At 71.2% G+C, this 221,452-nt stretch carries 223 protein-coding genes, 1 tRNA gene and 1 pseudogene (2 of these 225 only partly in view); 115 read left to right on the top strand and 110 right to left on the bottom strand.

What is annotated here, in order from left to right; genetic code table 11:
* The 8 genes from ACBI99_RS16935 to ACBI99_RS16900 form a co-directional block, all read right to left on the bottom strand.
* Positions 1-381, bottom strand: the 5' portion of a protein-coding gene (locus ACBI99_RS16935) for an AAA family ATPase (protein ID WP_219499003.1). The gene continues 141 nt to the left of window position 1, outside the view; the window shows 381 of its 522 coding nt (coding positions 1-381); it begins with the start codon at positions 379-381; the stop codon falls past the left edge of the window.
* Positions 378-1,988 (bottom strand): lysine--tRNA ligase, encoded by a 1,611-nt coding sequence (gene lysS / locus ACBI99_RS16930; protein ID WP_375072665.1) that lies wholly within the window; start codon positions 1,986-1,988, stop codon positions 378-380. The genes ACBI99_RS16935 and lysS overlap by 4 nt, the downstream gene beginning before the upstream one ends.
* Positions 1,989-2,038: 50 nt before the next feature.
* Positions 2,039-2,665, bottom strand: a complete 627-nt coding sequence (locus tag ACBI99_RS16925) for a VOC family protein (protein WP_357584940.1) — start codon at positions 2,663-2,665, stop codon at positions 2,039-2,041.
* Positions 2,666-2,735: 70 nt separating this feature from the next.
* Positions 2,736-3,242, bottom strand: a complete 507-nt coding sequence (locus ACBI99_RS16920; protein ID WP_219499007.1) for a DinB family protein — start codon at positions 3,240-3,242, stop codon at positions 2,736-2,738.
* 11 nt (positions 3,243-3,253) lie between these two features.
* A complete protein-coding gene (locus ACBI99_RS16915) occupies positions 3,254-5,347 on the bottom strand; it encodes a protein kinase (protein ID WP_375072691.1) in 2,094 nt (697 codons plus the stop codon).
* Between the two features lie 133 nt (positions 5,348-5,480).
* Positions 5,481-5,957, bottom strand: a complete 477-nt coding sequence (locus tag ACBI99_RS16910) for an iron chaperone (protein WP_246643613.1) — start codon at positions 5,955-5,957, stop codon at positions 5,481-5,483.
* Between the two features lie 113 nt (positions 5,958-6,070).
* Positions 6,071-6,304, bottom strand: coding sequence for a LapA family protein (locus ACBI99_RS16905; RefSeq protein ID WP_219499012.1), 234 nt, complete (start codon positions 6,302-6,304; stop codon positions 6,071-6,073).
* A 77-nt stretch (positions 6,305-6,381) separates the two neighbouring features.
* On the bottom strand, positions 6,382-6,831 hold the full coding sequence (locus ACBI99_RS16900; protein WP_219499016.1) for a GbsR/MarR family transcriptional regulator: 450 nt from the start codon (positions 6,829-6,831) through the stop codon (positions 6,382-6,384).
* A 51-nt stretch (positions 6,832-6,882) separates the two neighbouring features.
* Between ACBI99_RS16900 and ACBI99_RS16895 the strand changes: the two genes are divergently transcribed.
* A complete protein-coding gene (locus tag ACBI99_RS16895) occupies positions 6,883-7,788 on the top strand; it encodes an SDR family NAD(P)-dependent oxidoreductase (RefSeq protein WP_375072664.1) in 906 nt (301 codons plus the stop codon).
* Between the two features lie 26 nt (positions 7,789-7,814).
* Here ACBI99_RS16895 and ACBI99_RS16890 read toward each other — a convergent pair whose 3' ends face one another.
* From ACBI99_RS16890 to ACBI99_RS16860, 7 genes are all read right to left on the bottom strand, one after another.
* On the bottom strand, positions 7,815-9,341 hold the full coding sequence (locus tag ACBI99_RS16890) for a family 20 glycosylhydrolase (RefSeq protein ID WP_375072663.1): 1,527 nt from the start codon (positions 9,339-9,341) through the stop codon (positions 7,815-7,817).
* Complete coding sequence (locus tag ACBI99_RS16885; protein WP_375072662.1) at positions 9,338-10,474, bottom strand: SGNH/GDSL hydrolase family protein; 1,137 nt, start codon at positions 10,472-10,474, stop codon at positions 9,338-9,340. The genes ACBI99_RS16890 and ACBI99_RS16885 overlap by 4 nt, the downstream gene beginning before the upstream one ends.
* Positions 10,471-11,676: a glycoside hydrolase family 1 protein gene (locus ACBI99_RS16880; protein WP_375072661.1), complete on the bottom strand. Its 1,206-nt coding sequence runs from the start codon at positions 11,674-11,676 to the stop codon at positions 10,471-10,473. Before ACBI99_RS16880 ends, ACBI99_RS16885 begins: the two co-directional genes overlap by 4 nt.
* A 23-nt stretch (positions 11,677-11,699) precedes the next feature.
* Positions 11,700-12,524, bottom strand: a complete 825-nt coding sequence (locus ACBI99_RS16875; protein WP_219499031.1) for a carbohydrate ABC transporter permease — start codon at positions 12,522-12,524, stop codon at positions 11,700-11,702.
* Positions 12,521-13,447, bottom strand: a complete 927-nt coding sequence (locus ACBI99_RS16870; RefSeq protein ID WP_357584930.1) for a sugar ABC transporter permease — start codon at positions 13,445-13,447, stop codon at positions 12,521-12,523. The genes ACBI99_RS16875 and ACBI99_RS16870 overlap by 4 nt, the downstream gene beginning before the upstream one ends.
* 39 nt (positions 13,448-13,486) lie before the next feature.
* Positions 13,487-14,752: an extracellular solute-binding protein gene (locus ACBI99_RS16865; RefSeq protein ID WP_375072660.1), complete on the bottom strand. Its 1,266-nt coding sequence runs from the start codon at positions 14,750-14,752 to the stop codon at positions 13,487-13,489.
* A 106-nt stretch (positions 14,753-14,858) separates the two neighbouring features.
* Positions 14,859-15,932: a LacI family DNA-binding transcriptional regulator gene (locus ACBI99_RS16860; RefSeq protein ID WP_375072659.1), complete on the bottom strand. Its 1,074-nt coding sequence runs from the start codon at positions 15,930-15,932 to the stop codon at positions 14,859-14,861.
* A 151-nt stretch (positions 15,933-16,083) separates the two neighbouring features.
* On the opposite strand from ACBI99_RS16860, the gene ACBI99_RS16855 reads away from it, so the two are divergent.
* Complete coding sequence (locus ACBI99_RS16855; protein ID WP_375072658.1) at positions 16,084-16,995, top strand: SGNH/GDSL hydrolase family protein; 912 nt, start codon at positions 16,084-16,086, stop codon at positions 16,993-16,995.
* Positions 16,996-16,999: 4 nt separating this feature from the next.
* On the opposite strand, the gene ACBI99_RS16850 is transcribed toward ACBI99_RS16855, so the two are convergent.
* A complete protein-coding gene (locus ACBI99_RS16850) occupies positions 17,000-18,214 on the bottom strand; it encodes a CynX/NimT family MFS transporter (protein WP_375072657.1) in 1,215 nt (404 codons plus the stop codon).
* Between the two features lie 76 nt (positions 18,215-18,290).
* On the opposite strand from ACBI99_RS16850, the gene ACBI99_RS16845 reads away from it, so the two are divergent.
* Positions 18,291-18,848 (top strand): helix-turn-helix domain-containing protein, encoded by a 558-nt coding sequence (locus ACBI99_RS16845; protein WP_357584924.1) that lies wholly within the window; start codon positions 18,291-18,293, stop codon positions 18,846-18,848.
* A 64-nt stretch (positions 18,849-18,912) separates the two neighbouring features.
* Positions 18,913-20,067: an agmatinase family protein gene (locus ACBI99_RS16840; RefSeq protein WP_219499054.1), complete on the top strand. Its 1,155-nt coding sequence runs from the start codon at positions 18,913-18,915 to the stop codon at positions 20,065-20,067.
* A 7-nt stretch (positions 20,068-20,074) separates the two neighbouring features.
* On the opposite strand, the gene ACBI99_RS16835 is transcribed toward ACBI99_RS16840, so the two are convergent.
* From ACBI99_RS16835 to ACBI99_RS16820, 4 genes are read right to left on the bottom strand one after another with little or no spacing between them, the layout of a single operon-like run.
* Entirely contained in the window at positions 20,075-21,865 is a 1,791-nt protein-coding gene (locus ACBI99_RS16835; protein ID WP_375072656.1) for an FtsX-like permease family protein, read from the bottom strand.
* 4 nt (positions 21,866-21,869) lie between these two features.
* Entirely contained in the window at positions 21,870-22,619 is a 750-nt protein-coding gene (locus tag ACBI99_RS16830) for an ABC transporter ATP-binding protein (RefSeq protein ID WP_375072655.1), read from the bottom strand.
* Positions 22,616-23,149, bottom strand: coding sequence for a PadR family transcriptional regulator (locus ACBI99_RS16825; protein WP_375072654.1), 534 nt, complete (start codon positions 23,147-23,149; stop codon positions 22,616-22,618). Before ACBI99_RS16825 ends, ACBI99_RS16830 begins: the two co-directional genes overlap by 4 nt.
* A 50-nt stretch (positions 23,150-23,199) precedes the next feature.
* Positions 23,200-23,805 carry a TetR/AcrR family transcriptional regulator gene (locus ACBI99_RS16820; RefSeq protein ID WP_375072653.1) on the bottom strand — a complete coding sequence of 202 codons (606 nt, stop codon included), beginning with the start codon at positions 23,803-23,805 and terminating at the stop codon, positions 23,200-23,202.
* A gap of 88 nt (positions 23,806-23,893) precedes the next feature.
* Between ACBI99_RS16820 and ACBI99_RS16815 the strand changes: the two genes are divergently transcribed.
* Genes ACBI99_RS16815 through ACBI99_RS16795 form a run of 5 tightly spaced genes read left to right on the top strand, consistent with a single transcriptional unit; the run spans position 23,894 to position 26,889 of the window.
* Positions 23,894-24,541, top strand: coding sequence for an FMN-dependent NADH-azoreductase (locus tag ACBI99_RS16815; RefSeq protein WP_219499060.1), 648 nt, complete (start codon positions 23,894-23,896; stop codon positions 24,539-24,541).
* A 3-nt stretch (positions 24,542-24,544) separates the two neighbouring features.
* Entirely contained in the window at positions 24,545-24,865 is a 321-nt protein-coding gene (locus tag ACBI99_RS16810) for a multidrug efflux SMR transporter (protein ID WP_357584920.1), read from the top strand.
* A 30-nt stretch (positions 24,866-24,895) separates the two neighbouring features.
* The gene (locus tag ACBI99_RS16805) at positions 24,896-25,501 is read left to right on the top strand and encodes a TetR family transcriptional regulator C-terminal domain-containing protein (protein WP_357584918.1); all 606 of its coding nucleotides are present in this window, start codon (positions 24,896-24,898) and stop codon (positions 25,499-25,501) included.
* Positions 25,498-26,211, top strand: a complete 714-nt coding sequence (locus ACBI99_RS16800; protein ID WP_219499071.1) for a GAP family protein — start codon at positions 25,498-25,500, stop codon at positions 26,209-26,211. The genes ACBI99_RS16805 and ACBI99_RS16800 overlap by 4 nt, the downstream gene beginning before the upstream one ends.
* A 30-nt stretch (positions 26,212-26,241) precedes the next feature.
* Complete coding sequence (locus ACBI99_RS16795) at positions 26,242-26,889, top strand: class I SAM-dependent DNA methyltransferase (protein WP_375072652.1); 648 nt, start codon at positions 26,242-26,244, stop codon at positions 26,887-26,889.
* Here ACBI99_RS16795 and ACBI99_RS16790 read toward each other — a convergent pair.
* Positions 26,880-27,764 carry an alpha/beta fold hydrolase gene (locus ACBI99_RS16790; protein WP_375072651.1) on the bottom strand — a complete coding sequence of 295 codons (885 nt, stop codon included), beginning with the start codon at positions 27,762-27,764 and terminating at the stop codon, positions 26,880-26,882. The genes ACBI99_RS16795 and ACBI99_RS16790 overlap by 10 nt on opposite strands.
* Positions 27,765-27,941: 177 nt before the next feature.
* Here ACBI99_RS16790 and ACBI99_RS16785 point away from each other — a divergent pair, with 177 nt between their 5' ends.
* The 3 genes from ACBI99_RS16785 to ACBI99_RS16775 all read left to right on the top strand — a co-directional run bounded on the left by ACBI99_RS16785 (position 27,942) and on the right by ACBI99_RS16775 (position 30,756).
* Entirely contained in the window at positions 27,942-29,093 is a 1,152-nt protein-coding gene (locus ACBI99_RS16785; RefSeq protein ID WP_375072650.1) for a sensor histidine kinase, read from the top strand.
* Positions 29,090-29,749 (top strand): response regulator transcription factor, encoded by a 660-nt coding sequence (locus ACBI99_RS16780; protein ID WP_219499082.1) that lies wholly within the window; start codon positions 29,090-29,092, stop codon positions 29,747-29,749. The genes ACBI99_RS16785 and ACBI99_RS16780 overlap by 4 nt, the downstream gene beginning before the upstream one ends.
* Positions 29,750-29,829: 80 nt before the next feature.
* The gene (locus ACBI99_RS16775) at positions 29,830-30,756 is read left to right on the top strand and encodes a zinc-binding alcohol dehydrogenase family protein (RefSeq protein WP_219499085.1); all 927 of its coding nucleotides are present in this window, start codon (positions 29,830-29,832) and stop codon (positions 30,754-30,756) included.
* 9 nt (positions 30,757-30,765) lie between these two features.
* Here the strand turns inward: ACBI99_RS16775 and ACBI99_RS16770 are convergent, their stop codons facing one another.
* From ACBI99_RS16770 to ACBI99_RS16755, 4 genes are all read right to left on the bottom strand, one after another.
* Positions 30,766-32,547, bottom strand: coding sequence for a hypothetical protein (locus ACBI99_RS16770; protein ID WP_375072649.1), 1,782 nt, complete (start codon positions 32,545-32,547; stop codon positions 30,766-30,768).
* Between the two features lie 24 nt (positions 32,548-32,571).
* Positions 32,572-33,174: an isochorismatase family protein gene (locus tag ACBI99_RS16765; RefSeq protein ID WP_357584910.1), complete on the bottom strand. Its 603-nt coding sequence runs from the start codon at positions 33,172-33,174 to the stop codon at positions 32,572-32,574.
* Positions 33,175-33,241: 67 nt separating this feature from the next.
* Positions 33,242-34,228, bottom strand: a complete 987-nt coding sequence (locus ACBI99_RS16760; protein ID WP_357584908.1) for a DJ-1/PfpI family protein — start codon at positions 34,226-34,228, stop codon at positions 33,242-33,244.
* Positions 34,229-34,300: 72 nt separating this feature from the next.
* Positions 34,301-35,053, bottom strand: coding sequence for a TetR/AcrR family transcriptional regulator (locus ACBI99_RS16755; RefSeq protein ID WP_246643619.1), 753 nt, complete (start codon positions 35,051-35,053; stop codon positions 34,301-34,303).
* 73 nt (positions 35,054-35,126) lie between these two features.
* Here ACBI99_RS16755 and ACBI99_RS16750 point away from each other — a divergent pair, with 73 nt between their 5' ends.
* On the top strand, positions 35,127-35,984 hold the full coding sequence (locus ACBI99_RS16750; protein ID WP_375072648.1) for an SDR family oxidoreductase: 858 nt from the start codon (positions 35,127-35,129) through the stop codon (positions 35,982-35,984).
* A gap of 57 nt (positions 35,985-36,041) precedes the next feature.
* On the opposite strand, the gene ACBI99_RS16745 is transcribed toward ACBI99_RS16750, so the two are convergent.
* Together ACBI99_RS16745 and ACBI99_RS16740 are read right to left on the bottom strand one after the other, a co-directional pair.
* On the bottom strand, positions 36,042-37,265 hold the full coding sequence (locus tag ACBI99_RS16745; RefSeq protein ID WP_357584904.1) for a cytochrome P450: 1,224 nt from the start codon (positions 37,263-37,265) through the stop codon (positions 36,042-36,044).
* Positions 37,266-37,288: 23 nt separating this feature from the next.
* Positions 37,289-38,194, bottom strand: coding sequence for an RNA polymerase sigma-70 factor (locus ACBI99_RS16740; protein ID WP_219499107.1), 906 nt, complete (start codon positions 38,192-38,194; stop codon positions 37,289-37,291).
* A gap of 172 nt (positions 38,195-38,366) precedes the next feature.
* On the opposite strand from ACBI99_RS16740, the gene ACBI99_RS16735 reads away from it, so the two are divergent.
* Positions 38,367-39,557, top strand: a complete 1,191-nt coding sequence (locus ACBI99_RS16735; RefSeq protein ID WP_357584902.1) for an FAD-dependent oxidoreductase — start codon at positions 38,367-38,369, stop codon at positions 39,555-39,557.
* Positions 39,558-39,628: 71 nt separating this feature from the next.
* Here the strand turns inward: ACBI99_RS16735 and ACBI99_RS16730 are convergent, their stop codons facing one another.
* Positions 39,629-39,910, bottom strand: coding sequence for a metalloregulator ArsR/SmtB family transcription factor (locus ACBI99_RS16730; protein ID WP_308125567.1), 282 nt, complete (start codon positions 39,908-39,910; stop codon positions 39,629-39,631).
* Positions 39,911-40,106: 196 nt separating this feature from the next.
* On the opposite strand from ACBI99_RS16730, the gene ACBI99_RS16725 reads away from it, so the two are divergent.
* Positions 40,107-41,075: a cation diffusion facilitator family transporter gene (locus tag ACBI99_RS16725; protein WP_308125568.1), complete on the top strand. Its 969-nt coding sequence runs from the start codon at positions 40,107-40,109 to the stop codon at positions 41,073-41,075.
* Between the two features lie 7 nt (positions 41,076-41,082).
* Here ACBI99_RS16725 and ACBI99_RS16720 read toward each other — a convergent pair whose 3' ends face one another.
* Complete coding sequence (locus tag ACBI99_RS16720; RefSeq protein WP_357584900.1) at positions 41,083-41,673, bottom strand: TetR/AcrR family transcriptional regulator; 591 nt, start codon at positions 41,671-41,673, stop codon at positions 41,083-41,085.
* Positions 41,674-41,763: 90 nt separating this feature from the next.
* Between ACBI99_RS16720 and ACBI99_RS16715 the strand changes: the two genes are divergently transcribed.
* Positions 41,764-42,351, top strand: coding sequence for a hypothetical protein (locus ACBI99_RS16715; protein WP_357584898.1), 588 nt, complete (start codon positions 41,764-41,766; stop codon positions 42,349-42,351).
* Here the strand turns inward: ACBI99_RS16715 and ACBI99_RS16710 are convergent.
* Positions 42,348-43,001, bottom strand: a complete 654-nt coding sequence (locus tag ACBI99_RS16710; RefSeq protein ID WP_357584896.1) for a TetR/AcrR family transcriptional regulator — start codon at positions 42,999-43,001, stop codon at positions 42,348-42,350. The genes ACBI99_RS16715 and ACBI99_RS16710 overlap by 4 nt on opposite strands.
* Positions 43,002-43,075: 74 nt before the next feature.
* Between ACBI99_RS16710 and ACBI99_RS16705 the strand changes: the two genes are divergently transcribed.
* Entirely contained in the window at positions 43,076-43,774 is a 699-nt protein-coding gene (locus ACBI99_RS16705) for a hypothetical protein (RefSeq protein WP_357584894.1), read from the top strand.
* 66 nt (positions 43,775-43,840) lie between these two features.
* On the opposite strand, the gene ACBI99_RS16700 is transcribed toward ACBI99_RS16705, so the two are convergent.
* The 4 genes from ACBI99_RS16700 to ACBI99_RS16685 all read right to left on the bottom strand — a co-directional run bounded on the left by ACBI99_RS16700 (position 43,841) and on the right by ACBI99_RS16685 (position 47,959).
* Positions 43,841-45,292, bottom strand: coding sequence for an ABC transporter ATP-binding protein (locus ACBI99_RS16700; RefSeq protein WP_375072647.1), 1,452 nt, complete (start codon positions 45,290-45,292; stop codon positions 43,841-43,843).
* A complete protein-coding gene (locus ACBI99_RS16695) occupies positions 45,244-45,606 on the bottom strand; it encodes a hypothetical protein (protein WP_375072646.1) in 363 nt (120 codons plus the stop codon). The genes ACBI99_RS16700 and ACBI99_RS16695 overlap by 49 nt, the downstream gene beginning before the upstream one ends.
* The gene (locus ACBI99_RS16690; RefSeq protein WP_357584888.1) at positions 45,603-47,324 is read right to left on the bottom strand and encodes an ABC transporter ATP-binding protein; all 1,722 of its coding nucleotides are present in this window, start codon (positions 47,322-47,324) and stop codon (positions 45,603-45,605) included. Before ACBI99_RS16690 ends, ACBI99_RS16695 begins: the two co-directional genes overlap by 4 nt.
* A 95-nt stretch (positions 47,325-47,419) precedes the next feature.
* Entirely contained in the window at positions 47,420-47,959 is a 540-nt protein-coding gene (locus ACBI99_RS16685) for a hypothetical protein (RefSeq protein WP_357584886.1), read from the bottom strand.
* A 118-nt stretch (positions 47,960-48,077) separates the two neighbouring features.
* Between ACBI99_RS16685 and ACBI99_RS16680 the strand changes: the two genes are divergently transcribed.
* A complete protein-coding gene (locus tag ACBI99_RS16680) occupies positions 48,078-49,214 on the top strand; it encodes a sensor histidine kinase (RefSeq protein ID WP_375072645.1) in 1,137 nt (378 codons plus the stop codon).
* Positions 49,211-49,891, top strand: a complete 681-nt coding sequence (locus tag ACBI99_RS16675; protein WP_357584882.1) for a response regulator transcription factor — start codon at positions 49,211-49,213, stop codon at positions 49,889-49,891. The genes ACBI99_RS16680 and ACBI99_RS16675 overlap by 4 nt, the downstream gene beginning before the upstream one ends.
* A 64-nt stretch (positions 49,892-49,955) precedes the next feature.
* Here ACBI99_RS16675 and ACBI99_RS16670 read toward each other — a convergent pair whose 3' ends face one another.
* Entirely contained in the window at positions 49,956-50,576 is a 621-nt protein-coding gene (locus ACBI99_RS16670; protein WP_375072644.1) for a TetR/AcrR family transcriptional regulator, read from the bottom strand.
* Between the two features lie 101 nt (positions 50,577-50,677).
* Between ACBI99_RS16670 and ACBI99_RS16665 the strand changes: the two genes are divergently transcribed.
* The gene (locus ACBI99_RS16665) at positions 50,678-50,872 is read left to right on the top strand and encodes a hypothetical protein (protein WP_357584878.1); all 195 of its coding nucleotides are present in this window, start codon (positions 50,678-50,680) and stop codon (positions 50,870-50,872) included.
* Positions 50,869-52,428, top strand: coding sequence for a carboxylesterase/lipase family protein (locus ACBI99_RS16660; RefSeq protein WP_375072643.1), 1,560 nt, complete (start codon positions 50,869-50,871; stop codon positions 52,426-52,428). The genes ACBI99_RS16665 and ACBI99_RS16660 overlap by 4 nt, the downstream gene beginning before the upstream one ends.
* 9 nt (positions 52,429-52,437) lie before the next feature.
* On the opposite strand, the gene ACBI99_RS16655 is transcribed toward ACBI99_RS16660, so the two are convergent.
* Both ACBI99_RS16655 and ACBI99_RS16650 read right to left on the bottom strand, forming a co-directional pair.
* Positions 52,438-53,103, bottom strand: a complete 666-nt coding sequence (locus ACBI99_RS16655; protein ID WP_219499168.1) for a phosphonatase-like hydrolase — start codon at positions 53,101-53,103, stop codon at positions 52,438-52,440.
* Positions 53,100-53,852 (bottom strand): GntR family transcriptional regulator, encoded by a 753-nt coding sequence (locus tag ACBI99_RS16650; protein WP_219499170.1) that lies wholly within the window; start codon positions 53,850-53,852, stop codon positions 53,100-53,102. The genes ACBI99_RS16655 and ACBI99_RS16650 overlap by 4 nt, the downstream gene beginning before the upstream one ends.
* A gap of 145 nt (positions 53,853-53,997) precedes the next feature.
* Here ACBI99_RS16650 and ACBI99_RS16645 point away from each other — a divergent pair, with 145 nt between their 5' ends.
* Genes ACBI99_RS16645 through phnE form a run of 4 tightly spaced genes read left to right on the top strand, consistent with a single transcriptional unit; the run spans position 53,998 to position 57,720 of the window.
* Positions 53,998-55,113, top strand: coding sequence for a TIGR03364 family FAD-dependent oxidoreductase (locus ACBI99_RS16645; protein WP_375072642.1), 1,116 nt, complete (start codon positions 53,998-54,000; stop codon positions 55,111-55,113).
* Between the two features lie 44 nt (positions 55,114-55,157).
* On the top strand, positions 55,158-56,066 hold the full coding sequence (locus tag ACBI99_RS16640) for a phosphate/phosphite/phosphonate ABC transporter substrate-binding protein (RefSeq protein ID WP_219499176.1): 909 nt from the start codon (positions 55,158-55,160) through the stop codon (positions 56,064-56,066).
* 2 nt (positions 56,067-56,068) lie between these two features.
* A complete protein-coding gene (locus tag ACBI99_RS16635; protein ID WP_357584871.1) occupies positions 56,069-56,914 on the top strand; it encodes a phosphonate ABC transporter ATP-binding protein in 846 nt (281 codons plus the stop codon).
* The gene (phnE, locus tag ACBI99_RS16630) at positions 56,911-57,720 is read left to right on the top strand and encodes a phosphonate ABC transporter, permease protein PhnE (RefSeq protein WP_357584869.1); all 810 of its coding nucleotides are present in this window, start codon (positions 56,911-56,913) and stop codon (positions 57,718-57,720) included. Before ACBI99_RS16635 ends, phnE begins: the two co-directional genes overlap by 4 nt.
* Before the next feature lie 19 nt (positions 57,721-57,739).
* Here phnE and ACBI99_RS16625 read toward each other — a convergent pair whose 3' ends face one another.
* The 5 genes from ACBI99_RS16625 to ACBI99_RS16605 all read right to left on the bottom strand — a co-directional run bounded on the left by ACBI99_RS16625 (position 57,740) and on the right by ACBI99_RS16605 (position 61,652).
* Positions 57,740-58,201, bottom strand: a complete 462-nt coding sequence (locus ACBI99_RS16625) for an RICIN domain-containing protein (protein WP_375072641.1) — start codon at positions 58,199-58,201, stop codon at positions 57,740-57,742.
* Positions 58,202-58,307: 106 nt separating this feature from the next.
* A complete protein-coding gene (locus tag ACBI99_RS16620) occupies positions 58,308-58,772 on the bottom strand; it encodes a hypothetical protein (RefSeq protein WP_375072640.1) in 465 nt (154 codons plus the stop codon).
* Between the two features lie 108 nt (positions 58,773-58,880).
* Complete coding sequence (locus tag ACBI99_RS16615) at positions 58,881-59,867, bottom strand: ArsR/SmtB family transcription factor (RefSeq protein ID WP_375072639.1); 987 nt, start codon at positions 59,865-59,867, stop codon at positions 58,881-58,883.
* Between the two features lie 87 nt (positions 59,868-59,954).
* Positions 59,955-60,791: an EamA family transporter gene (locus ACBI99_RS16610; protein WP_375072638.1), complete on the bottom strand. Its 837-nt coding sequence runs from the start codon at positions 60,789-60,791 to the stop codon at positions 59,955-59,957.
* A gap of 12 nt (positions 60,792-60,803) precedes the next feature.
* A complete protein-coding gene (locus ACBI99_RS16605; RefSeq protein WP_375072637.1) occupies positions 60,804-61,652 on the bottom strand; it encodes an alpha/beta fold hydrolase in 849 nt (282 codons plus the stop codon).
* A gap of 105 nt (positions 61,653-61,757) precedes the next feature.
* Here ACBI99_RS16605 and ACBI99_RS16600 point away from each other — a divergent pair, with 105 nt between their 5' ends.
* Together ACBI99_RS16600 and ACBI99_RS16595 are read left to right on the top strand one after the other, a co-directional pair.
* Positions 61,758-62,213 carry a MarR family winged helix-turn-helix transcriptional regulator gene (locus ACBI99_RS16600; protein ID WP_219499195.1) on the top strand — a complete coding sequence of 152 codons (456 nt, stop codon included), beginning with the start codon at positions 61,758-61,760 and terminating at the stop codon, positions 62,211-62,213.
* 140 nt (positions 62,214-62,353) lie between these two features.
* On the top strand, positions 62,354-64,189 hold the full coding sequence (locus ACBI99_RS16595) for a BTAD domain-containing putative transcriptional regulator (RefSeq protein WP_375072636.1): 1,836 nt from the start codon (positions 62,354-62,356) through the stop codon (positions 64,187-64,189).
* Between the two features lie 233 nt (positions 64,190-64,422).
* On the opposite strand, the gene ACBI99_RS16590 is transcribed toward ACBI99_RS16595, so the two are convergent.
* Positions 64,423-64,887, bottom strand: coding sequence for a hypothetical protein (locus ACBI99_RS16590; protein ID WP_375072635.1), 465 nt, complete (start codon positions 64,885-64,887; stop codon positions 64,423-64,425).
* Positions 64,888-64,954: 67 nt separating this feature from the next.
* Positions 64,955-65,416: a hypothetical protein gene (locus ACBI99_RS16585; protein WP_219499204.1), complete on the bottom strand. Its 462-nt coding sequence runs from the start codon at positions 65,414-65,416 to the stop codon at positions 64,955-64,957.
* 182 nt (positions 65,417-65,598) lie between these two features.
* Here ACBI99_RS16585 and ACBI99_RS16580 point away from each other — a divergent pair, with 182 nt between their 5' ends.
* Together ACBI99_RS16580 and ACBI99_RS16575 are read left to right on the top strand one after the other, a co-directional pair.
* On the top strand, positions 65,599-65,910 hold the full coding sequence (locus ACBI99_RS16580) for a hypothetical protein (protein WP_375072634.1): 312 nt from the start codon (positions 65,599-65,601) through the stop codon (positions 65,908-65,910).
* A 47-nt stretch (positions 65,911-65,957) separates the two neighbouring features.
* The gene (locus tag ACBI99_RS16575) at positions 65,958-66,206 is read left to right on the top strand and encodes a hypothetical protein (RefSeq protein ID WP_219499209.1); all 249 of its coding nucleotides are present in this window, start codon (positions 65,958-65,960) and stop codon (positions 66,204-66,206) included.
* Between the two features lie 92 nt (positions 66,207-66,298).
* Here the strand turns inward: ACBI99_RS16575 and ACBI99_RS16570 are convergent, their stop codons facing one another.
* Entirely contained in the window at positions 66,299-67,339 is a 1,041-nt protein-coding gene (locus ACBI99_RS16570; RefSeq protein WP_375072633.1) for a hemolysin family protein, read from the bottom strand.
* Positions 67,336-68,688, bottom strand: a complete 1,353-nt coding sequence (locus tag ACBI99_RS16565; protein WP_375072632.1) for a hemolysin family protein — start codon at positions 68,686-68,688, stop codon at positions 67,336-67,338. The genes ACBI99_RS16570 and ACBI99_RS16565 overlap by 4 nt, the downstream gene beginning before the upstream one ends.
* A gap of 299 nt (positions 68,689-68,987) precedes the next feature.
* Between ACBI99_RS16565 and ACBI99_RS16560 the strand changes: the two genes are divergently transcribed.
* Complete coding sequence (locus ACBI99_RS16560; protein WP_375072631.1) at positions 68,988-69,764, top strand: ion transporter; 777 nt, start codon at positions 68,988-68,990, stop codon at positions 69,762-69,764.
* 55 nt (positions 69,765-69,819) lie between these two features.
* Here ACBI99_RS16560 and ACBI99_RS16555 read toward each other — a convergent pair whose 3' ends face one another.
* The gene (locus ACBI99_RS16555) at positions 69,820-70,728 is read right to left on the bottom strand and encodes an NmrA family NAD(P)-binding protein (RefSeq protein WP_375072630.1); all 909 of its coding nucleotides are present in this window, start codon (positions 70,726-70,728) and stop codon (positions 69,820-69,822) included.
* 95 nt (positions 70,729-70,823) lie between these two features.
* On the opposite strand from ACBI99_RS16555, the gene ACBI99_RS16550 reads away from it, so the two are divergent.
* Complete coding sequence (locus ACBI99_RS16550) at positions 70,824-71,396, top strand: TetR/AcrR family transcriptional regulator (RefSeq protein ID WP_357584847.1); 573 nt, start codon at positions 70,824-70,826, stop codon at positions 71,394-71,396.
* A 36-nt stretch (positions 71,397-71,432) separates the two neighbouring features.
* On the opposite strand, the gene ACBI99_RS16545 is transcribed toward ACBI99_RS16550, so the two are convergent.
* A complete protein-coding gene (locus tag ACBI99_RS16545; protein WP_375072629.1) occupies positions 71,433-72,065 on the bottom strand; it encodes a TetR/AcrR family transcriptional regulator in 633 nt (210 codons plus the stop codon).
* A gap of 80 nt (positions 72,066-72,145) precedes the next feature.
* On the opposite strand from ACBI99_RS16545, the gene ACBI99_RS16540 reads away from it, so the two are divergent.
* From ACBI99_RS16540 to ACBI99_RS16530, 3 genes are read left to right on the top strand one after another with little or no spacing between them, the layout of a single operon-like run.
* Entirely contained in the window at positions 72,146-72,304 is a 159-nt protein-coding gene (locus ACBI99_RS16540; RefSeq protein ID WP_375072628.1) for a hypothetical protein, read from the top strand.
* On the top strand, positions 72,301-73,440 hold the full coding sequence (locus ACBI99_RS16535) for a flavin-containing monooxygenase (protein ID WP_375072627.1): 1,140 nt from the start codon (positions 72,301-72,303) through the stop codon (positions 73,438-73,440). Before ACBI99_RS16540 ends, ACBI99_RS16535 begins: the two co-directional genes overlap by 4 nt.
* Positions 73,441-73,467: 27 nt before the next feature.
* Entirely contained in the window at positions 73,468-74,484 is a 1,017-nt protein-coding gene (locus ACBI99_RS16530) for a carboxymuconolactone decarboxylase family protein (RefSeq protein WP_375072626.1), read from the top strand.
* Positions 74,485-74,715: 231 nt separating this feature from the next.
* Here the strand turns inward: ACBI99_RS16530 and ACBI99_RS16525 are convergent, their stop codons facing one another.
* Positions 74,716-74,967, bottom strand: a complete 252-nt coding sequence (locus ACBI99_RS16525; RefSeq protein WP_219499238.1) for a hexameric tyrosine-coordinated heme protein — start codon at positions 74,965-74,967, stop codon at positions 74,716-74,718.
* 649 nt (positions 74,968-75,616) lie between these two features.
* Between ACBI99_RS16525 and ACBI99_RS16520 the strand changes: the two genes are divergently transcribed.
* Positions 75,617-76,978 carry an NAD(P)/FAD-dependent oxidoreductase gene (locus ACBI99_RS16520; RefSeq protein ID WP_219499242.1) on the top strand — a complete coding sequence of 454 codons (1,362 nt, stop codon included), beginning with the start codon at positions 75,617-75,619 and terminating at the stop codon, positions 76,976-76,978.
* Between the two features lie 202 nt (positions 76,979-77,180).
* Here ACBI99_RS16520 and ACBI99_RS16515 read toward each other — a convergent pair whose 3' ends face one another.
* Genes ACBI99_RS16515 through ACBI99_RS16500 form a run of 4 tightly spaced genes read right to left on the bottom strand, consistent with a single transcriptional unit; the run spans position 77,181 to position 81,784 of the window.
* Positions 77,181-78,122 carry a carbamate kinase gene (locus ACBI99_RS16515; protein ID WP_357584835.1) on the bottom strand — a complete coding sequence of 314 codons (942 nt, stop codon included), beginning with the start codon at positions 78,120-78,122 and terminating at the stop codon, positions 77,181-77,183.
* Position 78,123: 1 nt separating this feature from the next.
* Positions 78,124-79,098 carry an ornithine carbamoyltransferase gene (gene argF, locus ACBI99_RS16510; protein WP_281426704.1) on the bottom strand — a complete coding sequence of 325 codons (975 nt, stop codon included), beginning with the start codon at positions 79,096-79,098 and terminating at the stop codon, positions 78,124-78,126.
* A gap of 23 nt (positions 79,099-79,121) precedes the next feature.
* The gene (locus ACBI99_RS16505) at positions 79,122-80,381 is read right to left on the bottom strand and encodes an arginine deiminase (protein ID WP_246643624.1); all 1,260 of its coding nucleotides are present in this window, start codon (positions 80,379-80,381) and stop codon (positions 79,122-79,124) included.
* On the bottom strand, positions 80,378-81,784 hold the full coding sequence (locus ACBI99_RS16500) for an amino acid permease (protein ID WP_357584833.1): 1,407 nt from the start codon (positions 81,782-81,784) through the stop codon (positions 80,378-80,380). Before ACBI99_RS16500 ends, ACBI99_RS16505 begins: the two co-directional genes overlap by 4 nt.
* Positions 81,785-82,220: 436 nt before the next feature.
* Here ACBI99_RS16500 and ACBI99_RS16495 point away from each other — a divergent pair, with 436 nt between their 5' ends.
* The 3 genes from ACBI99_RS16495 to ACBI99_RS16485 all read left to right on the top strand — a co-directional run bounded on the left by ACBI99_RS16495 (position 82,221) and on the right by ACBI99_RS16485 (position 85,255).
* Positions 82,221-82,988: an alpha/beta fold hydrolase gene (locus ACBI99_RS16495; protein ID WP_219499255.1), complete on the top strand. Its 768-nt coding sequence runs from the start codon at positions 82,221-82,223 to the stop codon at positions 82,986-82,988.
* Between the two features lie 172 nt (positions 82,989-83,160).
* The gene (locus ACBI99_RS16490; RefSeq protein WP_246643626.1) at positions 83,161-84,354 is read left to right on the top strand and encodes a low temperature requirement protein A; all 1,194 of its coding nucleotides are present in this window, start codon (positions 83,161-83,163) and stop codon (positions 84,352-84,354) included.
* A 106-nt stretch (positions 84,355-84,460) separates the two neighbouring features.
* Complete coding sequence (locus ACBI99_RS16485) at positions 84,461-85,255, top strand: universal stress protein (protein WP_375072625.1); 795 nt, start codon at positions 84,461-84,463, stop codon at positions 85,253-85,255.
* 20 nt (positions 85,256-85,275) lie between these two features.
* Here ACBI99_RS16485 and ACBI99_RS16480 read toward each other — a convergent pair whose 3' ends face one another.
* Both ACBI99_RS16480 and ACBI99_RS16475 read right to left on the bottom strand, forming a co-directional pair.
* Positions 85,276-85,542: a WhiB family transcriptional regulator gene (locus tag ACBI99_RS16480; RefSeq protein ID WP_219499263.1), complete on the bottom strand. Its 267-nt coding sequence runs from the start codon at positions 85,540-85,542 to the stop codon at positions 85,276-85,278.
* A 74-nt stretch (positions 85,543-85,616) separates the two neighbouring features.
* The gene (locus ACBI99_RS16475) at positions 85,617-86,435 is read right to left on the bottom strand and encodes an alpha/beta hydrolase (protein WP_357584828.1); all 819 of its coding nucleotides are present in this window, start codon (positions 86,433-86,435) and stop codon (positions 85,617-85,619) included.
* A gap of 270 nt (positions 86,436-86,705) precedes the next feature.
* Between ACBI99_RS16475 and ACBI99_RS16470 the strand changes: the two genes are divergently transcribed.
* Entirely contained in the window at positions 86,706-87,341 is a 636-nt protein-coding gene (locus ACBI99_RS16470; RefSeq protein ID WP_219499268.1) for a sigma-70 family RNA polymerase sigma factor, read from the top strand.
* A gap of 84 nt (positions 87,342-87,425) precedes the next feature.
* Here ACBI99_RS16470 and ACBI99_RS16465 read toward each other — a convergent pair whose 3' ends face one another.
* Together ACBI99_RS16465 and ACBI99_RS16460 are read right to left on the bottom strand one after the other, a co-directional pair.
* Positions 87,426-88,250 (bottom strand): alpha/beta hydrolase, encoded by an 825-nt coding sequence (locus ACBI99_RS16465; protein ID WP_357584826.1) that lies wholly within the window; start codon positions 88,248-88,250, stop codon positions 87,426-87,428.
* Between the two features lie 34 nt (positions 88,251-88,284).
* Positions 88,285-91,116 carry an AAA family ATPase gene (locus ACBI99_RS16460; protein WP_357584824.1) on the bottom strand — a complete coding sequence of 944 codons (2,832 nt, stop codon included), beginning with the start codon at positions 91,114-91,116 and terminating at the stop codon, positions 88,285-88,287.
* Positions 91,117-91,207: 91 nt separating this feature from the next.
* Here ACBI99_RS16460 and ACBI99_RS16455 point away from each other — a divergent pair, with 91 nt between their 5' ends.
* Complete coding sequence (locus ACBI99_RS16455) at positions 91,208-93,529, top strand: helix-turn-helix domain-containing protein (RefSeq protein ID WP_375072624.1); 2,322 nt, start codon at positions 91,208-91,210, stop codon at positions 93,527-93,529.
* Positions 93,530-93,824: 295 nt separating this feature from the next.
* Positions 93,825-96,626, top strand: a complete 2,802-nt coding sequence (locus ACBI99_RS16450) for a helix-turn-helix transcriptional regulator (protein ID WP_375072623.1) — start codon at positions 93,825-93,827, stop codon at positions 96,624-96,626.
* On the opposite strand, the gene ACBI99_RS16445 is transcribed toward ACBI99_RS16450, so the two are convergent.
* On the bottom strand, positions 96,616-96,927 hold the full coding sequence (locus tag ACBI99_RS16445; protein ID WP_219499282.1) for a UBP-type zinc finger domain-containing protein: 312 nt from the start codon (positions 96,925-96,927) through the stop codon (positions 96,616-96,618). The genes ACBI99_RS16450 and ACBI99_RS16445 overlap by 11 nt on opposite strands.
* Positions 96,928-97,167: 240 nt before the next feature.
* Here ACBI99_RS16445 and ACBI99_RS16440 point away from each other — a divergent pair, with 240 nt between their 5' ends.
* From ACBI99_RS16440 to ACBI99_RS16430, 3 genes are read left to right on the top strand one after another with little or no spacing between them, the layout of a single operon-like run.
* On the top strand, positions 97,168-98,214 hold the full coding sequence (locus ACBI99_RS16440) for a ferritin-like protein (RefSeq protein ID WP_357584818.1): 1,047 nt from the start codon (positions 97,168-97,170) through the stop codon (positions 98,212-98,214).
* A 52-nt stretch (positions 98,215-98,266) separates the two neighbouring features.
* Complete coding sequence (locus tag ACBI99_RS16435) at positions 98,267-99,940, top strand: sodium:solute symporter family protein (RefSeq protein WP_219499287.1); 1,674 nt, start codon at positions 98,267-98,269, stop codon at positions 99,938-99,940.
* A 22-nt stretch (positions 99,941-99,962) separates the two neighbouring features.
* Positions 99,963-100,223 (top strand): hypothetical protein, encoded by a 261-nt coding sequence (locus tag ACBI99_RS16430; protein ID WP_219499289.1) that lies wholly within the window; start codon positions 99,963-99,965, stop codon positions 100,221-100,223.
* A gap of 89 nt (positions 100,224-100,312) precedes the next feature.
* Here ACBI99_RS16430 and ACBI99_RS16425 read toward each other — a convergent pair whose 3' ends face one another.
* Positions 100,313-100,939 carry a TetR/AcrR family transcriptional regulator gene (locus ACBI99_RS16425; RefSeq protein WP_219499291.1) on the bottom strand — a complete coding sequence of 209 codons (627 nt, stop codon included), beginning with the start codon at positions 100,937-100,939 and terminating at the stop codon, positions 100,313-100,315.
* 90 nt (positions 100,940-101,029) lie between these two features.
* Here ACBI99_RS16425 and ACBI99_RS16420 point away from each other — a divergent pair, with 90 nt between their 5' ends.
* The 6 genes from ACBI99_RS16420 (at position 101,030) to ACBI99_RS16395 (ending at position 106,341) form a co-directional block, all read left to right on the top strand.
* Positions 101,030-101,764: an SDR family NAD(P)-dependent oxidoreductase gene (locus tag ACBI99_RS16420; RefSeq protein WP_219499294.1), complete on the top strand. Its 735-nt coding sequence runs from the start codon at positions 101,030-101,032 to the stop codon at positions 101,762-101,764.
* A gap of 150 nt (positions 101,765-101,914) precedes the next feature.
* Positions 101,915-102,664 (top strand): SDR family oxidoreductase, encoded by a 750-nt coding sequence (locus ACBI99_RS16415; protein ID WP_219499296.1) that lies wholly within the window; start codon positions 101,915-101,917, stop codon positions 102,662-102,664.
* Between the two features lie 72 nt (positions 102,665-102,736).
* Positions 102,737-102,958 (top strand): hypothetical protein, encoded by a 222-nt coding sequence (locus ACBI99_RS16410; RefSeq protein WP_219499300.1) that lies wholly within the window; start codon positions 102,737-102,739, stop codon positions 102,956-102,958.
* Positions 102,903-104,663 carry a ferritin-like domain-containing protein gene (locus tag ACBI99_RS16405; protein ID WP_375072622.1) on the top strand — a complete coding sequence of 587 codons (1,761 nt, stop codon included), beginning with the start codon at positions 102,903-102,905 and terminating at the stop codon, positions 104,661-104,663. Before ACBI99_RS16410 ends, ACBI99_RS16405 begins: the two co-directional genes overlap by 56 nt.
* Positions 104,660-105,622, top strand: a complete 963-nt coding sequence (locus ACBI99_RS16400; RefSeq protein ID WP_357584812.1) for an alpha/beta hydrolase — start codon at positions 104,660-104,662, stop codon at positions 105,620-105,622. Before ACBI99_RS16405 ends, ACBI99_RS16400 begins: the two co-directional genes overlap by 4 nt.
* A complete protein-coding gene (locus ACBI99_RS16395; RefSeq protein ID WP_219499308.1) occupies positions 105,619-106,341 on the top strand; it encodes an alpha/beta fold hydrolase in 723 nt (240 codons plus the stop codon). Before ACBI99_RS16400 ends, ACBI99_RS16395 begins: the two co-directional genes overlap by 4 nt.
* A 121-nt stretch (positions 106,342-106,462) precedes the next feature.
* On the opposite strand, the gene ACBI99_RS16390 is transcribed toward ACBI99_RS16395, so the two are convergent.
* Positions 106,463-109,237: an AAA family ATPase gene (locus ACBI99_RS16390; RefSeq protein ID WP_375072621.1), complete on the bottom strand. Its 2,775-nt coding sequence runs from the start codon at positions 109,235-109,237 to the stop codon at positions 106,463-106,465.
* 390 nt (positions 109,238-109,627) lie between these two features.
* Between ACBI99_RS16390 and ACBI99_RS16385 the strand changes: the two genes are divergently transcribed.
* From ACBI99_RS16385 to ACBI99_RS16355, 7 genes are all read left to right on the top strand, one after another.
* Positions 109,628-110,857: a cytochrome P450 gene (locus ACBI99_RS16385; RefSeq protein ID WP_357584808.1), complete on the top strand. Its 1,230-nt coding sequence runs from the start codon at positions 109,628-109,630 to the stop codon at positions 110,855-110,857.
* Between the two features lie 78 nt (positions 110,858-110,935).
* Positions 110,936-113,737 (top strand): AAA family ATPase, encoded by a 2,802-nt coding sequence (locus tag ACBI99_RS16380; protein WP_375072620.1) that lies wholly within the window; start codon positions 110,936-110,938, stop codon positions 113,735-113,737.
* 221 nt (positions 113,738-113,958) lie between these two features.
* On the top strand, positions 113,959-114,726 hold the full coding sequence (locus ACBI99_RS16375; RefSeq protein ID WP_219499334.1) for an SDR family NAD(P)-dependent oxidoreductase: 768 nt from the start codon (positions 113,959-113,961) through the stop codon (positions 114,724-114,726).
* Between the two features lie 251 nt (positions 114,727-114,977).
* Positions 114,978-117,236 (top strand): NB-ARC domain-containing protein, encoded by a 2,259-nt coding sequence (locus ACBI99_RS16370; protein ID WP_357584806.1) that lies wholly within the window; start codon positions 114,978-114,980, stop codon positions 117,234-117,236.
* A gap of 162 nt (positions 117,237-117,398) precedes the next feature.
* A complete protein-coding gene (locus ACBI99_RS16365; RefSeq protein ID WP_375072619.1) occupies positions 117,399-117,845 on the top strand; it encodes a hypothetical protein in 447 nt (148 codons plus the stop codon).
* A 181-nt stretch (positions 117,846-118,026) separates the two neighbouring features.
* Positions 118,027-118,467 (top strand): cupin domain-containing protein, encoded by a 441-nt coding sequence (locus tag ACBI99_RS16360; RefSeq protein ID WP_357584804.1) that lies wholly within the window; start codon positions 118,027-118,029, stop codon positions 118,465-118,467.
* Positions 118,468-118,586: 119 nt separating this feature from the next.
* Positions 118,587-118,790: a hypothetical protein gene (locus tag ACBI99_RS16355; protein WP_246643628.1), complete on the top strand. Its 204-nt coding sequence runs from the start codon at positions 118,587-118,589 to the stop codon at positions 118,788-118,790.
* Positions 118,791-119,156: 366 nt separating this feature from the next.
* On the opposite strand, the gene ACBI99_RS16350 is transcribed toward ACBI99_RS16355, so the two are convergent.
* The 3 genes from ACBI99_RS16350 to ACBI99_RS16340 all read right to left on the bottom strand — a co-directional run bounded on the left by ACBI99_RS16350 (position 119,157) and on the right by ACBI99_RS16340 (position 120,601).
* Complete coding sequence (locus ACBI99_RS16350; RefSeq protein ID WP_375072690.1) at positions 119,157-119,261, bottom strand: WhiB family transcriptional regulator; 105 nt, start codon at positions 119,259-119,261, stop codon at positions 119,157-119,159.
* 58 nt (positions 119,262-119,319) lie between these two features.
* On the bottom strand, positions 119,320-120,042 hold the full coding sequence (locus tag ACBI99_RS16345; protein ID WP_375072618.1) for an STAS domain-containing protein: 723 nt from the start codon (positions 120,040-120,042) through the stop codon (positions 119,320-119,322).
* A 124-nt stretch (positions 120,043-120,166) separates the two neighbouring features.
* Positions 120,167-120,601 carry a hypothetical protein gene (locus ACBI99_RS16340; protein ID WP_375072617.1) on the bottom strand — a complete coding sequence of 145 codons (435 nt, stop codon included), beginning with the start codon at positions 120,599-120,601 and terminating at the stop codon, positions 120,167-120,169.
* A gap of 375 nt (positions 120,602-120,976) precedes the next feature.
* On the opposite strand from ACBI99_RS16340, the gene ACBI99_RS16335 reads away from it, so the two are divergent.
* The 6 genes from ACBI99_RS16335 to ACBI99_RS16310 all read left to right on the top strand — a co-directional run bounded on the left by ACBI99_RS16335 (position 120,977) and on the right by ACBI99_RS16310 (position 126,355).
* Positions 120,977-121,777: an SDR family NAD(P)-dependent oxidoreductase gene (locus ACBI99_RS16335; protein ID WP_219499356.1), complete on the top strand. Its 801-nt coding sequence runs from the start codon at positions 120,977-120,979 to the stop codon at positions 121,775-121,777.
* Positions 121,778-122,119: 342 nt separating this feature from the next.
* Entirely contained in the window at positions 122,120-122,767 is a 648-nt protein-coding gene (locus tag ACBI99_RS16330) for a DUF6461 domain-containing protein (RefSeq protein ID WP_375072616.1), read from the top strand.
* Positions 122,768-123,243: 476 nt separating this feature from the next.
* Positions 123,244-123,570, top strand: a complete 327-nt coding sequence (locus ACBI99_RS16325) for a hypothetical protein (RefSeq protein WP_375072615.1) — start codon at positions 123,244-123,246, stop codon at positions 123,568-123,570.
* Positions 123,571-123,691: 121 nt separating this feature from the next.
* The gene (locus ACBI99_RS16320) at positions 123,692-124,675 is read left to right on the top strand and encodes a PIN domain-containing protein (RefSeq protein ID WP_375072614.1); all 984 of its coding nucleotides are present in this window, start codon (positions 123,692-123,694) and stop codon (positions 124,673-124,675) included.
* 104 nt (positions 124,676-124,779) lie between these two features.
* Entirely contained in the window at positions 124,780-125,112 is a 333-nt protein-coding gene (gene cutA / locus ACBI99_RS16315) for a divalent-cation tolerance protein CutA (RefSeq protein ID WP_375072613.1), read from the top strand.
* A 373-nt stretch (positions 125,113-125,485) separates the two neighbouring features.
* Positions 125,486-126,355, top strand: coding sequence for a hypothetical protein (locus ACBI99_RS16310; RefSeq protein ID WP_375072612.1), 870 nt, complete (start codon positions 125,486-125,488; stop codon positions 126,353-126,355).
* A gap of 76 nt (positions 126,356-126,431) precedes the next feature.
* Here ACBI99_RS16310 and ACBI99_RS16305 read toward each other — a convergent pair whose 3' ends face one another.
* Both ACBI99_RS16305 and ACBI99_RS16300 read right to left on the bottom strand, forming a co-directional pair.
* The gene (locus tag ACBI99_RS16305) at positions 126,432-127,859 is read right to left on the bottom strand and encodes a hypothetical protein (protein ID WP_375072611.1); all 1,428 of its coding nucleotides are present in this window, start codon (positions 127,857-127,859) and stop codon (positions 126,432-126,434) included.
* A 115-nt stretch (positions 127,860-127,974) separates the two neighbouring features.
* Positions 127,975-128,172: a hypothetical protein gene (locus ACBI99_RS16300; protein WP_375072610.1), complete on the bottom strand. Its 198-nt coding sequence runs from the start codon at positions 128,170-128,172 to the stop codon at positions 127,975-127,977.
* Positions 128,173-128,450: 278 nt separating this feature from the next.
* On the opposite strand from ACBI99_RS16300, the gene ACBI99_RS16295 reads away from it, so the two are divergent.
* The 8 genes from ACBI99_RS16295 to ACBI99_RS16260 all read left to right on the top strand — a co-directional run bounded on the left by ACBI99_RS16295 (position 128,451) and on the right by ACBI99_RS16260 (position 134,321).
* A complete protein-coding gene (locus ACBI99_RS16295) occupies positions 128,451-129,104 on the top strand; it encodes a hypothetical protein (RefSeq protein WP_375072609.1) in 654 nt (217 codons plus the stop codon).
* A gap of 318 nt (positions 129,105-129,422) precedes the next feature.
* A complete protein-coding gene (locus tag ACBI99_RS16290) occupies positions 129,423-129,782 on the top strand; it encodes a hypothetical protein (RefSeq protein ID WP_375072608.1) in 360 nt (119 codons plus the stop codon).
* A gap of 388 nt (positions 129,783-130,170) precedes the next feature.
* The gene (locus ACBI99_RS16285; protein ID WP_138690407.1) at positions 130,171-130,359 is read left to right on the top strand and encodes a hypothetical protein; all 189 of its coding nucleotides are present in this window, start codon (positions 130,171-130,173) and stop codon (positions 130,357-130,359) included.
* Positions 130,360-130,391: 32 nt separating this feature from the next.
* Positions 130,392-130,730, top strand: a complete 339-nt coding sequence (locus ACBI99_RS16280) for a hypothetical protein (RefSeq protein WP_375072607.1) — start codon at positions 130,392-130,394, stop codon at positions 130,728-130,730.
* Positions 130,727-132,553, top strand: coding sequence for a cell division protein FtsK (locus tag ACBI99_RS16275; protein ID WP_375072606.1), 1,827 nt, complete (start codon positions 130,727-130,729; stop codon positions 132,551-132,553). Before ACBI99_RS16280 ends, ACBI99_RS16275 begins: the two co-directional genes overlap by 4 nt.
* 150 nt (positions 132,554-132,703) lie before the next feature.
* A complete protein-coding gene (locus ACBI99_RS16270; RefSeq protein WP_375072605.1) occupies positions 132,704-132,880 on the top strand; it encodes a helix-turn-helix domain-containing protein in 177 nt (58 codons plus the stop codon).
* A 102-nt stretch (positions 132,881-132,982) separates the two neighbouring features.
* Complete coding sequence (locus tag ACBI99_RS16265) at positions 132,983-133,135, top strand: CopG family ribbon-helix-helix protein (protein WP_106240258.1); 153 nt, start codon at positions 132,983-132,985, stop codon at positions 133,133-133,135.
* A gap of 4 nt (positions 133,136-133,139) precedes the next feature.
* Positions 133,140-134,321 carry a tyrosine-type recombinase/integrase gene (locus ACBI99_RS16260; RefSeq protein ID WP_375072604.1) on the top strand — a complete coding sequence of 394 codons (1,182 nt, stop codon included), beginning with the start codon at positions 133,140-133,142 and terminating at the stop codon, positions 134,319-134,321.
* 102 nt (positions 134,322-134,423) lie between these two features.
* Here ACBI99_RS16260 and ACBI99_RS16255 read toward each other — a convergent pair.
* Both ACBI99_RS16255 and ACBI99_RS16250 read right to left on the bottom strand, forming a co-directional pair.
* Positions 134,424-134,497, bottom strand: a tRNA-Pro gene (locus ACBI99_RS16255).
* 61 nt (positions 134,498-134,558) lie between these two features.
* The gene (locus ACBI99_RS16250) at positions 134,559-135,452 is read right to left on the bottom strand and encodes a metallophosphoesterase (RefSeq protein WP_219499360.1); all 894 of its coding nucleotides are present in this window, start codon (positions 135,450-135,452) and stop codon (positions 134,559-134,561) included.
* 59 nt (positions 135,453-135,511) lie between these two features.
* On the opposite strand from ACBI99_RS16250, the gene ACBI99_RS16245 reads away from it, so the two are divergent.
* Positions 135,512-135,967, top strand: a complete 456-nt coding sequence (locus tag ACBI99_RS16245; RefSeq protein WP_219499362.1) for a GatB/YqeY domain-containing protein — start codon at positions 135,512-135,514, stop codon at positions 135,965-135,967.
* A gap of 40 nt (positions 135,968-136,007) precedes the next feature.
* Here the strand turns inward: ACBI99_RS16245 and ACBI99_RS16240 are convergent, their stop codons facing one another.
* The gene (locus ACBI99_RS16240) at positions 136,008-138,275 is read right to left on the bottom strand and encodes a transglycosylase domain-containing protein (RefSeq protein WP_375072603.1); all 2,268 of its coding nucleotides are present in this window, start codon (positions 138,273-138,275) and stop codon (positions 136,008-136,010) included.
* Positions 138,276-138,516: 241 nt separating this feature from the next.
* Here ACBI99_RS16240 and ACBI99_RS16235 point away from each other — a divergent pair, with 241 nt between their 5' ends.
* Positions 138,517-138,813, top strand: coding sequence for a WhiB family transcriptional regulator (locus ACBI99_RS16235; protein ID WP_020542548.1), 297 nt, complete (start codon positions 138,517-138,519; stop codon positions 138,811-138,813).
* Positions 138,814-138,849: 36 nt separating this feature from the next.
* On the opposite strand, the gene ACBI99_RS16230 is transcribed toward ACBI99_RS16235, so the two are convergent.
* The gene (locus ACBI99_RS16230; protein ID WP_357584767.1) at positions 138,850-139,977 is read right to left on the bottom strand and encodes an ArsA family ATPase; all 1,128 of its coding nucleotides are present in this window, start codon (positions 139,975-139,977) and stop codon (positions 138,850-138,852) included.
* The gene (locus ACBI99_RS16225; RefSeq protein ID WP_357584765.1) at positions 139,974-140,975 is read right to left on the bottom strand and encodes an ArsA-related P-loop ATPase; all 1,002 of its coding nucleotides are present in this window, start codon (positions 140,973-140,975) and stop codon (positions 139,974-139,976) included. The genes ACBI99_RS16230 and ACBI99_RS16225 overlap by 4 nt, the downstream gene beginning before the upstream one ends.
* A 78-nt stretch (positions 140,976-141,053) precedes the next feature.
* On the opposite strand from ACBI99_RS16225, the gene ACBI99_RS16220 reads away from it, so the two are divergent.
* Genes ACBI99_RS16220 through ACBI99_RS16205 form a run of 4 tightly spaced genes read left to right on the top strand, consistent with a single transcriptional unit; the run spans position 141,054 to position 143,316 of the window.
* Positions 141,054-141,209 (top strand): DUF4177 domain-containing protein, encoded by a 156-nt coding sequence (locus ACBI99_RS16220; RefSeq protein ID WP_156325316.1) that lies wholly within the window; start codon positions 141,054-141,056, stop codon positions 141,207-141,209.
* The gene (locus ACBI99_RS16215; RefSeq protein ID WP_357584763.1) at positions 141,206-141,664 is read left to right on the top strand and encodes a RidA family protein; all 459 of its coding nucleotides are present in this window, start codon (positions 141,206-141,208) and stop codon (positions 141,662-141,664) included. The genes ACBI99_RS16220 and ACBI99_RS16215 overlap by 4 nt, the downstream gene beginning before the upstream one ends.
* Before the next feature lie 48 nt (positions 141,665-141,712).
* On the top strand, positions 141,713-142,528 hold the full coding sequence (locus tag ACBI99_RS16210) for an NUDIX hydrolase (protein ID WP_219499386.1): 816 nt from the start codon (positions 141,713-141,715) through the stop codon (positions 142,526-142,528).
* Positions 142,525-143,316: an MBL fold metallo-hydrolase gene (locus ACBI99_RS16205; protein ID WP_357584761.1), complete on the top strand. Its 792-nt coding sequence runs from the start codon at positions 142,525-142,527 to the stop codon at positions 143,314-143,316. The genes ACBI99_RS16210 and ACBI99_RS16205 overlap by 4 nt, the downstream gene beginning before the upstream one ends.
* Here the strand turns inward: ACBI99_RS16205 and ACBI99_RS16200 are convergent.
* On the bottom strand, positions 143,298-144,029 hold the full coding sequence (locus ACBI99_RS16200; RefSeq protein WP_219499392.1) for a Crp/Fnr family transcriptional regulator: 732 nt from the start codon (positions 144,027-144,029) through the stop codon (positions 143,298-143,300). The genes ACBI99_RS16205 and ACBI99_RS16200 overlap by 19 nt on opposite strands.
* Before the next feature lie 161 nt (positions 144,030-144,190).
* Between ACBI99_RS16200 and nth the strand changes: the two genes are divergently transcribed.
* Both nth and ACBI99_RS16190 read left to right on the top strand, forming a co-directional pair.
* Positions 144,191-144,946, top strand: a complete 756-nt coding sequence (gene nth, locus ACBI99_RS16195; RefSeq protein WP_375072602.1) for an endonuclease III — start codon at positions 144,191-144,193, stop codon at positions 144,944-144,946.
* 38 nt (positions 144,947-144,984) lie between these two features.
* Entirely contained in the window at positions 144,985-145,632 is a 648-nt protein-coding gene (locus ACBI99_RS16190; RefSeq protein ID WP_308125573.1) for a CoA pyrophosphatase, read from the top strand.
* On the opposite strand, the gene ACBI99_RS16185 is transcribed toward ACBI99_RS16190, so the two are convergent.
* On the bottom strand, positions 145,609-146,115 hold the full coding sequence (locus ACBI99_RS16185) for a HEAT repeat domain-containing protein (RefSeq protein ID WP_219499397.1): 507 nt from the start codon (positions 146,113-146,115) through the stop codon (positions 145,609-145,611). The genes ACBI99_RS16190 and ACBI99_RS16185 overlap by 24 nt on opposite strands.
* Positions 146,116-146,197: 82 nt before the next feature.
* Here ACBI99_RS16185 and ACBI99_RS16180 point away from each other — a divergent pair, with 82 nt between their 5' ends.
* From ACBI99_RS16180 to ACBI99_RS16170, 3 genes are all read left to right on the top strand, one after another.
* On the top strand, positions 146,198-147,388 hold the full coding sequence (locus tag ACBI99_RS16180; protein WP_219499400.1) for a MarP family serine protease: 1,191 nt from the start codon (positions 146,198-146,200) through the stop codon (positions 147,386-147,388).
* Positions 147,389-147,474: 86 nt separating this feature from the next.
* Positions 147,475-148,449, top strand: a complete 975-nt coding sequence (locus tag ACBI99_RS16175) for an aldo/keto reductase (RefSeq protein WP_219499402.1) — start codon at positions 147,475-147,477, stop codon at positions 148,447-148,449.
* Between the two features lie 4 nt (positions 148,450-148,453).
* Positions 148,454-149,089, top strand: coding sequence for a TetR/AcrR family transcriptional regulator (locus ACBI99_RS16170; protein WP_219499404.1), 636 nt, complete (start codon positions 148,454-148,456; stop codon positions 149,087-149,089).
* Here the strand turns inward: ACBI99_RS16170 and ACBI99_RS16165 are convergent.
* The 5 genes from ACBI99_RS16165 to acs form a co-directional block, all read right to left on the bottom strand.
* Complete coding sequence (locus ACBI99_RS16165) at positions 149,055-149,501, bottom strand: DUF309 domain-containing protein (protein ID WP_219499406.1); 447 nt, start codon at positions 149,499-149,501, stop codon at positions 149,055-149,057. The genes ACBI99_RS16170 and ACBI99_RS16165 overlap by 35 nt on opposite strands.
* Positions 149,498-150,415, bottom strand: coding sequence for an alpha/beta fold hydrolase (locus ACBI99_RS16160; protein ID WP_375072601.1), 918 nt, complete (start codon positions 150,413-150,415; stop codon positions 149,498-149,500). The genes ACBI99_RS16165 and ACBI99_RS16160 overlap by 4 nt, the downstream gene beginning before the upstream one ends.
* On the bottom strand, positions 150,405-150,818 hold the full coding sequence (locus tag ACBI99_RS16155) for a phage holin family protein (protein WP_219499409.1): 414 nt from the start codon (positions 150,816-150,818) through the stop codon (positions 150,405-150,407). The genes ACBI99_RS16160 and ACBI99_RS16155 overlap by 11 nt, the downstream gene beginning before the upstream one ends.
* Positions 150,819-150,849: 31 nt before the next feature.
* Complete coding sequence (nhaA, locus tag ACBI99_RS16150) at positions 150,850-152,040, bottom strand: Na+/H+ antiporter NhaA (RefSeq protein ID WP_246643630.1); 1,191 nt, start codon at positions 152,038-152,040, stop codon at positions 150,850-150,852.
* A 151-nt stretch (positions 152,041-152,191) separates the two neighbouring features.
* Entirely contained in the window at positions 152,192-154,165 is a 1,974-nt protein-coding gene (acs, locus tag ACBI99_RS16145) for an acetate--CoA ligase (RefSeq protein WP_357584757.1), read from the bottom strand.
* 242 nt (positions 154,166-154,407) lie between these two features.
* On the opposite strand from acs, the gene ACBI99_RS16140 reads away from it, so the two are divergent.
* The 5 genes from ACBI99_RS16140 to ACBI99_RS16120 all read left to right on the top strand — a co-directional run bounded on the left by ACBI99_RS16140 (position 154,408) and on the right by ACBI99_RS16120 (position 160,532).
* On the top strand, positions 154,408-155,184 hold the full coding sequence (locus ACBI99_RS16140) for an oxidoreductase (RefSeq protein WP_375072600.1): 777 nt from the start codon (positions 154,408-154,410) through the stop codon (positions 155,182-155,184).
* A 1,033-nt stretch (positions 155,185-156,217) separates the two neighbouring features.
* Positions 156,218-157,279, top strand: coding sequence for a septum site-determining protein Ssd (ssd, locus tag ACBI99_RS16135; RefSeq protein ID WP_357584751.1), 1,062 nt, complete (start codon positions 156,218-156,220; stop codon positions 157,277-157,279).
* A gap of 152 nt (positions 157,280-157,431) precedes the next feature.
* Positions 157,432-158,625, top strand: coding sequence for a TadA family conjugal transfer-associated ATPase (locus ACBI99_RS16130; protein ID WP_375072689.1), 1,194 nt, complete (start codon positions 157,432-157,434; stop codon positions 158,623-158,625).
* Positions 158,626-159,016: 391 nt separating this feature from the next.
* Complete coding sequence (locus tag ACBI99_RS16125; protein ID WP_375072599.1) at positions 159,017-159,727, top strand: type II secretion system F family protein; 711 nt, start codon at positions 159,017-159,019, stop codon at positions 159,725-159,727.
* Positions 159,728-159,749: 22 nt separating this feature from the next.
* Entirely contained in the window at positions 159,750-160,532 is a 783-nt protein-coding gene (locus ACBI99_RS16120) for a type II secretion system F family protein (RefSeq protein ID WP_375072598.1), read from the top strand.
* Positions 160,533-160,711: 179 nt separating this feature from the next.
* Here the strand turns inward: ACBI99_RS16120 and ACBI99_RS16115 are convergent, their stop codons facing one another.
* On the bottom strand, positions 160,712-161,326 hold the full coding sequence (locus ACBI99_RS16115) for a DUF1707 domain-containing protein (RefSeq protein WP_219499425.1): 615 nt from the start codon (positions 161,324-161,326) through the stop codon (positions 160,712-160,714).
* Between the two features lie 417 nt (positions 161,327-161,743).
* Here ACBI99_RS16115 and ACBI99_RS16110 point away from each other — a divergent pair, with 417 nt between their 5' ends.
* From ACBI99_RS16110 to ACBI99_RS16100, 3 genes are read left to right on the top strand one after another with little or no spacing between them, the layout of a single operon-like run.
* Positions 161,744-161,881 carry a DUF4244 domain-containing protein gene (locus ACBI99_RS16110; RefSeq protein WP_219499474.1) on the top strand — a complete coding sequence of 46 codons (138 nt, stop codon included), beginning with the start codon at positions 161,744-161,746 and terminating at the stop codon, positions 161,879-161,881.
* Positions 161,878-162,249: a TadE family type IV pilus minor pilin gene (locus tag ACBI99_RS16105; protein ID WP_219499427.1), complete on the top strand. Its 372-nt coding sequence runs from the start codon at positions 161,878-161,880 to the stop codon at positions 162,247-162,249. The genes ACBI99_RS16110 and ACBI99_RS16105 overlap by 4 nt, the downstream gene beginning before the upstream one ends.
* Before the next feature lie 37 nt (positions 162,250-162,286).
* Positions 162,287-162,640, top strand: coding sequence for an Rv3654c family TadE-like protein (locus tag ACBI99_RS16100; protein WP_219499429.1), 354 nt, complete (start codon positions 162,287-162,289; stop codon positions 162,638-162,640).
* A 333-nt stretch (positions 162,641-162,973) separates the two neighbouring features.
* Here the strand turns inward: ACBI99_RS16100 and ACBI99_RS16095 are convergent, their stop codons facing one another.
* Positions 162,974-165,511 (bottom strand): DEAD/DEAH box helicase, encoded by a 2,538-nt coding sequence (locus ACBI99_RS16095; protein WP_375072597.1) that lies wholly within the window; start codon positions 165,509-165,511, stop codon positions 162,974-162,976.
* Between the two features lie 408 nt (positions 165,512-165,919).
* Between ACBI99_RS16095 and ACBI99_RS16090 the strand changes: the two genes are divergently transcribed.
* From ACBI99_RS16090 to ACBI99_RS16075, 4 genes are all read left to right on the top strand, one after another.
* Positions 165,920-166,270: an STAS domain-containing protein gene (locus ACBI99_RS16090; protein ID WP_020542579.1), complete on the top strand. Its 351-nt coding sequence runs from the start codon at positions 165,920-165,922 to the stop codon at positions 166,268-166,270.
* Complete coding sequence (locus ACBI99_RS16085; RefSeq protein ID WP_219509553.1) at positions 166,271-166,699, top strand: ATP-binding protein; 429 nt, start codon at positions 166,271-166,273, stop codon at positions 166,697-166,699.
* Between the two features lie 1,525 nt (positions 166,700-168,224).
* On the top strand, positions 168,225-170,510 hold the full coding sequence (locus ACBI99_RS16080; protein ID WP_219509554.1) for a sodium-translocating pyrophosphatase: 2,286 nt from the start codon (positions 168,225-168,227) through the stop codon (positions 170,508-170,510).
* A 323-nt stretch (positions 170,511-170,833) separates the two neighbouring features.
* Complete coding sequence (locus tag ACBI99_RS16075) at positions 170,834-171,322, top strand: histidine phosphatase family protein (RefSeq protein WP_375072596.1); 489 nt, start codon at positions 170,834-170,836, stop codon at positions 171,320-171,322.
* Here the strand turns inward: ACBI99_RS16075 and serB are convergent.
* The 3 genes from serB to ACBI99_RS16060 are packed head-to-tail and all read right to left on the bottom strand — an operon-like array spanning position 171,294 to position 174,244.
* Positions 171,294-172,529, bottom strand: coding sequence for a phosphoserine phosphatase SerB (gene serB / locus ACBI99_RS16070; protein ID WP_219509556.1), 1,236 nt, complete (start codon positions 172,527-172,529; stop codon positions 171,294-171,296). The two genes, ACBI99_RS16075 and serB, sit on opposite strands and share 29 nt — an antisense overlap.
* A 51-nt stretch (positions 172,530-172,580) precedes the next feature.
* Positions 172,581-173,591, bottom strand: a complete 1,011-nt coding sequence (locus ACBI99_RS16065) for an S-adenosylmethionine:tRNA ribosyltransferase-isomerase (RefSeq protein WP_219509557.1) — start codon at positions 173,589-173,591, stop codon at positions 172,581-172,583.
* Complete coding sequence (locus tag ACBI99_RS16060; RefSeq protein WP_375072595.1) at positions 173,588-174,244, bottom strand: SDR family oxidoreductase; 657 nt, start codon at positions 174,242-174,244, stop codon at positions 173,588-173,590. Before ACBI99_RS16060 ends, ACBI99_RS16065 begins: the two co-directional genes overlap by 4 nt.
* A gap of 93 nt (positions 174,245-174,337) precedes the next feature.
* Between ACBI99_RS16060 and ACBI99_RS16055 the strand changes: the two genes are divergently transcribed.
* Together ACBI99_RS16055 and ACBI99_RS16050 are read left to right on the top strand one after the other, a co-directional pair.
* Complete coding sequence (locus tag ACBI99_RS16055) at positions 174,338-175,453, top strand: GAF domain-containing sensor histidine kinase (RefSeq protein ID WP_308125972.1); 1,116 nt, start codon at positions 174,338-174,340, stop codon at positions 175,451-175,453.
* Entirely contained in the window at positions 175,450-176,067 is a 618-nt protein-coding gene (locus ACBI99_RS16050) for a response regulator transcription factor (RefSeq protein ID WP_219509560.1), read from the top strand. Before ACBI99_RS16055 ends, ACBI99_RS16050 begins: the two co-directional genes overlap by 4 nt.
* Here the strand turns inward: ACBI99_RS16050 and ACBI99_RS16045 are convergent, their stop codons facing one another.
* The gene (locus tag ACBI99_RS16045) at positions 176,068-176,793 is read right to left on the bottom strand and encodes a hypothetical protein (protein ID WP_219509561.1); all 726 of its coding nucleotides are present in this window, start codon (positions 176,791-176,793) and stop codon (positions 176,068-176,070) included. It lies immediately after the preceding gene.
* A gap of 68 nt (positions 176,794-176,861) precedes the next feature.
* Between ACBI99_RS16045 and ACBI99_RS16040 the strand changes: the two genes are divergently transcribed.
* Positions 176,862-177,650 (top strand): ABC transporter ATP-binding protein, encoded by a 789-nt coding sequence (locus ACBI99_RS16040; protein ID WP_219509562.1) that lies wholly within the window; start codon positions 176,862-176,864, stop codon positions 177,648-177,650.
* Here the strand turns inward: ACBI99_RS16040 and ACBI99_RS16035 are convergent.
* The 6 genes from ACBI99_RS16035 to ACBI99_RS16010 form a co-directional block, all read right to left on the bottom strand.
* Positions 177,647-178,822: an ABC transporter permease gene (locus ACBI99_RS16035; RefSeq protein WP_219509563.1), complete on the bottom strand. Its 1,176-nt coding sequence runs from the start codon at positions 178,820-178,822 to the stop codon at positions 177,647-177,649. The two genes, ACBI99_RS16040 and ACBI99_RS16035, sit on opposite strands and share 4 nt — an antisense overlap.
* 4 nt (positions 178,823-178,826) lie before the next feature.
* On the bottom strand, positions 178,827-179,498 hold the full coding sequence (locus ACBI99_RS16030) for an ABC transporter ATP-binding protein (protein ID WP_219509564.1): 672 nt from the start codon (positions 179,496-179,498) through the stop codon (positions 178,827-178,829).
* Complete coding sequence (locus ACBI99_RS16025; protein WP_375072594.1) at positions 179,491-181,185, bottom strand: peptidoglycan-binding protein; 1,695 nt, start codon at positions 181,183-181,185, stop codon at positions 179,491-179,493. Before ACBI99_RS16025 ends, ACBI99_RS16030 begins: the two co-directional genes overlap by 8 nt.
* Positions 181,182-182,054, bottom strand: coding sequence for a hypothetical protein (locus ACBI99_RS16020; protein WP_375072593.1), 873 nt, complete (start codon positions 182,052-182,054; stop codon positions 181,182-181,184). The genes ACBI99_RS16025 and ACBI99_RS16020 overlap by 4 nt, the downstream gene beginning before the upstream one ends.
* 79 nt (positions 182,055-182,133) lie before the next feature.
* On the bottom strand, positions 182,134-183,033 hold the full coding sequence (locus ACBI99_RS16015; protein WP_375072592.1) for a hypothetical protein: 900 nt from the start codon (positions 183,031-183,033) through the stop codon (positions 182,134-182,136).
* The gene (locus ACBI99_RS16010; protein WP_375072591.1) at positions 183,030-183,353 is read right to left on the bottom strand and encodes a PadR family transcriptional regulator; all 324 of its coding nucleotides are present in this window, start codon (positions 183,351-183,353) and stop codon (positions 183,030-183,032) included. Before ACBI99_RS16010 ends, ACBI99_RS16015 begins: the two co-directional genes overlap by 4 nt.
* A 121-nt stretch (positions 183,354-183,474) precedes the next feature.
* Here ACBI99_RS16010 and ACBI99_RS16005 point away from each other — a divergent pair, with 121 nt between their 5' ends.
* The 3 genes from ACBI99_RS16005 (at position 183,475) to ACBI99_RS15995 (ending at position 185,482) form a co-directional block, all read left to right on the top strand.
* Positions 183,475-184,398 carry an SPFH domain-containing protein gene (locus ACBI99_RS16005; protein WP_357584730.1) on the top strand — a complete coding sequence of 308 codons (924 nt, stop codon included), beginning with the start codon at positions 183,475-183,477 and terminating at the stop codon, positions 184,396-184,398.
* Between the two features lie 79 nt (positions 184,399-184,477).
* Positions 184,478-185,233, top strand: coding sequence for a sulfite exporter TauE/SafE family protein (locus tag ACBI99_RS16000; protein WP_219509569.1), 756 nt, complete (start codon positions 184,478-184,480; stop codon positions 185,231-185,233).
* A 30-nt stretch (positions 185,234-185,263) separates the two neighbouring features.
* Positions 185,264-185,482, top strand: coding sequence for a hypothetical protein (locus ACBI99_RS15995; protein ID WP_357584728.1), 219 nt, complete (start codon positions 185,264-185,266; stop codon positions 185,480-185,482).
* A gap of 2 nt (positions 185,483-185,484) precedes the next feature.
* Here the strand turns inward: ACBI99_RS15995 and ACBI99_RS15990 are convergent, their stop codons facing one another.
* From ACBI99_RS15990 to ACBI99_RS15965, 6 genes are all read right to left on the bottom strand, one after another.
* A complete protein-coding gene (locus ACBI99_RS15990) occupies positions 185,485-186,303 on the bottom strand; it encodes an NAD(P)H-binding protein (RefSeq protein WP_375072590.1) in 819 nt (272 codons plus the stop codon).
* Positions 186,304-186,332: 29 nt separating this feature from the next.
* Positions 186,333-187,154, bottom strand: a complete 822-nt coding sequence (locus ACBI99_RS15985; protein ID WP_219509572.1) for a Rieske 2Fe-2S domain-containing protein — start codon at positions 187,152-187,154, stop codon at positions 186,333-186,335.
* 119 nt (positions 187,155-187,273) lie between these two features.
* A complete protein-coding gene (locus ACBI99_RS15980; protein ID WP_219509573.1) occupies positions 187,274-187,885 on the bottom strand; it encodes an HD domain-containing protein in 612 nt (203 codons plus the stop codon).
* Between the two features lies 1 nt (position 187,886).
* On the bottom strand, positions 187,887-190,097 hold the full coding sequence (locus ACBI99_RS15975; protein WP_375072589.1) for a molybdopterin-dependent oxidoreductase: 2,211 nt from the start codon (positions 190,095-190,097) through the stop codon (positions 187,887-187,889).
* 152 nt (positions 190,098-190,249) lie between these two features.
* Positions 190,250-190,918 carry a hypothetical protein gene (locus ACBI99_RS15970; RefSeq protein ID WP_219509574.1) on the bottom strand — a complete coding sequence of 223 codons (669 nt, stop codon included), beginning with the start codon at positions 190,916-190,918 and terminating at the stop codon, positions 190,250-190,252.
* A 1-nt stretch (position 190,919) separates the two neighbouring features.
* A complete protein-coding gene (locus ACBI99_RS15965; protein WP_219509575.1) occupies positions 190,920-191,135 on the bottom strand; it encodes a hypothetical protein in 216 nt (71 codons plus the stop codon).
* A 638-nt stretch (positions 191,136-191,773) separates the two neighbouring features.
* Here ACBI99_RS15965 and ACBI99_RS15960 point away from each other — a divergent pair.
* Both ACBI99_RS15960 and ACBI99_RS15955 read left to right on the top strand, forming a co-directional pair.
* Entirely contained in the window at positions 191,774-192,637 is an 864-nt protein-coding gene (locus ACBI99_RS15960) for a helix-turn-helix transcriptional regulator (protein ID WP_219509576.1), read from the top strand.
* Positions 192,638-192,691: 54 nt separating this feature from the next.
* The gene (locus ACBI99_RS15955; protein ID WP_219509577.1) at positions 192,692-192,916 is read left to right on the top strand and encodes a DUF397 domain-containing protein; all 225 of its coding nucleotides are present in this window, start codon (positions 192,692-192,694) and stop codon (positions 192,914-192,916) included.
* A 193-nt stretch (positions 192,917-193,109) separates the two neighbouring features.
* On the opposite strand, the gene ACBI99_RS15950 is transcribed toward ACBI99_RS15955, so the two are convergent.
* Together ACBI99_RS15950 and ACBI99_RS15945 are read right to left on the bottom strand one after the other, a co-directional pair.
* On the bottom strand, positions 193,110-194,558 hold the full coding sequence (locus ACBI99_RS15950; protein ID WP_219509578.1) for a catalase: 1,449 nt from the start codon (positions 194,556-194,558) through the stop codon (positions 193,110-193,112).
* Positions 194,559-194,581: 23 nt separating this feature from the next.
* Positions 194,582-194,986 (bottom strand): Fur family transcriptional regulator, encoded by a 405-nt coding sequence (locus ACBI99_RS15945; protein ID WP_219509579.1) that lies wholly within the window; start codon positions 194,984-194,986, stop codon positions 194,582-194,584.
* A 162-nt stretch (positions 194,987-195,148) separates the two neighbouring features.
* Here ACBI99_RS15945 and ACBI99_RS15940 point away from each other — a divergent pair, with 162 nt between their 5' ends.
* Together ACBI99_RS15940 and ACBI99_RS15935 are read left to right on the top strand one after the other, a co-directional pair.
* The gene (locus ACBI99_RS15940) at positions 195,149-196,225 is read left to right on the top strand and encodes a CapA family protein (RefSeq protein ID WP_219509580.1); all 1,077 of its coding nucleotides are present in this window, start codon (positions 195,149-195,151) and stop codon (positions 196,223-196,225) included.
* A gap of 163 nt (positions 196,226-196,388) precedes the next feature.
* Positions 196,389-196,958 (top strand): TetR family transcriptional regulator, encoded by a 570-nt coding sequence (locus tag ACBI99_RS15935; protein ID WP_219509604.1) that lies wholly within the window; start codon positions 196,389-196,391, stop codon positions 196,956-196,958.
* A 4-nt stretch (positions 196,959-196,962) separates the two neighbouring features.
* On the opposite strand, the gene ACBI99_RS15930 is transcribed toward ACBI99_RS15935, so the two are convergent.
* Positions 196,963-197,241 carry a hypothetical protein gene (locus ACBI99_RS15930; protein WP_219509581.1) on the bottom strand — a complete coding sequence of 93 codons (279 nt, stop codon included), beginning with the start codon at positions 197,239-197,241 and terminating at the stop codon, positions 196,963-196,965.
* Positions 197,242-197,421: 180 nt separating this feature from the next.
* Between ACBI99_RS15930 and ACBI99_RS15925 the strand changes: the two genes are divergently transcribed.
* The gene (locus tag ACBI99_RS15925) at positions 197,422-197,952 is read left to right on the top strand and encodes a tetratricopeptide repeat protein (protein WP_308125975.1); all 531 of its coding nucleotides are present in this window, start codon (positions 197,422-197,424) and stop codon (positions 197,950-197,952) included.
* 379 nt (positions 197,953-198,331) lie between these two features.
* Here ACBI99_RS15925 and ACBI99_RS15920 read toward each other — a convergent pair whose 3' ends face one another.
* From ACBI99_RS15920 to ACBI99_RS15885, 8 genes and pseudogenes are all read right to left on the bottom strand, one after another.
* On the bottom strand, positions 198,332-198,970 hold the full coding sequence (locus tag ACBI99_RS15920; RefSeq protein WP_219509582.1) for a hypothetical protein: 639 nt from the start codon (positions 198,968-198,970) through the stop codon (positions 198,332-198,334).
* A gap of 219 nt (positions 198,971-199,189) precedes the next feature.
* Positions 199,190-201,760, bottom strand: coding sequence for an ATP-dependent chaperone ClpB (clpB, locus tag ACBI99_RS15915; RefSeq protein WP_219509583.1), 2,571 nt, complete (start codon positions 201,758-201,760; stop codon positions 199,190-199,192).
* A gap of 33 nt (positions 201,761-201,793) precedes the next feature.
* Positions 201,794-202,117, bottom strand: a pseudogene (locus ACBI99_RS15910) (heat shock protein transcriptional repressor HspR); the annotation flags it as partial.
* Positions 202,118-202,120: 3 nt separating this feature from the next.
* A complete protein-coding gene (dnaJ, locus tag ACBI99_RS15905) occupies positions 202,121-203,299 on the bottom strand; it encodes a molecular chaperone DnaJ (protein ID WP_375072588.1) in 1,179 nt (392 codons plus the stop codon).
* Positions 203,300-203,318: 19 nt separating this feature from the next.
* Positions 203,319-203,933, bottom strand: a complete 615-nt coding sequence (gene grpE / locus ACBI99_RS15900) for a nucleotide exchange factor GrpE (protein ID WP_375072587.1) — start codon at positions 203,931-203,933, stop codon at positions 203,319-203,321.
* Positions 203,934-203,940: 7 nt separating this feature from the next.
* Positions 203,941-205,809 carry a molecular chaperone DnaK gene (gene dnaK / locus ACBI99_RS15895; RefSeq protein WP_219509586.1) on the bottom strand — a complete coding sequence of 623 codons (1,869 nt, stop codon included), beginning with the start codon at positions 205,807-205,809 and terminating at the stop codon, positions 203,941-203,943.
* Positions 205,810-205,979: 170 nt separating this feature from the next.
* A complete protein-coding gene (locus ACBI99_RS15890) occupies positions 205,980-209,783 on the bottom strand; it encodes a LamG-like jellyroll fold domain-containing protein (protein ID WP_375072586.1) in 3,804 nt (1,267 codons plus the stop codon).
* Between the two features lie 115 nt (positions 209,784-209,898).
* Entirely contained in the window at positions 209,899-210,348 is a 450-nt protein-coding gene (locus tag ACBI99_RS15885; protein ID WP_308125976.1) for a hypothetical protein, read from the bottom strand.
* Between the two features lie 68 nt (positions 210,349-210,416).
* Here ACBI99_RS15885 and ACBI99_RS15880 point away from each other — a divergent pair, with 68 nt between their 5' ends.
* Positions 210,417-211,271, top strand: a complete 855-nt coding sequence (locus tag ACBI99_RS15880; protein ID WP_357584717.1) for a proline dehydrogenase family protein — start codon at positions 210,417-210,419, stop codon at positions 211,269-211,271.
* 19 nt (positions 211,272-211,290) lie between these two features.
* Positions 211,291-212,085: a pyrroline-5-carboxylate reductase gene (proC, locus tag ACBI99_RS15875; protein ID WP_219509588.1), complete on the top strand. Its 795-nt coding sequence runs from the start codon at positions 211,291-211,293 to the stop codon at positions 212,083-212,085.
* A 45-nt stretch (positions 212,086-212,130) separates the two neighbouring features.
* Here the strand turns inward: proC and ACBI99_RS15870 are convergent, their stop codons facing one another.
* From ACBI99_RS15870 to ACBI99_RS15855, 4 genes are all read right to left on the bottom strand, one after another.
* Positions 212,131-212,874, bottom strand: coding sequence for an ABC transporter permease (locus tag ACBI99_RS15870; protein WP_219509589.1), 744 nt, complete (start codon positions 212,872-212,874; stop codon positions 212,131-212,133).
* Positions 212,871-213,761, bottom strand: coding sequence for an ABC transporter ATP-binding protein (locus tag ACBI99_RS15865; RefSeq protein WP_219509590.1), 891 nt, complete (start codon positions 213,759-213,761; stop codon positions 212,871-212,873). Before ACBI99_RS15865 ends, ACBI99_RS15870 begins: the two co-directional genes overlap by 4 nt.
* An 80-nt stretch (positions 213,762-213,841) precedes the next feature.
* On the bottom strand, positions 213,842-214,510 hold the full coding sequence (locus ACBI99_RS15860) for a response regulator transcription factor (protein WP_219509591.1): 669 nt from the start codon (positions 214,508-214,510) through the stop codon (positions 213,842-213,844).
* Entirely contained in the window at positions 214,507-215,646 is a 1,140-nt protein-coding gene (locus ACBI99_RS15855) for a sensor histidine kinase (protein WP_219509592.1), read from the bottom strand. Before ACBI99_RS15855 ends, ACBI99_RS15860 begins: the two co-directional genes overlap by 4 nt.
* 109 nt (positions 215,647-215,755) lie before the next feature.
* On the opposite strand from ACBI99_RS15855, the gene ACBI99_RS15850 reads away from it, so the two are divergent.
* From ACBI99_RS15850 to ACBI99_RS15815, 8 genes are all read left to right on the top strand, one after another.
* Positions 215,756-216,919: an acetoin utilization protein AcuC gene (locus tag ACBI99_RS15850; RefSeq protein ID WP_219509593.1), complete on the top strand. Its 1,164-nt coding sequence runs from the start codon at positions 215,756-215,758 to the stop codon at positions 216,917-216,919.
* A gap of 9 nt (positions 216,920-216,928) precedes the next feature.
* A complete protein-coding gene (locus ACBI99_RS15845) occupies positions 216,929-217,711 on the top strand; it encodes a phosphatase (RefSeq protein WP_219509594.1) in 783 nt (260 codons plus the stop codon).
* A gap of 311 nt (positions 217,712-218,022) precedes the next feature.
* Positions 218,023-218,226 carry a helix-turn-helix domain-containing protein gene (locus ACBI99_RS15840; RefSeq protein WP_043629748.1) on the top strand — a complete coding sequence of 68 codons (204 nt, stop codon included), beginning with the start codon at positions 218,023-218,025 and terminating at the stop codon, positions 218,224-218,226.
* Between the two features lie 177 nt (positions 218,227-218,403).
* Positions 218,404-218,502, top strand: coding sequence for a 30S ribosomal protein bS22 (locus tag ACBI99_RS15835; RefSeq protein WP_018654693.1), 99 nt, complete (start codon positions 218,404-218,406; stop codon positions 218,500-218,502).
* A gap of 23 nt (positions 218,503-218,525) precedes the next feature.
* The gene (locus tag ACBI99_RS15830) at positions 218,526-219,581 is read left to right on the top strand and encodes an NAD-dependent epimerase/dehydratase family protein (protein WP_219509595.1); all 1,056 of its coding nucleotides are present in this window, start codon (positions 218,526-218,528) and stop codon (positions 219,579-219,581) included.
* Complete coding sequence (locus ACBI99_RS15825; RefSeq protein ID WP_375072585.1) at positions 219,578-220,453, top strand: lysophospholipid acyltransferase family protein; 876 nt, start codon at positions 219,578-219,580, stop codon at positions 220,451-220,453. The genes ACBI99_RS15830 and ACBI99_RS15825 overlap by 4 nt, the downstream gene beginning before the upstream one ends.
* 67 nt (positions 220,454-220,520) lie before the next feature.
* Positions 220,521-221,315 (top strand): SDR family NAD(P)-dependent oxidoreductase, encoded by a 795-nt coding sequence (locus tag ACBI99_RS15820; RefSeq protein WP_219509597.1) that lies wholly within the window; start codon positions 220,521-220,523, stop codon positions 221,313-221,315.
* 72 nt (positions 221,316-221,387) lie between these two features.
* Positions 221,388-221,452: the 5' end (the start) of an RNA polymerase sigma factor gene (locus ACBI99_RS15815; RefSeq protein ID WP_219509598.1), read on the top strand. It continues 520 nt past the right edge of the window; 65 of the gene's 585 nt are visible here — the first part of the coding sequence; the start codon lies at positions 221,388-221,390; its stop codon lies beyond the right edge, outside the window.

Below are 221,452 nucleotides of genomic sequence, written 5' to 3'. Positions count from 1 at the left end.
GTAGCCGGTCTTGGCCCGCTCGCGCTCGCGCCGCTCGACGACGGCCGCGCTCGGGGCCAGCACCACCACGTGCAGCGGGCGGGTGCGGATCAGCCCGGCGAACAGCTTCAGGTCCGCGCCGAGCACCACGTCCTGGACGACCGCGGTGAACCCCTCGCCGGCATACAGGTCGGCCGCCGCCGCCGCGATCCGGTAGCGCAGGCGGAGCTGGCGTACGGCCTCCTCCGGCTGGTCGGGCGTCATGCCGACGCCGCCGCTGACCACCATCCGCCGGAAGGCGTCGCCGCGTACGTGCGCCGCCTTCGGCAGCCGCTCGGCCAGCGCCTGCGCCACCGTGGACTTGCCCGACGCGGAGATCCCGGTGATCAGGAACGCGGTCACGCCCCGACCAGCTTCCGCACCCGGTCGGCCCCCACCGCCATCAGCAGCGTGGGCAGCCTGGGCCCGGTGTCGCGGCCCACCAGCAGCCGGTAGAGCAGCGCGAAGAAGGCCCGCTGGGCCGCCTTCACCTCGGGCGTCGGCTTGGCGTCGGGGTCCAGGCCCGCCTGGCGCTTCGGCACCCCGTACACCAGCGTGGTCAGCCCGTCGAGCGACCAGTGCGCGTCGAGGCCGTCGACCAGCATGGCCAGGGCCTCGCGTTCGGCCTCGCCGAGCGAGTCCAGCAGCTCGGCGTCGGGGGCCTCGCGCACGCGGGTGCGCTGCTCGGCAGGCACCTGCGTGTCGATCCACCGCTGCGCCCGGTCGAGCCGGGGCCGCGCCTCCTCCAGCGAGCCGATCGCGTCGACGTCGCCGAGGATGCGCAGGATCTGCGCGGCGTCGCCGGTCGTGACGTCGGCGATGGAGGCCAGCGTGCGGTAGGCGACCGGTCGCGGCGTCACCGGCAGCGGCCCGGCCGCCGTGCGCACCGCCCGGCCGTGCGCCGCCAGCTCGGCGGGCTGCGCCTCGCCGCCGGCGACCTTGCGGCCGAGCGCGTCCCACTCGTCGTAGAGCCGCTGGATCTCCTGGTCGAAGGCGATCTTGAAGGACTGCGAGGGCTTGCGGCGCGCGTACAGCCAGCGCAGCACCGGCGCCTCCATGATCTCCAGCGCGTCGGCCGGAGTCGGCACGTCACCCTTGGAGCTGCTCATCTTGGCCATGCCGGTGATGCCGACGAACGCGTACATCGGCCCGATCGGCTGCTCGCCGCCGAACACCTCGCCGACGATCTGCCCGCCGACGATCCACGCCGACCCGGGCGAGTGGTGGTCGACGCCGGACGGCTCGAACACCACCCCCTCGTACGCCCACCGCATCGGCCAGTCGACCTTCCACACCAGCTTGCCCCGGTCGTGCTCGGCCAGCCGCACCGTCTCGCCGAACCCGCACTCGCACGTGTAGGCCAGCTCCGTGCTGTCGTCGTCGTAGGCGGTCACCGTGGTCAGGTCGCGCTCGCACAGCTCGCAGTAGGGCTTGTACGGGAAATAGCCCTCGCGCTGCTGCGACCGGTAGCGGGCCAGGACGGCGTCGATCCGCTCCCGCTCGCGCATCGCCAGCAGGATCTGCTCCCGGTAGGCGCCCGAGGTGTACTGCTCGGTCTGGCTGATGCCCCGGTATTCGACGCCCAGCTCGGCCAGCGCGGCCTCCATCGGCGCCTTGAAGTGCTCAGCCCAGGACCCGTACGGGCTGCCGGGAGGCGCGGGCACCGAGCTCAGCGGCTTGCCGATGTGCTCGGCCCACGACGGGTCGACCCCCGCGGGGACGCGGCGGAAGCGGTCGTAGTCGTCCCACGACAGCAGGTGGACGCACGCGTGGCCGCGCCGCCTGATCTCGTCGGCCACCAGGTGCGGGGTCATCACCTCGCGCAGGTTGCCCAGGTGAATCGGCCCCGACGGGCTCAGCCCCGAGGCGCACACGATCGGTTTGCCCGGCGCGCGACGCTCCGCCTCGGAGATGACCTCGTCCGCGAATCGGGAGACCCAGTCGGCCTCCGTGCTGTCAGCAGCGCTCATCGCGCCATTCTTGCGGCTCGGCGGCCCGGCCGCCAACGCGTTCGCCCCCGTCAGGTCAGTTCCACGCGCCCGAGCGGGCTCTCCAGGACCGCATGGAGCGCCACGGGCGCCCCCGCCTCGACGTCCAGCTCCACGTCCAGGGCGCGCAGCCGGGCCAGCAGCAGCGGCGGCTCCGGCACGGTCGCCCTGAAGGCCGTCAGCTTCACCTGCGGAAGCCCCGACGCGGCCGGATGCGGCGTGGCGCCCCAGTCGATGAGGAACGGCACCGGATCCACCCGCCCCGGCTCGTCCCAGCGGGTCAGCCGCCACTCCAGCAGCCGCCCGTCGGGGGTCCGGCGCGACATCGGCTCCACGTCGCCCGGGTCGTACCCCCGCGCCCGCGCCTGCCGTACGGCCGCCCCGATGTCGTCGGGGTGCACCGCCCACCCCGCCAGCCGGGGCACGTCGAGCAGCTCCAGCTCGGCCGCCCGCCGCCGCGTCGCCGGGTCGGCCGCCGGGTCCGGCCCGATGATCTCCAGGTACGCGGACGGTCCCAGTCCGACCAGGTAGTTCGCGGTGCCGCCCGGATGGCTGCCGCCCGCCACCGGGGTCACGCCGGTCCTGTCACCGAACTCGGCCACGGCCGCGGTCAGATCGGGCACCGCGTACAGCAGATGGTCCAGTCGACGATCGATCAAGGTCGGCCCCTCCCATGTCGGCGTAGAGCCATCCAAGTCCGGCATGGGCGGCGCGGCAATCACCGCCGCGCTACTCGCCGGTCACGCCGTCGATGCGCTCACGCAGCAGGTCGGCATGGCCGTTGTGGCGCGCGTACTCCTGGATCAGGTGAACCAGGATGCGCCGGTGGGACACCTCGTTGCCGTCGCGCCGCCGCTTGGCGATCGCGTCCAGCGGCAGCGCCGCCGACACCTGCCGGGCCCGCTCGATCTCCGCCCGCCAGGTGGCGAACGCCTCCTCGGCCGAGGCGTCGTCCACGTCCTCGAAGTCGGCGTCCTGGCGCTCCTGCTTGCCGTAGAGCAGCGGCACGTCCTCGTCGTCGATCATCCGCCGGAACCAGGCCCGCTCCACGTGCGCCATGTGCCGCACCAGCCCCAGCAGCGACATCCCCGACGGCGGCACCGCGCGCCGCCTGAGCTGCTCCTCCGACAGGCCCGCGCACTTGGCGGCCAGCGTCTCACGATGCCAGTCGAGCCAGCTGTAGAGGATCGCGCGCTCGTCACCGTCGAAGATCGGAGGAGTCCTGGTCTCTGCCATGGACGCCCACCCTACCGAGTGGTGATCACCAGGTACGGGACGGTCCCCGAGCCCAGGCCGCCGATCGCCGTGCCCACCCCGCCCGACTCCGCCAGCCCCACGCTCGCCGGGCCGCCGACCTTCGGCCGGAAGTAGCCGGTGAGGTTCAGCTTCACCCAGGCGCCGTTCACGCCCACTGCCGGGAACTCGCCGAGCTGCGCCCCGAGCTGCGGGCGCGTGTCGAAGGTGACCCCGGCGTTCCAGCCGTTGCCCATCGCGTACGCCATCGCCGCGCCCTGAGTGTCGACCGAGTCGTCGACCCGCATGTGCGCGTGCAGCACGACGGAGGCGATCCGGTCCGGCTTAACCTTGACCCGGCTGAGGTCGAAGCGGAAGTACGTCTCGCGGTAGAAGCCCGGGTTGCCGTTCTTGACCTTGCAGACCTGGCAGGCGGGGAACGACTTGGCGGAGTAGCCGCCGCCCCGGACCATGTTCGTCAGCGTGGCGGGCACCCGCAGCGTCCGGGGGCCGCTCTCCGGCTCGGCCTCCGGCTCCGGGGTCGCCTTGGACCCGACCGTCAGGGGGAGCGCGGCCACCTTGGCCGAGCCGTTCATCGTCACCTTGACCGTGATGCGGACCCGGCCCTCCTTCAGCACCGTCACCTGGCCGTCAGGGCTGACGGTGGCCACGCGCGGGTCGGCGCTGTGGAAGTCCAGGTCCGCGCGGGCCAGGCGGGCCGGGCGGCCGTTCGACAGGCGGCCGGTCACCTTGAGGCGGAACGTCTGGCCCGGCGCGTGGACCTTCGCGTCTGTCGAGAGGGAGACCTTGGCGAGGGTGGGCTTGCCGGCCTTCGCCGACGGCTCGGGCGAGGCCGAGCTCGACGCGGGCACGACGGGCTCGGTAGCGGTGGCGACGGCGAGGGCGCCGGGTGTGACGGTGGCGGTGGGCACCGCCGTCGCGGGGGCGAACCCGCCGGTGAGATGGACGGCGGCCACGGCGGCGGCCGACGCGGTGACCACGGCGGCCCCCGCGACCACCCAGCGCCGCGACGACCTGCGGCTCGGCCTGGTGTGGAGCGGTTGGTCCTGATGGGCGTACGACGGCGGGCCGGGCATCCCGGGCACCGGCCCGCTGCCGGGGGCCTGCGGTGCGCTGCCGGGAACGTGTGGCGCGCTGACCGGTGTCTGCGGGCCGGGTGGGGGCGGGCCGTGCGGCGTGGGGCCGAGGGTCTGCGGGGTGGGGCCGACGGGGTGTGGTGGTGCGGGGGCCGGTGGCGGGACGGCGGTCGCCGGCTCGGTCACCGGGAGCGCGAGCGCCCGCTGCACCTGCTGCAACTCCCGGACGAAGGCCCAGGCGTCCTGCGGCCGCCCGCCCGGGTCCTTGGACATCGCCCGCTCGACCAGGACGCGCAGCGGCGCGGGAACGGCGTGCTCCGGCAGCGGCGGCAACGGCTGCCTGAGCACCCTGAGCAGCAGCGGCGCCACCCCGGCATCGGCCGGATCATGGTAGGCGGGCCGCCCGGCCAGCAACTGGTAGAGCGTCGACCCGAGCGCGTACACGTCCGAGCGCACGTTCTGCGGCGAGCCGTTGAGCACCTCCGGCGCCGCGTGGTGCGGGGTGAACGTGAGCGTGTTGGACGAGAGCTGCCCCACGTCCAGCATGCGGGCCACGCCGAAGTCGGCCAGCGCGGGCTCGCCGTACTTGGAGACGAGGATGTTCTGCGGCTTGATGTCGCCGTGGAAGACCCCGGCGTCGTGCACGGCCGCGAGCGCGCCCGCCACCTTGACGCCGATCCGCAGCACCTCGTGCGGCGGGAGCGCTCCCGCCCGGCTGTGGAGGCTCCCGCCTTCGTGGAAGTCCATGACGATGTACGGCCGGCCGGCGGCGGTCGTGCCGGTGTCGAGCGCGGCCACGATGTTCGGATGGTCGCTCAGCCGCCCCATGACCTCCAGCTCCCGCCGGAAGTTGCGCAGCGCCCGCTCGTCCACGTCGGCCACCGACAGGATCTTCACGGCGACCACCCGGCCGACCCGCTCGTGCAGGGCGCGGTAGACCACGGCGAAACCGCCCTGGCCCACGGGCTCGATGAGCTGGTAGCCGGGAATCTGCTCCCGAGGATCCCCCATTGTCACCCGACAGATAGTGGCATATCGGAAAATCTTTGTCAGGGATCCCGCGCCCTCAGGCGCGTCATTGAATTCCGTCGGCAGCCCGGCAAGGGCGGAATAAAGGAAAAGCAAGCTTGCGTTTTACGGGTGGTCAGTCCTCGGCCACTGCCTGCTTGACGATCCGGGCGATGCGGGCCTCGTCGTCCGGGGTCAGGTCGGTCAGGGCGAAGGCGGTGGCCCACATGTTGCCGTCGTCCAGCCGCGCGTCGTCGTTGAAGCCGAGCGTCGCGTACCTCGACTTGAACTTCTGCGCGCTCTGGAAGAAGCAGACGATCTTGCCGTTCCTGGCGTACGCCGGCATCCCGTACCAGAGCTTGGGGGTGAGGGCGGGGGCGTTGGTCTTGACGAGGTCGTGGATGCGCTCGGCCAGGAAGCGGTCGGAGTCCTGCATTTCGGCGATCTTGGCGAGGACGTCGCTCTCGCCGTCGGCCTTGGTGGCGCGCGAGCCGCGGCGGGCGGCCTTCTTGAGCTCCTGGGCGTGCTCCTTCATCGCGGCCCGCTCCTCGTCCGAGAAGCCCTCGAACCCGGTGCCGCCGGTCTTGTCCTTGGTGTCGTTGGTGTTCGCCATTGCGAGGTTCCTCCCGTACATGTCCTTCTGGGTGACTCTCATGTTAGGGAGGCAGGGAGACGGGCCGCTTCTCGAAAACTGATCGATGACCGCCTCGCCTCGGACCGCCTGCGTCAGCGCCGGCGCCCGCCCCTGCGGCTCATCAGCGCGCCGATCAGCATCCCGATGCCCACGCACACCACCAGCGTGATCCACAACGGCGCGGTCACCACGATCATGAACAACTGGATCGCCGCATCCTGCCGGTTCTGCAGGATGAACACGATCGCCAGCACCAGGAGCGCCAACGCCACCCACACCCGAGGCGGCACCGACCCCAACGGGCTCGTCGGCCTCTGCTCTGTCATGATGTCCCCCGAACTGTGAAGCCCCTCCACGCAGGCCATACCCGCATTGCCCCGGCCTCGACCACGAGCCTCGTGGGTCAGGGGCGTTCGCGCTCCCACTGGTCGAGGAGCTTGGGGAACTCGCGGCCCATGAAGCCGTACAGGTCGCGCATCCGCTCCAGCCTGGCCCGGCTCGCGGGGTTGTCCCCGGCCACGGCCAGGCCCTGCTCGGCGAGTTGGGCGAACGCGGAGAACTCCGCCATCTTCGCCCGGAACGCGCGCCCGAACACGTCCTCCGTCAGCCGGTAGTGGTCGCGGCGGCCCCGGGGCGGCCGGAAGCGTTCGACGAGCCCGCCGCGTTCGAGCTGGCCGAGGGCCACGCTCATGCTGCTCTTGGCCACGCCGAGCCGGTCGCACAGCCCTGGGGCGTCGGCGGAGTCGTCCGGATCGACCAGCAGCACGCCGATGACCCGCCCCGCCGTGCGGCTGAGCCCCAGCCGCTCGAAGTAAAGCCCCGCACTCTCCACGAACTCCTCAGCACCGGCCACCCCTCGATTCTATTCTGTTCGGATCGTTCCGAACAGAATAGAATCCCCGGCATGCTGTCCATCGCCATCACCGGCGCCAACTCCGGGATCGGCCTGCGCGCCGCCCGCACCCTCGCCGCCGCCGGCCACCACGTGCTGGCGCTCTGTCGGGACCTCGACCGAGGCCGCGCCGCGCTGGCCGAGATCAACGCCCACGCCGCGCACCCGGCCACCCTCGTCCAGGCGGACCTGTCGTCCCCGGACTCCATCGAGGCCGCCGCCGACCAGCTCACCCGGACCGCCGGCCACCTCGACGTGCTCGTCAACAACGCCGCCGTCTTCGACCAGACGCTGCGCGAGCCCCGCTTCACCGCCGACGGCCACGAGCTGTTCTGGGCCACCAACCACCTGGGCCCCTTCCTGCTCACCGCCCGCCTCAGCCCGCTGCTCGCCGCCGCCGCCCGCCCGCGGGTGATCAACGTGGCCAGCAAGGGGCTGCTCTCGATGCCGCGCATCCGCATCCGGTTCGACCAGCTCGACGATCCGAGCTGGTTCACCCCGACCCGCGCGTACTACCACGCCAAACTCGCCCAGATCATGACAACCATGACCCTGGCCGAGAGGGCGGAGAAGGCCGAGAAGGAGGAGAAGGCCGAGAGGGCACAAAAGGGTGCGGGTCGCCTGGAGGTCGCCTGCGTGCGCGTTCCCGCCGTCCGGCTCGACGCCGGCCGGGTGGCCGCCATGCCGTGGCTGCTGCGCACCCTGTACGCGCCGAAGAACCGCATGGCCGTCCCCGCCGAGCGCCTCGGCGACACCTACGCCCGCCTGGCCACCGGCGACGGACCCCTGCCCGGCCCGTACGTGGACGAGGACCTGCGCCCGGTCCGCGCGCCGGCCTTCGCCTACGACGAGCCGGCCCGCGAGCGGCTGTGGGCGGCCTCCCAGGCCGCCACCGGCAACCCCGCCTGGGCCTGGTGACCCCGCCTGGGCCTGGTGACCCCCGGCTACCAGTGGGCGGGCCGGTACGCCGCGCCCCAGCCGGTCGCCTGCCAGGTGCCGGCGTGCGGTCGCAGGCGTGAGCTGTGGTCCTCCCAGGTCGTCGGCTCGCGCGTCCAGGCCCGTTCCGCCGCGGCCGGGAGGCGGGGGAGCAGCAGGAACGCCAGGTCGTCGAAGCCGTCGACGGTCTCCGACCAGATCGCCGCCTCCACGCCGGCGATGCGCACGTCCAGCCCCGCCACCAGCGATTCGGGGGTCCAGTCGAACATCTGCCGGAGGGTCTTGGCCGGGTAGTCGCGGAAGCCGAGCCGGGCCCGGCGCGCCTCCCCGTCGGCGTCGGCGGCGGGTTCCGCGTAGGGGCGGTCGAGGTAGAGCACGTCGCTGGACGAGAGGAGCACCGGCAGCCCGGCGGCCGCGGCGGCGGGGCCGTCGCCGGGCGCGAGCGCGAACAGCTCCACCAGCTGGTCGACGAACCGGTGCGCGGACTCCGGCAGCTCGGCCTTCTTCGCGTCGGCGTCGATGCTCGTCTCCGCGCCGATCCACAGCTGCACGAGGTCGCCGGGGCCGAGCGCGCCGGCGCGTACCGCCTCCTGCCAGGCGACCACCCGGCTGCCGGCCGCGTGCGCCGCGCGGACGGCCAGGCCGACCGCCCTGGTGTACGCCTCGAACGGCATGCCGAACGGCTCGTCGCCGCCGATGTGGACGAACCGGGCGCGGGACGCCTGGACGAACTCGGTGACGGTCTCGGCGATGAACGACTCGGCCCCCGGCGCCGCGGGGTCCACGTAGCCCAGCCGGGCGGCCATCCCGCCCTCGGTGAGCTCCGGATAGGCGCGGGTGGCGGCGAGCGAGTGGCCGGGCAGGTCGACCTCGGGCAGGATCGTCACCCCGCGCGTCTCGGCGAACGCCGTCAGCTCGTCCAGGTCGCGCCGGGTGATCAGCTCGCCGGGCGAGGTCGCGTCCAGCCCCGGGCGGGCCGCGGACTGCAGCCGCCAGCCGTCGGAGTCGGTGAGGTGCAGGTGCAGCACGTTCAGCTTGTAGCGGGTCAGCAGGTCGACGACGCGGCGGATCTCGTCCACGCCGAACGGGTGCCGTACGACGTCGACCATCAGCCCGCGCCACGCCAGGCGGGGCCCGTCGGCGATCCGGCCCACGGGCAGCCGGCCGGCCGAGCCCTCCGCGAGCTGGACGAGCGTCGCGGCGCCGCGCAGGACCGCCTGGGGGGTCGGCCCGGTCACCGTGACCTCGCCGGGGGCGATCGTGATCGTGTGCCGCTCGTCGGGCGCGGCCTCGTCCGGGGCGATGCCGTCGGCGGGCGGCACGTCGGCGGGGGCCGCCCCGAGCCGGAGCGTGATGCGCAGCGGCGGCGCGTCGCCGGTCCCGGCGGTGCGGGCGAGCTCGGCCCGGAGCCAGTCGCGGGCCGCCTCCAGCGGGGCCTCCGCCTCGATGACGACGCGGGCGGGGTCGAGGACCGTCGTCGTGGTGTCGTCAAGCGTGACCGCGTGCGGCCACGGCACCAGCGCAGGCGGGGTCATCGGCGGCCCCCCAGCAGCCCGGCCAGCGCCGGAATGCCGGCCACGGTGTCTTGGAAGCGCCGGGCGATGAGGCCCAGCCCCTCCTCGGTCGGGTGCAGGCCGTCGCCCAGCAGCCCGGCGTCGTCCTCGCCCAGCAGCGTACGGCCGTCCACCAGGTGCAGATGGGAGTCGTCGCGGTCGGCGCGCGCCCGTTCGAGGATGCGCCGGGTCCCGGCCAGCGTGAGGGCGCCGTCGTCGCTCTCCAGGGCCCGGACCGCGCCCGCGGCCCGGCCGTCGCGGTCGACCGTCGGCCCCGGCGTGTGCTCGTGCGCCGGGCAGGCGATCGCGGTGACGAGGACGATCGGCGTGTCCGGATGGCCGTCACGGATCAGGTCGAGGAAGCCGTGCACGGCGGGCAGCATCGCCCGGGCGCGCATCGAGTCGACGTTCACGAGGTTGATCCCCACTTTCAGGGTGATCAGGTCGGCGGGGGCGTCCCTGATCATGCGGGCGACGAACGGGTCCAGTTGCGCGTTGCCGCCGAAGGACAGGTTGCGCAGCCGCCAGCCGGTGGCGAGGGCGACCCGCGCCGGCCAGGTGCGGTCGGGGGCGGACGCCTCCAGCCCGTGGCTGATGGAGCTGCCGTAGTGGATCCAGCGCGGCGCGCCGTCGGGCGGCGCGGGCGTGACCGGCGCGTCGGCGTCCAGGCTGACGACTTCGACCGCGCAGTCGTGCGGCAGCAGGATCTCGACGTGCTTCTCCCGGCCGTCGGGGACCAGAGCCATCGACACGTCGGACGGGCCCCGGCGCTCGGCTCCGGCGATCCGGTGGCCGGCGTCCATGATGACGACGTCGCCTTCGGGGATCGCCACGTGCTCGGCCACCACGCCGTCGACGACCAGCGCGAGCAGGTGCGGCCGGGCGGGCTCGACCCCGGCCGGCCGGACCGACCGGGTGTGCAGGCGCAGGGTCAGCAGGGTCGCGCTGGTCGTGAACCGGAGCGAGACGCCGGTGGGCGCCTGCTCCATGAGCTCGAACCAGGTGTCGTCGTGCTGGGCGCGCGCCCACGGCGGCAGCCGGCGCGGACGCAGCCCGCCGTGGTGCCCCGGGTCGAGCGCCGCCGCGCCCTCGATGAGCCGGGCCAGCTCGGTCACGACGCGGCCCCCTGGCGGAGGGTCGCCTCCGGGTCGCGGACGAGCCGCGCGTACCAGCGGGCGCTGGGCTTGACCGTACGCCGGAACGTGGTCCGGTCGACCGAGACGAGGCCGAAGGTCGGCTCCCACGAGCCCCACTCGTAGTTGTCCAGGAGCGACCAGTGCAGGTAGCCGCGCACGTCGATGCCGTCGGCCAGCGCGTGGGCCAGGCCCAGCACGGCCTCGCCCGTGTACGCGATCCGCTCGTCGTCGTCACCGGTCGCGATGCCGTTCTCGGTGACGAGCAGCGGCGTCGAGCCGCCGAGCCGGGCGGCGGTGTGGCGGACGGTGTCCTCCAGGGCGCGGGGGTAGTACTCCCAGCCCATCATCGTGCGCCGGTCGTCCGGGCCGGGGACGATCAGGCCCCGCTCGCCCGCGCGCATGCGGCTGTAGGCCTGCACGCCGAGGAAGTCGTCGCCCTTGGCCACGTCGATGTACTGGTCGTCGATCAGGTAGGACATCTCGGCGGTGCGGTCGGGGCCGGCGCCGTGGTCCTGGACGTTCTGGTTCGCCACCGTCCATCCGGATCTGAGCCCGGGGACGGACGCGAGCAGTTCGCGGGCCGCCTCGTGCGCGCGGGTCAGCGCGGCGGTCACGCCGGGGTCGGGCACGACGAACGCGGGCACCTCCCCGTCGGCGGCGTGCCTGCGGCGGGCGACCATCATGGCGACCATGTTGGGCTCGTTGATCGTGCAGACCCAGCGGACGCCGTCGAGGATCGGCAGCACGGCCCGGACGTACTCGGTGAAGTGCGTGAGCGCCTCGCCGGAGGTCCAGCCGCCCTCGGCGCGCAGCCACGCGGGGTTGGTGAAGTGGTGGAGCGTCACGACGGGAGTCAGGCCGCGCTCGGCGCATCCTTCGATGACGCGGCGGTAATGGTCCAGCATCGCCGCCGAGGGGTGGCCGGGCGCGGGGACCACGCGGGCCCACTCGACGCTGAACCGGTAGGCGTTGAGGCCGAGGTCGCGGGCGATGTCGAGGTCTTCCGGCCAGCGGTGGAAGCTGTCGCAGGCGTCTCCGGACCGGTCGCGCAGGGTTCCCGATCCGTCGTTCTCCGCGTGCCAGAGGTCGCTGCCGACGTTGTTGCCCTCCACCTGGTGCGCAGCCGTCGAGGCCCCCCAGAGGAAGCCGTCCGGGAAGGCCACCGGGTGCGGGGTCGCCATGTTCACTCCTGTCGGGGATGTCGTCATTTGAGGCCCATGGTGGCGATGCCCTGCACGAAGTAGCGCTGCAGGGACACGAACAGGGCCAGGATGGGGGTGATGATCAGTACGGCGCCGGCGAGCAGCGTGCCGTAGTCGGTCGCGTACTGACCGGTCGAGTAGAGCGAGAGCGCGACCGGCAGCGTGTACATCTCCTCGGTCTGGCTGGCCACGAGCGGCCAGAGGAAGTTGTTCCACGAGCCGAGGAAGGTGAGGATGCCGAGCGTCGCCAGCGCGGGCCCGCACAGCGGGAGCACGATGCGGGTGAAGATCCGCAGCTCGGACGCGCCGTCGATGCGTGCCGCCTCCAGCAGCGAGTCCGGGATGTCCAGCATGAACTGGCGCATCAGGAAGACGCCCACCGGCTGGGTGAGGAACGGCAGGACCAGGGCCGCGTACGAGTCGAGGATGCCCATCTTGGCGACGATCACGAACAGCGGGACGAAGGTCACCACGCCCGGCACCATGATCGTCACCAGGACGACGCCGAGCAGGATCCGCTTGCCGGCGAAGTCCATCTTGGCCAGCGCGTAGCCGACCATCGAGCAGAACAGCAGGTTGCCGAGCACGGTGATCACCGCGACGACCAGGCTGTTGGTGAAGAACGTGCCGAAGTTCAGCTCGGTCAGCCAGCGGGTGAAGTTGCCTCCGGTGGGGGACTGCGGCCACCACGTCGGCGGGTCGGCGAAGATCTCGTCCTGCGTCTTGAACGAGCCCAGCACCATCCAGGCGAACGGCGCGAGCCACGCCACCAGGCCGGCGGTCAGCACGACGTACGTGAGGGCCCGGGCTGACAGGAGTTTGGTCATGTCGATCTCCTGAGCAGGCGGAACTGCAGGATGCTGACCGCCGCGATGACGACGAACATGATGTAGCTCGCTGCGGACGCCTTGGCGAAGTCGCCGAAGCCGAAGGTGTTGAACGTGTAGTACGTCATGGAGAGCGTGGAGCTGAGCGGGCCGCCCTGCGTCATCACGAAGGCTTCCTCGAAGAACTGCAGGTAGCCGACCGAGATGAGCACGCTGCCCAGCAGCATCGTGGGCCGCAGCAGCGGCAGCGTGACGCTGCGCAGGCGGCGCCAGCGCCCGGCGCCGTCCATCTCCGCGGCCTCCCTGACGTCGGTGGGGATGGCCTGCAGCCCCGCCAGGAAGATGATCATCAGGGTGCCGGTGTTGCGCCAGACGGCCATCAGGATCAGCGACGGCAGCGCCCAGGTGGTGCTGTTCAGCCAGTCGGGACCCTCGATGCCGACCAGGGCGAGGACCATGTTCAGCAGGCCGTCGCGGGCCAGGATGTAGCGCCAGATGACCGAGACGGCGACGACGCTCGTGACCACCGGCGCGTAGAAGGCGACGCGGTAGATCGGCCGCAGCCGCCGGATGCCGGAGTTGAGCGCCAGCGCCAGCCCCAGCCCGAGCGCCACGGTCACGGGGATGCCGACGATCACGAACAGCGCGGTCACCCAGGCGGCGTTCTGGAACTCGGGGTCGGAGAGCACGTTCGCGTACTGCTCGAACCCCACGAAATCGACGTTGAACGGCGACTGGATGTCCTGCGCCGTCATGTCGGTGAACGAGAAGCCGATCGAGCTGGCGATCGGCAGGATCATGAACACCGCGAAGACGACCACGAAGGGCGCGGTGAACAGCCAGGCGATCAGCGTCTGCCGGCGGCGGCGCTCGGAGTTCGCCCCGCCGGCCCGGCGGGCGCGCACGTCATGGGACGCGCGCACCCGTCCGGGCGCTGTCGAAGGTGTGGATCGCGACACTGCTCAGGACACCCCGATGCCGTCGGCCTGCTTCTGGAGCTGCCGCAGCGCGTCGGACACCGGCTTGCCGCCCTTGACGATCTGCTCGATCGCGGCGTCGCCCGCCGCGCCGACCTTGTCGAAGCTGACGACCTGCGGCGGCGCCTTGGCGGTCTTGAGCTGCTCGGCGAACGCGGCCAGCGTCGGGTCGGAGACGAGGGCCGGGTCCTTCCAGGCGCTCTCGATCGACGGCAGGTCGCCGCTGACCTTGTACCAGGCGGCCTGGGTGTCGGCCTGGCTGAGCCACTGCACCAGCTTCCAGGCGGAGTCCGGGTTCTTGGCGCCCTTGAAGACCACCAGGTTCGCGCCGCCGACGAACGAGGTCGAGCTCTTGCCGGCCGGCAGGGGCACGGTCGTGTACATGCTCGCGAACTTCTCGCCGCCGGCCTGAGCGATGGCGCCGCGCAGGAACGGGCCGGCGACGAGCATGGGCGTCGCGCCCGTCATGAAGTCCTTCACCGCGGCGGCGGGAGCCGTGTCGGCGTTCGGGTCGGCGATGCCCTTCTCGAAGTACGAGGCCAGGTACTCGAAGGCGGAGGCGAACTCCGGGGTGTCGAGCGTCCAGGCGCTGCGGTCGGCGTTCATGAGCTCGGCGCCGTTGGACCACGCCATCCAGAGCGCCGACTGGAACGACCCGGTCGTGCCCGCGGGCAGCCGGATGCCCCACTTGGCCCCGGCCTTCTTCTGCAGGTCGGCGGCCATCTGCTGGAGCTCTTCCCAGGTGGCCGGCGGCTTGTCCCAGCCTGCCTTCTCGGCCAGGTCCGTCCGGTAGTAGAGCGCACGCACGTCGACGTACCAGGGCACTTCGAGGAGCTTCCCGTCGATCGTGCCCGTCGAGACGGACCCCGGGTACATGCCGGAGGTGTCGATGGCGTCGGGCACGGGCGCGAAGGCGTCCTTGAAGACCGGCAGGCCGGGCATCATCGCCAGGTCTGGAACGTTCCCGGCGGCGATGGCGGTCTGGAACTTCTGGTAGGCCGAGTCCCACGGCATGGCCGTCACGTCCACGGTGACGCCCGGGTTGTCGGCCTCGAACTTCTTGACGAACTCGGGCAGGAGCTCGCCCTCGTTGCCCATCGCCCACATGGTGATCTTGCCGGTCGCCTTGGCCGCGACGGTGGACGACGGCTGGGCCTGCCCGCCGCCGGCCTCTTCGGCGCGGCCACAACCGGTGAGCGCCGTCGCCGCGACGATCGCGGCCAGGGCGGCCACTGTCGATCTGTATCGCACGGCCAGTTCCTTCCTGTTGACCTGCATGCCTCCCCCGAGTGGATGCGAATTTATGCGCTTAACAAGCCAAGAAGCCAGCCCCATTGCGCAATCGAGATAAAACTCTTCAGCGACACCCGCAGCTACGGCCGATCACCGTGCGCGTCGGAAGCACGTACGACGTGGGGTGGGAGAGCCCGGCGGCCGTGTCGGTCAGGATGCGCACGGCCAGCCGCCCCATCGACGCGAACGGCTGCCTGACCGTGGTCAGCGTCGGGTCGGAGAGCCGGCCGGCGATGATCCCGTCGAAGCCTGTGACCGCGACGTCGTCCGGCACCCGGATGCCGTGGCGGGCCAGCAGGTCGATCACCGTGAGCGCGAGCTGGTCGGTGGCGCACACCAGCGCGTCGGGCAGGTCGCCGGCCGTGATGGCCGCGCGCAGCGAGCGCAGGCTGTCACGGGTGAGCGCCGTCGTGTCGAACGGCTCATCCGGGACCGGCAGCCCGTGCGCGGCCAGCGCCGCCTGGAACCCGGCGAACCGGGCGCCGATGTCGGGGGCGGCCAGCTCGCCCAGGAACACCAGCGTCCGATGGCCGTGCTGCCCGATCAGGTGGTCGACGAGCTCGCGCACGGCGTCCTCGTTGGAGACCGTGATGTGGTGCAGGGGGTCGTGCATGGGCGGGCTGCTGAAGATCACCACCGGGACGCCGCGCCCCACGTGTTCCAGCAGGTCACGCGCCGCGCCGCCGGGGAAGATCGCCAGCCCGTCGACGCTGCCCGCCAGGTCGATGCTGCCCAGCGAGTCACGGCTGGCCCCCGACCCGAGCATCACCGAACGGCCCAGCCGCCGCGCCTCCAGCTCGAAGCCGCGCTGGATCTCGTCCACGTAGAGAGGGAAGCGCCGCACGTCGCCGAGGCCGTCGAGCTCCTTGGCCACCAGGGTGTCGAGATCCAGGGCCGGGGCGCTGAGGTCGGACGGCAGGAACATGTCGAAGGCGTACAGGCCGAGCGCCTGCGAGCGGCCCTTCGCCAGCCCGCGCGCGCTGCCGCTCGGCACGTAGCCGAGGACCCGCGCGGCCTGGAGGACCAGCTCCCGCGTCTCCGGGCGGACCCGCTCCGGCTGCCGGAACGTGTGCGAGACCGTCGCGATGGAGACGCCCGCGCGCTCGGCGACGTCGTAGACGGTCGTCCTCTGCGCCACCGGACCATCACCCGCCTCTCGCTTGCGATCCGATCGTATCCGCTCGGGCAGATCTTGACGCTGCGGGCTCCGTGTGGCAAAACTTACCGCCTGGTAGGAAACTGCGGTCCGCCGCCTCCTGCCCTCACCCCCCCGTCCAGTGAAGGTGGCCATGCTCGCAACCAGCCGACGGCTCAGGAACACCTCCCTCGTGATCGCCCCAGCACTCGCGGCAGCACTCGCCTCGGCGGTCGTCGCGGCACCGCCCGCGCACGCCGCCACCGGCCATTACGTGGCCCTCGGCGACTCCTACACCGCGGGCCCCGGAATCCCGAACCAGACGGACGCGAACTGCGGCCGGTCCGACCGGAACTACCCCACGCTGACGGCGGCCGGGTTACCCGCGGCCGCGTTCACCGACGCGAGCTGCGCCGGGGCCACCACGGCGCACATGACCGCCTCGCAGGGCACCGCGCCGCCCCAGCTCGACGCGCTCCGGCTGGACACCGGCCTGGTCACGCTGGGGATCGGCGGCAACGACATCGACGTCAGCGGCATCATCGCCCGCTGCGTCATCCTCGGGAAGCTCAACCCGTGGGGCTCGCCGTGCAAGACCAGCTACACCGTGGCCGGCATCGACCCGATCGGCGGGCGGATCGCCGCCACGGGCGACAAGGTCGACGCCGTGCTCCAGGAGATCAAGCGCCGCTCCCCGGCCGCCGACGTCCTCGTCGTCGGCTATCCGGTGATCATGCCGGACGACGGGAGCAACTGCTACTCGACCGTCCCCATCGCCAAGGGTGACGCGCCCTGGCTGCGGGACGTGGAGAAGCGCCTCAACGCCATGCTCGCCGCCCGCGCCGCCGCCAACGGCGCCACGTACGTCGACACCTACGCCGGCTCGGTGGGCCACGACCTGTGCAAGCCGCTCGGCGTGCGGTGGATGGAGCCGATGGAGGGCGTCGACTCGGTCGGCCTCCACCCCAACGCCGCAGGCCACGAGGCCATGGCCGCCGCCGTCCAGGCCACCGCCGCCCAGGCCGGAGCCGCCCGGACCGCGGCCGTGCAGGAGGCCGCCCAGTAGGGCGTCAGCGGGGCTCGCCGGCGCCGAGCGGGTCCCGGTCCGCGCCGGCCGCGGGCACCGTGCCGCGGCCGGCCGCGATCGAGACGATCACCTGGCCGGTCGCGGCGACGCACATCAGCGCGAGCGGCGCCTCCCACCCGGAGCTGACGGTGTGCAGCAGCCCGAAGACCACCGGGCCCGCCGCCGCCACCAGGTAGCCGATCGACTGCGCCATCGCCGACAGCTCGCCCGCGCCGGTCGCGTCGTGGGCGCGCAGGCTGAGGAAGGCCAGCGCGAGCACCAGGCACGCGCCACCGGCCAGCCCCAGGACGACCGTCCACGCCAGCACCCAGCCGGGCGCCACCAGCAGCCCGGCATAGCCGGTCAGCAACGCCGCCGAGCTCACGGCGGCCACCGCGCGCTGGTCGCGCGCCCACCGCAGCGCGATCGGCACCGCCAGGCTGGTCACCAGCGCGACCGCCTGGTAGAGGAACAGCAGCCACCCGGCCGTCGCCGCGCCGACCCCGCTGTCCTGGAACACCTGGGGCAGCCACGTCACGGCGACGTAGAAGCCCAGCGACTGCAGGCCCATGAACGCCGTGACCGCCCAGGCGAGCGGCGAGCGCCACGGCAGCCGCCGCCGGCGGACCGTCCCATCGGCCGGCCGCGCGGCGCGCACCTGCGGGAACCACAGCGCCACGGCCACCAGCGCGGGCACGATCCAGCAGCCCAGCGCGGTGTACCAGCCGCCCGGGGCGGCCTCGGCGATCGGCACCGCGACGCCGGAGGCCACCGCGGCGACACCGCCCATCACCGTGGCGTACGCGCTGGTCAGCAGCCCCACCCTGTCCGGGAAGTCGCGCTTGATCAGGCTCGGCAGGATCACGTTGCCCACCGCGATCCCCGCGCCGATCAGCACGGTCCCGGCGAACAGGGCGCCGGCCGACGGGATCCACCGCACCGCGATCCCGAACGTCATCACCAGGAGCGCGCCCCAGAGCAGCCGCTCGGGCCCCCACCGCGCCGCCATGCGCGGGACCACCGGTGACACCGCCGCGAACGCCAGCAGCGGCAGCGTCGTCAGCAGCCCCGCCACGGCCGGAGCCAGCCCCAGATCGGCCTGGACGCGATCCAGCAGCGGCCCGACGCCGGTCAGGCTCGGCCGCAGGTTCGCGGCCACCACCAGCAGTCCCCACACCAGGAGCGCCTGGCCGGACCGTCCCCCCGCCCGTTTCGACATGATGCCGACCTTTCCTGCATAATCGGAATAAGGATTCCGGATTCCGTACGGAAGTCTAGTCAGGGGATCGTTCGAGATGTCAACACCGCAGGCCCGCCGCAAGCCGCGCACCGACGCCGAGCGCAACCGCGACCGCGTCCTGGAAGCGGCACGCGCGTTGTTCGCCGAGAGCGGCCACGACGTGCAGATGTCGGAGGTCGCGCGGGCGGCGGGCGTCGGCGTCGGGACCCTCTACCGCAAGTTCCCCACCCGGGAGGCCCTGATCGAGGCCGTTGCCGACCACCGGGCCGCCGAACTCGCCGAGGCCGCGCGCCGGTTCGCCGGAGACCCGGACCTCGGGCTGGCCCGCTACCTGCACCACGTGGGCGAGGTGCTGGCCGGCGACCGCGGCATGTCCGAGGTGATCGAGCGGGCGATGGGCTCGGCCGAGCCGCGCGGAGAGACCCGCGAGGAGCTGCTCGCCGCCATCGCGGAGCTGATCGGCCTGGCCCGCGAACGCGGCACGGTCGGGTCCGAGGTGACCGCCGCGGACGTCAACATGGTCATCTGCGGCCTGGCGGCGGTGATCCGCAACGCCGCGGGCGACTGGCGGCGCTACGTCGAGGTCTCCCTCGGCGGGCTGCGCCCCCGCTGAGGCTTTTCGCAATCCATGCCCTTCTTCGCGTTGTGCTTGTCGGGCCCGGGCGCAGGGACACCTCATGGGCATCGATCCTGACGACCTCCTCGGTGAGAAGGCCAAACGCCTCGAACGCGAGCTGACCGACCGCAAGTACCAGGAGGAGCTGCGGCGCATCCACCGCCTCGGCCTGCCTCCGGCCGACTCCATCCAGGACCGGGAGCTGGCCTCGACGTTCCAGCGCGGCGAGGTGCCGCACTTCTCCGGCATCAAGACCTTCCTCAAGACGCCGTACCTGGAGGACGTCACGCTCGTCGGGCAGCACGAGGTCGCCGTCGTCGGCGTGCCCCTCGACACCGGCACCACCTACCGCCCCGGCCCCCGCTTCGGCCCCGAGGGCATGCGCAGCATCTCGTCGCTGTACTCGCCCTACTACTACGAACAGGGCGTCGACCTGCGCGAACAGCTCGACATCGTGGACGTGGGCGACATCTTCGTCACCCCCGCCAACCTGGAGAAGGCCTTCGACCAGATCACCAAGGGCATCGAGCACATCGTGTCCAACGGCGTCTTCCCGGTCATCCTCGGCGGCGACCACTCGATCGGGTTCCCCACCGCCAGAGGCGTGATGAACGCGTTCGGCAAGAAGATCGGCGTCATCCACTTCGACCGCCACCTCGACACCCAGAAGCGCGACCTCGACGAGCGCATGCACACGACCCCCTGGTACTGGGCGGCGCACGAGCTCCACTTCGACATGGGCAACCTGGTGCAGATCGGCATCGGCGGCTGGCAGGTGCCCAGGCCCGGCGTCGAGGAGGCGCGCAAGGGCGGCTCGGTGGTGATCACGGTCGAGGACGTCGAGGAGCACGGCCTGGACGCCGTCGCCGACCTGGCGCTGGAGGTGGCCTGGAGCAACGGAGCGGAGGGCGTGTTCCTGTCGTTCGACATCGACGCCGTCGACCCCGGGTTCGCGCCCGGCACCGGCTGGCCCGAGCCCGGCGGGCTCTACCCGCGCGAGGTGCTCAAGCTGGTGCGCCGCTTCGCCGCCGAGGGGCTGCTCGGCATGGAGGTGGTGGAGGTCTCGCCGCCATACGACAGCTCGGACGTGACGTCGCTGCTCGGCGTCCGGCTGATCTGCGACGTGCTGGCGGCCTCGGTCAAGGCGGGCAAGCTGGGCCGCACCAGGAGCGGCGAGCCGCAGACCGAGCGGGCCCGGGAGATCGACGGCGCGTAGCGGCTCCTCAGCCGGCTTCGGCGCTGAGGGCCTGGGCGACGGGGCGGCGGGCCGCCAGGCGGGCGGGCAGGGCGGTGAGCGCCGCCGTCGCCAGGAGGGTCGCGAGCACGACGCCGAGCAGCCACGAGGAGGGCGGGTCGACCGCGTTCCTGGCGGCGAACAGGGAGAGCAGGCCCGCGCCCAGCGGCACGCCGGCGAGGGCGCCGGCCAGGCTGGGCAGGAGCTGGGCGGTGGACAGCCCGGCGGCGACCTGCCCGGGGGTGGCGCCGAGCGTGCGGGCGACGGCCATGGTGGCGCGGGCCTCCATCGCCGTGGTCCAGGTAATCGTGACGGTGTTCACGACCGCGAGGGCGATCAGCAGGACGGTGACGGCGAGCAGGAGCTGCCTGCCGTGCTCGCCGCGCAGGTTGGGCAGCACGGAGGAGCCGTTCAGGCCGTAACCCCTCTCCTGCTGGACGTGGACGGTCAGCAGGGCGACCATCGCGATCACCGTGGTGGCGGTGGAGCACGCCTGGAGGACGGCCCGGCCGGGCCGGCGGGCGGTGAGCCGGAGCCCGAGCAGCAGCGGCGTGGGCAGCAGCGCGGTCAGCGCGGTCAGCCGGGGACGGTGCCGGGGCTGGTGGAGCGTGCTGGTCAGCGCCGTCACGGTCGCCGTGCGCAGGGCGCGCAGCGTGGGCCGCAGGGTGGCCAGCACGGCCACGACCAGCGCGAGAGCGGTCGCGGCGAGCACGGTGGCGCCGGTCAGCCCGGCGGCGTCGCCGACCCGGCCGGCGGTGGGGCTGGCGACGGCGGGCGCGGCCAGGCGGGCGAGCAGCAGCCCCAGCGCGTCACCGGCCAGCGCCAGCGCCAGGTATTCGGTCAGCAGGACGCCGCCGATCAGACCGGGGGCGGCGCCGACGGCCTTGAGCAGCCCGGCCCGGCGCGTCTGCTCGGCGGCGCGCCCGGCGGCCAGCGCGGCGACGCCGGTGACGGCCAGCAGGCCGATCAGCCAGCTCCCGACGATCAGGATCGGCTGGCTGTTCCTGAGGATGCCCATGTCCTGCTCGGCCGTGAACTGCCAGGAGCGGAAGGTGACGGCGGCGGTGGAGTCGCGGTGGGCCTCGCGGAAGCTCTCGGTGGCGGCCGGGTCGCTCAGCTTGAGGTCGACGGCCGTGGTCACCGGCAGTTTCCGGGACGCGGCCAGCTTCCTGGCGTCCGAGCGGGTCATCCAGGCCAGGCCGCTGTAGTCGCTCCCGCCGCCGTACGGGCCGATCAGGGCCGCGCCTGGGTAGACGGGCGTGGCGGCGGTCACGGCGATGCCGACGACCGGGTAGTCCTGGCCCGAGATGGTGACGCGGTCGCCTACGCCGACGCCGAGCGCGGTGGCGAAGGCGCGTTCGAGGACCGTGCCGCCGGGCCGTACCCACCTGCCCGAGGTCACGAGCGGGCGGTTGACCGCGCCCGGCTTCTCGGCGAAGCCGTGCACCACCACCGCGGACGACGTGGCGTCGGGCGTGAAGAGGTCGGCGTAGACGATGCGATAGGGGCCGTGGTGGGCGACCACGTCGGGCGCGTCCGCCAGCGCGGCCAGGGCCGAGGTCGCCTCGGGGCCCGTCGTGCCGGAGAGCGCCACCACGTCCGGCCCGGCGGTGGCCGCGCGGGTCTGCTCGTACAGCGACCGGGTCACCCCGCTCAGGGACAGGCCCAGCGCGAAGGTGGCGGTGGCGGCCGTCACCGCGAGCACGAGCATCGCGGCCTGGGCCTTGTGGCGGCTCACGTCGGCGAGCACGAGACGGACGACGAGCACGAGGGAGCCCACGACGTCAGCCCTCCAGCCCGATCAGGCCGCCGAGGCCGCCGAGACCGCGCGGGCTGGAGCCGGCCAGCCGGGTGTCGTCGACGAACATCCCGTCGCGCATCGACACCAGCCGGTCGGCCGTGGCGGCGACCCGTTCGTCGTGCGTGACGATCACCAGGGTCTGCCCGGCGGCGCGCAGCTCCGCGAAGATCCGCAGCACGTCGCGGGTCGCCGCGCTGTCGAGGTTGCCGGTCGGCTCGTCGGCCAGGACGACCAGCGGTTCGTTGGCCAGCGCGCGGGCGATGGCGACCCGCTGGCGCTGCCCGCCCGACATCTGCGACGGCAGGTGGCGGGCGCGGCCGGCGAGCCCGACGCGCTCCAGCAGCAGGCCGGCGCGCCGCCTGGCCTGGCGGCGCGAGAGCCCGGCCAGCAGCGCGGGCAGTTCCACGTTCTCGGCCGCGGACAGCTCCTCCACCAGGTGGAACGCCTGGAAGACGAACCCCACCGACCGGCGTCGCATGCGCGCCAGGGCCCGCTCGCTCAGCGTGTCGATGCGCCGCCCGGCCAGCCACACCTCCCCGCCGGTCGGCCGTTCCAGCCCGCCCAGCAGGTGCAGCAGGGTGGACTTGCCGCAGCCGCTCGGGCCCATCACCGCCAGCGTCTGCCCCTGCGGCACCTCCAGGTCGACCTCGTCGACCGCGCGTACCCGGCTCTGGCCCTGGCCGTGCGCCCTCACCAGGCGGTGGGCCCGGAGCGCGGCGGTTGACCCGTTCATGCGTCCTCGGCTTCGTCGTGGTCCCCGGACCAGGCCCGTTCGCAGGCGTCCAGCCAGCGCAGGTCCGCCTGCAACCGCAGCAGGACACCTTCCAGCAGCAGGCCGGCGCCCGAGCCCGCCGGTTCGGCCAGCGCCGCCTGCTGCGCCTCGCGCAGGCGGCGCAGCAGCTCGCGGCGCTGCGCGGCCACCAGCTCGACCGGGTCGGCGAGCCGGGCGGCCGCGGCGGCGGCGAGCTTGAGATGGAACTCCGCCAGGTCGGGCTTCGGCCAGCCCACCTCGGCCAGCCAGGCGGCCACGCGCTGCTGCCCGGCCGGGGTGAGGGCGTAGACCTTGCGCTCGGGGCGTTCCGGCAGGCCGTCGACCTGCTCGCAGACGACGAGCCCGGCCTTCTCCAGCCGGGCCAGCGTCACGTAGATCTGGCCCCGCTTCATGGACTCGCCGAGCGGGCCGAGGCTGCGCCGGAGCCGGGCATGCAGGTGGTAGCCGTGGGCCGGCTCCTTGGCGAGCATCGCCAGCACCGCGTCCTGCATCCGCACCCCCTAACGGTTGCCTAATAGATAGCGGTTGCCTATGACGGCTGTCAACGCGTGACCCCGTGGGCCAGGCGGGCCAGGGCGGCGGTGATCTGCTCGGGGGTGAGCCCGCGCCGCCGCTGCTCGGCGAAGACGTCCGGGCCCAGCGGGGCGAGCAGCGCGTCGACGAGCGGCTCCGGCTCGGGGACCGCCGCCTGGATGAGCAGCGTCCGCACGTGCGCCCGCCAGAACCCGTACGCGCCGGTGGTGAACCGCAGCTCGCCCTGTTCGGCGCCGAGCACCAGAGAGATGTGGGCTTCGAGCAGGTCGACCATCCCGGCGTAGAAGGCGGCGAGCCGGTCGCCGGGAGGCGCGCCCGGCCCGAGCGGCGGGTCGCCGCGCAGCAGCCGCTCCTGCAGCGCGAACTCGTGCTCGTCCAGCAGTGCCTGGGCGATCGAGACGGTGTCGGGGTAGCGGCGGTAGAGCGTGCCGCGCCCCACGCCCGCGGCCTTGGCGATGTCCTCCATCGTGACGCCGCGCGGGTCGCGGGAGGCGAACAGCTCGGCGGCGGCGGCGAGCACCTTGGCCCGGTTGCGGGCGGCGTCGGCGCGCTCGCGCGGGCGGGCGCCGCCGCCTGCGGGGCGTCCGGTGAGCAGGTCGATGCGGGGCTTCATGCTGCGACTCTACCGCGAAGTGGACATGTCGTCCGCTTCACTGCTACGGTCGAACCGGACAGAGCGTCCACTTGTTGAGGAGCCCCCGATGACCACGTTGCTGCACCTGGACGCGAGCGCCCGCCGCCGGTCGATCAGCCGCGAGCTGGGCGACGCCTTCGCCGAGTCCTGGCGCGCCGCCCACCTGGACGGCGTCCACGTCAGGCGCGACCTCGCCGCCGACCCCGTGCCGCACATCGGCGAAGCCTGGACCGAGCTGTGCGATCACGTCATGGCCCACGGCATCACCGAGCTCGACCGCTACAAGGAGGCCGTGCGGACCCCGGAGCAGGCCGCCGCCTGGGCCGTGGTCGAGCCGCTGCTGGCCGAGCTCGTGGCCGCCGACGTGGTGCTGATCGCCACCCCGATGTACAACTACTCGGTCCCCTCGTCGCTGAAGGCCTGGCTCGACCAGGTGACCTTCCCCCGGATGTCGCTCGCCGGCCGCCGCTTCGTGGTCGCCACCGCCCGAGGCGGGGCCTACGCGCCGGGCGCCCCCAAGGCCCGCTACGACTACCAGGCGCGCTACCTGCGCGACTTCTTCGCCGGCCACTTCGCCGTCGAGGACACCGCCTTCGTCACCGCCGACCTGGCCAACTCCCGGGTCGACCCCCTTCTCGCCGACCGCCGGGCCGAGCATGACGAGCTGTACGCCGCCGCGCTGAGGACCGCGTACGAGCTCGGAAAGGAGTACTGACCGATGAACTGGCTCATCCTCGGGCTGGCCGGTCTGGTCGAGATCGCCTGGGCGCAGAGCATCAAACCCACCCAGGGCTTCACCAAGCCGCTGCCCACCCTGATCTGCTTCGTCCTCATGGCCGCCGCCGTCTGGCTGCTGTCGTACGCGATGCGGACCCTGCCCGTCGGCACCGCGTACGCCGTCTTCACCGGCATCGGCGCGGTCGGCGCGATCGCCCTCGGGATCGTCGTGCACAAGGACCCGGTGTCGATCGGCCGCATGGCCGCGCTGGCGCTCATCGTCGGCGGCATCGTGCTCGCCCGCGTCACCAGCCCGGAGTAGGCATAAAAAATATTACGGTAATATTTACGCATGACCCGACATGCCGACGCGGACACGCGGCGCTCGCAGATCACCCACGCGCTGATGAGGACCCTGGCCGAACGGGGGCTCGCCCGCACCACGCTGGCCGACGTCGCGGCGGCGGCCGAGGTGTCGGTGGGCCTGGTGCAGCGCTACTTCCGCTCGAAGGACGAGCTGCTGCTCTTCGGCATCGAGCACGTCTACCGGCGCGTCGGCGAGCGCGTCAGGCAGGTCCAGGTCACCACTCCGGTGCGCGGGTTCGTGATGCGGCTGATGGAGACGTTCCTGCCGCTGGACCCCGAGCGCGAACGTGAGCTCAGGGTCTGGCTGACCTTCCTCCAGGCCACGCTCACCGACGACAAGATGGCCGCCGTGCACCGGGCCGCCACGGCCGACCTGCTCGACGGCCTCGCCGACGCGCTGGCCGGGGCCCAGCGCGCGGGCGAGCTCGACCCCGCGCTCGACCCGCGCGTGGAGGCGGCCTCGCTGGTCGCGTTCGTCGACGGCCTGTGCCTGCACCACGCCGCCACCGGCACGGGCTACGACGCCGCCGGCATCCGCGCGGCGCTCGCCGCCTACCTGGGCCGCCTCTTCGGCGCGGAGGTGACCGCGTGACGCTCGGGCTCGCGCTGATGCTCGGCGGGCTCGCCCTGATCGACAGCACCAGCTTCGGCACCCTGCTCATCCCCGTGTGGCTGCTGCTCACCCCCGGCCGGTTGCGCGCCGGGCGCGTCGCCGTCTACCTGGGCACGGTGGCCGCGTTCTACTTCTGCGTAGGCGTGCTGCTCACGCTCGGCGCCGACGCCGCCCTGCTCGCGGCCCGCGCGCTCGTCGCCGACATCCCGGCGACGACGCTGAAGATCGGGCAGCTCGCCCTCGGCGTCGCCGTCATCGCGGCAAGCTACTGGCTGGAGGCCAGGGCCCGGCGGCAGGAGGGCGAACCCGGCAAGGTCCAGCGCTGGCGGGTCAAGGCGATGACCGGCAGCGGCAGCACCGGCGCCCTGATGAGCCTGGCCCTGCTGGCGGCGCTGCTGGAGGTCGCCACCATGCTGCCCTATCTGGCCGCCGTCGGCCTGATCGCCGACGCGGACCTCGGATGGCAGCTCTCGGGGGTCACGATCGCCGGATACTGCCTGGTGATGACGCTCCCGGCGATCGTGCTCGCCGTCGCCCGGCTGGCCGCGCACCGCAGGGTGGAGCCGCTGCTGCAGAAGATCAACGACTGGCTGACCAGGAACACCGCACGGGTCCTCGGCTGGACCGTGGGCGGCATCGGCATCGCCATCACGCTCAACGCCGTGGCCAGGCTGCTGCTGGAGCCCTGACGCGCCGGGCATCAACTACAGTCGTCCGCCATGACCGCATCCTCCTCCTACCTGAGCGCTACGGCGGACGCCTACGACGCCGTGGCCGACATCTACGCCGACTTCGTCCGTGACTCGCTCGACCGCCAGCCGCTGGACCGCGCGATCATCGCCGCGTTCGCCGAGCTCGTCCGGGCCGCCGGGCCCCGGCCGGTCGTCGAGGCCGGGTGCGGTCCCGGCTACGTGACGGCCCACCTGCGCGACCTCGGGCTGGACGCGTCCGGCGTCGACCTGTCCGCCGAGCTGATCCGGATCGCCCGCAGGGACCATCCCGGCCTGCGGTTCGAGGTCGGTTCGATGGGGGCCGTCGACGCGGCCGACGGCGAGCTGGGCGGCCTGCTGTCCTGGTACTCGCTCATCCACACCCCGCCCGCGGAGCTGCCGCCGTATCTCGCCGAGTTCCGCCGGGTGGTGGCCCCGGGCGGCCATCTCCTGCTCGGCTTCTTCGAGTCCGACGGCGGGCCGGTTTCGCAGTTCGACCACAAGGTCACGCCTGCCTACCGGTGGCCGATCGACGAGCTGGCGGGCCTGGCCCGCAAGGAGGGCTTCGTCGAGGTGGCGCGGATGTCGCGCGAGCCGGTGGAGGGCGAGCGGTTCCGCCACGGCCGCCTGCTGATGGCCAGGCCCGATCACGCCTGACGCGCGGCCTGCTCGGTGACGCGCTCGACGGCCTGGACGACGACGCCGGGCTGGTCGACGTAGATGTGGTGGCCGCTGTCCTCGGCGGTGCTCAGCCTGGCGTCGCCGGACAGCGCGAGCCAGGCGCGCTGCCCGGCGGTCCACGCCCGCTCCAGACGCGGCCCGTACTCGGGGAGCGCGGCGAGATACGGCTTGCCGTGCTGGATCACCTCCACCGGGATGTCGCCCGCGGACCTGACCGGGCCGTCGGCCATGACGAGCTTCTCCGGGTTCTCGCCCCGGAACATCGCCAGGTTCTGCGCGCGCAGCTCGGCGGCCGGGCCGGTGGCCGACTCGGGGATGGCCTTGGCGATGTCGGCCGCCATGGTGGGCGGGGTGGCGTCCATCAGGACCAGCCCCTTGACCCTGTCGCGGTGGTCGGGGGCGTACCTGGCGGCGATCAGCCCGCCCAGCGAGTGCCCGGCGAGGACGACCGGGGCGTCACCGGCGACGCGGTCGAGCACGCCGGTGAGGATCTTCCCTGTGCCGGCGAAGCTCTGCGGGCCGTCCGGCGGGTCGCTCGCCCCCGCGCCGAGCCGGTCGTAGGAGCAGACCCGGTTCCGCTCGCTCAGCGTCTTCTGGAGGGCGACCAGCTTGTCGAGCCCGTCGCCGCCGCCGTGCATCAGGACGACGACCGGGCCGCCCTTGTCCGGGTCGCCCGAGCACGACACGTTCACCGACCGGCCCGCGACCTGGATCTTCTCGACCCCGGAGAGCGGGGCGGCCGCGAGGGGGTCCCAGTTCTCCAGCGCGTCGCCGCCGCAGCCGGCCGCGCCCGCGCCGAGCACGGCGCAGCACAGCGCGGCCACGACGGATGACTTGATCTTGCCGGGCATGTGGTCCTCCAGTGGGGGATTCGGATCGCGTCGCAACGCTACGGAGCGGGCGCCTGGAGATCGTCCCCGTGCGGTGGACATTCGCCGGTAGCTCGCAGGAGCTACCCCCGGATGTCCACCCTGTGGTGACGAACCGAGGCCGCCGGGTCCCTAGGGTTTGCGCATGAGGGAGTCGTCATGACCGGTCCACGGCGCATCACGGACCTGTGGCGGCGGTGCGACGTCGTGGTCCGGGACTTACCGTTCGCGCTGCTGATGGCCGTCGCCTCGCTCCTGCCGGGGCTCCACGGCAAGGGGACGCAGGTCGGCGAGCTGCCGGCCCGGCCCGTCGACGAGGCGGCGTTCGTGGTGCTCGCCCTGGAGTGCCTGCCGCTCGCCGTGCGGCGCCGCCTGCCGGCGGTGAGCGTGGCACTGGTGGCGCTCGGCTTCGCCCTCGACCAGCTCCACGCCTACCACTTGTTCGCGAGCAACACGATGCCCATAGCCCTCATCAGCGCGGGCGCCCACCTGGAGCGCCACCGCCGCGTCACCGTGGTCCTCCTCTCCCTGGCGTACGTGCCGCTCGCGATCGCGCTCGCCCGGCTGGGCGCGACCGAGAGTGTGGAGGGGTACGTGGTCTTCTACCTGTCCCTGGTCCTCACCTGGTGCATCGGGGCCTGGCTGCGCTCAACCCGCGCCGCCGAGGCCGAGCACCGCCGCCACGTCGCCGAGGCCACCCGCGCCGCCGAACGCACCCGCATCGCCCGCGAGCTCCACGACGTCGTGACGCACCACGTGACGGCGATGGTCGTGCAGGCCGAGGCGGCCCGCTACCTGACGGCCGCGCCCGACCGGCTCGACGCGACGCTGAGCGCCGTCACCGACACCGGCCGGCGGGCCATCGCCGACCTGCGGCACATGCTCGACCTGCTCAAGGCCGATCACGACACCCACGTCGGCCTGCCGCCGGCCGGTGAGCTCCGCGCGCTCGTGGAACAGACCCGCCGGGCCGGGCAGTCGGTGGAGCTCGCAGAGGAGGGCAGCCCGGCGGAATCGGCGGGCAGCGCCGAGCTGGTCGCCTATAGGGTCGTCCAGGAGGCTCTGACGAACGCTCTCAAACACGCCCACGGCACCCCCACCACGGTCCGGGTGCGCCACGGCGAGAAGGAGATCAGCGTGGAGGTCACCACCGGCGGCCCCGGCTCCGGCGGCGTCTCTCCCGGCGGGAGCGGGCGGGGCCTGGCCGGGCTCCGCGAGCGGGTGGAGGCACTGGGCGGCGAGTTCGACGCCCGCCGGCAGGCGGGCGGTTTCGTGGTACGGGCCCGCGTCCCCGCAGGCGGGCGGTCGTGAGCGCGCCGATCCGGGTCCTGGTCTGCGACGACCAGGCGCTGATCCGCACCGGCTTCGCGACGATCATCGGCGCGCAGCCGGACATGGAGGTGGTGGGCGAGTGCGGCGACGGCCGCGTCGCGGTCGACCTCGCCCGCCGGCTGAGTCCCGGCGTCGTGGTGATGGACGTGCGGATGCCGGTGCTCGACGGCATCGAGGCGACCCGCCTGCTGGCCGGCGCCGGGGTTGCCGATCCGGTCAAGGTGCTGGTGGTGACGACGTTCAACCTGGACGAGTACGTCTACGAGGCGCTGCGCGCGGGGGCGAGCGGGTTCCTGCTCAAGGACGCGCCGCCGGCTCAGCTCCTGCACGGCATCCGCACGGTCGCCTCGGGTGCCGCGCTGCTGGCGCCCGAGGTGACGCGGCGGCTCGTCGGCAGGTACGCGTCCCGGATCCGCCCCGCCGAAGGGGGCCCCGACGACAGCGCGCTGACCCCGCGCGAGCTGGAGGTGCTGCGTCTCATCGCAGACGGGCGGTCCAACAGCGAGATCGCCGCCACGCTGGTGATCAGCCAGGAGACGGTCAAGACGTACGTGTCGCGCATCCTGACCAAGCTCGGCCTGCGTGACCGCGTGCAGGCGGTGGTCTACGCCTACCGCAGGGGACTGGTGACCTGAGACGCCCGCGCGAAGGTTTGGATTACCAACTACTATGACGAGTGGTTGGTAAAACAAACTATTTCCCGGAGGTCACGCCCATGCACGCCGCCGTCATCCAGGCAGCCGATGCCCCGCCGGTCTACCGCGAGCACCCCGCCCCCGAGCCGCGCCACGGCGACGAGCTGGCCGTCGAGGTCCTCGCCGCCGGGCTGCACCACCTGACCAGGGCCAAGGCGAACGGCTCCCACTACTCCGGCGACGCCGCCTATCCGCTCGTCCCCGGCGTCGACGGCGTGGTGCGCGACCAGGAGGGCAACGTCCGCTACGCGGTGCTGGACGACACCCCGCTCGGCACGTTCGCCGACCGCACCCTCATCGACCCTCGCCGCAGCGTGATCCTGCCCGACGGCATCGACCCCGTACGCATCGCCGCCGCGATGAACCCGGCCATGTCGTCCTGGGTGGCGCTGCGCCGGCGCGTCGACTTCCACGCCGGGCAGCGCGTCCTCGTCCTCGGCGCCACCGGCAACGCCGGGCGGATGGCGGTCCAGATCGCCAAGCTGTTCGGCGCCGCCCACGTCATCGCCGCCGGCCGTGACGCCGCCCGGCTGAGCGCGCTGACCGCGCTCGGCGCCGACGAGACGATCACCTTCGACGAGGTCGGTCGCGCCGCCGACGTCGACGTGGTCATCGACTACGTGTGGGGCGAGCCCGCCGCAGGGGCCATGATCCCGATGCTCGTCGCCCGCGCCGACCGCACCGTCCCGCTGACCTGGATCCAGATCGGCTCCGTCGCCGGCCCGACCGCGCCGATCCCCGCCGCGGCGCTGCGCTCGGCCCGCCTGCGGATCGTCGGCAGCGGCATCGGCTCGGTCCCCGCCCGCGACATCCTCGCCGAACTGCCCGAACTCGCCTCGGCGGTGACCGAGGGAGCCATTGACGTACGCGCCCGCGCCGTCCCCCTTGCCCGGATCGGCGAGGTCTGGACGGAGGAGACCGGCGACCGCATCGTCCTCGTCCCCTGACCGCCGAGCTCACGACTTCAGCTTGAGCCGCTTCTTCGACGTGCCCGGGAACACCACGACCAGGTGGTGCTCCTCCCCGGCGCGGTCGACCCGGACGTGGACGCGGAGCCGGTAGCGGCCCTTGCCGGCGATCGCCAGGTTCGGCATCGGGGCGCCCGCGCCCACCTCGCCGCCGTCCTTCTCCGGCACGGTGAGCCGGCCGCTGCGGCTGACGAGCGGCACCTCGGTGACCTGATCCCACTTGGCCGTCCGCCGTGGTGGCGCGCTGCGGAAGGCCTTCACCGTGAGGCACAGGTCCGTGACGTCCGCGACGTGGCCGACGAGCGCGGCGCTGTCGGCCACCCCGATGCCGCCGCTGTCGTCGTAGACCCGGTCCATCGCCAGCTCCGCCGCCTCCTCGAAGGCTTCGTCCCCGGGGTCGTGGACGAGGTAGCCGTGATCGCCGTCGGCGAACAGGAAGTATTTGGCCGTGGCCTGGACGACGCCCTTCTTCCGGGGCCACGGGTCGCGGCACTTCGCGTTCTCCTCGGCGACATAGGCGTCGTACGCCGCCTCCGTCTCTCGGGCCGAGCGCAGCAGCTCAGGGTGGGTCGTGCCGACGATCTCCGGGCAGACATAGACGAGCTCCCGCGGGTCCGCGCCCCAGCCGGCCCGCGCGCTCCCGGCCTCCGTGAGGATGGCCTCCTGCTCCTCGCGGCCCCTCGCCCGGCACAGCGCCCGCCCGTACGCGAGGACGGCCTGGTCCGACAGGCTGTCCGGGAACATGGGCGGGACTCCGCCGTGCCTGCTGCGCGCCTGACACAGGAATGCGGCCTCACGTTCGGCGGGTTTCAGGTCACCGAAGTCGCGGTGCTCGTAGCAGTCCATCGACCAGCTGGTATAGGTGAGATGCGCGTTCTGCTCCGGCTGGATCGTCGCGATGACCGGCAGGACGACCAGGGCCGCCACCGCGACGCGGATCGCCCGGTGCACGCCGGGCCGGTGGTCCGCCAGGCGTTCCCCGGTGGGCAGCTCGCGGGCGGTCGCCGCGTGCCACACGACGCTGACGAGCCCCAGCGCGTCCATGACGATCGAGGTCACCAGAGTGCCGCTGATGGAGTCCGCGACGTACAGGTAGAGCGGGATCGCCAGCACGGGGACGCCCATCGACGACCACCCGGCGACCAGCGTGCCGCGGCTCCACCGGCCGTCGCGCCACTGCCCGACGACGGTGAGCAGGGTCGCCGCCACCGCGCACAGCGCAAACAGGGGGAAGTCGTTCGGCACGATCTCCGGCACGACCTCCGGCAGGCCGAACTCGTCGAGCACCTCGTCGGCCGTGTCGGCCAGCACGACCGCGAACAGCGCCCCGGTCGCCACGCGCAGCACGCGGGACCGCCAGCGGATGACGAGCAGGTAGAGGACGTGGATCGCGGTCCACAGCACGAGCTGGAACACCGCGTCCACCTCGTCGGGAAGCAGCGCGATGGGCCACCACAGCACGATCGCGTCGGCCACCGCCACATACAGCAGCCGGCGCAGCGCCTTCGCCCGGCGGTCCAGCGGCCCCGGCATGGGCGCGCGCAGGATCAGCCACAGGAACGCGGCCTTCACCACGGCGGCGACGAGCAGCGCCACCGTGGTCGCGGTGTCGAACCCCGCGTCCCCGTAGAAGTCCGCGTAGTACGGCGGCTTCCATTCCGCGGCCGCCCAGAGCCACACGTCGCCGAGCACCAGTCCCGCGGCCGCCGCCACGAGAACCAGGCTGACGATCCCGATCCTGGCGATCCGCCATAAGCCATCCGGAAGCATGGCACGCGATCTTAACGGCGGGCGTCAGTCCGGGAGGTCGTCAGCGGTGGCGACCACGACGCCGAACAGGTCGGCGATGGTGGTCAGGCTGCCGGCCTGGAGCGTCTCGGCAGGCACGACCTCGCCCGAGGGCGCCGTCAGAGGCCGCGTGGCGGTGGTGTCGGCGACGACGGCAGGCCGGAAGCCCAGGTTGAACGCGCCCTGGGCGGTGAAGGTGACGCACATGTGGGTCATGAACCCGGCCAGGATCAGATCCGGCCCCGCCTGCGCCTGGCGGAGCACGTCTTCGAGCCGGGTCTGGTGGAAGGCGTTGGGGAAGCCCTTCACGACGACCTCCTCGCCGTCGATCGGGGCCACCTCGTCGCAGATCGCCCCGATCCAGGCGCGGATGTCGTACGGGGTGCCCTCGCCGCCGTCGTTGACCACGTGGATCACCCGGGTGCCGGCGGCGCGGGCCCGCTCCAGCAGCCGGGCCCCGGCGGCCAGCGCCCGATCGGCGCCGGGCAGCGCCATGACCCCGGAGCGGTACGTGTTCTGGTAGTCGATCAGAATCAGCGTGGACTCGGCGAGCCTCGGCGGCCGGTTGTCCAGGCCGATGACCTCGCGCAGAGTGGTAGAAGCATGCATTACTGATTTCCTTTCCATGAAATATGCGAACCCCGCCTGGCCGTACGGGCTCAGAAGGGTGATGGGGTCAGGCGGCGGTGCGGAAGCGCCGGCGGTAGGCCGCCGGGGTGGTGCCGAGCTGCCGGCGCAGGGCGCGGTGCAGGGTCTGCGCCGAGCGCAGCCCGCAGGCCGCCGCGACCTGGTCGAGGGACTGGTCGGTGGTCTCCAGCAGGCGGCGGGCCTCCTCCACCCGCGCCGCCTCGACATAGGCCGCCGCGGTGGTGCCGGTCTCCTGCCGGAACACGCGGGCGAAGTGCCGTTCGCTCAGCCGCATCCGCTCCGCGAGCGCGCCTGCCGACAGGTCCTCGGCCAGGTGTTCGGCGATCCACAGCCGCAGCTCGTCGATGTCCCGCCGCGCGGTGGGCGCCTGCCGCATCGGCACGCTGAACTGGCTCTGCCCGCCCTGCCGCTTGCGGTACACCACCAGTTGCCGGGCGACCTCCAGCGCCAGAGCCTCGCCGTGATCCTCGGCCACCAGCGCCAGCGCCAGGTCCATGCACGCGCTGATCCCGGCGCCCGTCCACACGGAGTCGCTGGACCTGACGAAGATCGGATCGGGGTCCACCGTCACGGCCGGGTGATCGGCCGCCAGCCGGGCCGCCGTGGACCAGTGCGTGGTGGCGGTCAGGCCGTCCAGCAGCCCGGCCGCCGCCAGGATGTGCGCGCCCACGCACACCGAGGCCACCCGCCGGGCGTGCGGGGCGGTGCTCCGCACCCAGGCCACCACCTCGGGGTCGATCCGGGGGATCGGCCCCTCGTCGGACAGCTCGACCGCGCCGGGCACTACCAGCGTGTCCACCTCCCCGCCGACCTCGGCGAACGTGAGGTCGGTGTCCAGCCGCACCCCGGCGGAGGTCGTCACCGTGCCGCCCTGGGGGCCGGCCAGCCGCACCCGGTACGCCGCCCGGCCCGGCGCCTGGCGGTTGGCCAGCGCGAAGACCTCGGCGGGACCCGTGACGTCCAGCAGGTCCACGTCGGGGAACACGGCGATGACCACACGGTGCAGATCGGACATACGTCTCATTGTTGCCGTGGCTTCCGGTGGCGGCAATGACGAGTCACTGTCAGATCCGGCCATGCGTTCCGCTCAGCCGTCCCGCCGGGCCATCGCGGTGATCCCGTCGAGCAGGGCGCGCAGGCCGAGGTCGAACGCGTTCGCCGCCGCCCTGGCCGCGTTGCGGTCGAAGCCGCCGTCCCGCCAGGCCTGGGTGATCGCCGGATAGCGCGCCTGGTCGAAGAGGGTCTCCCAGAACACCTGGCGGGCGGCCCACCAGTCTTCGGCGGACTGGCCGCTGACCCGTTCGGCATGGGTGTGCTCGGCCAGCGTGGCGGCCGCGGCGTCGACGAAGGTGACGATGGAGTCGGTGGCTGCGGCGCTCTCGGCGGCGGTCAGCCCGGTCCCGGCCAGGGCGGCCAGCAGGAACTCGCTCCTGGCGAGCAGCCCGGGGCCGAGCGGCGGCCGTACGGTCGAGACCATGCGCAGCCACGGGTGGCGTCCGTGCAGGGCGACGGTCCGGGCGGCGTAGTGCTCGATCCGGTCACGCCATGAGCCCGATCGGGTGAGGTCGAGCTCCTGCCAGGCGGCGTCCACCATCAGGTCGACCAGCTCGGCCTTCCCGGGCACGTGGGTGTAGAGCGTCATCGTGCCGACGCCGAGCGACGCGGCGAGCCGGTCCATGGTCATGGCGGCGAGCCCGTCGCGGTCCGCCAGCTCCAGGCCCGCGGCGACGATCTTGTCCAGGGAGACCTTGGGCGGCCGGCCGCGGCCCGATCGCGCCTGCGGGGCACGCCAGAGCAGGCGCAGGGACTCCCGGGGATCTCCGCCGCCGCTGCGTTCCATCAAGCCTCCCTATTTTTCGTAGATGATACGTTATTGTTTAACCGTAGGACGTACGGAAAATAGAGGAGTGCATGTGCGCGTGCTGGTGACCGGGGCGACCGGGAACGTGGGGCGGCAAGTGACAGCGGGCCTGATCCAGGCCGGGGTCGAGGTACGGGCCCTGACCAGGGACCCGGCGCGGGCCGGGCTGCCCGGAGCCGAGGTGGTGCAGGGAGATCTCACCAAGCCGGAGACCGTGCCGTTCGACGGCGTGGAGCGGATGTTCCTCTTCCCCGAGCCGTCGACGGCGAAGGAGATCGTCGAACGCGCCGAGCGGGCGGGCGTACGGCGGATCGTCGTGCTCTCGTCGGGCGCGGTGACCGGCGGCTTCGACACGACCTTCCATCCGCTGGTCGAGCAGGCCGTCCAGGACTCCGGCCTGGAATGGACCCACCTGCGGCCGGGGGAGTTCGCGGCCAACAAGCTCGCGCTGTGGGGGCCGTCGATCCGGGCCGAGCGGCTCGTGCGGGACGCCAACCCGGACGCCGCCTGGTTCCCCGTGCACGAGCGGGACGTCGCCGACGTGGCGCTGAAAGCCCTGCTGGAGGAGGGGCACCACGGCAAGGCGTACGACATCAACGGCCCCGAGCTGATCAGCCTGCGCGACCAGGTCAGGGCCATTGCCGACGCGCTCGGCGAAGAGGTCGAGTTCGAGGAGGTCAGCCCGGAGGAGGCGCGCGAGATCTACCTGCGGATGGGCGGGTTCGCCGCCGAGGCCGCGGACTTCCTGCTGGGGTTCACCGACTACGACGGCAATCCGGCCGACCCGGCGGACAGCCAGGACTTCGACCCGAGCGCCCTGGGCCCGCTGCCCACCGCGCAGGCCGTGACGGGCAAGCCGCCGCGGACGTTCGCGCAGTGGGCGCGGGACCGGGTCGAGGACTTCCGCTAGGAGGACTCCGGAGCTCGGGGCGGGGTAACGGCGTGGTCGGCGCGCATCAGGTCCGGCTCACCAGGTGACCGGGAGCTCGTGAAGGCCGTACACGACGGCGTCGGACTTGAACGGCAGATCCTCGGCCCGGACGGCGAGCCGCAGGGCGGGGATACGGCGGAACAGCGTGTCGAAGACGATCTCCAGCTCCAGCCGGGCCAGGTTCTGGCCGAGGCACTGGTGGGGCCCGAAGCCGAAGGCGAGGTGGTGGCGCGCCCCGCGCTCGATGTCCAGCCTGTCCGGGTCCTCGAACACCGCCGGGTCCCAGTTCGCCGACAGCGTCGAGACGACGACGCCCTCGCCGGCCCTGATCGTCACCCCGCCGATCTCCACGTCCTCGGTGCTCACCCGGGAGGTGACCCCGTCGGCGATGGTGAAGTAGCGCAGCAGTTCCTCCACGGCCAGGGGCGTCCGGCCCGGGTCGGCCTGGATCAGGGCCAGTTGCTCCGGATGGCCGAGCAGCCCGAACACCCCGAGCGAGATCATGTTCGCCGTGGTCTCGTGCCCGGCGGTCAGCAGCAGGAAGGCCAGGCTCACCAGGCCCGGATGGTCGACCTCGCCGTCCTGGCGCTGCCGGGCGATCTGCCGGCTGAACAGGTCGTCGCCGGGCTCCGACTCCTTGCGGGTGATCAGGTCGTCGATGTAGGCGCGCAGCTCGCCGAAGGCCCGCGCGCGGTCTTCGAGCGAGGTACGGCTCACCATCATGCCGGTGCGGCTCTGGAAGAAGTCATGATCGGTGTACGGGACGCCGAGCAGTTCGCAGATCACCAGGGAGGGCACCGGCAGCGACAGCGCCTGGACGAGGTCGACCGGCCGCCGGCCGGCGGCGAGCATGGCGTCCACGAAGTGGTCGACGATGGCCTGGATCCTCGGGCGCAGCGCGGTCAGCCGCCGCAGGGTGAACTCGCCGATCACCGGGCGGCGGACCGCTGAGTGTTCGGCGCCGTCCAGGCCGAGCATCAACGGCGGCTGGCTGCGGAGCTGCCGCAGGGTCGTCTCGTCCAGCGTGAAGAGCGGGAAGCCCGCCTTGCGCTTGTCGGAGGAGAAACGGGGGTCGGCGAGGACGGCACGGCCGGCCTCGTACCCGGCCACCCACCACGCCTCGCCGCCACTGGCCAACGTGATCCTGCTGATCGGCGCCTGTTCGCGCAGCCGTTCGTAGGCGGGGGGCGGGGCGAACGGGCAGCCACGTTCGACCGGCAGCCTGAGGCCGGCGAGTTCGTCGGCAGCGCTCTTCGTCATGAAGGACCTCCAGGGTTCGGTGTTCACCGCAGGGTGAGCGGGGTCTCGGACGCGATGCGGGTCAGCTTGTGCGGGTTGCGGACGTAGTAGAGGCCGGTGATGCGGGCGTCCTCGACCCGGACCGCGACGACGCCGTCGATCTCGCCGTCCACGCGGAGGAGGAGGGCCGGGTTGCCGTTGACCTCGGTGGGCTCGCTGGTGAGCGCGATCCCGGTCCTGCCGAGGCCCTCGACGATCAGGCGGGCCACCTTGCCGGCGCCCCGGACCGGGTGAGGCGCGGCCTGCTTGACGCCGCCGCCGTCGCTCACCAGGACGACCTCGGGGGCGAGCACGTCGAGCAGCCCTTGCAGGTCCCTGGTCTCGAGCGCGCGCCGGAACGACTCCACCGCCGCCCTGACCTGGGCCGGGTGGACCACCTCGCGGGGCCGCCGCGCGTCGACGTGCCTGCGGGCCCGGTGCGCGATCTGCCGTACGGTCGCCGGGGTCTTGCCGACGGCCGCCGCGATCTCGTCGTAGCCGATGTCGAAGACCTCGCGCAGCACGAAGACGGCCCGCTCGGTCGGCGACAGCGTCTCCAGGACGAGCATGAGCGCCATCGACACGCTCTCGGCCAGCTCCACGTCCTCGGCCACGTCCGGCGCGGTCAGCAGCGGCTCGGGCAGCCACGGGCCCACGTACGCCTCCTTGCGGCGCTTGACCGCCCGCAGCCGGTCGAGCGCCCGCCGGGTGACGACCCGCACCAGATACGAGCGCTCGTCGCGCACCTGCGCCAGGTCGACCCTGACCCACCGCAGCCAGGTCTCCTGGAGGGCGTCCTCGGCGTCGGCCGCCGAGCCGAGCATCTCGTACGCGACCGTGAACAGCAGGTTGCGGTGGGCGAGGAACGCCTCGGTCGCCCGGTCCGTCCTCGGGTCGCTGTGCTCGTCCATCTCCGGCTCCCGCCTGTCCGCCCGCAACTCCTGCTTCACGCACAAGGCGCCGGTGCCCGCCGTTGTGTGACACCCGGGGCCGGTGGCGCAGGTCACAGGAGCGCGCTGTCACAAAGTCCCCGACGGCGGCGCCGCATGGTCGTCAGGACGCCGCATCCACAGGAGCATCCACATGAAGCACCGCATCGTCGTCCTCGGCGCCGGCTACGCCGGGGCCTACGTGGCCGGGAACCTGGCCCGCCGGCTGTCCCCGAAGGACACCCGGATCACCGTGGTCAACGCCGTGCCGGAGTTCGTCCAGCGCATGCGGCTGCACCAGCTCGCGGCCGGCCGGGCCGTCGAAGCCCCGAAGCTGGCCGACGTCTTCTCCGGCACCGCGATACGCCTGCGCCTGGCCCGGGTCACCGCCGTCGACGCCGAGCGCCGCGTCGTCGCCCTCGCCGGCGGCGACGAGCTCGGCTACGACACCCTGGTGTACGCGCTCGGCAGCCAGGGGAACGTCGAAGCCGTCCCCGGCGTGGCCGAGCACGCCTACGACGTCGCCGCCCGGCCTTCGGCGCTGCGCCTGCGCGAACGCCTGGACAGCCTGGATCGTCGAGGCGAGGGCGGGCGCGTGGTGGTCATCGGCGACGGGCTGACCGGCATCGAGACCGCCACCGAGCTCGCCGAAGCCCGGCCCGGCCTGTCGGTGACGCTCGTCGCCCGCGGCGAGCTGGGCGCCCGGCTCTCCGGCGGGGCCCGCCGCCACCTGCGCCAGGCGTGCGCCCGGCTGGGCATCACCGTCCTGGAGCACACCGCCGTCGAAGCCGTCGAGGCGACGCGGGTGCGGTGCGCCGACGGCACCGCGCCGGCGTCCGACGTGACCGTGTGGACGGCCGGGTTCGCCGTCAGCCCTCTCGCTGCCGCCGCCGGGCTGGAGGTCGCCGGAAACGGTCAGATCATCGTCGATCGGACCATGCGCTCGGTCTCACACCCGGACGTCTACGCCGTCGGCGACAGTGCCCACGCCATCGCCGACAACGGCCGGCCGCTGCCCATGTCCTGCGCCTCGGCCGGCTTCACCGGCAGGCAGGCCATCGAGGCGATCGTGGCCCGCCTGACCGGCCGCCCGGTCGCGCGCACCAAACTGGTCTACTCCTACAACCACATCAGCCTCGGGCGACGGGACGGCATCCTGCAGCTGGTCGACGACGAGGGCCGCGCGAAGCCGACGTACACGGGCGGGCGAAAGGCCCTGCGCGTCAAGGCGGGCATCCTCAGGATGTCGCTGTGGGCCACCTCCCACCCCACCTACGGCATCCCCAAGCGCAAGCACCGCCTGGCCGCCGCACCCGGCACGATCCCGGCGAAGGCGCTCGCCTGACCGCCCCACCAGCACGATCCCGGCGAAGGCGCTCGCCTGACCGCCCCACCAGCCGTCGCCCGTGGTGGGCGTCAGTCGTGGCGGGGAATGCCGGAGACCTCGTGATCGGCGTGGAAGAGCGCCTCGCCGATCAGGGCGCGGACGTGCGCGTCGCGGGCCCGGTACAGCACGCGGCGGCCGTCGCGCCGGGTCTGCACGAGCCCGGCGAGGCGGAGCTTGGCCAGGTGCTGCGAGACCGAGGGCCGGGCCACGCCGATCGAGGCGGCCAGCGAGCCGACGTCGAACTCGCCGGTCGACAGCAGCCACATCAGCCGGAGCCGGGTGGCGTCGCTGAGCATGCGGAACGCCTCCACCGCAGCCTCCACCTGCGCGCCCGTGGGTTGTTCCTGCGCAGGGGTCGCACCTGATTCGTTGTCGCGTGCGTACATGACTACATATAATCCGCCGAAACGGGTCCCAGGCAAGTGAGGCACGCGAATGGCGCATCCAACGTCCCCCCAGCACGGGCACGGTCATGGGCACGGGCATCAGCGCGGGTTCAGGAGGCTGGTGGCGAAGGCCCGTCACCTGGTCACCCCGCACAGCCACGACAGTGCGGACAAGACGGACACCGCGCTGGAGTCCAGCAACCGGGGCATGCGCGTCCTGGGCATCTCGTTCGCCGCGTTGATCGCCACCGCGCTCGTCCAGGCGGTGATCGTGTCGCTGTCCGGGTCGGTGGCGCTGCTGGGCGACACGCTGCACAACTTCGCCGACGCGCTGACCGCGGTGCCGCTGGCGATCGCCTTCTCCCTGGGCCGCCGGGCGGCCACCCGCCGCTTCACCTACGGCTACGGCAGGGCGGAGGACCTGGCCGGGGTCGTCATCGTGCTGCTGATCGGAGCCTCAGCGGCGCTGGCCGGATACGAGGCCGTCAAGCGGCTGATCGACCCGGCGGACATGCGGGCGCTGGGCCTGGTGGCCGCCGCCGGTGTGGTCGGGTTCCTGGGCAACGAGTGGGTCGCCCGCTACCGGATCAGGGTGGGCCGGGAGATTGGCTCGGCGGCGCTGGTGGCCGACGGCCTGCACGCCCGCACCGACGGCTTCACCTCGCTGGCCGTGCTGCTGGGGGCGGGCGGGGCGGCGCTCGGGTTCCCGCTGGCCGACCCGATCGTGGGCCTGCTGATCACCGTGGCGATCTGCTTCGTGCTGCGCGACGCCGCCCGCGAGATCTACCACCGGCTGATGGACGCGGTCGACCCGGAGTTGATCAGCCGGGCGGAGGACATCCTGGCGGCGGTCCCCGGCGTGGAGCGCGTCGGGGCGGTGCGGCTGCGCTGGGTCGGTCACGCGCTGCGGGCCGAGGTCGAGATCGGGGTACGTCATGACGCCTCGCTCATCGAGGCGCACGGCGTCGCCGTGGAGGCCGAGCACCGGCTGATCCACGAACTGCCGAGGCTGCGCGCGGCGACGGTCCACGCCGATCCGGACGGCCCGGCCGGGACCGATCACCACGCCGTCCTCCTCGCACACCGGTAGCAACCCCTCACGGGGGCTCGGCGTCGCGGAGCGCCTGGGCGACGGTGGCGGCGACCGTCTCGGCGAGGGCCGGGAGCGTGTCCCGGTTCTCCATCAGGAGGAACAGCCAGGCGAAGACGGGGCCGAGGAGCAGTGCGTGGGCCACGGCGGGGTCGGGGCGGCGGGGGAGTTCGCCGCGGGTGACCGCCCGGTCCAGGATCTCGGTGATGCAGGTGCGTTCGGCGGTGACGAAGCCGGTGGCGAACCTGGCGGCCAGGGCCCCGTCGGCGTGCACGTCGGCGAGCAGGCCGGGGATCACTCCTGGCGGGGGCGTGGCGAGGTTGGCGACGATGTCGCGGGTGACCGCCGCCAGGTCGCCGGCCAGGGAGCCGGTGTCCGGGGGAGCGGTCAGCTCCAGGTCGTGCATGACCGCCGCGAAGATCATCTCCTGTTTGGTGGCGTACCGGCGGTAGATCGCGGCCTTGCCCACCCCGGCGCGGGTGGCCACCGCGTCCACCGTGAGCTGGGCATAGCCCTGTTCGGCCAGGAGGGCGCGCGCCGCGGCGGCGATGGCCTGGTCGACCCGGCCCTCCCGAGGGCGGCCCAATGGTTGGCTCATGAGCCCCAGCCTATTACGGAACCGGTGTACCCGTAATGTGGCGCAGCCAACATTGCGCCTGGCTGGAGGCGGGTTCCATGATAAGGAACTATGAGTTCCGATACTTCGCGTTCCGTAAAGAGCGGCACGCCCACGCTCGCCCACCGCCTCATGCCCGCCCCCGACGCCGCCGAACGCCACTCGATCGTGATCGACGCGCCCCCGTCCCGGGTCTGGGAGGCCATCGGCAACGTGAAGGCCACGGACCTGCGCCTGGCCAAGCCGCTGTTCGCCGCCCGCAACCTGCTCTCCCGCGTACGGAACGGGCATGCCCAGCGCGACATACCCGACTTCATCCCCCTCGCCGAGGACCCCGGCCGCGAGGTGGTCCAGGGCGTGATCGGCCAGTGGTGGCGGCTGGGCCGGGCGCAGAACGTCGGCTCCGTCGACGGGCTCGACGCCTTCCGCGCCTTCGACCGGCCCGGCTACGCGAAGGCCACGTTCAGCTTCCTGCTGAAGGACGCCGGCGACGGCCGGACCCGGCTCGTCACCGAGACCCGCATCCAGGCGACCAGCCCGGACGCGCGCCGGGCGTTCCTGCGGTACTGGGGGGTGATCCGGCTGGGGAGCGGATTCGTCCGCCGCGTCATGCTCGCCGCCGTCCGCGCCCGCGCGCTCAAGCAGGACGGGCAGTCCTAGCGCGTGGCGTACGCGCGGATGAAGGCATGGGCGCCTGAGGTCATGATCCTGTGGATGCGCTCGGGGTCGGCGGTGGCCGGGTCGGGCTGGTCGTTGTACGCCAGCAGGATCGTCAGGGCGGAGAGGTGGCCGGCGGCCGTCCGCGGATCGTCGGTGTCGAGGAGCCCCGCCTTCGCGAAGTGGGCGAGACGGTCGGCCAGGGCGTCTTCGGCGGACCCGGTCACGACGTCGTCCTGGCTGCCCGGCTCCCGCCAGCGTCGCTGGGCGACGAGCGCGAACGCGGCGGCGTAGTCGGGGGAGCCGACCAGCGTCCGGCCGAGCTCGACGACGAGCGCGGTGATCGCCTCCTGCAGCGCGGCAACCGTGGTGATGGTCCCGTCCCCCGGGAGGTGCTGGTCCAGGGCGCGCTGGATCGAGGCGTTCAGCGTGTCGGAGGTCTCGGCCAGGATGGCCAGGAACAAGCGGTTCTTGTCGCCGAAGTAGTCGTAGACCGTGCGCTTGGAAACCCCGGCGCGGGCCGCCACGGCGTCCATGCTCACGCTGTCCACCCCCTGGCGGGCGAACAGCTCGCGCGCGGCGGAGATGATCGCCGCCCGCTTCTCCTGGTCGCCTTCGCGCACCTGCTTGCCCGGCCTCATGGCGTTTTCCACAGCCCCACACTACACCGTACAGTGTGGAGCTACACTGCACGGTGTAGTGTGCTGCGAATCCCAGGAGGACACCCATGCCGCAGGCACCGACGTTCATCGGCAGGCTCGCCGAAACCGTCATGGGCCGCCGCGCCCGCGTTCTCGGCCTGGCCGAACCCGCCCCGGGGTTCGTCGAGGTGGACCTGCGCGCCGAAACGCCGCCCGGCGGCTGGCAGCCCGGCCACGAGATCCAGGTCCGCGCCACCCCCACCCAGGGCCGCCGCTACTCCGTGCGGACCGTATGCGCCCACGACCCCGAGCACGTCACCGTCCTGGCCGCCACCAGCGCCGACGGCCCCGGCACCCGCTGGATGCTCGGCCTGCGCGCCGGCGCCGAGTTCACCGTGCTGACCGGACGACACCGGCCCCTGTACGAGCACGGAGCCCCACGCCTCTTCCTCGGCGACGGCTGCACCCTCGGCACCATCGACGCCTACGCCGGCACGGAGGACCTCGTCGTCGTCGAAGTGCCCTCCGACGCCGTGCGCCCCCTCGCCGGTCCCCGTCCCCGATACCGCTTCCTGCCCGCCGGGCCGGCCCCGGGTGACGCGCTCCAGGACTGGCTCGAACACGCCGCCGAGGACGGCGAACTCGCCCGCGTCGACGGCGCGCTGCTCCTCGGCCACGCCCAATCGCTCCAGCGCCAGCGCCGCACGCTCGTCGACCACGGGATCCTGCCCCGCCGCGCCATCACCACCAAGCCGTACTGGGCCACCGGCAAACAAGGACTATGAGCTCAGGCGATTCCCGCGCGGGCCAGAAGTGCGGTCAGCGGGCAGGGCACGAGACGGCTGACCGATTCAGCGTGCGAGCAGGCGGCGGTATTCGGGGGAGCGGGTCAGCAGGTCGTCGTGGTGTCCGATGTCCACCACGCGGCCGGCGTTCATCAGCACCACCGTGTCCGCCGTGCGCAGGGTGGAGGGCCGGTGGGCGACGACGAGCGTCGTGTGCCGGCCCCCGGCCGCGCGCAGCGCCTCGTCGATGGCGGCCTCGCTGTCGGCGTCCAGGTTGGAGACGGCCTCGTCCAGCACCAGGACGGGCGCCCTGGTGAGCAGGGCGCGGGCGATGGCGAGCCGCTGACGCTGCCCGCCCGACAGGTGGGCGCCGCGCTCCCCGACGAGGGTGTCGTACCCGTCGGGCAGGGCCGTGACGAAGTCGTGCGCGCAGGCGGTGCGCGCGGCCTGCTCCACCTCGGCGTCCGTGGCGTCGGGGCGGGCCAGCCGGAGGTTGTCCCGGACGCTCATGGCGAACAGATACGTGTCCTGCGGCACCGCGACCACGGTCGAGCGGAGCTGGTCGAAGGGCAGGTCGCGGAGGTCGTGGCCGCCGATCCGCACCGAGCCGGCCGAGGCGTCCCAGTGGCGCAGCAGCAGCGAGGCGCAGGTGCTCTTGCCCGCGCCGGAGTGTCCGGCCAGGGCGACCGTCCGCCCGGCCGGGATGGTGAAGGAGACTTCGCTCACGGCCTCGGGGAGGCCGGGGCCGTAGCGGAAGGTGACCTGGTCGAACGTGACCTCGGGCTCGATCCGGGCCACCGGCCGGGTGGTCTGCTCGACGACGTCCGGCGGCGCGTCGAGGATGCGCAGCAGCCGGGCGGCGGCGGCGCGGATCGTGGACAGCTCCCGCCAGGTGTCGACCAGCGACATCAGCGGCAGGAAGGCGAAGCCGCCGAGCACGGCGACGATCACGACCTGGTCGGCGGCCAAGGAGCCGGCGTTCACCAGGGACAGCGCCACCAGCAGGACGGCGATCAGGCCGACGGCGGCGATGGCGTCGCCGGCGGCCTTCTCCACCCCGCCGCGCGAACGATGCGCTCTCGACGCGCGGTTGAGGCGTCCGGTCGCGGCGTTCAACCGGGCGGCCTGGTGCTCCTGGCGGCCGAAGACGAGCGTCTCGGACAGCCCTTGCACGGCGTCCACGGCCTCGGAGGCGGCCTCGCCCGCCGCCTCCCGCATCCGCTCGGCCTGCGCCGCCGAGCGCCGCCGCAGCCAGAACGGCACCGTGGCCATCGCCACCACGGCCGGCAGCAGCGCCGCGCCGACCAGCGGATGCAGCCAGAAGGCCGCCACCAGGCAGGCCGGTGGCACGGACGCGGCCACGACGAGCGGGGTGAGGCTGTGGGCGAAGAACAGTTCGAGGATCTCCACGTCGGCCATCGCGGTCGCGCCGATGTCGCCGGAGCGGCGGCGCAGCAGGTAGCCGGGGGTCAGCGCGGCCAGCTTGCGATAGCAGCGGTCGCGCAGCTCCGCAAGCACCCGGAGGCCAGGTCGTGGGCGAGGTAGGACTCGGCCCACGCGGCCAGCACCTTGGGCAGGACGAGCGCCGCGAGCAGGATCAGCCCGGGTACGAGGGCGCCGGCGCTCTCGCCGTTCAGGGCCCGGCCGACGAGGGCGGCGCCGAGCAGGGCCGCCGCGAGCGCGAAGCCCTGGTCGAGCAGCCCGCAGCCGATCGCGGCGGCCAGACGGCCCCGCTGGGGACGCAGCAGGGAGAGCAGCGCGCCGCGCCGGACGGAGGCGGGCTCCGCGGGTGTGCGGGACTCGGGCTGTACGGGGGTGACGGTGGTGGTCATGCCGCTCCTTCCTGCTGGCGGGCGACCAGGCGGGCGTAGGCGCCGCCGGCGGTGAGCAGTTCGCCAGGAGCGGCCGACTCGGCCACCTGGCCCTCGCTGAGGACGACGACGTGGTCGGCGTCCGCGACGGTGGACAGCCGGTGGGCGATCACCAGCACGGTGCGGTCGGCGCGGACGCGCTCCAGGGCCTCGACCACCGCGCGCTCGGCGGCGACGTCCACGCTGGAGGTGGCCTCGTCGAGGACCAGCAGCGGCGCGTCGGCGAGCAGGGCGCGGGCGATGGCCAGGCGCTGGCGCTGGCCGCCGGACAGCCGCACTCCCCGCTCGCCGATCATGGTGTCGTAGCCGTCGGGCAGTTCGGCGACGAACGCGTGCGCGTGCGCGGCCCGCGCCGCCCGTTCGATCTCGGCACGGCTCACGCCCGCCCGCCCGTAGGCGATGTTGTCGGCGACCGTGCCGTGGAACAGGTAGACCTCCTGCGAGACCAGCGCCACGTTCGACCGCAGCTCGGAAAGCGCGACGTCCCGCAGGTCCACCCCGTCGAACAGCACCCTGCCGCCGGTCGGATCGGCGTGTCGCAGCAGCAGCCGGATCAGCGTGCTCTTGCCCGCCCCCGAGGGCCCGACCACGGCGGTGGTGCGGCCGGCGGCCAGCCGCAGGGAGACTCCGTCCAGGGCGGGGCGGTCGCGGCCGGGATAGGTGAAGGTGACGTCCTCGAAGGTGACCTCAGGCGGCGTGCCGGGCAGGCTCGCGGCGCCGGTGTCGGCGACCGCCGGGCGGGCGGCGAGCAGCCCGGCGATGCCGTGCGCGGCGGGCAGCGCGCCCTGACCGGCGTGGAAGGCCGTCATCAGGTCGGTGACCGGCCGGAACGCCTCCCGCGACAGCAGCAGCACGGCGAACACCGACGTCAGCGACAGCGCGCCCGAGGCGTACTGCCAGGCGCCGAGCCCGACGGCGGCGGCCGTGCCGAGCGCGGCGAAGAAGCCGACGAAGCCCGCCGAGACGGTGGAGACGACCGTGAATCGCAGCGAGTCCCGGTGGAACGCCCACGCCTTGGCCGACAGCCCCGCGCCGAACCGCTCGTCGGCGCCGACCGCCTTGAGCGTGGGCAGCCCCTGCACCGCGTCGAGGTAGTCGGCGCTCAACCCCTTCCACCCCGTGAAGAACGCGGTGAGCCCGTCCCGCATCCGGCGGCGCATCAGCCTCGGCGCGGCGGCGGCCAGCACCGCCGTTACGGCGACGAGCACGGCCACGGCGGGGTCGATCCAGGCGAGCACGGCGACGATGCCCAGGCCGCCGAGCACCGAGATGAGCACCTGCGGCAGGAACACCCCGACGTAGCGGTCGATCGCCTCGACGCTGTCCACCAGGGTGGTGAGCACGCCGCCCGTGCGCGCCTCGGAGACGTATCCGGGACCGAGCGTGAGCAGGTGGCGGTAGAGCCGGTCGCGCAGCGCCGCCTTCACGTCCTCCGCGCCCCGTGCGGAGGCGACCTCACGGGCCCACACCAGCAGGGCCCGGACCGCGACCAGCGCCAGGGCGCCGCAACCGGCCAGGACCGCCGCCGTGAGGTCGCCGCCGATGCCCTGGGCCACGGCGGCGGTCAGGAGCAGGCTCTGCCCGGCGTAGGTGGCCGACACCAGCACGCCGGCCAGCACGGCCAGGGCCAGCCAGCGGCGGCCCGGACGGATCAGGCCGAGCAGTGTCCGGTTCACCATGTCGACTCCCCCGCATTCTTATTGCAAGTAATTCGCAATAGCGCAATGCTGGCAATCATGGCGGATCGTCGGCATGGTGACAAGAGCCCGAGGTCTCAGGCGTGACGGCGGCGCCGGTGGTAGGCGTAGGCCAGGGCGAGCACCGTCGGGCCCCAGAGCGCGACCGGCGAGACGCACACGACGGCCAGCGCGCGCCACCAGCCGTTCTCGTACGCCATGCCGCTGGAGGCGCCGGCCCAGGTGAGGACCATCAACACCGAGACCGCGGTCATCACCAGCCCGCCGGCCACGGCGGGAACGAGCGCCGCCATCGGCGGCACGCGCCGGCCGCCGATGACGGGGATCCAGCTCGGCGCCACCTCGCCCCACCGGCGCACCAGGCCGATGCTGAGCAGCGCCGCCACTTCGGTGAGCACGCTGAGCCCGAAGACGTACGGGATCGTGATCCACAACGGCGACACGGGCGCGTTGTCGACCTGGCCCATCTCGAAGTGGAAGGCGAACGGCAGTCTCCACAGGCACGAGGGCAGCAGCAGCCAGGGAAGCGCGTAGGCGGCACGCAGCGCCCAGCGCGGGACGGGCCGTTCGGTGTCGCTGGTGGCGGGAGCTGTGTGCAGCAAGCTGGGCGTTCGCATCCTGGGTCTCTTCCGTTTCGTCGCCGCTCGATCAGGACCCAGACTGCGCTCACCCGAGGAGGAAGACATCTGCCGATCGGCCGATTCGCCGGCGCGATCCCTGCCCTAGGGTGCCGCCATGAGACTCCTCGCAGGCGGGCTGGTGGTGGCCGGCTCGCTCGCGCTCACCCTCGTGCTCCGGCCGCTGCCGAGCCCGCTCGTCGTCGGGCCCGCGATGCTCGCGGCCGTGGCCATGTCGCTGGTCTGGTGGCCGAGGGCACGCCCCTTCCTCGCGGCGGTCACGGCGGCCGTCGGCGTGATCGGCGCGACGTGCACGCTCGCCTGGCTGGCCGCCCCCGGCATCACCCCCGGCATCGCCGGCGGCCCGTCGACGTACGTCCACACGGTCGCCGTGCTCACGCTCGTCACGCTGACCGTGCGCTGGACCCCCGTCCGGCAGGCGGCGGCGGCGGTGGGGGCGGCGGCGATCTCCGAAGCGCTGCTGGCGTTGCAGATCATGCACCCGCCCCCTTCGGGCCTGGAGGCGGTCGCCGTCACCCTCTTCTGGTCCGTCGGCACGGCGGGCGCGACAGGGCTCGGCGCCTATCTCCGCGCCCTCGACCGGCGCCGGGTCGAGGCGGTCAGGCAGGCCCGCCGCACCCAGCGCCTGCAACTGGCCCGCGACCTGCACGACTTCGTCGCCCACGACGTCAGCGCCATGGTCATCCAGGCCCAGGCCGCCCAGATCGTGCTCGACCGCGATCCGGCCGAGGCCGCGGCGGCGCTGCGGGCGATCGAGGAGGACGGCGCGCGGGCGCTCGCGTCGATGGATCGGACCGTCCGCATGCTGCGCGAGCTGGAGGGCGAGGGTGCCTCAGCCGAGCCGCTGCCCGGCCTCGACGGCCTGCCCGACCTGATACGGCGTTTCGCCGACGCGGGCTTCCCCGACACCGACATGCGCATCGAGCCGTCAGGCCCGGTGCCGCGCGAGGTCGCCACCACGATCTACCGCATCGTCGTCGAGGCGCTCACCAACGTCAGGAAGCACGCGCCGGCCGGGTCGAGCGTCGCCATCCGGGTGAGCGACGAGACCGGGGCGGTCGTCGTGACCGTGGCCGACCACGCGCGCGACCAGGCCCTGCCGCGCCTGCCGACCGCCGAACGCGCCGGTGTCGGCCTCGCCGGGCTGGCCGAGCGGGTGGGGGCGCTGGGCGGGGAGTTCACCTCGGGCCGCGCCGCCGGCGGCGGCTGGGTCGTGAAGGCGGTGTTCCCATGACGATCAGAGTCATGATCGCCGACGACCAGCCGGCCGTCCGGCGCGGTTTCCGCACGATCCTCGGTGCCCAGCCGGATCTGGAGGTGGTGGGCGAGGCGCCGGACGGCGTGACCGCGCTCGACCTCGCCGCCGAGCTCCGGCCGGACGTGGTCGTCGCCGACATCCGCATGCCGCGCATGGACGGCCTCGAACTCACCCGCCGCCTGGCCGGTCCCGAGACGCCGTCGCCGATGCGGGTGATCGTCGTGACCACCTACGACCTCGACGAGTACGTGCACGCCGCGCTCCGCGCCGGAGCCTGCGGGTTCCTGCTCAAGCACGCGGGACCGGCGCTCCTCGTCGAGGGCGTCAGAGCGGCGGCGGCGGGCGACGCCCTGATCAGCCCCTCGGTGACCGTGCGGCTGCTGCGCCACCTCACGCCGTCGCCCGCGCGCACCGGCGTGCCGGGCGAACAGCCGCTGAGCGACCGCGAGCTGGAGATCGTCAAGCTGGTCGCCGCGGGCAGGTCCAACCCGGAGATCGGCGCCGAGCTGTTCATCTCGGCCGGCACGGCCAAGACCCACGTGGCCAACGTCCAGCGTAAGCTCGGGGTGCGCAACCGCGTGGGCATCGCCGCCTGGGCCTGGGAGCACGGCCACGGCACCACCGCCGCGACTGGAGGCGACGTTGAGCACTGAGGACGACGTCCGCCGGCTGGCCACCGCGCCCAGGCGGCTGCGTAAGCCCGCCGGGTAGGCCGGCTCAGGGCGCGGCGGCGAAGAGCCGGTCGAGGTGCTCGTCCAGGACGGCGAGCGCCGTCTCCGGGGTGCCGTGCCCGATGAGCACGTGCGTGCCGAGGCCGTCGGCCAGCGCGAACAGCGCCGCCGCCGCCCGTCCGGGATCCAGGTCGGCGGGCGCCTCGCCGGCGTCCTGGGCGTGGCGGATCAGCAGGGCCAGCACCTCGTGCAGGGAGTCGTAGCCCGCGCGCAGGTGGCCGGCGAGCTCGGGGCTCACCAGTGAGCGGGCGGTGAACGCGGTCGCGATGCGCAGTTCGGCGCGGCGCTGGTCGTCGGCGGGCACCAGTTCGGCCAGGATGCGGCGCAGCGCCGCGCGTGGTGGCTGCCCTTCCTGGCCGAGGCTCTGCCGTACGCGCTCGGTCCCGCGCTCGCTGATGTAGTTCAGGGCGAACAGCAGCATCTCGTCCTTGCTGCGGAAGTAGTGCTGGACGGCGCCCAGCGAGACCTCCGCCCTGGCCGCCACGTCACGCAGGCTCACCGCGTCGAGCCCGTGGAGGTTGATCATCGCGAGCAGCGCCTCCGCGATCTGCCGCCGCCGCTCCTCGTGCCGCGCGCCCAACCCCCGCGTACGACTGCCCTTGCCCACAACCGACTCCACTATTTCAGTACGGGTGACTTGTTTTTACTGTCCTCGCGGCCCACAATACCGTACAGACGTATTGATTTGATGGTGGAGGGTGAGGCGTCATGATGATCGCGGGTGTGGTGCTGATGATCCAGGGCTTCGGCAACGCCCTGACCCGGTGGCTGTGGGGGAGCGACTGGGGGCTGCTGGCGGTCGCCGAGCGCACGGTCGACCTGCCGGCATGGACCGGCGCGGCCGTGGGCCTGCTCGGCCTCGCCCTGGTCGCGGCGGCCCGGCTGAAGGGCCGTCGCGCGTGAAGGGGCGATGCTGGGCGGCGCTGGCCGCCTGCGTGGCGCACCTGTTCGCGGCCCCGGCCGCCGCGGCCGCCCCTCGGGAGGACGCCGTGGTCCGCACGGATCTCGGCTGGGTGAAAGGCGTACAAGCCACCGACCACCGGGTGTTTCACGGCATTCCCTACGCTGCCGCTCCCACGGGCGACCGGCGCTGGCGCTCTCCCGCGCCCGCCCGGCCGTGGCCCGGGGTCCGGGACGCCACCCGGCCGGGCCCGCGCTGCGCCCAGCCCGCACCGGCCCCGGGACAGCCGGCCGGCACGTCGGAGGACTGCCTCCACCTCAATGTCACCGTCCCCGAGGCCCCCGGCGGGCGCAAGCCGGTGATGGTATGGCTGCACGGCGGCGGGTTCGTCGAGGGCGCCGGCAGTGACTTCGACGCCCGCCGCCTGGCCACGACCGGGAACGTCATCGTCGTCACCGTCAACTACCGGCTGGGCGTCTTCGGGCTGTTCGTCCACCCGGGGCTGGCCGGCTCGGGCGGCTTCGCTCTGGAGGACCAGCAGGCCGCGCTGCGCTGGGTGCGCCGCAACGCCACCGCGTTCGGCGGCGATCCGGGCAACGTCACGCTGTTCGGCGAGTCGGCCGGGGGCAAGAGCGTCTGCGCGCACCTCGCGTCACCGCGAGCCGCCGGGCTCTTCCACCGTGCGATCATGCAGAGCGCTCCCTGCACCGGCTCGGTGCCGGCCGGGGCCATGTTCCCCGGCGTGCCCGAGTTCCGCCAGTGGCCGTCCGTCGAGGACCGGCAGGCCGACGGCGCCCGCCTCGCCGCCCGGCTGGGCTGCGCCGACGCGGCGACCGCCCTCGCCTGCCTGCGCCAGGTGCCCGCCGAGCGCCTGCTGCCCTTGCACGACCAGTTCATCACCCCCGCCGTCGGCAGCCCGGTGCTCCCGCGGGACCCCGAGCGTGCCCTGGCCACCGGCGCGTTCCACCGCGTCCCGGTCATCTCGGGCACCACCCGCGACGAGATGCGCTACATGGTCGCCCTGTTCTACGAGCTGCCCGGCACGCCGATCACCGCCCGGACATACGCCGAGCTGCTGCGGCAGGCGTTCGGCGAGCGCGCAGAACGCGTCGCCCGCCGCTATCCCCTCACGCGGTACGACTCCCCGGGGCTGGCCTGGGCGGCGCTCACCACCGACGTGGTGTTCGCCTGCCCGACGTACGAACGGAACCGGAGCCTCGCCCAGCGGGTCCGCACGTACGCGTACGAGTTCGCCGGGGACGACGTCGTGACCGAGATCCCGGGCTCGGACTTCCCGCTCGGGGCCGCGCACGGCGCTGAACTGGCCTACCTCTTCCCCGCCCCCGGCCTCGACGCCCGCCGGCAACAGCTGTCCACCACCATGATCCGCTACTGGACGGCGTTCGCCCGCACCGGCGACCCCAACGCCCCAGGCCTGCCCCGCTGGCGGACCTTCGCCCCCACCCGTCCCGGCACGCAGTCGCTGGCGCTCGCGCCCGACCCGACAGGGCCGATCGACCTCGCCGCCGCCCACCGGTGCGCGTTCTGGGCCGGGTAGCGGGCGAGCTCAGGCGGAGGTCAGGGAGAGCAGCCCCGGGATGGCCGCCACGCCGGGCAGCAGGTGGGTGTGGCGGACGGCGCCGAGCGTGGCGGCGTCCTGGCCGCCGGTCAGGACGCCGGCCACGATCGCGGCGCCCGCGTTGGCGCCCGCCTGAAGGTCACGGGTGGTGTCGCCGGCCGTGAGGACGCGGCCGACGTCGTGGACACCGGTCGCCTCCATCGCCCGGAAGATCATGTACGGTGCCGGGCGCCCGGCGGGGACGTCGTCGACGCACACCACCGCGTCGAGGAACCCGGTGTCCCAGCCGATCGCGGACAGCAGGGCGCCGGTCACCTCACGGTCGAACCCGGTGGTGAGCGCCACCTTGACGCCGGAGGCGCGCAGCGTCGCGATCGCCTCGGGAACGCCGGGCAGGGGCGTCGGCGGCCGGTCGGCGTAGGCGGCGCGCAGCCGTTCGCGGAAGTCGGCGAAGGCGGCCTCCGTGACCTCGGCCGGGGGCTCTCCCAGCAGGGCGCTGATCGCCTCGCGCTTGCCGGCGCCCATCCAGCGCCGGATGTCGTCGGCGGCCGGGTCGCCGCCCGCCGCGCGGACGGCCTGTTCGAGGGCGACGTAGACGGCGCCGTGCTCCTCGACGGTGGTGCCGGCGATGTCCAGGACCGCCAGTTCGATCACGGTAGCTCTCCAAGGGGGCTGCGCAGCAGTGCCGGGCGGGCCTGCTGGGAGTTGTCGATGGTGAAGGAGACGAGGTCGGGACGGTAGCGGTCGTCGGAGTACTCGACGGGCCGGCCGTCGGCCGAGGAGGTGCGGCGGCGTTCGCGGAGCAGGGCCGCGCCGGGGGAGACGGTCAGCAGCTCGGCGTCGGTCTCGTCCGCCACGATCGCGTCGATCATGTGGCGGGCCCTGCTCAGGTCCACCCCGCGCCCGGTCAGGTACGCCAGGACGGAGCCGCTGTCGCAGTCGAAGTCGAAGAGCCACCGGCCCGCGTCCCACACGAACGTGGTTCGTTCGATCATCGTGGGCACGCCGTCCAGCAGCCGCAGGCGCAGCAGCTGGACGACCGGCTCGCCCTCGTCCACGGCCAGCGCGTCGGCCGCCTCGGCGGAGGCCGGGCGCCGGCTGATCTCCAGCGTCCGCTGGCCGGGCTGGTGGCCCATCTGCTCGGCCCACCGCGAGAACGACAGGAACGTCTCGAACGGCTGGGGCATCGTCCGGGTGCGCACCACGGGCGGTTTGCCCCGGCCGCCGCCGATCAGCCCTTCGGACCGGAGCGTGGCCAGCGCCTGCCGGATCGGCCCTCGCGAGGCTCCCCACTGCTCGCACAGCTGGGACTCGGAGGGAACGGCGGCGCCCACCGGCAGGTCGCCCGACCGGATGCGACGCCGCAGATCCGCTGCGACACGTTCGTGAAGAGGCCCGTCCATGCGACTTGACCATACAGGAGGGCGGCGGTCGCGCAAACCCTTGAATGACGGCCTCACCTGCATAGATGGCGTCCAGGTGAACAGGCGGCGACATGTGTTCGGCACCTGTTGACACCTGTCGGGCAGGCTCGGCACCTTGCTTGTCATGACAAGTTTGCTCGACTCGGCCGATGTCGTCGTCGTCGGCGCGGGCATCGTCGGACTGGCCCACGCCGTGGACGCCGTACGCCGGGGACTGTCCGTCGTCGTCGTCGAACGCGACGGGCGGGCCGTCGGCGCGTCCGTCCGCAACTTCGGGCACGGCTGCTTCACCGCCCAGGACGGCGACGCCCTCCGCTACGGGACGACGGCCAGGGCCGCCTGGCTGCGGCTGGCCAAGGAGACGGGGCTCTGGTTGCGCGACGCCGGCACCGTGGTCGTGGCCAGGGCCGACGACGAGTACGCGGTGCTGGAGGAGTTCGCCGCCGCCCGCGACGGCCACGCCGTCCTGCTCGACGCGGCGCAGGTGGCCGAACGGGTGCCGGTGGGCCCCGGCGTGGTCGGCGGCGCCTGGCTGCCCCTGGACATCCGCGTCGATCCCCGCCAGGCCGTCCACGCGATCGCGGACTGGCTGGCCGGCCAGGGCGTGCGCTTCCACTGGGCCACCTCCGTCCACCTCGTGGAGCCGGGCGCGGTCGTCACCAGCCGGGGCCGCGTCGGAGCCGGCCGGGTGGTCTTCGCCGTGGGCCACCACGTGGACCGGCACTTCCCCGGCCTCGCCGCGGAGTCCGGGCTGCGCCGCTGCGCGCTGCACATGCTGCGGGTGGCCGACCCGTACGGCCGGACGGTGGACCCGGCGGTGCTGTCGGGCTTCTCGCTCCTGCGCTACGGCGGCTTCACCGCCTGCCCCGGCGTGGCCGCCGTACGCGCGCGGCTGGAGGCCGAGCACCCGGACCTGGTCGGCATCGGCCTGAACCTGATGTTCACCCAGCGCCCGGACGGTGACCTGATCATCGGCGACACCCACGCCTACGGCGACACGTTCGACCCGTTCCAGGCCGACGAGCTCGACCGGCACGTCCTGGCCGAGACCGGGCGCCTGCTGGGCGGCGACCGGCTGACGGTCCGCGAGCGCTGGCGCGGCGTCTACTCCTCCGCCCCGGAGCCGTTCCTGATCGCCGCCCCCATGCCCGGCGTGCGCGTGGTCGCGGTCACGTCCGGCATCGGCATGACCACCGCCCTGGGGCTGGCCCCCGAGGTCCTCGACGACCTGCTCGATTGACCACCCCTCCGACACCCCACCACCACTTCCGAGGAGAGATCCCCATGCGCGCACGACGCCTCCTGGCCGCCGTGGCGGCGGCCCCGCTCCTGCTGCTGGCCGGCTGCGGCGGCGCCGAGACCGGCGCCGAAGCCGGCGGCGCCACCTGCCCCGGCGGCAGGATCCGTTTCGGCATCGAGCCCTACGAGGACCCCGCCAAGCTCAAGCCCGCCTACCAGGTCCTCGCCGACGCCCTCCAGCGCAAGCTGAACTGCCCCGTCGAGCTGAAGATCGTCGACGACTACTCCGCCGAGGTGCTGGCGATGCGCAACGGTCAGCTCGAACTGGCCCAGTTCGGGCCGCTCGGGTACGTCTTCGCCAGCACGATGGCCGACGCGCGGCCCGTCGCCTCGTTCGCCGACGCGAAGGGCGCCCTGACCACCTACACCGCCGGCATCTGGGTGCGCGCCGACTCGCCCATCACCTCCGTCAAGGACCTGGCGGGCAAGTCCATCGCGCTGTCCAGCCCGGGATCGACCTCGGGTGACGCGCTGCCCCGGTACGCGCTCAAGACCGACGGCGTGGCCGAGTCGTCCGTGAAGATCGACTACGCCGGAGGCCACCCCGAGGCGCTGCTCGCGCTCGTCAACGGCAAGGTCGACGCCGCCGAGATCAACAGCCAGCAGCTCGCCTCCGCGCAGGCCGCCGGCACGTTCAAGCCCGACGGCTTCCGGCAGATCTGGACCTCCGCCCCCATCCCGAACGACCCCATCACCGTCTCCGGCAAGGCCGACCCGGCCTTCCGCGAGGCGGTCACCAAGGCGCTGCTGGAGCTCGGCCCCGCCGACGTCGCCCAGGTCGGCGCGTTCCTCGACGTCGACCCGCCCGGGCCGCTCGTCGCCGTGACGAAGGACACGTACCAGCCGCTGTTCGACCTGGCCGCCGAGCTGAACCTGACCGAGGAGGACGTCTGACCATGACGCCCGCCGACGCCCCGCCGCCTCCCCTCCGGACGGCGGTGACCGGCCCGCCGGCCGCGCTCGTGGTACGGGGGCTGACCAAGTCCTTCGACGGCAGGACCGTACTGGACGACCTGGACCTGCGGGTCGAATCCGGACAGTTCCTCGCGCTGCTCGGCGCCAACGGATGCGGCAAGTCCACCGCGCTGCGCTGCCTCGTCGGCCTGGAGACCCCCGACGCGGGCGCCATCGCCGTCCACGGCCGGACCCTCGGCTCCGGCCACGACGCCGAGAGCAACCGGCTGCGGCAGCAGACGGCCATGGTCTTCCAGCAGATCCACCTCGTACGCCGCCGCAGCGCCCTGGACAACGTCTGCGCCGGCGCGCTCGGCCGGCTGCCGCTGCGCCGATCGCTCGCGCCGATCCTGTTCCCGCGCGAGCTGCGCGAGGAGGCCATGGCCTGCCTGGACCGGGTCGGGATGGCCGACCGCGCCGCCGAACCGGCCGGCCGGCTCTCCGGCGGGCAGCAGCAACGGGTCGCGATCGCCCGCGCGCTCTGCCAGCGCGCCCGGATCATCCTCGCGGACGAGCCCGTCTCCGCCCTCGACCCGGCCGCCGCCGAGCAGGTCGTCTCCCTGCTGGCCGACCTCGCGCACGAGGAGGGCCTGGCCGTCGCCGCCGTGCTGCACCAGCCCGCGCTGGCCCGCCGCCACGCCGACCGGGTGGTCGGGCTGCTGCACGGCCGGGCCGTCATCGACGCGCCCGCCTCCGAGATCACCGAGGCCGACCTCGACACCCTGTACGCCGCCCGCCCCGCCTCGCCCGCCGCCGCCTCGCACGTCGTTCATCAGGAGCATCGATGAAGTCCCCGGCCACCCCGCTCGCCCCGCCCCGAAGGCGGCCGATCACCACGGCGACCGCGGTCGTCACCGTGGTCGTGGTGGCCGCCCACGTGCTGGCCTGGCACGGCACCGAGTTCTCCCCGGCGGCGCTCGTCCAGGGCTGGCGCGGCATGGCCGACTTCCTCGGCCAGGCCCTGCCGCCCGACCTGTCCTGGACCGAGGTGCTGCTGCCCAGCTTCCAGGGGGCGCTCGTCACGCTCGCCATCGGCCTGCTCGGCACCACCCTCTCGGTGCCGGCGGCGCTCGTCCTGGCCTTGCTCGCGGCCCGGACCACCACCCGCAACCGCTGGGTCTACCAGGCCGCCCGCTCGATCCTGTCGTTCCTGCGCGCGGTGCCCGACGTGGTGTTCGCCCTGATCTTCGTCACCGCCGTGGGGCTGGGCCCGTTCGCCGGCGTGCTCGCGCTGATCTTCCACAACACGGGGGTGATGGGCAAGCTCTGGGCCGAGGCGATGGAGGAGATCGACCTGGGTCCCCGCGACGCCCTGCGCGTCGGCGGCGCCTCCGGTGTCCAGGTCGCCGCCCACGCCGTGCTGCCCGCGGTGATCCCGCAGTTCGTCGGGCTGCTGCTGTACCGCTTCGACGTCAACGTCCGCTCGTCCCTGGTGCTCGGCCTGGTCGGGGCGGGCGGCATCGGCTTCCTCGTCAACCAGTCGATCAAGCTGTTCCGGTTCGACGAGATGGTCACCCACCTGCTGGTGGTGATGGTGCTCGTCGTCGCCGTCGACCAGCTCTCGGCCCAGATCCGCCGCCGCCTCGGCGTCTGACGAGCCGTATCTCCTCGAACTAGGGAATGGCCTTTATCTCCCACAATTGGCTGGCGTCGCCCTTGCGCATATCCGCCTGTACGAGTTGTGCGCCCGGAGTGGTGGAGGCGTCTTTCACGGCCAGCATTTTATTGGGCGGATACTTGTTGACGATCCAGTACAGGCCCTCCTCGAAGTCGCTCGCCGTGTACTCCTGGAAGGTGAAACGCATTGCCTCGTCGGGCTCGTGGAGGTTGTACTGCGTCACGCGGTCGGGGAATGCGGGATGCGCCGACACCACCTTGCCCCCGGAATGTTCGGCGCTGATCCAGTAACCGCCGCCCTTGAGGACGGAGATGGGTTTGAGCGCGAATCGCTGATTGGCGTTCCCGGTGAGATTCCACTGGATGACGCGGGCGTACTCGTCGGGGTTCGCGGCCTCGATGTCGATCGCCAGGCCCGAGTGCTTGTTGATCAGGTGGGCGCGAGCAGGAATGGTCATGAGATCCCCTATCGAACCGATAATGGAGGTGAGGCGCGCTCGTCTCCATCAGACCTGATGACCGTGGGCAAATCACCCCTTGGACCGTGTCCACATCCGGCCAGGTCTATCCGATGAGCATTCCGATCAACAGCAGTGCCGCGCTTCCGCCGAGAATGCCCAGCCACGCAAAGAGAGAGGACGCCGCGATCCGGCGTTGAAAGGACACGGCCGCGAGCCCGAAAAAGACGGCCGGAATTCCGAAGACGACCCAGACGGCGGCGAAGTTGAACCAGCCCGTCGCGGACATGTTGCTGATGCCTTTGCCGAGCGCGATGGGGACGCCCGCCAGAATGAGCAGCTTGACCACGAGTTCCAGCGCCGGATAGACGAACTGGGCGGCGGCCGAGCCCCACAGCCCGCCCAGCACGAGCCGGCTGGGCAGCCGCCTGCCCCACGGGCGGACGCTGGCCAGCGCGAGCGCGACCGTGAGGATCCGCAACCCCACGGAGCCCAGCGCGATCCAGCCGTCCCCTTCGGGCCAGGCGCCTTCGACGACCGCGTTGACGGCGGCCAGGACGAGCACAGCCACGCAGAAGAGGCCGACGAACCCGGCGGCGGCGTACGCGGGCCACAGCGGAGCCCATGACCGGCCCTTCTGATGAACAGACGGCAACGCGAGATCCTTTCGACACGGAGGTCAGGCCAGGACGGAGAGGAGCTCGTCCCCCCTGGCCGTGATCTTGATGTGGACGTGGCGGCCGCGGCGCTCGCGGCTGAGCAGGTCGGCGGCCTGGAGCTGGTCGCAGTGGTAGCTGGCAGTGGAGGGCGAGCAGTCCAGCAGGGCGGCGAGCTTCCCGATGGGAATGGAGGTCCCGGCCAGCCGCAGGATGGCGGCGCGGGTGCGACCGAGAGTGAGAGCGAGCTTGTCGGTGTCCTCGCGGGCGGCATGGCTGGTGCGGCCGGACCACAGGAGGCCGACGGCGGGCAGGGGGTAGCCGATCCACGCCGGGCCGGGCTGGTCGAAGGAGAACAGGCAGGCGCCGTGGCCGGAGACGACGGGCACGAAGGTGAGGCGACGGCCGGCGAGGTCGAAGGTTCTGCCCTGCTGGTCCGGAAGCCGGATGGAGGCGCTGTCGCAGGTCAGCCGCCCGCTCAGCCCGGGGAGGAGAGCGTGCAGGCTGCGCGTCACGGCGGCAAGGCCGATGCGCTCCTGCTCCTTGTGCAGGAGGGCGTCGGCGTTCTTCCAGACGGTGCGGAACTCCTTCCACAGCCGGTTCATGAGACCGGCGTAGGCGCGTATCCAGGGTCCGGGGCGGTCCGCGACCGCGTGCCAGTGCCGGGGCAGGACGGGGCCGAACTCGGCCTCCAGTTCCCGGATGAGAATGCGGTCATCCAGTTCGGCGAGAGCGTCCAGATAGGCGCCCATGTCCGCCTCCGCGATCGTCGAGGTCGCGGTCAGGCAGTCGGGGATGACCGAGTAATAGGGGTCGAACAGCGGACGCAGGACGACGGCGTCGTCGCCGATGACCGCTGCGACGGCCCGCTGCCAGTGGCGGGGCACGCCATGCGGCCGGCCGCCGACCGTGCCCGCGATCAGCGACAGGAGCGTCGCGCCGGCATGCAGGGACACGGTGGCGTTGACGTCGTCGAGCGGTCCGACATGTAACTGCGAGTAGCCGGGCATGCGTCTTCTCCTCTCGCGAGTGGGGGAGACATCGGGAGCGTAGAACCTGACGCGACGTGAGACGCAAGCGAACACCGCTTGTCGTGACTAGGTGAGCGAGAGGGCCAGGACGCCGGCGAGGACCACGCCCATGCCGATCGTCTGCGGACGGGTGAGCCGCTCCTTCAGGACGATCCGGGCGAGGACGATGGTCACGACCGTATGCAGGGAGCCCAGCACGGCCGCGACGCTGACCGGGCCGAGCATCGAAGCGACGGCGTACTGGGCGTCTGCCGCGACGATGAGCACGCCGATCGAGGCCAGCACCGGCAGGTCGCTCCTCCGTACGGTGACGTGGTGACGCCTGAGGACGACGACAGAGGCGATCACGATCACGGTGGTCAGGCGAGCGGTCAGCAGCGCCCAGCCGGTGTCGGCCTGGCCGGCGTTGTGCATGGACAGGAAGAAGGTGCCGAATCCGAGCGCCGCGAGCAGGCCGTACAGAATGCTCGTCAACGGCCGATCGCCCGTCCCGGTGGCTGGGCGCCGGGAGGCGATGACCAGTCCGAGCGCGGTGAGCACCAGCCCGGCGAACTGGAGCGGACCCGGCACCTGCCCCGCCACGAGCCCGGCGAGCAGGGGGATGAGGGGCGCGGCCGCCGCGACGGGGGCGACGATGCTCATCGTGCCGACGGCGAGGCCGCGGTAGAGGGCGGCGATGCCCACCGTCTCGCCCAGCCCGGCGACGGCCGCCTGAACGAGGAAGGCAGGGTCCGGCGGGCCCACGCCGCGTACGGCGGTCGTGATCGTGAGCAGGACGAGAGCGGTGGCCTGCGAGATGAGCAGGACGGACGGCACGGGGCGGGAACGGCTCTTCAGCCCTCCCAGGAAGTCGGAGGCCCCCCAGCCGAGCCCGGCGCCCAGGGCCAGGGCGATGGCGAGCACGGGTGCGTCCGATCAGCGATGGGCGGTGTGGCCGAGGATCGCGGGAACGACCGTGTCCCAGTGGCGGCGGGGGAAGGTCTCGTGACCGGTCCCGTCCATGACCATGAGGCGAGCGTCGGGGATCTCCGCGGCCAGGGCCTGCCCATGAGCCGGCGGCAGGAAGGGGTCTTCGGCGCCGTGCAGCACGAGCGTCGGGGCCTTGATCCGGCCGAGCCGGTGCCGCCAGGGCTCGCCGGCGTCCAGGAGGAACGGGTTGGTCAGCTGTGCGGCGAGATCGATCGTGCGATCGGCGACCCGGCCGGCGAGCTCGCGTACGGCCGGCTCGTCGAAGTGGCCCGGTGCGGCGAAGGGCCGCTCGGCCTCGACGAGGTGGGCGATGACGGCCTCGCGGTCCTGCCAGTCCGGCTCGGCCGGTTCGGTCGCGTACAGGGACCGCAGCTCGGCCGTCATGTCCGGCAGGTCGTCGTGGCGGTGACCGGGGCCGCCGGGCGTCGAGGACGCGAGCGTGAGCGTGGCTACCCGATCGGGGTGGTCGAGCGCCACGAGCTGGGCGATGGCCGCGCCCTGGGACATGCCGACCAGGTGCGCGCGGTCCAGCCCGAGCGCCCCGATGAGGGCGGCGGTGTCGGCGACCAGGTCGCGCAGGTCGTGTGACGGAGCTCCGGCGGGGGAGCCGGTCGACCGGCCGGCGTCCCGGCTGTCGAAGCGGACGACGTGGCGCTCGCCGGCCGCCAGGCGCCGGGCGAACTCCTCCTCCCAGTTCAGCAGGCTGTGACCGCCGCCGTGGATCAGCAGGATCGCGGGATCGGCTGGGTCGCCGAAGGTCTCGGTGGCCAGCTCGATCCCGTTGACGTTGAGCATCCGCTCCATTGTGGCCGTCCTCTCCGCCCGTGGTTCGTTACATGTAACGAAGAACGTAGCACGCGAGCTCGTTACATGTAACTGGTTGCCGCTAGAATGGGACCTATGACGCGCTCCAGCCGGCCCGCCCAGGCCGTCCACGACGCCTGGGCCGCCTACCGCAGGCTCCAGCTCCTGGTGGACCCGGCGATCGCCCGCGAGCTGGAGCAGAACTCGAGCCTGTCGATGCCCGATTACGAGGTGCTGGCCGCGGTGACGGAGCTGGCGAGCACGGAGACGTGCGTGCGCGTGGGCCGCCTCGCCGCCCGGTTGCAGTGGGCCCACGGCCGTCTGTCCCGCCAGCTCGGCCGCATGGAGCAGCGCGGCCTGATCGCGCGCGAGGCATGCGAGCTGGACGGCCGCGGCGACGACGTGCTGCTCACCGAGGCCGGACGGCGGGCCCACGAGGAGGCCACCCCCGCCCACCTGGCCTCGATCGACCGGCACTTCGGCCGGGCGCTGTCCGCCGGTCAGCTGGCAGCTCTCGTCGACATCGAACGCACGCTCTCCGCCGACCACTGATCAACGCGCGCAGCCGTAAGGACGCGTGCGCCACCGCCGCTCTGACGTTTCGAGAGCCTTCGAAGCGGTTGCTGCTGAACCCGGCCCGGTCCAAGGCTGGTGCCGTCGGGATGGCATGCGGCTTCGGGGGTGGGTGGTTCATGGCAGTGGGAGAGGTCGTCGGGACCTCGGGCTCGGTACGGGGGCGGACGCTTCCGTCGCGCTTCTCCGTTCTGGGACCGCTCACCGTCAGCCTCGGCGACGACGTATGGCGGCCGGTGCCGGGAGCCAAGAACCGCACCCTGTTGGCCAGTCTTCTCCTGCACGCCAACCAGGTCGTCTCCATCGACGGCCTGTCACGACGGCTGTGGGGGGACCAGCCGCCGCAGGACGAACGGCGTGTCGTGCAGACGTACGTCGCCCGGCTGCGGCAGTGGATCGGGGACGAAACGGTCGTCCGGACGTGGCCGGGAGGCTACGAGATCCGGCTCGGCCCTGACCGGCTGGACCTGCTGGAGTTCCGCCACCTGCTGGGCCGGGCCGCTCAGGCCGGCTCGCCCGAGCAGGAGGCGGCGCTGTTGCACAAGGCGGTCGCCTTGTGGCGCGGAGCCGCCTGCTCGGACGTCGCCTCCGAGATCCTGCACCAGGACGTCGCCGTCCTGGAAGAGGAGCGCAGACGCGCCGTCGAACGACGCATCGACCTGGATCTGTCCTCGCGGGGCGCCGGCGGCGATCTCATTCCCGAACTGCGCAGGCTGACGCAGGAGCATCCGCTGCGCGAGCGGCACTGGGCCCAGTTGATGCGTGCCCTGCACCGGGCCGGCCGGCGGGCGGAGTCCCTGGCGGCCTACCGTGAGGCCTTCGGTCACCTGCGAGAGGAGCTGGGTGTCGAGCCCGGCGCCGAACTGCGCGACCTCCACCAGGAGATCCTCGCCGGGACGGCGGAGCCTACGGCGGGAGCCGTGCCCCCCGTGACGCCGCCGGACGTCGCCGAGCCGGATCCGCCGCGGGAGGTGCCCGCTGACATCAGCGGCTTCGTGGGACGCGCCGGCGAGCTGGAGACCCTGGACCGGGTCACGACGCGCTCGGGCGCCACCGTGATCGTGGGCAGGGCAGGCGTCGGCAAGTCCACGCTGGCCATCCACTGGGCCGCCGCCACCGCCGGCGACTTCCCCGACGGCCAGCTCTACCTCGACCTGCGGGGGTTCGACGCGCTGCCGCCCCTCCCCGCCTACCAGGCCCTGCGCATCCTGCTGCGCGCTCTGGGCGTGCGCCCGGCCGACGTTCCCGCGGAGCGGGACGCGGCCGCCGCGATGTTCCGTTCCCGCACCGCCGGCCGCAGGATGCTGATCGTCCTGGACAACGTTCGCAGCACCTGCCATGTACGTTCCCTGCTTCCCGGCAACGGCCCGGCGGTCCTCATCACCAGCCGTAACCAGCTACGCGGCCTCGTCACGAGTGGCGCCGCGGCGCGGATCGCCCTCGGCCCGCTGCTCCCGGAGGAATCCCTGGAACTGCTGGCCGCGCAGGCGGGCCGCGACCGGCTGCGCCGCGAACCCGAGCAGGCGAGGATGCTCGCCAAGCTGTGCGAGCACCTGCCCTTCGCCCTGCGCATCATCGGAGAGAGGCTCGCCCGCGTGCCGGGGCTGTCGGCCGAGACGCTCGCGCGCGAGATCGAGCGGGACGCCCTGGCCGCCCTCCGAGCGGGCGACGGTGACCAGGACGTCCGGCGTGCGCTGTCGTGGTCGTACGCGCGCCTCGACCCGGCTGCCCGGCGCACCCTGCACCTGGCGGCCGTTCTACACCCCGAGAACGTGCTGGAGCCGGAGCCGCTCGCCGCGCTCGTCCAGGCGCCGCTCGAACGGATCCGGCGGCACCTGGACAGGCTGAACGCCGATCACCTCGTCGAGCAGACCGCGCCGGAACGGTATCTGCTGTCGCCACTCGTCCGCGCACTTGCGGCATCCGAGCCGACGCAGGAGCTCTCGCCGGATTGAATGCCGGAGGAAGGCCGGCCGAAGGCGGTAACATCATCACGAAGTATTCGCGGCTGTCTGTTCCGTCGCGCAATGGATACATCGCCCCGGGCGGAATGACGGTTCTCGACGGCGGGACGTGCGCGTCCTGATGCCTCTCCGGTAAAAGAAAAGCGCGGAGAAGCGAGCACCGCTCCCGGGTCTGGCGCCGAGAACGGTGATCGCTTCAGACCGTCAGCGTCATGGCGCCGCGGTCATACACTTTTGATCGTGATGCAGGCCGGGTTCGACCACTCGTTGTCGAAGAAGGTGCGGGCGCAGAGTGTGGAGTTGACCCTGAACATGGTGAAGGGCGCCCAGTCGACGTACGCATCACCGATCTTGGAGCATTGCGCGGTCCGGGTCTCGTTGAAGGCGGCTCCGCTCTTGTAGGCGCCCCACACGTGCACCTTGACGCCGCAGAGCGTGATAGGTCTCCACGGGAACTTGATGGACCGCATCGATCCGCGGATCTTCTGGACCAACGTGCCCGTTCCCGTCACCTGAATGCAGGTCTCGTTGACATGGCCCGGCCCGTTGCGGGCAGTGCAGCCGCTCGCGCTGAGCGGGCCGAGCTCATCCGGTCCGGAGGGCGCGGTGGCCGTCGTCGCCGTGGCGCCGGCGGGCGCCGCGATCACCATCGCGCCGGCGATCGCCGCGGCAACGGCTAAATCTCTCATCCTCAACTGCTTTCGACCTTTCCTCGTTCGTCGTCGTTCGCTCCGGGCCGTCGCACGTGGCGGCCCATCACTTTCTGATCTGGATACAGGCCGGGTTCGACCACTGATCCTTGAACTGGGTCCGGACGCAGACGCTGGTCCGGTCCTTGAAATGGGCGTTGGGATACCAGTTGACGTATGCGCTGCCGCCATAGCTGCATTGCGCCTGACCGGTGCGGTCGAACCTGGCCCCGTTCGCGTAGGTGCCCCACACATGGACCTTCACGCCGCAGAGCGTGAGCGGGACCGGCGGGAAATTCCAGGACACCATCGCGCCCCGGACACGCTCGACGTGCGTGCCCTGGCCGTAGACGTAGACACAGGTGTCGTTGAAGTCGCCGGGGCCGTTTCGGGCGGTGCACCCTGTGGCCGTCAGCGGCCCGAACTCGTCCGCTCCGGGGGTCGCCGTGGCCGCCGCGGGTCCCGCGACACCCATCGAGCCGGCGACCGCCAGCGCGGCGATGAACGCAAGATTGAGGCGTAGCGCCATTCACACTCCTTTGAATCGGTGTGATCCCGACGCTAGGCCGCACTCTCTTCATAACGCCTTCAAACAGCCGTCGCTTTTCGAATGCGAGGCGTAGGCCAGGTGAGGCTCTGCTGAAAGCGTGCGGAGGGCGGCAGGTGCTGTGCTTGCCCTGACAACAGCCTCCGACAAGAAAGAGGATGGGCATGCGAAACATGCTCCGGCTCACAGCCGCCACTGCGGTTTCTGCCGCAGCGGTCGCACTTGGTGCGTCCGCCCCGGCCGACGCCACCACCGCGCAGTACACGGTGTGCACCTACACGATCACCGCCGCCCACTATTTCAAGACTCCCAACGGCGACAACTGGTTCCTGGTGCGCAAGGGCGAACGCCGGCCGGGATATCGCGACGCGACCATGTTCTTGAATGGCGTCCTGCACCGTCAGATGACGCCCGCGCCGTATGCGTGGGGTGAAGTCGGCAAGATGGTGCTCGTGCCCGGCTCCTGCCGCATCTGACCGCAGGAAATCTGAGATCCGAAGCGTCTTCATCGAAGGAGGAAATAATGCGTATTTCATCGAGAAAAATGGCCGCCTCGCTGGTGGGCGCGGCGTTGGCCTGCGGAATCCAGGCCGGCGTGACCGCGCCCGCGCGTGCCGATGCCGTACCGATGGGCTGGGAGCTCTACCACATCTACAACGACCTGTCGGAGATCGCGCGCAAGCAGTGCCACGCCGACGGCCGCCGCCTGTTCGGTAACCAGTACAAATGCTCGCCGGGATGGTACGGCTGGACGCTGTATTTCTGGTCCTGAGAACGATGGCCCGGCACGCTCGTCATCATCGGATTTCCCTGATCTGCGGGCGCCGGGCTCCGCCCCTGGCTCACGGGTGCGTGGTTCAGCCGCTATCTCGCGGGTGTGCCCGGGTCCGGGACGAGCAGGGTGGTGAGCAGGTCGTCCAGGCTCACGATGCCCACGACACCGGCACCGCTGTCGCCGTCGGAGCGGATGAGCGCGAGCTGGCTGTGGGCGGCTCGCAGTGCCGCGACCGCCTCCGACACCGAGGCGTCCGAGGGCAGGGCGGGCAGGCGGTAGGCGAGCTGCGCGGCGGTGACGGTGCGGGCGCGGCGGGCGGCCAGATAAGCGTCGCGGATGTGGACGACGCCGAGCGGCGCCGCCGGGTCGCCGACGACGAGGCGGGAGCGTCTGGCGTTCAGGCAGGCGTCGATCACGTCCTGGGCCGAGGCGGTGGCGGGGACGGTGACGACCCGGTCGAGCGGGGTGACGAGCGCGGCGATGGCGGCGTCGGGGGCGTGCAGGGCCTGGCTGAGCACGGCGTGGTCGTCGGCCTCGATGAGGCCGAGCCTGCGTGACTCCTCCACCAGGTGCCGCAACTGTTCAGGCGTGCGCGGGTTGGCGCCCTCCTCGCGCGGGTGCACCTTGAACAGGCGCAGCAGGGCGTTGCTGATGGCGTTGAGCAGGCTGATCACCGGCCGTACCGCCAGGGTGAAGGCGCGGAAGGGCAGCGCCAGGATGGTGGCGGAGCGTTCGGGGTGCGCGATCGCCCACGACTTGGGCGCCATCTCGCCGAGCACCATGTGCAGGAAGGTCACGACGGCCAGCGCGATGACGAAGGCGACCGCGTGCGCGGCTGCCTCGGGCAGGCCGAGGGTGTGGAACAGCGGGGTGAGCGTGCCGGCGATGAGCGGTTCGGAGACGACGCCGAGGCCGAGCGAGCACAGCGTGATGCCGAGCTGGGCGCCGGCCAGCATGAGCGACAGTTCCTTGATGCCCGACAGGGCGGCCGAGGCGGCCTTGCTGCCTTGCGCGGCGGCCTTCTCCAGCCGGTGGCGCTTGGCCGCGACGAGGGCGAACTCGGCGGCGACGAAGAAGCCGTTGCCGACGAGCAGGAACAGGGTGAGAGCCAGGCCCAGGGGCAGGTTCACGGCCGCTCCTCCGCTTCGTCGAGGTGCCGGTACGGGGTGAGCCGGACGCGTTCGGGGACGTGCCGGTCCAGCGTCAGGACCTCGATGCGGGCGTGGGTGGGCGCGGCGGGGTCGAGGGTGGCGGGCAGGGCGGCGGTGATGACGTCGCCGGGTGCGGCGAAGCGGCCCAGGCGGTGCAGGATCAGCCCCGCGAGGGTGTCGTAGTCGTCCTCGTCGGGCAGGTTCAGGTCGGTGGCCAGGGCGATCTCGTCGATGCGCAGCCCGGCGTCCAGCTCCCAGCCGTCGCCGTGCCGTACCGCTGAGGGGGTGTCGGCGTCGTCCTCGTCGGCGATCTCGCCGACGAGCTCTTCGGCGACGTCCTCCCAGGTGACGAGGCCGGCCAGGCCGCCGTGCTCGTCGACCACGCAGGCCACCTCCTCGCCCCGGGCGTGGAGCTGGGCGGCCAGGTCGGGCAGCGGCAGCGAGAACGGCACGACCAGGACGTCCCGGGCGAGCTCGCCGACCCGGGTGGCGGCGGCGGCCCCGGCGGGCACCGCGGCCACGTCGCGCAGGCTGACCAGCCCGGTCACGTCGTCGAGCGTGGCGCCGAGCACCGGGTAGTGGGTGTGGCCGTGGACGGCGATGAGCTCGTCCAGCTCCGCGAGGCTCGCCGAGGCGGCCACGGCGACCACGTCGGCGCGCGGCACCATCACCTCCTCGGCGGTGTGGTCGGAGAACGCCAGCGCCCGTTCCAGCACGTCGGCCTGGCTTCCGGGCAGGTGGCCGTGCGCCTCGGACTCGCCGATGATGTGGCCGAGCTCCTCCAGCGTGGCGCCGTGGTGCAACTCCTCGACGGGCTCGATCCCGACGGCGCGCAGCAGCCGGTTGGCGGCGGTGTCGAACAGCTTGATGACCGGCCCCGCGACCGCCAGGTAGACCAGCGTGGAGGCGGCCAGCGCGCGGGCGAGCGGCTCCGGCCGGGCCAGGGCCAGGTTCTTGGGGGCGAGCTCGCCGAGCACCATCTGGATGATCGTGGCCAGCGCGAACCCGACGGCCAGGGCCACCGCCCCCACCATCCCGGCGGGCATGCCGAGCGCGGTCAGCGCGGGCGCGATCAGCTCCGCCAGGGCCGGGCGGGCGATGAACCCGACCACGAGCGCGGTGACGGTGATGCCGAGCTGCGCTCCCGACAGCATGAACGACAGCCGTTCCATCACCTTGACGGCCTTGGCCGCCTTCTTGTCGCCCGCGGCCGCCTGCTGGGACAGGATCAGCCGGTCGGCGCTGACGTAGGCGAACTCCTGGGCGACGAAGTAGCCGGTGGCCAGGGTGAGCACGAAGATGGCCAGCAGGCCCAGCGCCACACTCATCGCGCCCGCCCGGGCGAGGTGACGCCGGACGTGTCCGGGTCGGCCGACACCGATATCACCATCGCCTTCGATCTGGTCGAACCCGGCCGGAACCGGCGTGGGCAGGCCCGCCCGTAAAACGCCTCTTTCCCAGACAACCAGCAGAAACACCCGCCGCCGGGTGTGATCATCATCTCAGGCGTTCGCTGCTGAACCCCGGCGAGGCCCGCCTCTACGATGATCGAAAACTTCGTTCCTGAGGAGCGGTCGCCGAGGTGCCCGGGCAAGAACGCGTACGCATCGTCTTGGAAAACCCTCTCGTGCAACGCGCGATCATCGCGGTGATCGTGATCAACTCGGTCACCATCGGCATGGAGACCAGCTCGCACCTCATGGACCGGGCCGGTGACCTGCTGCACGCCGTCGACCGGCTCGCTCTGGCGATCTTCACCGTGGAGATCGCGGCCCGGCTGTACGCCTACCGTCGCGAGTTCTGGTCCGACCCCTGGAACTGGTTCGACGCGATCATCGTGGTCGTCGCCCTGGTGCCCGCCACCGGCCTCCTGTCGGTGCTGCGCGCCCTGCGGATCCTGCGCGCGCTCCGGCTGATCTCCGCGGTGCCCAGCATGCGCCGCGTGGTGAACGCCCTGCTGACCGCGGTCCCGGGGATGGCGTCCATCATCGGCCTCCTGGTGCTGATGATCTACATCGCGGCCGTGGTCGCGACGACGCTGTTCGGCGACATCGTGCCCGAGCGGTTCGACGAGCTGCCCCGGTCCTTGTTCACGCTGTTCCAGATCATGACCGGGGACGACTGGGGGAGCGTGGCCCAGGAGGTGATGGAGCACAAGCCCTGGGCGTGGATGTTCTTCATCGCCTACATCCTGATGTCCACGTTCGTCGCGCTGAACCTGTTCATCGCGGTGGTGGTCAACGCCATGAACGACGCCGAACCCTCTCCGGCCGAGACCCAGGCCCAGGCCGAGCTCGAAACCGTCAAGCGCGAGCTGGCCGCCGTCAACGCCAAGCTCGACCAGCTCCTGATCCGCCAGACGAGCCCGGCCAACGGGCGAGGACGCCGCCACCAGCAACTGTGATCACCGGACCGGCCCGTAGCCGCCGGCGAGGGGCTCCCGGCTGTTCTTCAGTACGTCATGCCGCAGGGCTCAGGTGCTGCCGGGCCCATTCCTCGAAGCTGGTCAGCGGAAGGCCCAGGTCCCTGGCGTACTGCGGGCGGGCAGGCTGGCCGGCCGTGTTCAGCCACTCGTGCGAGCCGCCCATCGGCGGCATGCCGGCGGCGAGCGCCTGCTCCTCGGTCATCTCCGGCGCCGACAGGGGCGTGCCCAGCGCGCGGGAGAGGACCGCGGCGATCTCCGTCATCGGCAGATAGTCGCTCGCCAGCTCCAGCTCGACCCCGTCGAAGCGCTCCGGCGCTGCGATGGCCGCGGCGGCCGCCGTGCCGATGTCGTCGGTCGCCACGAGGGACAGGCGGGTCCGCGGCTTGATCACGCTCACCAGGCCGCCCTGGACGCCTCGCGGGAACAGGAACGCCATGGACGGCAGGAAGTTGTCCATGAAGAAGGCCGGCTTGAGGATCGTCCAGTGGGGGAAGCCCGCCGTGCGGACGTGTTGCTCGATCGCGGCCTTGGCGTCCAGAGAGGCCGCCGCCGCCTCCTGCCCGGGGGTCCCGGTGTGGCGTCCGGCGCCACTGGTGGACGTCTGCACGAACTGCGGCACTCCTGCGGCCTTCGCGCCTTCGATCAGGTTGACGGCCTGGGCCACCTCGTCGTCGAAGTCGAAGCCTCGGGAGGTCAGCGGGGCCATCTGCACGGAGAAGACGGCGCGGGCGTCCTTGGCGGCCCGGGTCACCGATGCGCGGTCGTGGAGATCGCCGGTGACGAGTTCGGCGCCGAGCGCTTCGACGGCCCGGGCCCGGTCGGTGGCCGGGTCGCGGACCAGGGCGCGGACCGGGACGCCGGCCGCGAGCAGGGCGCGGGCGGTGGCCCCGCCCTGCCTGCCGGTGGCGCCGATGACCAGGACGGGCGCGGATGATGCGGGCATGATGCTCCCTCGGGACGATAAACGGCGGGGTCCGCCGTTTTCTCTGCGGTACGATACGGCGGGCCCCGCCAGTTAGCAACACCGGAGATGACGCCATGCCCGACCGCCAGCGCGCGGACGCCCGGCGCAACTACGCGCGCATCCTCGCCGTCGCCGAGGAGGAGGTCGCCACGCACGGCGCCGGCGCCTCCCTGGAGCAGATCGCCCGCGTGGCAGGGGTCGGCTCGGCCACGGTGCGCCGCCACTTCCCCACCCGCCGGTCACTGCTGGAGGCGGTCTCCCACCGGCGGATCGAGTCCTTGTGCGCCCGCGCGAACGAGCTGGCGAGCGAGGACGACAGCCGCGTGGCCCTCCTCGGCTGGCTCGGCGACGTCCTCACCTACTGCGTCGCCGCGCGCGGGCTCACGGCCGCCCTGTCCTACGAGGAAGCCGAGCCCGGCTCGATGGACGAGAGCACCTGCGCGGCGATGATGGAACAGGCAGGCGATCCGCTGCTGCGCCGCGCCGTGCGAGACGGCGTGGTCGCGGAAGGGGCCACCGTCGCCGACCTGATCACGCTGATCGTCGGCATCGTCCTGGCGACGGAGCACCACCCCGACCCCGCCGCCCGCGCCGAGCACCTGTTCCGGCTCGCGGTAGCGGGCCTCAGCCCGCAGCCCAGGACTTGACGGTGTCTCCCGCATTTCGCTAGAGCATCACGCTAGTCATTCAGATGACGCAAGAAGGGTGCTGATCAGAGTCTGGGCCGCCCAGTCGGCCCAGGCGCGGCTGTTCCAGCCCCGGTGGCCGGTGAGCAGGTGGTAGGTCTCCGGCGCCAGGACGGCGAGGGCCATGTCCGCGGCGCGCAGTGCGTTGAGGTCGGCGCGCAGCGCGTTCTTGGCGGCCAGGGCGCCGGTGAACACGGCCAGCACGGTGTGCCGCTGCGTGATGTTGGTGCGCCACAGTTCGGCGATCTCCGGGTCGGTGGCGGCGGCCGAGCGGGCGACCTCCAGCAGCGGCGCCACCCGGGCATGGATGTCGGCGGTGGCCTCGACGAGCCGGTGCAGCAGCTCGGGCGGCGGCGCGGCGAGCGCTTGGGCGGCCCACGGGCGGTCGAGCGTGGCGACCGGGGCGTCGTCGCCGGCCACCTCGACGTCGAGCAGCTCCTTGAGGATCGCTCGTTTGGTTTCGAAGGTGAAGTACAACGTCTGCACGGCCACCCCACCTTGGGTCGCGATGGCCTGCATGCTCGTGGCGGTGTAGCCGCGTTCGACGAACAGCTTGCGGGCGGCGGCGAGCATGCGGGCACGGGTCTGGGCCGTCTTGGCCGCGCGCACTCCGGGCTTGGGTGGTGTCACCGGTGATCTCCCAAACTTGACTGGAGCGCCACTCTAGTGCAATCGTCGCTGGAGTATCGCTCTAGCGAAAGACGTGACGTATGGGCAACCGCACCTTGACGGGTCACACGGCCGCGGTGGAGTCGGCGGTCTTCCCGGAGAACACCGCGCTGCCGACCATCGGCACCGGAGCCGCTGGCGGCCGACATGGCGTCACCGCGCTGTCGCCCGGCGCACCACGCTGGGAGCGGGCGTCGTGACGCCCACCGTCATCATCATCGGAGCAGGTCCGGCCGGGCTGGCGGCCGCGGCGGCCCTGCGCCGACGCCGGATCAACCCGATCATCCTCGAACAGGGCGAGGCGGTGGGCACCTCCTGGCGGCACCGCCACCAGGACCTGCGCCTGAACACCATCCGCTGGCTCTCCGACCTGCCCGGCCTGCCCATCCCCGGACGTGCCGGCCGGTGGGTCGCCCGGGACGACTACATCGACTACCTCGAACGCTTCACCCGGCACGCGCGACTCCACGTACGTTGCGGTGTTCGAGCCCGCCGGATCGACCCCGTGGCCGGCGGCTGGCAGATCACGACGAACGACGGCCACTACCGCAGCCGGCACGTCGTCGTCGCCACCGGCCACGACCGCGTCCCCAAGCTGCCCGACTGGCCCGGACGCGCGGGCTTCCAGCGGCCGATCCAGCACGTCGCCGCCTTGCGCCGCGCCGCCGACCTCGCCGGCGCCCGAGTCCTGCTCGTCGGCGCCGGAAACTCCGGCGTCGAGATCGCCGGCCACCTCGTCGACGCGGGCGTCCGGCGCCTGTGGATGTCGGTGCGCACCTCACCGACCATCCTGCCCCGGCACCTGTACGGCCTCCCCCTGCATCCGCTCACCCTCGCGCTGCGCCTCCTGCCGGAGCCGATCCGCGACCGCCTCGCCCGCGCCGCGGCGCACCACGCGTTCGGCGACCTGCGCGCCCACGGGCTGCCCACCCCGAGGCAGGGCCCGTACGAGCGCATGCGCACCACCGGCGTCACCATCGCGATCGACCAGGGCTTCGTCGGGCATCTCACCGCCGGCCGGCTGCGCGTCGTCGCCGACATCGACCGTCTCGACGGTCCCGAGGTCGTGCTGCGAGACGGCGGCCGGCTGCGACCCGACACGGTGCTGGCCGCCACCGGCTACGACCCCGGTCTCGCCGATCTGGTCGGACACCTCGACGTCCTCGACCACGACGGACGTCCCCACCGTGATGCGGGCAAGCACCGGCCCGCGACGGGACTGTGGTTCATCGGCTACCGACCGGCGATAGAGGGCAGCCTGCGCCGGTTTCCCGTCGAAGCGCGGCGGATCGCCCGCGCCATCGGCAACGCGCCCCAAGCCTGCCCGCGTCCCTGAAATAGCCCAACCACGGAGGAGATCAGCATGTCCATCCGCCACATCGCGCCCGTCCCCAGGAAATCCGCCACCGGCCGAGTAGCCGAGGTGTACGCCCAGTCGGCGGCCGACTTCGGGCAGGCCGCGTTCATGATGCTGTCCCCGGCGCCTGAACTGCACGCCGCGGCCTGGGCCGTGCTGCGCGAGTCGGAACTGGCAGGACTCGCCCCCCGCACCGACAAGGAAGTCGTGGCCGTGGCCGTGTCACAGGCCAACCGGTGCCGGTTCTGCATCGACGCGCACACCATCCTCATCCACGCCCTCGGCGAACACCAGCTCGCCGAGGACCTGCTCGACGGCCGAGTCCCGGCCGACCCTCACCACGCCGCCCTGACGACCTGGGCGAAAGCCACCCGAACCCTCGACCCGGCACACCTGCCGGCACCGCCCTTCCCTGCCGACCTCGCCGCCGAGTACATCGGCACGGCCCTGTCGACCCACTTCATCAACCGCATGTTCTCCACGCTCACCGACGAGCAACTGCTGCCCGGCAACCTGCAACGAGCACGGCCGGTACGCCGCGTCGGGGCCATGGCCTACACCCGCACCGTCCACCAGCAACTCATCCGAGGCGACAGCCTGCCCCTGCTGGCCGGCATCCCGATGGAGCCCCGGCCGGCCTGGGCGGGCGACACACCGATCGGAGCCGCGTTCGCCGCCCTGCGCAGCGCGGCAACCGCCGGCGCCACACTCCTGAGCGAGCCAAGCCGGAACCTTCTCCGAGCCACGGTCGCCGAACCCACCCCCTTTTCACCTGGCACACGGCTGACACAACGGTTGACCCAGCTTCCCGAAGCCGACCGGCCCGCCGCCAAGCTCGCGCTCCTGGCCGCTGTCAGCCCACACGACATCACCGAAGCGGATGTCACCGCATGGCGCACCACGACCTCCGCCACCGACACCGACCTGGTGCGCCTGCTCGCCTTCGGCGCCATCACCGCGATGGAGCGGATCGAGGAGGCCATCACCAGCCGACCACCGACAGTCCCCACCGACCGCGTCTGACTGCACCCGCGCCGGGGTGCTGCGGGAGGTAGCTCCGTCGCGCCCCCGCCTCTGTGCCGTGCCGGGGACCATCCCCGCACGCCGCCGCATTCGGCGGTGTGGCGGTCCGTACGGGCGGGGGGCACCAAGACCCGGAAGTCACGTCGTACGCCCGCCCTGCCTCAGCGTTGCGTGGATGCCTTTCAGAAACGACGTGAAGAGCAGCCGTCATGGGACTCTCCTCCGGGAGGGTCAGCGCCAATAGCCGTTGGCAGCGGCGACGGTGGCGAACTCCAGCGCCACCACCTGGGCGGCGGCGATCAGGCCCATGGGGTCTTCGCCGTACCGCGCCCGCCCGGCCCGGAGGATCTCCAGGTCGGGCTGGAGGTTGTGCACGGTGTGACGGGCGAGCGTGATGGCCAGGGCCCGTCCCTCTTCGGGGGTAGCGGTGATGAGGGTGCCGCCGGGGACGAGCACCATGCCTTCATCGGGAACGTGGGTCATGGGGATTTCGCCTTTCACTGATGCGCTCAAATTCTGTGGGTGCTCGTGTTCTGGGTGGCTCGCAGGCGGCGGTGCCTTCTGGGGGTGACGCCCTTCACCTGCTGCCTGCCTCGCAGATACGAACTCCGCGCTGGAGCCGTGCGTGCCCCCTGAGCCTGCCGGGGTGGCCTGTTGCCAACCCGTCACTTACTAGACCGGACAGCCTCCGGGCTCGTGACGCCGCCGCGAGGAGGAATCAGCAGAGCGTCGCTCGAAGTCGGCCTGCCCGGCTGTCAGCGTGCTCCTGGGCCGGTTGGAGGAGATGGGCTGTCGCCGTCACCGTGCCGGTATGGCCCGTCCGACGCGTGTTCGCTGAGTCCAGCAGCCCTGGGTGATCCGGGCATTCGCGCTATCGGTACGTGCTGTCACATTTCGTCGCCCCCATCCGGTCGTTGCTGTGGAACGCAACCGAGCATGGTGCGGGGTGACGATGAAGGCCGGCTCACTGGCCAGGGCGCCGGGGCGATGGGGTCCGGGGCGTCCGTCTCGCGAACAGGGCGATGCGCACGGCCTTCGCCGGCCCCGGCTCCTCAAAGGCCGATGCCGGCGCGCCCATGAACACCCGGCAGCGTCGCACACCCCGTATCGGAACAAGCGAGGAGACAGACAGATGAGCAGCAATTACGACGTCATCGTGATCGGTGGCGGATCGCCTGGAGAGCATTGTGTCGGCGCCCTGGCCGACGGTGGGTTGCGCGTCGCGCTCGTGGAACGGGAACTGGTCGGCGGGGAATGCTCCTACTGGGCCTGCATCCCGTCCAAGACGCTGTTGCGTCCGGGCGAGGCGGTCCACGGAGCGCGGGAGGCGGCCGCCACCGCCGAGGTCGACGCCGAGCGAGCCCTGGCCTGGCGGGACTTCATGGTGTCCGACTACTCCGACGCGGGCCAGCAGCGGTGGCTGGCCGCCAAGGGCATCGACCTGTTGCGTGGCACCGGCCGGCTCGCCGGGCCGGGTGTCGTGGAGGTGAACGGTGTTCGCCACACCGCCGACCACATCGTCATCGCCACCGGCGCGTCACCCGTCATTCCTCCCGTCCCGGGCCTGCGGGAACTGCCGGGCGTCTGGACCAGCCGCGAGGCGACCGGTATGAAGGCGGTGCCGCGGCGGCTTCTCGTACTCGGCGGCGGTGCCGTCGGCGTGGAGATGGCCCAGGCGGTACGGCGTCTGGGCGGCGAGGTGGTCCTGACCGCACGGAGCCGGCATGTCCTGCCGCGCGAGCCCGCGCCACTTGGCGAGGCGCTCGGCGAGGTCCTTCGCCGCGACGGGGTCGAGATCGTGCTCGGCCCGCAGGTCACCGGTGCCCGGCACGACGGCCAGGACTACGTTCTCACCCTCGACGACGGTCAAGAGCTGCGCGGCGACAAGCTGCTCGTCGCCGCCGGGCGGCGCCCACGCGTGCACGACCTCGGCTTGGAGACGGTCGGGGTAAGCGCCGACGGCCATGGCATCCCCGTCGATCGGCGCCTGCGCGCCGCCGAGAAGCTCTGGGTGGTCGGCGACGCCACCGGCCTATGGATGCTGACCCACGTCGGCAAATACCAGGGCGAGGTCGTTGCGGACAACATTCTCGGCACGCGTCGTGAGGCGGACTATACGGCCGTGCCCCGCGTCGTCTACACCGACCCGCAGGCCGCATCGGTCGGCGACGTCGAGGCGCGGTTCAGCGCCACCGTTCCTCTCTCCGAGGTGGCCAAGACCGCCACGTACACCCGAGCCTACGAGGAATCCAACGGATTCCTCGCGCTGTTCAGCGACGGCCATGTGCTCACCGGCGCCTGCGCTTTCGGCCCCGAGGCGGGCGAGTGGCTGCAGCAGGCGACCCTTGCGATCCGCGCCCGGATCCCGCTGGACGTGCTGCGCGACACCATCCAACCGTTCCCCGCCTTCTCGGAAATCTATGTTGCCGCGCTCAAGGGCCTGCACGACAAGATCGCAGGGGCCGGGCAACCAGCCCGGCAGGAAGCGTCATAGACCCTACGGCCCACACCCGGCGGCATCGTTCGCCGGTCAGAGCTGTGAACCTGAGGGCGGTGCTCAGCGGTTGACCCACCGCCCTCAGGAAATCGCACCCGTCCGCTGATCATTCGGCCAACAGTTGGAGCGCCGGATCGGCCGCTGTCTCAGGGCTGACACCGTTGCCCACGGTCTCGCCCACGGGTGTACGCCGCTGTGCTCATCGTGTTCGCCTTGGCGCGCTTGCCGAGCCGGTCGATGTCGTGATGGTGGTTCCCGCCGTGCCGGCGAGCACCGCGGACGCCTCCCGCAGCGCGCCGATCGCCGCCGCCCGCCCGGTTGCCGTGACGAACCGGATACACGCGTCGACCTTGGGCCCCATCGACCCGTCAGGGAAGGGCATCGTGCGCAGCTCGCCGACGTCGATGGTGGACAGCGGCCGCTCCCGTGGAGTGCCGAAGTCGCGGCGGACGGCGTCGACGTCGGTAAGGATCACGAGGCGGTCGGCGTTCAGTTCGATCGCCAGCAGTGCCGCCGTGCGGTCCTTGTCGACGACGGCCTGCGCACCCTCGAACCGCCCGCCGCCCACGGCGAGAATCGGAACGCCGCCTCCGCCTCCGCAGATGACGGTCGTGCCTGTGGCCACGAGGCGCCGGATCGTGGGGAGTTCGACGATCCGGCGCGGCGACGGGGACGCCACCACCCGGCGCCAGGCCGGGCCGTCCCGGGCGACGGTCCACCCGTGCTCCCGCGCGAATCTCCGGGCCACCGGCTCCGGGTATCCCTGGCCGACGAACTTCGCGGGGGCGCGGAACGCCGGATCGTCCGCGTCGACCTCGGTCTGCGTGACGATCGTGACGACTGGCCGGACCATGCCCGCGTTGCCCAGCTCCCGCGCCAGCCAGTACCCGATCATGCCCTGGGTCTGGGCGCCGAGCGTGTCGAGCGGGAACGGGTGGGCCAGCGCCGGGTCGTTCTCGCTCTCGGCGGCCAGCATCCCGATCTGCGGCCCATTGCCATGACAGAGCACCAGCGTGTGCTCGGCGGCGAGCGGCGCCAGCGCGCGGGCGGCGGCGCGCACGTGCCGTCGCTGCACCTCGTCGTCGGGATGTTCGCCTCGTTCGAGCAGGGCGTTCCCGCCCAGCGCGACGACCAGCAGCATGTCAGGCTCCCAGTGACGCGACGAGCACGGCCTTGATGGTGTGCAACCGGTTCTCCGCCTGCTCGAAGACTATGGAGGCGGGGGAGGCGAACACCTCGTCGGTGACCTCGGCCCCGGTGAGTCCGTGACGTTCGTGGATCCGCTTGCCGAGCGTGGTGCTGGTGTCGTGGACGGCAGGCAGGCAATGCATGAAGCGCGTGTCGGGGCGTCCGGTGGCGGCCATCGCCTCCGCCGTGACCCGGTAGGGGGTGAGTAACGGGACCCGCCGGTCCCATTCGGCGTCGGCCTCGCCCATGCTGACCCACACGTCGGTATGGACGAAGGCGGCGCCGTCAAGCGCCACCGCGAGATCGTCGGTGACCGTCACCCGGGCGCCGCTCTCCTGCGCCAGGCGTTCGGCCTGTCGCACCAGCGACTCCGGTGGGCTCAGCTCGGCGGGCGCGGCGATCCGCACGTCCATGCCGAGCATGGCCCCGGTGATCAGCAGCGACCGGGCCATGTTGCCGCGCCCGTCGCCGGTGAAGCAGTAGCTGATCCGTTCGATGTCGCCCGGCTGGTGTTCGCGCATGGTCAGGACGTCGGCGAGCATCTGGGTCGGGTGCCACTGGTCGGTGAGCCCGTTCCAGACCGGGACGCCGGCGTGCCTGGCCAGCTCCTCGACGGTCTCCTGGGCGAACCCGCGGAACTCGATCCCGTCGAACATCGCGCCCAGCACCCGCGCGGTGTCGGCGACGCTCTCCTCCCGGCCCAGGTGCGAGCCCGACGGCCCGAGGTAGGTGACGTGGGCGCCCTGGTCGTAGGCTGCGACTTCGAACGCGCATCGGGTGCGGGTGGAGTCCTTCTCGAAGACCAGGGCGATGTTGCGTCCGGTCAGCTCGGGCCGTTCGTGTCCGGCCCGCTTGGCCTCCTTCAGCGCCGCGGCGCGGTCGAGCAGTTCGAGGAAGCCCGTGCGGCCGAGGCCGGTCACGGTGAGCAACGAGCCGGACGAGGACGGGCGGGTCACGGCGACTCCTTCGCAGTGAGGGAAACGGGGTCACGCAGGATGGGGCAGGTCATGCAGCGGGCGCCGCCGCGGCCACGGCCGAGTTCGCTGCCGGCCAGCGGAATGACCTCCAGGCCGTGGTCGCGCAGCATGGCGTTGGTCGCGGTGTTGCGTTCATAGCCGAGCACCACGCCGGGAGCGACTGCCAGGAAGTTGTCGGCGTCGTTCCACTGCTCACGCTCGGCCTCACGCCGGTCTCCCGACGCGGTCAGCACACGGACGCCGTCGTCCTCGATCGCCTCGCACAGTCCGGCTGCCAGCCCCGTCCTGCGGCGGACGCGCCCATCAGGGGTGAGCAGCCAGACCCGGGCCGCGGCCTGGTCGAAGTAGGGGTAGGCGACGAAGGTGGCGACGTCGACCATCGTGAGCACGGTGTCCAGGTGCATCGTCGAGCGGGTCTTGGGCAGCTCGACGGCCAGGACGCGGCGGGCGTGGCCATCGGAGAACAGCCGCCTGGCGAGCATCTCCATGCCCATCGGCGTGGTGCGCTCGCCCATCCCGATCATGACGACGCCGTCGGCGATGACGTGGATGTCGCCGCCCTCCAGCGTCGCCGGGGCGTGTGGCAGGTCGTCGTCGCCGTAGACGGTGACGAAGTCGGCGCCGGCGAACAGCGGGTGGTGCCGGTAGACGGTGCGAGTGTTGATGGACTCCCGGTTTCTGGCCGCTTTGGCCATCGGGTTGACCGCGGCGGCCCGGCCGATCCAGGCCGCGTTGTCGCGCTGGAACAGCGTGTTGGGCAGCGGGGCGAGCACGAAACCGTCATCGTCGAGGCTGTGCCACGCCACGCTGGCCACGCGGGGCAGGTCGATCTCCGACTTCAGCACCCCACCGATCAGATGGCCGGCCAGCACGACCGGGTCAGTGTCCAGGAACAGCGCCCGCAGCTCACGGGCCAGCGCCGGTCCGAACCGCTGATCAGTGCACACGCGGTTCACGGCGAAGCGCCGGCCGGCGTCGGTCGCGAGCGCCTGCGCCAGCAACTCGGCGAACAGGTGCACCCGCACGCCGCGGGCGCGCAACGCCGCGACGAACTCGTCGTGTTCGTGGCGTGCGCGGTCGGCCCAGAGCACGTCGTCGAACAGCATCTCAGCGGCGTTGCCGGGGGTCAGCCGATCCAGCTCTCGCCCGGGCCGGTGCACGACGACCTCGCGCAGGCGACCGATCTCGGAGTGGACGCCGATCCGCAGGGCGGTGTCCTGGCCGGTCGCTGTCATCGTGTCACCGCCGGGGCCTCGCCGTAGACGCCGCGGCGGGCCTTGACCCAGACGTACACCGGCACGCCGAGCAGCAGGCAGAACGTTCCGTAGTAGACGGCCTGGTAGCCGCTCCCGGCGAGAGCCCAGAACCCGAACGCCAGGGCGAGCATTGAGACGGTGACGTCACGTACAAGATGCCCGGTCCGCGATCGCCTGCCGTCGACGATCAGCCAGTACAGCTGCGCCGCGGCGGACAGCAGGTACGGGACGACGGAGGTGAGCACCGACAAGAGCACGACAGCGATGAACACCTGCTCGAAGCTGGTGTAGCTGATGACGGTAAGTCCTGCGGCCAGCAGGGTGGAGACGATGATTCCGAACGCGGGCACCCCGGACCGGTTCTGCCGGGCGAAGCGGGCCGGGAACAAGCCGTCCCGCGCCGCCGCCCGTGGCATCTCGGCCACGATCAGCGTCCAGCCGACCAGTGCCCCGAAGCCGGACACGATGGCCGCGACGGCGACCGTCGCCCCCGCCCACTGTCCGCCGAAGATGGCGTTCGCCGAGTCGGTGAAGGGGGCGGCGGAGCGGATGAGGCGGTCGTGCGGCACGGTGCCGAAGACGGTGACGGTGCCGAGGATGTACACCGCGGCACAGGCCAGGGTGCCCAGCACGGTTGCCCGGCCGACGTTCCGCCTGGGGTCTCTGACCCGGGCCGCGGCGACAGACGCGGTCTCGATGCCCAGGTAGCTGAACAGGGCGATGGCTCCCGCAGCGCTGATCGCGCCGAGCCAGGAGCCGCCACTGGCGTTGAACTCGCCGAAGTTCGCCGTGTTGATGAACAGCAGGCCGATGGTGGCCATGAACACCAGCGGAATGAACTTCAAGACGGTCGCGACGACCTGGAACGCGGCGAAGCTGCGCAGTCCCGAGAGGTTGACCAGCGCCGGCAGGAGCAGCCCGGCCAGCGCGATCGCGATCGACCAGCCGATCTCGTGCCCAGTGTTCCAGAACACCTCGACATAGCCCACCCACGCCACGACGATCGCCGCGTTCCCGGCCCAAGCGGTGATCCAGTAGCTCCAGGCGATGAGGAACCCGGCGAATTCGCCGAATGCGTCGCGGGCGTAGACGTAGGGGCCGCCTGCGGCCGGCAGCCGCGCCGCGAGGCCGCGGAACGCCAGCGCCAGCGCGACCGCGCCGATCGTGACGAGCACGAACGCCACCAGCGATATCGGGCCGAACACCGCCAGGGCGGACGGAAGGGCGAACACTCCGGTTCCGATGACCGAACCGACCACCAGCGCAGACGCCGTGACGAGCCCGAAACGACGCTCACCCGGCTCCCGCCCGGGCGGCGCACTGTCCATCGGCAGGGCTGGACGGGCCACGTCCCGCAGCGGTGCGCCATCCGTGATGTTCATGATCTATCCCTTTCGCCGCGAACCGGATCGGTTCCTCCGCTTGGACCGGGCGGCCACCTTGATCTGTGACAGGCGGGCGAGGCGGGGAATCAGAGGAATCGCCGGAACCACCTGCCGGGACCGGCTCGCCGCGCGCTCATGTGTTCCGTGTACAAGGCCGCCGCTCGGCACTGTCACAGATTCGGCCGGCTGTCCGGTCCAAGCTGTGAAGCCCGGCCTCGTCCGCCGTGGCCTCGGCCTCCAGCACGTCACAGGCGCGGAGCCGCTGAGGTGCGGACCACCACCCTGACACCTGAAAGGGCATGCTCATGATCACGAGAAAACGGCCCGTCATCGTTCTGGTCCACGGCGCGGCCCACCCGCTGCCCGACGTGGAGAGTGGCGCGGCGGGTCCCGGCCGTTCGGTCGCCGCCATCCAGACCAGGGGTGACGCATCATGCCGGTAGTCCTCATCCACGGCGTCCCCGACACCCATCGTCTCTGGTCGGGTGTCCGCCGGTACCTGACGCGTACGGACGTGGAAGCCTGGGACCTGCCGGGGTTCGGCGCTCCACGGCCCGAGGGCTTCGGCAGCACGAAGGAGGAGTACGCCGACTGGCTGATCAGCCGACTGGAGGAGCTCGGCGAGCCGGTCGATCTGGTCGGTCACGACTGGGGCTGCATCCTCACCGCCCGGGTCGCCTCTCTCCGTCCCGACCTGGTACGTACCTGGGCCGGCGGGAATGGCCCGATCAGCGCTCGATACACGTGGCATCCGCTGGCCAATATCTGGCAGGACCCGGTCGAGGGGGAGCGCTTCATGGCAGGGCTGACGCCCGACGGCTTCGCGGCCGATCTCGTCACCGGCTTCGAGGTCCCCGCCGACCTGGCCGAGGAGACGGCGCGGTACGTGGACACGCTGATGCAGGACAGCATTCTCAAGCTCTACCGCTCCGCCGTGCGGATGGGCGGCGAGTGGGAACCGGAACTGGGCAGGATGTCCGCGCCCGGCCTGGTGTTCTGGGGAGCCCGCGACCCTGCCTGCCCCGTCGGGTTCGCCGACGAACTGGGCCGGGCTGTCAGGGCGGAACGCGTGCTCAAGCTCGACTGCAACCACTGGACGGTGTTGCAGCGGCCCGCCCAGGTCGCCGCCGCCCTCGAACGGCACTGGCGGCGCCGCCGGCCGGAACGTCCGTCCATGCCGACGCCTTCGGAGGAACGATGAGCGGTCCGGCCGTTGAGGACATCCTCCCGCACGAGGCCACTGCCTGAGCCCTTGCTCGTTTCTCTTGTCACAGAACGAAGCGCTGCCCGGTCTTGCTAGCGGGACAGACTCACGGAGCGACAGGAGCGCGACCTTGCCACCGGCCAACACCACCATCCGCATCAGGGTCAGGATGAGCGCTCGCCCTGTCGACGAGCCGCACCGCGCTGCGAGCCAGCTGGAGCTCCTGTTCGACCTCACGTTCGTGATCGCGGTCGCCGCCGTCACCGCGCGGCTCGCGCACGACCTCGCGGACGGTCACGGCCTGGCCGGGCTGCTCCCGTTCCTGCAGGTGTTCTTCGCGATCTGGTGGGCGTGGATGAACTTCACCTGGTTCGCCTCGTCCTACGACACCGACGACGTCGCCTACCGGCTGCTGACCATGCTCCAGATGGCCGGGGTGCTGGTGCTGGCCGCCGGCGTGCCCGCCGCGGCCGGCGAGGCTGATTTCGGCATCGTCACGCTGGGCTACCTCATCATGAGGGTGGGGCTCGTCGCCCAATGGCTGCGGGCCGCAGTCGAGGATCGGGCGAGCCGGCGCACCGCGCTGCGCTACGCCGGTGGCATCGCCGTCCTGCAACTGGCGTGGATCCTCCGGTTCTTCCTGGTGGAGAAGGGTGGGCTGCCCGCTTCGTCAGGGCTGCCGATCTTCGTCTGCTTGGTGGTCCTGGAGCTCGCCGTGCCGCGGTGGGCGGAACGGGTGCGGCCCACCACGTGGCACCCGCACCACATCGCCGAGCGCTACGGACTGTTCACGATCATCTTGCTCGGTGAGAGCGTGCTGGCGGCGAGCAGGGGAGTGGAAGGGGCGCTCGGAGCCCGCGGGATCAGCGGCGCCCTCGTCGTCATCGCGGGTTCCGGCCTCGTTCTGCTGTTCGCGCTGTGGTGGCTGTACTTCCTGGTGCAGGCGGGTGGGGGCCTCAGCGATCGCCGTCATCGGTCGTACCTGTGGGGATACGGCCACTACGGCGTCTTCGCCGCCCTTGCCGCCCTCGGCGCCGGGCTCGAAGTGGCGGTGGAACAGAGCGGACAGGAGGTCGCGGCATCGCCCATGGCGCTCGGCTACGCGGTCGCCATCCCGGTCTGCGCATATCTCCTCCTGTTGCAGGTGACGCACGCGCTGGTCCTCGCGAGGCCCGTCATCCCGCCCAGGGCGGCGCTTGTGGACTGCGTCGTCGTCCTGGCGCTGCCGCTCGCGACGCCCTGGATCGGCGTGGCCGGCGTGGTCGCGGTGATCTCGGCGAGCTGTGTGCTGCTGGTCGCCGTCGCGATCTGGCCGACGGCCATCGCGGCCAGGACGGCGGCACGCCATGCCGGCCCCGAGTGACCGAGGACACCGGGCGTGGACGACCGGGATCGCCGCGCTCATGCGCGAGGTCTCGGCCACAGGAAAGCTCGTCGAACAACCGGCGGCCAACGAGAAAGGAACAGCGATGAGCGCTGTAGTCGTAGGTGTGGACGACTCCGAGGACGGCCTGCGAGCCGTGGAGTGGGCCGCCGCCGAGGCAGAACGCCGGCGTCGGCCGCTGGAGATCCTCCATGCCTTCATCTGGCCGCTGCTCGGAGTGCCTCTCGGCCCTGCACCGGGAGGCCCGCCTGAGGGCGGCCTCCGGCACGACGCCGAACGCATCCTGAACACGGCTGTGACGCGTGCGCGTGCGGTCGCGCCCGGCATCGAGGTGACCACCGGTCTTCCTGAGGCCGTGCCGGTCAACGCGCTGCTGAGCCGGTCCCACCAGGCAGGGCTGCTCGTCGTGGGCAGTCGCGGCCTCGGCGAGGTCGGAAGCCTGCTGCTGAGCTCCGTCGGCGCCAGGCTCACGGCCGAGGCCGCCTGCCCGGTCGTGGTCGTGCACGGGCACGTCACGCCGAAGGGGCCCGTCGTGGTGGGCATCGACGACCATGACGAGAGCGAGGCGCTGCTCGCGTTCGCCTTCGCTCATGCCTCACGGACCACGAATGCCCTGACGCTGGCGCATACCGGCGACGGGCCGGCCGTGCCCGAACGCGCTCTGGGGACGTGGCGTGAGCGCTTCCCGTCGGTCACGGTCGGCCAGGAGAGGCTGACCGGCCGCCCAGGCAAGGCGCTGGTGGGCCCGGCTTCCGGGGCGTCCCTGCTCGTGGTCGGCTCGCACCAGCGTCATGGGCTCCGCGCACTTCTGCAGGGTTCGGTCAGCCAGACAGTCCTCCGTCACGCCACCTGCCCCGTCGCGGTGATCCGGATCTCTTGACGAGATGGGGCGGCGACAGTTCAGCCGGTCTTCTTGAGCCGCTTGGAGCGCATGCGGCGACGCTCGTCCGGTGTGGTGCCGCCCCACATGCCTTCCGGTTCGCCGGTCTCGACGGCCCAGGTCAGGCAGGGCACGCGCACCGGGCAGCTCATGCAGATCCGCCGGGCCAGGGCGGTGTGCGGGGCGGGCCTGCCGTCCCAGGTGAGCGGGAAGAACAGGTCGGGATCGCTGTTCGCGCAGGCCCCGTGGTCGGCCCAGCGGAGTGTCAGCCTCGGTTCGATGTCCATGGTCGCCACCTGTGTGCTCGACGCCGGAGGGCCGCCCCGCCCGCGACGACGGGCAGGCCGGCCCTCTCCGGCTGTTAACGGGTACGGCGGTCGGCGTCGACGATGACGTCGGTGATGACGGACGGGTGGCTCAGCGACATGGCGTGCGAGGACTTCACCTCGATGGTGCGAGCCTTGGCCCGCGCGGCCATCCACCGCTGACCTGCGGGCGCGATGGCCTTGTCCTCGCCGCTGACGATGACCCAGCTGGGGATTTTCTTCCACGCCGGGGCGCCCGAGACGCCGGTGTAGGCGCCGACCCCGAAGGGACGCTGGGCCACGGCCATCCGCCGGGCCGTGTCGGCGGGCAGGTCGGCGGCGAACACCGCGGGGAAGCTGGCCGGCTTGATGTACAGGTCGACGCCCTCGCCCGCCGCGTCGGTGTACGGGCGCTGGTCGAGCGTGGCCGGGCCGAGCAGGCTGCCGGGAAACTTCTCAGGGTCCAGCACGGTCTCCGTGCTCTCGCCCTTGTCCGGCAGGAACGCCGCCACGTACACCAGGGCCTTCACATTGTCGGCGTCGCGGGCGGCGTTGGTGATCACGACGCCGCCGTAGGAGTGGCCGACCAGGATCACCTTGCCGGGAATGCCCTTGAGGATGCTCGCGATGTAGGCGGCGTCCCCTGACAGGGTGCGCAGCGGGTTGGGGGCCGCTACGACCGGGTAGCCGCGCCGCTGCAGCTGGGCGGTGACCCTGTCCCAGCTGCTTGCGTCGGCGAAGGCGCCGTGGACCAGCACCACCGTGGGCCGGGTGCCCTCGGCGGTGCCGGCCATGGCGGGAGCGGTGGACAGCGTGACGGCGGCCAGGCCGAGAGCGGCGGCGGAGTTCTGCCAGATGGACGGTCGATGACGCATGACGAGACCTTTCGTTAAGGGATGAATCACGGCCGGTGAGGGTGCCGGGTGCGCCGGCGACCTCCTCTGCCGGTGCATGCTCCACGGTTCCGGCACGGCGGCCGGCGGACATCGCACGAAGACTTGAGATCGCACAGCCCCTTTGCGACGCGCGGGCCGGCATCGCCGCCTGGCGTCCCGCCCGGATGTCAAGCATCCGTGCGATGTCGTCCGACCTCGTCGGGCGTTTGCTGGGATCCGACTGATGCAGGCCCTCAGCTGGAGAGACGAATGATCCCCATCGGCCATTTCACGGAGAACGTCAACCGCGAAGCTGCGTTCATCACCACACGACCGCGGCTCTTCGCGATCGCCTACCGCTATCTCGGGGACGCGGGCGAGGCCGAGGACGTGGTGCAGGAGGCGTGGCTGCGGTGGGAGCGCGCCGACCGCTCGGCCATCGTCAACGCGCCCGCGTTCCTCGCGAAGACCACCGTCAGGCTCTCTCTCAACGTCGTCCAGTCCGCGCGCATGCGCCGTGAGACGTTCCCCGGCCCCTGGCTGGCCGAAAGGAACGAGGGCAGCGCCGGTCCCGATTCGGCGGCCGAGCAGCACGAGGCCGTAGATCTCGCGGTCCGGGTGCTGCTGGAGAAGCTGTCGCCCGCCGAGCGGGCCGCCTACCTCCTGCGCAAGGCCTTCGACTACCCCTACCGACGCATCTCCGAGGTCCTTCACCTGGACGCGGCGTATGCGCGGCAGCTCGTACGGCGAGCCCGCGAACGCATCGAGACCGGGCGGCGCAGACCGGTGGACATCACCGAGTATCAGCGCCTCGTGCAGGTGTTTCTCGATGCGACGCGGACCGGCGACCTGGCCGAGCTGGAAGGGTTTCTCGCCGCCGACATCTCCATGAGAAGGAGTGCGTGATGAGCGACACGGTGGAGGGGGCGTCGTCCACGCGGTCATCCAGCCGGAACAGGTCGCGATCAGGCTCGGTAAGTGCTCGCCGCGTCAGCTGCCGGCAAGGAACCGGAGCAGCGTGCGGTTGAAGCGCAGGGGGTGCGTGGCCTGGCAGCCGTGCGGCGCGCCCTGGATCACCTCCACGTCAGCGCAGCCGATGCGTGCGCCCGTGGCCGCGAACGGGGCGATCTCGTCGTCCTCACCGTGAATGATCAGGGCCGGCACCGGCAGGGCGAGTTCGGCGCGCAGATCGCTGCGCGCCAGCGTCGCCAGCCCGGCGTCGAGCGCCTGCGGCGACGCCGCGGCTCCCTGGTCGCGGTAGTGGCCGCGGTGGAGGTCGCTCAGCAGTACGCGGGCGCCGGCCCGGAACATCCGGGTCACGTAGGAGTCGATCATGGTGAACCTGTCGGTGCCGAGCCGCGCCCTGAGATGGTCGAAGTGCTCGGGGGTCCAGGGGCCCTGCGGGTTGCCGTAGGAGCGATACAGGTACGGCAGCGCGGCCCCCACCAGGACGACCCCCGCGATCCCTGCCGGGCCGTACCGGGTGAGATAGCGTGCGATTTCCGCCGCGCCCATCCCCGCTCCCACCAGCGTCGCGTCGGTCAGCTCCAACCCCTCGAGCATCGCGCGGAGATCGCCGGCCAGGTTGTCGTAGCCGTAGCCGCCCCAGGGACGGGTGGAGTCGCCGAATCCCCGGCGATCGTAGGTGATCACGCGATACCCGGCCTCCACCAGCGCGGGCACTTGTGCCGCCCACATATGTCTGGACAGCGGCCAGTCATGGAGCAGGACCACGGGACGACCGTCACCGTAGTCCTCGTAGCAGAGCTCGACCGGGGTATGGCCGTGGTCGACGCCTACAGGCAGGTAGGCCATGAAGTCGCCGCTTCCTTTCCGTTGGGGTACCGGGTCAGCCGTCGTGCTCCACGACCAGCCGGGTCAGTTCCACGCGCGAATTGACGTCCAGCTTGGTGTAGGCATGACGGAGGTGGGTGTTGACGGTGTGCGGCGACAGGAACAGCCGCTCCGCGACCTGCCGGTTCGTGGCGCCTTGGGCCACGTGCCTGACCACCTGCAGTTCGGCGGCGGTCAGCCCGTCCCAGCCGTGGGCGGCGCCGGACTTGCGGCCACGCCGGCGTATCCCGGCCTCGCGCAGCCGCCGCCGCACCCGGGCCGCGTCCCGCAACGCTCCGGCCTGCTCGTACAGCTCCGACGCCGTTTTCAGGCGGGCGACGGCGGCCCGCCGATCCGTGGCCGCCAGGGCACGGCCGGCGTCTTCCAGCGCCGATGCGCGCACGATCGGCCGGGGGAAGCCGGCGAACCGTTCCGCGGCACGTGAGAGCAGGGCCGCGTCGTCGTCGAGCAGTCCGCGGGCGTGTTCCGCGACAGCGGTCAGGAACGGAAATCCGGGGTTGCGCCCGGCCCGGGCCTCGGTCTCGCAGACCATGCGCACGGCCGCCTCGCGGTCACCGGCGCGCAGGGCCATGCGGACGAACACCACGTCGTCGGCCGCGTCCAGGGGGGTCGCCCCCGTCGCGCCGTCCGGGCCCAGCGCGACCGCCGCCGCGGCGTGGGCCAGGGCGCGTGCCGGGTCGTCGTCGCAGTCGGCTACCAGAGCGAGCATCCAGGAGCCTGCCCTGGTGACGAAGGGAGCCTCGTCACCTGTCATGCGCAGGCCGTCGGAGGCCAGCTGGGCGATGCCGAGACGGTCACCCGCGTACAGGGCCGAGCGGCCCAGGGCGTAGCGGGCGGTCACGTCGGCGGTGTTCCCCGTTGCGCCCTCCTCGGCCAGGGCGGCTTCCGCCTCGGCACGGGCGCCGGCCAGCCGCCCGGCGTCGAGCAGCATACGGACGCGGTACAGCGACCACATGCGCGCCGCGGCCACCTGTCCGTGTGTCCGCGCTCTTCCCAGGGCGAGGTCGATCTCCTCAAGCCCGCGCAGGGGTTCGCCCGCCGAGCTCCACAGGAAGCTCTGCCAGGATGGCCCGGGGATCCAGGGCGAGTGCAGGATGCCCGCGTCGGTCGCCAGCCGTACCGCCTCGTCCTGCCGGTCGAAGGCATGCCGCCAGTCCGTGCGGTGGAACGAGAGCGTGGCCTCCACCGCCATCGCGGTGGCCTCGATGGCGCGATTGCCGCAGTAGCCGCCGGCGAGCAACGCCGCCTCGGCGGCGCGACCGGTCTCCTCGACGTCGCCGGCCACGACGAGAGAGAGGGCCTGCAGGGTGAGCAGGTGTGCCAGGGTCGTCTCCGACAGCCCTGGCAGGGCCAGCGCAACCCGGCACTGCCTGACCGCCTCGGCGAACGAGCTCTGGCTCGACAGCCTGGCCAGGCTGAGCCGTACCTGCGCCTCGCCTTCCGGTTCCAGCAGCCCGGCCAGGGCGCCGGCAGCCGTCGCACGGGCTTCGTCGTCGTGGCCGGTCAGCCACAGCAGGACGGCGGTCTCGGCGATCAGTGCCGGGCGGTCGGGGTGGTCGGCGGGGGCGAGTTCCAGAGCTCGGCCGCTCAGGGCGGCCGCGGCGGCGGGGGAGGTGGGCGCGAGGTCGGTGGCGGCCCGGCGCAGCAGCGAGACGGCTTCGTGGTCGCCCGGCTGGGCGACCTCCGCCAGGTCGGCGGCCACTTCCATGGCCGCCGCGCCGCGCCGCAGCCGCACATCGACGGCCTGACGGCGGATGAGGTCCTTGAACGCGGCGGGCACGCTGTTCCGTACGGCCTCGCGGACCAGGTCGTTGCGCAGGGCGAGCCGGCCGTCGAGGTCGGTCAGCAGGTCGGCGCGCAGAGCCTCCTGCAGCGGGCCCATCAGGTCGACGGGGGAGCACCGCAGAAGTTCGGCCAGGACGTCGACGTCGGCGTCGCGGCCCAGCATGGCCGCGAAGCGGACGCTGTCGCGGGCCAGCGGCGAGAGCCGGTCGAGGCGCTGCCGGATCGAAGAGCGGAAGCGCATGGGGATGCCCTCGGCCGCCGTGAGATGCGCCATCCCGTCCTGGATGAGGATGGCGCCTTCCTCGCGCATGCCGTTCAGCAACTCGACAAGGAGCAGCGGCCGGCCGTCGGCCTTCCTGGCGAGTTCGAGCAGTACGGGTTCGGCGACGGCCTGCAGGATGTCCTGGGCCAGGAGCGCCACGGCCTTCGTCGACAGCGGTCGCAGCACGATCCGCTCCGCAGGCCAGGCGCGTGCCGTACCGGCCTGATGCTGTTCGCGGATGGCCAGCACCCACAGGATGGGCCGGCCGGACAGGCGGGTGGGCAGCGTGCGAAGGGCGCTGCGGGTGGCCGCGTCACACCACTGCAGATCGTCCATAAGTATCACCAGCGGAGCAGCCGACGCGGCTCTCTCCAGCTCGTGCTGCAGCTCCCGCAGCAGCCAGAAACGCTGTTCCTCCGCCTCACTGAGCGCCAGCAACCTCTCGCGCGCCACGAGCGGTGCCGGGCCGGACAGCAGCGCGTCCAGCAGGGGGGCGAAAGGTACGGCATGGCCGTCCTGCGTGCCGGCGCCTGCCCTGACGCGCAGACTGCCGGCCGCGGCCAGATCGGCGACCTCCGCGAGCAGACGTGACTTGCCCGTCCCCGGCGCCCCCTCGATCAGAACGGCTCCGCCGTGCCCTCGCCGCAGGTCGTGCAGCCGGTCACGCAGCAACGACAGCTCGGGCTCGCGGCCGCGCAGCGGCATCGTGGGGAAGGCGTCTGCGGCGGAGCGACGCTCAGAAGGGACCGAGAAGCCCGCTACCGCGTTGTTGAGGCTCATGTGCTCGTTCCGTTTCCGTGGTGTGGCGCCCGGCCGGAGGTGCCGTTTTCAGGCGGAGATCGTGTAGGACAATGGAATCAAACGGGGCTTAGTGGGACGAGGCAGAACGACAGGCAGAAGTGGCCGATTCTGCCTTCTGCCGGGAAAGCGAGCAGGGGTGAGCGACTCTTTCGGAGCACTGCTGAGAGCCCACAGACTGGCCGCGGACCTGACGATCGAGGGGCTCTCGCATGCTTCGGGGGTGAGCGTGCGTGCCATCGGCGACATGGAACGCGGCGTCAGCCGAGGGCCGCAGGGCCGTACCGTCGCCGCGCTCGCCGAGGCGCTGCGGCTGTCGCAGGCGGACCGCGACGCGCTCCTCGCCGCAGCCCGCGCCGGCCGGCCGCGCGCCGCTCCCTCCACCGCCGGGATCTGCGAACTGCCCCGCGGTGTCGGTGACTTCACCGGTCGTGAGCGCGAGCTGGGCGTGCTGCGCGACTTGGCCACCCGGCGCTCCCGCGCGGACGAGACTGCCGCGATCGTCACCATCTCGGGCACGGCGGGCATGGGCAAGAGCGCGCTGGCCGTGCACGCCGCCGGGCAGTTGGCGGACCTGTTCCCCGACGGCCGCTTCTTCCTCGACCTGCGAGGCATGGACGCCATCCCGCTGACCAGCTCGAACGGCCTGTCGCAGCTGCTCAGGGCGCTGGGCGTGGCCGAGCGCAACATCCCGGCCGACGAGCAGGAAGGCGCCGGGCACTACCGGGCGCTGCTGCGCGAGCGGCGCTGCCTCATCGTGCTGGACAACGCGGAGAGCGAGAGCCACGTACGCCCGCTGCTGCCGGGGGACGGGCCGAGCATGGTCCTCATCACCAGCCGCCGTCCGCTGGCCGGGCTGGAGGGGGCGCGCCAGATCCCGCTGACCCAGCTCGCCGGGCCGGAGGCGGCCGAGCTGCTGCGTGCCATCGTCGGCGAGGCCCGCTCGGTGGCCGACCTCAAGGCCGTCGACGAACTCGCCCGGTTGTGCGGCCATCTGCCGCTGGCCATACGCATCGCGGGCAACCGGCTGCAGAGCCGTCCGGGCTGGACGATCAGGCAGCTCACCGGCCGGCTCGCCGACGAGGATCACCGCCTGGACGCGCTGGCAGCCGGGGGCCTGCACGTCGCCGCCGCCTTCGCGCTGTCCTACGAGCAGCTCACCCCCGCCGCCCGGCAGACCTTCCGGCGGCTCGCGCTGGCCGTGGGGTCCGATTTCGGCATCCCGATGACCGCCGTCCTGACCCAGCTCGACGTGGACGACGCCGAGGACGCACTGGAGGAACTGGTCGACCTGGGGCTGCTCAGCTCCCCGTACGCCGGCCGCTACCGCTTCCACGACCTCGTCCGGCTTTATGCCCGTGCCCGGCTGGAGCAGGAGGAGCCGGCCCAGGAGCGGGAGGCGTCGCGCTCGCGGATGGAGAGCTGGCTCCTGGAGGTGGCGGTGGCCGCCGGGCGCTGGTTCGAGCCCGAGCACGGCACGCTGCCGCCGGAGCGGCGTTCCCTCGTCGCGCTCGACAGCCGGGCCGAGGCACGCGCCTGGCTGCAGGCGGAAGGCGCGGCCTGGTTGGAGGCGCTGCGCTCGGCGGCACGACGCGGAGAGCACACGACAGTGGTCGAGGTGGCCGGATCCATGAAGGGGTTCCCGGACCAGTGGCCCAAGTGGGGGCACTGGGCCGAGGTGTTCACGCTGTCCACCGAAGCGGCCCGGGCCACCGGCGACCGGCGGGAGGAAGCGGCGCAGCTCAACCAGCTGGCCTGGACGATGTACGTGTGCGAAGGCCGGACGAAGGACGCGGAGACCTTCGCCTCGCGAGCGCTGGAACTGGCCCGCGAGGTCGGCGACCTCCCTCAGCAGGGAGTGGCTCTGGTCCACCTCGCCTGGGCTCTGCGCAGCGATCCGGCGAGACTGGAGCAGGAGCTGGAGCACGCCCGCCAGGGCGCCCGCCTAGCCCTGCGGGGCGGCGATCTGAAGAACTACCCCCAGGCCGTGCTCGCCGAGGTCCACGCCCTGCGCCGGGCCGGCCGCCCGGAGGACGCCTTGGAGCGCAACCTCGCGCTGGTGGCCGAACTCCGTGATCCCGCTTTCGGCGGGTTCCCGATCGTCACCACCTACATGCTCGGGGCCGCCCTGGGCCATCTCGGCACCACCTACCTGACGCTCCAGCGCTGGGAAGAGGCGGTCGAGGCCTACCAGCAGGCCATGCCACAGCTGAGCGTCCACCCGCTGCCCTTCTCGGTGGCGCTCACCCAGCACAGGCTCGGCACCGCGCTGCGGTGCGCGGGCCGGATCGCGGAGGCCCGCCATGCGCTGGCCGAGGCGGCCCGGCTCTACGAGGAGGAGGGCGACGGCGACAAGGCCGCCGAGGTGCTCAAGGAGCTCGAAGCAGCCCAATGAGACATCGCATGTTCGTGCGATGTATCGCACCACACAGAACTGACACCGTGGTCCACACCGCCTCCCGCCGGAGGAGGCCGACCTCGGGTGGACACGTATGGCCGTCTGGTTCGTCACGGGAGCCGCACGCGGCACGGGGCGGCACGTCGCCGTGAAGCGCTCCGGAGAGGGCACCGGGTGGCCGCCGCCGGCTCTGACCTGGCAGCGAGCCTCACCGGCGACGTCCTCCCGGATCTCCTGACCGTCGACGACCCGCCGCGGCATCCGCCATTGACGTCACCGAACAGAGGGCAACGTGAACGCACGTGAATCGAAGATCGGCGCCTCGGCCGAGCACGGACGGTACCGGCTGCGCGGGCGGCAGTCCGAGGTCGCCGCCCTGCGTACCCATCTGGCCGCGCTGACCCGCGGCCGGGGCACGACGACCCTCATCCAGGGCAGTCCTGGCATCGGCAAGACCCGCATGCTCACCGAGGCGCGGCAGATGGCCGAGGAGGCGGGGCTGCGCGTCATCCACGGCGGCGGCGACCCGGACGGGCAGACCATCCCCTTCGGCGCCCTGCTCGGCGCGCTGCACTCCGGCTCCGACCAGATCATCCCGGCCGGTACGGCCCAGGCGGCTCCGGGGACGTACTGGTTCCTGCAGGAGCTTCTCGAGCACCTGGAGCGCGCCGCGCTGGCCGCGCCGCTGGTGATCGTCATCGACGACCTGCAGTGGTGCGACGAGGGCACCCTGCTGGCCCTGCGCACCCTGCCGCGTCGGCTGTCCCTGCATCCCATCGCCTGGATCCTCGCCGCGCGGACCGGGCCGCTCCGCCCCGACGTCCGCGCCACGATCTTCGCACTGGCCCAGCCCGGAGGGCAGCAGCTCACGCTCGCCCCCTTGGGGGGCAAGGCGGTCGCCGCGATGACCGGCGACCTGCTCGCGGCCACTCCCGACGGCGCCATTCTGCAGCTCGCGCAGCGGGCCGAGGGACGCCCGCTGCTGCTCACCGAGCTGATCAACGGCATGCTCGACGAGGGAGGGGTCACTGTCGCCGACGGTGTCGCCCGGCTGACCCGGCAGCGCGTGCCGCTGCGGTTCCACGCCTCGGTTCAGCACCGCCTGGAGCAGGTCTCCCCGCTGGCCAGGAAGGCCGCGCAGATCGCCTCGGTCCTGGGCAGGACCGTCTCCATCGACCAGCTCGCCGAACTCATCGGAGAATCCGCCGTCACGCTGCTGGAATCGCTGGAGGAACTGCTGTCGGCGGATCTTCTGGTCGAACGCGACAGCGCGCTGGTCTTCAGCCACGATCTGATCCGTGAGTCGATCCAGGCGGCCCTGCCCGCGACCCTGCGCAAGGCGCTCCGCCGCCAGGCCGTCGACCTGCGGCTCGCTCAGGGCGTCCCGGTCGCGCGGATCGCCGCCGACCTGGCCGAGACCGCCGAGCCCGGCGACCGCGCCGCCATCACGCTGCTCCGCCAGGCCGCCCGCGACCTGGCGGACGTCGCACCGTCGGCCGCCGTGCAGATGAGCCGCCGCGCGATCGAGCTGTCCGCCCTGGACCCCTTGAGGGAGGCGGGCCTCATCGCCGAGGCTCTGCCGCTGTTCTCCCAGACGGGCCACGCGGGCGAAGCCGTCGCACTGGCCGAGAGCGCGCTGCTCCGGCCACTGCCCGTCGAGGTCGAGGCGGGCATCAGGCTGGGCCTGGCGATCGAGGCCAACCGGCGTTCCTTCAGCGAGGCCGTACGACACAGCCGCGCCGGAGTGGCCCTGCCGGGGCTGCCGCCCCGCATCCGTGCCCAGTTGATGGCCATGCTGGCCTTCAACCTCGCCTTCATCGACGCCGATGAGACCGCCGAGGCGGAAGACCTGATCCCGGCCGCGCTGGCCACTGCGGATCAGGCGGCCGACCAGGCGTCGCGGGCCACGCTGCTGGGCGTGGGCTCGATCATCGCCAACCGCCGGCTCGCCGCCCGCCGTGCGGTCGACCTCATCGACCAGGCGGTCGCCGCGGCGGGCGACGTCAGCTCCGGAGGGCTGTGGCTGCCCGGCGTCTGGAGAGCCCTGCTGCTCACCACGCTGGGGCGGGTGGAGGAAGCGCTTGCCCAGGCGGATGACGGCGTACGCCGGGCACAGCATCACGGACAGGCCGGCATGCTGAGGATGCTCGGTATGGCCCGCTGCCGGATCTATCTGGACGCGGGCCGGCTCAGCGACGCGCGCGCCGAAGCCGAGGCCGTCCTGACCATGTCCGACGAATTCGGCCGGGGCAATTTCGACGACGTCTCGACCCGCTACGTGCTGGGCCGCGTCGCCCTGCACACCGGCGACCCGCAGGACCTGTCACGCGCCCGGGAGTTCGCCGCGTCCATCATGGAGACCGAGGCCGGACATGTACGGCGGTCGGGAGCGTGGCTCGCTGCGCAGATCGCCGCAGACGAGGGCGACCTCGCCCTGGCCATGGACCTGACCGGCGAGGCCGTGGCTTCCTACCATCGCCCGACCTCGTCGCTGGCTTCCCCGCCCGACCCAGCCGACGAGCCCGTCCTCGTCAGGATGGCGCTGAGGGCCGGTGACCATGCCCGCGCGTCCCTGGTCACCGAGTTCGCCGAGACCCGTCACCGCGAGAACCCCGGCGTTCCGATCTACGAGGCCACGGCCGTGCACGCCCGCGCCCTTGTGGACGGCGACGCCGGTCTGCTGGCCCGCGCCATAGAGCTGTACCACGACATCCCCCGGCCGCTCGTGCTGGCGGGAGCTCTGGAGGACACGGGCACGGTCGTCGAGCTGGACGCGGCCCTGCGCCTCTACGAGCAGGCCGAGGCGGAACACGACGCCTCCCGCGTGCGTGACCGCCTCAGGGGCCTGGGGCAGCGACGGTCACGCGACGTCCCCAGCAGACCCACCGCGGGCTGGGACAGCCTCACCGCCTCCGAACTGCAGATCGTCAGGCTGGTCGCGGGTGGCGCCACCAACAAGCAGGTCGCCGACCAGCTCTACCTGTCGCCGCACACCGTCAGCACCCACCTGTGGCACGCCTTCGCCAAACTCGGGATCAGCTCACGGGTCGAACTCACCCGGCTGGTCCTCGAACACGACTCCGTCACGCGATGATCCGGCGGCTCCGCCGTACCGACCTGAGATAGCGCCGGTCGGCGTAGCACCAGCCCCACCGGTCGCCCGGCTCCAGCGAGGCGGTCGCAGGGTGAGTGGTCTCGGCCCAGTGCGCGGCGGCGTGCCGGCCGGGAGAGGTGTCACAGCAGCCGACGTAGCCGCAGGTCAGGCACTCGCGCAGTTCCACCCAGCGGCCGCCTGACTTCTGGCAATCCTCGCAGCCGTCGACGTGACCGGCGGGGACGGGCGGCTGCGTTCCGCGCACATGGAGGCAAGGGGCATCGAGGTACGTGATGTTCATGTCGTCGAATGTCCTCTCGCCGCAGCGCCGTACACATCGCACGAAGGCGTGAGTGTCTGACCGTCAGCGGACGGTGCGAGGGAACTTTCCGGGGGTTGTCACAACCCCTGAAGCTGTTTTGTCCTAGCTGGCGATCGGGTGGCAAACGGGTCGCCCGGCAGTCAGAAAGGGGTTCGTGGTGACGGGCAACGAACCGAGGCCGCGCGCGAGCCGCCGCGCCCGCCGCAGGAGCACCGGGGCATGACGCCGATGGCGCACGAGAATTCGCAGGAAGCGACGCCGCGGATCGGCACGCTCGACAGCCTGCGCGAGCACCTTCAGTGGGCGATCGAGCTGGAGCACGCGACGCTGCCGCCGTACCTGACCGCGCTCTACTCGCTGGATCCCGAGCGCAACCCTGAGGCGGCCCAGGTGGTGGGCAGCGTCTTCGTCGAGGAGATGCTGCACCTGGCGCTGGCCGCGAACCTGCTCAACGCCGTCGGCGGACGACCGCTGCTGGACACGCCGGAGATGCTCACGCCGTACCCGCGAAGGCTGCCGCACGGTGACCCTTCCTTCGAGGTGTCGCTGGTCGCGTTCGGGGCCGAAGCGCTGGAGATGTTCCTGCGTCTCGAACGACCCGCTCCGCCGGGCGCGCCGCCGGAGGGCGACCGCTACGCGACGATCGGGCAGTTCTACGCGGCGATCGAGCAGGGACTCAGGTACCTGTGCGATCGGCTCGGCGAGGAGGCCGTCTTCAGCGGCGATCCGGCCCGCCAGATCAGTGGCGCCCACTTCCGGCACACCGGCGGATCACTGTTCGCGGTCGAGGATCTCGAGTCCGCCCTGGGCGCGCTGAAGGAGATCGTCGAGCAGGGCGAAGGTGCGGCCGGCGGCTCGATCTGGGACGGCGAGCACGACGTCTTCCACCCGGAGCGCGATGAGGTCGCCCACTACTACCGCTTCCAGGAGCTGAAACTCGGTCGCCGCTACCGGCGAGGCGACACCTCGGAGTCAGGGCCCACCGGGGAGAAGATCTCCGTGGACCTGGCGGGGGTGCGCCCGATGAGCCGCAACCCGCGACCCGCCGCGCCGGGAAGTGCGACCCGAACCGCGCAGGAGGAGTTCAACCGCACCTATCGCGATCTCCTGCAACTGCTGGAGCAGGCATTCAACGGGAGCCCGAAGCAGCTCGCGGACGCCACCAGCACCATGTTCACGCTCAAGAGGCAGGCGCAGGCACTGATGGAGATGCCCGGCGGGGCCGGACCCACTTTCGAGTACACAGACGACAGGGGCACACGATGAGCAGGCACCTCCTCGACGCCGTGTGCGTCGCTCATCTGCCGGAGGAGTCCCGGTGGACGACCCGCTGAGGATCGGCGCCGGGATCGTCGACTACCTGCTGATCTTCGTCTACTTCGCCGTGGTCCTGCTGATCGGAGTGGCGGCCCGCCGGAGGGTCTCCAGCAGTCTCGACTTCCTCCTGTCCGGGCGGTCGCTGCCCGCCTGGATCACCGGGCTGGCGTTCATCTCAGCCAACCTCGGCGCTGTCGAAATCATCGGCATGTCGGCCAACGGGGCTGAATACGGCATGCCGACCATGCACTACTACTGGATCGGCGCCATCCCGGCCATGCTCTTCCTGGGCGTCGTCATGATGCCCTTCTACTACGGGTCCAAGGTGCGCAGCGTCCCCGAGTTCATGCGCCGCCGCTTCGGGCCCGGCGCGCACCTGGTGAACGCGATCAGCTTCGCCCTGGCCCAGATCCTCATCGCGGGGATCAACCTGTTCCTCCTGGCCACCGTCGTGAACGGCCTGCTCGGCTGGCCGCTGTGGGTAGCCCTGCTCCTCGCCGCCGCGATCGTCCTCAGCTACATCACCCTCGGCGGCCTGTCCGCGGCCATCTACAACGAGGTCCTGCAGTTCTTCGTCATCGTTGCCGCGCTGCTGCCGCTCACCCTCATCGGGCTGCACCGCGTCGGAGGCGTGGACGGGCTGATCGACAAGGTGCGGACATCCGTCGGCGGCGGTGCGGAACAGCTCAACTCGTGGCCGGGCAACGAACTGGCCGGGTTCGGCAACTCGGTCCTGTCCGTCGTCGGCATCGTCTTCGGCCTCGGCTTCGTGCTCTCCTTCGGCTACTGGACGACCAACTTCGTCGAGGTCCAGCGCGCGATGGCCACCAAATCGATGTCCGCGGCACGCAGTACGCCGATCATCGCCTCGTTCCCGAAGATGTTCATCCCGTTCATCGTCGTGATCCCCGGGATGATCGCCGGAGTCCTGGTGCCCGAGGTGATGCGGCTCAAGGCGGGCGACCAGGCCGCCGGGATCACCTACAACGACTCGATCCTGCTGCTCATCCGCGACGTGCTCCCCACAGGGCTGCTCGGCATCGCCCTGACGGGTCTGCTCGCCGCGTTCATGGCCGGCATGGCGGCCAACATCTCCGCCTTCAACACCGTCTTCAGCTACGACCTGTGGCAGCAGTACGTGAAGAAGGGCCGCTCCGACGGTTACTACCTGAAAGTCGGCCGGTGGGCCACGGTCGGTGCGACGGGCCTGGCCATCGGCACCGCCTTCATCGCCGCCGGCTACGGCAACCTGATGACCTATCTCCAGACGCTGTTCGGCTTCTTCAACGCTCCGCTGTTCGCCACCTTCATCCTGGGCATCTTCTGGAAGCGGATGACCGCGACCGCCGGCTGGGTGGGGCTGGTGTCCGGGACGCTGGGCGCGGTGACCGTTTGGTTGCTCAACGAGGTGGGCGTCTTCTCCCTGCCCGGTCAGGGGGCTGCGTTCGTGGCCGCGGGCGCGGCCTTCGTCGTCGACATCACCGTCAGCGTCCTGGTCAGCCTGATGACCCCGCCCAAGCCGGCGAGCGAACTCGGAGGGCTCGTCCTGTCGGAGACGCCCAGGCAACAGCGCACCGATCCGGCGGCGAGCCGGTTGCCCTGGTACCGCGCGCCGGTGAAGCTCGCGGGTATCTCCCTCGTGCTCGTCACCGCGCTCAACGTGATCTTCAGATGACCGTCCTGAAAGGAACCGGCACATGACCGACGAACGGGCCGCCACCGGCGGCGAACATGCTGGACCGCGCAGGGCCGGGGCCTTCGACGTGCGCGTGTTCATCGCGGGTTTGATCGGGTTCTACGGCATCGTGCTGATCATCATGGGTCTCGTCGTGGACTCGGCGTCGGATCGGGCCAAGACCGGTGACGTGAACGCCAATCTGTGGGCCGGCATCGGCATGGTGGTCATCGCCGTGGCCTTCGCGGTGTCTGTACGCCTGCGACCTGTGGTCATTGAATGACCGGTGTGACTCCGGACGTTCCACCGGGCAAGGAGGCCTACGACGCCGACCTCGAAGGACCGGACCGGGTTACTCCGAAGATGTGACGATCACCCGGGGCGGGGGCCGTCCAGAGGCAGGTGGCCGGGCGGAGGGTACGGCAGCGCCTGCCCCGCCCGGCTGCTGATGCCGTCGAAGGCCAGTTCGAGATACCGGCGCCAGGCCTGCGGCTCGGCGGCGAGCAGCGGCTCCGCGGTGTGCTTGATGCCGCTGAGCAGGAGTATGACGTCGACGCCGGTGAGGTCCGGGCGCACGGCGCCCTGCTCCCGGGCGCGGGCGGTGAGCGTTTCCGCGGCTTCGCAGAGGCGGTCGATCGCCTCACGTACCTGCGGGAGCTGTATGGACGGCCGCCCGACGACCTCACAGAAGGCGCGGTCCCTGACGAAGATCTGCACGCTCTCGGTCATGAATGCGCGCAGCGCGCCGCCGGCATCGTCAGCTGTGAGCAACGTGCTGGCGGTGTCCACCAGCTCGTCCAGCATGCCGAGCATGATCGCCGCAAGCAGTTCCTCCTTGGAGGAGAAGTGCCGGAAGACGGTGCCCTTTCCCAGTCCGGCGCACTGCGCGATCTCCGCGATGGACACCCCGACCCCACGCTCGGCGAACGTCCTGGCCCCGGCCTCCAGCAGTAGCCTGCGGTTGCGCACCGCGTCGCTGCGTGGCGTCGTCCCAGTCATGCGGCCAGTCTAGCCAAAGTGACCGCATGGTCCGTTTCGGCGTTAGAGTAAAAGTGACCGCACGGTCCGTTTGCTGCCGAAAGGAAGAACATGAACCTGCTGGACGGGAAGGTCGCCCTCATCACCGGAGCGTCGTCGGGCATCGGGGAAGCCACCGCGCTCGCCCTCTCCACGGAGGGGGCACTCGTAGCGGCCGGAGCCCGGCGCGTCGACCGGCTGGAGTCCCTGGCCCGCAAGGCGCCCGGCGAGATGCTGACCCTCGACCTGGACGTGACCGACCAGAACTCGGTACGAGCCGCGGTGGCGGCGACCGTCGGGCGCTTCGGCGCCCTGGACATCCTGGTGAACAACGCCGGGCTGATGCTCGCCGGCCCTCTCCTGGGCGCCGACGTCTCGGAATGGACGCGCATGGTCGACACCAACCTGCTGGGGTCGATGTACACGGTCCACGCGGCGCTGCCGTACCTGCTGGAGAGCAAGGGGACGGTCGTCCAGGTCTCCTCGACCTCGGGCCGGATCGCGTCCGCGGGCAACGGCGTCTACTCCGCGACGAAGTTCGGCATCACCGCCTTCGCCGAGTCGCTGCGGCAGGAGGTCACCGCCCAGGGCGTGCGCGTCGTGGTCGTCGAACCCGGATTCGTGGCCACCGAGTTGTCCGGGCACATCTCCGACCCCGCGATGCGGGCGGCCGCCCAGGAGATGGCCTCCTCCATGCGCACGCTGCGGCCGGGCGACATCGCCGAGGCCGTCGTGTACGCGGTCACCCAGCCTGCGCACGTCGCGGTCAACGAGATCCTCATCCGCCCCACCGACCAGACCCGTTGAGCGCCGTGGTGGACGCCCGCCCCCTGCGCTCCGGGCCGACGTTCCGTCGCGATCAGAATTTTTCGCGGTGTTCGTCACGACTGCGGGGGGCTGGCCGGTCTTAGCTGCGACCGGGACGGACAGCGCCCGGCGGACAGAGAGGGCAACACCATGAAGGTGGTCGTCATCGGCGGAACCGGCCTGATCGGGTCGAAGGTCGTCACCAAGCTGGGCGAGCACGGCCACGAAGCGGTGGCTGCGGCCCCGAACACCGGCGTCAACACGCTGACCGGCGAAGGGCTGCCCCAGGCGCTGGCGGGCGCGGACGTGGTGGTGGACGTGTCCAACTCCCCCTCCTTCGAACGCGCCGCCGTACTCGACTTCTTCGAGACCTCGACCCGCAACCTGCTGGCCGCCGAAGCCGCGGCGGGCGTGGAGCACCATGTCGCGCTCTCGGTGGTCGGAACCGAACGGCTGCCGGAGAACGCCTATTTCGCCGCGAAGATCGCTCAAGAGCAGTTGATCGAGAAGTCAGGCATCCCCTATTCCCTCGTCCACGCCACGCAGTTCTACGAGTTCATCCGCAGCATCGCCGACACCTCCACCGTCGACGGCGAGGTGCACATCGCGCCCGTGCGCTTCCAGCCCGTCGCCGGCGAGGAGGTCGCCCAGGCCGTCGGCCGTACGGCGGTCGGCAGCCCGCTGAACGGCAGGACCGAGATCGCCGGGCCTGAGCAGTACTGGATGGACGAGTTCTTCCGCAAAGCCCTCTCCGCCTGGGGCGACGCCCGCCCGGTCGTTTCCGACCCCCAGGCCCGCTACTTCGGCAGCGTGCCCGGCGAGCGCACCCTGGTGCCCGCCGGCGGCGCCACGTTCGGCCAGATCAGCTACCGCGCCTGGCTTGACGGAAGCACGAAGTAGCCTCCCTCGCCGGACGGCGTCGGCCGACGCCGTCCGGCGAGGTCCATCCACCCAACGAACGCGGGAGCCATCATGAGCAGTGAGCCGAACTTCCTGCATGAGCTCAAGGTCGTGATCGAGGCCGAAGTGGTCATGATCGAGGAGAGCCGTCCGGAGGAAGCCGCCGCCACGCCGGTCACCGACTGGCTGTTCGACCCGCTGGAGGCCCAGCGCGAGCAGATCGGCCTGCGGGGTCTCCATGACGCCGTCGAAGCGCTGGAACACGACGTCCGGCCGGGCGACCATGCCGACTGAGGCGCGGATCCGCACGCTCGAAAGCCTCCGTGAGCATCTCCAGTGGGCGATCGAGCTGGAGCACGCGACGCTGCCGCCCTACCTGTGCGCGCTGTACTCCCTGGATCCGGAGAAGAACCCCGAAGCGGTTCGGGTCGTGGGCAGCGTCTTCGCCGAAGAGATGCTGCACCTGGCGCTGGCGGCGAACCTGCTCAACGCCGTCGGCGGAAGCCCCCGCCTCGACACGCCGCGGATGCTCCCGCCGCATCCCCGGCCCCTCCCTCACGGCGACCCCTCGCTGAGGCTGGCGCTCCTCCCGTTCGGCGACGAGGCACTCGACATGTTCATGCGCGTCGAACAGCCCGCGCCGCCAGGCGCGCCGGTGGAGGCCGACGGCTATGAGACGATCGGGCAGTTCTACGGCGCGATCGAACAGGGGCTGCGGGACCTGTGCGACCGGCTCGGGGAGCGCGACGTCTTCTGCGGCGACCCGGCCCGCCAGGTCGGCGCCGCCCACTTCAGGCACACGGCCGGGCGTCTGGCCGTGGTCGACGGCCTGGAGTCGGCGCTGGCCGCGCTGGGGGAGATCGTCGAGCAGGGCGAGGGCGCCTCGGCGGGTGAGGTGTGGGACGGCGACCCGGACGTCTTCCACCCCGACCGGGACGAGGTGGCGCACTACTACCGCTTCCAGGAGCTCAAACTCGGCCGGCGCTACCAGCGGGGTGACACCCCGAGGACGGGCCCCACCGGCGAGCCGATCCAGGTGGACCCGGCAGGCATCCTGCCGATGAGGCCCAACCCGCGGCCCGCCGCCCCCGGCACCGAGGCCCGCGCCGCCCAGGACGAGTTCAACACCACCTACTGCGCCATGCTGCACCAGCTGGAGCAGGCCTTCAACGGCAGCCCGAAGTTGCTCAAGGTCGCCACCGGCACCATGTACAGCCTCAAGGCCCAAGCCCAGGCCCTGATGAGGATGCCGGGCGCGGACGGCCCCACCTTCGAGTACACGGCGCCCGTTCCCGGTGGTCGGCAGCGGATCGTCGTCCTGCGCGACGGCCCGTATGTCGTGTACGGCGGCGTACCGCTCCGGCGCAAACGCAAAATCGTCTCCTCGGAGAACGACGCGGTGACCTGGCAGACCGGCGAGCCTCTGGAAACCGAGGAGACCTACGCGCTGTGCCGCTGCGGTCATTCGGGTGCCAAGCCGTTCTGCGACGGGACCCACGCCGTGATCGGGTTCGACGGCACCGAGAACGCCCCCATGCGGCCGTACCGGGAGCTGCAGCACGTCCACGACGGGGTGGGGATCTCGGCGCAGCGGGTGGGGGAACTGTGCATCCACATCGGCTTCTGTCTCGGCCGTACCCGGCCGATCGCCTCGATGCTCGCCGACACCGGCGACAGTGACGTGCGCGCCGCCGTCATGGGCCGCATCGACCACTGCGCCTCCGGCTCCTACAGCTATGCCCTCGAACGCGGCGGCGAGACGGTCGAGGCCGACCTCCCGCGGGCCATCGCGGTCCTGGAAGAGGAGGACGGCCTGGCCAGCGCGCTGTGGGTCACCGGAGGACTGCCGGTCGTGCGCTCGGACGGCCGGCCGCTGGAGGTCCGCAACCGGGTGACGCTGTGTCGCTGCGGCCGCTCCGCCAACAAACCGCTGTGTGACAGCACTCACCGGGAGATCGGCTTCCGGGAGACCGACCGCGAAAAAGGAGAGACGTCATGAGTGAACACATTCTGGAACCGGCCGCACGGGATCTGGCGGAGGCGACCTCGAAGCCGCCGTTCCTGTACGAACTGGGGGTCGAGGGTGCCCGCAAGGTGCTGGACGACCTGCAGGCGGCCCCGATCGACAAGCCGGACGTGGACGAGAAGTGGATCGTCGTGCCGGCCGAGGCGGGGGACGTGCGGGTCAAGATCGTCAAGCCCGCCGGGTCGTCCGGAGTGCTGCCCGTCGTGCTGTACGTGCACGGCGGCGGATGGGTGCTGGGCAACGCGGGCACCCATGACCGGCTCGTGCGAGAACTGGCCGTGGGGGCGGGCGCGGCGGTGGTCTTCGTGGAGTACGACCGTTCACCGGAGGCGCGATACCCGGTGGCGATCGAGCAGGCGTACGCGACCGCGCAGTGGATCATCAGGGACGGCGCGGCGGAGGGCCTGGACGCCTCCCGGCTCGCGGTGGCCGGCGATTCGGTCGGCGGGAACATGGCGGCGGCGCTGACCATCCTGGCCAAGCGGCGCGGTGACGTGCGGTTCGTGCACCAGTCGCTGTACTACCCGGTGACCGACGCGGGCCAGGACACCGGCAGCTACCGGGAGTTCGCCGACGGGCCGTACCTGACGGCCAAGGCCATGGCCTGGTTCTGGGACGCCTACACCACCGACCCCGCCCAGCGCGCCGAGATCACCGCCTCACCGCTGCGTGCCAACGCCGAGGAGCTCAAGGGGCTGCCGCCCGCGTTCCTGATCGTGGACGAGAACGACGTGCTGCGCGACGAAGGCGAGGCCTACGCACGCAAGCTGACCGAGGCAGGAGTGTCCACCACCAGCGTCCGCTACAACGGCACCCTGCACGACTTCATGATGCTCAACCCCGTGCGGCCGACCGCCGCGGCCGGCGCTGCCGTCGCCCAGGCCGCCGACGTCCTCAAGGCCGTCCTGAACCACGGAAAGGCGGAGTCGTGACCAGCAAGGAAGAACCGGTCGTCGTCCTGGTCCACGGCGCGTTCGCCGAGTCCGCCAGCTGGAACGGCGTGATCAAGCTCCTGAACGGCCGTGGCCGGCGGGCCGTGGCCGTGGCGAACCCGCTGCGCAGCGTCGAGGGCGACGCCGCGTACCTGCGTGACGTGATCGCCGGCCTCGGCAGCCCGGTCGTCCTGGTCGGCCACTCCTACGGCGGCATGGTGATTAGCCAGGCAGCGGCGGACAACCCCGCCGTGCGCGCGCTGGTCTACGTCGCCGCCTTCGCCCCCGACTCCGGCGAGAGCGCGTTGCTGCTTTCGGCCAAGTTCGAGGGCAGCACCCTGGGCAGCGCGCTGGAGGCATATCCGGTCTCCTCCGGAGGCAACGAGTTGCGCATCGCGGAGGAGAAGTTCCACGGGCAGTTCTGCGCCGACCTCGATGCCGACGAAGCCGCGCTCATGGGGGCGACCCAGCGGCCGGTGACCGAGCGGGCTCTGACCGACGGGCTGACCGGCCGGCCCGCATGGCGCTCCCTGCCGTCCTGGTTCGTGTACGGCGAGCGCGATCTCAACATCCCGGCCGAGACGGTCCGGTTCATGGCGGACCGGGCCGGCTCGCGGGGGACCAGGCTGGTGCCCGGCGCCTCGCACGCGCTTGCGGTGTCCCAGCCCGACGCCGTCTGCGCTGTCATCCTCGACGCCGTCGGCCACGTGAACGGCTGACGGCGCCGATCCGACCGGCGACCTCCGTCGCCGGCCGGATCATGCTCTCACGAACCGGTCGACACCGCCCAGGACGACCAGGGGAAGTGGCCGAAGCAGCCGCCCCGCGCCGGAAGGCCGGTCAGGCCGTCGCCGTCGTCCCTTCAGGCGGAGTCCCCCGCAGTTGCTTGCGGGAGGCGATGCCGAGCTTGGCGAAGACCTTGCGCAGGTGCCACTCGACGGTGTGCGGGCTGATGAACAACTGGGCGCTGATCTCGGCGTTCGTCAGCCCCTGACCGGCCAGCCGCGCGATCTGCGTTTCCTGGGCGGTGAGCGCGACCTCGGACGTCGCCCTGTCCGGGCGCCTGCGGATCGTCTCGCCGGTGGCCTGCAGCTCACGGCGGGCGCGTTCGGCGAACGCCGTGGCACCCATCTGGTCGAGCATCTTGTGGGCGAGGCTCAACTGCTCGCGGGCGTCGACGCGGCGATTCTCCCGGCGCAGCCACTCGCCGTAGAGCAGCCGGGTGCGGGCGAGCGCGATCCGGACGCCGGCGCGGTCGAGCCGCACGATCGCCTCACCGTAGAGATCGTCGGTTTCCGATCCGACGCCCGCCAGGGCGCGCATGCTCGCCGAGGTGCCCAGGGCCCAGTCGGTGCCGCTGGCCCGCGCCATCTCATCGAGCCGGCCGGCGACTTCGGCCGCGCGGGCCTGCTGCCCGCTCCGGGCGGCGGCTTCGACCAATTCGATCATGGACCAGGTGGACAGGCCGAGTTCCTTGGGATGCTCGGCGCCGCGCGAGGCGGCGACGAAGGCCTCCTCGTAGCGGCCGAGGCCGTTGCAGAGCACCGAAGTGGCCCACTGGGTGGCGGTGGCCACCTTTCCTTCGCCCGCCAGTGCCACGTCCCGTGTGATCGCCTGGATCGCCTCACGAGTCTCGGCCTCTCCGCCCCGCCACGGCGCGACCACCAGGGCTCCGTACTGGGCGAAGAAGCTGCTGCCCAACACCTCGCCGATCGTGGTCGCCTCGGCGACCAGCGCGTCGGCGGCGGTGAGTTCGCCGGCCAGCACGCGGGCCGACAGGTGGAGCAGGAGAGCCGACGGCAGCGCCGACAGCGCCCCCGACTCCCTGACGATCTCGACCAGCTTCGCCGAGAGCGTCAGGTAGCTGTCGAAGTCCCAGATGTTGTGCGCCATGCGGGCGGCGAGCGGGAGCCAGCCCAGGCCCTCTTGCGTGGAGAGTTCCGCGGTGCGGAAGGCGGCCATGGCCTGACGCAGCATCGGCATGCCCGCCGGGTACCCGTCGATGGTCGCCACCGCCAGGCCGTTCAGCAGCAGGTCGTTGCGCTCAGGCGGCGGCCCGGGCGGCGCGGCGAGGGTGGCCCTGGCCACGTCCGCCATCTGCGCGCCGTCCGCCAGCCGGCCGGCGGTGAGAGCCGCGTACAGCGCGTCACGGTAGGTTTCGCGGGCCGCCCCGGCGTCCAGTGGCTCCAGGCGCCTGGCCGCGTCGAGCAGCAGGGGCAGGGCGGCGCTGGCGCTCCTGGAGGTGAAGACGATCTGGCCGCGAAGCAGGCTGGATCGGGCGAGCAGGCGTTCGTCGATGGGGCTGAGCTCGGCCGCGTCGAGCAGTTCGAGCGCCGCGTCGTATCCGCCGGCCTGATACTTCGCCTGGGCCGCCGCCAGAGCCCTGGCGCCGCGGCGCGCGGCGTCGGGGGTCAGCTCGGCCGCCCGCTCCAGGAACGCGGCCGACGCCGCGACCCCGCCGCGTACCCGCGCTCGCTCGGCGGAACGCTCCAGCTCGGCGGCCACCGTCTCATCGGGGCCGGCCGACGCGTTGGCCAGATGCCAGGCCCGCCGATCGGGATCAGCCCGCGGATCGGTCGCGTCGGCCAGTGCCCGATGCGCCCGCTGTCGTTCGCCCGGGATCGCCACCCGATAGGCCGCCGAACGCACGAGTGGATGACGGAACCGCACCCGGGTCCCGATGGTGATCAGCCCCGCCGCTTCTGCCGGTGACGCGGCGGTCGCGTCGATGCCCAGCAGCTCGGCCGCCCGGTTCAGCAAGCCCAGGTCGCCCACCGGCTCGGCTGCGGCGATGACCAGCAGCCGCTGTGTATGGGGCGGCAGCGACCGTACTCGCCGCAGGAAGCTTTCCTCGATCTGGCTGGTCAGCGGCCGAGCGTCCGGACGGGCGAACCCGCCGGCCAGCTCCGCCGGCGTCAGCCCCCGCGGCAGCTCCACCAGCGCCAACGGATTGCCCTGCGTCTCAGCGAGGATCCGATCCCGCACCCGATCATCCAGCCGGCCGGGGATCACGGAGTCCAGCAGGGCGCGGGCGTCGCTGTCGCTCAACCGCGCCACGTCGAGCCGTGGGAGCCTCGCCAACTCGGCGTCGAGGCCAGGCGGGCGCACCGCGAGCACCAGCCCGATCGGCTCGGCGAGCAGCCGCCGCGCGACGAAGGCGAGGGTCTGCGCGGAGATCTGATCCAGCCATTGGACATCGTCGACGAGGCACACCAGCGGTTCCTTCTCGGCCGCGGCGGCGAGCAGGCCGAGCACGGCGAGCCCGACGAGGAAGCGGTCCGGTGGAGAGCCCGTGCTCAGGCCGAACGCCGTCTCGAGCGCGTCACGCTGCGGCTCCGGCAGGCGGCCGAGCTGATCCAGAAGCGGGACACACACCTGGTGCAGCCCGCCGAAGGCCAGCTCCATCTCGGACTCGACACCCGCCGCTCTGACCACCCGGCAGCCGGACGCGCTGTCACGCGCGTACTCCAGCAGCGCCGTCTTGCCGATGCCTGCCTCACCACGCAGGACCAGCACCGAGCTACGGCCGCCCCGTACGGTGGTCATGACCTGGCTCAGCGCCTCGCACTCGATCTGCCGGCCGCGCAGCTGTGTCCTGGGACGCCTGCCGACCATCAGCGCCGCCCCGCCGGCGGCTCGGCATCGACGCCTCCAGGCTCGACCCGGTAGACCGGCGCCAGGCTCCCGCCCTGGGTGATCTCGGCGTGACGACTCGGCATCGCCCGTACCCCCGATCTGCCGGACACGCGGCCGTGACCGGGATCTCTGCTCACCGTTGTCGGGACGAGGGTCGATGCAGCCAGCGAGACATCACGCGTAGGCGAGCAGCTTATCCGCCTGCTACGGATGACAGCAATGTCCCTGGATGGCAGGACCCGTTCGTGGTCGGCGCCTGCGGCTGGACAGGGATGTCACCCCGGCGCCTTGTCACGTATCGCCCGGGTTATCCGGTCAACCCTGTGTCGGCAACACCGTAAGACGTCGCCTATCGCTTGAAGGAGAAGAATGTCCCAGCCGCTCCCGTTCGTCATCGACCCCGCCGGTGCTGACCGGCACGCCGAATATCGGGCCCTGCGCGCCCTGGGCCCAGCCACTCCTGTGGACGTCCTCGGCCTGCGAGCCTGGGCGGTCAGCGATCCCGCCCTTCTCAAGAGCCTGCTGATGAGCCCCGATGTCTCCAAGAACGGCCGTGCTCACTACCCTGCCTTCGCGCGGACGATCAGGACATGGCCGCTCGCCCTGTGGATCGAGGTGCAGAGCATGCTCACCGCGTACGGAGCCGACCACCGCAGGCTACGGCGGATGGTCGCCCCCGCCCTCAGCGCACGCCGTGTCGCCGAACTGAAGCCGACCATCCGATCCCTGGTGACCGAGCTGATCGACGACCTGGCCACGGTGCCCCCAGGCCACGTGGTGGACCTGCGCGAGCGACTGGCCTACCCGCTGCCCATCGCCGTGATCGGCCATCTGATGGGCGTACCGGAGGAGCAGCGGGACGACTTCCGCCAGATCGTCGACAACGTCTTCGACAGCACCCTCACCCCCGAGCAGGCCCAGGCCAACGCCGCACGCCTCTTCGAGGTCACCGACCAGCTGATCGCCATCAAGCGCGGCGACCCCGGCGACGACATGACCTCCCTGCTCATCGCGGCACGTGATGAGGAGTCGGGTGGCGACGGATTCACCGACGTCGAACTCCGCGACACGATGATTCTGATGATCAACGCCGGGTACGAAACGACCGTCAACGTCATCGACCAGGCCGTCTTCGCGATGTTGACGTCCCCGGAGCAGCTCGATCTCGTCCGCACCGGCCAGGCCGCCTGGGAGGACGTGGTGGAGGAGACCCTTCGCGCCGAGCCCGCCATCAAATACCTGCCGCTGCGCTTCGCCGTCACCGACCTCGAACTGCCCGACGGGCAGATCATCGCCGCCGGCGACCCCATCCTCGCCGCCTACGGGGCCGCCAACCGCGACCCGGACTGGCACGGGCCGGACGCCGACACCTTCGACGTCACCCGTAAGGTGAAGGACCATCTGGCGTTCGGCCACGGCGTGCACTTCTGCCTCGGCGCGCCCCTGGCCCGCCTCGAAGTAGCCGAAGCCCTGCGCCAGCTCTTCGAGCGTTTCCCCGCCATGTCACTCGCGGCACCGGCTGCCACGTTACGGCCGATGCCCACCCTCATCAGCAACGGCCACCAGGAGCTCCCCGTCCGCCTGCGTCCCCTCGCCTGATCATCTTCTGCCTGGACGGCCCACGCGAAGATCAGCGCCCGACATCGAGAAACTTGGCCCGGCACGGGTCCCGGGTGTATGCAGATCCGTGCGATCAGGGCAAAAGGCAGGGGCATCGTGGGTCAACGCAGGTGGAGCGCGGGGCTGCTCGGGCGGGGGACGGAATGTGCCGTCCTCGATGAGCTGATCACGGCCGTCCGTGCAGGTGAGAGCCGCGTGCTCATGGTGCACGGCGTGCCAGGGGTGGGAAAGTCGGCGCTGCTGGCGTACGTGGAGCACGCGGCGATCGGCATGCGGGTGCTGCACGCGGCCGGTGTCGAGTCCGAGATGGAGCTGGCCTTCGCCACTCTCCACCAGCTGTGCGCCCCGCTGCTGGACCGGCTGGACAGCCTTCCCACACCACAGCGCCATGCGCTGGAAACGGTGTTCGGCATGCGCCGGGGGAGCCCGCCCGAACGCTTCCTGGTCGGCCTGGCCGTACTGAGTCTGCTGTCGGAGATCTCCCAGAGCGCTCCGCTGCTCTGCGTGGTGGACGACGCCCAATGGATGGACCGGGCCTCGGCGCAGGTCCTCGGCTTCGTCAGCCGGCGGCTGCTGGCGGAGTCGGTCGCCCTCGTCTTCGGCTCGCGCCGGCGGCCTCAGGACCTGCTCGGACTCCCGGAGATGGAGGTCACCGGGCTGAAAACCGCCGACGCACACGCTCTGCTGAACTCGGTGGCGCCCGGCCGGCTCGATCGGCACATCCGTGATCGGTTCGTGGCCGAGACCCGGGGCAATCCACTTGCCCTCCTGGAGCTGCCGCGCGAGCTGACCATGACCCAGGCGGCGGGCGGATTCGGCCTCGTGGACGTCGACACGCTGCCCAGCCGGATCGAGCAGAGCTTCCTCGACCGGATCGCAGGTCTGCCCGAACAGACCCGGCTGCTTCTCGTGGTCGCCGCCGCCGAGCCTGTCGGCGATCCGTCGCTGGTGTGGCGTGCCGCCGAACGGCTCGGCGTCGAACCGGCGACGGCCCTGGCGAGCGGGACGGACGGGCTGCTGTCGTTCGACGTACGGGTGACCTTCCGTCATCCTCTCGTGCGATCGGCCGTGTACAGGTCGGCGAAGCCGGTGGACCGTCAGGCGGCGCACCTCGCGCTGGCAGAGGTCACGGACGCCCACGCAGACCCCGACCGCCGCGCCTGGCACCTCGCCGCCGCGACGACCGAGCCCGACGAGAACGTCGCCGGCGAGCTCGAACGCTCCGCCGGCCGGGCACAGGCACGCGGTGGGCCGGCCGCCGCGGCCGCCTTTCTGCAGCGCTCCATGGCACTGACCGTCGACACCTCGCGGCGCGCCGAACGGGCCCTGATGGCCGCGGCAGCCAGCCTTTCGGCCGGGGACATCGCTACCGCCCGCGAGTTCGCCGACCGCGCCGACCAGGATGCGCAGAGCGAGTTCCAGCGCGTGCGAGCCCTGCTGACACGCGGTCACATCACGTTCGCGGCCGGCTTCGACAACGAGGCGCCGGTGATGTTGCTGGAGGCCGCGCGGCGGCTGGAGCCCATCGCCATGGACCTGGCGCGGGAGACGTACTTCATCGCCTGGGCTTCGGCGTCGTTCGGCGCCGCCAACCGGGACAGCCTCCTGGCCATCTCGCAGGCGATGAGGGAACTGCCCTCTCCCGGAGGTCGCCCGCGCGCCCTCGACCTCGTCCTCGAGGGTTACGCACTGCTCATCACCGACGGCCGGAGGGCCGCGCTGCCCACGTTGCAACGAGCGAAGACGGCGATCGCCGACCACCCCGTGCAGGACCTGCTGAAATGGGGCTGGGCGGCCTGCGGCGTGAGCGCTCTCCTGTGGGAGGACCGGATCATGCCCGACGTCCCCACCAGGGCGCTCGAGGCGGTGCGCGCGGCCGGGGCCCTGTCCGAGCTTCCCCTCTATCTCCACTCGTTGGGGGTACCGCGCTCGCTGAGAGGCGACTTCGCCGCCGCGGCGGCGCTCGTCGCCGAATCCGAAGCCGTCGCAGAAGCGACGGGCGTGCCGATGACGCAGCACACCCAGCTCCTGCTGGTGGCGATGCGGGGCAAGGAGACCGAGGCCGCGCCGCTGATCGAGGCCACGATCGAGGAGGCCGGCGCCGGCGGCCAGTTGAACGGTGTCGCGTCGGCCCAGTTGGCGGCCGCGGTCCTCTACAACGGCCTGGCCCGCCACGGGCTGGCGCTGCCGGCGGCCCAGGCCACCACCCAGAGCGCCAACGTGATCGTCTCCCAGTGGGCGCTGCCCGAGCTCGTCGAGGCGGCGGCGCGCGTCGGGGATTCCACGGCCGCCCGCGGGGCGCTCGAAGGGCTGGCGGACGCGGCGGAACCGTGCGACACCGACTGGGCCCAGGGAATCCTGGCGCGCTGCCGGGCGCTGCTGACCGACGACGACACCGCGGACGATCTTTATCGGGAGGCGATCGAGCGGCTGGGCCGCACGACTCTGCGTCCTGAATTCGCACGCGCCCACCTCCTGTACGGCGAGTGGTTGCGCCGGAACCGTCAGGGGGCCGAGGCGCGCGTTCACCTGCGGACCGCGTACGAGATGTTCGTGTCGATCGGCATGCACGCCTTCGCCGAGCGTGCCCGTCGCGAGCTTCAAGCCACAGGGGAGAACATCCGCCGCAAGCGGGGGACCGAGGATCCGGAGAGCGCGGAGCTGACCGCGCAGGAGAGGCAGATCGCCCTGCTGGTGCGGGACGGCCTGTCCAACCCGGAGGTCGCGGCCCGTCTCTTCCTGAGCCCGCGTACGGTCGAATGGCACCTCCGCAAGGTCTTCGCCAAACTCGAGATCACCTCCCGAAGGCAGGTCGGCGACGCGCTGTCCAGCGGCGCGTACGAACCCGGCACACGGTGAAGCCGCTGGGCAGGAGCCTCCCGGCGCCGTAGCCCGCCCCGCCGCCCGGGCGCGCACGCGCATGCTACGCGTCCACGACACCCTGGTCTCGTCAGACCAGTGACTTTCCGTGGTGCGACACGCAACCCGGCCACGCGAGCATCGGCGTGTCGTCCGAGCACGGGAGGAGCGGGGCGGAACGGCGGCTTCCGTGTCGCCCTCGACGAGGGAATGAGGCAGTCATGCACGATCGGCCGTTGGCCGGAGCCGTCGCGCTCGTCACGGGCGCCGGCAGCGGAATCGGCGCCGCGACCGCGCGCCGCCTCGCAGGTGACGGTGCGGCCGTCACCCTGGTCGCCCACCGGCGCGACCGTGTGGTGCGGGTCGCGAGCGACATCGCACGGCAGGGAGGAGAGGCGGTCGCGCTGGAGGCCGATATCACCGAAGCTGACCGCGCCGACGACATGGTGCAGGACGCGCTGGATCGGTTCGGGCGCCTGGACATTCTGGTCAACAACGCCGAGATCAGGCTGCTCGGCTCAGCGCTGCACGCCACCATCGAGGAGTGGGATCAGATGATCTCGCTCAACGTGGCGGGTCTGGCCCACGTCACGCACGCCGCTCTTCCGCACCTGATCTACGCGGCGACGACGTCCCCCCGGCAGGTGGCGGATCTGGTGAACGTCGGCTCGGCGGCCGAGCGGGTCGCCCGTCCGGGAAGCAGTGTCTATGGCCTGACCAAGTCGGGCCTGAACGCGTTCACCGAATCGCTTCGCCAGGAGCTGCTCGGCGAACGGGTCCGGGTCAGCGTGGTGGAGCCGGGCGCGGTGGACGACGGACAGGAGAACCGTCTCGGGGACTCCGCCCGGGGTGCGGCTCGGCGCCCGATCGACGGCGTTGAAGGGTTGCGCCCGGATGACGTCGCGGATGCGATCAGCTATATCGTCACGCGGGCGCGGCGGGTCGCCGTCAACGGGATGCTGGTCCGAGCCGGCGATCAGACCTGGTAGCCGCGCCGATGCAGGTCCGCCGAGCCCGCCGCCACGGCCTGTCCGGCCGGCACGGCGAAGTGGAGTCCGATCCTTCGTCCGTGGCCGGATGCGCATGTGCCGACGGACTCCACCTCGATGGCGGACGGGCGACAAAGGTGTCCGTGGCTCCCTCGGCAGGACACGGGCGCAGCCGGCGGCTCACTCGGCGCTGAGTTGTTTGGATCATGCCGTTCGATGGCCCGGGGTTCGGGCCGTTTCAAGGAGGATGGATGAGCAGCTCGTTCGGCCTGCTTCTGCGGAGCCTGCGGCAAGCCGCGCAGTTGACGATCGAGGAACTGTCGCACGCGTCCGGTGTGAGCGTGCGGGCCATCGGCGACATGGAGCGCGGTGTCAGCCGCGGTCCGCAGAAGCGCACGGTGGGAGCGTTGGCCGAAGCGTTGCAGCTGGATGACGCCCGGCGGGTGGAGCTGATCGAGGCCGCGCGGGCGGGCCGGCCGCGACCGAGCGGCCCGGTGGCCGGCGCGTGCGAGCTGCCGCGTGAAGCGGGGGATTTCACCGGCCGGGCGCGGGAGCTGGAGCTGCTGCGGCACCTGGCCGAGCAGGCCGGGACCGGGGAAGCCGCGGTGGTGGCCACCATCTCCGGCACCGCAGGAATCGGGAAGACGGCCTTGGCCGTGCACGCCGCCCGGCACCTGGCCGAGCTGTTCTCGGACGGCCGCTTCTACGTGGACCTGCGGGGCATGGACAGCGCTCCGCAGGCCCCCGGCGCAGTGCTGTCGCGGCTGTTGAAGGCGTTGGGTGTGGCCGAGCAGCGGATTCCGGGTGATGACGAGGAGCGGGCCAGGCTGTACAGGGAGCTGCTGATCGATCGCCGATGTCTGATCGTGCTGGACAACGCCGCCGATGAGGTGCAGGTGCAGCCGTTGCTGCCGGCGTCCGGACCGGGGATGACGATCATCACCAGCCGGCGCTCGCTGACCGGACTGGCGGGAGTGCGGCAGGTCCCGTTGAGCGAGCTTTCCAACGAGGAGGCGGCCGGGCTGCTGGAATCCATCGTGGGGAAGCAGCGGATCGAGGCGGACCCGGACAGCGCAGCCGAGTTGGCCCGGCTGTGCGGGAATCTGCCGCTGGCGGTACGGATCGCCGGGAACCGGTTGCAGAGCCGGCCGGGGTGGACGATCGGCCAGCTTGCCGGACGTCTGGAGGACGAGGGACGCCGACTGGAGGCCCTGGCGGTAGGTGATCTGGCGGTCACCGCTGCGTTCACGTTGTCATATCAGCAAGTGTCCGGGCTGGCGAGGATCGCGTTCCGGCGTCTGGCGCTGGCGGCCGGATCGGACTTCGGCATACCGTTGGCCGCGATCGTGCTGCAGGCGGACCCGTTCGAGGCCGAGGACGCGCTGGAAGAGCTGGTTGAGCTGGGGCTGCTCACCTCGCCGTACGCCGGCCGCTACGTCTACCACGACCTGGTCCGCTTGTACGCCCGTGCCCAATTGGAGCAGGAGGATCCGGTCGAGGCGCGGGAAGCGGCGCGGTGGAGGATGGAGACCTGGCTGCTGGAGGTCGCGGTGGTCGCCGGGCGCTGGTTCGAGCCCGGGTACGGGGCGCCGCCGCCCGAATGGCGTTCCGCCGTCACGCTCGACAGCCGGGAGGCGGCGGGCGAGTGGCTGCAGGCGGAGGGCGTGGCCTGGCTGGAGGCACTGCGCTCGGCGGCCCGGCGTCACGAGCACGGGACGGTGGTCGAGGTGGCCGAGTCCATGCACTGGTTCTCGGACCAGGTGAGGAGATGGGGGCACTGGCGCGAGGTGTTCGAGCTGTCCTCCGGTGCGGCACGGGCGATGGGGGACCGGCTGCAGGAGGCGGTGCATCTCAACTATCTGTCCTGGGCCCTGTCCGTGTGCGAAGGCCGGATGGAGGAGTCGGAGAGGACGGCGTTGCGGGCGTTCGAGCTGGCCGGCGAGGTCGGTGACCTGCGCCAGCAGGGGTGGGCGCTGTTCTACGCCGGCTGGCCTGACTACGGCGATCCGGCGAAACTCGAGCGCGAGGTGGACTACAGCCGGCGAGCGGCCGACCTCCTCCTGCGGGCGGCGGACCTGGAGGGCTACCCCCAGGCCAGGATGACCCACATTCTCAACCTGCGGCGAGCGGGCCAGACGCAGGAGGCCCTGCGGCGCAGTCTGGCGCTGGTGGCCGCGTTGCGTGACCCCTCGTACGGCGGTTCCCCGGCCATCGTCGCCTACAGTCTCGGAGCCGCCTTGAGCCATCTCGGCCTCACCTACGTCGCGCTCGAACGCTGGACGGAGGCGGTCGACGCCTTCCATCAGGCGGTGCCCGTGCTTAACAGCCACTCCATTCCCCCTGCCCTGGCCTACACCCATCGCGGCCTGGGCATCGCGCTGCGGGAGTTGGGCCGGGTCGAGGAGGCCCGCCAGGCATTGGCGGAGGCGGCACGGCTGTTCGAGGAGGACGGCGACGACGCGCAGGCGGCTGATGTGGTCAAGAAACTTGAGGAGACAGGCGAAAACTAACCTCCTCCGCCTTTCTGTCACAACTCGCCGGGTCGTCCGGTCAAAGGGCGTGATCGCAACAACGGCGAGGAGCGCGTCCTCCACGCGTCTCCGGCGGGCGGAAGCGGAGACGGTGTAATGCATGCCCTCCTCCACACGGTGGGCGTTCTGGCCGGATGCGCCGTGGCACTCGCCCCGATCCTGCTGCCCTCCGTACGTTCCGCGAGAAGGTGGCCGTACATCGTGATGGCGCTCGGCATGGCGGCCGGGCATCTTGGTGGCTGGTTCCTCTGCGCCGCGGTGCTCGCGCTGCTGACCGCCGGCTGGCTCTGCGGCTCCCCCATACGCCGCGCGGAGACCGGTCATCACATCCAGGACTTCGTGTTCATGCCGATCCTCATGGTGCTGACGGCGTCCGGCGGGCCTGCTCTCACCGGCGCTTCGTCCGGGCACGCGCATGGAGGAGGGTCGACGGCCACGGTGGCCCTGGTCATCGGCCTGACCTGGACCTGCGCTCGGCTCATCCGCGTCCTGCCGGTGCGGGGAGCGGAGCGAAAGAGGCTCGACCAGGACGTGTGCTCGGCCGGAATGGCGGCCGACATGACCTTCATGGCGGCGCTGGCGCTGTGACGCGACGACAGTCCGCGCCATCCGCCGACCTGGGGCCGGGCATCGGCGTCAAGCGAGCTGGGCGCTGAGGCGCCCCAGCAGGAGCGCTGTTCACGACGGTGTCACATATCGGGGCCGTTGTCTGGTCTGAGCTACTGATCGGCCGGAACGAGCCGGCCACGGTTTCGCGAAGGGACGCCTGATGAGCATCGATCACGCTCACGCTCACCACCTTGAGAGCCCCGACACGAGCGGGCCGCCACCGAAGATCGACGTGGTCGCCACCGTAGCGGGAGCGCCGCCCGCGCCGGAGGGCGCCGAGGCGATGACGATCCTGGTCACACTGCCGCCGAACAGCCCCGGCGCGCCGCCTCACCGGCACTCCGGGCCCGCCTATGGGTACGTGATCAAGGGAGCCATCAATTTCGAGCTCGAAGGCGAACCTGTGCGGGTTGTCCGGGCCGGTGAGGCGTTCTGGGAGCCAGGTGGGGACGTGATTCATTACCAGGACGGCAACCACCTGGCTGATGAGGAGTCGGCGTTCGTGGTGACGATGTTCTGCGCGCCTGGGCAGCCGATGCTGACGCCGGTCAGCTCCGAGGAGTTGGAAGCTCGGCGAGACCGTCGCGCACCGCAGTCATGACCAAGGTGTCGCTGACCGCACTCGTCCACCAGCTGCTCACGCACGCTCGCGAGGCGAACAGGGGTCGCAGTGCCATCACTGTCCACGGTGGACACGATCGTTCGCTGCGGCAGACCGTCATGGCGTTGCGGCAGGGCGAGCACATTCACGAGAGCGAGCATCCCGGCGAGGTCACGGTGCACGTGCTGCGCGGGCGGGTGCGGCTTGTCGCCGGGCCTGACTCATGGGACGGGCTGCCCGGCGACCTGCTGGTCATGCCGGAACGCCGCCACCGCATGGAGGCTGTAGAGGACTGCGCGTTCCTGTTCACCACCGCACGTTGAACAAGGAGAGGGCGGGAACCGGGGTCGGTTCCCGCCTTCAGCATGTACGCCCGGTATGGTCCGATTGCTTGGCTGCCAGGGGAGCCCCGGTACGCGGGGTAGTGATTGCGCTCCTGCCACCCGGCCGGGTCGGGGTCGGGAAGGTCAGAAGCGCCAGGCACGGTATCTCCTCGACGGCCTCCGGGTAGCGTCGCGTGCGTGGCTCGACAGTCCGCCGCAGACTGTACAAGGGGTGTCGATCCGGCCGCGGCGGGGATCTTGCCCAGGGTGGCGTCGTCATCGGGCACCAGCATCCGCTCACCCGGCCCGCGCTAACGCATTTCCCGCCACCGGCTGCCGCCATTCACCAGTCTGCATCCGGCGCTGTCAGGCCGTAGCCAGCCGTTGGCGGGGGGTGCGCAGGGCCCAGCCGAGGCAGGACGCTCGTACGGGACAGGTCTGGCAGAGGGGATCGGGCCTCTCGGCGCTGATGGAACTGATGAACAGCCATGATCTACCTCGAACGATGGGTCGGCATGGCCGGGGTGTTTCAGGTGGTCAGGATGGTGGCGAGGGCCTGCTCGACCGTGCTGTGAACCGGCAGAAGCGCTTGTAGCCGGACGAGTTGGAGCAGCCGGGCGGGGACGCCACGAACCCCGGCCAGCCGTACGCCCGCGTTGTCGGCGGTGGCCTGGCGGTGGCTGGATATCAGCACCCGCAGGCCTGAGCAGTCCAGGAAGGACACCTCGGTCAGGTCGAAGACCACGTGGTCGCCGGGCCGGCGGACCCTCTTGACGTAGCAGGCCAGTTGGCCGCTGTTGGCGAGATCGATCTCACCGCCAACCGCGATCACGCTCGTCCCGGGAAGGTGCCGATGCCTCAGCGTCAGCGACGTGGTGGCAGCTCTCTCGGTTACGGCCGAAAGGTCGGGCCGCAGAGAGGAGACCGTACGCTCACCATGAACCCGTCGTGCCGGCGCCTGTCGCTGGTGTGCCGGGAGCGGTGTAGATCCGGAAACGCCGGCCTCAGGGGGCATGGAAGATCCTGTTCCAGACGCAGGCTCCGCCGAACCGACCGGCCGGCGCTTGCCGGACGCGTCGAGTCGCGGAAGGAATCCCGAGGCGATGACCAGCGTGTTCTGATGCCGGTGCACGTACGCGGTTGCGTCGGTGGGCACGTCGTCGACCGCCCCGTCCACGGAGCGCGGCTGGATCGAGGGCTGATGAGGCGCGGTCCTGGCCGCTATGAACGCCGCAGCGTCGTCGTCGATCATCGCCGCCCCCGGGTCCTGGTCCGGTCGACGTCCAGTCCGTCGGCTTCGCGCTTCACGTTCAAGGGGTGTTCGTGGGTCGGTCACAGTTGCAGCTTTCTGTGGCGGATCGACAGGTTCGTGGCGGTCACATGCGCCCGTCTTCGGTGGCGAGCGGGAACAGGGAGCCGTTCTCCAGCTCCGTGATCGCGGCCAGAATGCCGCGCAGCCCCACCTGCTCGCGCTCGGTCTCGGTGGGATCGACCAGCCACTCGGTGACCGGCAGATCGCGGGGGTGCTGCGAGTGACACAGGTCGGCCGTGTGCAGTTCGATCGCGACCACGACCTTGAGCTCGTGCAGGAAATCACTTTCATCGGTGGGGCAGCTCATCCCTCCACCAAAGGCTTGCGTAGACAGGTTCGCCTCACCGACGAATGAGGTGGGAAGCGCGCGGGGTGGCAGGCGCGAAGGGTGCCGGATGGTCGCCGACGGCGCGCCAGCCGGCCCCGGGGGCGCCGGGTGAGGCTTGGAGGTCGCTTCGGCGAGTTCCTGCGCCGCAGGCTCAAGGATGTTGTCGTTCATGGGGAAGTCACCGCTTCATCGTGATTTTCGTTCGGACCTTGCAGGCTCCGTGCGCGTTGTCCGCGCAGGCCTTCGGGAAGGCGGGCTTTTCGGGTTGCCTCGCCCACGTAGACCGGGCGCCCCCCGGATCCGTGACAGCGGGATCGAGACAGGACCGCCATCGTCCAGGTCAAGAGGGCTCTCCCCCGCGCTTGGCGTGGGCCGTGGGTTCACCGCCCGAGATCAATGACCCGTCCAGCGATCGGTGACAGGCCACTGGCTGGACGCGGCGCACCTGACGGTCCTCGTACATTCGTGCGATGTGCCCTGTTGCTTTTACCGGCACGGTGTCTTCACCGCCTCCTGCTGGGGGAGGCCGACATCGGGTGGATATGCATGGCTGTCTGGTTCATCACGGGCGCGGTACGAGGCATCGGGCACCGCGTAGCCCGCGAAGCGCTGCGGCGAGGACACCGGGTGGTTGCCACTGACCGTGACCTGGCGGCGGTTACGGAAGCCTTCGCCGGGATGGGTGGTGAAGTGCTCCCCCTGGAGCTGGATCTGATGCGGCCGCAGGCGCCGACGGCGGCGGTCGAGCAGTCGATGCGCCGCTTCGGCCGGATCGACGTGCTCGTCCACGATGTGGCCAGGACCGTCCGCGCCCCCCTGCGGGAGACGACCGACGCGCAGGCTCGGGCCCTGTTCGACATCAACGTCGTCGGTATGCTCGCCATGGCCCGCGCCGTGCTGCCGGTACTGAGCGCGCAGCAGGCCGGCCGGATCATCGTCGTAGGCTCGGCTGCCGGCTTCTCGGCCCCGGCCGGTTCGGGTCTGTATGGCGCCTCCATGGCGGCCGTCGAGGCGCTGTGCGAGACCCTCCGCGCTGAACTGGAGGAGTTCGGCGTCTGCGTGACCGTCGTCGAACTCGGCCGTTTCGCCACCCTCCCGCCGGTCTTTGATCGCGGCTCACTCTTGCCTGGAGATCCACGCAAGGCGGCTGTCGCGATCCTCGACCTCCTGACCGTCGACGATCCTCCGTTGCGGCTGCAGCTCGGTGCCGACGCCGTTGCTCACGTCGAAGCCAAACTCGAGCACGTGGCTCAGGAGCTCGACCTGTGGCGCCCGGTCTCGCTCAGCACCGCATCCGACCACGATCTACCCCGACAGAACGGTCACCGGCCGCCGGAAGACGAGTGATGTCGGTGCGGCATCGAGCGGGGCCCCGACCAGCCAGACTGCGCCTGCCGACGATGCCATCCTCTGGACGTCGATGATTCATCCGTGCAGGTCGTTGAGGTGGTGCGCACTCTTGTGCTCCTGCCGCGCCCTACGCGGGAAGATCGGCGCCAGGTCCGCACCCTGTACGCCGTCACATTCGGTGGAGTCCTCCCGCGCCCGTGTGACATGTCTTTCCCGCCAGAGATCGACCAAGTCGATAGGCGCTGCCCGCACCACGCCACCACCATCGTGCAATGAAAGCGCTGCTCCTCCAGAGTTGACGATGCTCATTGTGTCGGTAGGTGCTGCGAGCATGACGACATGATCGCTACTCCTGACGACAACACCCGGTTCTCCGATGTGAGCTCTGCCATGGGGGACGGCTACTGCTTCACCTATGTCCGCGGCTTGGCGCTCGAGGAAGTGGCGACCCGGCTCGGTGGCTGGTTAGGGGAGTTCACGCCTATGACGCTCGAGGAACTGGCCGGGGTCGCCTACTCCCGTTACGACGGGAAGAACATGTTCTTCGGTGCCGTCGCCATCGAAGACTGGGTACTCCTCGTCGAGCCCCTCGGCTCGCTCGGCGTCACCGAGGAGATCATCCTGCCGCTGTCGGCGAGGACCCGCCTCGTCTCCCAGTACTACCTCGACATCAAGTGCATGGACTACTTCTACTGGATCGAAGACGGAAAAATCCGGTTCGAGTACATGAACCAGGACGGCTACTCCCACTGGATCAAAGACGGAAAGATTCAGCTTGAGTTTCCATACCCGGAGCGCTACTCAGAGGAGATGCCGGACGAACTCGCGGAGACCATGCAGCGGATCGACTCCGTCTTTCCACCACACACCTACCCACACGAAGGGCCGGCGTTCCTCTTGGCCGAGAGTCTCACCGGGATCACGCTGAGACCGCAACTGCTGGAAGAGTCCACCTACTTGTGCGGAGGCATTCCCAGCCCGAGGTGAGCGGAACGTGGTCCTTCTCCGAGGCCGCCTATAAAGGGCATGCTGCCGGGGAGCCCGCTCTCACTGATACTGACCGAGCGGAGGACCTGTATGTGCAGGCGTACCAACATCCGTGAGGAGTTGGGCACGCCCGTGAAGGTCATGGCTCGCGAGCCAGAGGGCGGGATGCGGAACTCCTTGGGGCCTCTCAGCGGTAGAGGAGGGCGTAGTCGCTCAGAAGACAAGAGAGGCCGCTTCCGATCTTCGGAAGCGGCCTTCTACCTGTGGCAATACTGTCGGGGTGGCGGGATTTGAACCCACGACCTCTTCGTCCCGAAGGAAGACCGGGGAGTCTGGGAGTGTCGATTTGAGTCGATCGGGGTGCCTCTCACCTTAGAGAACACTCCGGAGAGGACGCGGGAAGTCTGAGGGAGCCGCAAGGCGGTGGCTCCCAAACTTGGCTCCCGTGGCTCCTCCCCGGAATGGGAGAGGAACCCATGATCAACGAGTACCTTCCCGACGACAATGACGGGCGTTTCCCTGAGGGCACCCCCGTTCTTGTCAGATATCCCCTACACGATGACCGGAACAACGATCGCGACCTGTGGCCGTGGCTACCTGGCATCATCCTGGCCCAGTGCGGTCCCGACGAGTGGCGGATAGTCGTCGAGGTGCCCGCTCTGGCCATACCTGACCCCAGCGTGCCCAACGGCGACGCTCCGGAGAACCTGCTCTACCCCGCTTGCTTCCGCGACGCGACCGAGATCCGTGCCGTCTGCATGCATGTGTGGCAGCGTGTGCGAAACGAGGCAGAGCACGGCTGACCCTTGGCAGACAGGCCACCGCCACCCGCTGGCGGTGGCCTGTGTGCTTGTTCACGTACGGAACTCCAAGGCAACCGATGTGGTCCCACCGTCTCGTGAAGGGCGCGAGTACGCTTTACGTGTGCTCCGGTTGCTGGTCGATACATCAGTCTGGCTCGACATGGCGAAACATCGCGATGGTCAAAAGCTGATTGTGCCCATCCGCGTGCTCTGCTTTCAGAAGCGTCTCCAATTGATCGTACCTTCGTTGATTGTTGACGAGTTTGAGCGGAATCGACCTCGGGTCGAGGCGTCTGTCTCAGCAAGTGTCGCAGAGCGTATCCGTCAGCTTAAGAACGATCTAAAGGAATACGGCGGGAACCAACGAGAGCAGTGGCTTGAGGAGATGAGCCACCGCTTGCCGCTACTCTCGGCCCTGTCGCTCAGAAACTTCAAAGAAATTAAGGATTTGTTGGACCATCCAACTGCGGTAGAGCCCACTGTCCGCCAACGGGCCTCGGTAGTCCAGAGAGCGTTGGATAAGAAGGCCCCGTTTCATCTGGCAAAGAACAGTGTCGCCGATGCTCTCCTAATTGAAGTCTTCCGGAGTGTGCTTAAAAGGAGCCGGGCATCGGATATCTGCTTATTCGCCACTTCCAATCACCAAGACTTTTCTCTTCAGAACGGCGATCGCAGAAAACCTCATCCTGACTTCGATGACATCTTCACCGACCAGCGCGCCCATTACCTGATGGGGCTGGAGGGCCTTGCTTCCGGGCTAAGAGAACACTTCGGCGAAGAATTCGAAGAGCTTGTCGAGGAAGTGGAGCTAGTCCAGGAGGAGCCTCGCACTCTCGTTGAGATCCTCGAAGCGGAGCGTGAGTACTTCGACAAGGTTTGGTACGTGCGCAGCTTAATTCGACAGGAGAGGGAAGAGCGCGGTGAAGTTGACCTGGTGCCGGAAGATCTGGCTTCCCAGAGGGAAGCCGCTATGCGACGTATTGAGGATCGGTACGGTGCAGACAATGTAGGCCCCTGGGATGACTGGGGTTGGGGTTTTGTGCATGGCAAGCTCTCGGCCCTCCGGTGGGTCCTAGGAAGCGAATGGGACTTTCTAGATACCTAGCGAACTGCTTCGCCAGTCCGATCCCCACACGTGGAGGAGGTGGGGCTATGGGCGTAATGTGACACCTAAGTGATCAGTACCTTCGGCTCAAGGGGAGCTGGGTTGTGAAGGGTTATATGCAGGTCCTGACTACCGTGCCGAGCGCTGATGAGGGGGCTGCCCTGGCGCGAAGCATTACCTCGCAACGCCTGGCCGCTGGCGTACAGATCATCGGGCCGATCCGGTCCTTGTACTGGTGGCGGGGCTCTTTGCGTGACGAGCAGGAATGGCAGTTGGTCATCAAGACTACACATGCTCTATTCGCCGCACTTGAGAACCACATCAAAGCCAACCATAGCTACGTGACGCCGGAAATCATCGCAATGGAAATTGCTGCCGGGAGCGACGACTACCTAGACTGGATTCGTACGGAGACGCAGAGAACTGACGCTTCGTAACAGGCCACCATTCCGGGGATCCGTGCACTGGTGGGGTTGAGTCTGGCTTGGCGTCTGCGTGGGACTCTGTGAGCGTTGATGAGAGCTGGTCGGGGGCTCTCTAGAAAACTTGCCGCGAAGTGTCAGCGGAGTGGCGTACGCTCTACAAGCGGGGAAATCCCGATGCGAAGCCCGTCACCGCGCACCCGGCTGCGAAGAGCTGCGAGATTGCGCTGGTGACGATGAGCGGTAGGAGACGGTTGTGACGGGCACAAGCCAAGAGCTCCCAAGTCGAAGAATTACGAATACCATAAAGGTCTTCGTACTTTCTCCTATTGTTCTGCTCTTTGGATCGGCAATCCGGTTGCTAGTAATCTCCGATTACGATCCATCTGTGGCAGGGGCCATCGCATCTTTGGGTGGAGTTACAGGTACGTTGCTCGGAACGCTGGTTCCCCTCATTCCGCCCTTCTTTCCATTATTGGTGATAGGTTTATTTCTGCTGCGTGCGTGGAAAAGCTTCCTTGTTGGATTGCTGGCGATGGCGGTCGCCGTGCCTGCATATGCAGGCATTCTGGAATCGCTCAGAGTGGGTTGGGAGTCCGCCGCTAACCTTTGGCATGTATTGTTTACACCAGGCAAAAGGGCGTTAGTCTGGCCATCCGTATGGCCAACGCTTATCTTTGCCGGCCTCGTCGTCACGTTTTTAGTATTTGACCGCTTCTCGGGCTGGCGTGAGCGTGTACGAGCGAACTTTCTGTGGGTGGATCAAATCAGAGAGGAGCGCCAAGGCGAAGGGAACGATGCGGAAAACGAACAAGGAAGCGCTTCTGAAGGCGAGGTAGACCAACCCCTACCCACAAAAGTCGGGGCGTTTGTTGGTCATAGCTTCGAAGCACTCATCAAAGGCATGTTCGCCGCAGTCCTATCGGTATTTACTTTCGCCTCTATTACTCACATATATCATGTGCCCTATGACTATTCAACTATCAAAGAGACCGTACGCAAACCGTGGCTCCCATTGGAAGTTATAGAAACGAAGACGTTTAGGTACGTCGGGTACTCCATTGCCGTTAAGGACGGATGGCATGCCATTCTGGTTGACGGCGATCGCGCCCTTCATTACGTCCAGGCTGCAGACGTTACTGATCGGCAGATTTGCAAGAAGGCGTCTGATCCGCTAAGTCAGCCTACCCCCATTGTCGACTTCTCGGGAGACAGGACACCTATCTGGAAAGTATGTCCAGTAATATCCGGTGGATAAGCTCAATGTATTGACGTCGTGGAGATCGCGTACTGGCCCAGGTCGCCCGGAAATAACTGCTGGTCATCCGACTGGATTAGCGCGGAGACGCGGAGAACTGACGCTTCGTGATGGCCAGGTCTTCGAGAAAGGCGCGGACTGACGGTTGGGTTTGCCAGCGTCGGAGTGCTTCTCCGATGACGATGAATCGTGGTAGCCAGATGCCAGATTCGGTTTCGCGGATGACGGCGAGACCGTCTCTCGCTGCTTTGGCTGCTTCTTTTACCGAGCCGTGCACGATGTGGGCGGTGGCGATGTCTCCGAGGATGATGCCTGCCCGCTTTCTCTCCACGTCGGACAGGCGTGCTATGACCTCGTGTGCGACTGCTTCGGCTTCGTCCAGTCGGCCGATCTGGGCGTAAGTGGAGATGGCGAAGGAGTCGAAGCGATCCCTGTCCAGGAAGCGGGTCCAGACGCGGTCTTCCTCCGGGTCGGCGATGTTGAACGCTTCGCGTGCCTCTTCCCACGACTGAAGGGCTGCTTCGCTTTCTCCGAGTGCCGCGCTTTCTTCCGCATGTCTAGCGGCAAGCCATGATGTGGTTCCAGGGGAGGTGTCCTTGGGCAAGTGCTGGAGAGCGGTTGTCAGGAGGGCTCGGGCTCTGCCGTGGTTACCCTTGCCGCTCGGTATGTAGCTTCTGTATCCGAACGCGCATGCGACGATAGCCGGGTCACCGGCTTCCTTCGATGCCTTCTCGGCGGTGTCGTAGAAGTTCCGTGCCGCAGAGATGTTGCCGAGGTCTGTTGCGATCCAGCCGGCAAGCACGCTGCTCTCGCCGGCGACCACGATCAAGCGTCTGCGAAGCTCATCCTTGGGATCCGTGGCTGTGCCGTTCAGGATGGTTCCGACCTCGTTCAGGTGAGCGGCCAGGCCCTTGAAGATCGTATGAGCGGGAAGCATCTCTTCGAGGCGGTGGAAACCGGCGGCTCTCGCCTCCATCTCTCGGACCACTGCTTCATCAAGGGCGCTGGGCCTGGACAGAGCGAATGCAACCTTCTCCCATGCCTCACTTTGAGCCAGAGCTGACTGGGCACCGAGTTGTCCGACCATGGCCAGTAGTTCGCGGCGCTTCAACGGCTCGCCCCTTTTCCCGATCGCTTCAGCGAAGAGCTGCAAGTCGAATGTGTCCGTAGGGATCTGGACCCCATCGCTGACGACTCGCACACCGCCCCCGCCACCGGAGGACGCCAAGCCCAGATGGCGCCGCAAGTGGCCAGGCATGCCCAAACCGTCAGCAAACGACTCAAATGTATGCTTTGCGGTCGGGACGCGCTTGCCGCTCTTGTACTCGCTGACGCGCCCTTGAGGGATCCCGGTGAGGTTCGCGATCTGGCCCTGGGTGATGCCGTACTTGGTCAGAATGCGGATAACTCCGCCGAGATCACGCTTTTTGCACACATCTTCCACGTCCTGACGTGCGAAAACAGTCTCAAGGACATGGCGAACTCGCTCTTGGTCCATCGTCATGGCGGCGTTCCGTTCCCCTGGTAGCGCAGCCTTTCGGGAGTAGTGGAGCTGTTCCAGTCCATCACACCGTGAGATATCACGGTGAGATTATGCGGAACCGCTTCGCTTGGAAACCTCACATCAGTCCGTGGCGCAGGTCAGAGCCGATCTGAGTGGTTTCGAAGATCCGCATTTGTCTGGCTTTCGCCATCCATTGCTCGGTGAGCGGATTGTGGGAGGCCGGCACATGACTCCGGAGCAAGAGACGACTCGTCTCGCTCCCATTACCGCCGTTGCCGTGGCTGACCGGCTGCAACGAGAGCTGGCCGCCCATGGGATCACGACCGATGTGAACGACGGCTACGGATTGGCCGTGGTGTCAGTGTCACGCGGTCTCGTGGTGTGGACGAACGGTGATCTCTTCTGGTGGTGTTCGGGCTGGAACGATCGACGAGACCGGCCCGTCTACGCCTGGCACCCAACGGCGGATCCGCAGAGAGCAGCACGGCGCATAGCCGCGCGCGTCGGAGACCTGCGATCGGCCACGCCCGTGCATCCCCAGCCCACACCGGCTCCATCCGGCAAGATGCCGCCCCGGAAGGGCGGTCCGGCGTGACCGGCTACTCAACGATCCCGTACACCATCGCGTTCGCCAACGAGCTGGTGAACGACCCGATCGGGTTCGTACCGCATGCGGGCAGGTTGCGGCTGGCCTATCTGCCGTCACGGCCCGGCGACTGGGTGAGCCTGCACACAACCAAGGTACGCAGCAAGGGAAGCATCCTGCGCGCCCGCATCCGCAACCTTCGCGACCATCCGGCCACGCGCGGCACAGAGCGCATGCGCAAGCTGCACACGCGCAGGCAGTGGAGGTGCATGGACAAGCTGCTGTGCCAGGTGTGCGGCACCCCAGCGACCGATTCCGCGTCGGGTCTGATCCCGTGGCCGCTGACCAAGACGGTATTCGAGCCCACCGGACTGCACAGCGGACGCACCAACGCCCCGCCGACGTGCTGGCGTTGCATTCCCAAGGCGTTGGAAGAGTGCCCCATGCTGCGTGAGGACTTCACCGTCTTCACCGTGACCACCGCCCGCAGCGTCGGCGTGCTGGCCGACCTGTACCGTCCCGGTCTGCTCGACACCGTCATGCCCACGGCTCACAACGTGTTCGTTGCCTGGGACGACTTCCAGCACCACCCCTACGCGCTCGCCACCGCCCAGGTAGTCGAGCTGCACGGGATGCAGGCCGTACCCGATCACCCCTGAGGAAGGCCCCACAGACGCGCGACGGTGCGGTTGACTGGCTCGCTCACACCTTGCCACCGTGTCCCGCATCGTCGCGTCAACGCCCCCGGCAGAGTCCTCTGCGCTCACGCGAGCGCCAGTTCCCAAGGACGCTGTCGGGGGTCCCTTCGCGCCGGCACCTGCCGTGAGCTGGGAGTTATCTCACCACGGGATCTGATCCATCTCATCGCCGGATGTTTTTGATCTCACTGCATGATCACATCGCGCGATGGGTTCACCCCTTCCCCGAAACCTACCTTCACCTCGTAGGTCACCGGAAACGGAAGGGATGTGATCTAGATGAGCCCAGCTCAGCGCCACCACCGCCGCGAACTGATCAGCGGGTTGCGCGCCCTGGCAGTCTTCCTGGACAGCCACCCGCAGGTGCCCGTTCCCAGGTACGGACCCGTCCGGGTGTCGGTGCACACCAACTACGACACCGACGCCTCCACCGAGGCCGAGGCCATCAACGAAGTCGGGCGCATCGCCACCCTACTGGGCACCACACCCATCACCGAGAACGGACACCACGTCGCCGGCATCGCCTTCAGCAGCGTCCGCTACGAAGCCATCCTGGTCACCCAAGCAGCGATGGAGCGCCGCGCCGCGCGGAACTCCTACCGCGACGTGATCGCCCTCGACGAGATCGAGGGGGCGTGAGCAGTGGACATCGGACTGTTCGTCGTGTTCCTGGCCCTGGCCCTGTCGATCGCCACGCTGACGCTGTTCGCGGTGGCGGTCGCCGTGATCCGCGCTGAGGACCGCCGCCACGCCCCCACCTGAACCCTGAGCCGCCGCCTGCTGGGCACCTACGCCCACCGCGGGCGGCCGACCGCCTATGCCGGGAGGAGGTGAAGCCCTGATGCGCACGTTCCCGTTCATGCCTGGCCGGTGCCCGTGCGGCGCCCCCGCAACGCCCGGCAACCAGCGGTGCCGCAAGTGCCGCGCCCGCTGGCGCTGGCACCGCCGTAAGTCCCGCCACGACGGCATCTGACCCACCCGTCCCCGTCTCGACCGTCGAACCCGTCTGCGAGAGGAGGTGAAGCCCATGACCGTCACTGTCCCACTGGTGTTCGTGTTCGGCGCTCTGGTGTTCATCGCCTGGCGTTACCTGGGACTGCGCTGGTGGCACGCGCTGATCACGCTGCTGTTCGGCTTCCTGCTGGCCGCCACCACGCTCGCACCCGACATCCGCGCCATCATGCGCGCCGCTTTGAGCTGGCTCACCAGCCACTGACCCCCGTTCCCGACCGAAGGACGTGATGCCTGATGACCCATCGCCACCCCTACCCCCACACCGATCTTCAGGAGGTTGCCCACCGCAACACCACCGCCGCCCAACTCCTGGCGGCACTCACCCCGACCTCCCTGCCCTCCGTCCGGGCGTACGTGATCGCAGCGCTCGGCGACATCGAGACCCTGATCGACGAGGTCACCGGCCTGCGCGCTGAGCTGGCCAGCATCCGCTACCAGCGCGCTAACCTGCTCGCCGCCATCCGCGCCACCCTGGCGGCTGACCGTGACGGTGACGACGACCCCCTGTACTACGTGCGCGACGAGCTGCACGCCCAGACCTATCCCGACCAGACGGCCGGTGAGGGCCGATGAGCCGGCACCGCGCCTCACGTCACCAGATACGCCGCAACGCGCGCCGGATGCGACGCTATGGCGTCCAACCCGTTGCCGGGATCGAGGACCTGGAGTTCGCGCCCCTGGCCATCGCCGGTATCGCCCGTCTGGCCTGGCGGTACCGGTCCGAACTCGCTCCGCTCACCGTGGTCGCGTCCGTCCTGGCCGGGAGCCTCGCCATGCGGCACTGGTTCCCCGAATGGTGGCCCACCCTGATCATCGCCACCGTCCTCGTGGCGGGCGCGCTGGCCCTCTGGGGCCGGTGGGTCAACCTGCCACGCCCGATCGAACGCGGCTACGCTGCCGTCACCACGGTGTTCGCCGGAGCCTGGCTCACCTTGGCCACCCACTTCGGGCCGTTCACGGACCCTCTGCCCGCCGTCCTGGGCATCGGCACCATCGTGCTGGCCGTGCCCTGGTGGGCGCACCGCCGCAGGCGTGCCCGCGTACGGGTAGAGCGCACGCTGGCAGCCTGGCCGGACATCGCCCAAGCCGTCGGCCTGGCCGGATCCCGCATCCAGTCAGCCATGGTGGACCTGTGGGGCTACCGCTTCCGCCTCGGACTGGGAGTCGGCCAGACCGTCGAAGACGCCATCAACGCCGTCCCCCGTCTGGAATCAGCGCTCGGCACCACACGCGGCGGCATCCGCGTCCAACCCGTGGCCAGCAAGAAGGCCAACCGCGCCGACGTGCGGGTGATCGAGACCGACCCGCACGCCGACGCCATCACCTGGCCAGGCCCGTCCATCACCTCCATCACGCAACCGGCCAAGCTGGGGCTGTTCGAGGACGGCGCGCCCGTCCGTGTCCCGCTGCTCAGGCGACATGCGCTGTTCGCGGGCATGTCGGGGGCTGGCAAGTCCGGAGGCGTCAACGTCCTGCTCGGCGACCTGACCGCCTGCCAGGACGTGATCCTCTGGGCCGTCGACCTCAAGCGCGGCATGGAACTGCTGCCCTGGGCATCGTGTATCGGTCGCATCGCCACCACCCCACAGGAGGCAGAAACCCTGCTCGCCGATGCCGTGGTCATCCTCGACGGCCGCGCCGACGACCTCACCAGGCGAGGCGAACGCGTCTGGGAGCCATCACCGGACAGACCGGCACTGATCATCGTCATCGACGAATACGCCGAACTGGCCAGCGAAGCCCCACGCGCGATCGACTACGCCGACTCCATCGCCCGACGTGGCCGCGCGCCGGCGGTCAACCTGATCGCCGCCACCCAACGCCCGTCCAAGGACGCGATGGGCAAGAGCGCGGTCCGCTCCCAGATGGACGTCCGGCTGTGCTTCCGCGTCCGGGAAGCCCGTGATGGGGATCTCGTCCTGGGGCAGGGCATGGTCAAGGCCGGATGGCACCCGCACAAGCTGGATGCTCCGGGCAAGTTCCTGATCAGCTCCCCGGAACACGACATCCCCCGCCGCGCCCGCAGCTACCTTCTCGACGATGAGGGCGTACAGGCCACCGCCGAACGGCACGCCGAACACCGTCCACCCCTCGACGAGGTTTCGGCCCAAGCCCTGGAACGCGCGGCTGAGATGCCCGCAGTACCCGCCCAGCCCACCGCCCGACCGTCGCCCAGACACGCGCGCGACAGCACCGTACGAACGGCTGAGGAGACCCTGACAGCCACGCTGAGACAGGCCCCGAGCGACGGGGTGAGCATCGGCGATCTCATGCGCGAGACCGGCATGCGTCGCACGTGGGTCTACCAACGCCTCCAGGACCTGAGCCGTGCCCGTCAGGTCGAACAGGTCTCTCGGGGGCGCTGGCGCGCACTCCCAGAGGTACACGATCCGTAATCGTCCGCGTCCGCCGTCCGCATCCGTCCGCGCGTCTGCGCGTGTAAAGGGCGTGGCAGACGCGGACGGACGAACGGACGAACAATCACATTCCGTTACCGATGACCGCGAGAGAGCCGCACACCCCGACGACCGAGAGGGGGGATGCACATGCAGGCATACACCGTCGAACAAGTCGCGGAGATGCTGAGCGTCGGACGTGACAAGGTCTACTTCCTTCTACGTACCGGCCAGCTCAAGAGCATCAAGATCGGCAAGCTTCGCCGGATCACCGATCGCCACCTTGCCGAGTTCGTCTCTTCGCTGGAAGCCGTGGACGAGGCGTAGAGCAACGTGCTACAACGTTCTACAGAGCCGGGTTGTGCGTCACCCGACGCACAACCCGGCGAGCGCCTCTTGATAACTGCATGACACGAAAGGAAGCCGTCTATGACGAGCGACCGAACAACCCTGCCTCCCGTACGCGTGGACACGGAACTCAAAGACCGTCTCCGCAAGTACGCCGAGTCGCAGGAACGAGATGTGTCGTGGGTGATCAGGAAGGCGATCGAGGAGTACCTCAACCGTCACGAGAAGGGGTGATCCCTTGGCCAAGATCCTGATCGGCAAGTACGAAGCGACCATCTATCCCGAGGGGGACGGCTACACCGGAGCCATCTCCCTCGGGTTCGGCCCCGACGGCAAACGTCAGCGCCTCAAGCGCAAGGGCAAGACCAAGGCCGTGGTCAAGGACAAGCTGATCAAGGCCGTCAAAGCGCTTGAGTCCGGCGTCACCGCGTCGGAGACCTACACCGTGCGTGATGCCGTCAACGACTGGCTCAGCAAGGGCCTCAAGGGCCGATCCGAGAACACCGTCACCAAGCTACGCATCCTCGCGGAGACGCACGTTATCCCCAGGCTGGGGAAACTCAAGCTCCAGCAGCTACGGGCAGATCACGTGGATGAATGGCTTGACGAGCTCTCAACTGACCTGGCCACCCGAACACTACGAGATGTTCACAGCGTGCTGAAGCGAGCCACCCGGCAAGCGCAAGCACGCGACCTGGTGCTGAGGAACGCCGCCGAACTGGTCACCACACCTACGGGCAAGGACGGCCGGCCCAGCAAGGCCCTCACCCGGCACCAGGCGGACGCGATGCTCAAAGCGGCGGAGTCGTCCGAACTACACGCCTACGTGGTGCTGAGCCTCACCACGGGCGTCCGTACCGAGGAAGCCCGCGCACTGCGCTGGGACCACGTCGTCGCCTGGATCCCCAGCCTCAAGGCGTGGCATCCGGTGACCGAGGCCGGGTTCAAGCACAAGAGGTTCGCCATCTACGTATGGCGAGCCGACCGAGTAGGAGGTGACACCAAGACCCGCAAGTCACGTCGGACGCTGGAACTGCCCAAGCTCGCCGCTGAGGCACTCCGGCACCACCACACGCGCCAGGCCGCCCACAAGCTCAAGGCGGGCGAGGCATGGCAAGATCACAACCTGGTGTTCTGTACGAACGTCGGCACCCCGCTCGACGCGGCGAACGTACGGCGAGCGTTCCGGCACATCACCAAGAACGCGGGGATCGGAACCGACTGGACACCCCGCGAACTGCGTCACTCATTCGTCTCGATCATGAGTGACCAGGGCGTACCCATCGAGACCATCGCCGATCTCGTCGGGCACGCGGGCACCAGCGTCACGGAAGCGGTCTACCGGCACCAGCTCAAGCCGGTGATCACCAAGGGCGCCCACACCATGAACACAATCTTCGGTGACAAGCCGACGGGTTGAGTCGAAGTGAGGTGGCTCCCCGATTGGCTCCTATCGACTTCCAGAAGCAGAAAAGGACCTGACCCGCTATGCGGATCAAGCCCTTTACCTGGTCAAAAAGCGTCGGGGTGGCGGGATTTGAACCCACGACCTCTTCGTCCCGAACGAAGCGCGCTGCCAAGCTGCGCTACACCCCGGTGCACGCCGTCTTGCTCGTGCCTGGGAAAGTCTAGCCGACTTCGGGCGTGCTTGTGACCGTCACCGTCGGGGAACCAGCGTGAGCAGCGACGCCTCCGGGAAACACGCGAAGCGGACGGGGGCGTACGGGCTGGTCCCGAGGCCGGCGGAGACGTGGAGCCAGGCGGAGTCGTGGCGGCTGAGGCCCTTGACGCGGGCGCGGTCGATGCCGCAGTTGGTGACGAGGGCGCCGTAGAAGGGGACGCAGAGCTGGCCGCCGTGGGTGTGGCCGGCGAGCAGGAGCTGGTAGCCGTCGGCGGCGAAGGCGGTCATGTTGCGCGGCTCGGGGGAGTGCATGACGCCGAGGCGCAGGTCGGCGTCCGCGGGGGCGGGGCCGGCGACGAGGTCGTAGCGGTCGCGGGAGATGTGGGAGTCGTGGATGCCGGCCACGGCGACGTCGAGGTCGCCGACCTTGAGGCGGGCGGTGGTGTTGTTCATGTCGAGCCAGCCTTCGGCGGCCATGCCGGCGCCGAGCTCTTCCCAGGGGAGGTTGGGGATGTGCTGGCGGCGTTCGTTGCGGGAGGTGCGCCACAGGTAGCGGGCCGGGTTCTTCGGCTGGGGGGCGTACAGGTCGTTGGAGCCGTACACGAACAGGCCGGGCCGGGCGAGCAGCGGCTCCAGGGCGTGCAGGAGCGACGGGACGGCGTCGGGGTGGGCGATGGAGTCGCCGGTGTTGACGACGAGGTCGGGCTCCAGCGAGCCGAGGGAGCGCACCCAGTTGATCAGCATGGTGCGGCGGGGCGTCAGGTGGAGGTCGGACAGGTGCAGGATGCGCACCGGCCGCTGACCGGGGGCGAGCACCGGCACGTCGAAGCGCCGCAGCCGGAACGAGTTGCGCTCCACGACCGAGGCGTATCCGAGCCCGGCCAGGCCGAGGCCGAGCACTGACAGGGGCACCGCGACTGCTTTCCTCACCTCTTCATGATGCCCGACATCCGGCACGGGGCGTTCGCGCACGCGGCAAGATGGACCGCATGAGCGCATTGAAGGACAAGCTGAAGGCCGATCTGACGGCCTCACTCAAGGCCCGGGACGAGGTTCGGCTCCGGACCATTCGGATGGCACTGGCCGCGGTGAACGTGGAGGAGGTCGCCGGCAAGGAGGCCAGGGAGCTCTCCGACGCGGAGATCGTCAAGGTGCTGACCCGTGAGGCGAAGAAGCGGCGGGAGGCGGCGGAGGCTTTCGGCAACGCCGGGCGCGCCGAGCAGGCGCAGGCGGAGCTGGACGAGCAGGCGGTGCTGGAGGAGTATCTGCCGGCGCAGCTCTCCGACGAGGAGCTGGCCAGGCTGGTCGACGAGGCGGTGGCCGAGACCGGCGCGTCGGGGCCGCAGGCCATGGGCCAGGTCATGAAGGTCGTCAACCCGAAGGTGGCCGGGCGCGCCGAGGGCGGCCGGGTGGCCGCGGCCGTGCGGGCGCGGCTGGCGTCCTGAGGGCTGTGGCGGGCCTCTGGCGGGGCCGGAGGCCCGCGGGCTAGTCGCGGGCGGGCAGGAGCGGGTTGTCGCCCCAGTCGCCGTTCTGGCCCCGGTCGTCGCCGTTGCCGTCGCCGCGCCGGTCGTCGAACCAGTCGGCCAGGTCGGACGGGTCGCCGACGTCGGGACCGCCTTCGTCGCCGTCGTCGCCCTTGTCCTTCTTCTTCTTGGGCTTGGGCGCGCACTCGTCGGTGCAGCCGCCGAAGCGTGACTGGTCGACGGGATGGAACTTGGCCGCCTCGACGCCCTTGAGCGCGGCCATCATCGAGTCCTTCCAGATCGGCCCGGAGATCGACGCGCCGTAGACGTACCCGTAGTACTGCCCGCCGATGGTGACGCCGACGAGGTCGTGGGCGAAGGCGCCGCGCGGGTCGCCGAGGCTGACGGCGGAGGCGAGGTTCGGGGTGTAGCCGGCGAACCAGGCGGCGGTGTAGCCGTCGGTGGTGCCGGTCTTGCCGGCGGCGTCACGGCCGATGCCGCCGACGCCGGTCATGGTGCCCTTGGTGAAGACGCCTTCCAGCACGGCGCTGACGGCGTCGGCCACCTCCTCGTCCATGACCTGCGAGCACTTGGGCTTGAACCGCATGACCTCGCCGTAGCGGTCCTTGACCTCGGTCACGGCGAGCGGCTGGCAGTACTTGCCGCGCGCGCCGAAGACGGCGTAGGAGTTGGCCACGGTGACCGGGTCGACCTCGTTGATGCCGAGCGTGAAGGTCTCGAACTCGCGCAGGTCGTCGCCGTCGGCCCGCTTGAGCCCGAGGCGCTTGGACAGCTTGACCACCTTGCAGAGGCCGACTTCCTGCTCCAGCCGCATGAAGAACGTGTTGACCGAGCCCCAGGTGCCGGTCTGCAGGGTCTTGAAGCCGCCGCCGCCCTCGCTGGAGTTGCGCACCTCGTGGCTGGGGTCGCCGACGTTCTTGCCCTTGCAGTTCTTGAACGCGCTGTAGCCGGAGGCGGTGTAGCCGGCGGGGGAGGGGAAGCCGTCGTTGAACTTCAGCCCCTCTTCGAGCGCCGTGGCCAGCGTGTAGGCCTTGGCGGTTGAGCCCTGCTGGAAGCCGGGGCCGCCGCCGTGTGCCATGTCGGCGACGAGGTTGTAGCTGATCTCGTTCTTCTTCTTGTTGTTGCCGTACTTGCGGGAGGCGGCCATGGCCTTGATCTCGCCGGTGCCCGGGACGATCATCGCCTGGGCGGCGACGGGCTTGTCCTTGGGGCTCACGTACTTCTTGATCGCCTTTTCGGACGCCTTCTGCATCTTCGGGTCGATCGTGGTCTTGATGGTCAGGCCGCCGCGCTGGAGCAGCTTGAGCCGGTCCTTGGCGGTCTTGCCGAAGTCGGCGTTGAGCAGGATCTCGTTCTGCACGTAGAGGCAGAAGTACGGGTATTCGCTCTCCTCGCACCCGCCGGGGAACGGGACGTCCTTCCAGCCGAGCTTCTTGGCCTTGGCGTCGGCGGCCTCGGCCTTGGTGATGGTGCCGATCTCGGCCATCCGGTCGAGCACCACGTTGCGCCGCTCCAGCAGCAGCGCCCGCGACTTGGGGCCGACGTTGGGGTCGGTCCTGGCGGGGTTCTGGACGGCGCCGGCGAGGGTGGCGGCCTGGGCCAGGGTGAGCTTGGAAGCGGGCTTGTCGAAGAAGCGCTTGGCGGCTGCCTGGATGCCGTGGGCTCCGGCGCCGAAGTAGGCGATGTTCAGGTAGCGCTCGAGGATCTGGTCCTTGGTGTACTTCTTCTCGATCGCCATCGCGTAGCGCAGTTCGGCCAGTTTGCGGGAGATCGTGGGGGCGATGGCCGCCGCCTGCTCCTCGGGCGTCTCGGCCGAGTTGACCAGCACCTGCTTCACGTACTGCTGTGTGATCGAAGAACCGCCCTGCGTCACGCCGCCGGTGGTAAGGTTCTTGATCAGCGCCCGGGTGGTGCCCTCGATGTCGATCGGTCCGTGCTGGTAGAAGCGGAAGTCCTCGATCGCGATCAGGGCCTTCTGCATGATGGGCGCGACCTTGTCGAGGGTCACCGACTGGCGGTTCTCGAAGTAGAACTGCGCGATCTGGTCGCCGTTGGCGTCGAGCAGCACTGTGCGCTCGGACAGCGGCGGTTCGGCCAGGTCCTCGGGCTTGAGGTCGAGCATCTCCATGCCGCTCTTGGCGGAGACGCCCGCGCCGCCGACCGCGGGCAGCGCCACGGCTGCCGCCAGCACGCCTGCGGCCGACCCAGCTGCGATCAGCTTGATGACGTTCAGGATCGGCGAGGAACGATCTTTGCCCTGAGCTTGCACAGTACCAAGGGTACGTCGAAAGGGTGACCTTATCGGTAACACGCCTGCATTTCGCCTTGACTGACGGGGGTGACTAGTCATTCCCGGTCAAGACTCCAGCGAGAATTTGGTCCTCTGGGGTCTGTCGGCCCGAAGGTCTTCTTGCGTACGTTCTCCCTGCGGCAACTGAATACGGAGGCTCGGCGCCCGCGCCCGTCGGCCCCAACTGACGACTGACCACCTAAGGGGAGTGGGGTCGAAAATGTGGATCACGGATTGGACCTCCCGTGCCGCCTGTAAAGGTGCGGATCCTGACGCTCTGTTCGTCCAGGGAGCCGCCCAGAACAGGGCGAAGCTCATCTGCCGAGGATGCCCTGTCCGTACCGAATGCCTCGCCGATGCGCTCGACAACCGCATCGAGTTCGGGGTGTGGGGCGGTATGACCGAGCGGGAGCGGCGAGCGCTGCTTCGGCGGCGACCGGACGTCGACTCGTGGCGCGAGCTGCTCGAGTCGGCCAAAGAAGAGTACGAGCGGACCAACGAGCTGATCGCCGGCTGAGCCGGCCCGAGAGCGCGGCCGACCCCGGCCGTGCTCTCAGCCGTTCGCCAGGAGCTCTCCGACGCGTCGCAGGCCATCCAGGTCGTGCACGTCCTCGGTCATGGCCGCCACCTTGGCGATGGGCACCGTGGGATGGGCGCTGACGAAGTGGTCCTGCTCCCGGTGCTCGCGAGCGGCGAGCTGCATCCGGCCCGTGTGTAGCCGCAACACGGCCGCGGTCAGCTCGTGCTCGCCCCGCGATTCCAGGTCTTCGGCCGCGGCGGCGCTTCTCACCCCCGAGAGCGTCGCCGCCGGCGACTCGTGGACCCGGTTGACGACCAGGCCGGCGAGCGGCATCCGCTCCTCGGCCAGCCGCTCGACGAAGTAGGAAGCCTCGCGCATCGCGTCGCGCTCCGGCGCGGCGACCACGATGAAGGCGGTGCCGGGTGCCTGGAGCAGCTTGTACGTCTGGTCGGCGCGCTGCCTGAAACCGCCGAACACCGCGTCCAGGGCCGACACGAACGTCTGCAGGTCCTTGATCACCTGCGCGCCCAGCAGCTTGGTCATGGCTCCGGCGACGATCCCGAACCCGGCGTTGAGCAGCTTGAACGCGCTGCGCCCGCCGGCCTTGGCGGGTGCGGTGAGCAGCTTGATGAACCTGCCGTCGAGGAAGCGGCCGAGCCGTTCCGGCGCGTCGAGGAAGTCGAGCGCCGAGCGTGACGGCGGCGTGTCGACGATGATCAGGTCCCACTCGTCGGAGCGGCGGAGCTGGCCCAGCTTCTCCATCGCCATGTACTCCTGGGTGCCGGAGAAGCTGGACGACAGCGACTGGTAGAAGGGGTTCGACAGGATCTGGCGGGCCCGTTCGGGATCGGCGTGCGCCTCGATGATCTCGTCGAACGTGCGCTTCATGTCGAGCATCATCGCGTAGAGCTGGCCGCCGTCCTCGCTCTCGGTGACCAGGCGCGGGGTGTTGTCGAGCTCGGTGAGGCCCATCGACTGGGCCAGGCGGCGGGCCGGGTCGACGGTGAGCACGACGGCACACCTGCCGCGTTCGGCGGCGCGCAGGCCCAGCGCGGCGGCCGTGGTGGTCTTGCCGACGCCGCCCGAGCCGCAGCAGACGATGATCCGGGTGCCCCGGTCGTCGAGGATGGCGTCGATGTCGAGGGTGGCGGGCTTCTTCACGCTGCTCCCTGCTTGCGGATGCTCTCGGCCAGCTCGTACAGCCCTGCCAGGTCCACCCCGTCGGTGAGCAGCGGCAGCTCGTAGCGCGGCAGCGTGGAGGCGGCCAGCGATTCGCGTTCGGCGCGTTCGAGGTCGGTGCGGCGGGCGTGCTCGACGACCTCTTCGGCGAGCGCCTCGGCCAGGGCGCCGGCGTCGGACCCGTCGGCGAGCCCGGCGGCCTTGAGGCCGAGCGTGAGCTCTCCGGCGTCGAATCCGCCCTTGACAGCCCTGTCAAGGGCGGCCTGCGGGAGGAGGGATTCGCGCACCATGTTGATGAAGATGCCACCGGTGGGCAGTCCCGCGCCGGCGAGTTCGGCGATTCCGTCGAGTGTTTCCTGGACGGGCATCTCTTCCAGCAGCGTCACGAAATGCACAGCCGTTTCCGGACTTTTCACGACGCCGTGGACGAGGTCGGAGTGGCTCTTGATCGGGCCCACCTTGGCCAGCCCGGCGACCTCCTGGGTGACGTTCAGGAACCGCGTGATGCGGCCCGTGGGCGGCGCGTCGAGCACCACGGCGTCGTAGACCCGCTTGCCGTCACGCCCGCGCCGGCGCACGGCCTCGGTGGTCTTGCCGGTGACCAGCACGTCCCGGAAGCCGGGGGCCACGGTGGTGGCGAAGTCGACGAGACCCATCTTGGTCAGCGCGCGACCCGCCCGGCGCATCCCGTAGAACATCTCCATGTATTCGAGCATGGCGTCTTCGGGGTCGATGGCCAGCGCGAACACGTCACCGCCCGAGGGCGCCACGGCGATCCGGCGCTCCTCGTACGGCAGCGGCGGCAGGTCGAAGATCTGCGCGATGCCCTGGCGGCCCTCCACCTCCACGAGCAGCACCTTGCGGCCGCCTGCGGCGAGGGCGAGGGCGAGGGCCGCGGCGACCGTCGTCTTGCCCGTGCCGCCCTTGCCGGTGACGACGTGCAGTCGCACGCCGTCCCAGTCCGTGTCCGGAGAGTCCACGACTTCGAGGCTACCGAACGGTCACTTGTCGAAAGCCCGCGACCACCGTTTGAGATTGCTCACACTACGCTGAGCCCCATGAAGAAATGGGAGTACCTCACCGCCCCGGTGCTGATACACAACACCAAGATGATCCTCGACAACTTCGGCGCCGACGGCTGGGAGCTGGTCCAGATCGTGCAGGGCGCGACGCCCGAGCAGCTGGTCGCGTACTTCAAGAGGGAGAAGGCATGAGTCCCGAGCAGAAGATCGAGGAGCTGGGCCTGACGCTCCCCGAGGTCGTGGCCCCGCTGGCGGCCTACGTGCCGACCGTGCGCACCGGTCAGCTCGTCTACACCTCGGGCCAGGTCCCGATGGTCGAGGGCAAGCTGCACCAGACCGGCAAGCTGGGCGTCGACCTGGGCGTCGACGAGGGCCGCGAGCAGGCCCGCATCTGCGCGCTCAACGCCGTCGCCGCGCTCAAGGCCGAGGTCGGCGAGCTGTCGCGGGTGAAGCGGATCGTCAAGGCCGTGGTCTTCGTGGCCAGCGCGCCCGACTTCACCCAGCAGCCGCAGGTGGCCAACGGCGCGAGCGAGCTGCTGGCCGAGATCTTCGGCGAGGCCGGCAAGCACGCGCGCAGCGCCGTCGGCGTGGCCGCGCTGCCCCTCGACGCTCCGGTGGAAGTGGAGCTGATCGCGGAGGTGTCCTGAAGGTCCGATATGCCACCATGACCGAGTGATGTTCTAGAAGGAGGTCATGTGGCTGGACTTCGGCTCCCCGACGAGCTCGCCGAGCGGGCACGGGGCATCATCGCCGGGCAGGTCGACCCGGCCCCGGCGCGGGACGCCGCCACGGTGGCGATCCTGCGCCCGGGCCGGCCCGACGGCGTCCAGGCCTACCTGCTGCGCCGCAAGGCCACGATGGCCTTCGCCGCCGGGGCGTACGTCTTCCCCGGCGGCTCCGTCGATCCGCGCGACACCGACCAGGCCGTGGCCTGGGCCGGGCCGTCGCCCGCCGAGTGGGGGCGGATCTTCGGAGCCGGCGAGGCGGTGGCCAGAGGGCTGGTGTGCGCCGCCGTGCGGGAGACGTTCGAGGAGTCGGGCGTGCTGCTCGCGGGCGCCGGGCCCGATTCGGTGGTCGCCGACACGACCGGTGACGGGTGGGAGGCCGACCGGCTGGCGCTCATCGACCGCAGCCTGTCCTTCGCCGACTTCCTCGACCGGCGCGGCCTGGTGCTGCGCTCCGACCTGCTCAAGCCGTGGGCGCACTGGATCACGCCGGAGGTCGAGACCCGGCGCTTCGACACCCGCTTCTTCGTCGCCGTGCTCCCGGAGGGCCAGCGCACCCGCGACGTAGGCGGCGAGGCGGACCAGGTGGTCTGGCAGCGCCCCGCCGACGCGGTCGCGCTGGCCGACCGGGGAGAGATCTTCCTGATGCCGCCCACCCGCCAGACGCTCGCCGAGCTGGCCGGGCACGACGGCGTGGAGTCGGTGCTGGCCGAGAAGCGGGAGATCGTCACGATCATGCCGAAGGTCGTGGAGGTCGACGGCGAGTGGCGGCTGGTGACCGGATGAGCGGCCTGCACATCCCGATCGGCGGCCCCGACGGATCCCGTACGGACCACGCCGAGAACCTGCTCGCGCCCAACCCGTCGGCGATGACGCTCGACGGCACCAACACGTGGGTCATCGGCGGCCAGGACGAGGTCGTGGTCGTCGACCCGGGCCCCGGCGACGAGGGTCACCTGTTGCGCGTCCGCGACCACCTGGGCGGGCGCCGGGTACGGGAGATCCTGCTCACCCACGGCCATTTCGACCACAGCGGCGGCGCCCGGCGCTTCGCCGAGCTCGTCAGGGCTCCCGTACGCGCCCTCGACCCCCGCCACAGGCTGGGCGAGGAGGGCCTGGCCGACGGCGACGTGGTGACCGTGGCCGGGCTGGAGATCCACGTGTACGGGACGCCGGGGCACTCGTTCGACTCGCTGTGCTTCTGGCTGCCGGCCGACCGGGCGATGCTGACCGGCGACACCGTGCTGGGCCGGGGCACCACGATCATCGCGGGCGACGGCGGGCTGGCCGACTACCTGCGCAGCCTCGACAGGCTCAGGGCGGTGGCGGAGAGCCTGGAGGCGCGGGCGCTGCTGCCGGGCCACGGGCCGGTGCTGCCGGACCCGATCGGCGCGCTCGACGGCTACATCGCGCACCGGCGCGAACGCCTGGACCAGATCAGGCAGGCGCGGGAGCAGGGCGCGCGCACGCCGAGGGAGATCGTGAAGATCGTGTACGCGAACGTCGACCGGTCGCTGTGGCCCGCCGCCGAGCTGTCGGTGCGGGCCCAGCTCGACTATCTGGAGCGGTTGTAGAGCCGGTCCATGTCGAGGATCACCACGGCCTTGGCCTCGATGCGCAGCCAGCCGCGCTGCGCGAAGTCGGCCAGCGCCTTGTTGACCGTCTCACGTGAGGCGCCGACGAGCTGGGCCAGCTCCTCCTGCGTGAGGTCGTGGTGGACGCGCAGACCGTCGTCGGTCTTGGTGCCGAACCGCTCGGCCAGGTCGAGGAGCTGCTTGGCCACCCGGCCGGGCACGTCGGTGAAGACCAGGTCGGCCAGCACGTCGTTGGTGCGCCGAAGCCGCTGGGCGAGCGCGCGCAGCAGGTGGAGCGCCACCTCGGGGCGGCCGGTCAGCCAGGGCCGCAGGTCGTCGTGGCCGAGCCCGGCCAGCCGGACGTCGGTCAGCGCGGTCGCGGTGGCGGTGCGCGGGCGCGGGTCGAACAGCGACAGCTCGCCGAACATCTCGCTCGGGCCGAGCACGCTCAGCAGGTTCTCGCGCCCGTCGGGGGAGGTGCGGGACAGCTTGATCTTGCCGTCGAGGACGACATAGAGCCGGTCGCCCGTCTCGTTCTCGTGGAAGAGCGTCTGCCCCTTGGACAGCTGCACCTCGGTGATGCTCGTCCGCAACGCCGCTGCGCTCTCGCGGTCGAGCGCGGCGAACAGAGGGGCTTTGCCCAGCACTTCTTCCGTGTTCACGCGTCCTCCTCTGCTGCCATTGTGACTCACCCCACTGCATGCGGCACACATAGGTTACTCGTACCCTTTCGTGCGCCTGACCTTCGGCTGCATTCAGGCACAGACGCGGGCTTATCCCCAAAAGAGGGGATCTATCACCATCGTCAGCTCTCCCGAGCCCGTCCTGGGCGTACCGGCACGCGGCGGTGTCGCGGAGACATACCCTTTCCGGCATGGCGACGAATGTGGCGGGTGCCCGCAGGCGCAGGCCCGAGACACGACTGGGCCTGGTGCGCAGGGCCCGCCGGATGAACCGGATCCTCGCCGAGACCTACCCCGACGCCCACTGCGAGCTCGACTTCGACAACCCCTTCCAGCTCCTGGTCGCCACCGTGCTGTCGGCGCAGACCACCGACGTGCGGGTCAACCTGACGACGCCCGCGCTGTTCGCCAAGTACCCGACGGCCGACGACCTCGCGGCGGCCGACCCGGAGGACCTGGAGGCGATCATCAAGCCGACCGGCTTCTACCGGGCGAAGGCGCGTTCGCTGCTCGGGCTGTCGGCCGGGCTGCGCGACAGGTTCGGCGGCAAGGTGCCGAAGAAGCTCGACGACCTCGTCACGCTGCCGGGCGTGGGCCGCAAGACCGCCAACGTGGTGCTCGGCAACGCCGTCGACCCCGAGACCGGCGAGCCGTTCGGGGTGCCGGGGCTCACCGTCGACACCCACTTCCAGCGGCTGGTCAGGCGGTTCGGGTGGACCGAGGAGACCGACCCGGTCAAGATCGAGCACGTCGTGGGCGAGCTGATCCCCAAGCGGGAGTGGACGGTCTTCTCGCACCGGATCATCTGGCACGGCCGCCGCATCTGCATCGCCCGCCGCCCGGCCTGCGGCGTCTGCCCGCTCGCCGCGCTCTGCCCCTCCTACGGCACCGGCCCCACCAGCGCCGAGGAGGCCCAGAAGCTCGTCCGGCCCGGCCCGTTCTCCTGACCGGGAAGTCCCCGGAGGCTCGGTGTGTTGGAGGTTGCGTGACCCACGTCCCCGCATGGCTGGACCACCTCGCGGCCAAGGCCGTACGCACCCCTGTGCCCGAGCGGATGCGCCCGCCGGGCGAGGGCGGGCGTGAGGCGGCGGTGTTGATGCTGTTCGGCGAGGGCCCGCTCGGCCCCGACGTGCTGCTCATCCAGCGCAGCATGCGCGGGCGCAGGCACGCGGGCCAGCCGGCCTTCCCCGGCGGCGGCGTCGACCCTGGCGACGGCGGCCCGGTCGGCGCGGCCCTGCGCGAGGCCGAGGAGGAGACCGGGCTCGACCCGCGCGGCGTGCGCGTGCTGTGCACGATGCCCGAGCTCTACCTGTCCCACAGCGACAACCGGGTGACCCCGGTGCTCGGCTGGTGGCACACCCCGTCGGCGGTGCACGCCGCCTCTCCCGACGAGGTCGACTCCGTCGAGCGGGTGCCCGTCGCCGAGCTGGTCGACCCGGGCAACCGGCTCACGATGCGGCTCTCGCAGGAGATGGCCGGCCCGGCGTTCCGGGTGCGCGGGATGCTCGTGTGGGGGTTCACCGCGGTGGTGCTCGACTCGGTGCTGCGCGTGGGCGGCCTGGAGCGGCCGTGGGACGCGACGCGCGTGGAGGACATCCCGCCGGAGGTGCTAAACCTCACGGCCCGTGGTTAGCGCGAAGCCGAGCGCGGCCCAGCCCGCCACGTCGGCATCGCTGTCGGCGGTCAGCCGGCGCAGCGTGTCGAGCCCGGTCCGGTCCGGCGGGTCGCCCAGCACGTGCTGGAGCGCGTAGGCCGCGCCGTACCTGACGCGCGGGTCGTGGTGCCCGGCCAGGTCGATCACCGACGGCAGCGAGCGCGGGTCCGCGAGGTGGCCGAACGCGATCAGCACCGAGTAGAGCACCATGACGTCGTCCTCGCCCGCCGCCAGGAAGCGCAGCACGGGCAGCGTGCGGTCCACGTACGCGGCGAGCATGCCGAGGATGTCGACGCCGAGCAGCCGCTCGGTGACGGAGTCGGCCGCACACAGCCGCCGCGCCTCGATGAAGCACTCCAGGTCGCCCCGCTCCCGAAGGGCGGAGATCACCTGCCAGCGCACCTGCCCGTCGGGGTCGGGGTCGTCGAGAGCTGCGTCGATGAGATCTCTGACCGGCGGCATAGGGATCAAGGTAACCCGCAGGGTGACGCCGTCCTGGCGGAAGACGTGCACACTTGACCGTATCCCTGGTTAGCTTTGAAGGGTGCGCGGCGATCTGCTTGACCTCATATTGATTGGCCTCGTGATCGCCTTCGGCGTCTCGGGCTACCGGCAGGGCTTCATCATAGGCGTCACCAGCTTCGTCGGGTTCGTGGGCGGGGCGCTGCTCGGGGTGTTCATCGCGCCGCCGATCTCCAAGGCGATCGTCGACGGCGACACCCCGCAGGCGCTGCTCGCCATCGTGATCGTCTTCCTCGCCGCGACGATCGGGCAGTTCGCCTCCTCGACCATCGGGGCCGTGGTGCGCAGCCACGTCACCTGGGAGCCCGCCAGGGTCGCCGACGCGGTCGGCGGCACGTTCGCCAGCGCGCTGTCGGTGCTGGTCATCGCCTGGCTGATCGGGTCGCTGGTCGTCTCCACCTCCTTCACGCCGCTGGTCGACCAGGTCAGGCAGTCACTGCTGCTCACCACCATCGACGACGCCATCCCGCAGTCGGCGCGCAACTGGCAGCAGCCGTTCAAGAAGCTCATCGACCGTTCGGAGTTCCCGCCGGTCTTCGACGCCATCGGGGCGGGCTCGTTCGTGGACGTGCCGCCGCCCGCGCAGAGCGTGCTGCAGGGCGAGCGGCTGGCGCGCGCCCAGCGGGCCATCGTCAAGGTGCAGGGCAACGCCGAGAGCTGCAACAAGCACATCGAGGGCACCGGCTTCGTCTACGCCCGCGACCGGATCATGACCAACGCGCACGTGGTCGCCGGCGTCACGCGCGACCTCCAGGTGATCGACCACCGGTCGCGGCGGCACAAGGCGACCGTGGTGCGCTACAACCCGAGCCGCGACATCGCGGTCCTGTACGTGCCGGGGCTCAACCTGCCGCAGCTCGCCTTCGACGGCACCGCCGAGAAGGGCGACAACGCCATCATCGCCGGCTATCCCAAGGGCAAGGGCTTCACCGCCGAGGCGGCCCGCATCCGCAACCAGCTCGACGCCGAGGGGCCCGACATCTACCGCTCCTCCAACGTCACCCGGTCGGTCTACGCGGTGCGCGGCAAGGTGCTGCCGGGCAACTCCGGCGGGCCGCTGCTCACGGCCGACGGCCGGGTCTTCGGCGTGATCTTCGCGGCCGCGATCAGCCAGGAGGAGACCGGCTACGCGCTGACCGCCGCCGAGGTCAAGCCCGACGCCGACCAGGGCCGCACCGACACCTCGCCGGCCAACACCCAGAGCTGCGACTGACCCCTGCTCCCCGCCGGGGCTTTCGTTCGGCATGCCCTCATGTTAATGTCCATCACATTGTGAATGTCCATCACATGGGGGTCGGCATGAAGACACGTACGCTCGGCACGACCGGCATCGAGATCAGCCCCATCGGCCTGGGGTGCATGCAGTTCACCGGCGGCCGGTCCGTGGCGAAGTACATCGTCCGCGACATCGGCCAGGAGACCGTCACCGCCGTCGTCGGCGCCGCCCTCGACGGCGGCGTCACCTGGTTCGACACCGCCGAGATGTACGGCGGCGGCCAGTCGGAGCGCATGCTGGCCACCGCGCTCAAGGAGTGCGGCATCGCCCCCGGCGAGGTCACCGTCGCCACCAAGTGGCCGCCCCTCGGCCGCACCGCCGGGCACATCGGCCGCAGCATCGGCAGCCGCCTGCGCCACCTCGGCGGCCACCCGATCCACCTGTACCAGATCCACATGCCCACCGGCAGCCTGTCGAGCATCCCCGCCCAGCTCAGGGCCATGGCAGCGCTGCAACGCGCCGGCAAGGTCCGCCACGTCGGCGTCAGCAACTTCTCCGCCCGGCAGATGGAGCTCGCCCACCGGGTCCTCGCCCAGGAAGGCGTCACGCTGGCCGCAAACCAGGTGCGGATCAACCTGCTGCACCGCAACGTCGAGCGCGACGGCGTGCTCGACACGGCCCGCCGCCTCGGCGTCACGCTCATCGCCTACTCGCCCCTGGAAGGCGGGATCCTCACCGGCCGCTTCCACGACGACCCCGCCCGGGTCAGGGACCTGCCGCCGATGCGCAGGGTGTTCGGCCACAGCCGGCTCACCGCCAAGGGCCTGGCGCGCACCGCGCCGCTCATCGCCGCGATGAAGGACCTCGGCCGCGCCCACGGCGTCTCACCCGCCCAGGTGGCGCTCAACTGGCTGATCACCCACTACGGCGAGACCGTGGTCGCGATCCCGGGCGCCTCCAGGCCCGCCCAGGCCGCCGAGGCCGCCGGCGCGATGGCCTTCGAACTGGACCGGGCCGAACGCGACCTCCTGGACGAACTGTCCCGGCCGCTAACCTGAGGGGATGCCCCGGACCACCAAACGCGACCGCTACCACCACGGCGACCTGCGCGCCGCGCTGATCGACACCGCGGTCGAGCTCATCGCCGAGCACGGTGTCCAGGGCTTCTCCCTGGCCGAGGCGAGCAGGCGGCTCGGGGTCGCCCCCAGCGCCCCCTACCGCCACTTCGCCGACCGCGACGAGCTGCTGCTGGCCGTGGGCGTGCGCGCGGGCGAGCGGCTGGTCGCCGCCGTCACCGCCGAGAGTCGCGGCACCACGCCGGAGCAGCGGCTCGTCGGCGTCGCCAGGGGCTACGTGCGCTTCGCCGCCGGGCACCCCGCACTGTTCGAGGCGCTGGCCGGGCCGACCTTCTCCGCCGTCGCCGCCCCCGAGCTGGAGCACGCCGCCCGGCCCGTCAAGGAGGCGTTCCACGACGCCGCGCTCGCCCTGTCGGGCGGCGACCGGCCCACCGCCGAGACGCTCGGCGTCGCCGTGGCCGCCGTCGCCCACGGCTACGCCGGGCTGCTGCGGCTGGGCATGTTCGGCACCGGCGACGAGGCCGTCGGCATCGCCGTCGACCGGGCCGCCGACGCCACGCTCGCCCTGCTGGCCGGGCGCGCGGCGCTCACCGGCCCGGCAACGACTCCAGGATCAGGCTGACGGCCGCCGCCGGGTCGCTGTCGTGGCCCAGGCCCGACGCCGCCCGGCCCACCGCGTCGTACGGCTCGCCGAAGCCCTGCACGCGCGCCGCGCCGCGGGCGAACAGCGTCAGCGCACCCCGGCCGTTGCCCCGCTGCAGATGGGTCAGGCCCACGCAGATCTGCGCCAGCCCCTGCCACAGCTCGCGCTCCTCCTCAGGCGCGCACTTCCAGCGCCCCTCGAACACCTCGTGCGCGTTGAACGGCAGCCCCTCGGCCAGGAACCGGCGGCCGTCGGCCAGCGCCTGCTCCGTGCTCGGCGCGTAGTCGTCGGGCACCCGGGCCACGCCGGGCGAGCCGTAGGGGAGCGGCCTGCCGTACTCGTCGCGCGGCCTGGCGTTGCGCGGCCGGCCCTCGGGGTCGCGGTCTCTCATCGGTCGGGCTCCGGATCGGCCAGCCAGCCGAGCAACTCCGTGTCGAACACGTCGGGAATCTCCTCGTGGGGGAAGTGGCCCGCCCCTTCGAGCAGCCGCCACCGGTACGGGGCCGCCACGTAACGGCTCGACCCCTGCGCCGTCCGCGGCAGGATGCACCGGTCGAGCGCGCCGTGCAACTGCAGGGTGGGGGCCTCGATCTCGGTCCGCATGGCACGCGCGTAACGCAGGCCGTCGGGCCGTAGCTGCGAGCGGCCGAACCAGCGGTGATACTCCAGCGCGCAGTGGGCCACGGCCGGGATCCGGAACGCCTCGCGGTAGGTCCGCGAGACGTTGGCGTCGGGCCAGTTCGGCCCCGACCAGCCGTCGAGGAGGCTGCCGACCAGCGCCGCCTTCTTGCGGGTCAGCCTGCGCTCGGGCAGCAGCGGAAGCTGGAAGCCGAGCACCCGGCTCGACCTGAGCTGGCCGAACGGGTCGGTGAGCAGCGAGTTGCGCAGCCGCAGCGGATGCGGCGCCGACACCGTGACGAGCCGGCGCACGCACTTCGGGTCGAGCACCGCCATCGTCCAGGCCAGCAGCCCGCCCCAGTCGTGCCCGACGACGATCGCGCCGGTCTCGCCCAGCGCCCGGATCAGCCCGGTCGCGTCGGCGGCCAGCGTCGGCAGGTCGTAGCCGCGCGGCGGCTTGTCGCTGCCGCCGTAGCCGCGCAGGTCGACCGCGACGGCGCGGTAACCCGCGGCGGGCAGCGACGCCAGCTGGTGCCGCCACGTCCACCAGAACTGCGGGAACCCGTGCAGAAGCAGCACCAGCGGCCCGTCACCGGCCTCCACGACGTGGAACCTGGTGCCGCCCGCGTGGACCGCCCGGTGCTTCCACGGCCCCTCGATCCGGACGACCGCCTCGTCAGGTGCCATCTCGGCTCCCCGCCGGCAGCTCCTCCGGTGAGGCGATCTCCTTCAGTCCCTTGAGCGATCTGGCGGTCCGCTTCATGCCGGCCAGGCCCTTGAGCCGGCGCACCCCGATGAACACCAGCAGCCCCGCCACGAGCAGGTAGAACACGGTCACGATGAGGAACGCCGCCCACTTGGGCAGCCACTGCTCCAGCACGTAGGCGATCGTGAACGAGGCGAGGATCAGGCACAGGTGTGCCATGAACGCGGCGGCCGCGAACAGCCCGCCCGCCATGCCCACCCGCTTGGCGTCGAACCGGAACTCGGCCTTGGCCAGCTCGATCTCGGATCGGACCAGGGTCGAGATGTGGTTGCTCGCCTGGGCGACCAGCGAGCCCAGGGATTCTTCCTCGGGAGTCTGCGGCATGAACGTCTCCTATCGAGGCCTGGTGGCCGTGTCAATCATCATCCAGTGCGCTGCGGCGCTCGCGCACCCGGGTGTGCAGCAGCACCGCTGCCAGGACGGAGGCGATGACGCTGGCCGCGAGGATCCCGGTGGTCACGGCGGTTGCCCGTTCCTGATCGGCACCATAGGCCAGATCGCCGATCAGCAGCGACACCGTGAACCCGATCCCGGCAAGCAACGACACCGCCGCCATGTCCCGCCAGCGCAGCTCCTGCGACAGCCTCGCCAGCCCCAGCCGCACTGCCAGCCAGGCACCGCCGAACACCCCCAGGAACTTGCCCACCACGAGCCCCGCAATCACTCCCAGAACTACCCGATCGGAGAACATAGCGCCGAGGCTCTCGGCGTCGAGCTTCACCCCTGCCGACACGAACGCGAACACCGGCACGGCCAGGCCCGCCGAGATCGGCCGGATGTAGTGGTCGGCGGCCTCGGCGGGGGAGCGCTCCTCGCTGTCGCGGGCGTGCACCCGGGTCAGCAGGCCGAGCGCGACCCCGGCGACGGTCGCGTGCACGCCGCTCTGCTCGACGGCGTACCAGGCGGCCACGGCCAGCGGCAGGTGGATCCAGGGCGTGCGTACGCCGCGCCGTTGCAGGACGCCGTACACGCCGATCAGCGCCGCTCCGGCCAGCAGCATGGGCAGGTCGAGATGGTCGGTGTAGAAGGCCGCGATGATGGTGATCGCGCCGAGGTCGTCCACCACGGCGCAGGTCAGCAGGAACGCGCGCAGCGCGGCGGGCATGGCGCTGGCCGTGACGGCGAGCACGGCGAGCGCGAAGGCGATGTCGGTGGCTGTGGGAATGGCCCAGCCCCGCCCCGCACCGGGAGCACCCCAGCTCACCAGCAGGTAGATCGCGGCGGGGACGACCATGCCGGCCACGGCGGCGAGCACGGGCAGCGCGGCCTTGCGCGGGCTGGCCAGCTCGCCGTGGACGAACTCCTCCTTGACCTCCAGCCCGGCGACGAAGAAGAAGATCGTCAGCAGGCCGTGCTGGGCCCACTTGTAGATCTCCATCCCGGCGATCTCGGTCTTGACCAGGCCGGTGTAGGAGTCGAGGGAGACGTTGGCCCACACCAGTGCGGCGACCGTGGCGGCCAGCATGACGATGCCGCCCAGCGTCTCGGTGCGGAGCGCCTCGGTCAGGGTGCGGGCATAGCGGATGGTGGGTGTGAAAGGCCACATATCGGTGGCACGGCGCACGTGAAAGCCCTCTCGAAGGTCAGGTCAGGGGGAACGGCTCCCCATGACGCCGACCCGACTTCCCGGCACACCAGACACCCACCCTACCCGGCCACATGTCCCGAAATTTCGGGACATGTGGCCATACGGGTGATTAGTCCTCAGATTTTGCGGACGGGAGCTTCTCCGAGATGAGGTTCATCACCGTGCTGTCGGCGAGCGTCGTGACGTCGCCGATGCTCCGGTTCTCCGCCACGTCACGCAGCAGCCGGCGCATGATCTTGCCCGAGCGGGTCTTCGGCAGCTCGGGCACCACCAGGATCTGGCGCGGCTTGGCGATCGGGCCGAGCGTCCTGGCCACGTGGTTGCGCAGCTCGGCGGCGATGTCGTCGTTCTCCTCGACGCTGCCGCGCAGGATCACGAACGACACGATGGCCTGGCCGGTCACCGGGTCGGTCGCGCCCACCACCGCGGCCTCGGCCACCTTCGGGTGGCTGACCAGCGCGCTCTCCACCTCGGTGGTGGAGATGTTGTGGCCCGAGACGAGCATGACGTCGTCGACGCGGCCCAGCAGCCACAGGTCGCCGTCCTCGTCCTTCTTGGCGCCGTCGCCGGGGAAGTACATCCCGTCGAACCGGCTCCAGTAGGTGTCGATGTAACGCTGGTCGTCGCCCCAGATCGTGCGGAGCATGGCCGGCCACGGCTCACGTACGACCAGGAAGCCGCCACCGCCGTCGGGCACGCTGTTGCCCTGGTCGTCCACCACGTCGGCGCTGATGCCCGGCAGCGGGCGCATCGCCGCGCCGGGCTTGGCCGCGGTGACGCCCGGCAGCGGGCTGATCATGATCGCGCCCGTCTCCGTCTGCCACCACGTGTCGACGACCGGGCAGCGGTCGCCGCCGATGTGCTCGCGGTACCACACGTACGCCTCGGGGTTGATCGGCTCGCCCACCGAGCCCAGCACGCGCAGGCTGGACATGTCGAACTTGGCGGGGATCTCGTCGCCCCACTTCATGAACGTCCGGATCGCCGTCGGCGCGGTGTAGAGGATCGTGACCTTGTACTTCTGGACGATCTCCCAGAACCGGCCGCGGTGCGGGGTGTCGGGCGTGCCCTCGTAGATCACGCTCGTCGCGCCGTTGGCGAGCGGGCCGTACACGATGTAGGAGTGCCCGGTCACCCAGCCGATGTCGGCCGTGCACCAGTAGATGTCGGTCTCGGGCTTGAGGTCGAAGCAGGCGTCGTGGGTCCACGCCGTCTGCGTCAGGTAGCCGCCCGTCGTGTGCAGGATGCCCTTCGGCTTGCCGGTCGTGCCGCTGGTGTAGAGGATGTACAGCGGGTCCTCGGCATCATGCGGGACCGGCGTGTGCTGGTCGCTCTGACGGTCGACGACGTCGTGCCACCACTTGTCGCGCTCGTTGAACGCGACCTCCTCGCCGGTGCGGCGCACCACCAGGACGTTCTCCACCTGCGGGCACTCGGCCACGGCCTCGTCCACCGTCGGCTTGAGCGCCGACGGCGCGCCACGGCGGTAGCCGCCGTCGGCGGTGACCACCAGCTTGGCGTCGGCGTCGTGGATACGGCTCTTCAGCGCCGCCGAGGAGAAGCCGCCGAACACCACCGAGTGGATCGCGCCGATGCGCGCGCACGCCAGCATCGTGATCGGCAGCTCGGGGATCATCGGCAGGTAGACGGCCACCCGGTCGCCCTTGCCCACGCCCAGCTCCTGCAGCGCGTTGGCCGCCTTGGAGACCTCCCGCTGCAGGTCGGCGTAGGTCAGCGTGCGGGAGTCGCCCTCAGGCTCGCCCTCCCAGTGGTAGGCGACCTTGTCGCCGCGCCCCGCCTCGACGTGACGGTCGACGCAGTTGTACGCGACGTTGAGCTCACCGCCGACGAACCATTTGGCGAACGGGGGCTCCCACTCCAGCGTGGTGTCCCACCGCTTGGCCCAGGTCAGCCGCTCGGCAGCACGCTCCCAGAACCCGAGGCGGTCGGCCGCCGCCTCGGCATAGGCGGCGGCGGTCACGTTAGCGGCCGCTGCCAGGTCGGCCGGTGGTGCGAACCGGCGGTTCTCCTGCAGCAGGTTGGACAGCGCCTGGGGCTCGTTGCCAGGGGTTTCCGGGGCCACCTCGTGCTCCTTCTATGGCCAGATTGGTTAGGTCGTGTCCCACTTCACCAGCTCACGCCCACCTACCACAAGAGGTCTAGACAGGTCCGTACCGTCGGATGGATTTTTATCTTCGCGCGTGACAATAGCAACTGAAACGTTGTCATCTCGAAATCCGTAAATTATGGAACGGGACACGGCCCAGGGTTTATGGGTCCCCCTCTTAGAACGACGCCCGGCAGCCACGGGTAGTGTCGGGTTCCGTGAGTGACCCATTGGCCGTCATCGCGGGGTTCCCCGGCGTGCCCGAAGCCGTCGACGCCGCCCGCCAGGCCGTCGACCGGCTCTACCGCCACCGCGTCCTGCGGCGGGCCAGCCCGGCGGTCTCCGCCGAGTCGTCGCTGCGCGGCGCCCGCGCCTCCGCCGCACTCGAAGGCGTCGACGTTCCGCTCGACGCCCTGCGCAAGGACGAGGTGCACGACCCCGTCGTCCAGGGCGCGCTGCGCGCCTCCGCAGAGCTCGGCCGCCTCGGCCCCACCTGGCGCACCGCGCCCCGGCAGGTGCTGGCCCGGCTGCACACCGTCGCCGCCGCCGGCCTGACCTCCGACGAGCTCGGCCGCCCGCGCCCCGGCGACGACGCCCCCGACCCGCTCGGCCTCGGTCCCGCCCCGAGCGCCGCCGCTGCCGTCGTCCGGATGGACAGCCTCTTCGACCTGCTCGCCGGCCCCACCAAGGCCCCCGCGCTGGTGCTCGCCGCCGTCGTGCACGCCGAGCTCGCCGTCCTGCGCCCGTTCGGCTCGGCCGACGGCGTCGTCGCCCGCGCCGCCGAACGACTCACGCTCGTGGAGTACGGGCTCGACCCGAAATCCCTGGTCGCCGTCGAGGTGGGACACCTGGACCAGCCGTACGCCGACGCCCTGCGCGCCTATCTGACCGGGACGCAGGAGGGGGTGTCGCAGTGGATACAGCAGTGTGCCTCCGCGGTCACCCTGGGCGTACGCGAGACGACCGCCGTCTGCGAGGCCATGCAGCGAGGCTGACATAGCTGACGGCGTCCCAGTCATGAGACGCCGTCTGCCGTGCATCACACCGGGTTACCAAGCGTGCACCTGAATTCGTCGGATCGGGTCAAGCCCGTCTCGACACGCCTCCCGCGGCTGGTCGCGCGTGGGTGCCCGGCTGATGCACCCGGACAAGTGGTCCGTGACACCTTTGTACGTCGGATCCCCCCTGATGGGAAGCCCTCGGTCCAAGACCTTTACTCGGACCTGAGGCTCCCGGCGCGCCCTCGCCGGTCATCCCGCCTCGACCGTCCGGTTACCAAGCCGTGACGATCACTCTGAGTGATCTCCTTTATGTGATCGTTATGTCGTGGCGAAAAAACTTGGCGAAAATGCGAGATTGCTCCTCGACGAAACTCGAGTCCATCGGGCAGCATACGGTGGTATCACCAGAAACTTGCTCGGCTGTGCACGGGATTGGTTTCCAATGCCTTGCCATGCTCTGGTCAAGTGATGAAAGCTTTCTTCTGAAACGGGCCCGGCTCTACCCCCCCGGAGCCGGACCGGTACGGCGACCCCCGCTCTCCCCCCCGGCGGGGGTCGCCTCTTTTCCTCCCCATCCCCGCCCGGTCGGCGCGCTGTCATCCCGACCTGTGCACGCCGCGACCGTGGCCATCCCCAGCCTGTGCACCGGTGCGGCCTGTCGCCATCGGCCCGCTGGGCGCCCAGCCCGCCGAGGGTCCCCCCGTCCGCCCGCCGCGCTGTCACGCCCGGCCTCCCGTCACGTCGTCGCGCCCGGCTTGCTCCCCCGCCTGTCGCGCCCGACCCGTCCGGGCCGCTCGGCCCCGCCCGGCCGCTCGGCCCGTCCGCAGCGCCCGGCTTGCCCGTCGCGCCCGGCTCGCCGGTCGTCCTCGGCCAGCCAGCCATCCCCAGCCCCCGGCTACCCCCAGCTGCTGGTTATCCCCAGGCTGTGCACCGTCGTCGCCCGTTATCCCCAGAACCGCGTTCGCCTCCGCGCGGCCACCCCCGCCGGGCGCAAGGTGGGTCCTCCCCGAACCGACAGGGAGGCCCGATGCCCCGCCCACTGGTCATCTCCGAAGACCGCGACCTGCTCGACGACCTGGTCCGCATAGCCGCCGCAGCCGGCGCCCAGCTCGACGTCGCCCACGTCCCGTCCCACGCTCGCCCGTTCTGGAGCCAGGCCCCGCTCGTGGTCATCGGCGCCGACCTCGCCGAAGCCGTGGCCGCCGCCTCACCCCCGGCCCGCGACCAGGTCCTCCTCGTCACCCGCGACCCGGACGACCCCGACACCTGGCGGCGCTGCGTAGCCGCCGGAGCCCAGGCCGTCGTCGCCCTCCCCGCCGACGAGCGCCACCTGGTCGACCGGTTCGCCGACGCGATGGAGCCCGAGCCTCGCGCCGGTGCCGTCGTGTCGCTGATCGGCGGCAGGGGCGGCGCGGGCACCAGCGTCCTGGCCGCCTGCCTGGCCCTGCGCGCCTCCCACGACCACCTGCGCACCCTGCTCGTCGATGCCGACCCGCTGGGCGGCGGCCTCGACGCGGTCCTCGGCCAGGAGGAGACCCCGGGAGCCCGCTGGGCCGACCTCGTCGCCCGGCAGGGTCGCATCAGCCCCCGCGCCCTGCGCGCCGCGCTGCCCGCCTTCGGCGACCTGGCCGTGCTCTCGTTCCACCGGGGCGAGATCCGCCCCATCCCGGCCGAAGCCATGCGCTCGGTCCTCGAAGCCGGACGCCGCGGCTTCGACCTCGTGGTCGTCGACCTCCCGCGCCACCTCGACCCGTCCGCCGTGGAAGCCCTCGGCAGATCCGATCGCACCCTCCTGCTGACCCCCGCCGACGTGCGCGGCATCCTGGCCGCCGCCCAGGTGCTCGGCCAGACCCGTCGCCACACGGCCGACATCCGCGCCGTCATCCGCCCCGGCGTGGTCGACGACGCCACGGCCACCGCCTCCCTCGGCATCCCCCTGGCCGGCCGCCTGCCCGACCAGCCCCGCCTGACCACCACCCTCAACCGCGGCGAACTCCCCAAACTCGGCCCCCGCACCGCCCTGGGCACCCTCTGCACAGCCCTCCTCCACGACCTCCTCCCGACCCCCAGGAACGAGGACGCCGCATGACTCCGGCCACGCCCCCCGACAAACCCCGCGATCTGCCCCGCGCGGTGACCAGCGACGTGCCCCGCACCACCTCCCGGGAAATGCCCCGCGCGGTGACCAGCGACATACCCCGCACCGCCTCCCGGGAGCTGCCTCACGCCGTCTCCCGGGACATGCCCCGCACCTCCTCCGGAGACGCCCGCGACCTGCCCCGCGCCGTCTCTCCCGACCTCGTCGAAGCCGTCCGGGTCCGCCTCGCCCGCGCCGGCGTGGAACCAACCGCCGCCCAGGTGGCCGTCGCCCTACGCGCCGAGAAGTCCGTCTACGGTGACGCCGAAATCCTCGCCGTCGCCCGCGCCCTGTGCGCCGACCTCATCGGCGCAGGCCCCCTGGAGCCCCTCCTGACCGAGCCCGACGTGACGGACGTCCTGGTCAACGGCCCCCGCGAGGTCTGGGTCGACGACGGCAAAGGCCTGCGCCTCACCTCGGTCACGTTCACCGACGACGGCGCCGTCCGCAGGCTCGCCCAGCGCCTCGCCGCCGCCGCGGGCCGCCGCCTAGACGACGCCTCACCGTACGTCGACGCCCGCCTGACCGGCGGCGTACGCCTGCACGCCGTCCTCCCGCCGATTGCCTCCGGCGGCACCAGCATTTCCCTACGGCTGCCGCCCCGCCGCACCTTCACCCTCGACGACCTGGTGTCGGCCGGCACGATCACCCCCGAGGCCGTCCCCCTGCTCACCACCTTGGTGTCGACCAGACGCGCCTTCCTCGTCACCGGCGGCACCGGCACCGGCAAGACCACCCTCCTGTCCGCCCTCCTCTCCCTGGCCGACCCCGGCGAACGCCTCCTCCTCGTCGAAGACTCGGCCGAGCTCCGCCCCCTTCACTCGCACGTGCTGCGCCTCGAATCCAGACCGGCCAACCTCGAAGGCGCCGGCGGTGTCGGCCTGCGCGACCTCGTCCGCCAGGCCCTCCGCATGCGCCCCGACCGCCTGGTTGTAGGAGAGGTACGGGGTGCCGAAGTCGTCGACCTGCTGGCCGCCCTCAACACCGGCCACGAGGGCGGCTGCGGCACCCTCCACGCCAACAGAGCGGCCGACGTCCCACCCCGGCTCGAAGCGCTCGGCTGCGCGGCGGGCCTCACCCGGGAAGCCGTACACAGCCAACTGGCCGCGGCCCTCGACGTCGTCATCCACCTCACCCGCGGCCGAGGCGACGGCAAACGCCGCGTCTCGGAAATCTGCCTGCTGTCCAGGTCCCCGAACGGCCTGGTCGAAGCCATCCCTGCAGTGACCTTCACCCCCGACGGCCGCCCTCACCCAGGCCCCGGCTACCCCGCCCTGACCACCCCACCATCCACATGACCCCCCACCCTCCAACCAGAACCAGAAACGGCCTCCCAACAGGCACCGGCCCCAGAACCGGCCACACGGCAGGCACCGGCCCCAGAACCGGCGACACGGCTGGCACCAGCTCCAGGACGGGCCGCGGAGCAGGCGCCGGCCCCAGGACCGGCCTCTCAACCGGAACCGGCACCAGGACCGGCGCAGGGATGACCGGCATGCCCCCCTCCAAGGCAACCCCCGCAAGCAGCGCGCCCATGATCGAAGCGCCCACCTCCCCCTCCCCGTCCACCGCCGGTGCACCCACGTCCGAGGACAGCACCCCCGGCTGCAACACCGCGCCGCGCATCGCCGCAAGCGAACCCATCGCCGCCTTTGAACCCGTCGCCGAAGCCCCGCTCTGGAGATCGCGATGACGGCCGCTCTGGTGGCGGCGTCCCTGATAGCCACGGCCGTCTGGCTGTGGACCGGCCCCGACGTCGCCACCCTCCGCCTGACCAGGCTCACCACCCCACAGACGAACCCCGGGCGACCACCGCTCGGCCAACTCCTGCGCCGCACCAGCCAAGCCCGCCGCGCCGACGCCTGGCGGCGCGCCTCCATAGAGCTCTGCCATGCCCTCTCCGCCGAACTGTCGGCCGGCCGTACCCCCGGTGAGGCCCTGACCCGAGCCATCACCGCGGTCGACCTCCCCGACCCCGAGCCCTTCCGCCCGGTTCTCGCCGCCGCGAGAGACGGCGGCGACGTATCGGCGGCCCTGTTGTCAGCAGCCCCCGCCCAGGGCGGTGAGGGCCTGCGCCGCCTGGCCGCCTGCTGGGACGTCAGCATCACCGTGGGCGCCGGCCTGACCGCCCTCGTCGAACGCGTCGCCGCCACCCTGCGCACCGCCCAAGCCCACCGTCAGGACGTGGCGGCCCAACTCGCCGGCCCCCGCGCCACGGCCAGAATGCTGGCAGTCCTCCCCGCCCTGGGCCTCCTCATGGGCGTTGCCCTGGGCATGCACCCCCTCGATTTCCTCCTCGGCGGCATCCCCGGCCTGCTCTGCCTGGCAGCCGGCGTCGCCCTGGACGCCTGCGGCCTGTGGTGGACCCACCGCATGGCCACCCGAGCAGCCGACTCCTGAGCCCGACACAGTGAGGACGTAGATGCTGGAGCTCCTCGCCGCCTGCTGCGCCGCCTCAGCCGCCTGGCTGTGGACCGCACCAACGACCACCACCCAACGCCTGGCCACCCTCCTCCCCGAACCCGCCAATCCCCACCAAGCCCACCCGCCCCCGGACGAGCCCCCAACCCCTTCCTGGCTGACCCCCACCCTCCCCAAACGCCCCCTGACCGGCCGCACCCTCACCTCCGCCGCCTGCCTGGGTCTGCTCACAGCCCTGCTGGTCGGCGGCATCCCAGGCATCCTGACGGCAGCGCTCGTCACCCCGGTGGCCGCCGCCGTACTCCACCGAAAGGAACCCCCAGAGCTCCAACGAGACCGCCACCGCATAGCCATCGACCTGCCGTTCGCGGCCGACCTCATGGCGTCGTGCCTGCTCGCGGGTCAACCGGTCAGCGCCGCCACGGAGATCGCCGCCACCGCGATAGGCGGCCCACTGGGAGACCGCCTGACCTGGGTGAGCGTTCAGCTGCGCCTCGGCGCAGACCCCGAACCCACCTGGGCCTTCCTCGCCCGCGATCCGGCCACGGCGCAACTCTCCAGGGCGATGAGCCGAGCCGCCCAGAGCGGCGCCCCGGTGGCCGACGTACTGACCCGCCTCGCCGACGACGCCCGCGAATCATCCCGAGCCGCCTCGGTGGCCGCGGCCCGCAGGGTCGGCGTCAAGGCAGTGGCGCCCCTGGGCCTCTGCTTCCTACCGGCCTTCGTCCTGCTGGGCATCATCCCCGTCGTAGCCGGCCTCGCGACCAGCATCGTCCTCCCCTGATGACCCAGCACACGACAACCACCGGCATCCCCACAGTCCGTCGCTCTTGCGCCACCCGGCGATGGGGCGGTCCGAAGCCGTGGCAGCGGGCATGAGCCAGGCGTGCAACGGGTGGCCCCGCCACGGTCGGCGTACATTCCGACCTGTTGGCCGGAGGTTTCGACGCCGGGACGGAAGGATCACTTCTCCAGCGCCTTGGCGGCCTTTCTCAACCGCTTCAACGACGCCGCTTCCATCTCGGCCGGAACCCGCCAGATGTCCGTACCACCCATGAGGGCGTAGACGCGCACCCGTACGAGCGGCGCTCCCGTGCGCGGCGGCTGGCGGCTGCCCCGCTGGTCGTGCCCGCCCATCAGCGAGAACCCGGTGACCTCCAGGTCGATGCTGTCCGGCACGTAGATGTCGAAGCCTCCCATGACGGCGATGGCGGTCAACGTGACCTCTTCGCCTTCGATCTCCGCGCCGCGCAGGTCGATGTCGCCGCTGCCCATCAGGGACAGCGCCGTGACGCGGCGTCCCGCTCGCCATCGGCCCACCTTGGCGAAGCTGCCCATCACGGATACGAGCCACCGCGTCGCCTTCCTGCGCGCCGGCGGCTGGTCGGTGCCGGTCGGCAGATCGCGGGTGAGCGTCTGCAGTTCGCCCATGGTCCTGGCGGAGTGGGCGTGCTCGATGCGTTCTTCCAGCTCCGCCAGCGTCAAACGACCCTGCGCGGCCTGCTCGCTCAACAGGTCGATAACCGAATCACGCTCGGCATCAGAAGCCCTGACCGAAAGATGCGAGTCATCTGACATCGGGCGCTTCCTTCCGTCGCCAAGGCCGGGCCGCCTTTTGAGCTTAACTTCCCGCGTATCTCCACGCCTTGGCCAACGGACTACGGACCACTCAAATCGCCCTAACCGTCCCGCTGGAGCTCCCTGTCGGCCCAGTTACACGCCGGGCGCGCGATATCCACAGCCCGGGACAACCGAATCTCCGGCAATCCCCAGAACGCCATTCGGCCCGCAATCGCAGGCCCCTCCTGAGCGACGCTTGCACCCGGCAACGCCGGTCCCACCTCACTCCGGCACCGAGCACCTGGAGGCAAAATGCGCGTCCCCACTCCCGACGAGACCCCAGAGACCGCCCCCATCACCACCACTGACCACAGCAACTCCGGATGGTGGGCCAGCCGCTGGTCCCGCTGCACCGGCCCTCTACGAGACCGGGGCATGTCCACGGCCGAGTACGCCGTCGGCACGATCGCCGCCTGCGCGTTCGCCGCACTCTTGTTCAAGGTGGTCAGCAGCCCCGAAGTGCAAGAAATGCTCTCCAAGCTCATAGACCAGGCGCTCAACACCAACGGATGACCAGGTCCGCCTCCAACCGTGGGAGCCGGTCAGCATCGCGCGGCTCGGTCACCGCCGAGACCGCCGCGATGCTGCCGGCCCTCATGATCGTCCTGGCCGCCGCACTGTGGGCCATCCACGCGGTCACCGTCCACCTGGAGTGCGTCGACGCCGCCCGTACGGCAGCCAGGGCCGCTGCCCGAGGCGAGCCACTCGACCAGGTACGCGCCCTCGTCCACTCGGCTGTCCGCCCCTCAGCCCTCGTAGACATAACGCGCAACGCAGACCAGACCTCCGTGAAGATCTCGGTGGACGTACGCCCCCCGTGGGGCCCCGCCCTCCCGGCGGTCCCCGTAACGGCATCAGCCACAGCCGCCACAGAACCCTGACCCTCGCCCCATCGCCCCAGCAGGGAGGAAGGACGACATGCCCGCCCAACGCGCCGACCGAGGCTCAGCCACGCTCTGGGGTGTGGCCCTCATGGCCCTCCTGATGGCCGTGGCCACCGCCTTCGCCATAGTGGGCGCCGCCCGCGTTGCCCGCCACCGCGTCAACGCCGCCGCCGACCTGAGCGCCCTGGCGGCGGCCAAGCTCGCCCTGATCGACCCCGAATCCGCCTGCACCCACGCCGAGACGGTGGCCTCCCAGAACGGCGTCCACCTGGCGAACTGCACGATCACCGGCCAGGTGGCGGACGTCTGGACCTCACTCCAGATCACGCTCCCCGCCCTCGGCCCCCGCACCCTCACCGGCAGAGCCAGAGCAGGCCCCGCCCCATGAATCCGTCGCTTACGCGCCCCCGCGTCCTTAGAGCCTTATCCGGCGCTGCCAGAGCGTGCGGGCTTCGGCCAGGTATTTCGGCCTAGCGATTTGGCTATTTCTGCGCCCCAAAATCTCTCGAATTATGGAAGATCGCAAAAGTCGTCCGGTTCAGGTGTTTGTTATATCCAGCGCTTCATGCGGCCTATTCACTGCTCCCCAACACCGCCCGTTGGAGCGTGGCGGAGCGGGCTCTTGGTAACTCATAGTCACACGATGACGGGAGGCCGCGGAGCTTATCGTTCAAGGGACGATTAAGCCGCTACGCGCCTCGCCCGCAATACGTACTCCGAGTCAGGAACTGAGGAGGGTGCCGAGGAGGCGGAGGGCGCCGCGTTTGTCCAAGGGGTCGTTGCCGTTGCCGCACTTGGGGGATTGGATGCACGACGGGCAGCCGCGTTCGCATTCGCAGGAGGCGATGGCTTCACGGGTGGCAGTGAGCCAATCGGTGGCGCGGGCGAAACCGCGTTCGGCGAAACCGGCGCCGCCCTCGTGCCCGTCGTACACGAACACGGTGAGCAGGCCGGTGTCGGCGTGCAGTTCGGTGGAGACGCCGCCGATGTCCCAGCGGTCGCAGGTGGCGAAGAGGGGGAGGAGGCCGATGGCGGCGTGTTCGGCGGCATGGGCGGCGCCGCCCAGGTCGAAGCCGTCCTCGGCCAGGGTGGTCACCACGGAGGCGGGAAGCGTCCACCAGACCGCGCGGGTGCGCAGCGTGCGCGGCGGCAGGTCGAGGGGCTCGTCGCCGAGCATCTCGCCGGATTGGAGGCGGCGCTTGAGATAGGAGACGACCTGCCGGGTCACCTCCACGTCGCCGAAGTGAAGGGTGCCGGGCCCGAGTGGCTGGGAGCGCAGCGTGGCGAGGATGGAGATGTCCGTAATGTCGCGGGCGAACGTGGAGTAGTCAGGTTCGGAGCGCGAGACCAGCGCCACGCCGGCTTCCAGGTCCAGGAGCTCCACCAGGTACGTCTCGCCCTGGTGGAGATAGATGGCGCCGGTGTGGACGGTGGTGTGCGAGGACGGCTCGTCCACGCTGCCCAGCAGGCGGCCGGTCGACGACTCCACCACGTGGATCGGCGCACCGCCGCCGCCCCGGATGTCGGCCAGGTCGGTGGCGCGCTCGCGCTTGGTCCAGAACCATCCGGCGGGCCGGCGGCGCAGCAGCCCGTCGGAGACCAGGGTGTCGAGGACGTCCGCCGTGGTGTCGCCGAACAGCGATAGGTCGTCGTCCGTGAGCGGGATCTCGGCGGCGGCCGCGCACAGGTGAGGGCCGAGGACGTACGGGTTGCCAGGGTCCAGCACGATCGCCTCGACGGGCTGGCCGAACAGGGCTTGGGGGTGGTGGACGAGGTAGGTGTCGAGGGGGTCGTCGCGCGCGATGAGCACGGCGAGCGCGTCTCTGCCGTCGCGCCCGGCCCGGCCCGCCTGCTGCCACAGGGAAGCCCGGGTGCCCGGCCACCCGGCGATCAGCACCGCGTCCAGGCCGGACACGTCCACGCCCAGCTCCAGGGCGTTCGTGGTGGCCAGGCCCATGAGGGTCCCGGAGCGCAGGGCCTTCTCCAGGAGCCTGCGGTCCTCGGCCAGGTATCCCGCCCGGTACGCGGCGACCTTCTCGGGAAGAGCGGCCCAGTCGGTGGTCTCGGGAAGCGCCCAAGACAACGTGTCCGAAGGCGCCGCTACCCGGTCCGGATTCGGGGATCGGTCCTGGTGTCCGTCCTGCTCCTGGTTTCGATTTTTGTCCCGGTCCCGGTATCCGTCCTGGTCCCGGGCCTGGTCCGCGTCCTGGTCCCGGCACGCCGGCGCGTATCCGTCCGGAGCTTGGTCCGCGTGCTGGCCCTCGTGGGCGCTGGCGCCGGGTCCTGGCCGCTCCTCGGGCCTGGCGTTGAACTCACGGCTGGTGTCGTGGCTCTGGTCGAGGTCGGGAGTAGAGGTGGCGCTCTGGCCCGGGGTGGCGCTGAAGCCAGGGGAGGGGTCGGGGCCTCGGTCGGGGGCGGGAGCGGGGGTGGGGTCGTTGGCGGGGGTGGGCTCACGTCCGGTGTGGGCGGCGGTGTTAGGGGTGCCGGGGCTGGTGGCGAGGTGGGGGTGGGTGGCGGAGAGGGAGAAGGCTACGTCGGCGAGTTTGGCGCGGGCCGTGAGGGCGACCGTTTCGGCGCCGCGTCGCGAACGGACGAAGGCGAGGGTGCGGACGTCGGCGAGGACCAGGTCCGCCAGCAGGTCCGCGGCCTCGGCCGTGGCGGTGCGGCGGACGGGGGCGCCGCCCTCGCCGCGCAGCTCCGTCAGGGGCGGCTCCCACAGCGCGATGGTGGTCGCGCCCTTGGGCGAGCCGTCCTCGGTCACCTCGGCCATGTCGAGCCCCGTGAGCCGCTTGGCGAACGTTCCGGGCTCGCTGGCCGTCGCCGAGGCGAGCAGGAACGCCGGGCGGCTACCGTAGCGGGCCGCGATGCGGCGCAGGCGGCGCAGGATCTGCGCGACGTGGGAGCCGAACACGCCCCTGTAGCCGTGGCACTCGTCGACGACCACGAGCCGCAGCCGCCGGAAGAACGACGACCACTGCGCATGCCGGGGCAGGATGCTCCGGTGCAGCATGTCGGGATTGGTCAGGACGTAGTTGGCGTGCTTGCGCACCCACGTACGTTCCTCGAACGGCGTGTCGCCGTCGAAGCAGGCCGCGCGCACCTGGGTGATGCGCAGGTCGCGGAGACTGCGGAGCTGGTCGGCGGCCAGCGCCTTGGTCGGCGTGAGATAGAGGACGGTGCCGCCGTCGAGACATGAGGCGACCGCCGGGGTGAGGTACGCGAGCGACTTCCCGGACGCTGTTCCTGTGGAGATGATCACGTTTAGGCCACGGTGAGCCAGGTCGGCTGCTTCGTACTGATGTGACCAGAGCCCCGCCACGCCCCGGTTCGCCAAGCGCGTAACCAGGACTTCCGGCGCCCATTTCGGCCATCCCACTTGACCCGCTTGACGTGCTGGAACATGCTCCACATGGGTGACACGCTCATGACGTGCGGGAACTCCGAGCAGGTGTTGGAGGAGTGGACCCGTTCGGTGTGGGGAGGAAGCGGAGGAAGTCACTGTTTCCAGTCTGCGTCCGTGGGCAAAGTCGCCGGGAATCGTGATTTCGTATAGACACAAGCCAGACGCGTGGTTGAATGCCGCGCGTCAGGGTCCGACAGTCGGGAGCCCCGCTCCAGACTGCCAGGCCCGCAAGAGTACTTTCGCAGGCGAGGCGCTGGAGGATCTGTGGATCTGAAGTTGGATCACCACAACGAGGACCGACTCACCATCGTCGAGGTCGAGGGTGAGATCGATGTCTACACGGCGCCGAGATTGCGTGAGCTTCTCATCGACCTGGTGAACAAGGGCAACTTCCACCTTCTCGTCAACATGGAGAAGGTCGACTTCCTCGACTCGACCGGTCTTGGCGTCCTGGTCGGCGGGCTCAAGCGAGTCCGCGCCCACGACGGCTCCCTTGAGCTGGTGTGCACCCAGGAGCGCATCCTCAAGATCTTCCGGATCACCGGTCTGACCAAGGTCTTCGGGATCTACGCTTCGGTCGACGAGGCCAAGGAAGCTCACGGCAAAGACAAGTAGATGGCCACTGTCGAGCTGACGTTCAGCGCTCTTCCCGCGCATGTGCGGACCGCCCGGCTGGTCGCGACCGCGATAGCCCGGCGCACCGGCGTGGAGGAGTCCCTGCTGGACGAAGTCAGGCTCGCCGTGGGTGAGGCGTGTTCCCGGGCGGTCGAGGCGCATCGCGTCCACTGCCCGGGCGAGCCCATCCGCATCGAGCTCCGAGACGATTCCGGGCGTTTCGAGGTCACGGTCAGCGACCAGGCGCCCAGCGACGAGATCAAACAGGAACAACCCCTCGATCTGGGCATGCTCTCCGACTCGTTCATGTCCGGCTTCGGCATCGCGGTCATCGCGGGCCTGGCGGACGACGTCGAGGTCTTCCCCAGCCCCAAGGGCATGCGCATCCGCATGAGCTGGCCCGCCGTGGCCAACGGCCGAACCGGCTGACCACCCACCCCCTCCCGCGCACCCCCAACGCGAGGGAGGGGCAGGGCGTTCATCGATTCCAGCCCGGCCCCCATGTCTGCCGGGATCGCATCGCCGTGCTTGCCGGCCTCCCGTGGCACTTGAGGCCGTCCTTCGGCCCTCTCCCGCGTGGGGATGGGCGGGGTGCTCTCCCGCGCCCTCCGCCCTCCGCCCGGCCTGAGCGGCGTACGGTCCCGCCTGTGATGTACGGCGCGATGTACGGGGTATCGGAGCCAGGCAGGCGGTGCGTGGGCGTCCGATGCCTCGACCCTCCGCCTCCGGCCCTCCGGCCCTCCGACCCTCCGACCCTCCGACCCTCCGACCCTCCGGCCCCCGGCCCCCGGCCCCGGCCCCCGGCCCCCGGCCCCGGCCCCGGCCCCCGGCCCCGGCCCTTGGCCCGAAGCCACCGGCCCTCCTGCTCCCGCCCTCCTGCCCGCGCCCTGCCGTGGGCTGTGCAGGAGCGTCGGTACGGGTGCCATGCGGTCGGGGCCGCCGCGAACCGCAGGGGAGAGGCGAAGGCGGGCTCCGTGCCGATCCGGCGAAGGCGGTGAACGGGGACGGGCGCAGGAGGCTGCCGCAAGGGCGTGACACCTGCGAAGCGAGTGAACGGGCGTTGTGGCTAGCCCGCCGCCCGGACTGGGCAGCCGGTGGGGTGGCCACGCGAGGTGGCTGGCGGGGTCGGCCTGCGAGACGGCCGGGGGTGGCCATGCGAGGTGGCTGGCGGGGTCGGCCTGCGAGACGGCCGGTGGAGTGGCCACGCGAGGTGGCGGCGGGGTCAGCTTGTGGGACGGCCGGTGGGGGGCCAAGCGAGACGGCCGATGGGTTCGGCGTGCGAGGTGGCCGGCGGGGTCATCAGCCGAGGGCTTGGGCGATCGGTGGGGGTGCTGGGGGATGGTGCGGAGCCCTTGGGGTTGATGTGGGAGGGTTTGGGGGGCCAGGGCCGCTCGGTGAGAGCTCGGTGTCTGGTCTTCGCCGGCTCGACGGGGCGTCGGGGGCGCTGTAGGGCCGTCACAAGCGTCCGTGCGGCCGGTTGAGGGCAGTTGCGCGGTCCGGGGGCGGTGCGTGCACGTACGAGCTTCTGGGGGCCTTCGGGCGAACCTGGAGCTGCTACCGCCAGTGCACCCGCCTCTGACCGGTGGCCGATGAGCGGCGCGGGGCTGCGACGTGGCTCGGGCCCGGCAATGGGGAAGATCGGCGAAACGCCCGGGCGGCATTTTCGGTCAGCACTTTTCTCGCAGTAGTCACGCCCGTAAAGTGCCGGAAATATCATCTTCTACTTCGCGAATCGCCGTCCTGTCTGGGGCTTACTGGACAGGCGCGCAAATGCCCGCCCTCAGAGCCTTCATATCTGCGAATCCCCTGCGTAGACTCCCGGCACCGGCCAAGGTGATCCGGCGCACACTGCGGATTCAACCGGAAGCGGCACCCACAACCCGGATGGTGCCGCACCGCCCGCCGATATTGCAGCACCGCCCGGGCAGGACGACCGGTCTTGCCGAGGAGAACGATGTCAAGCCATCTGCTGGCACTGGAGCCAGCGTCCAATCTGGCCCTGAGTTCGAGCAATCTCACCATTGTGATCGTGGTCGCCGCGGTCGCGCTGATCGCGCTAGCCGTCGCCGGCGGTCTGGTGCGCGAGGTGCTGGCCGCTGACCAGGGCACGGAGCGCATGCAGAACATCGCCCGTGCCGTGCAGGAAGGGGCAGCCGCATATCTGACGCGGCAGTTCCGTACGCTGGCGATCTTCGTCGTCGTGATCCCCTTCCTGTTGCTGCTGCTTCCGGGCGAGACCGACGTACGTGTCGGCCGCTCGATCTTCTTCGTGGTCGGGGCGGTTTTCTCCGCGCTGACCGGGTTCATGGGCATGTGGCTGGCCGTGCGCGGCAACGTGCGCGTCGCCGCGGCCGCCCGCGAATCGGGCGAGAAGCGCGCGATGCGCATCGCGTTCCGCACCGGCGGCGTGGCCGGCATGTTCACGGTGGGCCTCGGCCTGCTGGGCGCGGCCGTCGTCGTCTTCTTCTACCAGGGCAACGCGCCGGGCGTGCTCGAAGGCTTCGGCTTCGGCGCCGCGCTGCTCGCGATGTTCATGCGTGTCGGCGGCGGCATCTTCACCAAGGCCGCCGACGTGGGCGCCGACCTGGTCGGCAAGGTCGAGCAGGGCATCCCTGAGGACGACCCGCGCAACGCCGCGACCATCGCCGACAACGTGGGCGACAACGTCGGCGACTGCGCCGGCATGGCGGCCGACCTGTTCGAGTCCTACGCCGTCATGCTCGTCGCGAGCCTCATCCTGGGCCGGGTGGCCTTCGGCGAGGAAGGGCTGATCTTCCCGCTGATCGTCCCGATGATCGGCGTGCTCACCGCGATCATCGGCATCTTCGTCACCCGCATGCGCGACCGCGACCGCAACGGCATGGCCGCGATCAACCGCAGCTTCTTCATCTCCGCGGCGATCTCGGCGGTGCTGGTCGCCGCCGCCGCGTTCTGGTACCTGCCCAGCAGCTTCAGCGGCCTGAGCGGCGCGCAGGTGCAGTCCGACGCCGACCCGCGGATCATCGCCATCGGCGCGGTGCTCATCGGACTGGTCCTGGCCAGCGCCATCCAGCTGCTCACCGGCTACTTCACCGAGACCAACCGCCGCCCGGTGCGCGAGATCGGCGAGAGCTCGGCGACCGGCCCGGCGACCGTCATCCTGGCCGGCATCAGCGTCGGCCTGGAGTCGGCCGTCTACTCGGCGCTGATCATCGGCGGCGCGGTCTACGGCGCGTTCCTGCTCGGGTTCGGCAACGTGACGGTCGCGCTGTTCGCCGTCGCGCTCGCCGGCACCGGGCTGCTGACCACCGTCGGCGTCATCGTCTCCATGGACACCTTCGGCCCGGTCTCCGACAACGCGCAGGGCATCGCCGAGATGTCCGGCGACGTCGAGGGCGAGGGCGCCCGCGTCCTCACCAGCCTCGACGCGGTCGGCAACACCACCAAGGCCATCACCAAGGGCATCGCGATCGCCACGGCGGTGCTCGCGGCCACCGCGCTGTTCGGGGCGTTCCGGACGGCAGTGGAGAGCGAGCTGCCGCAGGGCGCCGTGTTCAACCTGGGCATCGACGCGCCGAACGTGCTGGTGGGCCTCATCATCGGCGCCGCGGTGGTGTTCCTGTTCTCCGGACTGGCGATCTCGGCCGTCGGCCGCGCCGCGATGCGCGTGGTCTTCGAGGTACGCGACCAGTTCCGCAACAACCCGGGCATCATGGACGGCAGCGTGAAGCCCGAGTACGGGCGCGTCGTCGACATCTGCACCCGCGACTCGCTGCGCGAGCTGGCCACGCCCGGCCTGCTGGCGGTCATGACGCCGATCGCGGTCGGCTTCGCGATGGGTTACGCGCCGCTGGGCGCGTTCCTCGCCGGGGCCATCGCGTGCGGCACGCTCATGGCGGTGTTCCTGTCCAACTCGGGCGGCGCCTGGGACAACGCCAAGAAGCTCGTCGAGGACGGTCACCACGGCGGCAAGGGGTCCGAGGCCCACGCGGCCACGGTCATCGGCGACACCGTCGGCGACCCGTTCAAGGACACCGCCGGTCCGGCCATCAACCCGCTGATCAAGGTGATGAACCTGGTGGCGCTCCTGGTCGCGCCGGCCGTGGTGCTGTACGCGGACAACGCGATGCTGCGCATCGGGATGACCGTGGTGGCCGTGGGCGTGGTGGTCGTGGCCATCATCGTCTCCAAGCGCCGCTCGGTGAACGCCGAGCCGGCCAACAACGACAACCACCGCGAGCAGGAGCCCGTGGCCTCCTGACCCGCCCGCGAACGCCCGCTCCCGAGCCTGGGGGCGGGCGTTCGCAGTGCCTGCCCCGGTGAGCACTCCCCGTAGCCTCCCGACCGGCCTGTGAGCGCCCCGCCCCGTAGCCTCCCGACCGGCCCCGCCCCCTCCTGACCCGTCCGCGATCCCCCCGGGCGTTACGGTGCGGCCGTGGTCATCCGGGAGGGGTGTTCGCCGGGCGGGCGGCCCCGGTGGGAAACTGGGCGGATGGACGAGAAGCCGCCCAACGGCGGGAAGACGCTGGCCATCATCCTGCTCGCGATGCTGGCGATCCTGGCGGTGCTCGTAGGGCTGGCCGTGTGGGCGTCGAGATGACGGGGCCGCGTACGTTGATCGTGCTGCGGCACGCCAAGGCCGCCCAGGACGCCGGCGTCCCGGACCGGGAGCGGCCGCTGACGGAGCGGGGCGAGCGTGACGCGGTGCGGGCGGGGGCGGAGATCAGGGCGCTGGGCCTGGAGCCCGACCTGGTGATCTGCTCGCCGAGCCGGCGCACCACGCGCACCGCAGAGCTGGCCTTCCCGGGCGTCGAGGTCGACTACCAGCGGGACGTCTACGGCGCCTGGCCGGAGGAGCTGCTGGAGATCGTGCGCAGGGCGGATCCGGAGCGCCGGACGGTGGTGCTGTGCGGGCACAATCCGGGCGCCCTGGATCTGGCGATGCAGCTCACGGGCGGCGATTTCGGCTTCCGGCCGGGGGCGTTCGCGGTGATGGAGGTGGAGTCGGCGTGGGCGGAGCTGTGGCCGGGCGGCGGCCGCCTGGTCACGCTGTGGGACCCCAAGGAGCCGTGAGCAGCGCGTCCTCGGCGTCGGCGGCCTCGACCTCGTCCCGGGAGATGCCGAGCAGGTAGAGGATGGAGTCGAGGTAGGGCGTGTTGACGGCGGTGTCGGCGGCCTGCCGGACGACGGGTTTGGCGTTGAAGGCGACGCCGAGCCCGGCGGTGGCGATCATGTCGAGGTCGTTGGCGCCGTCGCCGATGGCGACGGTCTGGCTGATGGGCAGCCCGGCCTCCTTGGCGAACCGCTCCAGGGCCCTGGCCTTGCCGGGGCGGTCGACGATCTCGCCGACGACGCGGCCGGTGAGCTTGCCGTCGACGACTTCGAGCACGTTGGCGGCGGAGTAGTCGATGCCGAGGTCGTCGACGAGCGCGTCGGTGATCTGGGTGAAGCCGCCGCTGACGATGGCGAAGCGGTAGTCGAGCCGCTTGAGGGTGCGGACGAGGGTACGGGCGCCGGGGGTGAGCACGACTTCCTTGCGCACCTGCTCGAACACCTCGGCGGGCAGCCCTTCGAGGAGGGCGACGCGGCGGCGCAGCGATTCGGCGAAGTCGAGTTCGCCGCGCATGGCCTCCTCGGTGACGCGGGCGACCTCGTCGAGGCAGCCGGCGTGGGCGGCGAGCAGCTCGATGACCTCGCCCTGGATGAGGGTGGAGTCGACGTCCATGACGATGAGCCGCTTGGCCCGCCGGGACAGCCCGGTGCGCTGCACGGCGACGTCAACCTGCTGGAGGGCGGCCTCGGCGGCGAGCTCGATGCGCAGGGCGTCGGGGTTGGCGCCGGAGACGGACAGCTCGATGCAGGTGACGGGCCACTGGGCAAGGCGTTCGATGCGGTCGATGTTGGCGCCGGCGGCGGCGATGCGCCCGGCGATGCCGGCGATGGCGGCGGGCTGGAGGGTGGGGCCGAGGACGCTGACCGACAGCCGGCCGCGGCGGCGCTGTTCCTTGGCCGTGGAGCCGGTGGAGAGCTCGACCTCCATGCCGAGGTCCTCGGCGATCTGCTCGACGGCGGTCCACATGGCGCCGAGCGTGGTGCCGGTGCCGGTGGAGGGGCCGCCGGCGTAGGCGACGAGCACGCCGAGGGTGAGCCTGCCGCGGATGACGACCTGCTCGATGTCGGCCACGGTCACCGGAAAACCAGACAGGACGGAGAAAAGTCTCGAAGTAACGCCCGGGCGGTCAGGGCCGGTAAATGTGATCAGGAGGGTGCGCTGGTCCACATTCAGCCACGGTACTGCGCCCGTTCGTGTGCTCGCGTACCAGGTGCCCTCCTATGCCGAGAGGATCAGGTGGGTGTCGCCGAACTCGTGCCACAGGTACCGCTCCCGTATCGCCGCCTCGTAGGCCCGCCTGAGCGGCTCCTCGCCGGCGATGGCGGTGAGCATCTGCAGGTGGCTGGAGCGCGGCTCGTGCAGGCCGGTGATCAGCCCGGTGACCGCGCGGACGCCGTCGTCGGGCGTGACGACGCGGGTGGTCCAGCCGGTCGAGGCCGACACCCGCCCGTCGGCGCCCGCGGCGGTCTCCAGCGCGCGCACCACGGTCGTGCCCGCCGCCACCACCCGGCCGCCGCTCCGCCTGGCCAGGTTGACCAGCCGGGCGGTGGACTCGGGCACCTCGTAGCGCTCGGCGTACGGGGGCTCGTCCTTCTCGGGTGAGGCCACGCCGGTGTGCAGGGTGATGGGCGCGATGCCGATGCCGCCGGCCACCAGCGCGGTCACCAGCTCGGCGGAGAACGGCCGCCCGGCGCTGGGCATCTCGGCGCTGCCCGGCACGGTCGCGAACACGGTCTGGTAGGCGTCCAGCGGCCAGTCGCGCTCCACGTACGAGTAGCGGATGGGGGCGCCGTGCTCGCGCAGGTAGGCGGGCACGTCGCGGTCGAGGGAGGCCCGCCACAGGCGCGGCGTCTCCCGGCCGAGCAGCCGCAGCGTGGCGCGTCCCGGCAGCGGCAGCCACTCGCCTGCCTCGCCGCCCAGGTACGGCTCCGACGCGGTGGACGTACGGCGGCGCAGCTCGACCAGCCAGGTGCCGTCGTCGCGGGCGGTGGAGAAGTGCACCGCGAGCCGGTCCAGCCGGACGGCGGCCGGCAGGGTCGCGGAGTTGTTGACCACGATCAGGTCGCCGGGAGAGAGCAGGCCGGGCAGGTCGGTGAAGCGCCGGTGCAGGGGCTCGCCCGCGCCGGGGGAGACCAGCAGCCGCACCCCGTCCCTGGTCAGCCCGCGCGCCTCGGGCGGCTCGTGGGCGGACAGCGCGGGCGGGAGCGCGAAGTCGAGTGCCGTGCTCATTGCAGGCTCACCCTGCCGCTCGCGGGCCGGGTCCTGATCAGGTCGTGCAGCGTGGCGGCGACCTTGGCGGGGTCGCCCGCGGCGGCGGCCTCGTCGGCGCCCACGGCGTCGGCCAGCATGCGGGTGTTCATCTCGCCGGGGTCGACCCACCAGACGGCCAGGCCGGGCTCCTCGGCGGCGAGCACGTTGGAGAGCTGGTCGAGCGCGGCCTTCGTGGCGCCGTAGCCGCCCCAGCCCGGGTAGGCGCCGGTGGCGGCGTCGGAGGAGACGTTCACGACGGCGCCGCGCCGGGCGCGCAGCGCGGGCAGCGTGGCCTGGACGAGCGCCAGGGGCGCGGTCACGTTCGTCTCCAGCAGCTCCCTGAACTCGGCCAGCGGATACGCGGCCAGCGGCGGCAGCGGGGTCGCGCCGAGCCCGCTGGCGTTGTTCACCAGCAGGTCCAGCTCGGGTACGGCCGCCGCGAGGCGGGCGACGTGGGCGGGATCGCGCACGTCGCCGGGCAGCGCGGTGGCGCCCAGCTCGGCGGCGGCCCGGTCGAGGTCGGCCGCTCCTCTGGCGGTGAGCACGAGGTTCCAGCCGGCGCCCGCCAGGGACCTGGCCAGGGCGAGGCCGAGACCGCGGGAGGCGCCGGTGATGAGTGCGGTGTTCGTCATGACTCGACGGTAGGAACCGGCGGACGCGGGCACATCGGTCGCTGGCCCCGCCCGCGGCTGGGCACTTCGTCCTAGGACCTTAGAGTGGACCGCGTGACGGCGGACCGAGACGAGATCCTGCAGGCGGTGAGCTCCGCCGTGCTCGCGGTCACCCGGCACCTGTCGGTGCGGGAGGTGCTGCAGGTCATCGTGCGCTCGGCGCAGCGGCTGCTGGACGCCCGCTACGCGGCTCTCGGCGTGCCCGATGACGACGGCTCGTTCGCCGAGTTCGTCGCCGAGGGCATCACCGACAAGCAGTGGGACGCGATCGGCCCGCTGCCCCGCCAGCATGGCATGCTCGGCGCGATGCTCCGCGACGGGGTCCCGGTCCGGCTGCCCGACCTGCGCGAGGACGAGCGGTTCGAATACTGGCCGAAGGCGCATCCGGTGATGAAGGACTTCCTCGGGGTCCCCATCCTCGACGGCCGCCAGACGCTCGGCATCATCTTCCTGGCCAACAAGCGCACGCCCGGCGGTTTCACCCAGGCCGACCAGGAGCTGCTGACGCTGTTCGCCGCGCACGCCGCCATCGCGCTGACCAACGCGCGGCTGTACGAGCGGGGCCGCGAGCTGGCCATGCTGGAGGAGCGCAACCGGATGGCGCGCGAGCTGCACGACGCCGTCACGCAGAAGCTGTTCTCGCTCCGGCTCACCGCGCAGGCCGCCGCCGCGCTGGTGGAGAGCGCGCCGGACAAGGCCGCCGCCGAGCTGGAGCGGGTGCAGCGGCTGGCCGGCGAGGCGCTGGCGGAGCTGCGCGCGGTGATCGTGGAGCTGCGCCCGGCGGAGCTCGACCGGCACGGGCTGTCGGAGACGCTGCGCAAGCACGTGCGCATGCTCGACCGGCTGCACCCGGCCTCGGTCAGCTACGAGTGCGCCGAGGTGCCGCCGCTGGGCTCGGAGTCGGAGGTGGTGGTGCTGCGGGTGGCGCAGGAGGCGCTGCACAACGCGCTCAGGCACTCCGGCGCCTCCGAGGTGGCCGCCAAGCTGTCGCACGAGGGCGGCAGGCTGGTGCTGACCGTGCACGACAACGGCAGCGGTTTCGAGCACGGCGAGACCCGGGGGCTCGGCCTGGTGTCGATGCGTGACAGGGCCGAGTCGGTGGGCGGGCGGATGAGCGTCGAGTCCGCCCCTGGCCGTGGGACGACCGTACGCGTGGAGGTGGACGTGTGATCCGGGTGCTGATCGCCGACGACCATCCGGTGGTGCGGCAGGGCCTGCGCACCTTCCTCGACCTGCAGGACGACATCACGGTGGTGGGCGAGGCGGCCGACGGGGAGCAGGCCGTCGCCCTGGTCGGCGAGCTCGCGCCCGACGTGCTGCTGCTCGACCTGAGGATGCCGGTGCTCGACGGCCTCGGCGCGCTCGGCAGGCTGACCGGCTCGGCGACCCGGGTACTGGTGCTGACCTCGGTGAGCGACCGGTCCGACGTGGGGCCGGCGATGCGCGCGGGCGCGTCGGGGTTCCTCTACAAGGACGTCGACCCGACCGCGCTCGTGCAGGCCGTGCGCGCCGTGCACGAGGGCCAGGTGCTGCTGGCGCCGGAGGCGGCGGAGGCGATGCTCAACGGCGGCGGCTCGGGCGTGCCCACGTCGGTGCCGCTGACCGAGCGCGAGCGGGAGGTGCTGGCGCTGATCGCGGCGGGCCGGTCCAACCGGGAGATCGCCCGCAGCCTGGCGGTCGCGGAGAAGACGGTCAAGACGCACGTGTCGAACGTGCTGATGAAGCTGGGGGTGCAGGACCGGACCCAGGCCGCGCTCTACGCGGTCCGGCACGGCCTGACCTGATCAGCGTCCCTGCTCGTTCCTGACCGGCTCGAAGATCGCGTGGTGCGCGGCCACGACGGCGCGGCGCACGGCGCGGTCCAGCTCGCGCAGGGCGGCCCCGGCGTCGGCGAGCTGGCCCGCGGTGAGCCCGCGCTCCTCGGCCAGCCGCAGCACCGCGCCGAGCCGCGTGGCGAGCGCCGACACGCGGTGGGCGCGCCCCGGATAGCCGGGGGCGAGCTCGCCGCCCTGCCCGACGTGTTCGGGGCGGCTCTGCGCGGGCCCGCCGACGGACGTGAGCGCCTGCGTGGCCGACCGCATGGCCTCCGACAGCTCCCGCTCCGCCTCGGCCACCGACGGCAGGTCCTGTCGGGCGGGCCCGGTTTCCTGTACGTCCAGCCGTACGCCGACATAGGACGACCCGCGCAGATCGAGCGACGGGACCAGGCCGAGACACCGGTCGGGCAGCACCGCGATGACGGCCTGCCCGGCGTCGACCGCGGCGGAGTTGAACGACGGCGGCCCGGACAGCCCGAGCGGGTCGCCGGGCGCCGGGAGCGCCAGGCGGAGCTCGGCGAGCCGGTCGGCACGCAGGTTTGCCAGGTAGCGGCGCAGCGGCACCTCGCCGGCGACGGTGGGCCCGCCGACGGCTTCGACGTGGTCGACGGCCTCGTCAAGACCGACATGACCGGCGAGCCAGGCGTTCCCCCAGGCGACGAGCGCGGCACAGACAGGCGATTCAGGGTGCACCGATCCACGATAAGCGCTCGCCCTGCAATAGGTTTGTCCCAAGGGTCACTCCTGGAGGAGGAACGGGGATGGGTGGTCAGGTGCTGCGGTTCCAGGATGTCGCCTACAGGCGCGACGGGGCGACCCTGCTACGCGGCATCGACTGGACGGTCGAGGAGGACGAACGCTGGGTCGTGCTCGGGCCGAACGGGGCGGGGAAGACGACGTTGCTGCAGGTGGCGGCCACGCTGCTGCATCCCAGCGACGGGGTGGCCGAGGTGCTGGGGGAGCGCATCGGCGTGGCCGACGTGTTCGACCTGCGCCCGCGCATCGGGCTGGCCAGCTCCGCGCTGGCCGAGCGCATCCCGCCGGACGAGAAGGTCATCGACCTGGTGCTCACCGCCTCCTACGCGCTGCTGGGGCGGTGGACGGAGGAGTACGACTCCAACGACGTCACGCGGGCCGTCGAGCTGATCGACATGATGGGCGCCGCCCACCTGATCCGGCGGCGGTTCGCCTCGTTGTCGGAGGGTGAGCGCAAGCGGGTGCAGATCGCCCGCGCGCTCATGCCCGACCCGGAGATGCTGCTGCTCGACGAGCCGGCGGCCGGGCTCGACGTGGGCGGGCGGGAGGACCTGGTGCGGCGGCTGTCGGTGCTCGCGGGCGACTACCGCTCGCCCGCGCTGGTGCTGGTGACGCATCACGTGGAGGAGATCCCGGCCGGGTTCACGCACGGGCTGCTGCTGCGTCACGGCTCGGTGGTGGCTCAGGGGCCGCTGGAGCACGTGATGACGGCCGACAACCTGTCGCAGACGTTCGGCGTGCCGCTCGCCCTCGACCGCAGCGCCCAGGGCCGCTGGTACGTCAGGCCGTACTAGCGCAGCGCCTCGACCGGCTCCAGCCGGGCCGCCCGCAGCGCCGGGTAGAGCCCGGCCAGCAGGCCGACCAGCGCGCCCGCGACCGGCGCGGCCAGGGCGAGGCGGACGTCGAGCAGCGGCGTCCAGCGCTGGACGGCCGACACGGCGACGACGGCGACGACGCCCACGCTGGTCCCGATCACCCCGCCGGCCAGCCCGACCAGCGTCGACTCCAGCAGGAACTGGCCGGCGACGTGCCTGCGGGCAGCGCCGAGCGCCCGGCGCAGCCCGATCTCGGGCACCCGTTCCATCACGGTGACGAGCGTGACGTTGGCGATGCCGACCGCGCCGACCACCAGCGACACCAGGCCGAGGATGAGGAACAGGCCGTTGAGGTCGTTCTGGACGCCGTCGCGGGCCCGCTCGGGGCTGGGCGGCTTGACGACCTGGAGCAGGGCGTGGTCGGCGGGGCTGAGCGCGAGCGGGGCCTGGCGGGCGACCAGGTCGGCGGCCCCGAGGTCGGTGGCGACCAGCACGCGGGTGACGTCGCGCAGCCCGAACTCGGCGCCGGCCGTGGGCGGCACGATGACGGCGCCGGTCAGGATGCGCTCCCGTTTCAGGTCGCCGACGACGCCGATGACGCTGTAGGGGCGGCCGCCGACGAAGATCGCGGGCTGTCCGTCCAGGCCGCCGATGCCGAGCATCCGCGCAGCCTGCTCGCCGAGCACGGCCACGCGGTCGCCGCGCCGCACGTGCCCGGCGTCGAAGAAGCGGCCCCGGACCATCCGGCCCCGGGCGGCCTGCGGCAGGCTCGGCGTGGCGGCCACGACGGCGAGCGACTGGCCGGTGATCCGGGTGGGGTCCACCAGGGCGTTGGCGGTCACCGTCAGGTTGGAGCTCTCCTCCGTCTGGGCGATCGCGGTGACGGCGGCGACGCCGCGCAGCCGGGTGAGCTCATCGGCGGCCTCCCAGGTGACCAGCGGGTCGTCGTCCCGCGGCACCTCGACGGTGAGCGCGGTCGCGCTCAGCTCGTCGAACCGGCCGACGATCTGGTTGCCCGCCGTGCCGGCGACGCCCAGCGTGACGACCAGCGTGGCGATGCCGATCACGGTGCCGAGCGTCGTCAGGGCCGAGCGCAGCGGGCGGGCCAGCACGCCGGCGAGGGCCTCCGTCCAGAGATCGCGCGGATCCACCCGTTCACTCCTCCGTCAGGATGCCGTCGGTGATGCGCACCCGCCGTCCGGCACGCGCGCTCACCTCGTCCTCGTGGGTGATGACCACGATCGTGTGCCCCTGCTCGCGCAGCTCGTCGAGCAGGTCGAGGACCAGGGCGGTGTTGCGGCTGTCGAGGTTGCCGGTGGGCTCGTCGCACAGCAGCAGCGAGGGCCGCCCCATGAGCGCGCGGGCGATGGCGGCGCGCTGTCTCTCGCCGCCCGACAGGCGTCCGGGCATGAACCCGGCGCGGTGCGTCATCCCCACCCGCTCCAGCGCCCGTTCGGCGCGCCGCCACCGGTTGCGCCGGTCGCCGCCGTACACCTCGGCCAGGGCCACGTTCTCCAGCACGGTCCGGTGCGGGAGCAGGTGGAACGCCTGGAACACGAAGCCGATCCGGCTGCCGCGCACCCGGGTCCGCGCGCCGTCCTTCAGCGTGGTCGTCTCGATCCCGTCCAGCCGGTACGACCCCGAGGTGGGCCGGTCGAGCAGGCCCAGCGTGTTGAGCAGCGTGGACTTGCCGGAGCCCGACGGGCCCACGACGGCCACGTAGTCGCCCTTCGCCACGCTCAGCGACACCCGGTGCAGCGCCCGCACGGGCGGGTCGGCGGGGAACTCCCGGCTGACGTCGGTGAGCCGGATGACCGGGTCATCCATCGCTGACCACCACCCGGTCGCCCTCCTTGAGCGCGGCCGCCCGTACCGGGGTGATCTGGACGGTTCCGTGCGCGGTGAGCCCGGTGCGCACCTCGACGTCCTGGGCGCGGTCGGGGGCGCTCTCCACGCGCACCCGCGCCCGGCCGTCGGCCGAGGTGACCACCGCCGTGACGGGGACGGTCAGCACCGCGCTCCTGGTCGAGCCCACGGAGATCTTCACGGTCACCGGCGCGCCCACGGCGGCGCGCAGGCCCTTCGCGGCGGCGGGCGTGATGAGGACGGGCACCGTGCCCACGCCGGGCTCGGCGTCCGCGGCCCTGTCCACCCGCGCGCCGGGGCCCTTGGCGGTCAGCCGCGCCCGGTACGTGCGGCCGTCGGACAGCTCGACCACCGCGGCCATGCCGGGCTTGAGCAGCCTGCCTTCGGCCTCGCCGACGGAGCCGGTGACCATGAACGCGGTGTTGGTGACGGTGGCCACCTCGTCCTCGACCCGTTCGCCGGCCCGCGCCTCGGCCTTGTGCAGCCGGGCGGGCAGTTTCGGGAGGAACACGATCTCGCCGGGCGGGACGCTGACCCCGTACGTCCTGCGGTACTCGGCCAGTGTGGCCCGCGCGCTCGCCACGTTCCGGCGCCCGTTGGCGATCTTCAGGCGCAGCGGCGAGGTCTCCTTGGCGCGCTTCAGCGCCTGGCCGGCGGTGAGCACGGCCTCCTCGGCGGTCCTGACGGCCTTGCGGAGCTCCGCCAGGCGCGCGTCCCTGGTGGTCGCGGCCTCCTCCAGGAAGAGGTCCACGGCCCGCTGCGCCGACTCCAGGTCCCGCTCGGCGTTGGCCGCCTTGAGCTCCAGCAGCCGCCTGTCGTCCTCGGGCTTGGCCGCGGCGAGCGCCTGGCGGGCGGCCAGCAGCTCCTCCTCGGCGGCGCGTACGGCCTGGTGCAGGGCGTCGAGCCTGCCCTCGTCCGCGGGGGTCGTCTCCGCCTGCTCTGCCTCGGCGAGCGCGCTCTCGGCCTCGGCCAGATCCTGGCGGGCGTGGTCGAGCGCGACCTTGAGCGGCCGCACCTCGCGGCCCGCCTCCAGCGCCTTGCGGTCGGTCAGCAGCGTCTCCTCGGCGGTCTGTACGGCCTGGCGGAGCTGGTCGAGCGTCTGCCGGGCGGTCAGGTCGGGTTCCTGGGCCCGGTAGCCCTTCCTGGCGTACCAGCGCCGGACGGCGGAGGCGGTGGCCGCGTCGAACACCCCGGTGGCCGCCGTGCCGTGGCCGAAGCGCCGCAGCGCCCGCTGGAGCTGCCTGACGTCGGCGCCCTCGGTGCCGGGGGCGATCGTCCGGTGCATCGGCACCCTGCCTTCGAGCGCGAACACCGGCCGGCCGTTGACCTCCATCAGGACCGCTCCCTCGGCGAGCCGGCCGGGACGCGGGGCGCGGGTGACGCGCTGCGCCTCTGCCGTGCCGCCGACCGCCCCGGCGAGCGTGACGGGCAGCGGCGAGCCGTACTCCAGGGTGCCGCTGACCGCGACGGTGCTGGTCAGCTTCTGCCGCCGCACCGGCGCGGTCACCAGCGACGGCGCGGGCGCCTGGCGGGCGGCGGCCTCGTCGGCGGGGGAGCGCAGCCGGGAGCCCACCGCCCAGCCGGCGCCCGCGATGACGAGCACGCCGGCCAGGACGCCGCCCAGCACCCGCCGGGGACGCCGGGTCACGACCGCTCCAGGGCGAACTCCTCCAGCATGCGGCGGTCGATCTCGGTCTTCCTCGGCTGGTAGGCCGCGTAGAAGTCCTTGCCGCACTCCAGGTCGTCCAGTGCCGCCTTGATCTCCTTGTCCAGGTGCGGCCTGGCCTGGTCGGCGGTCATCTCCGGGATGATGATCGCGTTCTCGTTCTTGGACCCGGCCATGCCCGGCTGCTGCTCGCGGCCGATCTCGGTCATCTCGTCCTGGAACCGGTCAGGCCCCCGCCGGGCCAGGGCCGAGGGCTTGGCCGAGGCGACCGCGTAGCCCTTGCCCTTGAGGCAGTCGCCCATGGCGGCGGCCAGGTCCACCAGGCCGGGGTCGCCGTCGATCTCGCGGGCCACGTTGCGCTTGACCGTCTGGGCGCCCTGCTTGAACAGGTCCATCTTGCTCTTCACGTCCTTGCCGAGGGCCTGCTTGGCCGCCTTGGAGTAGCAGGGGTCCAGGGCCGCGTAGTAGGCGCCGGTCTGGGTTTCCGACAGCGAGCTGACGATCTTGTCGTTGGGGTTCGAGGGCCCCGCGTCTCGGGGCATCGTGCCGGGGCCGTTCGGGTAGACGATGCTCGACCAGACGCCGAAGCCGTACTTGGCCCGGTGCGCCTTCGTGGCCTCGTAGTCGCCCGAGTCCCGCCTGCGTTCCTCGTCGGTCACCGTGGCGGCCGGGGGGACGTAGGGGACGTACTCGAAGCCCTTCTGCTTCATGCAGTCGGCCAGCACGGTCTGGAGCTGACGCTGACGGTCCTGGGACGACGGCTGGGCCGCCTCCGGCTGTGCGGTGGGCGTGCTTCCGCAGGCGGCGAGCGCCAGGGTCAGCAGGGCGGCGGCGGCGAGTCGTCGGTGCACGGTGAGCTCCTTGCGTTCGAGGGCATGGCGAACCGGGCGCGCGTCGCGGGAGCGACGCCGCCGGGGGGAGTGGAGGGGGTCAGAGCACGGCGTGACGGCGCCCGCGATGCGGCATCGCGGCGGCGACCAGGGTCAGCGTGAGGAGCACGATCCAGTGGACGGCGTCCTGGCGGGTCTGCGCGGCCAGGTTCTCGAAGAGGATCGCGAGGGCGGGCAGCAGGTAGGCGCCGGCGGCGATCGCCCACCGGTGGTCGCCCGTGAGCCGGCCCGCCCAGGCAGCCCCCGCGAGCAGGGCGGACTCCAGGGCCACCCGGGCCACGACGGGCATGGACCCGCCGCCCAGCCCGCCGCCCACGTCGAGCCAGGCGGGGTCCGCGCCCGCGAGCACCGGCGCCGCCGCCACCCAGGCCCACGACCTGGCGCGCACCGGCTCCCGCCGCAGTGCCAGGACCGCCAGCCCGGCGACCGCCACCAGGTACGAGACGGCCGGGGCGATCGGGCCGCCGGTGCCGTACAGCGCGGGGGCGTCCCAGAGCGGATCGGCGTAGACGGGCAGGATCGTGTGGTCCAGCACCGGACGGCCGTGGGTGATGCCCCAGACCTTGACCCCGGCGGCGGCGACGAGGGGGAGCGCGAGCAGCACCCGGCCGCGCAGCACGGCCAGGAAGGCGGCGGCAGAGATGCCCACCCACAGCGGGACGCGCCCCACGTACGGGACGAGCGTCGCGAGCTGGATGAGGGTGAGCACGGTGACGCCCAGGTGCAGCCCGTCCGGCCAGGCGCGTCCCCGGGCGGCCTGCGTGAGCCGGGTGCGGGCGCCGGCGACGAGCAGGGCGACCGCCTCCCGCGCCGGGGGCAGCCGGCGGCCCGGCTCGGTGCTCTCCAGCAGCACGTCCAGCAGCTCGCCGCCGTGGTCGGACCGGTAGTTGTGCGGGTAGGCGCGCAGCAGCAGCCGGTACTGGCGTTCCAGCGTCGTCATGCCAGGACCGTCCCGATGACGATCGAGGCCGCCTGGCGCAGGCGCAGGGCCTCGGCACGGAGCTGCGTGCCGCCTTCCTCGGTGAGCCGGAAGTAGCGGCGCCTGCGGCCGTCGACGGTCTCCTCCCGGTCCAGGACGACCAGGCCGCCGGCCGCCAGCCGGTCCAGCGCGCCGTAGAGCGTGCCCACGGGGAGCTTGACCCGGTGCTCGGAGAGCGCCAGGACCGTCTTGATGATCGCGTGCCCGTGCTTGGGGCCGTCGAGCAGCGCCGCGAGCACGAAGTACGCGGGCTCGCTGAGCCCACGTGATCCTTCAGCCATGACGCAGGACCATACTTCGGCTCGCGAAGTATGGTCAACCGGAATCGATCAAAACGGTCACGGAACGGCGAAACCAAATATCATCAACCGAGTCGCGCTATATCGGCTTCGGAGCGTCGCCATGACCACGCAGCAGCTCATCGTCGCCCTCGTCGTGGTCGCGGTGGTGGGCTTCGGTCTCGCCCGGACGATCCGCATCATCCCCCAGGCCACGGCCGCCGTCATCGAGCGCCTGGGCCGCTACCACCGCACGCTGACCCCGGGGCTCAACCTGGTGGTGCCGTTCATCGACCGCATCAAGGACCTGATCGACCTGCGCGAGCAGGTGGTCTCGTTCCCGCCGCAGCCGGTGATCACCTCCGACAACCTCGTCGTCTCCATCGACACCGTCATCTACTTCCAGGTCACCAACCCCAGGGCCGCCACGTACGAGATCGCCAACTTCCTCGTGGGCGTCGAGCAGCTGACCGTCACGACCCTGCGCAACGTCGTCGGCGGGATGGACCTGGAACGCACGCTCACCTCCCGCGAGGAGATCAACACCGAGCTGCGCGGCTCCCTCGACGAGGCCACCGGCAAGTGGGGCATCCGGGTCAACCGGGTCGAGCTCAAGGCCATCGACCCGCCCGCCTCCATCCAGGACTCGATGGAGAAGCAGATGCGGGCCGACCGGGACAAGCGCGCCGCCGTGCTCACCGCCGAAGGGCAGCGCCAGGCCGCCATCCTCGCCGCCGAGGGCGACAAGCAGGCGGCCGTCCTGCGGGCACGCGGCGACGCCGAGGCCGCCGTGCTGCGCGCCCAGGCCGAGGCCGAGGCGGAGGCGATGCGGGCCAAGGGGCAGGCGGACGCGATCGGCATGGTGTTCAAGGCCATCCACGAGGGCAACCCGGACCAGCACCTGCTCGCCTACCAGTACCTGCAGACCCTGCCGGAGATCGCCAAGGGCGACGCGAACAAGCTGTGGATCGTCCCCTCCGAGATGGGCAAGGTGCTGGAGGGCCTGGGCGGCCTGTTCTCCCCCCGCGACCCCGACAAGCCCGCCTGAGCCCCACCCTCGGGCGTTGTCCCAGGAAGGCGCCCCTCTAGGCTCTGGTGGCACCAACGGCCGGGTCTGGAGGGTCAGCGTGACAGTGTGGGAAGTGGTCGCCGTGTGGGCGGCCGGGGTGGCGGCCGGTGCGATCAACGCGGTCGTCGGGTCCGGGTCGCTGATCACGTTCCCCACGCTGGTGGCGGTCGGGATCGACCCGATCGTGGCGAACGTGTCCAACAACGTCGGGCTCGTCCCCGGCTCGTTCACCGGCGCCTACGGCTACCGTGCAGAGCTGCGTGGGCAGCGGGCCAGGCTGGCGCGGCTGGGCGTGGCGTCCGCCGTCGGCGCGGCGGCCGGCGGCGTGCTGCTGCTCTACCTGGACCCGGACGTGTTCAAGGTCGTCGTGCCGGTGCTCATCGGCCTGGCGTGCGTGCTGGTGGTGCTCCAGCCGAAGCTGAACGGCTGGCTGGCGGCCCGGCGCGAGCACGCGCACCCGCACGGCGGGATGGCGCTCTGGCTGGGCGTGCTGGGCGCGGGCATGTACGGCGGCTACTTCGGCGCGGCCCAGGGCGTGCTGCTGATCGGGCTGCTCGGCGCGTTCCTGGACGAGGGCCTGCAACGGGTGAACGCGGCCAAGAACGTGCTGTCGCTGATCGTGAACGGCACCGCCGCCGTCCTGTTCACGCTGATCGCCGAGGTCGACTGGTGGGCGGTGCTGGCGGTCGCGCTGGGCGCGATGCTGGGCGGCTTCCTGGGTGCCAAGGTGGGCCGCCGCATCCCGGCCCCGGTGCTGCGCGGGGTGATCGTGGTGGTGGGAGTCGTGGCGATTGTCAAACTGGTGTACGGATAAATTTCGGGCTTTGTGGGTATAAATCCGTACATGAAGGGTGATCGGGTGGAGATCGTCATCGACGCGGGCGGCACCCCGCGTACCTACGAGGTCGCCGCCACCCGGGCGGGCCGCCGGGTGGAGGTGGCCACGCGGCGGGGGCTCGTCGAGGTGAGCGAGGTCACCCGCAGCGGCACGGCCATCCGCACGGCGCGGTTCATGTCCAGCCGCATCCTTGCCCTGGTGGAGCACCCCGCCGACGAGCAGTAGCGTCAGCGGAAGTCCGCCACGTGATCGGCCGCCCACTGCTCGAACGGCAGCGCCGGCCGGCCGATCAGCCGCTCCACGGTGGGCGTGACCTCCTCGGGCTCGTCCACCAGCCGCCCCCACGCCTTCAGCGCGCCGTCGACGAACGCGGCGTCGCCCCAGGCCGTCAGCAGCGCCTCGCGGGCCTCCTGCGGCTCCTGGTCCTCCCACCGCACCTCGCGCCCGACCGCCCGCCCGATGACCGCCACCTGCTCGGCCTGCGTCAGCCTGGCCGGCCCGCTCAGCGTGTAGGCGGCCCCGTTGTGGCCGGCGGAGGTCAGCACGTGCACGGCGACCGCCGCGATGTCCTTCTCGTGGATCAGCGACCTGGACGCCTGCCCGTACGGCCAGCGCACGACGCCGGTCCTGATCTGGTCGGCCCAGCCGAGCGTGTTGGCGGCGAACCCGCCGGGCCGCAGGAACGTCCAGTTGATCCCCGAGCCCCTGATCAGCCGCTCGACGTCGGCGTGGAAGGTGGGCGTGCCGGCGGGGGCGTTCGCCGACAGGTAGACCACGCGGCGGGCGTGCGCGGCGACGAGGTCCACCACGGGCCTGGCCGCCTCGCCGGAGAAGCCGGGCCACACCAGGAACACGCTCTCCACGCCGGTGAGCGCCGGCGCCAGGGTCTCCGGGGCGGTGAGATCGCCCTTGACCGCCTCCACGCCCTCGGGCAGATCCGCCCGCCCAGGATCACGCACGAGAGCGCGTACCCGCAGGCCCGCTCCCGCGAGTTGCGCCACCACATGTCCGCCCACGTTGCCGGTCGCACCGGTTACCAGAATCATGCGGCCGACGATAAAACCCCAAGTGGACTTCAGGTCAAGCTCGGCCGCACCTGCACGGTGCCGTCACGGCGTACGCGGCTGTCGAACATCGGCGCGGGCGCCGTCGCGGGCCCGTGCCGCACCGAGCCGTCGTCCAGCCGGAACGTGCTGCCGTGCCACGGGCACACCACGCACGGCTCGTCGCCGTCCATGACGATCCTGCCCTGGTGCAGCGGCCCGGCCAGATGCGGGCACCGGTCGACCAGCACGGTGACGGCGTCGTTGCGGCGCAGCACGAACAGCTCGATGTAACCCAGCCGCCGCGAGACGGGCCTGCCCTCCGGGAGGTCGGTCAGCAGGCACAGATCATGCCAGCCCAGCGGCACCAGGTGGGTGACCTGCGGGGCGTGGTTGGCCCCGGCGGCGAGCCGGTAGGCCAGGTGCCCGCCCAGATAGCCGCCCAGCGCCCCCATCCCGAGCCCGGCGTACGACAGCGCCCGGCCGGCCTGCTCGCGTCCGCGCATCCTGGCGAGCAGCGAGGCGGAGAACAGGCCCAGCGTGGTCACGTTCGCCAGCATGTGGATGAAGCCGACGCGCTGCTGCTCGATGTGCAGCGACGACCAGTCGGTCATGCCCGCCGCCGCCGTCGGCAGGGAGGTGGCGATCCCGGTGGCCAGCAGCAGCCGCACCGCCCGGGGATCGGCCTTCGCCGCGTCGAGCAGGGTGGCGGACATCCAGCAGCCCAGCGTGACCGTGGCCAGCGGGGGATGCACGGGTTTGCCCGTCGGCACCCCGTGCAGCAGGTCACGCAACAGCCCCGGGCGGATGCGCGCGCGCACGGCCTTGGCCAGCCCTCTGATCGGCCTGTCCATGGACTTGGACCTCTCGAGCCGATCGGTCAGGTCGATCGGCCCCACGAAACGCCGCAACTGCCGACGTCTCGCCCGAACTGTCTCTTTCACGACATTCCCCTACCCCAGCCTTACCGGCATCACTCGGGCAGGTGGCCCCGGGCGACGGAGAGCTCGACCAGCTCGCGGGCGTACGCGCCCAGCGTGGGCGCGCCTTCCTCGATGATCCGGACCTTCTCCAGCACCATCGCCGAGGTCACCTTGAACAGCTGCCAGGTGCCGCCCTCGGTGTGATGGTTGGCCAGGATCGGCGCGAACCTGTCGAGCGCCTTGGCGAACCTCGCCTCGGGCGTCTCCCTGGCCTCGAACTCGTCCCACAGCTCGCGCAGCCGCGCCCCCTGGTCGCCGGGCAGCAGCGCGAAGATCCGGTCGGCGGCCTGCCGCTCGGCCTCCGCCTGCGCGGCCACCGCGACGGGGTCGTAGATGAACGTGTCACCCGCGTCGATCTCGACCAGGTCGTGCACGAGCAGCATCGCCGTCACGCGCTGCAGGTCGGTCCCGGGCGGGGCGTGCTCGCCCAGGACCATGGCTAGCGTGGCCACGTACCAGGAGTGCTCTGCGTCGTTCTCCCGCCGGGAGCCGTCCATGAGCAGGTTGCGGCGGATGATCCGCTTCAACTTGTCGATCTCGACGGCGAAGGCGATCTGTGTGTTCAGGCGGTCCTCTTCTGGTGCGATAGTCACGCGCGACACCCTAATGTGCGGTGATCACCCCAGTTGGCAAAATACTTACCGGAACTCCGTTGAACACTGCGTTACCGGACAGAATATCCAGGGTGGACGCGTCGGTCAGCACGTTGGCGCTGACCCCGGCGTGCTCGGCCGCCACGCGCTGGCCGCCCGCCGTGTGCCCCCAGCCGTGCGGCAGGCTCACCACCCCCGGCATGATCGTGTCGGTCGGCTCCAGCGTCACCGTCAGCCGGCCCGTCGCCGAGCGCACCTCGGCCTCGTCGCCCAGCCCGAGCCGGGCCACGTCGGCCGGGTTGATCTGCAGCGTGCACGTGTTGCTGCCGCCCACCAGCGGGCTCACGTTGTGCATCCAGCTGTTGTTGGAGCGCAGGTGCCGCCGCCCGATCAGCACCAGGTCGGGCGGCTCCGACTCCAGCCCGGCACGCAGCCGCTCCACGTCCCCGAGAATCTCGGGCGGGGCCAGCTCGACCAGCCCCGACGCGGTGTTGAGCAGCTCGTCCAGGCGCGGCTCCAGCGGCCCGAGATCCAGCCCGTGCGGATGGTCCAGCAGCTTGCGCAGCGACAGGTCCCCCTCGCCCGACCACTCGCCGTAGGGCCCGAGCCTGAGCATGAGGTCCAGTCGCAGCTCCGCGCCCGTGTCGCCGTCCAGCGCGGCCCGCAGCTCCGCCACGTCGCGCCCCTCGACCCCGGAGCCCGGCGTGCCGACCGCCCTGGCCAGCGTCTGCCCGATCACGAACTCGTCCAGATCGCCCTCCAGCCCCGAGGCGATCATGGTCAGCCTGGCCAGGATCTCCGCCTCGGACGGCCGCCCGTCCAGCGGCAGCGCCGGCGGCGAGTAACGCGCGTAGTTGCGCACCGCGAACCCCAGCAGCGCGAAGTCGTAGTGCCCCGACTGCAGCACGCGCGGCGGCGGCAGGATGACGTGCGCGTGCCGGGTGGTCTCGTTCAGGTACGGGTCCACGCTCACCATGAAGTCGAGCCCGGCGAGCGCCTCGTCCAGCCGGGAGCCGTGCGGTGCGGACAGCACCGGGTTGCCCGCCACCGTGACCAGGAACCGGATCTGCCCCTCGCCCGGCGTCTCGATCTCGTCGGCGAGCGTGGCCACCGGCAGCTCGCCGTTCGCCTCCGGCAGCCCCCGCACCCGGCTCCGCCACCGGCCCACCGTGTACGTCCTGCGCCGGCCCGCCGAACCCGTGGCGGGCTTGGGGAACATCGCGCCGCCCGGCCTGTCGAGGTTGCCGGTGAGCACGTTCAGCACGTCCACCAGCCACTGCGCCAGGGTGCCGAACTCGGCCGTGCAGGTGCCGATCCTGGCGTAGACGGCCGCGGCCGGGGCCGAGGCCAGCTCCCTGGCCAGCCGTACGATCACCTCGGCCGGCACGCCGGTGCGGCGGGAGACGGCCTCGGGCGGGAAGTGCTTGACCGCGTCGCGCGCCTCGGCCAGCCCGGCGACCCGCTGCCGCACGTCCGTCAGGCCCTCGGCGAACAGCGTGTGGGCGATGCCGGCCAGCAGATACGCGTCGGAGCCCGGCCGGACGAACACGTGCTCGTCGGCCAGCGCGGCGGTCCTGGTGCGGCGCGGATCGACCACGACCAGCCGCCCGCCCCTGGCCCGCAGGGCCTTGAGCCGGCCGGGGAAGTCGGGCGCGGTGCAGAGCGAGCCGTTGGACTCCAGCGGGTTGGCGCCCAGCATGAGCAGGTAGCCGGTGCGGTCCAGGTCCGGCACCGCGACGGTCATCGGATGGCCGAACATCAGCCCGCTGGCCACGTGCTTGGGCATCTGGTCCGCGGTGCTGGCGGAGAACACGTTGCGGGTGCCCAGCGCCTTGATCAGCGGCGTGCCGTAGAGCGTCCCGGCCATCGTGTGCGCGTTCGGATTGCCCAGGTAGACGCCCGTCGCCTGGCGGCCGTGCGCCGCCACCACCCGGTCGAAACCCTGCTTCACGGCGGCGAACGCCTCGTCCCAGCCCGCCTCGCGCCACACGTCGCCCTCGCGGATCAGCGGCCTGCTCAGCCGGTCCGGGTCCTCGTCCAGCTTGCCGAGACTGGCGCCCTTGGGGCAGATGAAGCCCTTGCTGAAGGGGTCGTCGCGGTCGCCGCGCACGCTCGTGACCCGGCCGCCGTCGTCGAGGGTGAGCGTGAGCCCGCAGACGGCTTCGCACAGCGGGCAGGTCCGGTGGACGGTCGAGGTCATCGCCACTCCTGAGTTCGTCATCTGAACTCATCTTCACCCGTACGCCCTCCGCGGGGAAGGCCCGTTCCGCATGCTCGTCCGGTGCAGAGGGTGTTGGGAAGCCCCGGAGCCCCCGCGGTCCCCGGGGCCTCGTACCGGCGTCCGCCCCTTGGCCCCGGGCGGACGCCGGAGCCTCAGCCCGGCTGCGGCAGCGCCAGCCGCCGGCTCAGATCGGGCGGCTCCTCCACCTCGCGCACGTCGCCGCGGAGGCCGGGCCGGAGCGCTTCCCACGCGCTGCGGCCGAAGAGCCGGTCGAGCCCGGGGGAGACGGCGCCCGGCAGCTCGTCCCGCCGGACGATCTCCACGATCACCAGGTTGGCCCGCTCCCGGTGCCGGTGCACAGTGACGCTCCTGGCCCAGCAGGCGGCGGCGATCTCCTCCGCGTACGCCCCGAACTCCTCGGCGCTGATGCCGGCCCTGGTCAGGATCAGCGCCTTCTCACCTGTGGTGGTCGGGGTGATCCACAGCACCAGGGGGATCCGGCCCGCCCTGGTGTGCATGGTGGTCTCCAGGCAGGTGCGCTGCAGCCGGTGCCGGGAAACCACGCACCAGAAGTGCGCGGTCAGCCAGCTCCGGCCGGCCCTCGTGGCAGCCGGCATGGAGACGGCGCTGGTCAGCAGGATGAACGGCAGCCAGCTGCCCTCCTGCGCGGCTCCCAGCACGGTCAGCGCGAACAGCGCGAGCGCGGCGGCCAGCAGCAGCTCGCTGCGGGCGCGCCAGAGCCGCACCAGCGGCCCCGCGCCGCGCGCGGCCGGCAGGTCCTCGTTGGCCGGGAAGATCTGGTTGCGCGGGTTCCTCGGCATGTCAGGACACCTCCTCCGGCACTTTGAGCGCGATCCTGAGCTGGTCGAAGCGTGGGTCGCGGTAGCGACGGGCGCCGAAGCCGGTCCTGGTCACGGTCCAGCCCCTGCGCATGGCGAACTCGTCGGGCTCCCAGCAGATCTCCCTGTCGGCCCAGGCGATGTGTTCCAGGAGCCGGGACTTGATTCGACCGAGTCCCTTGGTACCTTGTGAGTACATAGAAGACCCCTTTCGCGGCATTACTCGAGGTGGCTTCTTTCCGCCGGACTGCAGGCCGATGACGGCCGCGTCGCAGGGTGGCAGCCCTTGATGCGGCGGGCGCGTACGTTGGCCTCGGTCCGGCATTCGCTGTGCTCTGATGAGCGATGACGGCGGCGATTCTTCAGGCGAGTGCGAGATCCCTCCGGCAGGCGGCCTCCCTGGGGCGGTGATTCGAATCCGGGACGGCGACGTTGCCGGTGTGGCGGCCTGAGCCGCTTTCAGCGAGAAGGTGAACCTTCCTGGGACGATCGTCCTCCCGCCCCTGCCCTGCTGCAATACCTTTCGCAAGAAAGATTGGAATTTCTTCGCAGATTGTGCGACGACTTGCGGTGCACAGGTCAATGCAACTTGCACGCAATAAGCGCGGGCGTATAGAGGCGCGGAATGGGTTGACGAACACGGCGAACACGGCCCCCGGCTCCTTTCCCCTGAGGAGCGTTGCTTGCCTCTACGCTCTACCCATGTCAGCCTTCTGGCAAGGCCTCGCGGCAGTACTCGTGCAAGTTGCAGTGTAAGATTAAGAGAACGGCCCAGAACGGCGGGCTCGAAACGATCCCTTCCGGCTACACCTTCATTCCCGGCAAGGAGAGTCGACGGTGCCATCGAAGCAGGGCAGCCCCACCGTCCGCAGGCTGAGACTCGGCCAGGAGCTGCGCCTCCTGCGCGAGCGGCGCAGTTTGACCGGCTCCAAGGCCGCCCACGAGCTCGGCTGGTCGCCCAGCAAGATCAGCCGCATCGAAGCGGCCAAGACCATGCCCAGCACCGAAGACGTCAAGGCGATGGCCAAGCTCTACGGTGCCGACGGCGACAAACTTGAAGAACTCTTCGGCTTGTTGCGAGACGCGGACCAGCGTGGGTGGTGGGAGGATTACGAAGACGCTCTGCCTGAGGAATACACAAGATTCCTCGGGTTGGAGGCGGAGGCCACTTTTCAGCGCAACTGGGAACCCCAGATCGTGCCTGGCCTCCTACAGACCGAGGACTACGCGCGAGAGGTCATCCTGGCCGTCCGCGGCATCGTGCGCATCACGCACAGCGGTGTCCGGAGCCGGGTCGAGGCCCGCCTCGACCGTCAGCGGCTGGTCATGCACCGGGCGGATCCCTGCCAGATGCGCTTCGTGCTCGACGAGCCGGCCCTGATGCGCCGATTCGGCGAGCCCTCGGTGATGCGGGAGCAGATGGAGCACCTTCTGGAGCTGTCCCTGCTGCCGCACGTGAGTGTCCAGGTGCTGCCGATGGACGCGCTCCATCCGGTCAACACCGGGGCGTTCATTCACCTGAAGTTCGCGGAGTTCGACGATGTGGTCTACCTGGAGCAGCTCTATACTGCACACTTCGTCGAAGATCTCGAACGGGTGGCTGGTTACGAGACCGCCTTCGAGCACATCAGGTCGCAGGCGCTTGACGAGGACGAATCACGCGTGCTCATCCAGCGCAAGGCCATGATGTGGCGGGGCTAGCGAAAAGAACAACATCAAGGGGCAATGGCGCCCCTTTACCCATTTGGGGAGAAAATGCGCACCCAACCCATGATGGCGGCATGGCAGAAGAGCAGCTTCTGCAACGGCGCGAGCAGCTGCGTCGAAGTCGCCCCCCTGGCCGACGGCAACGTCGCGCTGCGGGACAGCAAGGAGCAGGACGGCCCCATCCTGGTCTTCACCCCGGCCGAATGGGCGGCCTTCACCGCCGGCGTCCGCGACGGTGAGTTCGACCTGGAGGCCCTGACGGCCGGAGCGTGACGAACGGCCCTGGCGTGTTGGTCGCAGCAACCCGCAGGGCCGTTCGCAGGAGCCACATCCTGGCACAGCACCCGCCCCAAGATCACCCGCGACACGGCCATTCGTACCGCGCCCCCGCTCCCCGAGTGCGAACTTCCCCCGCACGGGAGCGGCGCGTGCCTCCGGGGAGGGACGCGCCGCCGGATCCGTCAGGTCAGAGCAGGCCGAGGCCCTGGGCGACGCCCTGGCCGAGGTCCTTGTGGACGTTGGTCCAGTAGTCCACGACCCGCTTCTTCATCTCGCCCGTGACCTCCGGCTTGGAGGCGTGGCCGATGATGTTGGACACCATGTGGGCGCGGTCGGTGTCGGACAGCACGTTCTCCCACAGCGCGCGCGGCTGGGTGAAGTCGTCGTCCTCGGCGTGCTTGGTGTAGGCCGAGCGGACGATCTCGCCGGTGACGCTGTAGTGCGAGCCCTCGTACAGCGACGGGTCGGCCGCCGGGCCGCCGTAGCTGTTGGGCGCGTAGACCGGGTCCTGCGGGTTCCGGAACGTCATCGGGCCGTCGAAGTTGTAGGAGTTGACCGGCGACTTCGGCTGGTTGACCGGAAGCTGCAGGTAGTTGGGCCCGATGCGGTAGCGGTGCGCGTCGGGGTAGGAGAACAGGCGGCCCTGCAGCATCTTGTCCGGCGACGGGCCGATGCCCGGCACCAGGTTGGCCGGCTCGAAGCCCGCCTGCTCCACCTCGGCGAAGTAGTTGTCCGGGTTGCGGTCGAGGGTGAAGCTGCCGATCGTGATCTCGGGGTAGTCGCTGTGCGGCCACACCTTGGTCAGGTCGAACGGGTTGAACCGGTAGTCGGCGGCGTCCTCGAACGGCATGATCTGCACGTTGACCGTCCACGACGGGTGGTCGCCGCGCTTGATCGAGTCGTACAGGTCGCGGATGTGGTAGTCGGGGTCGGTCGCGACGAGCGCGTCGGCCTCGGCGGCGGTGAAGTTGCGGATGCCCTGGTCGGTCTTGAAGTGATACTTGACCCAGAACTTCTCGCCCGCGGCGTTGTACCACAGGAAGGTGTGCGAGCCGAAGCCGTGCATGTGCCGCCAGGAGGCGGGCGTGCCGCGGTCGGTCATGAGGAACGACACCTGGTGGGCCGACTCGGGGTGCAGGGTCCAGAAGTCCCACTGCATGTTGTGGTCGTGCAGGTGGTTGTCGGCGCGCCGCTTCTGGCTGTGGATGAAGTCGGAGAACTTCTGCGGGTCGCGGATGAAGAAGATCGGCGTGTTGTTGCCGACGATGTCGTAGTTGCCCTCGTCGGTGTAGAACTTGATCGCGAAGCCGCGCGGGTCGCGGGCGGTGTCGGCGCTGCCGAGCTCGCCGGCGACGGTGGAGAAGCGCAGGAAGAGCGGCGTCTCCTTGCCCTTCTGGAAGAGCCCGGCGCGGGTGAACTGGCTGACGTCCTCGGTGATCCGCAGCCGGCCGTGCGCGCCGCCGCCCTTGGCGTGGACCACGCGCTCGGGCACGCGCTCACGGTTGAAGTGCGCCATCTTCTGGATCAGGTAGTGGTCCTGAAGAAGCAGGGGGCCGTTCGCGCCGACGGAGAGCGAATGGTCGTCGCTCGGCGCGGGAACGCCCGCGTCGTCGGTGGTGAGAGGCCTGGTCGGCATCGCGTGATCCTCCGGAATCATCATCATTGACAGCTCGGGCACACGCCCCAGAACGTGACATCGGCTTCGTCCACGACGTAACCGGCGGAGTCGACCGGGTCGAGGCAGGGGGCGGCCCCCGCGACGCAGTCGACGTCCGTGACCGATCCGCACTGCCGGCACACGAGGTGATGGTGGTTGTCGCCCACCCTGGCCTCGTAGCGGGCCGGGCTGCCCATCGGCTCGATCTTCCGCAGAAGACCGGCCCCGTGCATCGCGTGCAGCGAGTCGTAGACGGCCTGGAGGGACACCTGACCCACGCGCTCGCGCACCCCGCGGCAGACGGCGTCCACGTCGAGATGGTCGCCGGCGCGCACGGTGTGCATGATCGCCAGGCGGGCCGCCGTGACGCGGAGTCCGGCCTGACGCAGCAGGTCATCGTCCCTCATGCGGCCCAGGCTATGCCCTAAACCTGAATCATTCAACTTTGAGAACGAATCCAGTTTGACTGGTCACGGTCTGCTCTCGACTGGGATGCCGAGCCGCGCGGGGAACATCCGCACATGGCATGCTCATCCCTGAAAGTCTGAATCGAGCGGAAATGGCGACCGATGAACCTCCCCCGCGTCCTCCCGGCGTTAGCCGTCGTCGTCGCGTCCCTCGTCGCCTGCTCATCAGCCGAACCCGCCGCCCCCGGACGTGAGCAGCTCGCGGGCAAGACGTCCGCCGAGCCGACCGCTCCCCCCAAGCCGCAGCGCAAGCCGTATACCATCGCCTTCGGCGGGGACGTGCACTTCGAGGGCATCCTCAGGCCGCGGCTGAACGACCCCCGCACCGCCCTCGGCCCCATCGCCAAGGTGCTGCGCAAGGCCGACCTGGCCATGGTCAACCTGGAGACGGCGATCACCACCGGCGGCACCCCCGCCCCCGGCAAGCAGTTCACCTTCCGCGCCCCGGCCAGCGCGCTCACCGCGCTCAAGGCCGCCGGCGTGGACGTGGCGTCGATGGCCAACAACCACGGCATGGACTACATGGACAGCGGCCTCCAGGACTCGCTGGCCGCCGTCAAGCGGTCGAGGTTCCCCGTCGTCGGCATCGGCGCCGACGAGGCCCAGGCGTACAAGCCGTACCGGAAGGTCGTCAACGGCAACCGCGTGTCGATCATCGGCGCGACGCAGGTGCTCGACGACGAGTTCATCCAGGCGTGGACGGCCACGCCGGACAAGGGCGGGCTGGCCTCCGCGAAGAACGAGCCCCGCCTGATCAAGGCGGTACGGCAGGCGCGCCGCAACTCCGACACCGTGATCGTCCACCTGCACTGGGGCACCGAGATGCAGAAGTGCCCCAACCAGGCGCAGCTCTCCCTCGCCCCCAAGCTGATCAAGGCGGGCGCCGACGTGATCGTCGGCGGGCACGCGCACATCCTGCTCGGCTCCGGCTACCTGGACAACGCCTACGTCAGCTACGGGCTCGGCAACTTCGTCTTCTACAACTCCAACCCGGCCACCACCGGCCGGACCGGCGTGCTCACGCTGACGATCAACGGCCGCAAGGTGCTCAAGGACTCCTGGACCCCCGCCACCATCCAGGGCGGCGTCCCGGTGCCCATGACCGGCACCGCGCGGACCGGCGCCATCGCCGACTGGAAGGCCCTGCGCTCCTGCGCCGGGCTGTCCGCCGAACGCTGACGGGACCGGCCCCCAGGAAATCCGCAGAATCGCAGGTAACGATCGGCCCCATGGGGGGAAGATGTTTCCTGTGTCCTCGCCGCTAGCAGAAGATGACTGTGCGTCACCGAAGCCGCTGCGCCGCCAGCCCACCCAGCGCCGCAGCGCCCGCCGGGTCGAGCGGATGCTCGACGCCTGTGCCGAGCTCCTCGACGAGATCGGCTACGAGGCCCTGTCGACGACCCGCATCGCCGAACGGGCCGGGGTCGCGATCGGCTCCGTCTACCAGTTCTTCCCCGACAAGCGCGCCATCACCCAGGAGCTCACCCGGCGCAACGTGGAGCAGTTCGTCACGAGGGTCGGGCGCAGGTTCATGGAGGAGGACTACCGGGGCTGGTGGGAGGCCGTCGAGGCGATCATCGACGAGTACGTCTCCATGCACCGGTCCGTCGCCGGCTTCAAGAGCCTCCACTTCGGCGACGTCGTCGACCTCAACCTGCTCGACTCCGACTCCGACAACAACACCGTGATCGCCGGGCGGCTGCGCGGGCTGCTGCTCAAGGAGTTCGGGCTGGCCGACAGCCACCAGCTCGACGTGGCCGTCCTGGTCGCCGTCGAGGCCGGTGACGCCGTGCTCAAGCTCGCCTTCCGGCGCGACCCCGACGGCTCACCGGAGATCATCGAAGCCGCGAAACAGCTCGTCTGCGGCTTCCTGTCCCGCCAGCTCGCCTCCTGGGCCCGGCAGGCCGGCTGACCCGTCAGCCGTGCCCCGGACGATCGGCGACCGCCGGCCGGCCCTGACCCTTCAGCGCTTCCAGCAACTCCGGCAGCCAGTCAGGACGCCGGCCCGGCAGGTCGCACGGCGCCGGGAACGACACCGGACGGACGTGACGCGCCTGCCGGGCGTCGAGCCTCGCCTCCAGCGCCCGCAGGTTGCGCTCCGCCGACTCGATCGCCTCCAGCCGGGCCGACAGGTAGCCGGACACCCCCGGCACCAGCGCCGACAGCACCACGGCACAGGCCAACGTGAAGGTCAACTGCCTGGACCTGCCCATCGTCAGCCCCTTCCGTCGCGGAGGCACACTCCGTACCTGCCCGTTGACGTGCGGTGATACGCACGGCATGGGCAGCCTTGGCCAACGCGTTGCCATAGCCGATCGTCATCCGCGATACGCATTGACCGGGCGAAACCGCAGCGCGCTCGGTAGTCTCGCGTTGTGGCGCATGTGACCCGTGAGCACCTTGATCGCCTGCTCGAGCAGGCGCTGCTGGCCGACGACCACAGCTCGCTGGCCAGGCGGCTGTACGACGTGGCGCTCAGCTATTCCACCGGCGACGTTTCCAGGGCGTCCATCCTGGTTCAAGCCGCCGAGGAGTGGAGAGCCGCCGGGCAGCCCGCGCGTGCCCTGGAATGCTTCCAGCGCGCGCTCGAAGACGGCGGCGAGGTCAGCTTCGACCCGCGTGCCGGCATCGCCGACACGCTGTTCGAGCTCGACCGGCACGACGAGGCCAGGGAGGTCATCGAGACGATCCGCGCCGAAGGAGCCGCCTCGGCGGCCACCGCCCACACCGTCGCCGAGACCCTGGTCGCCTACGGTGACCTCCAGGGCGGGCTCGAGTGGGTGACCCAGGCGGTGCTGGCCTGTGACGAGGACGACCCGGAGCACAAGGCGATGCTCCGCACCCGCTACCGCATCCGGGTCGACCTCGGCCTGCCGGAAGACGACCTCGACGCCCTGATCTCCTGACCCCGCCCGGGGCCGACGCCCTCCGCGAGGAGGGAGCCGCCCCCGGCCGTGGCCATCTGCGAGCGGCCTCCCGGGGGCGACCTGCGCGGCGCCGCGCTGCCCCCTGCCCGCCGGCGCCCCGTAAGACGGGCCGGCGCCCCGCAAGACGGGCCGAGGGCCGGTAAGACGGGCCGACGCTCCGCCGTCCTGCGTTGCCCTCGCCGTCCTGCGCTGGGCCCTGTCGGGCGCGTACGTGCTGAGGGGCCGCGACGGCGGGGTCGCGGCCCCTCAGGGGACCGTGGGCGGGTGGCGCGGCCCGCGCCACGGTTCGCGGGGGGCGTGCTCCCGGGGCGCCGCGCCGGTGCGGTCGGTGGGCGGCCGGGGAAGGCAGGCCCGGTGGTCAGCTCAGGTCGAGGGCGTCCAGCAGGCCCGTGAGGGAGGTGTGCGCGTCCGGGAGCCGGGTGGCGTCGTTGATGCCGCCGACGGCCGCCGGGACCTGCGGCAGCATCTTGTTGACGAGCTCGTCCTTGAGCTTGTTGACCGGCTGGGGCAGGTTGAGGGGCGCCTTGAAGCCCTCGGCGGCGACCTTGGCGGGGTCGGGCAGCTTGCCGACGCTGGCGCCGACGGGCAGGTCGCGGATGCCGGGGATGGTGGGCAGGTTGGGCAGGTCCGGCACTTCGGGCAGCCGGGTGAGGCTGGGCAGCGCGCCGGAGAGGGGGACGCCCTGGGAGAGCGCGGGCATTGCGGAGGAGGCGGCGAAGCCGCCGAGGTCGGAGAGGCCCATGGCGCGGACGGAGCCGAGACCGGTCAGGCCGATGCGCTGGGCGAGCCGGGCGGCGCTGTGGGCCAGGCGGGAGGTCTCGGACTCGACGAGCTCGGCGGTGCCGGTGGGGTCGTCCACCCCGAACCGGGTGACGCCGTCGCACATCGTGGTGACGGTTCGCTGGGCGCGTACGGTCGCCGACCGCTCTTGGCACGGAGCGGCAGCCTCGGCGGCGCCCGCCCCCAGCCAGGTGACCCCCGCGGTCAGAGTGACCATGGCAAGGATGCTTCGGATGCTCCGAGATGACATTTCACGTCCCCCTGATCGTGCTCGGTGATCTGACGAACGCTGAAGCTAGCCAGGCCCGCGGCACGGGGTGGGCGGCTTGCCCGAAGGCTGGGCCGATCCTTACGCACGCGGGGCGCCGATGACCGGGGCGTGGAACGCGTGCGCCCGGGGGCCGACCGGCCTCCGGGCGCTGCGTGCGGGCTGTGGTCAGCCGCGCTGGACGGTGAGCTCGTCGTCGCCGAGATCGACGAGGACCTTGTCGCCGTCGACGACGTCACCGGCGAGGACGGCCCTGGCGAGCTTGTCGCCGATGGCCGACTGGACGAGCCGGCGCAGCGGCCGGGCGCCGTACAGCGGGTCGTAGCCGGTGAGCGCCAGCCATTCGCGGGCCGCCGGGGTGACGTCCAGGACGAGCCTGCGGTCGGCCAGCCGGCGGGCGAGCCGGTCGACCTGGAGGTCGACGATCCTGGTCAGCTCTTCGGAGCCGAGCGCGTCGAACAGGATGACGTCGTCGAGCCGGTTGAGGAACTCGGGCTTGAACGCGGCCCGTACGGCGGTCATGACGGCCTCGCGCTTGGCGCCGTTCTCAAGCTGGGGGTCGACGAGGAACTGCGAGCCCAGGTTGGAGGTGAGGATCAGGATCGTGTTGCGGAAGTCGACGGTGCGGCCCTGCCCGTCGGTGAGCCGGCCGTCGTCGAGCACCTGGAGCAGCACGTCGAAGACCTCGGGATGGGCCTTCTCCACCTCGTCGAGCAGCACGACCGTGTAGGGGCGCCGCCGGACGGTCTCGGTGAGCTGGCCGCCCTCCTCGTAGCCGACGTAGCCGGGAGGCGCGCCGACGAGCCGGGCGACGCTGTGCTTCTCGGCGTACTCGCTCATGTCGATGCGGGTCATCGCCCGCTCGTCGTCGAACAGGAACTCGGCCAGCGCCTTGGCCAGCTCGGTCTTGCCGACGCCGGTCGGCCCGAGGAACAGGAATGAGCCCGTCGGCCTGTCAGGGTCGGCGATGCCGGCCCGGCTGCGCCTGACGGCGTCGGAGACGGCCTGTACGGCCTGCTGCTGGCCGATCAGGCGCCGGCCCAGCTCTTCCTCCATCCGGAGCAGCTTGGCCGTCTCCGCCTCCAGCAGGCGGCCCGCCGGGATGCCGGTCCAGGACGAGATCACCTCGGCGATGTCGTCGGCCCCGACCTCCTCCTTGACCATGGCGTTGTCGGGCGGCGCGGCCTCGGAGGCGGCCTTGATGGCCTGCTCCAGCCGGGGCACCTCGGCGTACATGATCTTGGACGCGGTCTCGAAGTCGCCGTCGCGCTGGGCCCGCTCGGCGGTGCCGCGCGCCTCGTCGAGCTGCTTCTTCAGCTCGCCGACCTTGTTGAGGCCGGCCTTCTCGTTCTCCCAGCGGCCGACGAGCGCGTTGAGCTCCTCCTGGCGGTCGGCGAGCTCCTGGCGGAGCCGTTCGAGGCGCTGTACGGAGGCGTCGTCGGTCTCCTTGGAGAGCGCGAGCTCCTCCATCTTCATCCGGTCGACGTTGCGCTGGAGCTGGTCGATCTCCACAGGCCGGGAGTCGATCTCCATGCGCAGCCGCGAGGCGGCCTCGTCGACCAGGTCGATGGCCTTGTCGGGCAGGAAGCGGTTGGTGATGTAGCGGTCGGACAGTGCGGCGGCGGCCACGAGGGCGCCGTCGGCGATCTGGACCTGGTGGTGGCCCTCGTAACGGCCCTTGAGGCCGCGCAGGATCGCGATCGTGTCCTCGACCGTGGGCTCGCCCACGTAGACCTGCTGGAAGCGCCGCTCCAGCGCCGGGTCCTTCTCGATGCGCTCGCGGTATTCGTCGAGCGTCGTGGCGCCGATCATGCGCAGCTCGCCGCGGGCCAGCATCGGCTTGAGCATGTTGCCCGCGTCCATGGCGCCCTCGGCGGCCCCCGCGCCGACGACGGTGTGCAGCTCGTCGATGAACGTGACGATCTGCCCCTCGCTCTCCTTGATCTCGGAGAGCACGGCCTTGAGCCGCTCCTCGAACTCGCCCCGGTATTTGGCGCCGGCCACCATCGCGCCCAGGTCGAGCGAGATGAGCCGCTTGTTGCGCAGCGACTCGGGCACGTCGCCGGCCACGATGCGCTGGGCCAGGCCCTCGACGACGGCGGTCTTGCCGACGCCGGGCTCGCCGATCAGCACCGGGTTGTTCTTGGTGCGGCGGCTGAGCACCTGGACGACGCGGCGGATCTCGGAGTCGCGGCCGATGACCGGGTCGAGCTTGCCCGCGCGGGCGCGCTCGGTCAGGTCGACGCCGTACTTCTGCAGCGCCTGGTAGGTGTCCTCGGGGGTCTCGCTGGTCACGCGGGCGTTGCCCCGTACCTTCTCGAACGCGTCGAGCAGCGCCTGCGGGGTCGCGCCCTGCGCCTTGAGCAGGTCGGCGACCGGGCCGCCGTCGGCCGCGAGGCCGACGAGCAGGTGCTCGGTGGAGACGTAGAGGTCTTCGAGACGGTTGGCGTGCTGGGCGGCGGTGTTCATCACCTTGAGGAGGTGACGGGAGCTCGACGGGGCGCCGACGGTGGCGCCCTGCGCCTTGGGCAGCGTCGCGAGCTGCTCCTCCGCCTTGGCGCGCAGTGTGCGCCAGTCGGCGCCGACGACGTCGAGCAGCGGCACGGCGGTGCCGCCCGTCTGGCCGAGCAGCGTGGTGAGCAGGTGAGCCGGGGCGATCTCGGGGTTGCCCTCGGCGGCGGCGCGCCTCATGGCACCCGCGAGAGCCTCCTGGCTCTTCTGGGTGAGCTTGTAGTCCATTGCTTTCTAGGCCCCCGGTGGCAGCTCGTAGCGGATCAGCGCCCTGACCATCTGCATCTCGGCGCGCAGCCGGTGAACCTCCTCGCGCAGTCGCAGCGCTTCGTTCTCCAGCTCCAGGATCCGCTTGATGCCGGCGAGGTTGATGCCCTCCTCCTGGGAGAGCCGCTGGACCTCGCGCAGCTGGACGATGTCGCGTGTGGAGTAGAGGCGGCCGCGCCCCGCGGTGCGGCCCGGGCACACGAGCCCGAGCCGGTCGTACTGCCGCAGGGTCTGCGGGTGCAGCCCCGACAGCTGCGCGGCCACCGAGATCACGTAGACGGGTGTGTCGTCTGAGAGATCGAAATAGTTGGCGTCCATCGGCTACTCGCTTCTGGCTCTCTGTATGAGATCAGCCCGCGGGTCCTCGGCCGCGGTCGCGGTGTTGAACTCCGTCAGGAGTTCGCGTGACTTGTCGTCCAGCGTCTTGGGCACGACGACCTCGACGCTGGCGAGCAGGTCTCCCTTGGTGCCGTCCTTGCGGGCGGCGCCCCGGCCGCGGACCCGGAACGTGCGCCCGTTGGGCGTGCCCGGCGGGATGCGCAGTGTAACGGGCATGCCCTTGAGGATGGGCACCTTGATCTCGGCGCCCAGAGCGGCCTCGGTGAACGTCACCGGCACGGTGATGGTCAGGTTGTCGCCCGACCTGCCGAACACGGCGTGCGGCTTGACGTGCGTCTGGATGTACAGGTCGCCCGCCGGGCCGCCGTTCTCGCCCGGTGCGCCCTTGCCCTTGAGCTTGACCCGCTGCCCGTCGGCGACCCCCGCGGGGATGCGCGCCTGGATCGTGCGGGTGCTCTTGGCCCGGCCGCTGCCCTCGCACACGGGGCAGGGGTCGTCCACGAGGAGGCCGCGGCCCTTGCAGTCGCGGCAGGGCTCGGAGAAGGCGAAGTTGCCCAGGTTGCGGCTTGCCGCGCCGGTGCCCTCGCAGGTCGGGCAGACCCGCGGGGTGGTGCCGGCCTTGGCCCCCGTGCCGCTGCACCCGGTGCACGCCGCCGAGCTGGTCAGCCGGAGCGAGACCGTGGCGCCCTCGACCGCCTCGGTGAACGAGAGCGTGACCTCGGACTCGATGTCCTGCCCACGCCGCGGCCTGGTCGCGCCGGTGCTGCGGGTGCCCGCGCCGCCCCGGTTGAACAGGCCGCCGAACAGGTCGCTGAAGCGCTCCCCGGCGCCCTGGCCGGGCTGCTGCTGCCCGGCCGTCCCCCCGAACAGGTCGCCGAAGTCGAACGGGAAGCCGCCGCCCGCGCGCTGGCCGCCCACCCCCGACCCGAACAGCGTGCGCGCGTCGTCGTACTCCTTGCGGCGCTTGCTGTCGGACAGGATGTCGTACGCCTCGGAGACCTCCTTGAACTTGGTCTCCTTGGACGGGTCACCCTGGTTGGTGTCGGGGTGATACTGGCGGGCCAGCTTGCGATAGGCCTTCTTGATGTCTTCGGCGCTGGCGGACTTGGGCACACCAAGGACGGCGTAGTAGTCCTTCTCCAGGTAGTCCTTGGTGCTCATCTAACGCCCTTCGTCCTCGTCAGTTGTCTTCGTCATCGGACGCCGAGGGGGCGTCCCCGGGCTCGGCGACCGCGACCCGCGCGGGGCGCAGCACCCGCTCGCCCATGCGGTAGCCCAGCTGCAGCACCTCGACGGCGGTCGGCTCGGTCACCTCCGGCGAGTAGCTGTGCATCAGGGCCTCGTGCACCGTCGGGTCGAAGGGGTCGCCCTTCTGGCCGTAGGGGCTGAGGCCGAGCTTGGTGAGCACCGATTCCAGAGACTCTGCCACCTTCGCGAAGCCTCCGGTGAGCTCACCGTGATCGCGGGCCCGGCCGATGTCGTCGAGCACGGGCAGCAGCTCGGTGAGCACTCCCGCCACGGCCAGCTCGCGGACCGCGACGCGGTCGCGCTCCACCCGGCGGCGGTAGTTGGTGTATTCGGCCTGAAGACGCTGGAGGTCGGCGGTCCGCTCGGCGAGCTGCGTCTGCAGCTCGCCGTCGACGGCGCCGTCCGCGGCGCTTCCGGCGGCCGGCGCGGGCGGCTGCTCGGCCTCCTCTGTCTCCTCGGCCTGCGTCCGCACCTCCCCGGTCTCCGGGTCGATCTTGCGATTGTCGCGGATCACCGGCTCATCGTGCCCGTTGTCACGCGGCGGCATCACTTGATCACTTGTCCTTCTTCGGCTCGTCGTCCACGATCTCGGCCTCGACGACGTCTTCGTCGGCCTTCTGCTCCTGACCAGGGGCGGAGGCGTCCTGCGGGGCGCCCTCGCCGCCGGCGGCCTGCTGGCCCTGGGCGTAGATCGCCGAACCCATCTTCTGGCTGACCGTGGCGAGCTTCTCGGCCGAGGTGCGGATGACGTCGGTGTCGGTGCCCTCCAGAGCCTTCTTCAGCTCGGCGAGCGCGTCGTTGACCTCGGTCTTGATGTCGCCGGGGACCTTGTCGTCGTTCTCGCGGAGGAACTTCTCCGTCTGGTAGGCCAGGCCGTCGGCGTTGTTGCGGACCTCGGCCTCCTCGCGGCGCTTCTTGTCCTCCTCGGCGTAGGACTCGGCCTCGCGCATCATCCGCTCGATGTCGTCCTTCGGCAGCGCGGAGCCGCCGGTGATCGTCATCGTCTGCTCCTTGCCCGTGCCCAGGTCCTTGGCGGAGACGTTGACGATGCCGTTGGCGTCGATGTCGAAGGTGACCTCGATCTGCGGGATGCCGCGCGGCGCCGGGGCGATGCCGGTCAGCTCGAACGTGGCCAGCTTCTTGTTGTAGGAAGCGATCTCGCGCTCGCCCTGGTAGACCTGGATCTGCACCGACGGCTGGTTGTCCTCGGCCGTGGTGAAGACCTCGGAGCGCTTGGTCGGGATCGTGGTGTTGCGCTCGATGATCTTGGTGAAGATCCCGCCCTTGGTCTCGATGCCCAGCGACAGCGGGGTCACGTCGAGCAGCAGGACGTCCTTGACCTCGCCCTTGAGCACGCCGGCCTGCAGAGCGGCCCCGATGGCGACGACCTCGTCCGGGTTGACGCCCTTGTTGGGCTCCTTGCCGCCGGTCAGCTCCTTGACGAGCTCGGAGACGGCGGGCATGCGGGTCGAGCCGCCGACGAGCACCACGTGGGCGATGTCGGAGACCTTGATGCCGGCGTCCTTGATGACCTGGTTGAACGGGCCCTTGGTCCGCTCGAGCAGGTCGGCCGTCAGCCGCTGGAACTCGCTGCGGGTGAGCTTCTCGTCCAGGTGCAGCGGGCCCTCGGAGGAGGCCGTGATGTAGGGCAGGTTGATGTTGGTCTCGGACTGGCTGGACAGCTCGATCTTGGCCTTCTCGGCCGCCTCGCGCAGACGCTGGAGCGCCATCTTGTCCTTGGCCAGGTCGACGCCGTGGGCGTTCTGGAAGCGCTTGACGAGCTCGTCGACGACGCGCTGGTCCCAGTCGTCACCACCGAGGTGGTTGTCGCCCGAGGTGGCCTTGACCTCGACGAAGCCGTGGCCGTCCTCCTGGCCGACGTCGAGCAGGGACACGTCGAAGGTGCCGCCGCCGAGGTCGAAGACCAGGATCGTCTGGTCCTCCTCCTTGTCGAGCCCGTAGGCCAGGGCGGCCGCGGTCGGCTCGTTGATGATGCGCAGCACGTTGAGGCCCGCGACGGTGCCGGCCTCCTTGGTGGCCTGGCGCTGGGCGTCGTTGAAGTAGGCCGGGACGGTGACCACCGCGTCGGTGATCTTCTCGCCCAGGTAGGCCTCGGCGTCCTGCTTGAGCTTCTGCAGCACGAAGGCGCTGATCTGCTGCGGGGAGAACTTCTTGCCGTCGATCTCCTGGGACCAGTTGGTGCCGATCTCGCGCTTGACCGAGCGGATCGTCCGGTCCACGTTGGTGACGGCCTGCCGCTTGGCGACCTCGCCGACCAGGACCTCGCCGTTCTTCGCGAAGGCGACCACGGACGGCGTGGTCCGCGAGCCCTGCGCGTTGGCGATGACGGTGGGCTCACCGCCCTCGAGGATCGAGACGACGGAGTTGGTCGTCCCAAGGTCGATACCTACCGCACGTGCCATGAGTACGTCCTTGTGGTCAAAGTTGAGTTGGTTGGACTCAACCTACGAATGTGTGCCGTCTTTGTCAAACGACTTGAGCCTACTCGGCTCAACCCCCGGTGCGCGAAAAAGCCCCCGAGTCTCCCGGGAGAGGGGGCGAGGAGGGGACTCCCGGGAGACGGCTCGAGGGCTCAGACGGGCGTGTTCATGTCCGACTGGATCCGGGCGGCGGTCAGGGGCTCGCTGTAGACGCGGACCTCGTCGATCAGGCCGTCGAAGTGCTCGCCCCACAGGCTGTTGCCGCCGATGCGCAGGGCTCCTCCGTCGGCGCGGATCGGCCCTCCGGCGGCCTGCTGGCTCACCTGCGTGCCGTTGACGTACAGCCGCAGCGTGGCGCCGTCGTAGGTGGCGGCCAGGTGGCTCCAGACGCCGAGGGGGAGCGAGGCCGTGCCGCCCGCGCCGACCTCGCCGGTGGTGTGGATGACGGCGTGCGGCCGGTCGGTGTAGCTCCCGGCCGACAGGACGTACGCCAGGTCGCCCGCGTACTCCTTCATGATCACCGTACGCCAGCTCGTCACGGTCGACGGCTTGACCCAGGCTTCCAGCGTCATGCCGGTGGTGAGGCGCAGGCCGGCCGAGTCGGCGACCGTGACCCAGCTCGACGAGCCGTTGAACGACAGCGCCTGGCCGTACCTGCCGGAGGCCGTCCAGGTGGCGTCCTTCAGCGTGCCGGCGTTGCCCAGGCCGGAGGAGTCGGCCGTGGTGGTCCCGGCGCCCTCGTTCATGCCGAGCGCCGCCACCAGGCCCTGGCTGCTGGGCGGCGCGGTGACGGCGGCCGGGTCCTCGGCGGACGGCGTGCTGGTGTTGCCCGCCGCGTCGAAGGCCACCACGCGGTAGTAGTACGTGCCCTCGGCCAGCCCCGGGTCGGTGAACGCGGTGGTCTGCGACGAGCCGACCTGGTTGGCCCCCGACGGGGTGAAGCCGGAGGTGGCGGAACGGTGGACGGTGTAGCCCTCGACGCCCCTGTCGTCCGTGGACGCGGTCCAGGCGAGCTGCGCGTGGCCGGGCCCGCCGGTGGCGGCGAGGGAGCCGGGGGTGCTCGGCGGCGTGGTGTCCGGCTCGGGCGCGGCGCCGATCGGGGTGGTCATGTCGAGCTGGATCTGGGCCGGGGTGAGCGCCCGGTCGTAGATCCTGACCTCGTCGATCAGGCCGTCGAAGAACTCGCCCCACAGGCTGTTGCCGCCGATGCGCAGCACGCCGCCGTCGGTGCGGATCGGGCCGCCCGCGGCGCGCTCGGCGGCCTGCGTGCCGTTGACGTACAGGCGCAGCGTGGCGCCGTCGTAGGTGGCGGCCAGATGGCTCCAGGTGTTCAGCGGGAGCGAGGCCGTGCCGCCCGCGCCGACCTCGCCGGTGGTGTGGATGACGGCGTGCGGGCGGTCGGTGTAGCTCCCGGCCGACAGCGTGTAGGCCAGGTCGGTCCCGTACTGCTTCATGATCACCGTGCGCCAGCTCGTCACCGTCTCCGGCCTGATCCAGGCTTCCAGCGTCATGCCGGTGGTGAGGCGCAGGCTGGCCGAGTCGGCGACCGTGACCCAGCTCGACGAGCCGTCGAAGGCCAGCGCCTTGCCGAACTTGCCGGTCGCCGCCCAGGTCGTGTTCGCCGCCGTGCCGGGGTTGCCGGCCGGGGAGGCGTCGCCGACGGCGGTGCCCGAGCCCTCGTTCATCGCGTACGCGGCCACCAGGCCCGCCGGGGAGTGCGAGGTCTCGAACGTCGCCGTGTAGGTGGCCGCCGACGCCGGGGCGGTGATGTTGTGCGTGGCCGCGCCGCCGTCGGACCAGGCGTCGAACGCCTGGTCGCCCTGCGGCGACGGCGCGGTGACGGAGTTGCTCGACCCGGCGATCACGGTCCGGGTGAACGGCGCGATCGTCTGCTCCTGGTTGAACCCGAGCCGCAGCCCCGGCGGGTCCGTCCTGAAGGTCAGCTCGACGGTCCTGGGCTGGAGCAGGACGCTCGCGGTGTCGGTCAGGCCGTGCCCGTCCTCGACGGTGAGCCGCAGCTCCAGGTGCGACGGATACTCGTGGTCGGGGGCCTGGAAGGAGCCGGACGCGCCGGTGTAGCGGGTGATCTCGTGCTCGTGACAGGCGCCGGGGCAGTGGTGCATGATCAGCGTCCAGGTCATGCGGGAGCCGGGGATCGCGCCGTCCTCGGCGTCGGTCCCGGTGCCCGAGAAGCCGATCGTGTCGCCGACCGCCCAGGTCGTGGTGGCCGCCGGGGTGGTGATGGCGGCCGTGGGCGCGCTGTTGCCGACGTTGATGGTGACGGTGGCGTCGCCCTGCCCGCCCTTGCCGTCGTTCACCCGTAACCTGACCTGGTAGGACCCGTTCTGCGCGTAGGTGCGGGACGGGGTGGCGGAGGTCGAGTCGTCCAGCTCGCCGTCGCCGTCGAGGTCCCACGCGTAGGTGAGCGGGTCGCCGTCGGCGTCGCTGGAGCCCGTGCCGGAGAACGTCACGGCCAGCGGGGCCGCGCCGGAGGTCGGTGTCGCGTCGATCACCGCGGTGGGCGGGGCGTTGTCGTAGATGTAGCGCACGACCGCGCCGCCGTCGTGGTCGACGGCGAACAGGTCGCCGTTCGGCCCGCTCTCCAGCTCGACCGTGCCGATCCCGGTGTCGAACGCGGTCACCGTCGCCGGGTCCGGCAGCCCGTTCGCGCCCTCGGTCATCACCCAGACGCACCTGCGGCTGTAGTCGGAGAAGAACAGCGCGCCGTCGTACGCCTGCGGGTAGGGCCCACCTGGGTAGAAGGCGACGCCGCTGGAGGACGACTGGCCGCCGGGGGCGCACGGGTCGCCCGGGTAGAGGCGCTGGCCGTGGTTCCAGGCGAAGTGCGGCTTGGTGTGGGCCGCCGCGCCCTCGGCGTACAGGTTCTCGCACAGGGTCAGGTTGAGCGCGTCGTAGCCGTCCTCGCGGGGCGCGCCCTCGTAGCAGGGCCAGCCGAAGTTGGCCACGCCGCCCGTGGGGTCGGCCACGCGGTTGATCTCCTCGAAGGAGCCCCAGCCGACCTCGCCCGCCCAGATCTCGCCGGTGCCCGGCCGGTTGGTGATGCGGAACGGGTTGCGCAGGCCGTGGGCGACGATCCTGGCCACGTTCGGGTCGGCGGCGCCGGCGTTCGGGTTGCCGGGGGCGGCGGCGCCGGCGCCGGTGTCGGGGTCGATGCGGATGATGCTGCCGGCCAGCGTGGCCGGGTCGCCGCCGGTGCGCACGTCCTGGGAGCGCAGCGCGCCGCCCTCGGCCGCGGGCGGGGTGGGCGAGGTGCCCACCGCCGTCGGCGGGTCGCCGCACGGGTTGTCCGGTACGACGTCCGAACCCGGCAGGTTGTCCTGCCCGTAGTCGGCGAACTGGAAGCTGGCCCCGTCGCCCGCCGAGGCGTAGAGCATGCCGTCGGGGCCGAACTGCAGGTCGCCGATGGAGTGGCTGGGGTACTGCTGGCACCAGTCGGTGATCAGGGGCGTCTCGGCGCCGGTGGGGGAGATGACCGACAGGCGGCCGGTGATGCGGCAGCCGTCCCCGGTCGGGCCGGGCGGCGAGGGGCACTCGTCGAAGTCGTCGTTCGCCTGCCCCCAGCGCGGCGCGCCGCCCCCGGGCTCGGCGTCGTAGGAGTAGAGCACGTACACGCGGGGGTCCTGCGGGAAGTCCGGGTGCAGGGCCAGGCCGAGCAGGCCGCGGTCCCAGAAGTCGTGCACCTTGGTGCGCAGGTCGGCGTAGACGGTGGGCGTGGTGTCCGTGAGCGAGTCGAAGACCTTGACGTAGCCGCCCTTCTCGGCCACGAACACCCGCCCGTCAGCGGCGAACTCGACGTTGGTGGGGCTGGTCAGCCCGCTGAAGATCGTCTGTTTCTCGAAGCGTTCCGGCAGGGCCTGCGCGGGCGGCGCGGCCAGCCCGATCAGTCCGGTGGTCATGAGGATGACGGGCAGCAGGGCACGAACGAGCCGCTTCACGGGTTCCCCCAGTCACGCACACCATCACCGGGGCGCCCCCGCGCCTTAGGTGCCTTGATCGATGTATCGCAACAAATCGATCAAATGTCACTGGGGTTGTCCGCATGTGGACATGTCAGGATTTGGCGCCGTCCACGATCTTCCGCTTGCCGACCGGGGCCTTGAGCTTGACCGTGGTCGTCTTCTCCACGGCCATCATGATGCAGGACACGCCCTTCGCCTTGGGCGAGGTGCCCTCGTACAGCGTGATCGTGACCCGCTTCCTCGTCTCCTTGACCTTGACGCGGTCCAGGACCGTGCAGGGCTCCACGCCCGACCACCACCTGAGCTGCACCTTGTGGCCCTTGGACACCGCCTTGGCCTTCGTCCAGCGGACCTTGCGCGTGTTGAGCGCGTCGCCGGTCGGCTTGACCGGCTTGGGCTTGGCGTCGGGCGGCGTGGTCGTGGCCACCGAGGCGCTGGTCACGGGCGCGCCGGGCGCCTTGGACAGCGGCCGCTCCTGCGGCGTGGCCGAGCCGCACCCGGTCGCGAGCAGCAGGCATCCGGCCACGAGAGTCGTCGTCACAGTGCGCATACCTCTACGACGGATCAGATCGGCCACCGGTTCAGCGTCGGCGAAGCTAGGGTTGTGGCGTGCTTCGTCAGGCCCTGCTCGCCGCATCCCGGAGCGACCGCGCCGAGCGCGTCGTGTCCGCCTCGCCGCTCACCGGCACCATGGTCAGGCGTTACGTCGCCGACGACGTCGGGGCCGCCGTGACGGAGCTGACCCGCAGGGGCCTGCTCGTCACCGTCGGCAGCCTCGTCGCCGAGGCCGGCGACCGGGCCGAGGCCGAGGGCAATGTCCTGGCGCACCAGCGGCTCGTCGAGAGCCTGCCCGCCGACGCCGACGTGTCGGTCGACCTCACCGCGCTCGGGCTGCGCCTGTCGGAGCAGCTCGCGCTCGACAACGCGGCCACCCTCTGCGAGAGCGCCGCCGAGCGCGGCGTCACGCTCACGCTCGACGCGAGCGGGCCCGGCGCCGCCACCGGCCTGCACTCCATCCACGCCACCCTGCGCAAGGAGCACCCCGCCGTGGGCGTCGTGGTGCGCGCCGGCGAGCCCGGCTCCGCCGAGCGCTGCGCCCGCCTCGACGGCGCCCGCGTCCGGCTCGTCAAGGGCCCCCGCACCGCGCCCGCCGAGGTCGACCGCGCCTTCGCGCGCTGCCTGCGGGTGCTGATGTCCGGCGCCGGCTACCCGATGATCGCCACCCACGACCCCCGGCTGCTGCGCGTCACGGCCGCCCTGGCCGTCCTCGAAGGGCTCGAACCCGCCGGGTTCGAATACCAGATGCTGTACGGGGTCCGCCCCGACGAGCAGCGGCGCCTGGCCGGGCAGGGCGCGCGGGTGCGCGTCCACGTCCCCTACGGCGCCGGCTGGTATCCGTACCTGATGCGTCGCCTCGCCGAGCGGCCCGCCTTCTTCGCGCGCACGCTCCTGTCACGCCGATAGCCGCCGGTAGGCTGCGCACATGATTGCGATTCTCGGCACCGGCAAGATGGGCGAGGCGCTGCTGTCCGGGCTGCTGCGGGCGGGCTTCAAGCCCGGCGACGTGCTGGCCACCGCGCGCCGCGCCGAGCGCGCCCAGGCGCTGCGCGAGACCTACGGGGTCCGCACGGTGTCCAACACCGAGGCCGCCAAGTCCGCCGACACGCTCATCCTCGCGGTCAAGCCGCAGGACATGGCGGCGCTGCTGGCCGAGATCGCCCCCTGCGTGCCCGCCGACCGGCTGGTCATCACCGCCGCCGCCGGCATCACCACGGCCTTCGTCGAGCAGCGCCTCGGCGTCGACGCGCCGGTGGTCCGGGTCATGTCCAACACGCCCATCCGCTTCGACGAGGCGATGAGCGTGATCTCGGCCGGGTCCCACGCCGGCGAGGAGCACCTCAGGCTCACCGAGGACCTGCTCAGGCCGGTCGGCAAGGTGCTGCGCATCCCCGAGTCGCAGCAGGACGCCGCGACCGCGCTGTCGGGCAGCGGGCCCGCCTACTTCTTCTACCTGGTCGAGGCCATGGTCGACGCGGGCATCCTGCTCGGCATGCCGCGCGCCGCCGCGCTCGACATGGTCACCCAGTCGATCGTCGGGGCGGCCGTCATGCTGCGCGACTCGGGCGAGCATCCGGTGATCCTGCGCGAGGCGGTCACCTCGCCGGGCGGCACCACGATCGCCGCCATCGCCGAGCTGGAGCGCCACAGCGTGCGCGCCGCCTTCCTGGCCGCGATCGAGGCGGCCCGCGACCGGGGCCGCGAGCTCGCCGCCGGCTGAGGAGACCGCCTCGACACGGTCGTCCCCAGCCGGCGAGTCATGGGGTCAGGCGTCGCGCCGCCGCATCAGCACGGCCGCCACGACCAGCGTGACCGCGATCCAGGCGAGATAGACGCCGTAGCCGGACCACGGGCCCAGCGGGTTGTCCGGGTTCGGTGCTATCACCTGCAGGCCGGCGTTCGAGGTGAAGTGGTGGTGCACCGTCCTGCCCAGGTCGCCCGGCAGCATGGACGTGACCTGCGGCAGCACCAGGATCAGCGCGATCACCGACACGACCGCGCCCGGCGTGTGCCGGATCAGCGCGCCCAGGGCCAGCCCGAACAGCCCGCTCGCGGTCAGGTAGAGCGAGGTGCCGACCACCACCTGCGCGACGCCCGGGTCTCCGAGCGCCGCCGTCCCGAGGATGAGCGGTCCGCCCACCAGGAACGCCGCCAGGGCGGAGACCGCCGAGACCACCAGCGTCACGACGGTGAACACGACGATCTTGGCCGACAGCACCCGCAGCCGCTGCGGCACGGCCATGAACGTCGTCCTGATGGACCCCGTCCGATACTCGCTCGAGATCACCAGCACCCCGAACGTGGCGAGCGCGAGCTGCGCGAACAGCGTGCCCGACAGGGTGACCCTGGCGGCCTCGATCCCCGTGGGCGGCTCGCCCGCCGAGTTGGCGATCGACACGGTCAGCAGGATGCTGAACCCGATCAGCAGCAGCCCGGCGCAGGCCAGCGTCCACATCGTGGAGCGCACCGAGCGGATCTTGGTCCATTCGGACCGGATGACGTCCATCATGACGAGAACTCCAGGCTGTCCTTGGTCAGCTCCATGTACGCGGCCTCCAGCGAGGGCCGCACGAACGTCAGCTCCTCCAGCGGCAGTCCGGCCCGCGCGGTCGCGGTGCCGATCTCCAGCGGCTCCACCCCGGTCACCCGCAGGTGGTCCGGGTGCAGCTCGGCGCCCTTGATCAGCTCGGCGACCTCGGCCAGCCGCGGCGACCGTACGCGCACGTACCCCTGGGAGCTGCGGCCGATGAACTCCTGCACGCTCGTGTCGGCGATCAGCCGGCCCTTGCCGATCACCACCAGGTGGTCGGCGGTCTGCGCCATCTCGCTCATCAGGTGGCTGGAGACGAACACCGCGCGCCCATCGGCGGCCAGCTTGCGCATCAGCGTGCGGATCCACAGGATGCCGTCCGGGTCCAGGCCGTTGACCGGCTCGTCGAACAGCAGGATCTCCGGGTCGCCGAGCAGCGCGGCGGCGATGCCGAGGCGCTGCGACATGCCGAGCGAGAAGCCGCCGATGCGCCGCTTGGCCACCGTGCTCAGGCCGACCAGCTCCAGCACCTCCTCGACCCGGGCGGCCGGGATCGCGTTGCTCTGCGCGATGGCCAGCAGGTGGTTGCGGGCGCTGCGCCCGCCGTGCACCGCCTTGGCGTCCAGCAGCGCGCCCACCTTGCGCAGCGGGTGCCTGAGCTCCCCGTACGGCTTGCCGTCCACGAGCACGCCGCCGCCGGTGGGGCGGTCGAGTCCGAGGATCATGCGCATGGTGGTCGACTTCCCGGCGCCGTTCGGGCCGAGGAAGCCGGTCACCTGGCCGGGCTCGACGTCGAAGGACAGATCGGTCACGGCCGCGGTCTTCCCGTAATGCTTGCTCAGGTTCGTTGCCCGAATCGCGGTCATATGTTCAGGATGATCGGCGGCGCGGGCCGAATCTTCCTGCTGCGGGACAGTCCTGCGGGCGGGCCGGTAGGAGCGTGGTCCTACTCTCCTGGGTTGATCAGCCCCGCCTCGTAGGCGGCGATCACCGCCTGGGCCCGGTCCCTCACGCCGATCTTGGCGAACACGCTCGTCACGTGGTTCTTCACCGTCGAGGCGGACACGCCCAGCTCGGCCGCGATCTCCGCGTTGGACCTGCCGCGCGCGATCAGCACCAGGATCTGCCGTTCGCGGTCGGTCAGGCCGGTCAGCCCGGCCCGGTGCAGGGGCGCCGTGTGCCGTTGCGGCCGGGGCGCCCGCACGTAGGCGCCGATCAGGCGGGTGAGCAGCCGGGGGGCCACGGCCGCCTCGCCCCGGTGCACGATCCGTACGCCCTCGACCAGTTCCTCGGGGGAGACGTCCTTGGGCAGGAACCCGTCGGCGCCCGCCCGCAGCGCCGCCACCACGTTCTCGTCCAGGTCGAACGTGCTCAGCGCGAGCACCCGCACGCCCGGCACGCCGCCGGTGATCCGCTCGGTGGCGCGCACCCCGTCGAGGCCGGGCATGTGCAGGTCCATCAGCACCACGTCGGGCCTGAGCCGGGTGGCGAGGTCGACCGCCTCGTCACCGTCGGCGGCCTCGCCGACCACCGTCAGGTCGGGCTGGGCGTCGAGCATCAGCCGGAAGCCCTTGCGGACCAGCGCGTGGTCGTCCACCAGCAACACCGAGATCACGTCTTCTCCAGGGGGATGCGCGCGTGCACGCGGAAACCGCCTTCCAGCCGGGGACCGGTCCATAACTGCCCGCCGCAGAGGGCGACGCGCTCGGCCATCCCGCCCAGCCCGAACCCCGCCGCCATCGGGTGCTTGGGGGCGCCGTCGTCGAGCACCTCGACCTCGATGGCACCCGGATCGTAGACCAGGCGGACGCTGGCCCGCGCGCCTTCGGCGTGCTTGCGGGTGTTGGTCAGCGCCTCCTGGACGATCCGGTAGACGGCGTGGTCGACGGTCGTGGGCAGCGGGACGGGCTCGCCGGTCACGACCAGGCTCGCGGGCAGCCCGGCGCTCCTGACCTCCTCGACCAGCGCGGGCAGCCGGGACGCGCCCACCCCGGTCGCGGCGTCGGAGCCGCCGCCGTCGTCGGCCCGCAGCACGTCGAGCAGCTCGCGCATCTCCGACAGCGCCTGGCGGGCGCTCTGCTCGGCCCCGGACAGCGCCTCGCGGGTCACCTCCTGGCCCGGCGCGAGCGTCGCCCGCGCCCCGCCGACCAGCGCGTTGATGACGCTCAGGTGGTGGGAGACCACGTCGTGCAGCTCGCGGGCGATCCGCCGCCGCTCGGCCCGCACCGCGCTCTCGGCGGCCTCCCGCTTGCCGCGCTCGCGCAGCTCGGCCCGTACGCGGTTGAACTGGCCCAGAACGACGGGGATGGCGATGAGGGTCAGGCCGGTCAGCCACGCGCCCTGAGGCTGCGGGCCGGGCTGGAAGCGGGTGGCGAGCTCGTTCGCGGTCGCGTAGAGGAGGGAGATCAGCCCGGCGGCGATCCAGACCGTGCGGCCGGAGGTGTAGCGGCCCAGGCTGTAGGCGGCGATCATGGTGACCGGGCTGCCGGGGGAGACGATGTCGGCGGAGACGGCGACGACGTCGAGCGCCGTGATCAGCGCCGCCGTCAGCACCGGCCGGTTGCGCCGCATCAGCAGCGGCGGCACGGTCAGCAGGTAGTGCAGGCTGAAGGTCATCGGCTGGCCCTGGGACAGGACGGCCAGCCCGCCGATGATCCCCGGCAGGAGGAGCGCGATCACGAGCGTGATGTCGAAGACCCGCGGACGCCGGAAGAACCGCCATGCGGCCTTGACGCGTCGCACGATGCGCATGGGATCGAGATTACGTCACGAAACTCCCGTGCGACCGGGCGATCCGGCTGGACCGGTGCCGTTGACGCTGCGGTAACGTCACCTCAAGGCGCGGGAAACGGGAGCATGCATGAGCCAGTCGGCACGGGTCATCTGGGACGACGCCCTCACCTCCTACGACTTCGGCCCCGGCCATCCGCTGGCTCCCGTCCGGGTGGCGCTCACGATGGAGCTGGCCAGGGCGCTCGGGGTGCTCGACAAGGTGGACCTGGCAGGCTGCGACCCGGCCACGGACGCCGAGCTGGCGATGGTGCACGACCCCGGTTACGTCGAGGCGGTCAAGCGCGTCTCCGCGACCGGGGCCCCCGACCTGTCGGTGGGGCTCGGCAGCAGCGACAACCCGGCGTTCGCGGGCGTGCACGAGGCGTCCGCGCTGATCGCGGGCGCGTCGCTGGCCGCCGCCCGGGCCGTCTGGGAGGGCGAGGCGGAGCACGCGGTCAACGTCGCGGGCGGGCTGCACCACGCGATGGCGGCCTCGGCCAGCGGCTTCTGCGTCTACAACGACCCGGCGCTGGCCATCGCCTGGCTGCTGCGCCAGGGCGCCAGGCGGGTCGCGTACGTGGACGTCGACGTGCACCACGGTGACGGGGTGCAGGCGGCCTTCTACGACGACCCGCGGGTGCTGACGATCAGCCTGCACGAGAGCCCGCTGACGCTGTTCCCCGGCACCGGCAGGCCGGGGGAGACCGGCGCCGAGGGCACCGCGGTCAACGTGGCGCTGCCCGCCGGGTGCGGCGACTCCGGCTGGCTGCGGGCCTTCCACGCGGTGGTGCCGCCGCTGCTGCGCGAGTTCGCGCCGGAGGTCCTGGTGACCCAGCACGGCTGCGACAGCCACGCGCTCGACCCGCTCGCCCACCTGATGCTCAGCCTCGACGGCCAGCGGACCGCCTACGCGGCCCTGCACCGGCTGGCGCACGAGACCGCCGGCGGGCGCTGGATCGCCACCGGCGGGGGCGGCTACGAGCTGGTCCAGGTGGTGCCGCGGGCGTGGACCCACCTGATCGCGGAGCTGTCGGGCCACCCGCTCGCCCCCTCCACCCCGACGGGCGAGGCCTGGCAACGGCTGGTACGGGAACGTACTGGCGAGACGGCCCCGCTCACCATGACAGACGGCCGAGACCCGGAATTTCAGGACATCTCACATGGTTATGACCCAGCGGACCCCATCGACCGTGCGGTCATGGCGACCCGGCACGCGGTGTTCCCCCTGCACGGCCTCGACCCGATGCCCTAAGGACACGCAGTGCTGACCCGCGACGAACTCCGCGAGCACCTGATCATGAGCCGCATCGCCGGCGACGTCGCGACCCCGCGCGAGAACAACCTGGATCACTACAGCTCGCTGGCCAACCGTGATCCCTACTACATGCTGGGGCTGACGTTCGACCAGCCGTGGACCTACCGCGACGTGCTGGCCCTGATGGCCAAGGCCGCGGGCGTGGTCGCCGACCCGGGCCACCGCTGGGGACAGGACACCATCGACCCCGAGCGGACCATCGACGCGCTCGACGCCATGGCCGACCGCATCGCCGCGGCGCTGTCGCAGGAGAGCCCGCGCGTGCTGTTCGCCACCGGGCACCCGACCGGCCTGCTCGCCGTCCACCTGCCGCTGGCCAGGCTCGCCGCCGAACGCGGGGCCGTGCTGCTGTCGCCCGCCGAGGGCTGGACCTACTCCGGCTCCGGGTTCGGGCGACCGCGCCGCATCCGCTATCTCGGCGACGTGGCGATGCTCGACGACAAGGGCGCGTTCGTCCACACCCACGACGCCGCGCCGATGGAGCACATGCTGGCCGAGCTGGGCGACGACCGGCCCGACCTGGTTATCGCCGACCACGGGTGGGCAGGGGCAGCGGGAGAGGCGGGAGTGCCCACTGTGGCTTTCGCCGACAGCAACGATCCCGGGCTCTTCGTCGGAGAGGCCGAGGGCAAGATCGATGTGGTGGTGCCGCTTGATGACAATGTGCTACCGCGCTACTACGCGCCGTTGACCGAACGACTCGTCACTCGAGTCTCACGAGCCCTATGAGTTGAAATCGGTCATCCCCATACCGTCTTTTCGCGCCTGCATTCCCAGAGGCTCGCCGTCCCTTTGCCAACTTTTGATGGAGCCCGGGCGACTCTTATAGGTGACAAATTGGACAGTTCCAACGTCCGATTGAGTGCTCGGTGCGATGTCTGGCCAGCGGCTTTGCGGGTTCGGCTGACAGGCGGCTGCGGAGACTGAGAAACTAGGGGGTTTGCGCGCTCGGAGTCCCGACTTACGCTGACGGCAGTACACGTGCGTGAGCAATGGCACCAGTGGGGATAACCCGGAAACACGTGCGGAAGAGGCGTCCGATGGCTGCAGGCGAAAGACCTCTCAGCGAGGTGAAGTTCCTGACGGTGGCCGAGGTGGCCACGGTCATGCGAGTGTCGAAGATGACCGTCTACCGGCTGGTGCACTCTGGCGAGTTGCCGGCCATCCGGGTCGGCCGCTCGTTCAGAGTGCCCGAGCAGGCGGTGCACGATTATCTTCGCGAAGCCTACATCGAAGCAGGGTGAGACAGGCGTAGCGGCGCGCCGGGCGCGCCGTGAATACGGTCGCGGGAGAGGCCCGGTCGCCGATTGCGGTGCCGGGCCCTCACCCCGAGGGGCGATCCACCGCCGATCGCCGGTAGTCTGTCACCCGGTGTGCGCTCGCACATCGATTCAGACTTGCTATCAGTACCTGGGGGTCCCGTGGGCTCTGTGATCAAGAAGCGCCGCAAGCGGATGGCCAAGAAGAAGCACCGCAAGCTGCTCAAGAAGACGCGCATCCAGCGGCGTAACAAGAAGTAAGACGACGCAGCTGCGAGGCGCTGATGACCCACACCGTGCTCGTCACCGGGGTCTCGCGCCACATCGGCGCCCGGGTGGCGAGTGTTCTCGCGGCCGACCCGGACATCAGCCGCGTCATCGGAGTGGACGCTGTGTCCGACGCAGGACCCGATTCTGTGTCCGACGCAGGGTCCGATGTTGCGTCCGATGGGCTGTCGCCTCCCCCGGGCAACCGGGACGACGGCACAGCCGGCCGGATCGAGTACGTACGGGTCGATCTGCGCAGCCCTGACATCGCTCAGGTGATCGCGGCCGCCGACATCGACACCGTCGTGCACATGAGCCTGGTGAGCGCTCCCTCGCGGAGCACCGGCCGGGCGGCCATGAAAGAGCACAACGTCATCGGCACCATGCAGTTGCTCGGCGCCTGCCAGCGGTCGGCGACGGTGCGCCGCGTGGTCGTCCGTTCCACCACCGCCGTCTACGGTTCCTCGCCCAGGGACCCGGCGGTCTTCACCGAGGACCTGGAGCCGCACGACGGCCCCAGCCACGGTTACGCCAAGGACGCGGTGGAGGTCGAGGGCTACGTGCGCGGTTTCGCGCGCCGCCGGCCCGACGTCACCGTGTCGCTGCTGCGTTTCGCCAACTTTCTCGGGCCGGGCGTCGATTCGCCGCTCACCCGTTACTTCACCCAGCCGGTGCTGCCGACCGTGTTCGGCTTCGACCCGAGGCTGCAGTTCGTCCACGAGGACGACGCGGTCGAGGTGCTGCGCCGGATGGCGACCGAGGATCACCCCGGCACGTACAACGTGGCCGGGGCGGGCGTGCTGCTGCTGTCGCAGTGCGTGCGCCGGGCCGGGCGGCTGTCGCTGCCCCTGCCCTCGCCCGCCTTCCGGCTCCTCGGCACCGCCGTGCGCCGCGCCGGGCTGGTCGACTACTCGCCCGAGCAGCTGCGGCTGATGAGCCACGGCCGGGCCGTCGACACCGCCGACCTGGAGGCCGAGCTGGGCTGGAAGCCCAAGTTCAGCACCGGGGCGGCGTTCGACGACTTCCTGCGCTCGCGCGAGCTGCGCCCGCTCGTGGGAGGTGCGCACCTGTGACGGCCGACCCCGTAGCGGACGGCACAGCCGACCCCGCAGCCGACCGGACGGCCGAGCTGCTGGCGTTCCTGCGCAGGCGGCTCACCGGCGACTACGAGGTCGACGAGTTCGGCTACGACGCCGAGCTGACCGACAAGGTGCTGCTGGAGCTGCTGCGGCCGCTCTACCGGCACTGGTTCCGGGTCGAGACCGCCGAGCTCAAGCACATCCCCGACGAGGGCGGCGCGCTCGTCGTCGCCAACCACGCCGGCACGCTGCCCGTCGACGCGCTCATGATGCAGGTGGCGCTGCACGACGAGGCGGGCCGGGCGCTGCGCCTGCTCGGGGCCGACCTGGTCTACCAGCTCCCGGTGCTCGGCCACCTGTCACGCAAGACCGGCCACACGCTGGCCTGCCCCGAGGACGCCGACCGGCTGCTGCGGAAGGGCGAGCTGGTCGGAGTGTTCCCCGAGGGCTTCAAGGGCGTCGGCAAGCCGTTCTCCGAGCGCTACAAGCTGCAGCGGTTCGGCCGCGGCGGCTTCGTCGCCTCGGCCATCCGCGCCGGGGTGCCGATCGTGCCGACCGCGATCGTGGGCTCGGAGGAGATCTACCCGAAGATCGGCGACCTGCCCTCGCTGGCCCGGCTGCTCGGGCTGCCCTACTTGCCGATCACGCCGTTCTTCCCGCTGCTCGGGCCGCTCGGGCTGGTGCCGCTGCCGTCGAAGTGGATGATCGAGTTCGGCGAGCCGATCCGGACCGACGAGTACGAGCCGGGCGCGGCCGACGACCCGATGCTCGTCTTCAACCTGACCGACCACGTCCGCGAGGTCATCCAGCAGCTGCTCGACCAGCTCAGGCTGCGTCGCGGCCACGCTTTCCCGCCGTTCCTCTAGAAAGTGCAACCGCTCCGGTCCGGCCGGTGTTCTTACGACCGATAGAGAACACCGAAAGGGACATGTCATGGATCTGCAGCTTTCCGGCCGCGTCGCGGTCGTCACCGGCGCCTCCAAGGGGATCGGCCTGGCCGTCACCCGCACCCTGGCCGAGGAGGGCGTCCACGTCGTGGCCGTCTCCCGCACCCGCGGCGACGACCTGCCCGAGCAGGCGCTGCACGTGCCCGTGGACCTGATGGACCCGGCGGCCCCCGCCGAGATCGTCGCCCGGGCCGTGGAGGCGTTCGGCGGCGTGGACATCCTGGTCAACAACGCGGGCGGGCCGCCCCCCGGCGTGACGCTGCCGCGCGTCGGCTTCCTGACGCCGGACGACGGCGACTGGCAGGCGATGTTCGAGTTCAACCTGTTCGCCGTGGTCCGCCTGATCCGCGCCACGCTGCCCGTCATGCTGGAGCGCGGTGGCGGCGCCATCGTCAACGTCTCCTCCGGCTCGGCCCGGCAGCCCGGCGCGATGAACGTCGACTACGGCGCCGCCAAGTCCGCCATGAACCACATCAGCAAGGCCCTGTCCGAGGAGTACGGCCCGCGCGGCATCCGGGTCAACACCGTCTCGCCCGGCCCGGTGCTGACCGACTGGTGGACCAAGGACGGCGGAGCCGCCGACGTCATCGCCGGGTTCGTCGGCGCCGACAAGGGCAGCGTGATCACCAAGGCGGCTCCCGAGATGATGCGCCTGGTCACCGGCCGCCTGGTGCACCCGCAGGAGATCGCCGACGCGGTGGCGCTGCTCGCCTCGCCGCGGTCGGCCAGCACCACGGGCGCCGACTTCGCCGTGGACGGCGGCTTCCTCAAGGAGCTGTAGGCCGCCCGCGTGAACCCCGGCGGCGGGTTGTGGCGAGATATCTTCGACCGATTCCCGCGCAGAAGGGCGGAGATGATCACACAACCCGCCGTCGCCAGGGGTGCGGACGCCGAACTGATCAACGCTTCGCTGACCGA

The organism is Nonomuraea sp. ATR24, from assembly GCF_041950485.1.
Classification (GTDB): Bacteria; Actinomycetota; Actinomycetes; order Streptosporangiales; family Streptosporangiaceae; genus Nonomuraea; species Nonomuraea ceibae.
This window is presented reverse-complemented; position numbering and strand designations above follow the sequence as displayed.

Bases quoted from the DNA above. Each gene is read 5' to 3' on its own strand.
- lysS (WP_375072665.1), bottom strand. From the start codon at position 1,988: ATGAGCGCTGCTGACAGCACGGAGGCCGACTGGGTCTCCCGATTCGCG.
- ACBI99_RS16920 (WP_219499007.1), bottom strand. From the start codon at position 3,242: ATGGCAGAGACCAGGACTCCTCCGATCTTCGACGGTGACGAGCGCGCG.
- ACBI99_RS16915 (WP_375072691.1), bottom strand. From the start codon at position 5,347: ATGGGGGATCCTCGGGAGCAGATTCCCGGCTACCAGCTCATCGAGCCC.
- ACBI99_RS16910 (WP_246643613.1), bottom strand. From the start codon at position 5,957: ATGGCGAACACCAACGACACCAAGGACAAGACCGGCGGCACCGGGTTC.
- ACBI99_RS16905 (WP_219499012.1), bottom strand. From the start codon at position 6,304: ATGACAGAGCAGAGGCCGACGAGCCCGTTGGGGTCGGTGCCGCCTCGG.
- ACBI99_RS16895 (WP_375072664.1), top strand. From the start codon at position 6,883: ATGCTGTCCATCGCCATCACCGGCGCCAACTCCGGGATCGGCCTGCGC.
- ACBI99_RS16890 (WP_375072663.1), bottom strand. From the start codon at position 9,341: ATGACCCCGCCTGCGCTGGTGCCGTGGCCGCACGCGGTCACGCTTGAC.
- ACBI99_RS16880 (WP_375072661.1), bottom strand. From the start codon at position 11,676: ATGGCGACCCCGCACCCGGTGGCCTTCCCGGACGGCTTCCTCTGGGGG.
- ACBI99_RS16875 (WP_219499031.1), bottom strand. From the start codon at position 12,524: ATGACCAAACTCCTGTCAGCCCGGGCCCTCACGTACGTCGTGCTGACC.
- ACBI99_RS16855 (WP_375072658.1), top strand. From the start codon at position 16,084: ATGCTCGCAACCAGCCGACGGCTCAGGAACACCTCCCTCGTGATCGCC.
- ACBI99_RS16850 (WP_375072657.1), bottom strand. From the start codon at position 18,214: ATGTCGAAACGGGCGGGGGGACGGTCCGGCCAGGCGCTCCTGGTGTGG.
- ACBI99_RS16845 (WP_357584924.1), top strand. From the start codon at position 18,291: ATGTCAACACCGCAGGCCCGCCGCAAGCCGCGCACCGACGCCGAGCGC.
- ACBI99_RS16840 (WP_219499054.1), top strand. From the start codon at position 18,913: ATGGGCATCGATCCTGACGACCTCCTCGGTGAGAAGGCCAAACGCCTC.
- ACBI99_RS16830 (WP_375072655.1), bottom strand. From the start codon at position 22,619: ATGAACGGGTCAACCGCCGCGCTCCGGGCCCACCGCCTGGTGAGGGCG.
- ACBI99_RS16825 (WP_375072654.1), bottom strand. From the start codon at position 23,149: ATGCAGGACGCGGTGCTGGCGATGCTCGCCAAGGAGCCGGCCCACGGC.
- ACBI99_RS16820 (WP_375072653.1), bottom strand. From the start codon at position 23,805: ATGAAGCCCCGCATCGACCTGCTCACCGGACGCCCCGCAGGCGGCGGC.
- ACBI99_RS16815 (WP_219499060.1), top strand. From the start codon at position 23,894: ATGACCACGTTGCTGCACCTGGACGCGAGCGCCCGCCGCCGGTCGATC.
- ACBI99_RS16810 (WP_357584920.1), top strand. From the start codon at position 24,545: ATGAACTGGCTCATCCTCGGGCTGGCCGGTCTGGTCGAGATCGCCTGG.
- ACBI99_RS16805 (WP_357584918.1), top strand. From the start codon at position 24,896: ATGACCCGACATGCCGACGCGGACACGCGGCGCTCGCAGATCACCCAC.
- ACBI99_RS16795 (WP_375072652.1), top strand. From the start codon at position 26,242: ATGACCGCATCCTCCTCCTACCTGAGCGCTACGGCGGACGCCTACGAC.
- ACBI99_RS16790 (WP_375072651.1), bottom strand. From the start codon at position 27,764: ATGCCCGGCAAGATCAAGTCATCCGTCGTGGCCGCGCTGTGCTGCGCC.
- ACBI99_RS16785 (WP_375072650.1), top strand. From the start codon at position 27,942: ATGACCGGTCCACGGCGCATCACGGACCTGTGGCGGCGGTGCGACGTC.
- ACBI99_RS16775 (WP_219499085.1), top strand. From the start codon at position 29,830: ATGCACGCCGCCGTCATCCAGGCAGCCGATGCCCCGCCGGTCTACCGC.
- ACBI99_RS16770 (WP_375072649.1), bottom strand. From the start codon at position 32,547: ATGCTTCCGGATGGCTTATGGCGGATCGCCAGGATCGGGATCGTCAGC.
- ACBI99_RS16765 (WP_357584910.1), bottom strand. From the start codon at position 33,174: ATGCATGCTTCTACCACTCTGCGCGAGGTCATCGGCCTGGACAACCGG.
- ACBI99_RS16760 (WP_357584908.1), bottom strand. From the start codon at position 34,228: ATGTCCGATCTGCACCGTGTGGTCATCGCCGTGTTCCCCGACGTGGAC.
- ACBI99_RS16755 (WP_246643619.1), bottom strand. From the start codon at position 35,053: ATGGAACGCAGCGGCGGCGGAGATCCCCGGGAGTCCCTGCGCCTGCTC.
- ACBI99_RS16745 (WP_357584904.1), bottom strand. From the start codon at position 37,265: ATGACGAAGAGCGCTGCCGACGAACTCGCCGGCCTCAGGCTGCCGGTC.
- ACBI99_RS16740 (WP_219499107.1), bottom strand. From the start codon at position 38,194: ATGGACGAGCACAGCGACCCGAGGACGGACCGGGCGACCGAGGCGTTC.
- ACBI99_RS16735 (WP_357584902.1), top strand. From the start codon at position 38,367: ATGAAGCACCGCATCGTCGTCCTCGGCGCCGGCTACGCCGGGGCCTAC.
- ACBI99_RS16720 (WP_357584900.1), bottom strand. From the start codon at position 41,673: ATGAGCCAACCATTGGGCCGCCCTCGGGAGGGCCGGGTCGACCAGGCC.
- ACBI99_RS16715 (WP_357584898.1), top strand. From the start codon at position 41,764: ATGAGTTCCGATACTTCGCGTTCCGTAAAGAGCGGCACGCCCACGCTC.
- ACBI99_RS16705 (WP_357584894.1), top strand. From the start codon at position 43,076: ATGCCGCAGGCACCGACGTTCATCGGCAGGCTCGCCGAAACCGTCATG.
- ACBI99_RS16695 (WP_375072646.1), bottom strand. From the start codon at position 45,606: ATGACCACCACCGTCACCCCCGTACAGCCCGAGTCCCGCACACCCGCG.
- ACBI99_RS16690 (WP_357584888.1), bottom strand. From the start codon at position 47,324: ATGGTGAACCGGACACTGCTCGGCCTGATCCGTCCGGGCCGCCGCTGG.
- ACBI99_RS16685 (WP_357584886.1), bottom strand. From the start codon at position 47,959: ATGCGAACGCCCAGCTTGCTGCACACAGCTCCCGCCACCAGCGACACC.
- ACBI99_RS16680 (WP_375072645.1), top strand. From the start codon at position 48,078: ATGAGACTCCTCGCAGGCGGGCTGGTGGTGGCCGGCTCGCTCGCGCTC.
- ACBI99_RS16675 (WP_357584882.1), top strand. From the start codon at position 49,211: ATGACGATCAGAGTCATGATCGCCGACGACCAGCCGGCCGTCCGGCGC.
- ACBI99_RS16665 (WP_357584878.1), top strand. From the start codon at position 50,678: ATGATGATCGCGGGTGTGGTGCTGATGATCCAGGGCTTCGGCAACGCC.
- ACBI99_RS16650 (WP_219499170.1), bottom strand. From the start codon at position 53,852: ATGGACGGGCCTCTTCACGAACGTGTCGCAGCGGATCTGCGGCGTCGC.
- ACBI99_RS16645 (WP_375072642.1), top strand. From the start codon at position 53,998: ATGACAAGTTTGCTCGACTCGGCCGATGTCGTCGTCGTCGGCGCGGGC.
- ACBI99_RS16640 (WP_219499176.1), top strand. From the start codon at position 55,158: ATGCGCGCACGACGCCTCCTGGCCGCCGTGGCGGCGGCCCCGCTCCTG.
- ACBI99_RS16635 (WP_357584871.1), top strand. From the start codon at position 56,069: ATGACGCCCGCCGACGCCCCGCCGCCTCCCCTCCGGACGGCGGTGACC.
- phnE (WP_357584869.1), top strand. From the start codon at position 56,911: ATGAAGTCCCCGGCCACCCCGCTCGCCCCGCCCCGAAGGCGGCCGATC.
- ACBI99_RS16625 (WP_375072641.1), bottom strand. From the start codon at position 58,201: ATGACCATTCCTGCTCGCGCCCACCTGATCAACAAGCACTCGGGCCTG.
- ACBI99_RS16615 (WP_375072639.1), bottom strand. From the start codon at position 59,867: ATGCCCGGCTACTCGCAGTTACATGTCGGACCGCTCGACGACGTCAAC.
- ACBI99_RS16605 (WP_375072637.1), bottom strand. From the start codon at position 61,652: ATGCTCAACGTCAACGGGATCGAGCTGGCCACCGAGACCTTCGGCGAC.
- ACBI99_RS16600 (WP_219499195.1), top strand. From the start codon at position 61,758: ATGACGCGCTCCAGCCGGCCCGCCCAGGCCGTCCACGACGCCTGGGCC.
- ACBI99_RS16595 (WP_375072636.1), top strand. From the start codon at position 62,354: ATGGCAGTGGGAGAGGTCGTCGGGACCTCGGGCTCGGTACGGGGGCGG.
- ACBI99_RS16590 (WP_375072635.1), bottom strand. From the start codon at position 64,887: ATGAGAGATTTAGCCGTTGCCGCGGCGATCGCCGGCGCGATGGTGATC.
- ACBI99_RS16585 (WP_219499204.1), bottom strand. From the start codon at position 65,416: ATGGCGCTACGCCTCAATCTTGCGTTCATCGCCGCGCTGGCGGTCGCC.
- ACBI99_RS16580 (WP_375072634.1), top strand. From the start codon at position 65,599: ATGCGAAACATGCTCCGGCTCACAGCCGCCACTGCGGTTTCTGCCGCA.
- ACBI99_RS16575 (WP_219499209.1), top strand. From the start codon at position 65,958: ATGCGTATTTCATCGAGAAAAATGGCCGCCTCGCTGGTGGGCGCGGCG.
- ACBI99_RS16565 (WP_375072632.1), bottom strand. From the start codon at position 68,688: ATGAGTGTGGCGCTGGGCCTGCTGGCCATCTTCGTGCTCACCCTGGCC.
- ACBI99_RS16555 (WP_375072630.1), bottom strand. From the start codon at position 70,728: ATGCCCGCATCATCCGCGCCCGTCCTGGTCATCGGCGCCACCGGCAGG.
- ACBI99_RS16550 (WP_357584847.1), top strand. From the start codon at position 70,824: ATGCCCGACCGCCAGCGCGCGGACGCCCGGCGCAACTACGCGCGCATC.
- ACBI99_RS16540 (WP_375072628.1), top strand. From the start codon at position 72,146: ATGGGCAACCGCACCTTGACGGGTCACACGGCCGCGGTGGAGTCGGCG.
- ACBI99_RS16530 (WP_375072626.1), top strand. From the start codon at position 73,468: ATGTCCATCCGCCACATCGCGCCCGTCCCCAGGAAATCCGCCACCGGC.
- ACBI99_RS16525 (WP_219499238.1), bottom strand. From the start codon at position 74,967: ATGACCCACGTTCCCGATGAAGGCATGGTGCTCGTCCCCGGCGGCACC.
- ACBI99_RS16520 (WP_219499242.1), top strand. From the start codon at position 75,617: ATGAGCAGCAATTACGACGTCATCGTGATCGGTGGCGGATCGCCTGGA.
- ACBI99_RS16515 (WP_357584835.1), bottom strand. From the start codon at position 78,122: ATGCTGCTGGTCGTCGCGCTGGGCGGGAACGCCCTGCTCGAACGAGGC.
- ACBI99_RS16505 (WP_246643624.1), bottom strand. From the start codon at position 80,381: ATGACAGCGACCGGCCAGGACACCGCCCTGCGGATCGGCGTCCACTCC.
- ACBI99_RS16500 (WP_357584833.1), bottom strand. From the start codon at position 81,784: ATGAACATCACGGATGGCGCACCGCTGCGGGACGTGGCCCGTCCAGCC.
- ACBI99_RS16495 (WP_219499255.1), top strand. From the start codon at position 82,221: ATGCCGGTAGTCCTCATCCACGGCGTCCCCGACACCCATCGTCTCTGG.
- ACBI99_RS16490 (WP_246643626.1), top strand. From the start codon at position 83,161: ATGAGCGCTCGCCCTGTCGACGAGCCGCACCGCGCTGCGAGCCAGCTG.
- ACBI99_RS16485 (WP_375072625.1), top strand. From the start codon at position 84,461: ATGAGCGCTGTAGTCGTAGGTGTGGACGACTCCGAGGACGGCCTGCGA.
- ACBI99_RS16480 (WP_219499263.1), bottom strand. From the start codon at position 85,542: ATGGACATCGAACCGAGGCTGACACTCCGCTGGGCCGACCACGGGGCC.
- ACBI99_RS16475 (WP_357584828.1), bottom strand. From the start codon at position 86,435: ATGCGTCATCGACCGTCCATCTGGCAGAACTCCGCCGCCGCTCTCGGC.
- ACBI99_RS16470 (WP_219499268.1), top strand. From the start codon at position 86,706: ATGATCCCCATCGGCCATTTCACGGAGAACGTCAACCGCGAAGCTGCG.
- ACBI99_RS16465 (WP_357584826.1), bottom strand. From the start codon at position 88,250: ATGGCCTACCTGCCTGTAGGCGTCGACCACGGCCATACCCCGGTCGAG.
- ACBI99_RS16460 (WP_357584824.1), bottom strand. From the start codon at position 91,116: ATGAGCCTCAACAACGCGGTAGCGGGCTTCTCGGTCCCTTCTGAGCGT.
- ACBI99_RS16445 (WP_219499282.1), bottom strand. From the start codon at position 96,927: ATGAACATCACGTACCTCGATGCCCCTTGCCTCCATGTGCGCGGAACG.
- ACBI99_RS16440 (WP_357584818.1), top strand. From the start codon at position 97,168: ATGACGCCGATGGCGCACGAGAATTCGCAGGAAGCGACGCCGCGGATC.
- ACBI99_RS16430 (WP_219499289.1), top strand. From the start codon at position 99,963: ATGACCGACGAACGGGCCGCCACCGGCGGCGAACATGCTGGACCGCGC.
- ACBI99_RS16425 (WP_219499291.1), bottom strand. From the start codon at position 100,939: ATGACTGGGACGACGCCACGCAGCGACGCGGTGCGCAACCGCAGGCTA.
- ACBI99_RS16420 (WP_219499294.1), top strand. From the start codon at position 101,030: ATGAACCTGCTGGACGGGAAGGTCGCCCTCATCACCGGAGCGTCGTCG.
- ACBI99_RS16415 (WP_219499296.1), top strand. From the start codon at position 101,915: ATGAAGGTGGTCGTCATCGGCGGAACCGGCCTGATCGGGTCGAAGGTC.
- ACBI99_RS16410 (WP_219499300.1), top strand. From the start codon at position 102,737: ATGAGCAGTGAGCCGAACTTCCTGCATGAGCTCAAGGTCGTGATCGAG.
- ACBI99_RS16405 (WP_375072622.1), top strand. From the start codon at position 102,903: ATGACGCCGTCGAAGCGCTGGAACACGACGTCCGGCCGGGCGACCATG.
- ACBI99_RS16400 (WP_357584812.1), top strand. From the start codon at position 104,660: ATGAGTGAACACATTCTGGAACCGGCCGCACGGGATCTGGCGGAGGCG.
- ACBI99_RS16390 (WP_375072621.1), bottom strand. From the start codon at position 109,237: ATGGTCGGCAGGCGTCCCAGGACACAGCTGCGCGGCCGGCAGATCGAG.
- ACBI99_RS16385 (WP_357584808.1), top strand. From the start codon at position 109,628: ATGTCCCAGCCGCTCCCGTTCGTCATCGACCCCGCCGGTGCTGACCGG.
- ACBI99_RS16380 (WP_375072620.1), top strand. From the start codon at position 110,936: ATGCAGATCCGTGCGATCAGGGCAAAAGGCAGGGGCATCGTGGGTCAA.
- ACBI99_RS16375 (WP_219499334.1), top strand. From the start codon at position 113,959: ATGCACGATCGGCCGTTGGCCGGAGCCGTCGCGCTCGTCACGGGCGCC.
- ACBI99_RS16370 (WP_357584806.1), top strand. From the start codon at position 114,978: ATGAGCAGCTCGTTCGGCCTGCTTCTGCGGAGCCTGCGGCAAGCCGCG.
- ACBI99_RS16360 (WP_357584804.1), top strand. From the start codon at position 118,027: ATGAGCATCGATCACGCTCACGCTCACCACCTTGAGAGCCCCGACACG.
- ACBI99_RS16355 (WP_246643628.1), top strand. From the start codon at position 118,587: ATGGCGTTGCGGCAGGGCGAGCACATTCACGAGAGCGAGCATCCCGGC.
- ACBI99_RS16345 (WP_375072618.1), bottom strand. From the start codon at position 120,042: ATGATCGACGACGACGCTGCGGCGTTCATAGCGGCCAGGACCGCGCCT.
- ACBI99_RS16340 (WP_375072617.1), bottom strand. From the start codon at position 120,601: ATGAACGACAACATCCTTGAGCCTGCGGCGCAGGAACTCGCCGAAGCG.
- ACBI99_RS16335 (WP_219499356.1), top strand. From the start codon at position 120,977: ATGGCTGTCTGGTTCATCACGGGCGCGGTACGAGGCATCGGGCACCGC.
- ACBI99_RS16330 (WP_375072616.1), top strand. From the start codon at position 122,120: ATGATCGCTACTCCTGACGACAACACCCGGTTCTCCGATGTGAGCTCT.
- ACBI99_RS16325 (WP_375072615.1), top strand. From the start codon at position 123,244: ATGATCAACGAGTACCTTCCCGACGACAATGACGGGCGTTTCCCTGAG.
- ACBI99_RS16305 (WP_375072611.1), bottom strand. From the start codon at position 127,859: ATGACGATGGACCAAGAGCGAGTTCGCCATGTCCTTGAGACTGTTTTC.
- ACBI99_RS16300 (WP_375072610.1), bottom strand. From the start codon at position 128,172: ATGGGCGGCCAGCTCTCGTTGCAGCCGGTCAGCCACGGCAACGGCGGT.
- ACBI99_RS16290 (WP_375072608.1), top strand. From the start codon at position 129,423: ATGAGCCCAGCTCAGCGCCACCACCGCCGCGAACTGATCAGCGGGTTG.
- ACBI99_RS16285 (WP_138690407.1), top strand. From the start codon at position 130,171: ATGACCGTCACTGTCCCACTGGTGTTCGTGTTCGGCGCTCTGGTGTTC.
- ACBI99_RS16280 (WP_375072607.1), top strand. From the start codon at position 130,392: ATGACCCATCGCCACCCCTACCCCCACACCGATCTTCAGGAGGTTGCC.
- ACBI99_RS16275 (WP_375072606.1), top strand. From the start codon at position 130,727: ATGAGCCGGCACCGCGCCTCACGTCACCAGATACGCCGCAACGCGCGC.
- ACBI99_RS16270 (WP_375072605.1), top strand. From the start codon at position 132,704: ATGCAGGCATACACCGTCGAACAAGTCGCGGAGATGCTGAGCGTCGGA.
- ACBI99_RS16265 (WP_106240258.1), top strand. From the start codon at position 132,983: ATGACGAGCGACCGAACAACCCTGCCTCCCGTACGCGTGGACACGGAA.
- ACBI99_RS16245 (WP_219499362.1), top strand. From the start codon at position 135,512: ATGAGCGCATTGAAGGACAAGCTGAAGGCCGATCTGACGGCCTCACTC.
- ACBI99_RS16235 (WP_020542548.1), top strand. From the start codon at position 138,517: ATGTGGATCACGGATTGGACCTCCCGTGCCGCCTGTAAAGGTGCGGAT.
- ACBI99_RS16220 (WP_156325316.1), top strand. From the start codon at position 141,054: ATGAAGAAATGGGAGTACCTCACCGCCCCGGTGCTGATACACAACACC.
- ACBI99_RS16215 (WP_357584763.1), top strand. From the start codon at position 141,206: ATGAGTCCCGAGCAGAAGATCGAGGAGCTGGGCCTGACGCTCCCCGAG.
- ACBI99_RS16205 (WP_357584761.1), top strand. From the start codon at position 142,525: ATGAGCGGCCTGCACATCCCGATCGGCGGCCCCGACGGATCCCGTACG.
- ACBI99_RS16200 (WP_219499392.1), bottom strand. From the start codon at position 144,029: ATGTGTGCCGCATGCAGTGGGGTGAGTCACAATGGCAGCAGAGGAGGA.
- nth (WP_375072602.1), top strand. From the start codon at position 144,191: ATGGCGACGAATGTGGCGGGTGCCCGCAGGCGCAGGCCCGAGACACGA.
- ACBI99_RS16185 (WP_219499397.1), bottom strand. From the start codon at position 146,115: ATGCCGCCGGTCAGAGATCTCATCGACGCAGCTCTCGACGACCCCGAC.
- ACBI99_RS16175 (WP_219499402.1), top strand. From the start codon at position 147,475: ATGAAGACACGTACGCTCGGCACGACCGGCATCGAGATCAGCCCCATC.
- ACBI99_RS16170 (WP_219499404.1), top strand. From the start codon at position 148,454: ATGCCCCGGACCACCAAACGCGACCGCTACCACCACGGCGACCTGCGC.
- ACBI99_RS16165 (WP_219499406.1), bottom strand. From the start codon at position 149,501: ATGAGAGACCGCGACCCCGAGGGCCGGCCGCGCAACGCCAGGCCGCGC.
- ACBI99_RS16160 (WP_375072601.1), bottom strand. From the start codon at position 150,415: ATGGCACCTGACGAGGCGGTCGTCCGGATCGAGGGGCCGTGGAAGCAC.
- ACBI99_RS16155 (WP_219499409.1), bottom strand. From the start codon at position 150,818: ATGCCGCAGACTCCCGAGGAAGAATCCCTGGGCTCGCTGGTCGCCCAG.
- nhaA (WP_246643630.1), bottom strand. From the start codon at position 152,040: ATGTGGCCTTTCACACCCACCATCCGCTATGCCCGCACCCTGACCGAG.
- ssd (WP_357584751.1), top strand. From the start codon at position 156,218: ATGCCCCGCCCACTGGTCATCTCCGAAGACCGCGACCTGCTCGACGAC.
- ACBI99_RS16130 (WP_375072689.1), top strand. From the start codon at position 157,432: ATGCCCCGCACCTCCTCCGGAGACGCCCGCGACCTGCCCCGCGCCGTC.
- ACBI99_RS16125 (WP_375072599.1), top strand. From the start codon at position 159,017: ATGACGGCCGCTCTGGTGGCGGCGTCCCTGATAGCCACGGCCGTCTGG.
- ACBI99_RS16120 (WP_375072598.1), top strand. From the start codon at position 159,750: ATGCTGGAGCTCCTCGCCGCCTGCTGCGCCGCCTCAGCCGCCTGGCTG.
- ACBI99_RS16115 (WP_219499425.1), bottom strand. From the start codon at position 161,326: ATGTCAGATGACTCGCATCTTTCGGTCAGGGCTTCTGATGCCGAGCGT.
- ACBI99_RS16110 (WP_219499474.1), top strand. From the start codon at position 161,744: ATGTCCACGGCCGAGTACGCCGTCGGCACGATCGCCGCCTGCGCGTTC.
- ACBI99_RS16105 (WP_219499427.1), top strand. From the start codon at position 161,878: ATGACCAGGTCCGCCTCCAACCGTGGGAGCCGGTCAGCATCGCGCGGC.
- ACBI99_RS16100 (WP_219499429.1), top strand. From the start codon at position 162,287: ATGCCCGCCCAACGCGCCGACCGAGGCTCAGCCACGCTCTGGGGTGTG.
- ACBI99_RS16085 (WP_219509553.1), top strand. From the start codon at position 166,271: ATGGCCACTGTCGAGCTGACGTTCAGCGCTCTTCCCGCGCATGTGCGG.
- ACBI99_RS16080 (WP_219509554.1), top strand. From the start codon at position 168,225: ATGTCAAGCCATCTGCTGGCACTGGAGCCAGCGTCCAATCTGGCCCTG.
- ACBI99_RS16065 (WP_219509557.1), bottom strand. From the start codon at position 173,591: ATGAGCACGGCACTCGACTTCGCGCTCCCGCCCGCGCTGTCCGCCCAC.
- ACBI99_RS16060 (WP_375072595.1), bottom strand. From the start codon at position 174,244: ATGACGAACACCGCACTCATCACCGGCGCCTCCCGCGGTCTCGGCCTC.
- ACBI99_RS16040 (WP_219509562.1), top strand. From the start codon at position 176,862: ATGGGTGGTCAGGTGCTGCGGTTCCAGGATGTCGCCTACAGGCGCGAC.
- ACBI99_RS16030 (WP_219509564.1), bottom strand. From the start codon at position 179,498: ATGGATGACCCGGTCATCCGGCTCACCGACGTCAGCCGGGAGTTCCCC.
- ACBI99_RS16015 (WP_375072592.1), bottom strand. From the start codon at position 183,033: ATGACGACGCTGGAACGCCAGTACCGGCTGCTGCTGCGCGCCTACCCG.
- ACBI99_RS16010 (WP_375072591.1), bottom strand. From the start codon at position 183,353: ATGGCTGAAGGATCACGTGGGCTCAGCGAGCCCGCGTACTTCGTGCTC.
- ACBI99_RS16005 (WP_357584730.1), top strand. From the start codon at position 183,475: ATGACCACGCAGCAGCTCATCGTCGCCCTCGTCGTGGTCGCGGTGGTG.
- ACBI99_RS15995 (WP_357584728.1), top strand. From the start codon at position 185,264: ATGAAGGGTGATCGGGTGGAGATCGTCATCGACGCGGGCGGCACCCCG.
- ACBI99_RS15990 (WP_375072590.1), bottom strand. From the start codon at position 186,303: ATGATTCTGGTAACCGGTGCGACCGGCAACGTGGGCGGACATGTGGTG.
- ACBI99_RS15985 (WP_219509572.1), bottom strand. From the start codon at position 187,154: ATGGACAGGCCGATCAGAGGGCTGGCCAAGGCCGTGCGCGCGCGCATC.
- ACBI99_RS15975 (WP_375072589.1), bottom strand. From the start codon at position 190,097: ATGACGAACTCAGGAGTGGCGATGACCTCGACCGTCCACCGGACCTGC.
- ACBI99_RS15970 (WP_219509574.1), bottom strand. From the start codon at position 190,918: ATGCCGAGGAACCCGCGCAACCAGATCTTCCCGGCCAACGAGGACCTG.
- ACBI99_RS15965 (WP_219509575.1), bottom strand. From the start codon at position 191,135: ATGTACTCACAAGGTACCAAGGGACTCGGTCGAATCAAGTCCCGGCTC.
- ACBI99_RS15955 (WP_219509577.1), top strand. From the start codon at position 192,692: ATGCGCACCCAACCCATGATGGCGGCATGGCAGAAGAGCAGCTTCTGC.
- ACBI99_RS15950 (WP_219509578.1), bottom strand. From the start codon at position 194,558: ATGCCGACCAGGCCTCTCACCACCGACGACGCGGGCGTTCCCGCGCCG.
- ACBI99_RS15945 (WP_219509579.1), bottom strand. From the start codon at position 194,986: ATGAGGGACGATGACCTGCTGCGTCAGGCCGGACTCCGCGTCACGGCG.
- ACBI99_RS15940 (WP_219509580.1), top strand. From the start codon at position 195,149: ATGAACCTCCCCCGCGTCCTCCCGGCGTTAGCCGTCGTCGTCGCGTCC.
- ACBI99_RS15935 (WP_219509604.1), top strand. From the start codon at position 196,389: ATGCTCGACGCCTGTGCCGAGCTCCTCGACGAGATCGGCTACGAGGCC.
- ACBI99_RS15920 (WP_219509582.1), bottom strand. From the start codon at position 198,970: ATGGTCACTCTGACCGCGGGGGTCACCTGGCTGGGGGCGGGCGCCGCC.
- clpB (WP_219509583.1), bottom strand. From the start codon at position 201,760: ATGGACTACAAGCTCACCCAGAAGAGCCAGGAGGCTCTCGCGGGTGCC.
- dnaJ (WP_375072588.1), bottom strand. From the start codon at position 203,299: ATGAGCACCAAGGACTACCTGGAGAAGGACTACTACGCCGTCCTTGGT.
- grpE (WP_375072587.1), bottom strand. From the start codon at position 203,933: ATGCCGCCGCGTGACAACGGGCACGATGAGCCGGTGATCCGCGACAAT.
- dnaK (WP_219509586.1), bottom strand. From the start codon at position 205,809: ATGGCACGTGCGGTAGGTATCGACCTTGGGACGACCAACTCCGTCGTC.
- proC (WP_219509588.1), top strand. From the start codon at position 211,291: ATGATTGCGATTCTCGGCACCGGCAAGATGGGCGAGGCGCTGCTGTCC.
- ACBI99_RS15870 (WP_219509589.1), bottom strand. From the start codon at position 212,874: ATGATGGACGTCATCCGGTCCGAATGGACCAAGATCCGCTCGGTGCGC.
- ACBI99_RS15865 (WP_219509590.1), bottom strand. From the start codon at position 213,761: ATGACCGCGATTCGGGCAACGAACCTGAGCAAGCATTACGGGAAGACC.
- ACBI99_RS15855 (WP_219509592.1), bottom strand. From the start codon at position 215,646: ATGCGCATCGTGCGACGCGTCAAGGCCGCATGGCGGTTCTTCCGGCGT.
- ACBI99_RS15850 (WP_219509593.1), top strand. From the start codon at position 215,756: ATGAGCCAGTCGGCACGGGTCATCTGGGACGACGCCCTCACCTCCTAC.
- ACBI99_RS15840 (WP_043629748.1), top strand. From the start codon at position 218,023: ATGGCTGCAGGCGAAAGACCTCTCAGCGAGGTGAAGTTCCTGACGGTG.
- ACBI99_RS15830 (WP_219509595.1), top strand. From the start codon at position 218,526: ATGACCCACACCGTGCTCGTCACCGGGGTCTCGCGCCACATCGGCGCC.
- ACBI99_RS15820 (WP_219509597.1), top strand. From the start codon at position 220,521: ATGGATCTGCAGCTTTCCGGCCGCGTCGCGGTCGTCACCGGCGCCTCC.